Origin of the sequence: Mucilaginibacter sp. OK283 (genome assembly GCF_900110415.1) — a bacterium.
In the GTDB taxonomy this organism is placed as follows: domain Bacteria; phylum Bacteroidota; class Bacteroidia; order Sphingobacteriales; family Sphingobacteriaceae; genus Mucilaginibacter.
In genome coordinates, this window is record NZ_FODR01000001.1 from 459,362 (window position 1) to 690,047 (window position 230,686).

A 230,686-nucleotide genomic window follows, 5' to 3' on the forward strand; every position below is an offset into this window, starting at 1 on the left:
AATTGGCACTGCCTTTACCTTACGCTGCTGGAAGCAGCCCACTAACTTCGTTTTTAGATGAATAGCTTTAAAGATATTTTCGAAACCTACAACTGGGACGAAACCAAAGCCAGTATCTACGCTAAAACAAGTGCTGATGTAGAGTGGGCCTTATCTGTTGAAAACAGGACCCTGGAAGATTTTAAAGCCCTGGTATCTCCTGCGGCGGCGCCCTACCTGGAGCAAATGGCCGCTATCAGCCAGCAATTAACGCTGAAGCGTTTTGGTAAAGTAATACAAATGTACCTGCCGCTTTACCTTTCAAACGAGTGCAAAAATATTTGTACCTACTGTGGTTTCAGCTATGATAATAAGGTAAAGCGCAAAACACTTTCGCCGATGGAGATTATGCAGGAAGTTGGCATTATTAAGGCCATGGGTTATGACCATGTGCTGTTGGTTACAGGGGAAGATAATGAAAACGTACATGTAGACTATTTTAAAAAGGTACTCGACCTGATCCGCCCACATTTCTCTCATATATCAATGGAGGTTCAACCACTCGACCTGGGAGACTATCAACAGTTAACTCCTTATGGACTAAACACGGTGCTGGTTTACCAGGAGACCTATCACCGCGAAGACTATAGAAAACATCACCCAAAAGGCAAAAAATCGAATTTTGATTACCGGTTGGAAACGCCCGATCGCCTGGGCCAGGCCAATATCCATAAAATGGGATTGGGTGTATTGATAGGCCTGGAAGACTGGCGCACCGACTGCTTTTTTACGGCACTACACCTCAATTATCTGGAGAAAAAATACTGGCAAACCAAATATAGCCTCTCTTTCCCTCGTTTGAGGCCTTTTAGCGGCGGCTTAGAACCCAAAGTAGAAATGAGCGACCGCGAACTGGTGCAACTGATATGTGCCTACCGGATATTTAATAGCGAGGTGGAACTATCGATGTCTACACGGGAGTCAGAAAACTTTCGCAACCATGTCATCAAGTTAGGTATTACCAACATTAGTGCGGGGTCAAAAACCAATCCCGGAGGGTACGCGGTTGAACCTGAATCGCTGGAACAGTTTGAGATCAGCGACGAACGCAGTCCGGAGCAAATTGCCCGGGTCATCAGATCGCAAGGTTACGAACCGGTTTGGAAAGATTGGGATAACAGTTTAGCGCAATAAGTATGTTAAAAGGCGAAGAACTTAAACGGTACAGCAGGCAGATCATTTTACCTGAAATAGGAATAACCGGGCAGGAAAAACTAAAGACCGCTAAAGTGCTGATTATAGGTGCCGGCGGCTTGGGCTGCCCCGTGTTGCAATACCTGGCTGCTGCTGGCGTTGGCGAAATAGGCATTGTAGATGACGACACCGTAGATATCAGCAACCTGCACCGGCAAATCTTATATGGCGTGAACGATGTTGGCGGTCTAAAGGCGGTGCTTGCTAAAGAAAAGCTCGGATTACTCAATCCGCATACTTTTATTACGGCTTACCCGGTACGCTTTACACCGGGCAACGCAGAAGATATTTGCAGGGGGTACGACCTGGTGATCGACGGCTCGGATAATTTCGGGACACGTTATTTGGTGAATGATACCTGCGTGGCCTTAAACAAGCCGCTGGTATTTGGCTCTATATTTAAGTTTGAGGGCCATGTATCTGTGTTCAATTATCAGGATGGACCTGATTACAGGGATGTTTTTCCCGAAGCGCCACCAGCCGACGAAGTGCCCAATTGTGCCGACATAGGTGTATTGGGTGTTTTACCAGGCATCATAGGCACCTATATGGCTACCGAAGCTATCAAGATTATTTGCGGTATAGGCAAAACACTGTCGGGTAAATTAATGACCATTAATGCGCTTGATAACTCAACCAATATTTTTAAAATCAGGAAACAACAAAAACAAGTTCACACTAAAAACACCGCCACGGCGGCTATGTACCACGAACTAACGATGAACGAGTTGACAAGGTTGTTAACCGAATGCCCCGACGATATCCAGCTAATTGATGTGCGCGAAACCTGGGAGTTTGAAGACTATAATATCGGTGGTATCAACATTCCTTTACATGAATTGAAAGATCGTGCCGAACAATTGCCATTGGATAAAAAATTGATATTCTGTTGTCAGACCGGACAGCGGAGTAAAATGGCCATGCAATTATTAAAGCCTTTGTACAAAGGTGAAATGTATAGTTTAAAAAACGGGGTGATTTAATATGATCAAATATAAATACCCGGTAGTACTCAGCATAGCTGGATCAGACAGTGGGGGCGGAGCAGGCATACAAGCCGATTTAAAAACCATAAGTGCCCTGGGGTGTTTTGGAACCACGGCCATAACCGCGCTTACCGTACAAAATACCTTAGGAGTTAGCGGTATTCACCCTATACCGGTTGATTTTGTTAAGGCACAAATTAAAGCGGTGATGGATGATCTTAAACCATCTGCTATTAAGATAGGGATGCTGCACAGTGCCGAATTGGCTATTGGCATTGCCGAAGCCTTAAGTGATTATCCAAATGTCCCGGTTATTTTTGACCCGGTTATGGTAGCTACCAGTGGCGACCTTTTGATAGCCAACAATATTGTAGAAACTTTAAAACAATACTTGTTTCCGATAGCCAAATTAATTACCCCCAATTTAGATGAAGCGGCTATCCTTACCGGAATGGAGATCAAAACCACCGGCGATATGAAAGAGGCGGCAGTGCAAATCATGCGATATGGGTGTAATGCTGTACTGATCAAAGGAGGACATCTGAAGGGGCCTGATCTGTTTGATGTTTACTTGGATAAAGCTGATAATGAATGTGTTTTCAAGTCAACAGCCGTTGATACAGTTAATACACATGGAACAGGATGCAGCCTGTCATCTGCAATTGCATCTTTTATCGCATTAGGTAATGATCTGGGTATTTCAATATCGAACAGTAAAAAATATATTCAGCAAGCAATAGAGCAGGGCAAGGATGTTAAAACGGGAGAGGGTCAGGGGCCGTTGAACCACTTTTTTCATCCCCAAAAATTAGTTAAACATTTAATGGAGTGAAACCGCCTGGCGGTTAAGCCCCCGGGTGGAATTTGTTCCATAGGCTTCCCAATGGGACGGTTTCAGTTACCGGTAATACAAACGCTCTTTGCGCAAAAAGGTCACCTTTTGAGTTAAGCTCTCCATGCCCGAATTACCTTGTTCTATCCATTTCTCCACAATATTATGTGCTTAGTTAAGTCCGGGATAATAGCTATTACTCCTTAATCAATCTTGAACACAACGGATGTAGCGAACGGCATGTCTGGCGGGCAGGTGATGGACAGGCCATCACCTGCCTGTTTCCATTGTAGCTTGCCGTTGTTACCCAAGAGCGTTACTGATTTAACCTGCCGGTTAAGATATTTTGAATCTGTACCCAATGATTTTATCGTCAGCTGTGTCCCGGATACAGGCACAGTCATGCAAAAAGCATACAACGCTCCATTTTTGCCCAAGGTAAAACGAAAGTCCTGAGGACCGAATTTGAATTCGGCCTGTCTGCGTGTCAATGCGCCGGGGGGAAGCATTTTCAACTTGCCATTCACTTTTTCTCCTTCGCCAGGCATGGCCCAGGCATGGCTGCCGTAAACCGCCTCGCTGTTACGGCGCATCCAGATCCCCACTTCTCTTAACATTTTTTGGCTGCCTTCATCCAGCGATCCGTCCGGCAAAATCGAGATGCACACCGCGGCATTACCGTCGCGGGCTATGGCTTCTATAATATAACGTATCATCATACCCGAATCATAGGTGAAACCAGGCTCATAAAACCAGTCGCCCACCGGCACTTCGGCTATCCAGGGCTGATCTGTTTTTATATCCGCCGGAATTCCAGATTCCTCGGTATTTACAGTGCCATTAGTTTTTTTTCGGAATTTTACAATACTGAACGCATTTACCTCCCCACGAGTTTTAAGCGTACGGTTGTAATAATCGGCAATAACCGTTTGCATGGCATCGGCTTTTAATCCTGTGCCGGTTCCGTTACCGGTAAATGGCCCCTGAACGGTGCCGTCTGTATAAATGAAATCGGGGTCGTAATGCTCTACTACATCCATCATCCTTAATGCCCATCGTGTGGCATACCATTTTGCATAATCCAAATGATTGCTAAAAATGCCCGCGGGCGCAGGGTTCCATCGCGAGGCTGCTTCCTGAGCAACGCCTTTGTATTCGCGCAAGTCAATTCCATAAAGTAAACGTGGATCATACCCTTCCCACCATTTCCCCTTCCCATCTGCTAATGTAAGGTTGCCATCGTAAGGTATGCCTTTTTTGTCGCCAACGGTGTCGCTGCCAAATGCTGTTTGCCACCACCACCATGTATATTCGTGATGGAAGGTGACGCCATAATGCATTCCATTTGTCCGGCAAGCTTTAGCCCATTCGCCAATTAAATCACGCCTGGGGCCGATATTAACAGAATTCCACGGCTGATAACGCGAGTTCCACATATCATAATTGTCATGATGCACACCCTGAATCATCAGGAACCGGGCGCCTGCATCTTTATATATTTTAGTTAATTTGCTGGGGTCAAGTTTGGTAGGATTCCAATCACGAAGTACCTCTTTGTATCCGGTTTTGGATGGGTGGCCATATTTCCTGAGATGATTATTATAGGCTTTTGTGCCAGGTGTGTAAAGTTTGCGTGCATACCAATCGCCGCTCTCGCCTACAGCTTGTGGCCCAAAGTGTACCCATATGCCAAATTTTGCCTCACGAAGCCATGCGGGCTCACCTGGATAATTCTTTTCTATCGATTCCCACGTTGGCTTAAAGGGGCCATCAGTAATAGGAATATCCAATTTTATTTCAGGAAAAGATTCCCAATCGCCCATAGATACACTATCAATAGGTAAACGCGCCGGAACGGCTGGAAACGGTGGAAGCTGCGTTTTTGACGTAGCTTTTATCTTCTCATTAATGTTTTGGGCACTTAGATTGAATGATGCTGCTGTTATAAAAAAAATAACCCCTAAAATTCTGCTCATGATTAATTACTGATTATTGTTTTTTTAAATTGACTTTGGGTGGGTTGATTTTTAAAGTTACTTATAACTTGCATCAACGTGTTTCCGATTAAACCATCCCTGCCGTTTGAGAAATCAGTTTTTATTTTCGAAACGTTTGTCCTAAATCCAGTCACAACAGGTTAAGGTTCTTTAATCTCTATCTCTCCATTGCTTATACTTAAGGGCAGCCACAAATAGGCAGACTTTTCTAAATCGGTTTTATTCCACACATCTCCCATGAAAATGAATTTTCCCGGCTTACTTATTACCGGCAGCACAAATGCTCCCTGCGAAAAAAAGGTCATTTCTGCATTTGGTCCTTTACATGGATTGCCTTGTTCTATCCATGGCCCCATAATGTTATCAGCGACCGCATAAGACGCCGCATTTGGCGACCAGCCCGAACAGCCTGAAGTAATTAAGTAGTATTCCCCATTATTTTTAAAAATAGCAGGGCTTTCCCTCCTTTTATTCTCAAATATTCTTACATACGTTGTTGTTGGCTTTAAATAATCATCGCTCAACAGGCAAACATGCATCGTATTGTTATCTTCGGATGAGTAGATCAGGTAAGCTTTACCGTCATCATCTTTGTATAAGGTCATGTCTCTTAACATTTGGTCATTGGGCTTTGTACTGCCCAGGTATTGGTATGGCCCAACCGGGCTATCACTTATGGCAACACCTCCCCGCGAATAGTTGTAGTCGTTCTTATCTATATGCATCCACATCACAAATTTCTTTGTATGTTCATTATAGATCACTTTGGGCCTTTCTATCACCCTGCCGGTATCCAGGTCATTGCCTGGGTCATTCACTACCGGTTTCAAGGCTATGCCCCTGTATTTCCAGTGCTTCAGATCGGTAGATGAATAGCAGGATATCCCTCCAGCCGGAACGCGGTAATCCTCCCAATTCTGGCCGGGAACAAGCCAGGTTTTCCCATTTTTTATTTCACCAAAAAGATAATAGACACCTTGATGATACATTACACCAGGGCCATGGGCATTGATGGGTTGGCCATCGGCATCAAGTATTATGCTGCCATGTGCAGGTGTATCGGCAATGGGTTTGTTCGTATTGGCAAAGGCTAAACTTTTTATAGCTATTAATAATGTGATAAGTAAGAAGTGTTTCATTTTCATTTAGGCTGATGTTTGCAGTATATAAAATGACTGGGAATCGCCAATTTGGCAATTCCCAGTCAAAATTGTTTAACTTTTTATTATTATCATTCGGGTCACTGTATACAACCGGTGTCTTAGCCGATATTTCTTGTTAATTTCCTAAGTTCGGATTCAACTGAAGGTCGCCGGCCGGGATGGGCAAATAGTATTGTGGTGTTCCAATCGGCGAGTTTTCTGAGGGATCTCGGTTAGCAATAACCTGGGTTAACAGCTGCAAACGCGTTATATCAAACCACCGGGTATATTCACCGGCAAATTCCCAGGCCCTTTCGTTAATTACCGCTTTTACAAAATCTGTACTTGATAAACCACTCAAAGGAGCTAAACCAGCGCGGGCACGTACCGCGTTAATACTTGCGTAAGCCTGGTCATTAGCAGCACCGCTCCTGGCTTGCGCCTCGGCATATATCAGTAAAACATGTGCATACCGCATCATTTGGACAGTTGCACTTGAGCCGTCGGTACTGCCCTCAACAGGAGCCCTGAACTTCTCATAATAAGGGTGTTTTACTGCATCGCTCTGCCATGGTATAGTTGTACCATCAGACTTTTTAATAACTGTGTGAAAAGTGGCATCCTTTCTGGGACCGGCCGGAAAATCATTGAAAAATTTGATTTCTGCAAAATAATCATCCCAGCCGTTTTCTTCGCCAGGCATTGCAGACGAACCATAAAGCGCATTTGAGTTAAACCAGTTGCAGGTACCACAATTATGAATGGCAAAAACCTCTTCTGATGTTGTTGTCCCTAACCGGGTATTCTGCCATAATGTGCCCAGATCGGCTACCAGATCAAAACTGTAGGCCGCCTTGTTATCAATTACTTCTTTCGCTTTAGCAGCAGCCAATGCATATTTTGAATTATCATTAACAGGCCAGCCACCCTCTGTAAGGTAAACGTCTGCAAGCAACGCCGACGCGGCGCCTTTTGAGGCCCTGCCTGCATCCAGTTTTTTATTTTGCATCAGTTTTTCGGCATTCAGCAAATCGCTTTCAATCAGTTTATATATTTCTGCCGGGGCCGAGGTTCCAACTTTTAAAACCTCGGGGCTGTAAACTTCTGAAGTGATCAGCGGAATTTTTCCCCATAACCTAACAAGCCAGTAATAATCAAGCGCACGCAGATAATAAGCTTCGCCCAGGATTTGATTGATAGCGGCAGCATCGCCCGTGGTTGATTTATAATTGTTGATGATGTTATTGGAGCCTTGTATTGATTTGTAGCATCCGTTCCAGATATTGAGCATCCTGCCGTTAAGATTGGAAACATGATATTGATCAAATTCCCTCAGGTCGGCCTTGTTGCTGGCCGGGTGAGTAGTGAGGTCATCGGATCCCATTAGCACGGCAACTACTGCTGCCGTAGTAAATCCATTTATCCAGGTGGTTGATAATGGTTTATAAGCGCCTACCAATGCTGCATTTAAACCGGCTACCGTACTTAATGCCTGTGTACCTACTACCTGACCTCTGGGATCTTCTTTCAGCGCTTTTTTACAGCCCACCACCGATAGGATCATTACTATAATTAAAATCTTTTTCATAATTTATCTTTTCAATAAGTTTAAAACTTCAATACCGCGCCTACGTTAAATGTCTTGGAATTAGGATAAGAACCAAAATCAATGCTTTGGGTAACATCCGAGCCCGAACCCGCGTTGGTTGACTCCGGATCAAATCCTTTATATTTGGTTATGGTAAATAGGTTAGTTGCACCTATAAATAGCTTCAAGTCGACATTTTTGATGGTACCTTTTGGCAGGTGATAAGAAATGTTCAGGTTCTTCAGCCGCACAAAATTTCCATTTTCAAGAAAACGGCTCGATTCAAAATAGTCTTTATTGGTAGAACTGAATGCCGGTATATTTGAAGTTTCATTGATACCCGGCTGGTACCTGTTTAAAACGCCTACATTAGTAGCTTGCTTGGCATCTGCATTAGCGGTTATAGAACTGGCGTAAGAGTAATCAAGTTTACTAAAGCCCAATAACGACTGTACAAATACATTTACCGAGAAATCACCATAAGTAAAAGTATTGTTCCAGCCGAGCGATTGTTTAGGCGTGCCGTTCCCTATAATCTGAAAATCACTACCGTTTATGGCATTGTCGCCGTTTAAATCCTGGTAGTGTGAATCCCCTGGCTTGTTGCCATATTTTGCAGCTTCGGTAGCTTCATTTGGTTTCCAGGTTCCCAAATATTTCAGCCCCCAGTATGACCCAAGTGCATAACCAGGTTTAATAATAAATTCAGGTTGGGTAGATAGGCCTGCTCCCGCGTTTGGTACGCTTTTGTCTGAAAATACACTGGCTATTGTACCTAAGCTTTTAACAAGGTTTTTTTGAAACGTTATGTTAAACGAGCTGGACCAGGTAAACTTACCCGATTGTACGGGTGTGCCGCCAATGTTGAATTCGAGCCCGCTGTTTTTCATTTTTCCTACGTTACTAATGATGTTTCCACCTCCTGCATAAGCAGGCAACGGAAGGGATAAAAGTAAATCCCTGGTATTTTTAACATAGGCATCAGCTGTAAAATTTAACCTGTTGTTAAACAATGACAGATCTAAGCCCACATCTTCTGCCTGCGTGGTCTCCCATTTCAGGAAGGGATTGGCTGCGTTACCAAGTACTATTCCCGAAGAAACCGAAGTGTTGTTGAAACTGTTGGCCGCCGAAAAGGCATCGCTGAGGTAAGTTGAAAGCGTGGCATAAGGATTAATAGCCTGGCTTCCTGTTAAGCCCCAACTGCCCCTGATTTTGAATGTATCAAAAAGGTCCATTTTTTTGATAAAAGACTCTTCGGAGAGTTTCCAGCCCAAAGCTATTGATGGGAATGTGCTTTCCTGGTTGGCGGGTTGAAATTTTGAAGAACCGTCTCTCCTAACCGAAACCGTCAGCAGGTACTTGTCTTTAAATGCATAGTTTACCCGGCCCAAATAAGAGATTAAAGCCGACCCAGAATAGGCCGACCCGGCCGATTGTGTAGTGGATAAAGCAAGGTTATCGTAGCCCAGGTTAGCAAATGTAAGGTTGTTAGCATTTGCGCTAAACCCTGTTGATGTATATTTCTGCTGCTCAAATACCGCGGTTACATTTAGGCTATGCACGTTATTGAACAGGTGCGAATAGTTTAATGTATTGGTATTTTGTAAATTAATTAATTCTGTAGATGTGCGGCTGGCGTTTGGAATATTATTGGTGATACTTGGTCCTGAATAGTTTTTTCCTTGAATATTCTGATAATCTACACCAAAGCTAACGTCCAATGAAAGGTCTTTGAAAAAACGGTAATTTGCGCCCCCGTTTAAAGTTATATTGGAGTTGTCTACAATGTTTTCAGCGTCATTAGCTAAAGCTACAGGGTTACTGCGAATAGAACCGAGCGGATCTACGATGGTATATGTTCCGGCAGCAGTCCTTACAGGCGTGGTTGGCGCCCATGCCAAAGCCTGGTTAACCGAGCCGCCTGTACCCTGGTTACCCGTGTTCAGTGTTTCTCTTCTTATGGCCGAGATATTAAGCCGGGTACTTAATTTATCAGAAAATTGTGTGTTAATGTTGGATCTGAGGGCATACCGCTTAAAGTTTGAATTAATAACAATACCATCCTGGTTGAGGTAATCGCCCGAAATAAAGAATTGTGTTTTGGCGTTGCCGCCCGAATAACCTAACTTATATTCCTGGCCGGGAGCATTCCTGAAAACCAAATCCTGCCAATTAGTTCCGCCGGTGATTTTAAAATTATCTATTTGTGCCTGGGTAAAGAAAGGAGATATATTAAGGGCTGCATTTCGGGCGTTTACTGTGGTAGCAAAGTCAGCCGCATTCATCAAATCCATTTTTTTAATAACTTTTGATGAATAAAAAACAGGGGTAAGGGTTATTTCCTGTTTTTGTGCGTTTCCTTTTTTAGTGGTTATCAAAACAACTCCGTTTGCACCCCTGCTGCCATAAATTGCCGTGCTTGACGCATCTTTCAAAACTTCAATATTAGCAATGTCGTCGGGATTCAGGTTGTTAAAATCACCGCCTATAAAACCGTCGATAACGTAAAGCGGATTGTTGTCCCCAAGTATAGAATTGGAACCCCGCACCCTGATCTTAACATCGCCACCGGGCGCACCAGAGTTGTTAACCACCTGCACCCCGGCAACCCTGCCTTGTAAGGCCTGATCGATACGGGTAACCGGTTGATCTTTAAAATCTTTGGATGAGAGGCTGGATAAAGAACCTGTTACATCAGACTTCCTCTGGGTGCCATAGCCAACAACGACTACCTCGTTAAGCTTGCCCAGGATTTCATGCAGGGTAATGCTCACAAATGGTTCTTTAGCCTTTGCAACGAATGTATAAGATTGATATCCGATAAATGCAATCTCTATTTTATCCCCTTCATTCGCCGTTATTGCAAATTCGCCATTTGCATTAGCTCCTGTGTGGGTATTAGCGTTTTTATTGGTAACTGTAGCGCCACTCAACGGCCTGCCTAATGAATCTACAACCTTTCCCGAAACATCTATTTTTATTAAAATATCCGTTTTGGGTTGATTATCCTGTAAAATCTCTTTCCTGGTTAATACAATATTGTTTTTAACAAATTTATAGGTTAAAGGCAGGTTCTTTAAGCTCGCCTTCACGGCATCTTCTACCGTTGCCTCCTTTAACTGAACCGTTATTGGTGTATTAGGCAAATCCTTACTGTCATAAAAAAAAGTATAGCCACTTTGTTGTTCAATATCATGTAAAACTTTTTTGACTGAAGTGTTTTTTTCATTCAGGGTAATTTTCTGTCCGAATCCTTTTGCACTTACCTGTGCAAGGGCTATGATGAGGATGAACATTGTTAGTTTCATAATCAATAGCAATTTATGTGGCAGCCATAGGGACGGCACACCACGTTTTAAAGTATTTAATTTCATACTTTTGTAATGTTTGGGTTAATACGTGAAAAATAAGACTCTAACTGGTTTTTATCTTTCCGCTATCCGGCGGATAGAAAGGGTTAACTCAAACTTGCCGGACGGTGGACCAACACTTTCCGGCTTATTTTTTTAACCCCCTTGATTGATCATTCTTGTAAAATTTCTTTCATGTTTATGAGATAAATTGGTTTATTAATTGGTTTATCAGGTAGTAGCTTCTTACAGGCGGCCTTTATGGGGTAACAATAATTTTCTTACCCTCCAGCCTGAAGTTGATTCTGGTGAATTTTAAAATGTCAAGCGCCTCCGAAACGCTGATGTTCCGATGGATTTTCCCGGTAAAGGTTCGCGTTGGAATTTTTCCTTCATATTCAATTTTTACTTCGTATGCCCTCGCCAGCTGCCTCATAACTTCTCTCAGGTCGGTCTGATCATAACTAAATAATCCATTTTTCCAGGCAATGGCTTGTTCTACGTCTGCACCACTGTTTATTTTAATGGTATTTGATTCAAACCCGATTTGGGCTTGCTGTCCTGGTGTAAGCATAGCAGCCTGATCGGCCTTACTTATTTTGATACTTCCCTCCAATAGTGTGGTTTTCATTTGCGCTTCATCATCGTATGCATTGATATTAAAGTGCGTGCCTAACACCTGGACGGTTTGGCCATGGGTAATCACAGAAAACGGCTTAGCTTTATTATGGGCGACTTCAAAATACACTTCGCCTGTAATTTTTACTTCCCTATTCTTGCCGGTGAATGCAACCGGATAAGTTATGGAAGAAGCGGAATTTAGCCATACCCTGGTGCCATCAGATAACTGGAGCGAATATTGGCCCCCACCGGTGGTCATTGTGTTGTAAACGGGGGAATTATCGCCCGGGCTATTTTGTTGGTTTGCGGAGTAAGTAATAATTCCGTTAGTGGCCTGGCTAATTACCATGTTTTTTTGTTGGGCCAGCTGACCATTATGTTTCGAGTCAAGTACTATCTGCCGGCCCCCGGAAAGGGTAAGTGTTGCTTTATAACCTATTGGCGCAATGTCATTGTGCTGAATATGTGCTATTTGCTGAGGGGGCGGCTTATGCAACAGTATATAGCTCCCAAAAGATAGTGCTAAAATGATGGATGCAGCTACAGCAATTCGTGGCCAGATATTTATTTTTTTAACCGGTTTTGCTTCTGAATCTATATAATCATCAATGTTCAATTTCATCGATGATTTTAACCGGTCTTTTTGCTTTTCATCCAATAAAGCAATTACATCCACATCGGCCATAAAAAAGTTGTAATAGGCGTGCAGGAAGTCCTCTTCTTCTTTGGTGGCAATGCCGTCAAGATAGTTAGTAAGAATTACTAAAAACAGCTCTTTTGTCATTGGTTTATTGATATTGGTATACACATGAGACATTAAGTGAGAAAAATCCCACACGGAAAAAAAATATTTTTTATCGCAGGTGCGATTTATTCTTGCCGGGCTGGTTATAAGGCTTTTGTATACTGAAGCAGGGCGTCAATTATTCGCATATGACATTAAAAATTCGATAAAAGAACTTTTTTAGTGTCATATAGGGAAAACTCACGTCGCCGTATCAGGGTCGTCAAAAAAACGAAAATTTAGGTATTAACGATGCGAAATAATCAGAATGGCAATAGATGCCAGGGAACTTCTGAGCAGGGTTAAAGCTCTTGTCAGTTGATTTTGTACAGTCTTTCTGGAAATATTGAGTTGCTGGGCAATTTCAAGCGTAGATAAATCTTCGTGAAAGCGCATTTCATATATTAATTTCTGCGCCGGTGCCATAGATTTAATCAGCGATTCGTAGGATTTGACCAATTCTTTTTGTAATATCAGTGCATCAGCTTCGGAACAACATGCCCTTGCCTCCAGGATTAAATCGGAAATGCAAATAAACCGGCTCTCTTTTTTCAGCAACCTGAATATATTATTACGAACACAGCTAAACAAATAAGCTTCAAGATTTTCTATAAGATTCGTTTCCCGATGAGTCCATAGATAGATAAACACTTCCTGGGTAATGTCTTTTGCAACATCAGCATCGTTTAGCTTTCTAAATGCCTGAGAATATACACTATTCCAATGCCTGTCATACAGTTCAGTAAAGGCCGTTCTGTCGCTTTTTCTAACTAAAAAGAGCAATTCTTTATCAGTATATCCATCATATCCGGACATTTGGCTTCTTTAAATTAGGGTTTTAATTGGTTTTTTAAATTAATAGTAAAGCTATGCAATTGTAACGTGAATGTTATACTATTTTGCACATAGTAACTTTTAGTATAATAAATAAGAGGTTAACCTATCTGGTTTCTTCGACAGCAATTTATATTTTGGCCTTTTGTCGACATTTGTAACGCTTACACAAAATAATGTTTATCGCTGTTTTATGCTCTCATTGTAAAGATGTAAGCCCGTGCATAATTCAGGAGAAAGCAGGGGTTGGGCAAAATATATAGATTATTAACCTAAACGTTCAGAGCCGTCAGCTTGAGCAGATTTAAGATCGTCCATTTTACAACAACATGAAAAGTAAAAGATCAATAAAATCACGCTGATCTGCATTTAGTTGGTGGCGTTCCGCGATGGGATACTGAACGCCTGGGGTTGTACAACGGGCATGCAAGTTATGTGGGAGTAACCGCATTAATAGGCTTGGAGCACTATTTAAAGAATTTTATTAGATCCGTACTGCTAAGGTTTTCTTTTGGCGCAAAATTTTTACTACCAGCATATTTCATCAAACTATACCTAAGTTGTCGCGCTACCGGCCTCGCAGTTAAATTATGATGTATATCCATAGAGCATATGATAAGTTTACCACCGTTTACTTTGAATTCCAATAGATCGGCCATATTCCTGTTCTTAAAAAAATTATCTATTACGCGCACAATCGGATGGGTTTGAAAGGGAAGTATATCAGTAATCATCGTTTTTGAACTGGTTACCAAATCCCACCACTGCCAGTCACTATAATAAGCTGTAGGGAAATCGGCAAGGGCGGGGTGGGTTGGGCTGATCAACAGTCCCATACTTCCAGGCTGATCCGGAAAATGGACAGGACTCCAAAAAACCGGTGCAAAGCGGCCATTAACACCTTTTATTACTGCAGTATCTGGGTTCAGGACAACATTTGCCCCTGCTTTTAACCAACTTAAAGCACTGTCTGCTGATGTTGTGAAGATGACGTTTTTTGGCGGTTTCGGTAACACAGCAGGATAAACCCATATCTTCCAGTGATTGCTGATAGGGGAATGGGCGAGGCTTAAGGTGATATCCAGCTGCATCGCCTTGGATATCGAATTAAGATTGACGCTGAATGTACCGATCTGCTGTCCGTTACCAACCGGGATTGATTTTTTATTCAATTTTCCACTAAACAGGACTTTTCTGTCTTCACCGGTTATGCACCAGGTAAGTTGATCTGTCATAGTTTTATCAGAAAAATTCGCCAGTTCGACCGAAGCTGAAAATGCCTCGTCATTGGTGTAAGTGGCTTTGTCGAACCTAAGCAACGGAACCACAGGCCCGCAAAACCGGCGGAACTCTCGTGGTGTTATAATGCCTTTACTATCCCAGAAAGCATTTAGCAAACCTACAAGCGCAGTTCCCTGCCCTGGAAAATCATGAAGGTCGAGTAACTGAAAACCACCCACGCCCGAGGTTTTTAAGGCCCGCTCAATTTCTTCTTTATAAAGGTTTGCTGCTAAGTTGCCACTGGCCTTTAGATAAGGACCCGCCAGATCAAGCATTCCTTTATTGCGGAGATCATGCCGGATAGCTTTAAAATTCATAGGTTCCAGCACACCTTTATATTTATGAATCTCATTCAGATCAGGATAAACAGAATATTGGCCAACTTCATGAATTACGAGTGGTACCGGGATATTTTTCATTGCGGTGCTATAATCGGTTTTAAAGTCGGGGATGTTCGTATTGAAAATTCCCTGCCCCCGTACCCAGCCTTTATCCGTATATTGAGTAATAAAATAATCGTCTGCCGGCTCCGGGTATTTACCGTGTCCTTTTTGAAAGCTAAAAGTAGTAGTGGTATAAAGACGCCTGCTATCCTTAGCTTTCAGTTCCCTTACTAAACCCTGAAGCCAGTTAAAATCGCCTTCAAGTTCATTGCCCATGCTCCAGAAACAAAACGAGGGGTGATTTCCATAGTTCTGTATGATCCGGGAGGCTTCATCCTTAAGGTACAATAACGTTCCGGGATCTTTGCCAACCGTGAGGCTCCATAAGGGTAGTTCAACATGCAGGTAAAATCCAAGAGAATCGGCCACTTTAAAGGCTGCTTCCGGCGGACACCAGGAATGAAACCGGATGTGATTTAATCCATATTGCTTTGCGGTTTTAAATAGCTTCAACCATCCGGTTTCGTTCATCGGCGGGTGGCCTTCCAGCGGAAATATGTTACACTCCAATGTTCCCCGCAGAAACAGCTGCCTGCCGTTAATGCGGAACTGCCCTTTCGCAGAAGATAGATCACGGAAGCCAAATCGTTCGGTTCTGCTGTCGATAACCTTGCCGGATCTGTCGGTAACATCGATTTTTAGACCATAAAGCCGGGGATTAAATTCATCCCAGCCCCGGGCATTCTTAACTTTGATGATGAGCTTTGAATGCCATAAACTATCAACGGCAACGGTGATATTCTGTGTATCCTCAACAACGTGCGGCCCTTTTAATAATCTTGCTCTGACGTAATACTTTTTATCTCTCGCCCCGGGTACAAAATTGATATTTGCTTCAACAGAGCCGGATTTTAGGCTTGGGAATAACTGCACATTATCGATGGCTAAAGGATGCTGGTCGACGATTTCCATTTTTCCGATTACGCCGTTCCATATGATTTGTGTGCCATCGGTATATGCATGAGCAAAGTTATTAACGCTGATATCATGTTGTTTCCTGTTATCCACACGTAAAGTAATCTGATGGACACCGGCCTTGAGCGTACCTAAATCGAAAACCTGCGGTGTTACAAGGCTTTCCTGGGTGCCTGCCTGATGTCCATCAATCCAGCAATCGGTTTTCCAGATCACACGTTCCAGCGTCAGGCGTGCCGACTGCATGTTTTGGGGGATCGAAACTGTACGTTGGTACCACACTGCGCCGGTATACTCATGTTTCCTTGACAAATGCATCATCACCAGCTTGTTAAGTTTCAGCGTATCTGTCTGAACCGGTTTTCCGACTCCGGCATCATCCAATGTTCCTGGTAGAATTATTTTTCCCGGCAATTTCTCAATATACCATTTTTCAGGTATCCCTTTATCAAGGGAATCCAGTTTAAAGGCCCATGTGCCAGAAACTGAAATCTGCGTGTGTTGTGCAAATGCTACCATACCCCAACATAGTACAGCAAATAAGACTAATGTTTTTTTCATCGAAAATCGGCCTGGTTATTATTTATAGGCTCCTGTTAAAGTAGTCACCGAACGCCCCTCTAATGTAAGCTTATTTGTGGTGATGGTTGATTTTTGCAGGTTCTTGGTTGTGCTTGTTGTATAAACATAAATGTTTCTTCGGTTATTAAATTGGTTTGTAATTTTCGGAAATAAAACAGCTTATTAATATGGACGCAATTAGGATTTATATGGACTATATTATTATCAAACTGAAATTGATTCCAAATCAAATTTCTAATTTTTACGTTTACCGATAAGTATATCTGCCTGCGAATCGACACGTTGCATCTGCGTCAAAAAATAGTAGAAGGCAATTGTATTTTGAAATGGATTATTTGAAATGAATTATAAGAAAGACGGGTTCGACGGGCAAAAAGCCATTGGTATTCCCAGGTCGATTGTAAACAGGTTCTGCCTCTCCAATGATATTATTAAAGGCTCATATATCACCGATATCGGCTATTATCCCAAAGCGAAATTTCATTTTCGAAAAAGAACCCAGGGGGCAGAACAAAATATTCTTATTTATTGTGTGGAGGGAACGGGAATAGCAACAATCAAATCTGTCAGGCATACTATTGTTCCGGGTGACTTTATTGTCATTCCACACAGCATTGCTCATTCGTATGAAACGAATGAAAAAACACCCTGGACAATTTATTGGTGCCATTTTAAAGGCGAGCAGGCAGATGCTTTAGTGAAATGGCTTTATTCAAAAGGGCAAAGCTACAAATACAGTGTTGAATTTGTACAGGAGCGTATCGCGCTATTTGAACAGCTTTACACCTATCTTGAACAGGGTTACAGCATGGAGAATCTGACTTACATTAATTTGTTGTTGCTGCAATTTTTAAGTTCATTTATTTACAGTGATAAATACAATACGAAGCTATCCGAAAAAAACACCGATATCCTTGAAAAATCTATATTTTTCATGCGGAACAATCTTGAAAAGTCACTGACGCTTTCCGAACTGGCAGCATCGGTTAACTTGTCTAATAGCCATTATTCAGCTATTTTCAGAAAAAAAACGGGGTTCCCGCCTATTGAATATTTTAATCATCTGAAAATTCAGAAAGCTTGTCAGTATTTACAGTTTACCAAACTGAGGATAAATGAAATTGCGTTTAAAGTTGGGATAGATGATCCATTTTATTTTTCGAGACTTTTTACCAAAACAATGGGATATGCTCCTAAAGAATATCGTGAAACAAGATATTCAACTAAATAATTCGATATTCCGGGGAGGCTATATGTAATTACGCGCCCTAAGTTTAAAAAAATGCGCAAGACAATTTGTTAAATATATTTTTAGATATAATTGCAATTATACAACTACACTTGCTGGCTTTGGTATTTAATCAAACTAACCATGCGCTTAATGAGGTTAATGTATCCTTATACGTGCAAACTAACACATAACATTCTTTATATCTTTGCCTTGGGTTAGTTTAATAATCAAAATCAATGCACAGCAAGCTTTTAGACTACATCAGGCGATACGCTACATTGCCACTTACAAGTGATGAAGAAGCGTTAATTATAGCTGCTTTCCACCCCAAAAAGCTCAGAAAAAAGCAATACTTTTTGGAAGAAGGCAATGTGTGTAAATACGTTGGTTTTATTGTAAAAGGTGCTATGCGGCAATATAGCGTAGATGACAAAGGTGTGGAACATATTGTACAGTTATATATTGAAAATTATTGGGCAAGCGACCGTGAAAGTGCTATCATGCTTACACCATCAAGATATAATATCGATGCCTGGGAAGATACCGAACTACTCATTGCTACAGTGGCAGACATGTTGGATCTGATAGAAAAAGTACCTTCATTTGGACAAATGACAAGGTTAATGGACCAAAGAAGTTTCATTGTTTCTCAGCGAAGATTGAATTCTACCATTAGTAATACAGCAGAAAAACGCTATGAAGAATTTGCCGCTAATCACCCTCAATTTATTCAACGATTCCCCCAGCACCTCATTGCCTCTTTTTTGGGCATAACAAAAGAAACTTTAAGCAGAATCAGAAAACAAGCAAGTAAATAACTTCTGTTTTAATTTTTGATTTTACAAAAGCGTTGATATTTATCAACGCTTTTTTTTATCATTTCTCATCGTTTCGGGGTGTGCTGTTGCTGCAATTTTACATCATAAAACAAACAGATGAAAAAGCAAACAATAGTAGTAATTGGAGCAACAGGTGCACAAGGTAAGGGTATTGTAAATGCCCTTGTAAATGAAGGCACATTTAATGTAAAAGCAATAACCCGTAACCCGGAAACATATACAGGCAAGGCAAATGAAGCAGTTTATGCAGATTTAAAAGACTTGCAATCCTTAAAAGACGCTTTTACAAATGCGTACGGCGTATTTGTGGTAACCAACTTTTGGGAAGGTGCCGACGAAATTACCCAGGGTAAAAATGCCATTGAAGCAGCAAAAGCAACGGGGGTGCAACATTTTATTTGGTCAACGCTTCCGGATGTGGAGCTCATTAGTGAGGCAGGGTTTGAAGTGCCGCATTTTACTTTAAAGGCAAAGGTGGATGAATTGGTAAAAAGTGCAGGATTCAAATATGCAACATTTGTTCAGCCGCCGTTTTATTTTCAAAATCTTGTAGGGATGTTGGGGCCACAACCCAAACAAGATGGCACAACCGGCTGGACACTACCGATTGACCCAACAAAAAAAGCGATTCACATGTCGGATATTAATGACCTGGGAAAAGTAGTAGCCGGTGCATTTTTGCAGCCCGAAAAAGTTGGAAACGGTAATTATCTTGCCCTGGCAACCGGGTTGTACAGTTTTAACGATATCATAGAAGCCTATAAAGCCAATGGCCAAGCGTATACCTTTTCACAAGTACCAGCCGAAATATTTTCAACTTTTTTTGAAGGAGCAAAGGAGCTGGCAGAGATGTTTGGGTATTTTGAAAAACACACGTACATGGGACCAGATTCAGCGTCACGAATTGAACTGGCAAAAGAAACTGCCACCCACAAATTTGTGCCGCTCCAGGAATGGTTAAGCCAAAACAGTTAAGCAAATGAAACTATCATGAGCTCCACTCAAAAATAAAATGAGTATAGCTCATGATAGCTTCATCTCCATTTAAAACGGCGAAGCCTTCTTGAGTGCCAATAAAAAACAAATTATATTCTGATGAAAAAGAAAACGAGTTTCTCAACAAAAGGGAATAATGCTACAGTAGGTCCGCTATCAATCCAACGAATGTTGCCTAATCGATACGCTAACAAGGTGGGTCCCTTTGTATTTCTCGATTATGTTCGCCCGGTTGTTAAAGAAACCATAACCCAAAATGGTATGGGAGTCCACCCACACCGGGGCATTGCAACATTAACTTACATTCTTCAGGGCGAAGTAGAGCATTTTGACAGTGCCGGAAATGAGGCGATAATTCGTTCGGGAGGCGCACAGTGGATGAAAGCAGGTAATGGAATAATTCACGATGAAAATTTAAATTACGACTCCCAAACAGAGAGCAAATTTATCCAGGGTTTTCAATTTTGGATAAATTTACCTGCAAAAAATAAAGCCGAAAAGCCTGCTCATATCGCTTTACAAGCCAATGAATTCCCCCAAAAAGCATTACCTGATCATGATGGCTGGATAAAAGTAATTGTTGGCAACTATCAGGAATTGAGTTCGAAGATTCCCAATTATTCCAGGCAGTTTTTGTATCATATTCAATTAAAAGCAGGAGCACAGTTTTCACTAACAATGGAAAGTGAAACAGAAGTTGCAGCCTTTTTACCCATGCAAAACGCGATGCTAAACGACACTGAGTTTCAGGCAGGTGAATTTATTGAGTTCGACAAAGCGGCCGGCGAAATTGAAATAAAAAACAATTCTTTAACAACCATCGATGTCCTGTTATTTGGCGGTGAAGAATATACAGAACCTGTGGTAGCAGAAGGTCCGTTTGTAATGAATTCGCAATCAGAAATAACAACTGCTTACCGGGATTTTCATGCCGGAAAGTATGGGGAAATAAAAGTAACAGCACAAAAGTAAATTAGCCCGGGATGAATATCATCATCTTATACAAACCATTAGACGTAGGACGCTAAATAACTTTGTCAAAACTCCCGGAATATCCTATCGTACAGTTTGTTAAGGCTACTTGTTCAGCTTGTTATATTCCTCATCTGTAACTTTTTCCAACCAAACTACTGCCCCCTTGCCTTTATCTGGACTCAAGGCGATGTGTGACAAGGACCTATCCGGAGAGGCGCCGTGCCAATGAGCGACATTAGCGGGGCATTTAATAACATCCCCTTTATGTACTAAACGAATGGGCTGGCTCTTTTCCTGGTAATAACCAACACCATCTGTAATCAGCAGTATTTGCCCCGAAGGATGAAGATGCCAGTTTGACCTTGCTTTGGGAGCAAAGGTAACGTTACCCACCGAAGTGCTGGTAGAGGGGCCTACGCTGGTGAGCATGTTTACCCAGACATCCCCGGTGAAATTATTACCCAAGACTTTGTCCCCCTTTGAAAATGTGGGCTCAGAAACTATCGCCTGCTCTGAAGCGGGCGTAACGGCGCTTCCTGTGGAACCATACATGCCGTTTAAAATTTCCGATGCAGAACTACCTGCATTCCGGTCAATCTCTGCTGATAATTTAGCGGCAATTCCCCGTAACTGCCTTTCTGTTAAACCCGTGTTCTGTCCTACACTTAAATGGCTGCGAAGCTGTCCATCGGCACCACGAATGGCAGCTAAAATAGAAATTGTAGCAATCTCGCGACTTTGATAATCGAGATTATCTCTGCCAAAAATATCAGCGAACAGGTGTTCCTTTAAAAAGGTATCGATAACCGGAACAAAATCTTGGGTGGAATTGGCGGACCTGCCCGTCAGCTTCGCCTGGACACCTTTTCCGAATTTATACTTTGGATCGCCGTAATCTATTTTTGACGGTTTCCTGCCCTCTATATCAATTTTTCCTTTTAGTTTCCTTTCATTGACCACGGTTTGGAAGGTATTGATCGCATTTAAACTTCTTGGGAAACCTGCATAAGCATATAACTGCACCAAAATCTCTTTGATCTCATTGATTGTCAGGCCTGCCTCCAAACCTTTTCCTAAAGCGCTCCTCAAATTAACCTGGTCTCCTTTAGCGGCATATGCTGAGATAGGGACAATCGCCTCTTGTTTTAACGATAAAGGTTGCCCGCCTGGATCTTTTTGCTGGCCATAAGCAATTGAACTTGCGCTTACGGCCAATGCCAGGCATACATAAACGGTTAGTTTAAAAGTGCTGCTCATATTACTTAATGATGTTTAGCTTTTTTAACCATGTTTGAATTTCTGCCTGGGCTTGTTTCTCTTTTGCACCTTGCATCACGAATAATATACCATCCCGCTCTATTCCTCCCTTAATGGTAAAACCATCCAGCACAGTGCTGTTGGGACAAAGGCCTTTAACGGTTTCAAACGTACTGCCGATACCATAACCGGCATTGGTATTGAAAGGCACGACGGTTTTGCCGCTCAAATCATATTGTTTTAAAAAGCTTTTCATCGGCGGCGGCAGTTGCATGCCCCAGGTCGGGAAGCCAACAAACACCAGGTCATAGGTGGCTATGCTATCTATCCTGGTTTTAAGCGGAGGTAAAAACCCCGATTCGTTTTCCCGAACCACCTGGGCAACGATGGCCTGGTAGTTTTCGGGATAAGGATTAACCAATTCCAAAGCAACAAGTTTTCCGCCGGCTTGCCGCTGAATGATTTGAGCAATGGCCCTGGTATTATTGGTGCGCGACAAATACACGATGAGTATTTTTTTATAACCATCGGTAACGCTGACAGGTGCTTTACCCGTTGGGTTACCAGTAGCTTTTTGAGCCTTTGAACATCCCGCAATGCTACCGAAAGCAATGGTTGCCATTATACAAATGAGCTTCACTTTTTCCATAGGCATAAGTTTTTTTACTGTTTTACGGCTGCTTCAACATTTGAGAGGTTCAAAACAAATTGCGGCAAGCGTAAACCCTTAATAGCAATGGCTGATGCCTCCTGGTTGAACTGTTTTAACTCATCTGCCGTAAATTTCACATCATTTGCGCCAATGTTTTCCAGCATATGCGCCATCTGGGTGGTTCCAGGAATAGGCACTATCCAGGGCTGCTGTTCCAAAAGCCATGCCAGCGATACCTGGCCAGGAGTAGCCTGCTTGCGTGCTGCCCAATTTTGCAGCAGTTTAACAAGTGCCATATTGCTGGGCAAGTTCTCACGTGAAAACCTGGTTTCCATTCCCCGGATGTCGCCCGGTGCAAAACCAGTATTTTCATCGATAGCACAGGTCAAAAAGCCTACTCCAAGCGGGCTCCAGCAAACAAAGCCAATGCCCAATTCCTGGCAAAGCGGAATAATTACTTCTTCCGGTCCGCGCCATAGCAGCGAATATTCGTTTTGAATGGCCGTAACCGGATGTATGGCATGTGCCCGGCGTACGGTTTGTGGCCCAGGTTCGGAAAGGCCGTAATGCAGCACTTTGCCCTGGGTAATCAAATCTTTAATTGCACCAACAACATCTTCGATCGGGATAGCCGGATCTACACGGTGTTGGTATAATAAATCGATGCGATCAGTGCGCAACCGTTTTAGCATTCCTTCAACCACTTCCTTGACATGTTCGGGCCGGCTGTTCAAACCCGGCAGTCGCTGGCCGGTTTTTTGGTCGATGTTCCAGCCAAACTTTGTTTCGATAACAATTTTATTTCGAAATGATGCTGTGGCTTCGCCGAGTATCCGCTCACATTCAAAAGGTCCGTAGGCTTCTGCTGTATCAAATAATGTGACACCGCTGTCAAACGCTTTCCGGATAATTTTGATCATCTCGGGCCGGGAAGGGATGGTAGTTTGATAGGTCCGGCTCATATTTTGTACCCCCAAACCAATATTCGAAACTTCCAGCTTGCCGCCAAGCTTGCGGTGCCCCCCGATAGCGACGTTTGTCAAATCGTTTTGATTGATATCTGCTTGCGTCAATACCCGGGCACTTGCCTTTGAAGCCAGCAAGGAGCCTCCAGCTATTGTTAGGCCGGTTTTTAGGAGATCACGACGATTCATATATTACAGATTAAGTTAGTGTTGTGGCTGTGCCGGTTGCGCTATGTTAGTTTTCATTTTAACCGGCCTTATCAACGTTGAAAAAGTAAGCGAGCCCATTTTCCATTTTCCGTTTTCTTTAATGTACACCTCGGTTACCATAAACGCATGCACAACCTCGTTACCACCCACTACTGCCAGCAAATCGATATCGTTTAACAGGATGGCTGTATTACCAAAAATATTTACTGATGCCCCGTAAACTTCGGCTTGTTTATACCAGATGAAGCCGCCCTTAATGGTATTCAGTTCCTGGGTTTTACCCCAGCTTCCGCCCATGTGCACAAATACACAATTTTCGGCAAATAGTCCGGTTAATGCATCTACATTTTTATCGGCCATCCACGTCCATTTCGTTTTCGAAAGGTCAAGTAGTTCTTGTTCATCTTTGGTTGTGGTTGTTGATGCCGCACCGGGCAATTTGGCCTGAGCGTGAGAGAGCTGCACACCGGTAATACACAGGAATAGTGCGATAATGGTTACTTTCATGATTTTGGTTTTAATATTTGATGTGTTTATAAAAAAATTAATGTGCGCTGTTGTACTCGGCTTCGGTTACCCTTTGCAGCCAAACGGTTTTATTTTTGGCGCTGTTTGTACTTACCGCGATATAGGTAAACGAACTATTGGGTGCTGCGCCGTGCCAGTGCGCCACACCCGGAGCGCATTTAATAACATCGCCTTTATGAACAACCTGTATAGGCTTGTCTTTTTCCTGGTAATAACCTGTTCCTTCGGTGATCATCAGGATTTGCCCGGCGGGATGGATGTGCCAATCGAGTTTTGCACCCGGCGCAAAAGTTGCATTAGCTACATTAATATCAATAGTACTATCGGCCTTGTTAAGTTCGGTAAGCCAAACTGTTCCGGTATGATTATTAACTGTCGCAATTTCGCCCTTTGGAAATATGGGTGATGTTTGCGCTGCTACCCGCGTTATAAGCCCGGTAAATAATGCACAGGTAATAAGCAGTACTTTTTTCATATTAATTATTTTAACGGTTAACCATTTGCTGTCCTTGTGCGGAATAACGATGGCCGTGCACTTCGATTTGCGACAGGCTATTGCTAATCTCAAGGAGATCGTTGGCAGATAGCTGAATATCAGCAGCGCCCAAATTCTCTTCCAAACGGTGTATTTTTGTGGTACCCGGGATGGGAACTATCCAGGGCTTTTGCGAAAGTAACCAAGCCAACGCAATTTGGGCTGACGTTGCGTTTTTATCTTCGGCAATATGGCCAAGCACGTCAACCAACGCCTGGTTCGCCTTTCGGTTTTCTTCCGAAAAACGAGGAACCGTGTTCCTGTAATCGCTTTTATCAAATATGGTGCTCCCGTTAATTGCACCGGTTAAAAAACCTTTACCCAGCGGGCTAAAAGGCACAAAACCAATACCCAGTTCTTCAAGCACAGGTAATATATCCTGCTCAGGTTCGCGCCACCAAAGCGAATATTCACTTTGCAGTGCAGCAACAGGTTGTACTGCATGCGCTTTGCGGATAGAACCAGCGCCGGCTTCCGATAGACCAAAGTGTTTAACCTTACCTTCGGCAATCAAATCTTTAACTGTTCCGGCAACATCTTCTATCGGCACATTTGGGTCAACCCGATGTTGATAAAACAGGTCGATATGGTCTGTTTTCAGGCGTTTTAGCGCGGCTTCTGCAACCTCACGGATATGCTCCGGCCGGCTGTCTAAACCAAGGGGCGGTTTGCCGTCTTTAAAGCCGAATTTGGTGGCAATAACCACCTGGCCGCGAAAAGGCTCCAGGGCCTCACCCAACAGTTCTTCATTAGTAAAAGGTCCGTATGCCTCCGCTGTATCAAAAAAAGTAACACCGCGCTCAAACGCGGCGCGTATTAATTTAATTGCTTCTTGTTTTTCTGTTGCAGGGCCGTAGCCAAAACTCAGTCCCATGCAACCCAATCCAAGGGCTGAAACTTCCAACCCACTATTTCCTAATTGTCGCTTTTTCATGTTCAGTTGTTTAACCATTGTAGTCCTCGTCAATAACCTGCTCCAGCCAATCTACCGGTGAACCATTCTCTTTTTCCTGTACAGCAATATGACTCATCGCCGTGGTGGCAGTCGCGCTGTGCCAATGCTTCTCGTTCGGCTCAAAGTAAACCACATCGCCAGGAAAGATATTTTCTTTGACGCCGCCCTCGCGCTGCGCCCAGCCAGCTCCTGTGGTAACAATAAGTGTTTGGCCGAACGGATGCGTATGCCAGGCAGTACGCGCGCCCGGTTCAAATGTCACCAGCGCCATCGATACACGGGCAGGCGCGGGTGGTTCGTTCAGCGGATCAATTCTTACAGTGCCGGTAAAATATTCGGCAGGCCCTTTTCCTGAAGGCTTAGAGCCAATACGTTGAATTTTCATAGGTTTAATTTTAGTTATTCAATTTTCGCTCGCCCAGCCATTTTACCATTTTAGGATCGCGGTGATCGAAGAAGCTGCTGGCGTTGGTATCCAATGTTTTAATTTTATCCATTTCATCGGTTGTAAGCTCAAAGTCAAGGCTGTTTAGGTTTTCGGCCATGCGCTCCTTGCGTACCGATTTAGGAATAGCTACCACACCCCTTTGGGTAAGCCAGCGCAGTACTACCTGGGCAATTGATTTATTGTATTTGTTACCAATGGCCTGCAGTAGCTCATTTTTAAACATATCATTCTTGCCTTCGGCAAAAGGGCCCCATGATTCTATCTGCACGTTGTTATCGATCATGAATTGCTGCGCATCAATTTGCTGGTGAAACGGGTGCGTTTCTACCTGGTTAACAGCCGGCACAATTTCGTTGTTGATAATCAGGTCAATCAACCTGTCGGGCTGAAAGTTGCTTACGCCGATTGCCCGTATCTTGCCTTCTTTGTACAAATCTTCCATGGCGCGCCATTCGCCATATACATCGCCGTAAGGCTGGTGAATTAAGTAAAGGTCAAGGTAATCCAACTGCAGCTTTTTTAACGATGCTTCAAAAGCATTTTTAGCGCCTTCATAACCGTTTGATTGTATCCACAGTTTGGTAGTAATAAACAACTCTTCCCTGGCCACACCGCTGCGCTTAATGGCTTTGCCCACGGCTTCTTCATTCATATACGATTGCGCGGTATCAATTAACCTGTAGCCGGTTTCAATAGCGTCTAACACACTTCTTTCACATTCTGCCAGGTCGGTTACCTGGAAAACGCCAAATCCTAAAATTGGCATTTCTATACCGTTATTTAATTTTACTTTTTGCATTGTCATATACATTATAATACAAAGGTCATTCCTTTTATTCGCCGGAATGGGATACAGATTACGGTATCATCTACCATTTTTACAGGTTTGGCAAAAACGGATAGCAGGTTAGTGAAGATTTCCCGATGTAACGGCTTTTTCAATCACGTCCAATCTCACTTTCTTAGGATCGGATTTTCCTTCGGCAGATCCATCTGCCTGTATCTCTAACAGTTCATTCTTTTGAGGGTCATATGCCGGCCATTTGGCCAGGCTACCTCCATTTGGATCGCCCGTTTTGGCAAAGTTTGCCCAATAGGTGTTCATCATTTTGGCCACCTCCATATCTTTAGCCGCTATTACGGCCCCGTTCCTGCTTGTTAAATTATTGAATACATACCCAATTTCAGATGCATGCGCGGCACCGTATTTCATCCACTGCTGTGCCGAAGGCGATATGTATGAAAACAAATAGATGTAAGCAGGGGCGCCTTTGGCGGCAAAAGCCCTTGCGGTAAAACGGGCGGGCTCGGCCCATACTTTATCAGTATTTACCAAGGTAAGCATTTTTGCTAAATCGGTGTTGCCGTCGGGATCGTATGCCGCTTTTGCATCATCCTTCATACTGCCAAACAAACTCAAGAGTTCATCTTTTGAAGCAGCGTTTACAAAACCTGCGGGTACTTCTGCACTGTTGGATCCTATCATCAACGGCACTTTTGCTCCCCGGCCTGCGTTGTATGCGCTTTGCGCGGTTTCAACAACTAACCTGCCATCCAGTATAGGCCCCGGATAGATAGGCGCTCCGCCTTGTCCGTCAGTTTCCTGGCCGCCATCTACAACATCCTCTATACTAAGCCGACGCAGGCTGGCTAATGCTGTAGCATCTGTACCAGTAATGCCATGCTTTTTTGCAAAGTTTATACCTATTGTTTCGGCCGAAACAGGATAGTATTTGTCAGCATTTTCTTTATTAATTGGCCGCCCGGTAAGCACGCCATCGCGACCGCCGCCTGATTCTACTATCGCCTTTTGAAATAAGCCTTTTGCAGATGGAATGGTTAGCAATGACTGTACAGAAACGCCCCCGGCAGATTCGCCGAAAATAGTAACGTTCTTAGCGTCGCCGCCAAACGCCGCAATGTTTTGCTGCACCCATTTCAAGGCCGCTATTTGATCCATAAACGCATAGTTTCCTTTAGGTTCGTTAGGATGTTCGGCACTAAGTGCCGGGAAGGCGAAAAAGCCGAGGCGCCCAACGCGGTAGTTAAAGGTGATTAATATTACTCCTTGTTTTGCAAACTGTACGCCTGAATAATCTGGCTGAGCGCCGCTGCCAAATACAAATGCTCCGCCATAAATCCAAACCATTACAGGTAGTTTAGCGCCTTGCTTAGCGTTTGCAGGTTTCCATATATTTAAATACAGGCAGTCTTCAGCAGATGTTGTTGAAATTTTATTGCCGTTACGGGGCCAGCCCATTTGCGCCGGGTCTGCCCCAAACTTAGTGGCATCACGTTCACCCTTCCACGCAGATAATGGCTGTGGAGGGCGCCAGCGGAATTCGCCTACGGGCGCGGCCGCATAGGGAATCCCCTTGAAAATAGAAACTTCACCTTCGGTTGCACCGCGCAAAACGCCCGAAGCTGTGCGAACCGTTGGCACCGCTGCTGTACCTGCTGTTTGTTGAGCGCGCGCCGAAAGGGCAATAAGAAGCGTAAGTGCTACCAGGATTTTTTTCATAATTTATTTGGTTTAATTGATGTGTTCCAGTGTACAGTTGTTAAGCACCGAGGCGCTAAAACACAGTTACCGCGTATTGATCGCAATACAAAAGTGTAACCTTTTATTTATGGGGATAGGATACAGATTACGGATGTTTCTACCATTATTACTGATTTGCACGCTGGTATGATTAATGCACTGATTAATAATGTAAATTCGAATTAAAAGAATTGATTATGGACAGCATGCGGCGTTTTAATACGATTAGCGAATACAATGCATTTAATAACAATGAAACCAGGCACCCATTGGTTAGCGTGGTCGACCTGTCAAAGGCTGCCCCGCGGCAAGGCTCACAAATGTATTTTGGCTTTTACATCGTATTTTTAAAAGATGTTAAATGCGGCGACCTGGTTTATGGTCGTAATACCTATGATTACCAGGAGGGTACATTGGTTTTTATGGCGCCGGGACAAGTGGCTGGGGTAAACAGCAATGGCGAGTACTACCAGCCCAAAGGCCATGTACTGGCTTTTGATGCAGATTTAATTCATGGTACATCGTTGGGAAAACATATTCAGGACTATAACTTTTTCAGCTACCAATCAAACGAAGCGCTGCATTTATCTGAAAAGGAACGAAGTATCGTACTGGATTGCTTCTCAAAAATAAACTACGAACTGGAACGGGGTATTGATAAACACAGCAAGAGGTTAATTGTATCTAATATTGAATTGTTTTTGGATTACAGCGTTCGCTTTTACGACAGGCAGTTCATCACCCGCGACCACGTGTATAAGGGTACCATTGAAAAGTTCGAAAAGCTATTGAATAGTTATTTTTCTTCAGAAAAACCTCAAACAGTTGGCCTGCCATCGGTTGCTTATTGTGCAGAAGCACTAAATTTATCACCAAATTACTTTGGCGATCTTGTGAAGAAAGAAACGGGCAAAACCGCGCAGGAGTATATCCAATTTAAACTTATTGACCTTGCCAAAGAAAAGATCTTCGACGGCGAAAAAACCGTAAACCAGGTTGCTTATGAGTTAGGTTTTAAATACCCGCAGCACTTTACACGATTGTTTAAAAAACAGGTGGGTCAAACACCCCATGAATACCGTTCATTGAATTGAATACTTATTAAAGTTATATATATTAGTGTTAAGTCAACAGTATGAAGTCGTAAGTCTAAAGTTGAATTTTTCTTTTTTCGACTTAGAACTTAAGACTTTGGACTAAAGACAATCCGTCAATTTATCGTTGACACGACATTAGTGTGCTTCCGGAAAGCGCCAAAGGCATCACCAGCATGAAATTGGTGATTTAGTTGATTACCTAAAGGTAATGGCGTTCCGGGGGTGAGATACCGGGACGCTTTTTTGATATTTTTGCAATATCTAAAAATAGCAGTCGAAGCTTTAATATTTAATACCAATTATAAATGCTATGATCAACATTAATGTAAACGGAACATCGCATCAGATTGAGGCAGATCCTAATATGCCGCTGTTGTGGGTAATACGGGATATTATTGGCCTCACTGGTACAAAATTTGGTTGCGGCGTGGCACAGTGCGGTGCCTGCGTTGTCCACCTCAATGGCGAAGCGGTTCGGTCGTGCGTAACCAAAGTAAGCCGGGCCGAAGGTCAAAAAGTGGTAACCATTGAAGGTCTTTCTAAAAATAATGATCATCCCGCCCAACTTGCCTGGAACCAGGAGCAGGTGCCGCAATGCGGTTACTGCCATTCGGGGCAAATCATGTCGGCAGCGGTGTTGCTGCGCGAAAATAACAACCCGAGCGATGCCGATATTGATGCAGCCATGGCCGGTAATATTTGCCGATGCGGCACCTATCAGCGTATCCGCAAAGCTATTCATACAGCTGCAGAATTGCAGAGAAAGGAGAGCGCCAGCAAATGAAGAAACAATTAAAAAATAAGCCTCGTTATACAAGCGTCGCAAAAGCCTTTGCTGTAGTTGGCGTATTGTTATCTGCCATAGTTATCATGGCTTTCGGGCTAAACTCCGAACCCGAAAAAACAGGGGCCACACCAATCGTTATCAGGAAAGATAGTGTGGCATCGATTAAGGCGTTTAAGCAGGTTTACAGCGTTTTGATGAGCGCCCGGTGTATGAACTGTCACCCCTCGGGCAATATTCCTTTGCAGGGCGACGACAGTCACCTGCATACCATGTCGCCCCAAAGGGGAGTTGATGGCAAGGGTGTTTATGCTATGAAATGCGCTAACTGCCACCAGCCAACAAACACACCAGGATTGCATACACCTCCGGGCAACCCCAACTGGCATTTGCCCCCGGCCGATATGAAAATGATATTCCAGGGCAGGAGCCCGCGGCAATTGGCCAAACAACTTATTGATCCAAAGCAAAATGGCCATAAGGATATGAAAAAGCTGATTGCACATGCCGATGACGGTTTAGTTTTAAGTGGCTGGAACCCCGGCGAAGGCCGTACCCTGCCGCCCATGAGCCACGCAGCATTTAAAAAAGCATGGATAACCTGGCTTACCACCGGGGCATATGCACCAAAGAAGTAATTGACAGCCTAACCACTTAACCAGAATGCCATGAGTGTGAGTAACATATCAAGAAGAAACTTTTTAAGGGCGGCAGGCCTTACCGGAACAGCTTTGCTTGTTGGCCTGTATTTTCCGTCGGGCGCCGAAGAAGCTAAGGTTGCTGCCGCAGATTCGGCGGTGGCTTCGGATATAGAGATGAATGCCTGGATACATATCGACACGAATGGCAAGGTTACGATTTTCAGCCACCGGGCCGAGATGGGCCAGGGTGCTTACCAATCCGTTCCGCAGATTGTGGCAGAAGAACTGGAAGTTAATTTGAATGATGTAAACATACGCTTCGCGCAGGGCGATCGTCAAAAATACGGCAACCAGGTAACGGGTGGCAGCTCTACCATTCGTGGTTCGTACAAGAATTTATTGAAATTAGGTGCATCAGCACGCGAGATGCTGATAACGGCAGCAGCCGCTAAATGGAATGTACCGGCAACGGAATGTTATGCCGAAGCCGGGCATGTGATCCATCGTCCGACGGGAAAGAAATCTCATTATGGCGAACTGGTGGAGGCAGCATCTAAGTTGGAAGCCCCTAAAGAGGTTGTATTGAAAAAACGCTCCGATTACAAACAGATAGGCAAACCGCTGCACAGGCAGGACACTCCATTAAAAACCAACGGCACAGCCGTTTTCGGGTTAGATTTTAAACTTCCGGGCATGCTATATGCCGTGGTAGAGCGCAACCCACGCTTACGCGGAACACTCAAATCATTTGATCCCAGTGCGGCATTAAAAGTTCCGGGGGTTAAAAAAGTATTTAAAATACAAACAGGCGTTTTTCAAACTTTCAGGGATGGTGTTGCGGTGGTGGCCGATAGCACCTGGGCCGCCATACAGGGCCGCAAAGCTTTAACCATTGAATGGGACGACAGCGGGTTTGAGCATGTGAACACCCCCGATATTTATAAAAAACAAAAGGAGCTCATCAATAATGAGGAGGGTTTATCCGCAAGAAAACAGGGCGACCCGGATGCGATATTAAGTACAGCGACCCAAAAGCTGGACCTGGTTTATGAAACGCCATACCAATCGCACAGCGCCATGGAACCACTGAATTGTGTTGCTTTTTACCAGCCGGATAAGCTGGAAATATGGGGGCCGATACAGGCACCCGAATGGGTGCAGGATTACATGTGCGCACAGTTTAAGCTGCCGAAAGAAAAAGTGATTGTTAATATGACCTTTTTAGGCGGCGGTTTCGGGCGAAAGGCATTCATGGATTATCCTCATGAGGCTTGCCTGATCTCGAAAGAAACGGGGACACCTGTGCAGGTAGTTTGGACCAGGGAAGACGATATGACGCAAGGCCCTTATAGGGCCGGGATATCATATCGTTGCCAGGGCGCGGTCAAAAACGGGCAATTAAGCGCTTTAAAGTTCAGGATGGCCGGGCAAAACACAGCGCACTGGCAGGGAGGGCCGAAGGATAAGGCCAACCGCAGTACTACCGAAGGTTTCCTGGCCCCATACTATAAAAGCATAAAAGACATTAGCTTCGCAGATGTACCGTTTGAAACACCTATCCCAAATATCTGGTGGCGATCTGTATACGCATCAACCAACGGCTTTGCTTATGAAAGTTTTTTGAACGAAATGGCCCACCTTGCCGGTAAGGATCCGCTTGATTTTAGACGAGGCTATTTAAACGAAGAGCGGGAACAAAAACTAATAGACAAAATGGAACAGGTTTCGGGCTGGAAGGCGAAAAATAAAGGCGACGGATTTGGGGTTGCCATTACAGAATGCTTTGGAACCACCGTTGGCCAAATTGTTAAGGTATCAAAAAAGAAAGGTGAAAAAGTGAAAATTGACAAGGTGTGGGCTGTTGTAGACTGCGGTTGGTACGTAAACCCCGATATTGTTCATGCCCAGGTAGAAGGTGCTATTGTTATGGCGCTTGGCGCTGCTACTACTCATGAAATCACGTTCAAAGATGGATTGGTAGAACAACGGAATTTTTATAACTATTTAATGCCAAGAATTAACGATATGCCTTTGGTAGAGGTACACATTATGGAAAATGATGCCAATGCCGGCGGTGTTGGCGAGCCGGGACTACCGCCCTTTGCACCAGCATTAACAGAAGCTATTTTTGATTTGACAGGCAAACGCATCCGCAAATTACCGTTTAATATGGCTGAAGTTTAAGTTGAAAAAGAATTAAGCAACATAGTTAAAGCTTTTGACAGGGCCATGCAGGCCGGTAAACAACCTGCCCTGGCAACAATGGTGTACGTAACCAATTTTCTTTATCGCAGAGCCGGTGACCGTATGTTTGTAAGTCGATGATGGCCAGTTAACCGGCGGCATAAGCGACGGTTAACTGGCAGGGGATATCCTGCGTGACGGCCAACTGGTAATGATGCCTCAAAGCCCATGTTCGTTACTTTTGACATGACATTCAAGAATTATTTTTGATTCGTCTTTTCTTGTACCGTTCGCCTTCTCCAATACTGGAGCCGGTGCTCCCGGAAGAAAAGAACGGTATCGTCAAAAGAGTTGTTTTGGCTACCGGCATTGACCGGCGCTATGACCATTTACAGGAAATGATCCTGCGCAGCTCTGAAGCAGACACACGTCAGGTTGTTTTGCATTTATTAGAACTTCACAGCCGGGTTCAAGGCTTTCGGCCAAATAACCGGAAACCAGCAAGCCAATTCCAGTTGCTATATACAATATCTTTTTTCTCGGCGCGGAAGTAGATCAGATGAAACCTATGATCTTTAAAACAGCCTGCGGCTTTAGGCATTTTGTCGCCTGTCGCTATAAAATGTAACAAAACCGAAAGGATTTGCAACATGCACGAAAGTGATTTTCTGAACGGATACGTTTATTTGCTAACGTTTATACCGTCGTTACCATCCCTGGTGGTAATGGGGGATGCATGTTTAAATCACAAATAATCTTTAACCTATCTACTTATGAAAATTCCTAAACCCGCCTGGATGATATTGCTTGCTCCACTCATATCAGGCGTTTTAATACTTACCGCGTGTAACTTTAGTAAAGGCACTAAAAAAGATTTCCTTACCGGCCTGTCCTTCAGCTACAATGGCTTTAGGGTGCGGGATGTATTATTGATAGACCCGGCCAATAAGCGGATGACCGATAATAAGGTACAAATCAATACCCGCATCGCCATCGCAGCATTAGGGATAGACAATTATGGGCGTCAGGATGGAAAGGTCTTCCCGGGGATGATGCTTCTGGTGACCAATAAAAAGGGGACACCGATACTTAAAGCCGACGACCTTTTTGCCGGCGACCAAGGCCATCTGCCGGCGGAAGCTTCCGAACTTCGCGGAGATATCACCATTGCCAAACCAATGGTTGCCGGCGAAACCTACCACGTTAAAGTTCACATTTGGGACAAGGTTAAAGCCGGCAATGAGTTGAACGCCGAAACAGACCTGGTTGTACAATAAGTTAATATAGCCTTCAAATTTGGTAACCTTTTAAGTTATTTATCATGGCTGTTCTATTGCCGAGAAAACCAACCCTTATTTGCCTGGTCGTGCTGGGCCCCATTTGCGTGGTGGACGGAATTGTCAAAAAAGACGTTCTGGAGATACTGGCAATGTTGGCCGTATTTATATATGCCACAGTAAGCCTTGTGAACGACAGAAGGAAAAAACTGGCCGGTAAAAATTACCGGGAAGGTAGCAATTCAATAAGTCCACCCCGTAAACCTTAATAACTACCGCCATGCCCGATAAAAAATATTGGGGGATAAACGTACCCGGAATTATTACCGCCCTTGTTGCTGCTGTTTTACTGTCGCTAACACAGCCCGACTGGACCGAACATTTTGTCGCAGCCGGCAGCGTGGCAGCTGTGACTGCTATTCTTCTTATCCTCTGATTGCTGTCATTATTGCCCACTGGAATAAAAAATGTAACAAACTATAATGTATCTGCAACAACCGCGAAAGTTTTTGTTAACCGGCAAACGTTTTTTTGTAACGGAAATTTGCTTTATCAGTAACCTATCGGCAAATAACCTTAAATCACATCAAACCCAATACCTATGAAACCTGTAAACAATAAAAATTTCACCCTTATTCCAGCCCTGTCATTTGGCCATTAAGATAACTTATTACAAAGTCAGCATACCGATAAACTTATTGGCTGACCATGGACTAAACCCATCACCTCAATGGTGTTCATCAATCAACCTGCAATGAAAAAATGCCTATTACTCTTAGTTCTCGTTTATTGCGGGCATTACCGGCTTCATGCCCAGGACCTTGAAAATATCTCTCGTCAAAAGCCGGTAACGCTGTCGGGTAATATCCAGGCACAGGGTATTTTTTATAATGCAACAGGTATTCCGGATCGCCGCGCCCCTTTTACATACTATTTTTCGGGCAACCCAACAATTAGTTTGTATGGCCTGGATGTACCGCTGTCTTTCAGTTTCAGCCAGTCCGACAAATCATTCAGACAGCCGTTTAACCAGTTCGGAATTAGTCCAACTTATAAATGGGTTACTGTACACGTTGGATATAGGGATATTTCTTTTTCACCTTATACGTTAGGCGGCCATACCATGCTTGGGGCAGGTTTTGAACTAAACCCGGGCAAGTTGCGGGTTGGTTTTATGTATGGCCGGCTTAACCGGGCAACTACCATTGATACCACAACACAGGCTTTAGTGCCGTTTTCCTTTTCAAGAAAGGGATACGCCGCTAAACTTGGTTACGGAACCGACCGTAACTTTTTTGAATTGAGTTACCTGAGCGCTAAAGATGATACCATTAAACCCAAAGGTATTACCCCTCAGCAAAATTATATAAGCCCGGCCAGAAATGATGTGATGGGTTATACTTCGCGGTTCAGCTTCTTAAAGTACTTCATGTTTGAAAGCGATGGCGCTTTAAGCGTGTATACCAATGACGTTAATTCACCAATTTCGCTTGATAATGGCGGCACTACCTTATTGAATAAGCTCCGCACCACTTTCGGGTTAAATGGTACATCCGAATATTATACCGCCTTTTCGGCTGGGTTGGGTTATAAAAGCCGGAACTACGGCCTCAAACTGAAATACAAACGCGTTGACCCCGATTTTCAAACCATGGGGGCCTACTATTTCAGTTCGGATTATGAAAACTGGACGGTGAGCCCATCGGCAAATCTTGCCAAAGGTAAAATAAGGTTTAACGGTAGCCTGGGCTTTCAGCACGACAATATAAAAGATCAGAAACGGGCAACCAACCACCGTATTATCGGAGCGTTTAACGCAGGTATTGATATTACCAAATCATTGTCAATAGATGCGGTTTATACCAATTTCTCCGATAATCAAAAAGCCCAAACCGTTTTATTTGCCGATTCGCTTAAGATTGTTCAAACCACCCAAACCATTACCGTCATGCCCCGGTACATGATCATCAGTACCGATTTGATACACATGATCTCCGGCTCGTTTACCCGTAACAGTTTAAATGATTATAACACTTTTTACAGCACCGATGCTGTATCGCGCAGCATAAAAACAAATCAATACATGCTGAGCTATAACATCAACTTCACCAAAAGAATGCTGAGTGCCTATGTCAATATCTCCGACACCAAATTAAGCGGGCAGGGCATGAGCAACAGTTTTAGGTCGGTAACTGCAGGGGCTAACAAGGTTTTTTTTCAGAAACTGCAAACTGGTTTAAGCGGCACTTTTACCAGCAGCAAAGCCCTTGGCGGCGAGGATACATTTATCATCAATGGTACCGGCAGCCTGGGATACCGGGTTACCAATAAGCAGCTGGTATCCTTTAATTTTTTCCTTACCAATAACAAGGCAAAAACTTCAGCGCCGCAGCTGCAACCAAATTTTACAGAAACACGCGGGGAATTAAGTTATCTACTAAGCTTTTAAAAACATGAAAAAACTACTCTTATTTTTACTTATTTGTGTTGCCTGGCAACCTTTAAAAGCACAGGTCAGCGTATCGATACAGATTTTGCCGCCATATCCGCGTAAAATCACCGATTATTCGTCGCAGCCGCAGTTAATGGTAATTGCGGTTACAAACGTATCGTCTAAAAGGCAGCGCATCCAGCTCAGGGGCACCGTTACAGGGGATAATGGCGTGATACTTGCCGTAAAGCCCAACTATAAAAGCCCCGCTGCCATTGAGCTTGATCCGGGACAAACCCGCAGCTTTAACGGAAACGATATCAGTAAGTTTTTTGATTACACCCAGGTTAAATACTCCGGCATTACCCGAAGCGATTTCATCAACAAAAATGGATTACCCGAGGGGAGTTACCGTTTTTGCGTACAGGCTTTTGATTACGATACCAATGCCCCGATAAGCCCCGATGAGCCGGTAGGCTGCAGCAATACATTTATCATAAGCAGCCTAGAGCCGCCAACCATCATCACACCGATGGAAGATGCGCAGTTATCAGATGCCCCAGGGCAAATCGTATTGATGCAATGGAGCACGCCGCCGGGTACGTCGCCTCAAATCATGTCGTCGGTGCGGTATAAACTCAGGATGGTGGAAGTGATAGGTGATAGGAATCCGAGCAATGCGCTGATGTCGGCCACGCAGCCCTACTTTTTTGAAAAGGAAGTTACAGGCAATTCTTACATTTATAATGCTGCCGATCCGCAGCTTACGCCCGGCCGCCGTTACGCAATGCTGGTAGAAGCGTTTGACCCCTTTAATAATACCCCCTTTCGTAATAAAGGCCGCAGCGAGGTCAGGTCGTTCATTTACGGCGGGCCACCGATAGTAAAGATAGATACCTTAAAAGCAAAAGAGGAAGCCAAACAGAAAGCTCAATCGGTACAATACGCTACCAACACCATCAAAGGCAAGCTGTTATGGACGTTTAAAAAAACAGAGCCTCAATATTTCGGGTCGGCACCCGTCAGTGGTATGTCGGCTGCTATTCCGGTTCCAAGCAATACTAATGGAAAGGCCACGGCGCAGCCAATAGTATTAACCGGTGCACCTATACCAGGCCTCGCCTCTAGGCCAATATCGGGTTTGAGAACCCCTGTATTTAATGCGCCTAATGTTTTAAATGATTCCAGGATAGCCGCGGCCGCGCAGGTAGATCCGACCCTGATACCTTATGTGCCGGTACAAACCACAGCCGGATTGGGCGCGGGCGCTGTTATGACTACAACGGGAGGTACCAACCTCTCTTACAACGAAGACGCGATAGCTGTTGACAGCGCCACAGAACGTTACGCGCTGCCTAATACGGATATCGTCATTAAAGGCCTTGTTGATCCAAACTGGAAGACGACAAACGGTTTTTCGACCACGACAGCGGCCACACAAGCCACTAATTACACAAGTGACTTTTCGTATCTGGGCATGTATTCGTTCCCGGCAAGTAGTTTTGTAAACTCCATGTTCGATTTTAGTTTCGGTTTTCACTACAACTTAGATCCGCCACCGGTAGAGGAGTTGATAGCCACCAGTAAAACTGATGGCGGGGGTAATTTCGCTATCGATTTTACCCATCCTTCATATATGGGTTTAGCCAAATACACAAAACTGATCATTAGTATAACGTCTGAAAATTTTGAGCAGAAAACTGTCGAAATTCCCATAAGTAAGCTCGATTCTACGGGGATGCGTGATATAGGACAGGTCCTTTTACTTGCCCGCACCTTGCGCTACACGCCCAAACTCACTTTAGATGATGTTGCCGATGCCAGCCAGGAAGATAAGATAGCGGTTGTACATATTTATCGTAATAAGATTGATTTTGAAAACGAGCCTTACCTATACCAGGAAGGAAATATTCCTTTTGAATCTAAACATGCCGTAACTATAAACGGCCGTAGTGTGGTTGAGGTTTCGGTTGATAGTGTAAAAATGGGCACCGGTGGCGGAACACTAAAGTATGGCAAGCTATTTTATGGCGGGCGTTTTTTAGTGGTTATTGAAAGCCATAACCAGCGTTTTAATGGTAAAACCACCGATCTGGAAGCGCATAACCTCTACCTCGCATCTAACCTGGTACTTAATGTTAAGGCCGATTACCGGTTAACAGCTACCCCGGCTTATGTATTTGGCGAAGTAAGGATGTCGCTCCCCACAGGTTTTGTGCCTGTTACGGGTGCCATAGTTAAGGTTGAATATAATACGGACGATTTATTGAACCCTGGCCCACCACCACTTACGGGTTCTGTAGTTGACTATTTAAAAAGAGAAGGCTCTAAAATAGCACTCGTTACAGGTGGCAATAATAACCAGGTGCCTATTGCAAGCGGGCTTATTGCGCGGCCATTAATACTAAACTCGCTGTCAATTAGCGGCGGACGGCTTAACGGCCCTGCAACCATCCGTCCGGTGCCTGCTGTTTTAACAGCTCCGCTAGCACCTACACCCATTTCAAGTACCGTTGCAAGCGATGTAAATAAGTTAAATTTGGTAGCGCAGAGCGTTTTAAGCCAGGTAGATGAACTAAACCTTGTGAAGGTTTTATCGGCCGATTATGGCCCATACAGCGCAAAAACCGATTCACTTGGCCGGTTTACCATTTCAAATTTACCCCAGCTAAAAGATGGCAGGAACTTTAAGGTAAAACTCATTAAAGTAAGCAGCGAATTTCAGGACCTGGAAGTTACGCCCGATACAGTGCAAACTTTTCAGGCGTTGGCCAAAGGGTCAAACAGGGAAGTAATATTCAGCATCAAACCAGATATTGTGAGTGTAGTGGGCAGGGCTGTTTCATCTACCAAACAAGCCATTCCAAATGCCCGCCTGCATTTTGTTAACTCAACGGTTTATTTCAATTCGGGCGAGGATGGGCTTTTCCAGACAAGCTATTACCAGGGTAACCATAAGTTGATGATAGAGAAGGAGGGATACATTTCACAAACCATAGATGTCGTGATTCCAGCACCTCCAAAAGCTAATGCTAATCCCACGCCGGGCAATAGCACTGGAATTGTTTTACAGAATCCCGGAGTTGTTTTTAATCCCGGACGAATTATCAACCCGATATTTAATCCCGGCGATAACATAGCAAAGCTTAACCAGCTTAATGCCAATATTTTTACAACCCGTAGTATCCAGGCGTCAATTAACCGGGGATTTGTTTATAAAACAAGCATGTTTGGTTTTGCAGGGCCAACAATAGCAAGCGCCACATCACCGGCAATAGGCGATGTAAAACAGGTAACAAATGCGCTGGTACTTAATAATACACCCGGTGCTGCCGGAAGTATATTTGCCAATAACCCGATAATTAACAGTCCTGTTACCGACAGGAACATTATCAACAATGTTCAAATGAGGGCTTCGGCTATCCAATTTGCCGACCTCTATTCAAAAAATCTTCACAATAACCCGCTGGTTCAATCGGCCGTGCGCACTATTGATATGGGTGATTGCGGTAACCTGGTACGTCGTACGGGGAGGGTCAGGTTTAAAATTTCAGACCCGAATGGCGTGCCGGTAAATAATGCTACCATTGCCCTGTTTGATACATCGCACGTAGCACAAAATGGCGAATGGTTTTACGAGGGTTTTGGTGGCCACGCCAAAGTAAGCGTAATGCCGCCAGGTGGATCGGGTCTTGTGGCTGTTGAGCAGACGGTAAACGTGATTGAGGATGGTACCGAAGTTACCAAGGTTATTAAGCTTGTAAAAGGTACAATGGTTAGCGGGGTTGTTACCGCGGCTGGGCACAACATAAGCGGCGCTGTTATTGAAGTTGAAGGCCAGCCATACCTTAACACCCTTACCGGGGCCGACGGCCGTTACCAGATCAGCCTGCCTCCCACAGAGACCAATCTTCCCCCCGGAAGTATCAGTCTTAAAGCATCAAAATCTGGTTTTATATCATTAGCCAAAAATGTGATAGTTGGCGTTTCGCCATTGACCGTTGATTTTACGCTTGGCGACGGCGGCGGTAAAAACATCAGCAGTTTATTGGGCTTCCCGGTGGCACTTGATCAAATGATACCCGATGGAGCCAATGCCTACCGGGTGAGTGGTGCCTTCAATGATCTTACTCCGCTTTTTCCGGCATTGAGCAGCCATGATAAAATAGCGCTGAAGTTTACCAATGTACGGGTTACGTTTGATGCATCAAACAACCCGATACCAGAGGGAAATAAGGTACAAACCGATGAGACGCAACTATCGCTCAAGGTATTTAACTTTTTACCGCTAATACTTAAGCCTGATGGAGAAACCCTGGTTGTTACCGGTACAACAGGTGGTAAAGGAGAGATAAAGGGCAAGCTGCAGTTAGATATGACCGATGTAACAAACAGCCGGGGTTACCTGCTGGCCAAAAGTTACATACCGCAGTTAATACCAGATAACACCTCATCGCCCGAGGTACCTGTTTTTAGCTCGGGCGGGGTACCATCTGCATTAACCAAACTGAAGTTTACGGGACCAGATGCCGACGTGACGGATTGGGAAGCCGAGGTATACGGCTTTAAAGCGAAAATAGCTTTTGCCGCCAGTTATGTTGATCAGCAAGGCATTCACCTGCAGGGATCGGTAAGTACACCTGACCTGGGCGTTATAAAAACCATCAACTTAAAAATTGAAGATTTTGTGCTGAACCCGCAGTTACAGATCAGCAAATTAAAAATAGTAGCTACCGATCTGCCCAAACTATCTATCGGTAGCTGGGAAGCTTCGCTGGCCTCGCTGGTGTTTACTGAAGACGGCTTTAATTTTGGCGGCAGCATTACCGTGCAAATTCCAAAGTCCGCACCATCTACAGTGAGCTTTTCAGACCTGCGGGTTGGTAAGGATATTTTTTACGGCGGCAGCTTCAAAATCCCCGATGAGGGTTTAAACCTGCTGAATGTGGTAAAACTGATGCCGGGTAGTACACCACTTAGCTTTGGTAAGGCTCCGGGTTCATCGGCCTATAAACTGGCCGGATCTGGCAAGATTAAGTTTGATACGTTTATCACTAAAGAGATCAACTTGCCTGTTTTTGAAATACAAACTGATGGGCGGTTTATGATAGATGCGCCGACAGATTTCTCGGCCGATTTCGCCTTTGCCCAATTCAAAGTGCAAAGCATCCAGTTCAACACTACCGACCAAATTCCTTTTATCGGCGTACAGGGTGAATTTACAGTAGATGTGCCAATGGTTAAATTCACGGCAGGTGATATCCGCTTTAAAGCTAAAGCAGGCGGTGGGGTAGAGGCTTCGGTAAGTAAGCTTGGTGCCACAATCGATATCCCGGTAATGAAATCAGAGATCCAGGTGGGTATCAAGGATAATGGTTTTGACGGCGCGGGATCATTATCAATACCGGGCACGCCTATAAATGCCTCGATTGATTTTCATTACTATAAAGTAACCGGGGGTATTGATGTAGGGGCAGCCTTTAGTATGGGCACCGTAATACCTGTTGGGGTTATTACTATTGAGCGTGTAGGCGGCGGTTTCAATTACAATAGCGCGGAGAAGAAATTTAAGATAGATATAAACGGAGATGTATCGTTTTCAGGAACCGGCACGCTGGTTAAACTCGCCCCTATCGGCGTATCTGTTGAGAGCGGGCCGGTTATTAAAGGGTACGCTACCCTGCAGGTTGCAGATTACCTGAACCTGGCCCATGCCGATCTGGTGCTGGATATACCTAACCAATATTTTACGGTAGCCGTCACCTCAGATATTGAGCCGATAAAAGGATTGCTGAAAGCTCATATCCAGGGCGATTTGGTGTTAAGCGGTAAAAGTACCGACAAGTATGTGTTCCTTGGATGCGGCATGGATCTTTCGCTGTTAGGCCTCATCAATGCCCGGGCAGATTATGCCATGGCGATAGGCCTCAAAAATCCGCGTACCCGTACCGACAGGCTCTCGTATTATTTTGCCAATGCAGCGCCGGAGTATATCAATACCGAGTTTTCGGGCATCTACCTCAACAGTACAGCTTCGCTCGGAATTCCCGAAAATAAGGCTATTGGTTTTGATGTTTATGTAGCCAGCGCCAGCGTTTGGTTTTATACGGAATCGAAATCAACCCTGTTGCTCAATTTTGCCGAAAATAGCTATATGCTTGGCTTATCAGGCAAATATGGGGGCGGTGCCAAAGCATGCGCCATTGGTTTATGCGTAAGCGCCGGTTTTCAGGCTTGTTATGATATCCGCGGTGGCCGTAATGATACGGATGGCTGGTTTATTTCAGGATCTGCAGGTGGCAGGGCCGACTTTAGTATAGGTAATTGCAGCCCCAGCTGTAATTCGATAGATACCTGCTGGGACCTGCCACCCGCCGGTGCCAAAGTTTGCGCTACCGCCAATGTCGACCTCGGTTACTCGCAACGCAAAGGACTCAATTTTGGTATTCACGTAGGCGGCGACCGTTCGGTATGCCCTTAATTTTAAACTGATGAAAAGATTTAATTTAATTATAGCATTACTAATTGCGGCCATGGGCTTAAGTGCCCAGCAAATACAAACCGGGGTAGTGGGCGGCCACCTGCTACCATCAGATAAGCAAGTAACTGTAATGGTGAACGCGCCCGATGCCGGCTCTAAATCGCTTAATATTTTCAAAAAATATAAAAGGTATGAGGTCAGTAAAGATCAAAACGGAACAGGGAACTTTAAAAAACAGGCTACGGTAACTTTTCCCGTTTCCTATTCCGAATTTAAAAAACGCGCGGGATCATCGTTGGCTGATGAGTTTAAGATCCAGGTAAAAGCGAAGGACGATGCCGAAGCCTGGGCTATCCTGCAAAGCGGTGATGTGCAAAAAATAGGTTATTTTTTTCTTTCCAGGGAGTTTTTGGAAAGCATTGGGATGATGTGGACAGATACCGACGTGAAGGGTAATTCGCCGGTTACGGTGTACCGGGTTTCGGCTGTTGACGCCGGCGGGAAAGCAGAGGTGATTTATACCGAAGTTGTTTCAGCGGTAAAACGGGTGCCGTTCCCCAGGTTTAAATTGAACAGGGCGTTGGTTGCCGATAGCGTGGTTCAGCTTACATGGTCCATCCCCGCTCCGGCGTCAAACCCTGCCGTTTTTGCCTCGGTGTATAAAAAATCGTCAACCTCAAAACGCTTCACCGTGGTTGCCGAACGTTTGATAGTTTATAACCGCGACGATAGTTTGCATGTTTATTTTACTGAAAAGGTAAACCCTGGCGAATTGCTTACCTATTATATGCAACCTTATGATATGGCCGGCAACAGGGGGGCGGGCTCTGATCCAACCAGTCATCTCACCAAATCATTTAAAAGTATTGCTGCTATTAGCGGTTTCAAAGTAAAAGATACCACCAACGCGCTTTATTTGAGTTGGAACGCATTACCGAGGCAGGCTGTTTACTCTGGTATCCAGATTCTTAAATCCCGATCGGCTCAAAAGGATTTTGTGGTTGCAGATACGCTTTCACCTAACGCCGTTAACTACCTGGACCGGAAAGTGCTGCCCAACATGGTATATTATTACCAGGTACGGCCTTTACTGGTGCCGTATCCGGGTTTTAAGATGCTGCCTACCGCTACTGCAAATGGCTCGATGCAGGTAAAAAAGGAACGACCATCAAAACCGGGCGGACTGACCGCCAAGCAGGATAGCACCCGATTTATTGTGCTGAGCTGGGATAAAAACCCCGAACTCGATCTTTTTGCCTACTATGTACTTCGCGGCACCTCTGCAAAGGATATGCGGGTCATTTCGCCGCCTATCCGTGACACGGTTTATCGCGACTCGATGAAATATCTCAATGGTGCAACGCAATATATATACGCTGTGCAAGTAATGAACCTGGCACAAAATATGAGCGACCTATCCGCACCCGTAGGTATCCGTCCGCTTAAGGCCCAATATGTGGCATCGCCGGCCGGCGTACAAAGCCGCTGGGCCGATAAGGCTGTTAATCTTCAGTGGGAAAATACCGTCGCTGTTTATGATAACGTGATTGGATATATTGTTTTCAGGCGGGAGAAAGGAGAGCCTCTTTTTAAGGTGATATCAAAAGTAGAGCGCCTGCCATTCTTCAGGGATACGCTTGTTACACCGGGCAAAACTTACGAATATGGTATTAGCTCAGTTGATGCTTTTGCCAATCAAAGCCTCTTATCGCCGCTTACGGAATTGATGATACCGACCGATGATTTTATTGCCCCGCCATCAGATCTGTATCTGACCAATAAACCAGAAGGCGTAGGGCTCAGCTGGCCGGGGAACGACCGTGGTAACCATTATGTTATTTACCGCAGGCCGGCCTCATCCAAAACATTTAGCAAAGTAGCTATGGTTGAAAATGCCAGCACTTACCTGGATAAAACGGCAGTGCCCGGGGTTTTATATGTTTACAAACTCACGGCCCTCCTGGATCAAATAGAAAGTAAAGCCGGGCAGGAAAAAGCGGTCAGGCGGCAAAAGTGAGATATGCCTGGAACGTTTGATGCATTGTAGTACAAGTTTTAAGCCGATGTGCTGTTTGTGCCAATGGTGGGGAACGGTTGGTCGCAAATTGCGGGTGTGTGTTAAGTTTTTTATTAGATTTTTGTTTTTCTACATTTGAAAAACCAATTTTTAATTTTTTTCGCCCTTTGCTAAATCCATTAAGTAAAAATTCCGGAGATGATTTTGAAAGATAAAAACAAGATTTCAAGTACCTGAAATTTTCAAATGTAGATTATCGATTTTTTGTGTTTTGTGCATAGTCTAAGGAGCACAAAACATCAATATAAAAAAATGGTGTTATTTTTTGTAAATAAAGAATCTTCAAAAGTCTGAATAATCTGGTTCTTTTTCTAACACATTTTGGGCGCCTTTTTTTCATTGTTCTCTTTGACCGCGCTGATTATCTGGATAAAACCTGGTCGCCTTCAGTTTCTTTTCTAAGAATAAACGAACAAGTTTAAACGCTGCTTTTTGTAAATCTTCCAGAACCCGGATCAGATTCCCTCCTACACCCTCTTCCAAATGTTTGTTTTTGTCGGCTATTGCGTCTTTGCATGTAGTAAACAAAACTCCTTTGCCGGGTCTGAGTTGATGGATCATGCTACAGCGCAGCTTTTTGTAATTAGTGTTGATGAGTTGCTTTTGTAAATCGGAGGAGATTTTTTTAGCAATCTTTTAACGCTTTATTAAATCGGGCTCTGACAATATCTCTTTGCTCGATCATAGGCATGTCAAATGAGAATTTGCCCGCCGTTTGGATATAAATGTACACGATGTCAATAAAAATGTATGATTTTGCAACTGTTTTGGAAACTATTATGGGTTCATTTGTATTACACAGCAGATAAATAACATAACTAATATATGGCTGCCAGCGTATTGAGCAAAAATATTTTAAAGCGTATAGCAGTATTTAAAACCCGGCCAGTTATGATATGTTTTTATCATATATAGCTTACGTTACCCGTTTACAAAAAGAAATTGATTAGAACATTCTTAACCTGCCAGAAAATAACGCCTGTAATAAACTATGAGGAAACATATCCTTTTTATCATTTTAACTTTGTGTTCGGTATGTGTTACCCTTGCACAACAGTCGCCTGTTAAATATGTAAACCCGTTGTTGGGTACTGCTACTTTGTGGGATGCTAAGGATGCGGGCTTTACACCTACACATCGTGTTTGGGGGGCCGAAGTGTTTCCCGGATCATCGCTTCCCAATGCCATGGTGCAGCTAACGCCGGTTACGCAGTTTCACAGTGGCTCAGGCTATCAATATGAGGATACGGTGATATATGGGTTTGTCCATACCAGCAAAGGTCACTGGAATTTATGTAACATTCCTTTGCTGCCTGCTACAGGTGTTATAGCAGCCGACGATTATAAATCATCCTATGATCATAAAAATGAATCGGCCCATCCCGGTTATTACCAGGTTTATTTAAAGCGTTATGGCATTAATGCCGAATTAACCTCAACCCTGCGTTGTGCATTCCATAAATATACTTTTAAACATGGCGAAAGCAAAAAGTTAATTGCCGACCTGGCCATGGCCAATGAAAGGGTACGGAGCTGGAGTATAAGTCAGGATGGTAGCAATGTGTTTACAGGTTTCCAGCAATGCGGCGAAAAGATGTACTTCTACGCTGTTACTAATCATAAGATTAAAAAGATCGACTCGTTAAGAAAAGATGCTAAAATAGTGCCCGTTGTAAATTTTTTTAACGAAAATAAACCGCTTGAAATCCGGATCGGGTTTTCGTTTGTAAGCTTGAAAAATGCAAAGGAGAACCTGGAGAAGGAAATGCCGGGTAAAAGCTTTGACCAGGTAAGGGCGGATGCCGCTGAAACCTGGAATAAGCTACTCTCAAAAATTACGGTTACAGGCGGTACCGAACGTCAAAAGGGCCTGTTTTATTCGTGTTTATACCGCTCATTTTTATGGCCGGCCTTACGCAGCGATATTAATGGCGATTTTACCGATCAAGGCGGCAACGTAGTAAACAAGGGCTTCAATTACTACACAGAACCCTCGTTATGGGACGATTATCGCAACAAACTTATCTTGTTAGGCCTGCTCTCGCCCAAAGTAACGGCCGATGTTATTCAATCACTCATCGATAAGGGGGCAAAAAGCGGCTTTATGCCAACATTTTTTCATGGCGACCATGCATCTGTGTTTATAACGGGTTCGTACCTAAGGGGCATAAGAGGTTTTGATGTGAAAACAGCGTACACCATGATGTTAAAAAATGCCACTGTTGAAGGTACCAGGAAGTATGTGGATGAGTACAACACCAAGGGCTATATAGCCGAACTTGATGTACCCCGGCCGGTTACCGAAACTGTAACCAAAGCTGCGGTCACTAAAACACTTGAATACGCTTATGATGATTACGCCGTCGCTTTGCTGGCAAAAGAATTGAAAGATACCGGTAGTTTCCGCACGTTAATGAAACGCACAGGCAATTACAAAAACGTATTTGATGCCTCAACAGGTTTCATGAGGGGTAGGCTGGCCAATGGTGAATGGGTTAAAAACTTTGATCCTTATTACCCATATTATGAATACATGTACCGCGAAGCCAATGCATGGCAATCGTCTTTTTTTGTCCCGCATGATGTAAAAGGACTTATCGGATTATATAAGAACAATAATGCTTTCGAAAAAAAGCTGGATTCGTTGTTTTTCCTTCCATGGAAAGGGTATGAGGTTTACAACATTTCGGGTTTTATTGGGCAATATTGCCAGGGTAACCAGCCCGATCATAGTTACCCGTTCCTGTACTATTTTGTTGGTAAACAGGAAAAATCGCAGGTGTTGCTGGATAGCATCATGAACCATTTTTATGATATGGGGAAACAGAAATTAGCCTATGCCGGTATGGATGACGCGGGTGAAATGTCGTCCTGGTATGTGTTTAATGCTATGGGTTTTTATCCGTTTTCACCTGCCGATCCCCAATATATCGTCTCTGTTCCTCTTTTTGATAAAGTAGAACTTAAGATGGATAACAATAAAACGTTTACCATTTTGAAAAAGAATACAGGTAAAAAGATCGGCAGCCTTAATTACGCAGATCATAAAATTGAAGATTATTTTATAACCGACAATGAGCTGAAACAAGGCGGCCAACTGGTAATAACCACCCGCTGACGGCATTTGATAATCGAAATTATCATTAATAAAATAAAATGTTTCTTATTTAAAACGGTGGTTTATTGAATTTTGACAATGCATAGTATTTTTAGAGCAATTGTGTGACTTACATTTTTACATCTGAAAAGTATGTGAAAGCAATTGGGTTTTTTATTTATATTATTTAAAGTTATAATGTTTTAAAATAAGTTTCTGATAATAAACAAAAGGAGGACGGTATGTTTAAAACACATCCTTAAATGTTTCAATGCCAGTGCCAATTGATTTTCTACCGAACGCTTGGAAATGTTGAGCCGGCCGGCTATCTCCTGGTTTGATAGGTGTTCAAATCTGCTTAACTCGAAAATTTCCTGGCATCTTTTGGGAAGTTTATCAAGGTACAAACTTAGCTCGTTGTCAATTTCTTTTTGCCTGATCCTCATTTCGCCGTCGTTGGTATGGCTGAAATTATCAGTGGTCAGATTATCTTTAAAAACTATTTCAAGCTTTACCGCTTTGCGGCGTTTATAGATCTGAAAACGCACCGAAGTTTGCATGAAATTAAAGAATGAAATAATCTCAAGTTCTTTTCTGCGGTTCCAGATGCTTACAAAAACATCGTTAACAGCCTCGGCACAAACTTCTTGGTCTTCCAGATAATAATGAGCTGTTTTATACAAGCTTATCCAGTAACGATCAAATAATATATTGAATGCCAACTTATCGTCCTTTCGTACGGAATCCCATAGATTAATATCTGTTTCTGAAGTATTTAGCATTATATTGGTATCTTAAAAATAAGAATAAAATGTTAAAAAACCTACAATAAAAAATAAAAAAATAATGTGTGTGAGTTTTTTGCCGAATAACGTACTATAGTTATATAAACCAAAAAATGTCGAAGCAGGATTTCATTTCACTGTACAAAAAGTTCCTTTCGGGCCAATGCTCTGAAGAAGAAATCAGGCAATTGGAAAGCTACTATTCTGAAATAAAACTCATGGACAATGAATGGGAAAACGCCCTTGGCGATGAGCGGCGGATAAAGGAAATGATTATGTCAAAAATCAAAGCCAGCACAGATATTGACTATCACCAGACAACAAAGAAGCTGATATTTCAACCTTGGATATGGTATGCCGCATCCGTGTTTTTTGCCATAATTACCGGTGTTTTTTCATTTCATTATTTAACAAAAGATAAAGCACCAAATCAAATTGCTATCATCATTCGCCCGGGTAAAAACCAGGCTTATCTTACTCTTGCCAATGGAAAGTCTATTGTGCTGCATGATGCCAAAAATGGCCAGATAGCGGGAGTGTCGGGAGTTATTATTAAGAAAATAAACGACAGTGTTTTAACGTATTATGCAAATAATAGCGAAAAAATACATAAAAATACCGATAGCAATTCACTCACCATACCTCGCGGAGGGGTATTTCAAACGGTGCTGTCTGATGGTACAAAAGTGTGGCTAAATTCGGCCTCATCTTTAAAATATCCCGTGGCATTTGCCGGTAAAGAACGCCGGGTTAGGCTCGTTGGCGAAGCTTATTTTGAAGTTGAAAAAAACAAGGCGATGCCATTTAAGGTATCGGTTAACGGCATGGATGTACAGGTTTTAGGTACTCATTTTAACGTGACGGGTTATCCGGAGGATGTCGATGTAAAAACAACTTTGTTACAGGGCAGGGTTAAGTTGCATTCATCTGCCGGAAGCCAAAACCTAATCCCCGGCCAGCAAGGCGTATACAATTATCATAGCCGCGGTTTTGAGGTGATGCAGGTTAATACCGACGATATAGTAGCCTGGAAAGATGGTTTTTTTGTATTTGACAATGAAAACATTCAAAGCATTATGATGAAAATAGGCCGCTGGTACAACGTAGATGTAGTTTTTAAGAATAAAACAAGCCAAAATAACTTTGGCGGTACTATTTCGCGCTATAAAAATATTGATGCGGTGCTAAAGGCTCTTGAGGCAACCGGATCTGTTCATTTCAAAATGGAAGGAAGGAGGGTAGTCGTTATGGATTAACTATTACATAAAGCTTCATAGCGATCCTTAAAAAAAAAAGAGACCAGGAGTAGGTGGAAGTACTCCCGGTCAAAACACCTTTCGGCATTAAGGATCAATAACTGATTATTTCTTACAACCAATTAATTACTAACCTTAACCAAATGTATAAATTTTCGATTGCATTCCCGTGCAAAAGGGATTCCCGTATCCTATTAAAATTTTTGCTGATAATGAAACTCTCCTTTGTTTTATTGGTAACGGCATTGCTTCAGGTAAGCGCCGCTACTTATTCGCAAAACATAAGTCTGAAAGTGAAGGATGCTTCTCTGCTGGCTGTGTTTAAACAACTGCACCGCCAAAGCGGGGTGGAGTTTGTGTACGACAATCAGATGCTTAAAGAGGCCAGGCCTGTTAGCTTAATCGTCGTAAATCAGCCACTTATAAAAGTGCTTGATCAATGCTTTTCGCAGCAGGCTTTAAGCTATGAAATTGTTCAAAATATGATTGTAGTTAAAAGAAAAGCAAGTGGCGAAATGCCCGCTCAGGGCGCCGGCAGCCAAGTGTTACCCATAACTGTTACCGGCAAGGTTGTTGACGAAAAAGGTTTAGCGCTGCCAGGCGTAACTGTAAAGCTGAAAGACGGTACAACGGTTACCTCAACCCGTGGAGATGGTACCTATATTATTAGGGTGCCCGATGGAAGCGGCACACTTGTTTTTACATTTATAGGTTACGCCACGCAGGAGGTTCCTGTTAATAATGCCAAACAAATTAATGTAACCCTTAAAGAAACGTCAACCGGCCTTAACGATGTAGTAGTGGTAGGGTACGGACAGCAAAAAAAAGTAAGCCTGATTGGTGCAATAAGCACCATAAAGGCCGAAGAATTGAAGCAGCCTGTTGCTAATCTATCCGATTTGATTGCCGGCCGTGTTGCCGGGGTTATCGGTGTGCAGCGTAGCGGCCAGCCAGGATATGACAATGCCGAAATCTACATCAGGGGCATATCTACATTCACAAGCAGCAGCCCCCTGGTGTTGGTTGATGGTGTTGAGCGGGAACTGTCTAACGTAGATCCTGAAGACATTGGCAGTTTTAGCATCCTTAAGGATGCATCGGCAACGGCTGTATACGGCGTACGTGGCGCAAACGGTGTTATCCTTATCCAAACCAAAAAAGGTAAAGTAGGCAAACCAACCATAAATGCCCAATATGACCAGGGAATTACCGAATTTACAAAAATACCTTCGTTTGCCGATGGCGTTACCTATATGCAAATGGCCAACGAAGCTTACAAAAGCAGTAACCCCGGTGATGCCCTGCCTAAATATTCTGCCGATCGTATCCAGAAAACAGCCGACGGTACCGACCCCGACCTTTATCCCAATGTGGATTGGTTTAAAATTTTGTTTAACAAAACGGGCCAAAACCGTCGGGCCAGGGTTAATGCCAACGGAGGATCCGAAAACGCGCAGTATTATCTGTCTGTTGGTTATTACAACGAAAACGGCTTGTACAAAACAGATCAACTGGCCAACTATAACTCGGCCATTAAGTTTGACAGGTATAACTTTACATCAAACCTTACATTGAATGTAACTAAATCAACCAAAGTAGATTTTGGCGCTTCGGGATGGATAAGCAATGGTAATTACCCCGGAAGTTCTGTTGACGCCATCTGGAGTTCGGCCTATATTATGCCGCCAATAGTAATTCCACCGGTATATTCAAACGGTTTGCATTCGCAAATCCGAACCGGCGATGTGCTCAATCCTTATAACCTGCTTACTCAAAGTGGGTATGTAAACGAATTCAGGAGTCAGTTGTGGAGCAATATCAGGGTAACCCAGGATTTAGGCACTATCCTTAAGGGCCTCTCGGCTACGGCTATGTATTCTTTTGATAATTACAACACGCACATCATCAGCCGTACAAAAACCGTTGATGGCTACCTGGCTACCGGGCGTGATGCCAATGGAAAGCTATTGCTCGATAAAACATCTGTCGGCACAAGTTTTCTTGGTTATTCCAGGAGCAATGGTGGTACGCGCCAGTTTTATACAGAGGCTGCAATTAATTACACCAACACATTTGGCAAACATGCCGTTTCGGGGCTGATACTATACAATCAATCGGATAAAGAGGATGCCTTTGCAAACGATTTTATTAGTTCGATACCATATCGTTATATGGGGCTTGCAGGGCGTGTAACCTACGCTTACAATAATAAGTACCTGGCCGAAGCAAATTTTGGCTACAATGGTTCTGAAACTTTTGCACCCGACCACAGGTTTGGATTTTTTCCTTCATTTGGCCTTGGTTGGGTAATATCAGAGGAGTCTTTTTTTAAGCCGCTGGCTGGTACCTTTCAGTTTTTGAAACTCAGGTATTCATATGGTGTGGTGGGTAATAGTAACATTGGCGGCCGACGCTTTGCCTACATCTCGACAGTAGGAGGCGGTAACGGTGGTTACTCCTACGGTCAAAATGGTACAGACCAAAACATCGGCGGGCTTGACATTGGCGATTACGCAGTAAGTGTGACCTGGGAAAAGGCAAAAAAACAAAATTTTGGCATTGAACTTAAAACATTGGATAATGCCGTTTCTTTAACTGCCGATGTTTTCCAGGAAAATCGCACAGGTATTTTTCGCCAGCGCGGCGATGTGCCAACCTATACCGGTATCAGAACTTTGCCTTATGCCAATCTTGGCGAAGTACATAATCGGGGTATCGACGCCACGCTCGACATTAATAAGCGGATAAATACCGACTGGCAATTAGGTTTCCGGGGCAATTTTACATGGAACAGGGCAAAGGTAATAAATGATGCCAACGCACCCTGGCCATACCCCTGGCAGCAGCGGATAGGTCGTAAACTGGGTCAGCGTTTTGGATATACCGACCTTGGTCTTTTTCAAAGCGATGCCGACGTAGCCAATAGCCCTTATCAAACCGGAACAAACAAGGCGGGTGATATTAAATATAAAGACCTTAACGGCGATGGTAAGATAGATAATTTTGATCAGGGCCCGATAGGTTACGGCAGCATTCCTGAAATTGTTTATGGCTTTGGGCCAACCATTAGTTATAAAGGCTTTGCTATTGCCGGCTGGTTTAAAGGTATCAGTAATGTAGATGTTTCGCTAAATGGCGACGGCCTGCAGCCGTTTAGCCAGGGCGGCGAACGCGGGAACCTGCTTACCCAAATCACCGACCGATGGACGTCTGGCAGCACTAACCCGCGGCCTTTTTATCCACGCCTTACTTATGGTAACGATAATATGAATTATGCAAATAGTACCTGGTGGGTAAAAAATGGCGCCTTTATGCGCCTGCAAACCTTACAGTTAAGCTACGATTTTGCCCGCTCACAATGGCTGCGCCGTACGGGCATGTCAAACCTAAGCCTATATTTTATAGGCTACAATTTGCTCACTGTAAGTGGATTTAAGCTTTGGGATGTAGAGTTGGGTGACGGCAGAGGGGCACAGTATCCTTTACTGAAAACATATAACCTGGGCATTAAATGCACATTTAAATAATCGTGATCATTCAATTATAATTAATTATGAAAAATACTATCATAAAATACAGTGCTGTAATGTTAACGGTTGTATTGCTTTTTAGCAGTGGCTGTAAAAAATATCTTGATCAGGTGCCCAATGACCGTGTTACCATCGAGCAAGTGTTTCAAAAAAAGGGACCATCAGAGCAGTACCTGGCTAATATATACAGCTATGTAGACGATCAATCAGAACAGTGGACACAAAACCCCTGGATGGGCAATGCCGATGAAATTGACGTAACATGGTCAAAATATATTATTTACGATCTCAATATTGGTAACATTGGCGCCAGTAACGCCATATTTGACAGGTGGGGTTATTATTACAGCGGTATTAGGGCGGCTACATATTTCCTTAACCATATTGATGGTAATGTCGAGATCCTGGCCCTGAACGGACAGCAACTGATTGATCAGTATAAAGCCGAAGCAAGATTTTTACGGGCCTATTACTACTTTCTGTTGATGCGCCAGTATGGCCCGGTAGTACTGGTGGGCGAAAAGGAAATCCCTGCCGATGCCAGCGCCGCAGATATGCAGCTACCCCGTAGTACATATGATGATTGTGTAAATTATGTAAGCAGCGAATTGGATAAAGCAGCTTCGGTACTGCCACTTGTACCTTCAAATAACGGGCAGGCAAGCGATGTTCAATATGGGCGTGCTACGGTTGGTATGGCATTGGCCGTAAAAGCAAGGCTGCTATTATACGCTGCCAGCCCCTTATACAACGGCAATACAGATTATGCCTCATTTAAAACTGCGGATGGCAAGCCATTTATTAACCAAAGCTATGATGTGCAAAAATGGAAAAAGGCGGCTGATGCCGCTAAAGCGGTTATTGACCTGGGGTTATATCAGTTATATAAAGATCCTGGCGGTAACCCTGTAAAATCATACCAGGGTGTGTTTTTACAACAGTGGAACTCGGAGCAAATATTTAACCGGAAAGCCAATAGCCTGCCCAACTGGGATACGCATTGCATGCCAAGGCAAGCCGGGGGCTGGGATGGTATAGGTGTAACGCAGGAGCAGGTAGATGCCTATTTTATGAGCGATGGCAAAACTATCCAGGAATCGTCGTTGTATTCGGAAACAGGCTATACTACGGTTAACGGCGTACAAATTTATAATATGTATGTGAACCGCGAACCCCGTTTTTATGCTTCGGTAACCTATAATAACAGCGTTTTTCAGGGTGGCAATATGCAATCGGCGTCGCCAATCAGCTTTTTTGTGAGTGGGCCAAACAGCAAAAACGGTCACCCAACTGATTTTACAAAAACGGGGTACCTGGTACGCAAAAATGTAGGCACGCAAACCAATTCGGGTTCTGGTGGTAACGGCGCCCAACAGGCACGTCCGCTGGCACTCTTTAGGCTTGGCGAGGTTTACCTTAACTATGCCGAGGCATTAAATGAAGTTAGCCCCGGCAGCCCTGATATTGTTAAATACCTAAACCTGATTAGGGAAAGAGCGGGGGTGCCGCAATATGGCACAGCAGCCCTGCCTTTGCCTCCAAGTCAGGCAGATATGCGCGCCCGCATCTGGCAGGAGCGCCGTGTTGAACTGGCCTTTGAAGCATTGCGCTGGTTTGATATCCGCCGTTGGAAAATAGCATCGCAGGTTATGGGCGATATGCATGGTATGAACATGAACAAAGATGGCGACGACTTTTATAAACGTACAGTTGTCAGCAAACATCTTTTCAGGGCACCGGCTTCGTATTGGTTCCCGATAAGCCAATATGATATGGATCGATCAAAGCTTATTGTTCAAAACCCCGGATGGTAATAACGCATTAATTTTTTAATACAAAAGTTATGACAACTAAAAAAATATTAAAATTCATTGGCCTGGCATGTATAGTACAATGCATGTTTTTAATGAGCTGTAAGGATAATGTAGTATTGCCAAGTCAGCCGGTAGAAAGCTATAGCCGTGTATATATGCCCGAAGCGGTAAATGGCCCGGTAGTTAAAACCTTTAAAATAACAGATACGGCCCAGGCGCTTATTTATGGCGCCGGTTTTGGAGGGCAGGATTTCCCGGGCAGCGATATCCCCGTTGGTTTTGCGGTAATACAAACCAAAGCAGATACTTTTAACATGGTTAATAATACGCACTACCCGCTGTTACCCGCCGATAGCTACACGCTATCTGCAACATCTGCCATTATCCCTAAAGGTATGGTTACAACCACTCCTCTAACTATCAGCGTAAAAACCAGTGGGGCGGGAGCAATGGATGCGTTAAAAACTTATATTTTACCTGTTAGTATTACCAATACCACTGTAAAAGTAAATGAGGCCCTGCGTACTACCTATTACATCCTGAAAGCCCAGCCCGATTTTAACGATTACCCCAATTATGACCGCGCCAACTGGGCCATCATTGGCTTTTCTTCGCAGGAAGCTAATGGCGAAGGACCTAATAATGGCCGGGCAATTTTTGCGCTCGACGGCAATACAGGCACTTTTTGGCACACGCAGTGGTCGGGAGGATCGCCCGGGCCGCCCCATTTTTTAGTTATTGATATGAAGGAGGTTAAAACGCTGCACGGCCTGTCATTTGTAGGCAGGCAGGGCGATGGCGGCGGTAAGCCCAACGAGGTTAATATACAGGTAAGCCTGGATAATGTTGCCTGGGTTGACGCAGGTACATTTAATCTGTTGAATAATAAGGACCTGCAAAAGCAATTTTTGCCTAACGGATTCAAAAACGCCCGTTACTTTAAAGTGTCGGTTAATTCTTCCTATAATGCATCTTACACCCAGATAGCGGAGTTAAATGCCTTTTAAAAAAATGAAACCCTATAGGTGGAAAATAAATAGCCCACCTATAGGGTTTACCGTTTTAAGTTTAGTAACAAAGCCCATTTCTGCCCACAACAAAAAATGCCAGGGTTGGCGCTTGTTAACAGAAATTTAATTTACGCACAACGCCACATCAAAAACATGTTTTTTACCTGGGAAACCCAGGTAGCGCTGTGCTGTTGCCATTATTTTTCATCGCAATGATTTCTGCAATTAAGAAAAACAATAGTATTACCCCCCCCCTATAAAGCAGGCAATATAGGCGAGACAGCTGCCCAGGCCACCATATCCAAATACCTCAACCCATATGCCCTATTATAACCAATCCAATTTTAAACAATCTATAAAAACAATCTTATGAAGAAAGATCATTTAAACAACCGCAATGTCATGCGGGGCCTAATCCCGCTTACTGCGGGCGTAATGCTCATGTTCCCGGCCTGTAAAAAAACAGAAGCCCCGCAGGCAAAACAAGCAACGGCAGATTCAAAGCATGAAGTTCATTTTAGTTCAGCAAACTCAGGCAATGCCGATGCAGCTTTTAATGCGTTTAACAGCGCATTTTTAGTAAACTCAGGTGGACAAACGTATTACAAAAAATCAATTAATGATGTTGCCGCTGATGGCACCTGGGTAGCATCGTTAGATATTTTGGTTGCCGAGGACGCTTATGAACGTACCGGTAGCACCACACATAAAACATTAGTAAATAACCTGTGTAGCACCTGGCTGCAAAACACACCTCCACCCTGGACCTGGGACGGCTGGAACGATGATATAGGTTGGTTTTCGCTTGCGCTGATACGCGGCTACCAAATTACCGGTACCGCTAATTTTTTTACCCAGGCCAAGTATGGTTTTAATATGGCCTACAACCGTGGCTGGGACACACAATATAACGGAGGCGGCATTTGGGAGCAGCAACCCGATATGACACCTGCCGGCGAGTCGATAAGTAAAGAGGCGCTTTCAAATAACAGTTTGGGGAAAGTAGCTTGCTATATTTATCAGAGTACTCACGAGCAGGCATATCTGGATAAAGCTATACAGATTTATGATTGGGTATGGCATCACATATATAATTCAGCCACAGGCCAGGTATATACAGGTATAGATCGTGATAACGTTGTTAACCAGGGTTTGGCGGTTTATAACCAGGGTACATTTGTTGACTATGCCAATTTACTTTATCAGATTACCGGCAACATAAATTATTACAACGATGCCAAACGCACTATTGATTATGTTAAAAATAACATGACCACCAACGGTATTATTACCAACAGCGCCAGTTACCTCAATACCTGGGACGACGAATTTGCCCGGGGGGTGGGGCACTTTGTGAGAGATAACCGCATGTGGAGCACTTACCATGCCTGGATGCTACAAAATGCCACCTCCATCTGGAGCCACCGCCGTACCGATTATAATATCACCTGGAACGGTTGGGATCAGCAAACGCCGGTTGATAATAGTTTGGCAACAAGCAAGTTTGCAAGTGCAGTAGCATGGCTACAATATACGCCGGCCACAATACCCGACGATATTGCCGGTACACATTTTATTGTAAGTAATCAAAATGGCATAGCTGTTGATAACGCCAGCCAGAGTGGCAGCGGAACGGGTATTGTGCTGTGGGGCTTAAATAGCGGGCTTAGCCAAAAATGGAATTTTACCCAAAACGAAGATAGTTCATGGAACATCATCAGCCAATACAGCTGGATGGCCCTGGATGTACCGGGAGGAGCTACTACCAACGGCTTGCAGCTTATTCAATATCCATCAAGCCGAAATACCAATCAGCGTTGGTGGGTTGATAAGCAATCTGACGGCTCTTACAAAATATGGAACCAGGCAAGCAGTGGTGTGCTTGATAATTCAAGTTCATCGGTAAACGGCTACAAACTGGTACAGTGGGGCTGGAATGGTGGGGCTGCCCAGCGCTGGAAGCTGCAATAGTATCTATTGCGGGGACGCTACTTTTAAAAAGACGGGGGGTAGCTGCCGTTGGCGTTGTAGCAATGATAAAATAATAACTCCAGGCTTTGGTCTCAATGCTCAACCGGCATTTTGGCTAAAACCTTTGGTTTTGCTTCAATTATCTTGTTTATTTTAGCCAATAAATAAAATTTATAAGGTAAATGCAACAGGCCACAAACCAGCTTAGCTTTTTTTTAATGATTGCATAAATTGCATTGGCGATTTACCGTATTCTTTTTTAAATGCCCTCGAAAAATTCGAATTACTTTGCAAGCCTATCCTATCGGCTACCTCGTTCATGGTAATATCTTCGTGTGTCATAATCTGCACGGCTTTCTTTAACCGTATAGTGCGAATAAAATCACCTACTGATTGATCGGAAATGCTTTTGATTTTTTGATATAGTTTGGTTCGGCTTAAATATAAATGCTTGCATAAAAAGTCGACGTCAAGGTTAGGGTCCTGTATGTTATTTTCTATCAATGCGATAAGCTTCTGAAAAAATTCCTTGTCTTTTTCCAAATGTACAAGCTCTGTTGCTTCCGAAAGATAGTCCTTGACGTAACGTTGTTTCAGTTTTTCACTTTGATCAAAAATATTATTAACGGTTAGCAACAAAAGATCAACACTGAGTGGTTTGGCAAAATAAAAATCGGCACCCGATTCCATGCCTTCAATTTTAGCATCTAAAGCATCCTTAGCCGATAGAATTATAAAAGGAATGTGGCTTGTTTCAAACTTCTCTTTCACAAGTTTACAAAGTTCAATGCCATTCATGCCGGGCATCATTACATCGCTGATGATCATATCCGGCACCTTTTCGGTTGCTATTTCAACAGCCGAGTTACCATCCCCTGCTTCATAAACTTCGTAGTAGTTTTCAAAGGCCGTTTTTAAAAAGGTTCGCAGTTCCTGGTTATCTTCAACTAATAAAATGCGTTTTCTCATTTTTGAAACAGAACGTTCATCATTATTTTCCTGTTCGGGTAAAGGCAGCGCCATGGCGTTATCTATCGCTTCAAGTCGGGTTTCCACCTCGGTGCTGGAAACTGATTTTTCGGCCTCATTATAGTTTTCACCGCCCCAGGGTATGCCAATAATGATTTCGGTGCCCCTGTAACGTTCGCTATAAACGTAAATATCTCCCTTATGTAATTGAGTAAGGCTTTTAACCATCGCTAAACCCACGCCCGAGCCCAAATGATTTTTGCTTATACGATAATAACGGTCAAAAATGCGGGTGATAGATTCACCGGAGATACCTATTCCGGTATCGGCTACGCAAAAATAGATGTATTTTTTTGCCCGGTGATCTTTATTCAACAGCTCAAAGCCGGTATTAAAAGCCGGTTTGAATTTATCCATATCAAAAAAAATATCGAACGATACCTTGCCGCCGCTATTCGTATACTTAAACGAGTTATTTAAAAGGTTGAAGAGGATTTTTTCTAATATCTGCACGTCAAAATAGCCTGTTACGGGCGATACCTGGTTTTCGGTATGATCGGTCATTTCAAAGCGGATGCTTTTGCTAACCGACAAATTCTGAAATTCCCAGGCCATATCCTTACAAAACTGGTTCACAATCAGCGGCTGCACCTGTAGCTTTATAATGCTGTCAGACACTTTCTTAAAGTTCATGAGCTCGCTAATGAGGTTGATAAGCCGTTTAGCATTCCTGAACATGAGTTGATATGAATAATCCAATGCCGGGTTTTTGTTCTGGCCCATCAAACTTTCAAGCGGCCCAAGTATCAGGGTTAAAGGCGTACGAAACTCATGCGATACATTGGTGAAGAACATTAGTTGCTGCTGGTAAAGTTCTTCGCGTTGTTTGTGCATTTCTTCCCGTTTTTTTTCATTTATGGCGTTAACTTCAATTTCCCTTTTAAGGCGGTACCAGCGGGCCTGGTATATGTAAATACCGGCAAGGGCTGATAGTATCAACAAAATGTAAATCACATTTGCAAAACCCGATTTCCACCAGGGCGGGGTTATAGCGATATCGGTTTCAACCCGGTTTTTGCTCCATATGCCGTCATTATTGGTGGCCTCAACTATAAGGCGATAACTGCTATAATCAAGGTTGCTGTAGGCGGCTGAAGGCGTTTTTCCGTCAGTGTATTTCCAGTCTTTATCATAACCAATTAATTTATAGCGATATCTGCATTTTAAAGGATTGGCAAAATGCATGGACGAAAAAAAGATCTGGAAATTATTTTGCAGGTAATTGAGTGTCAGTTTATTGCAATAACCGATAGCCTTGGGAATGAAATCCTGTGATATGCCTGGTTTTCCATAGTCTGGTTTTTTATTATTAATTAAAATGTCGGTTAATACAGGTTTTGCGGCAATGCTGTTGGGTTTAATTTGGTCGGGATAGAAATAATTGAGGCCGTTTATACCCCCGAAATACAGCCGGCCGTCGGTACCTTTATATGATGATCCTACCTTAAAGCTGTTGCCCTGCAATCCGTCATTTTTATCATACCTAATCAGTTTGCCGGTTGTAGGGTTAAAGCACTCAAGCCCGTTGCCGCCCATCCATAAGTTTCCGGCATTGTCAATTTCCATGCTTTCTACATCATTAAAAATACCATAGTCACCGGCATAGGTTTTAATGGAAAATGTGTTGGTGCCTGTATTTATAGTGAGTTTATCGAGCCCACCGCCGATGGTGCCTATCCAATAGTTGCTGTCGTCTTGTTTAACTATGGGGTAAGTATAATCTGAGCTTAATGCGTTTGGTTTTGCTGATGCCCTGTACTCAAAGCTTTGGGTTATATTTCCTTGTTTATCAACCAGCAGGCGTTTTAAGCCCTGCGTGCTGGATATAAGTAATTGAGGTTTATTGGTATCAGCAAATATAAAAAAGCCAACCCCATAGTATTTTACATGATAATAGTTTTTCTCATCTTTCCAAACTACCCCACACCTATCCCGGTGGTTACCAAACCAAATGTTTCCATAATAATCTTTGGTAAAGGTATCTATCACATAATCCGGGAATTTATCGGAGGAGCGGGGTTGCCAAAGCGTTGTGCCATTGTGCTTTAAAACCAGGATGCCACGTGCGCTGCCTATCCATAAATTATGATCGTTATCAAGCGTCAGCGCTGTTATCGCATCGTTCTTTAATTTTACGGGCGAGTTGTAAGTATTGTAATAAGTAAATGTTTGCGTTTTTAAATTATAAAGGTTGAGGCCGTGGGATGTAGTGCCTATCCACAGCCTGTCGCCGTCGGCCAGTACAGACCGGATATGATTGTCCGCCAGTGAATTTTTAGCCTCGGCGTTATGTTGCAGTGTATAGAATAGTTTTTCGTGAAGATCGCAGTAGTTTAAGCCGCCGCCGAAAGTACAGATCCACAAACATTCGCTCCGGTCGATAAGTATTTTGTTAAGCGAGTTGGAGTTTAAGCCTCGCTGCGGGCCTTTATTATTCACTACCTGTAACAGGTTTAGGTTAACATCAAGCCTGATCAGGTCAGCGCCGGTATTCAGCCAGTAATCAGAAGTGCCTGCTTCTGCAATATTCCAAATCTGGTCTTTGTTTACCGTAGTGTATTGTTTAACAAAAGTTAAACTTTTAACCTGCGCGGAATTTTTTGCACCGATACCTACCATGAATAGTTTATTGCCTGATCCTAACAAAATATGGTTCCGGTTATCAAAATAAATACAATGGAGTTGCTGATCTGGCAGGGCTGTTATTGGCAGATTTTTAAAATGATTGTTTTTATCAAGTGTCCAAAGGCCTTTATTACTGGTTAGGTAAAAAAGGCCGTCTTTATCACATGTTATATCTGAAAATACTACCCCAGATGGCAAATTTAGCTTTTGCTCCGTAAGAATATTGTCTTCGATCTGATACAGTTTTAGCCGATCGCCCATAAAGCCGTATATCCGGTTGCCGACCGGTTTAAACATCTTATCAAAAGTGGGGATGTATCGCTTGTTTGCCTCGCTGAAATCAAGGTACTTTTCTGTTTTGGGGTCAAAGCATTGTATACCCCCTTCGGTGCCGAGCCATATATTGCCATTGTCTTCGGCATATAGGCACTTGATGCGGTTTTTGAAGGAGTTATTAAGGGGCTCGTTGACATTGTAAAACTTTTTAATCGTGTAGCCGTCAAACCTGTCGAGCCCGAAATGAGTGGCAATCCAAATATAGCCCCGCTTATCCTGCAAAATATCGTTGGCGTCGGTATGTGACAAGCCTTCATCAACAGTAAGATAATTGAATTTATAAGGGTATGCCTGGCCAAAGGCCCTATGCAGTAACAGGCAATAGCAAAAAATAAGTAACAGGGCCTTTACACACGTATGCTTATTTAACCAAAACAGGTTGTTTACATTCATTTATTACTCAGTTTACCAGCTAATGCAAAGTACATTTTGTTCGGCAGGCAAAAGGGTGCCTGTTATAATAATTGATTTTATGTTATCGCCCGAATTTACGGCCTTTGCAGCAGTTTTTTACGTACAGAAATATTCTATTCGCAAAAATGATTTTATATGCCGGATAATTGAAAGCATCCACTCTGAAATGTATCATGTGACAATAAATATGCATATAATGACAATTTTGAAGCATGAAATTTATATTTCTTTGCCCTTAATCAATATACAAAGCTTAACCTATTTAAACTATTATAAATGCCCATGTACCAATCTCCATTTAATAAACAATTTGCCCTGGTTTTATTGATCGTTGTGTTTGTTTTTAGTTATAAAATAAGCTCAGGCTTTCAGCAGCAGCCGGATAATGGCCTTTCGAAATCAGATACTGCCTCAGTTCCAAAAGAGATAGAAGACCCCGAGAATATTGGCATCAACAAAGAGGCAAGCCATGCCACGCTTATGCCCTATGCTTCATTAAAAGAGGCATTGGCTGCAAACAGGCATGCATCTTCTTTTAGCCGCAGCCTGAACGGTTTGTGGAAATTTAACTGGGTTGACTGGCCACAAAAACGTCCTGTCGATTTTTATAAACCAGGCTACGATGTATCCGGCTGGAAAGACATCAAAGTACCATCAAACTGGCAGGTAGAGGGGTACGGTACACCTTACTACAGCAACTATACCTATATCTTCCAAAAAGATTTTCCGAGAGTGATGAGCACTCCGCCTGTAAAATATACTGCCTACAAAGAAAGGAACCCGGTAGGCAGCTACCGCCGTGATTTTACCGTGCCCGCTGAATGGAACGGCCGCCGTATTTTTATAACCTTCGATGGCGTTGATGCCGGTTTCTTTATTTGGGTAAACGGCAAAAAAGTGGGCTATAGTGTAAACAGCCGTAACGCCGCCGAGTTTGATCTGACTAAATACGTTAAACCAGGGAAAAATACTTTAGCTGTTGAAGTTTACCGCTTTACTACAGGAAGTTACCTTGAAGATCAGGATATGTGGCGTTTAAGCGGTATATTCAGGAATGTAACGCTGTGGAGCAGTCCGCAGGAACATATCAGGGATTATTTTGTAAAAACCAATCTTGATAAACAATATAAAGATGCCGATATACTGGTATCGGCCAAAATAAAAAACTACGGAACCGCGCCGGTTAAAGCTCGTTTATTGGACGTTGCTTTATACAACGGCGCCGTAGCTGTACCGGGCGCAATCGCCAAAAAAGCTATCCCGGCTTTAAAGCCCGGTGAGGAAGTAACGGTTGAAACAAGTTTCCATGTAAACAACCCGCAAAAATGGACTGCCGAAACACCAAAGCTTTACACTACAGTTGTGAAAATAAATGAGGGCGTTAACACCGTAGAAACCATATCGTCACGTACCGGTTTCAGGAATATTGAAATCAGGGGCCGCTTGTTCCTGGTTAACGGAGTGCCAATTAAACTAAAGGGGGTAAATCGTCATGAAAACTGGCCGAATGATGGCCATGCGGTTACCGAGGAGCAAATGATAAGGGATATTGTGCTCATTAAACAAGCCAATTGTAACCACGTGCGCACCTGCCACTATTCTGACGACCCAAGGTGGTATGAATTGTGCGATCAGTACGGAATTTACCTTGTTGCCGAGGCCAATTTGGAAAGTCATGGTGCATGGGATGAATTTAATGAGGAGCCCAGGATAAAAGCCGCACTGATTGATAGGAACGTTGCCAATGTAGAGAATTTCAAAAACCATCCTTCGGTTATTATCTGGTCGTTAGGTAACGAATGCGGTAGCGGCGGCTCAAATTTCAGGGCGATACTGAAAGTGATCAAAGGCATTGACGACACGCGTCCAACGCACTACCAGGGTTTTGGTATTGGTAAAAATAACCCTGCCGATATGGACAGCGAAATGTATACCGATGTGGAGAACCTGGAAAAGCACGCAAATGATCAAACCTTAACCAAGCCATTTTACTTGTGCGAGTATGCGCATGCTATGTTCAATTCTATGGGTTCAGTTGATATTTATAACGATTTGTTTGACAAATATCCGCAATTGTTAGGGGGCGCTATTTGGGAATGGCAGGATCAGGGTATCTACAACAACCGGGACCCGAAGCACCCAATTACTGCTTTTGGAGGAGGTTTTGGCGAATACCCGAATGATCAGTATTTTATACATAAAGGCGTTGTGTTTTCGGATAGATCATTAAAACCGCACTATCCCGAGTTAAAACATGCATACCAGTGGATCAGCATTCATCCGAAAGATCTGAAGAACGGTTTGGTTACCATTAAAAACCGCTACCAGTTTATTAACCTGAACGGCTTAACCGCCAAATGGGAAGTAACTGAAAATGGTACAATTGTATCGTTGGGCCATTTAGCGCTTAAGGAGATTAAGCCGGGTGAAGAGCTTGATGTAAAGGTTCCCTATAATGTTACACCTAAACCCGGAGCAGAATATTTCCTGAGGGTTTCGTTTAGCTTGGCTACCGATAAAATGTGGGCAAAAAAGGGATTTGAGGTTGCGGCACAGCAATTGGAACTGCCTATAGGTATCCCGGCTGTTAAAACACAACCTGCAACAGGTAAACTAACTTTATCAGATGCCGGTAATAATATCAGGTTAAAAGGTGATGGTTTTAGCCTGGAGTTTGACAAGGAAAAAGGCACTTTTTCGAAGATGGAGAAAGACGGCCAAAACGTTTTGCAGGACAATGGCGGCCCTATGTTGCACCTGTGGCGTGCGCCTCACCGTAAGGACGATATGTGGGCTTATGACGATTGGGTTAAATATGGCCTGAAAGAGATCAGCTGGAAAACTGACCTGGTAAAAGTTACCCGGCTTTCTGCCGGCCAGGTTGAAATAAAGGTAAACCTTACGGGAACAGGTAAACATGATTTTATTGTTCGTCACCAGGTAACCTATACTATAAATGGTAACGGCATAATTAAAGCTGACAATAACGTGAGTTTTAATGCCGACCCTAAACTGGTGCTGGCCAGGTTGGGTGTACGTTTTTTCCTGAAACAGAACCTGGATCGATTTGAATATTTTGGCCGCGGCCCAATGGAAAACTATGCCGACAGGAAGAGTGGGTTTGATGTAGGCCATTACTTAAGTACCATAACGCAGCAGCAAACCCCATATGAAAAACCGATGGATTGTGGCAACCATGAAGATGTAAGGTGGGCTAATGTGAGCACTGCTAAAGGTACCGGAATAGCCGTTAAACAAACCGGTGAGCTGTTCCAGGTAACCGCACTGCCATACAGTGATGAAGAAATGACAGACGTGGAGTACAAGATAGATTTGCCAAAAAGTAAAGGCACAGTATTATGCGTAAGTAATAAAACGTTGGGCGTTGGCTCATATGGCTGTGGTCCGCGTCCGCTGGAACAGTACAGGGTATATGCAAAAGATACCAGCTTCAGCTACCAAATTCAGTTATTCAGTAAAAAATAAGATCCTGATTAAATAGTTTAAAATAACGCAAAAGCGGGGAGCAAATATCATCATTTGCTCCCCGCTTTGCTGAATAATTGGCAGTAGCTATCGAGGGCCTTTGCGATGCTATTAAGTTAACGTGAGTTCGATATAAGGGTTTAAGAATTGCTTAGGAGTTGATGGGGTTTATATCTTATTGACATTTAAACACTTATAAATTTAAACTCTACCCCAATTATCCTTTTTCTTATCCCGAACTCATATTATTTTAACAAAAACAAGGTCTAACTGCATCAATCTTAAAAATGATATGAGTTGTTAGCGTGTATGGGCTAAAACATCCGCACGTATTTTTAATTTGCCTAATCATCTTGTTGGCAATTTAATTGGCTGCTTTATTGTCAAGATTTTAGCCGTTAACTGTAGATTTCAGTATTATTAGTAGGATAGATTTTTATAGATTCTTAAAACCCTTTACCCCGCAGGGGGAAAGGAGAGAACTTTGGTGCGCTTTGCCTTGCATAAATCGATTTGATGAAACTTTTAATTTCAGCGTCAGAACTTAAAGTTTTTTCTTTGATGATGAAATTTTACCCTTTTTGATCCTGGGTAAATTGATTGAGCAACTCAATCCCGTCACTATCAAAATCAATCTTTTTAAGTGTTCGGTTGTTCGGTAAGGTGATTTTAATGTTGGGCTTTGAAGGTGGAATAATCGCGTTTCGGCTTCATTCCGCGTCATTCGGTATTATCAGAATTTTACCTATTGCGCGCCCCATTACGCAAAAAACGCTGATCTCTTGTATGAAATCAGCGTTTTTAGTAGCCCGTAGGGGAATCGAACCCGATTTTTAACCAATTGGCTTACAATATTTTATATGGTTTAAATTCTCTACACACCGAATTACCAACCAATCTTTTTTGATGCAGATTACATACAAATCTTACTATACGAAAATACAAATTATTGCAATAATTTGTTCATTAATGGCCCCTTTTTTTGTCGTATTGAACCAGTCATTTCGTTTGCATTTATTTAAGTAACCAACAACGTAAGCTGCGTAAAAAGGCAGGGTTGGGTGATTCAACGAAAAACCTTTCAAGAATAGCTTGACCTTGATGACAACTCAATAACTCATAAATAATTTCGGTGTCCAAGGCTTCTCACCTATCTTATTTTACATTATTTATTCATACTGCTACCATACTACAGAAAAGGAGATAATTATTTAACCCAGCTCGAAAGAATGCTTAAGAAAACCCTTAAGCTGACACTTTTCGCTTATATTTGTTAAGCTGAAAGTATTAGAAACCATTTGGTTAAGAGTATATAAGTGTTAATACCAATTAATAAAACAGGAAATAACTATCTCCGCCTACGGTAAAAACATTAATGATAATGGATGATAAAAATATTTGCAATATAAAGGCAGAGACGAAGTTGCGAAATGGTTACCCAAACTGGTGGTGTTTCACACACTTCGCCTCCGCACGCGGTGAAGGGGGGGCGAAAATGGATAGGTGTATAAAAGCCAATATGCCTAAAATCATCGAATCTGAAAAAATATATATTGATATTGATGAATACAGAGGTGGAGTTGGTGTTTGGGGGTCTTTAGAAGCCGTCTATGACAGCAAGCGGGTTATTCCTGAAAAAGGTGTACATGTACATCTCCGCAAAACACCGGATGCAGAAAAAGAGGTGGATAAAACATTTAAAGAGGTTTACATAAAGGTGCCAGGCACTTTGTTCGAAGACGAACAATGGATCATGATAGATGAGTATACGGCCTGTGCATATACAGCCTCCGTGTTATTTGACAGAAAAATCAAGGTTATCACCTGCAAGCATTGTAAAAAGCCGCATATTGATGCAGACTGGTTTGCCGTCCATTATCATAAAAAGCATTTCTGCACTTATTGTGGAAGAGATTTCATCGACACGGAACCGGGCATATCGAATCCGATCGTTTACCTACAGGGAATATTCCAGGAGCGGCTGGCAAACCGTAAACTGATCAACGTAGACAGAGTGCTTAGAATAAAGCAAGAGGATTATCCCGGTGGAATACAGATTTGGGCATCTAACCCCGCGATTATCTGGACGGCCGAACGCGCAGAAGAAGCCGGCATTCATGTACATCTTTTTAAAGAGAAAAGTGGCATGCCTTTCAGCGACGATACTTACGGGACGGTCGAAATCGATGGCATTTTGCTTGATGCGGAAATGGTCAGATTCTTTATGGTGCAAAAGTCATTCGGTTTCCTCGGCAAGTTTGTTGTCTCCCTGGCTTGCCCAAAATGTAGCAAAGAACATTTCGACAAGGGTGAGAATGCATTTAAGCCACATAAAACCCATGATTGTGAACATTGTGGCAATGTGTTCGATGACGGCACTCGTTATAAAGGCGTTGTTAGTAACCCTATCGTGGCCAAGTTACAGGCACTGGATAAAATTCACCAAAATTTAAATTATGACTGAAAAAGGAAAAGCGGTCAAATTTGATGGCCTTAAAGCAGAACACCATTTGTTACCGTCATTGGCATTGGAAGAAATATGTGGAGCCTTATCTTTTGGAGCAGAAAAGTACGAGGCTTATAACTGGGCCGCAGGTGAAGGCATTAATTGGAGTAGGTATTTTAATGCCTGTTTACGTCACTTGTGGGCCTTTTGGAGAGGCAAAAACAAGGATGAAGAAAGTAAAAAAGATCACCTTGCCCATGCAGGTGCCTGTATCCTGATTCTTTTGGAAATGTACCTGATCTCAAAAGGCAAGGATGACAGACCGGTTTATTATCCTAAGAAAAGTGAGAACTAACAACAAAAATAGTCCGTATTTAAACCGGCAGGTAAAAATCCTCCTTTTGCCCTCATCAACATATACTTATCTATAGCTTCTTTACACGTAATAATATGACTTCTTACCCCATCGCGAAGTAGTGATAATGATCCTATAACACATTCTTTACCAATTTCCTTTTTGGAACAATTTCTTGCTCGCAGGTCATCTGTGCAAATAGTAAAGCCTTTGGCGCTACAGATGGCCATGCATTCTGTTTCTCCTAATCCAAGGTTATATTTTGCCTGTAATTCTAATATGCGGGACGCGGTTACTTCTGAGTTTAATAGAGTAATCAGGCCTTTGTTGATAAGTGTTTCTATGATCGCCATTTGAAGAGGGTTCAATATTTCCTGATCAAAGATTAAATCGCCGACATAGAAATCATGATCTTCTATCGAAAGCAAGTTATCAATACAATCTCCATTGATTAGATTAAAAATTGAACTGCTATCTAAGACTATATCCACCGTCCTGAGAATTATAATTAATAATATCTGAAGTAGGAATAGAAAGTAATTCTGCCGCTTTCCCGAGAGATAACTCTCCTGTATTAATCTTATTAACTATAGGCTGCATAAGATTTGAAGAAACGGATGGAAAGTAGATTTCTTGGCGTTCTTGTATACCAAGTTGTTCGGCACGCTTCTCAGGACCTTTGAACTCCTTAACCAGGCTTTCATATAATGAGGCCGCGCTACCCCGCGGAATTATTCCTAAATTCTCGCAACGTAATGCAGCCACCTCAAAACTTACCCCATAAATTCTGCTTAGATAAAGCAACTCTATTTCACCAAAATGATCGCCAGAAATAGCTAATAATTCTCTAATACGTTTTAAGGTATAAGCCACACCCTCTTGAGGTAAAAGAATCTCAGACGCAAAATGATGTGCAAAAACCTCCTCACCACTTCTTCGCTTCTTCATCTTAAATGAGCTGTCAGCAGTTGCATAATTGTCAGAGTCAGTGTGATGTGCAATCAAATGGCCTAATTCATGCGCCAATGTAAATAACATACGTGGCTTAAAACGAGGTGCGATGATAATGAAGGGAACATCATTAAGAATTGCGGATACTCCATCTATAGAATTTCCTATTTCGGATATCATCAACACACAGTTAAGTTCGTTTGCTATTATCTCGGGAAGATTTAATAGTGGCGAAATGAAATCAGAGTTGCAATAGACCTGGCGAAAAACAGTCGAAATATTAATGATCCCCTCATAGGTATTATCTACTTTAGGGAAAACCTCATTTAAAATATTCTTTGGTTTATCGTTTCCTAAAATGCTCAGTGCATTTGATAACAAATATGATATTTTATCAAATATAGCATCGTTCTTATCAGTGATATTGCTCCGGAATAGCGCGTTCACAGTTTGATAAGTTTCGTTATCAGAAAGCAGGAATTCTGGACGAACCTTAAGTGCTTTTGCAATTGCTCTGACCTCTGAAATGAGCGGATCATCATTTCCTCTTAATATATCAGTAATGCGGTTTAGGGAAATGCCAGATCGTTTTGATAGGTCTTCGACAGAAACCTTGAATTTCAAAATATTGCTAATTACAGTTTGCATTAATGAATTGCCTTTATGCGGTTCATCCAACTCAGCAGGTCATTTACCTGGCTTGAATCAAGTTTACGACATCTGCCTATGATCTTATGAACCTTATCCTCGTTTTTTCCAAATATATCATTTAGTACAGATACGGTTTCATCCTTAGCTTTTTTAATTTGTTCCGCCTCTTCGAAATAAATGGAATCCTTGCCAATGATGTAATTTTCTATTCTTCGTTCCTGATTCTTATGATAATCAAATTCAAGAGGTTTTCCATTGGCATCGACAATAACGTTTCCGTGATATATTCCATTTTCGTCAAGCTGCATTCGGTTTTCAGGGAATCTTTGAAAAGCGGCCAGTGCGTTAATCTTATCGTCCACAGAAAAAGCACCTACGATATGTGGCTTGACGTCGATCACTCTTCCGCTTATAGAAAAAATATAGTCACCTCTTTCAACTCTATTTCTGATATCCGGTCGACAAGCTCCCATGGTTGGAGTCTTATTGTAAATGGGATCAGTCATCTCCCAACCCGCACTGGGATCAGCCCCTTTAAACATGGTATAGATATAGCCTTTCATTTGTTTTAAGTCTATGTAAAAGAATAACTTATAACAAATATGCTAAAATTTTTAGATATTTTAATATTTTGCTAAATTATTAAAAATCAGAGGAGTAGTTATTTTACTAATTATCAGCAAAAGACACAGGGCGAATAGCTGTTTGGTTTAAAGTTGCCAATTATCTGAACGCTGAACCAATCACCATTGCAATACCTAAAAATAAAAAAGCGCCGTAAATGATTTGGTAGGCCTGACCATGTGTTAAGTGTTTTTTCAAAAAGAATTTCCCGGAATTCTCCAACTTTAAGCTGGCCGTGGCCTCTGCAACTCCGGTAAACAGCGAATAAGACTCGCCGCCTGATAAGTTGCACTGATATTCCATTTCCTGGATTACTTTTTCAGCCTGTCGGGTCAGAAATTTATTCCTGATATCTATTTTCAAAAAAATATAGGAAATAAGTACTTCCAAGCCTCCAAGAACGATACCCAGCCGAGGGAGTAGAAAGGAACTTTGAAAAGTGCTAACGAAACAACTGGTCAGTATTGTGGAAAACACGATGAAGAAATTAAAATAGGAAATGCGCTGTTGAGAATGTTGTTGGAAATATTTCCAAGCGAGATCAAGCCATTCTTTTTCAGTAAGGATATTCATTCGATAATTGTTGTAATGTTATCATAAAGCTAACATAATCGTTCAGCAGTTTTCCATTCAGCCCAATATTTGCTAGCCAATGCTACCCCGTATTCATGTTCGACACATTAATTTCAACTGCTTTTGTCTTTTCAATTTTAAAACGGTTGAATTTGGATTAATCCAGGCTGATCAGTCTGCCGCTGTCAAAAGTATTGTGTTCATTGTGGTGAACATAGCCGAGCTGGTTTGTCACAAGTTTCGTTTTTCCAATTAGAAAGTCATCGGTTGCAGCATGATTGTGACCATATACTCAGTAGTCGGCACCACATGATTCAATAAATTCATCCAGATTGGTCGCAAAAGCTTCATTCAGCGGGCTGCCGAGATATTTAGCAGGATAATTCTGAAATGTAGGCAGGTGATGGGTGACGATGATATGCTTTTCATCCTCTTTGCGGTTACCTTGGAAAGCGGAATGCAGGAATGCTATGGATTCAGCATGCATCCGGTTATACTGTTCCACTGACAGCCGCTGTCCCTCAAATTTGATTAAATGAAAATCCATCAGACCTCGTTCAATATTCCATGCCTTCGATGCCGAAATATCAGACCACAGGGTCGTAAAATGCAGACGGATATTTTCCAGCCTGATGGTGCAGTTATTGAGCATGGTTACATTTGGCCGGATAGCTTCCCTAAATGCACCTGATTTGTTCGCCATATCGGAATTGTAATATTCGTGATTACCCAGAACCCAGTAAGTGTGCCTGTAGTTGTCTGCTGCGAAATCAAAAAAGTCCCGGTAGAGACCCAAATTCCTCAGCGTGGCAATATCTCCTGCAAGTAAAAGAATATCTCCTTCTACTTTAAGCGGATTAAGCTTAATGTACTCCCTGTTTTCATGAAACTCTAAATGCAGATCTGATGCAATTTGTAAACGCATACTATTTATAATTTAAATTTTTATTGATATGATGAAATTCAGCATGCTCAGATTATACAGGTGCCTTCTCTCTCATATTTTATTTAACAACGGTTTTCGCTATAGCTGAATTCCGCTGATTTTAATATTTGTCTATTCATCCATAATGTCCGTCAAGGAAAGCTCCTGCCCGACATATTTTTTCTTCAGTGGCTTCATATCCCGGCTGATCCTTGTATCAGTTACCCGTGCATAAAGCTGGGTGGTTTGAATGCTTTTATGACCCAGCATCTGGCCGACCGTTTCGATTGGAACGCCATTGGTCAGTGTCACCGTAGTGGCGAAAGTATGCCGTGCACAATGGAACGTCAGCCGTTTCGTCCAGCCCATTAAGTTGGTAATGTCTTTCAGATACGCATTTGCTTTCTGATTACTCACTTTAGGCAGCATGAAGTCTTCATCAAACGGACGAGGATAATCCTTATAATGCTCAACCAGCCGAAGTGCAGGGCTAAGCAGCGGTATGCGGACGCGGTTATTATTCTTCATTCTAAAGGTTTGAATCCACAGGCCTCCGTCCTCTCCTTTTAAAATATCTGCTCTTTTCAGCTTAACGGTATCAGCATAAGAAAGACCGGTATAGCAGCTGAACAGAAACAAATCCCTGACCACGATCAGGCGCTTCCGCTTAAACTTTCTCGTTGCAAGCTGGTGCAGCTCTTCGCTGCTGAGGTATTCCCGGTGAACTTCCTCATGTCTTACCCTGTAAGCGATAAAAGGATCGCGTTTCACCCAGCCGATCTCATAGGCTATTTTCACTACTGTCCTTAGCTTTTTAACCATTTGCACAGCGGTATTGATCTTGACACCATAATCTGTTTTCAGGTAATAATCAAAATCCCTGACAAAGCGATAGTCAATATCGTCAAGCCGAATATCATCACTTTGGTGTTTAAGTTTGATATATTTCTTTAATACTCGATGTACTGTTTTGTATTTGGCCAGTGTCCCCGGTGTATAATCCTTTCCGAGCAGACCTGCTATCTGGCTGGTATGATAGTTCCATGCTTCAGAAAGCATCCTTGGCGGATCTAATTCTTCACCCTGCATCAGCTTACGGATATGTACCGGTTCAAATGATTTTCCGGCGGCATACAGATCCTGCCGGCATGAATGTGCACGGGTACTTAATGTATCAAGCCAGGAATTTGTTGCCCTTGTTTCTTCCTTATTTCCTTTCATCCTGCCGGTATATTTGTCCCATTCCTGTCGTTCACAGCGGCGCTGCGTGGACCAATCCTCCCGCTTACCGTTTACAGTGATCCTGATATAAATATAGAAATCTGACCTCTCCTTATTTTTCGACGTTTTTAAAAAGAACAGTACCTTAAAGGTTTGGGATTGCGCCGGACTCAAGATTTCTTTTTCGGACTTTTTTTTTCAACCCCGTTCAGCATTTTTTCGATGTCATCTGCCTTATAAAAAAAGATCTTTCCTACTTTGTTATAGCTTAATGTTCTTGCAATACGAAGGTTCTGTAATGTCCCGGCCGATATTCTGAGCATTTTCCTGACATCACTGCTTCTCAGCCATTTTTGCTGCGGTAGCCCCTGAGCCTCCTGGAATGGCCTCAGTGCTTCAAAGAGCTCCTTTTTAAAAAGCTCCAGATCTTTTTTAGTCAGTAATTCGTCGGGACTCATTTTAAAGTTTTTAAGTTGATGTATTTGATTTTATGAACTGCTCATTTGATCAAACGAACAGTTTGTTATGGATGAACAGCTTTAAATTCTAAAGCTTTTTGCTAATGATTCCTTACAGGTTTTAATCATATTTAATTATATTGTTTTTGATTAACCAAACAAATGTACAGAATTTCTAAACATATTCAATGAAATTATTTAGCTTTCCCAAACAATTGTACTTTAAAGTCATAAATCAGTATCGAAAATCACTATTTATGACAGAGTTCGGATTATTTCTTGCAAAAAAATCTGTTAATAAATCGGAGATCTCCCGTAAGACAGGAATTAGTAAATCGAGGCTGAGCGAACTTTCGATGAACCCGTCTGCAAAACTCAGAGCAGATGAGCTGTACCTGGTTGCTTTAGCCATTGACACCGCCCCTTTAGAATTATTAAACCATTTGTTTAAGGATATTAAACTGAAAAACTGATAGCCGGACGAACGGTTAGCCGGAACAAAAACTTTCAATTTACATAACTTTAATTGGCAATATACATGAAAACAAAAGGCTTCTGTAGATAATCTACGTTATAAAAGAGCAATATACTGCACTTTTTGCTTGGCTTTTTTGCAAAGCCTGAAGTTTACATTAAAAAGTGTAATTTACTGCACTTTTTAATACAATTACAACTATAAATAATATATTTGCAATAAATGGAGCAACATAATGCACTTTGAAAAACTTATAAAGATGATAAAGGAGCGGCGGGAGTCACTCCAGGTTACACAAGAAACGCTGGCAGCATTGTCGGGCGTAGGATTGAGAACCGTTAAGCAATTCGAAAGCGGCAAAGGAAATCCAACCATAATAACATTGCAAAAACTTGGAGATGCATTAGGCCTCGAAATAACCCTGAAAATAAAGACGAAATCGAATAATTAATGAGAACGGCACAAGTGTTATTTAAAGATGAAGCAGCCGGTACATTAACCCAGCATGACGATGGATCGTTCTCATTTACGTATCATCCTTCCTGGGTCGACGATCCGGGCAAAGCGGCCATTAGCCTTACTTTGCCAAAAAGACACCAAGCATATCATTCCGAATTTCTTTTCCCCTTTTTTTATAATATGCTGCCGGAAGGCTCCAATAAACAGGTCGTGTGTAAACTCAACCGCCTGGACCTGGATGATTATTTCGGGTTATTGATCACTATTGCAAAAAACGATACCATCGGCGCGGTAACCATACATAAAATTGAAAACGAATGAGTATACCAGAAATTGAATATTGTCCCGGCACATTAGCGCCCGGTTACGATACTTATAGCCGTACTTGTCTCGTCCGAGTTTTCAATGGCAAAAAGGTCAGCCACATTCTACCTTACGATTCACCCGCTTCTAATCCGGAAACTGATGAATTATTTGAAGAAAACAGGAAACGAATGTCCATCTCAGGTGTACAAGAGAAATTCTCGGTCTTGCTGGAAAAGAACAAACTTAGGCTGATTAGCGAGGGGGAGCGCGGAAAATATATTCTTAAACCGATTCCAAATGCTGGCCGAAAATCGGATCAGATGCCAGCAAATGAGCATGTAACAATGCAAATCGCCCGCCAGGTCTACGGTATTGAAACCGCCGAGAATGCCCTGATTTTTTTTAAAAATGGCGCGCCTGCATATATTACCAAGCGGTTCGACATTAAGTCGGATGGCAGCAAACTGGCGCAAGATGATTTTGCTTCGCTTGCAGGCAGGACACCTCAAACGCACGGTGAACATTACAAATACGAAGGAAATTACCTTGAGCTATTCCAATTGATGGAAAAATTCGTGCCGGCATATAAACTCGAAGCACCAAAGCTACTGAAACTATTAATTTTCAATTATTTATTCTCGAATGGAGATGCTCACTTTAAGAATTTCTCGTTACTGGAAACGCCGCTTGGCGATTACCGTCTCAGCCCTGCTTATGATCTATTGAATAGTCGCGTCCATATAAACGACCGGGACTTCGCACTTGATGACGGTCTATTACCAAAAAACATGGCACAAGGTAAATTAAGCCATCAATTCAGTGTGTTGGCCAGGGAAGCAGGTATCGCGGAAAAAGTATTTAATGAAATGATGGAATTAATGGTTTCACAATCAGACGCTGTTGAGCGGTTCACATTTTCCTCGTTCTTAGACGAAACCGCAAAACGGCACTACTGGCAATCCTATCAAGGCCGGCTCAAACAATTGCAAAAGAATTAGGAAAGCTTGTGAACAACCGAGCCTTATTCAACGCTTAAGCAACAAAAGCGCTTAGCCGGATCAAATGTCAAGGGCGGGCCAACCGCTGGAAGCGGACACAACGGCCCGCTTGTGCACCCTTGACGTTTGATTCCGGCGTGGGCTATCTTCGCGACTGCGGTGAATAAGGATTTATTTTTTTCTCACCAGAGGAAAATCCACAATGTATAACTGTGGCTTGTCAATTAAACAACTGTTGTTTTTTATTCCAAATTTCCAGGTATAGTGTCTTTTTTTCGGGGCTCAGGATTGATGCTTCAATCATCTTACTAACCTCCTTATTACTGGAGGAAAATTTGTTATACGTATTCCTAACGGCGGTTTCAGGTATATTCATGCTTCTAGCCAACACATCAAAATCAGATAATCCAATTCTTTTCTTTTTGCCGTTTATTGTCAGGGCCAATTCTTCATCGTCCTGTGGATTAACAAGATTTACATTGAGCAGGTCATAGGCGGGACTTAGACTTACCCCCTCGTCCGTATATAGTACAGAAAAGTTCTTCAGGTGCATATCATTGTTGCCTGTCAAAAAAGAAAACAAAACCAGTTCAAAATAAGTCAGCGCATCAAAACCAGTTTGAGTGCAGTATTTCAGGATAAGCTTACCGATCTTTTCATAAGAGCCCTTGTATTTATTTTCCGTTAAAAATTCAGAAAGCTGGCAGAAATCTTCCATGTGAACTTTATGGCCTTTCACCCGGTCAAACCTCCGGGCAAGATAAACCAAACTACCGTCTGACGCCTCCATTAAAGTATGATCACAAGTTGGCATTTTAAATAGGCTTGCCAAATGCATGGTCAGATCTTCTGATTGCGGCATTTCCGAAAAATCAGGATGCTGCGGTTTAAGTATGTATTCTCCCCAAAGTCCTACAATTGTCAGCCGGTTGTGTCCCTTCGTCTTTTCCAGGGTAACAGAAAGCTTGGGCTGAACTCCGGTCACAGCGATCCTTTCGTTGATGGTTTGTTCTGCCAACGTTTTCAAAAGTTTATTATTCAATTCCAGCTCAGGTACTTTAGCCGTACCAAAAAATCGCCTTGAACATTTTTCATGATAAGACGATGTACCTGCATCCTGATAACAAAACCAACAATTTGCCATAGCTTAATCTATTTCGGGAATAACCGTTACAGCTCCGATTGCATCCCTGCATGTTAATAGTAATAATTCAAACCGGTCATTGCTTTTGACCTTCCAGTGTGTTGTTGCCAAATCCAGCAGCCAACCTTCCGGTATCAAGCCATCGAAAAAAGCAAACAATACTTTACTTTCATATTTCCGGGTTGACAATGGTAGCGTTAAGCTTACCGGCTTTGCGTTCTTATTCTCTAAATAATCAGCCTGGTAAGTAAATTCGTAACCATCATCAGTTTCCGCTAGTACACCAGCCAGCGTGTCCTGAAAATACACCAAACCTTTCCTACTCATTATTTTTTACTTTTAATACCACTCCGAGTTCTGCGCCAAATAACATCAACACCTGATTCACTTTATCCATCCGCAATGTTGGTTTTCCCTGTTCCATCTCACGAACGACCCTAAGTCCGACTCCCGCTTTAGATGCCAGGTCTTCCTGTGTGAGATTTAGTGATTTCCTTTTTTTCTTCAAATACTCTGACAACATATTTATACCCTTTCGGGTACAAATATAACTTAAATTTATTAACTATACCCTATCGGGATCATACCTTCTATTAATGTCATAATTATACCCTATCGGGACTATATAGTAAAATTATGCTTGTTTTATACCCTATCGGGATTAGCGGTCAGTTTAAAAAAAATCCAATACTGGTACTGAGAGTACCAGTATTGGACGCTCTTTTACCATTTAGATTTTCAAATAACGGGGCCTGATGAATCAGCATCGCTACACACTTCTCAGTGACAAATCCTATAAGTTAAAGTTTTAAATTATTCGATAAACGTTTAGCATATCCCGAACGGATCGTTGAAATTTATGGTGTAAACGGAAAGTGTTTTTGTATTAATGTGTATTGAATATTATAGGTATTAGGAGAGCGATTTTTCAGCAGGGCTTCTGTCAACACACAATATTCAGGTAGCCAATAATGGGATGATAAAAAGTGCAAAATATTCGGCGAATAAGAAAAGTAATAAGTCAACCCAATTGTTAATTGATCAATTAACAATCGGTAATGTCGATTTTATCCTTTGTTAAATACGTTCTGAACCTTTGTTTAGTGACAAAAGAACATCCATACTATAACTTTAACCAGATGGGATAAAACTCACGTTTTAGCTAAAAATTGTGAAAAAAGGGTAGGTAAAGCAACTTCATTTGTGATGTATATTAATCCATTTATTAAGGTAGAACGACCTTTTTTGTAATGTAGATCAACTCATTTTGTAATGTAATCGATTGATAAAAGATTTTCAGGAGCATAACTTTAATCTGATAAAATACGGTGTTAACGCTTTAGCTAAAAATTGCAAAGAAAAGGGTAGATAAGATAAGTGCACGATCATCTGAAATAAGGAAACAGATAAATAGGAGAAAATTAAAAGGATACTTCGCCGGAAGATTCTCCCGATACATATCAGAATAAATGGTTCGGTTATGATGAAACTGCTGTCATAGAGAGAAGAATTTTTTTTACAGGGGTAAAGGGTAGTAACTATTTTTACTTTTTTCATCGCGAAGAACCCCAAAAGAGCCGATTTATGCAATAATTGTTGGCGTTGAAGTGATAATCAGGCAAATTATTGGGTGTTTGCTCCCTTTTTCGCCCCCAAAAGTCACCACCCTTTTACCACTGTTTTCGCATTAAAAAAATGCATTTATTCAATCCGAAAAAAAATATTTACGCATGTCACACTTTTGAATATAAATAACGCCGAGATTAAGCAGCTTAATTAAATAAGCTATTGCAATATTAAAATTATCTATGATTAAACACATCTAAGGCAGACTCCTGATACAGATAGGAGGCAGCCAGATTTTTAGCAAGCCTATGAAAAACCCTATCATCTTATATTTTTCTTCTCCGGTTATTTCCCGGAGCCCCATTCGTCAAAAACCACCAGGGTACAGTCGTTACCCGGTAAACTATACCGATGCCGAGCTGATCCGACTGGAAGGGGGTACATTACTTCGCCAGTATCATAGCCATTACCTGTTTTATATTGAATTGTATGAATTTAAACTGGACAAGGAGTTGTCTCTGAGTTACCAGGTGGAGGAATCAGCCCTGTTTCTTTTTTTCATGCTGGAGGGGTACATTCGTTTTTCCACTCCCGATGGTACGCTCATTACCGAAGCAGACAAGGGTTCCTGCTATGCTACTTTCAACAAACCAGGCGAATACTTCGGTAACCTGCAGCCCGGTATTCACCGTATCTTTTACATTGCTCCAAGAATGGAGTGGCTGAAAAAAGATATCGGCCAATATCCCCAACTAAAGGCATTTGTTTTTGACCTCGATAATGGCAATTCTTTATATGGACATATGCCCCGATTCCCGATAGCAGGACCGATCTACCGGACATTGCTCCAGTTATACGAGCTGAATGATCATAAGGCAGCTGATATTGAAGCAGAGCTGCTCCGGTTCTTCAAACAATTGCTGGCCCAATATGACGAAATGGTTTCAATTAAATTGGAACAACCGGCCTACCGCGTTAAGGAATTCCTGGAAAAAAATTATACAGACTCCGAACTCAGCAACCAAACACTGATCCGGACTTTTCATATCACGGAGAAAACACTGATCGAAAACTTCAAAGAAGAATTTGGCACCACACCACATGCATTCCTGATCAATCTGCGTTTACAGAAGGCAAAACAATTGTTTGCAGCGGGCCAGCTATCCACCAATGAAGTATATATGTTAGTGGGATATAAGGATGTGCAAAGTTTTCGCATACAGTTCAAGAAATTTTTCGGATACCCGCCTTCTGATAGTCTTTAGGGCTTGTTTTATGCCCATTTTCTCTTTTTTCTCAAGAACAGGCATAAAAAAACTTACCTCTTTTAGTGTTTTTCCATGCTCATTATCTCTGTTTTTTTATGCTTTTTGGGAAAACAGATACCGAGATTTACTAAACGCGACAATCAATACTGTTGCAAAAATATGCAAGGGGAGTGCCGGGTGATGTACGCCCATTCCAAAGGCGGAAAAGCAGGAGTAACTAAGATGGCCGACCCCAATAGCAAAAGTCATCTATGTAAAAACCGGCCGGTACTGGTAAGAGTCCACCCGGAACTCATGCAAAGGACGAAGGTAACATCGATAAAGTGCCAAAGTTAAGGGCAGGTGGTGCCAGGGCTGCACCAGTGTTGTTTAAGCACAATTAGGAAAAAATGTAAAGAAGATGAAAACGTTAGATGCAGCAACAATCAGGGACATGGCCGAGGATTATACCTCAAAGATCATGCTGGCCACTATGGCAACGCTTTGCATCCGTTTCATCAGAACATACATCGCCGCTTTGGTATGGTTTCAAATCATATTCCCTGTGCCGTTCCTGAACTGTGCTTACGTCCGAAAGAGAATTGCTAACAGGATTACGCACCGTCGCAAGTTTGCATTGTTCCAGCGTTGCGGCGAACACGGAAGTTTACAGAATATTAATAACAAGGGATTGACTTGTCATTAATAAAATGGCCATCTGAAACAGACAGCCATTTTGGTCTTCGCCGACCATCTACAGGCCGGGTTTTGACACATTTTCAAATTAAAGGTACGCATTTACCATAAAAATGCATCTTCTCATCTATGGCAACTTCACAAAAAAAATGGCTACGTGCCATTTCATTTATTGCAATTATAGGTATCGGCTTCGCAGTGAAAGCCGAAGTAAACAAAACCGTTGAACCAAAAGTGACTAAAAAGGTAGCAAAAGCTGCTACAGTAAAAAAGCACAAGCGGTTTGCGGCATATACGTTTTATTACAATGGCCCGAGCTACAGTGTGAGCGATGTCACCAATGAAAGCAATTGGGCATATGATCCAAATGGTAATACCTGTTCGGGGGTAAATGCTCAGGCATGTACCATCCAGGTTGATGCCAGCTATGTTAACAATCCGTCGACAGCGCCGACGTTGAAAACATCGACTAATTTAACCGCTACATTAAATCCAACTTATAGCACTGCATATGTAACAGGTTCCGCCGATGCAGGGATGAGTATCTCAAATGCGGAGCATCCGTAACGATGCAAATTCCACAGTAGCGAAAAGGAGGTGGGGCAAATTATTTGCCGTACCTCCTTATTTATTAAACAAGCCCTTAATTAATTCTGCTGTATTCCACTTTGTTCAATGATATCTACAGGGATAGGAAGTGCATAATAACTTGCGTTAGGTTGTAATGTGATTATTTTGCCGTTGATGTTTCTTGTTAGCACAATATTCCCGCCTTCCTTATTTAATCTCTTAATATCCATCCAGCGAAGTCCGCGCATCAATAATTCCTTACGCCTTTCCAGACGGATTTTTGTTAAAGCGTCAGTCCGGTCCGTAGCCGTCATGGGTGTGTAAGCTATCGTGCTTTTCCACCGCTTTTTCAACAGATAATTTAGATCATTCATTGCTGATGCGACATCACTCTGATATGCATAACATTCTGCCCTGGTCAGGTAAAGTTCGTCTGTTGCGATACCCGAAAATAAAGTAGTGGCACTTGCCGCGTAGCTCCCTTTAAACTGTTGATACCCATTATTGGCCTTAAAAAAGGCTGTTTTACGTAAGTCATTTGTATTATACTTTCCATACAACACGCTATCGATCCGGGCCCGTGTCGTCAAATGTAAGGCGATAGTAGCCCCCATCTCCGTATAAAAAATAGTTTCGCCGTTCAGCTTCTTAAATGGCACATTTGTGGTAAGTGCACCAATATAGCTATCACCGTTATAGTCCATCAGGTAGCTATTCAGCGCCAGAGCCTTATTTGCAAAGGTCAAAGCCAGATCATACTTGTGCATGTATAAGTAAGTGCGGGCCAATAAAGCATTTGCTGCGCCTTTCGATGGCCGGAGCAGTTTCAGCGGATAATCGGGAAGATAATCAAGCGATGCGGTCAGATCGGCGATGACCTGTTGGTAAGAAGCCTTTACCGATGCCCTTGTTGATGGTATATTAAAATCGGATTGTAAACGAAGCACAATCCCAAGATCAGTATCAGCCGTATTTTCATCATAAGCTTTAGCATACTCCATGGTTAGCAAGAGGAAGTAATAAGCCCTGAAAAACAGGGCCGAACCTTTGACATTATTCCACTGTTGTTGATTTGCCATTGTTTGCGGAATCTTCGCTAATAACTCAAGGCTCAGGTTTGCGTTATACACTGGCAGGTAAGCCTGGTTCCAGTCATTTCCGTATCGTATCTGGATAGGTATCCATTGATATAAATTCTGTGCATTTACTGGCTGACTATTGAATGTAGCAGGTAGCCAGAAATAATCATCTGCAGATGATTCGTTATAATCAGGAGTGGTTTTAAGATTCATTAAATTAGCATCATCGAGCAGCCCCTGTAAATCCTGCAATGTTTGGGGAGTGACCAGTTTAGCATCAGATTTTGCATCTAAATATTTCTTACATGAGGTATTTAATAGGACAAGTATGGCAATCATCCAAACTTGTATAACATGATATCTTTTCATAAACGATTGCTTTTTATGTTAAAAATTGCTTCTCAATCCGAAGGTTAAACTTCTTACCGGAGATAGCGTATTGAGGTAGTCAGGATCGAGGCCCAAATGATTTGCGCGCCATATAATACCCACATTCTGCATATTCGCATACAGGTCTACGCTGCGGAAAGGAAGTTTCATTTTGCTGAGATCCAGCCGGTAGCCAAGATTGATGTAATCCAGCCTGATATTGTCGGCTTTAATTACGTTTGGCTGCGAAGCAGTATAAAAATAGTCCCGATCCTGATTCGCCGGATAGACAAACGCAGGTACAGTCGTGAGCGCTTCGTCACCTGCTTTTTGCCAACGTAAGGCATAATCGCTATTCCCGGTGCCGTTCGCAATAAGTCTGCTGTAATTAATGGTTGGTTTTATGGTATAATAGCCAAGCCTGTAGCTCATATTAAAGGAAAGACTGAACCCCTTCCAGAAAAAGCTATTGATCAGGTTGCCATAATAGGTCGGTGTCGCAGACCCTACATAAAGGAGGTTATCACCGCTACTGCTGGCTTCCAACGCCATTGCAGTATAATCTATGCTGGGCTTGCCATTCAGGTATCCTCGCGGATTGCCTGCGGCGTCCAGTCCGGCCCATTTATAGACAGCGATAGCATACAACGGCTTTCCCACTAAAGGGGTTATGCTGGTGCCAGACGCTAGTATGTTATACAATCCGGTAGTATAGCTGTTGTTATACGTGACTGTTTTAGACATATTAAAATTGAAATAAATATCTGCCTGCCACCTGAAGCTTGATCTTTGCAGATTTAAAGCATGCAGTTCCGTCTCAACTCCGTAGCCTTTCATCTCTGCTATGTTCCTGATCAATTCCTGTGAGCCTCCCCAGGTTGTATAATCATACAAAGCAGGCCCGTACAGATTGGTGCCATGCTTTACAAAGTAAGAAACGGAACCCTGTAATCGCCTGTCTTTTAATGTGAAATCCATGCCAATATTCCATTGAGATAACTGTTCCCATTTCAGATCAGGATTATTTATGCTGGAAATTCGGGTTATTGGTAAACCCGTAACGTTATTCGTAGCATAAGAAGCTACAGGTAGCGCTGTCCGTGTTAAATCCACATTGCCGCTTGTGCCATAAGTAGCTTTTATCCGAAGTTCCGGTAGCCAGTCCAACCTGTAAAAAGGTTCACCCGAAAGCAGCCAGCCTAACCCTGTAGACCAGAGCGGCTTCCACCGGTCATTGGTATTGGCACCAAAAATATTAGAGCCGTCCCTGCGGGCGCTGCCAGACAAAGTATATCGTTTTTTAAAACTATAAGCGGCATTGGCATATAAACTCACAAACCGGTATTGCGTAGCTGTAAGATTATTGCCTGAACCGACCTGACTATAGTTGCCCGTTAAAAATTCGGGATAGGCATTTACAAGATCGATGTTGCTGTAGGTTAAGGGATCGCCATTATAGCCGTACCACGCGGCGCTTTTACCATCGGTTTTTGCCGATCTCGTTTCCGCACCAGCAATTGCAGTCAAACTGTGTTGCCCCAATGTCTTGTTCAGGTTGAATTGCCCCCTTGCAGTGGACGATGATACATTACCCAAGCTAAGAGTTTGTATCCCACCTAACGGCACCGGATATGTTAGGATGCCAGTTGTCGGGTTAAGTTGAGTATAGGTGTTGATCAGGTTACGTGCCTGGTAGCTTTGCGCATCGGACAGACTTACGGTTTCATCATACTGACGCTGGTATTGATATGAAAGGTCGAAATTAAGAAAACTGGTCAAATGGTATTTTAAGCCTGTACTGGCAAAAATATCCCACCGGTTCGTATTGACCATATTGTGGAGGTAATCATCAGCCGGGTAATACTTCCAATCAAGCAGTTTGCCATTACCGGCAGTGTCAGTATAGGCACCACGGTAAGCAGATGCTAATGGTAAGGCATTTCCTTGCGCATCCCTGAATGATAAGTATGGCAGTATTCTTCCGCCTACGCTGAGTGAATTGTATGCAGGTCTGCCGGATGCTGTTTCAAGTGATGTAAAATAAACGCGACCAGACAAGGTGAGATTTTTTCCGGCTCTAAACTCCTGCGTCAAACCGATATTAAACTTATTGTTCTTTGCATAAGTCTCGCTCAATACCTTATCGTAAGCACCTGAAAGTAGGAATTTATAATTACTGCCACCACCACGCACATTAAGCCCGTATTGCTGGGTGATGGCATGTGTATAAAACTCTTTGAGGTAAGCGCTCCGGCTGTCTTGTTTGCTTAACGCATCCAACTGGGCATTTGCAACAGACCCACTTATTTTTCCCGAACGTTGAGCCAGCATCACTTCAACCGCTGGACTAAGCGCCTGATAGGGGCTATTATTAATCTGGTCATCAAAATATCCGGCATTGAACATTTTGCGTTCCACATCAATATAATCCGCAGAAGACATCTGATTGAGGGCATAGAGATTAGGTAATTGCTGAACGATTACATTAGCGTTAAATCCTATGGCAAGTGGCTGGTTGTAGCGACCTTTTTTTGTACTGATCACAATAACGCCGTTACCTGCTCTTGACCCCCATATGGAAGCCGCGGCGGCATCTTTCAACAGGGATACGCTTTCAACATCCAAAGGATTAATATTACTGATATCACCTTCGTAAATGAAGCCGTCAAGCACGATCAGCGGGTCTAAAGGACCGTTTATGGTACCTAATCCCCGTATAGACAAATTAGTTGTATTCTGAGGGTTACCATTGCTTTTGCCAATATTCAGGAGTAAACCGGTGCTCTGTCCTAACAAACGATTTAAAATATTTGTTCCGGGACGGGCATTGAACATAGTTTCATTGATCTGCGATACAGAACCATTAATTTCATTCGCCCGAACTTGCTGATAACCTGTATTGATCACCACCTCATTAAGCATTTGCGTTGCGGTTTCCATTGTTATGTTTAGAAAGCTTAGAGGGGTTTTGATTACTTCATATTGCGTTTTTAGACCAACAGCTGAAAACTTTAAAGTATCAGGTATGACACGAACTGGTATAGAAAAATTCCCTGCACTATCGCTATTCGTATAGCCATTTTTGGGCGATCCAACTGAAACCTGAAGTTGCAATCCATCGGGTAATTTTATATGTCCTTTTAAAATTAAAGATGACTTCTGCTGTCCGAAAACTGCCAAGGAAAATACCAATTGTAGGCATAGCAAAATGGTACCTGGTATCCATTTTGAGTATGGTGTGTGGGTTATGCGCATTTCCATCTTACCAAACCTTTACAGGCAGGTTCAAAGGCAAACCCGCAATTAAACTTTCAATATTTTGTTTGTTTAGCAGCGTCCATTCTGTAATAGCCTTTATTCGCCCATCAGCGCCTATCCAAACATAATGAGGCAGGACGTGGCAGGGGAAATAGCTATTGAACACTTTCTTCTGAAATATTATCGGAACAGAAATCTCCTGATGACTAGCTATCCAGCGGATTGTAAAGGCCCGAACCTTTTGTTCATTGCTGTCACGGCTGGAAGTGTTGACTAAAATAAATTGTACCTGGTCCTGGTAAACTTTATTCAGGCTGTCTACATGCGGGAACCTTGCGATGCAAGTTCCGCACCATGTCGCCCAAAAATCCAGGATGATTACTTTGCCCCGGTAATCATTTAGCGTAATCGTCTTTTTATTACCGGTTTGGTAAATATTCTGTAATGAAATGTGCCATACGGCTTCAGGAATTGTGTCGCCAATCGCCAGGGAGGTAATGGGCTTATCCGACGTTTGTGATTTCGCTTTAAAATTTAGGCAAAGCGCGGCCAGTACTATGATGAGTAGCGTTTTTTGCATGGTTGTTTGAGGGGTAAAAACCCGTACACCGGCTATGGGAAATTGCTTCTATGCCCGGTATACGGGTGGCTAGATAATCAGAAATTTAAGCGATGACGCTTGTTAAAAAAAGGGAATTATTATATAGGGGCTTTTGGCTTTAGTGGGAAAAGCATTTGCTGGGGACTGATACCGAATGGTAATGACTTTTTAAGGGAAACAAACCAATGATCCTTTCCTTTTTCGAAAAAAATGCAGATTCTATTAAAGAATGTAGTTTCTATTTGCTTTTTCATTACTCGTATGGTTGATACGAGTCTCAAGGATTATAGAGATTTACCTATAGTATTGTGGACTCTAAATACCGACTTGACGGGCTTCTCACGGCCTTGAGCACGGATTTACAATAGAGCCCACAACACTACAGTGTATTCAAAAATACACAAAATATTGCCGTGGGCATTAACCTATTGTCCCTGCTCTTGTAATTGTGAGAATTTGTCAAGCGAGACTCTTAATTAATACCTCCGTTGATATTGAGGAGTTATTTTATATAATCTTATATAGCTGATTTGATCATTATAACAAATATAAGCCTAAACGCTTATAAAAGCAATATTATTGAATAATTTTTATGACGAAATGTTTTATCCATTTACAAAATGGATAAGGATGAACAGTCAAATTATTTAGCGCTGCTTAGCGAAAGAGTTTTGTTGTTATTAAAAAACAGTGGATTAACAATAACTGGCTTATCTGAAATTACAAATATATCTGAAAGCCATATATACGCACTAATTAATGGTAACAGGACACTAACGGAGACTATAGCCAATCAATTAGGAAAGCCCTTCAAATTGCAAGGATGGCAACTTATAAGATTAGATTATGAAATCCCCAACAATTTTGACAAAGCGGCTAGTCTTATAAATTTCAGAAAAGAATTTCCAGGAAATGTTGAATATTTTTCTGAGACGAAAAACAACATTAAAACATCCTATTTTATTGAATACGAATTTCTAAAATACCCTATATTCAACCAACCTGTTTACTTATGGGAGATAATTGAAAACTTAAATTCAATTGGAAAACAATATCCCAGTAAAGATTTATCTCAGATTCTCCATTACCTCGTTGCAAAAAACAAACTCGTTAGTGAGAAGCGTCCACTCAAGTTAAGAGATGGCGGTTTCGGTAGCAGAATAGTGGATGTGTTTTTTAGAAAGTAATAGGGAGAGATCCATTTTACACAACTAAATGAACCTTCAGAATAGGACAAGTTAATCCCCACAGAGTATATATTAAGAATTTAAATTCTCACCGTGTATTAGTCCTCGCTTGTCTTTTCCTATGGCGATTTCTCCCATGTATAGCCTCATCATCCACATCATCTTTTATGTCGACATGGATAGGGCTGATGAAATCTTCAAAAGACTGGTCTATGGTGGCAGAATATGGATGAATGCCTGGTGCTAAGTCCATGTCGGACTGATCATCGGCAAGGCTGGTACCTGAGGGTGTGGCTTCTTTTTGATTTTGGGCTTCCATCTGCACCCGTTCGGCCAGGCTGCCGTTTTTCTGTGCATTGGCATAGGCCAATGTATCTTTAAGTTGCCTATCAAACTCAAATAATTCATCAAACAGTGTTTCACCGCATTGTTTAAAAGCCACCCGATCAAACTGTCCCATCTTTTTAGAATGGCCTTCATTCTTCCCTCTTGATGTATTCATCGGGCTAAGTTTGATTTTATTGGTTGCATCTTTCCGGCTGACAATGACCTGCACATGCATTTGCTCGCCCTCCTTACGATCTCCCCGTTTTTTGATACCTTGTTTAACCTCCGGATCATTATGGGTGTAATAACGATAGTTTTCCAGCTTCCCGAACCATATCAAATCTTCGTGACTGTTAATGCCTTCCCGTTTAAAATTCTGTGCGTAGGCATCCATCACCCTGACAGCAAGGCCTTTCATCTGATCTTTGGCTCCGTCCTCACCGTATTGTTCCTTTAAAAAGGTAATCTCTTTTTGACTGGGGCTGATATTAAGCAGGAAGAATTTCGCATCGTCTTTCCCCAATTTGGCGATATTGTTGTCTATTGTCCGCATAGCCACGTATGGATCTATTCTGACCTGTTGCCCATTGAACCAATACTCGGGTTCATCCTTAATATAAATCCGGTTCTCTTTTTCCAGGTAATGAACCAGTCCACTGCTGCTGCCCTTGTTAGCCGCTTCTTTACTATCGGTAATATTGATAAACATAAAGTCGATTCGTTATAATAACCTGATCTGCTCTTTCGTAATGGCGATCAGTTCCTCTTTTTCCCTGCCCGATGTCATCATGCCAAAAGCCTCCCTGGATCTGATATAACCATCCAGAATAAACAAGAACTGTTCTTTCAAGGTTTCCTTACTTTTCATAGCCTTCAAGATCGCATCCATGACGCGGGCTACTTCCCCGAACGCTTTAGCATGGCTTTGCAGGTTATTTAACACATCCACATTATGCTTCAGCACTTCGGAATTAAAGCGGTCGATGATCTTTCCCTGTGATTGGGAAACCCTATCCATCTCTGTTTTGATGGGAATGAGCAGCATAGTTTCCTGTGCCCTAATAAAACCGATGTACTGCTGATGGTTCTTCATCAGCGCATTTTTTAGCAGTTCATCATTCAGGTCTATAGGATCTTTCTTGCTTTTATAGAAATAATCGACCATCTGAATAAAAAGCAGACGCTTTGTGCGGCCCAGTTTAAGGGCGATCTTTTCAAACTTCTGATCAACGGAAACTGGGTACCTTACTGATCTTACATTAATATCTTCCATCGTTTAATTTTTAACGAGGCATTAGACTGTATAACAGGATATGCCTTTAAATATCTATACAGGATACCGCCGGGTATCCTGTTTTCTTCTTTTTTGCCGGTAAAAACGCGGTAAAGTATCCCCGGAGGATACGCAAAACCCCATTTGCAGCGCAAATGGCAAGCAAAGTAGGGCTCTGCCCAACTTCCGCTTGCTCCTTTTCTTCCAAGAAGAAAAGGACGTTTTGTCTGTCGCACACTCCAAATCGCTGCTACAGGAAAGTTGATAGAGTTATTGCTGCTAAACTTCAAAAACGGACTTGAACAATTACTCTGCATAAAATTATTTGATTTGCGAATACAGGTTATTGCATTAGAGATGTCTTCGTTTTTAAAGTCTCTTGGAAATAGCGTTTCGCTATTGGGGGCGAAGTATTCGTTGTGTGGGTTCATTTCGTATCTGGGTATCAACATATCTAACGATCTTTAGATAATGTGATCAACTGATCTTGCTATCCTTAGATCAAGTGATCAGCCGATCTATTATCATGCTTATCCTCTGGCCACTCAACCAGGCTGCCTTTTACCGGGTGATAAGATGGGTAATAACAGATGTACCCAAACGTTTCCAGTTCCTTTATACATTTATGATAGGTAGCGGTGGATGCGATTCGGCTATAGGACATTAGCAACTGTCGGCTAACCGGAAACGGGTTACTATACCCACTCCGTTGCCAGCAGACAAACAAAGCTGCATACATGCTTACGTGGGTAGCGAGCAGATGCGGATTCTTACCCATTTGCCTTACTCGCTCGGCATAGGCAGCCATTTCTTTTGTTTTAACTATTGGTTTCAATGTTTACCTCCTTCCAGTACTTTATGAATATCTTCCAGTTTGTAATACATCATACCGCCAATCTTGGTATAACTAAGCGTACCATTGATGCGCAGGTTTTGTAAAGTACCCGGTGAAATGTTTAATAGCTTTCTCACATCTTTGCTCTTTAACCATTGCTTGCTTTGTCCCTTTCCCGGCTGAAGAATAATTTCTATTTTTTCCAGGAGTCTTTTCTCGAATGCTTCCAGATCTTCTTTTGTAACTAATTCATTTGATGTCATTGTATTAAATTAATAGTGATCATGTGTCTCGCCACCCGCTACTTTATGAGAATGGCTTCCCCTAATTCGCAATTGATTGAATTGCAGTTGCTTTTGCATAAATCAAATATAAAATATTGTTTTGATAAAATAAAATATGTCAAAACAAATGATTAGTTTTGACCTGTTCAATCAGAAAGCAACTTAATTTTGTTTGCTTATTTTTGGTTAAGCTTGATAAATAATCATTGGTTAATTAAAAGCAGTGAACACCAAAAGCAGCCAAATAGCATCAAAAAATATTTTTTTAAAAAAGTGAATAAAATCAGTTACAAAACCTACCTGAATGACCGTCTGAAGCAGGTTGACTTTCACGGACAGCTTACATATCCTTTATATGTGCAGGTAACTTTTGAGCGGAAGACCATATTTTTTAAGAGTTATTATTTCGAGTTGTTCTCCAAACCTAGGTACAGTATGGCAATGCCAGATGGTAGCATAAAAGGGCCTCAGATGGAACAGGTCATCGAAAAGGAAAACGAAGTGATCAGTTTTGTCATTGATAAAATGAAGGACGGATTTTCATTGGAGGCATTTAAAAAAAATTATGCTTATTTGAGTAAGGATCTTTGTGATGTGACGGAATTCGATTTTATCACTTTCCTGTACCTGTTCTTTGATAACAGGGAAATGCCACACATGGCGGAATTAATAAAATGGGGCACCCTGAAATTGGTAACCTATGATCTAATCATGGATTTTAGAAAAGTGTTTAACAGTGTTTTATATGATGAGCTTCTTGAGCAAGCATTTGAAAAGGCACCACCTTATCTGCAATTATATAGCTTTATGATGGCTACCAAAAAATGGCCTATGCTTTGCCTTACGGCTATGGAATGGGATAATATGGAAACGATCAGGTCTTTTAAGAAATATGTGGAATTGCATTATCCGAAGTTGAAATCTAATACATTGATTGGACAGGTAAGTGCCTGGCCGAATTATCGAAGAAAGGCTTTTTAGATTTTCAAAGAAAAAATCACGAACCAAATGGTGTTGTTCGAACTTGATATATGACGGGTACCAATGCAGGATAATAAATAGTTATCTATTATTTGGTGTTTCTCGTTAAACATCTTAGTCCATAGTTGTTAGACGTTATCCGCCGAACGTAGTCATTTTGTTTAACTCAATATATACGGCAAGCTGTTTTGACTAGTCAAATTATGGCTACCTTAACATTTGGTCTCGGTGGTCAAATTAGTTCTGACGGATTAATAGCTGCAGCGGAATTTTTATGCTAATTCATTTTTAGCTATGAAACCCATAATAACCCATGTTTCTCGTTTGTAAACACTATTTGATTGCAGGATCATTATATAAATGAAGGCATGCTATTACAACAAAATCACTTGATTTACAATTTTTTAACATATAATCAATTTTACTACAATAATTTCTACCTTAACGCTTTATTGTAGTAAGGATTTAAACCAAATTTTCGTTTTAGTTACCTAAACACTATTATCATGTTATGATTGAAAATGTTAAAGACATTTCTGACTTAGTTGGATTATCTCGATTAAAAGGTCGGGCCTTTGAAATAAAAGCTATTCACCCCGCTGACTTGGAAACTTATGTGGTGCAGGGATGGGAGTTTTATAAAAAATTGACCAAGACCATACAAGTTAAAAGAAATAAACAGCACTCCTTGCTTTTAGAAGATAGGGTATGGAATATGTTTTTTAAAATGGGGTTTAGCCAACTTTCCGGTCAGGGTGGTGGCCAACTTATTATCAATCCAAAAGAAAAAAATTCGCCAAAGTCTCAGATTGATATTGTCGCTATAGATCGTGAAGTCGCAATTGCGATTGAGTGCAAGTCATCCGCCGATTACAGAAAGCGTATCCAGTTTCAAGAAGAATTGGGAAAATTTTCTCAAATAAAAGATCCTTTTATCAAAGCCATAAGGAATAATTTTTCACATGATGGGGTCAAAAAACAGCCGGTATTTATTATGTTTTTAAGTAAGGCCATTGTAAATGAAAATGATAAAGAACGAGCGAAGCAATCCAACGTAATATTGTTTGACGATGTTGACTTGACTTATTATGAAAATTTAGTCAACCATCTCGGTCCAGCGGCCAAATATCAAATCTTATCAGACATGCTCCCAGGTAAAGAAATTCCTGGCTTGTCTATCAAAATTCCTGCTATAAAAAGCAAAATGGGCGGTAACAATTGTTATACCTTTTCAATATCACCAGAATTTCTGTTGAAGATCGCTTATGTGTCTCACAGATCTAAAGGTAAAGCCTCCGATATAAATACTTATCAGCGAATGCTGACTAAATCTCGGCTAAATAAAATCAGAGAATATTTATCAGAGGACGGAATATTTCCCACCAACATTATTTTAAACATCGAAAAAAATAGGCTTAATTTTCAAAGAATCAAACAAGAAGGTGATCAGGATGATGAAATTAACGCGGGGATACTGGGATGGCTTGACATTAAAGCAGCTTATAAATCAGCGTGGATCATCGATGGCCAGCATCGCCTATATGCTTATTCAGGACATCCGAAGTCGCACAAAAGTAAGCTTTTGGTGATGGCTTTTGAAGGACTCAAACCAAGTAAACAAGCAGAACTTTTTATTGATATTAATGCCAAACAAAAGAGCGTAAAACAATCGCTATTGCAGGAGTTATTTGCGGAATTGCATTGGGATTCTGATAAGTTGTCTGACCGGGTAAGCGCGATTATTTCGAAAAGTATCCAGGATTTAAATAATGACCCTAGTTCAATATTGTTTAACAGAATTCAAACAACCGATGGTGTTAAAGACAATGTTAGATGTATTACTTTAAAAAGTCTCTTTGACCAAATTGAAAAGAAGGGCTTTTTTATTGCTAAGGAACGTGGCGGAAATGTACTGGAATACGGCCCACTTTGGGCGGGCAATAATAATAGCACGCTAAAACGAGCTACATTCATCCTAAACGTATGGCTTAGTGAAGTTGCCAACCACAATACTGTCTGGTGGAATTTAGGGTCGGCTCCCGGCGGAGGTCTATCAATGAATGATGGGGTTGCCGCTATTTTTTCTGTGCTCAGAAATCTATTTGAGCTTTTGGAAAAGAAGGGGCTCAAATTAGTTAGTTGTTCGGACCAGGAATTGGCTGACATCATCAAACCATATAGTGTTGCACTGGGCCAATTTTTAGCGGGGTTAACTGAGGGTCAACGAAAATCATTTAGGGATTTGCGGGGCATCCAGGGGTTAACTTATCGCACGATGCAATGTCAGGTTGGTATGAGGAGTATTATGCCGGAGTTCAACCCGGACGGCTTGGACGAATGGCAAAACCTTCAAAAACAACAGACCAATAAAAATGCTAAGGAAATCATCGATCAAATGGAGGTTAACTTGCAGAATAATATAATAGATGAATTAAAGCTCAATATTGGTACAGAGGATGAAATATGGTGGTATGAGGGTATTCCACAAACAATCAGAACCAAAGTATCAAGTCGCATGGAGGAAGATAAAAATAAAAGAGGTGGTAAAGAATATTATTTCGATCTCTTGGACTATAAAAAAATCATCCACGACAACTGGGAAATTTTTGAAAAAAAGTTTGGATACGGAAAGGGCGGTAAGGACAAAAGAACTGAATGGTTAGATTTTATTAATGAAGGAAGACGAATTGTTGCCCACGCTTCATCCGGCAAAACTGTGAGTTTAGACCATTACCAGCGTTTACAGACATTACACCAATGGCTCGGTATTCAAATTAACGAGGTGGAAGAAGAGGTAATTGCTACAGATGAGTAATTTAACTTCCAAAACCAATTTAAATTTAAAAAGAACTGTCGGACAACCTTATTTGATAGCTTTGCAAGTGTTATGTTTATAGTTTCCGATACCCAGAAAAGTGATAATTATGCCGATAAGCGTGGCAATATCACGGCGATTCCACATATTATTAAATATATGGGTTCGAAGAAACCAATAATAGATTTTATTACAAACGCTATTGTTGACATTCATACTAACCCCGATATACCTGTCTGTGACTTATTTTCAGGCTCATGTTCAGTTTCCGCAGCATTGCGTAAACAGCTCAATTTTATATCAAATGACGTCCAAGAGTATTCCGCAATATTGGCAAAAACCTATTTTTCAGATTTAAGTCAATTCGATTATTCCATAATCCACGAGCAAATTTTGTTGGTAGCAAAACAACATGAATCGAGGTTTAAGACAAAATTTCCAGATTTATTTTTTGATTATTCAAAGGTTCAAACCCTTGAGTTGTATCAACATATTGAATCATTGCAACGACAACTTTTGGATGGTCAACAAATAGATTTTGACTATCATCTGTTTGTTAAAATGTATTCAGGCACATATTGGTCATTTGAACAATGCGTTTGGATTGATTCGCTCAGGAAAAGTGCTGAAGAATTTAAAACGTCCCCTGTTTACTATCCAATTCTATCCAGCTTGATGTATGCTATGTCATATACTACGCAAAGCACCGGGCATTTTGCACAATATAGAGACGGCAATAGTATTGAGGCTATAAACAACATTATAACTTACAGGCAGAAAAATCTTTTAGAACTTTTTTCTAAGAAATTAAAAGAACTTTTTGATTGTTTAGATAATTCTTTAAAAACACTTCTGACAACAACTTTAAGTTTCGAAATTTGCCTTGAGAGTCTACCCGAAGGCTGTACCGTTTACGCCGATCCTCCCTATGCTCCGGTGCATTATTCAAGATTTTACCACGCATTAGAAACACTAACTAAATACGATTATCCAACAATAACTCATAAAGGAAGATATCGTGATGACCGTCATCAATCTCCATTTTCCCAAAAAACAAAAGCAACTAAGGCATTCGAAGATTTGTTTCGCGGTGTCTTGGCTAAAAAAGCACAATTGGTGCTAAGCTATAGCGATAATGGCGTAGTGAAAATTGAAGAAATAAAAGAGTTGGCTGAATCTATTTTTACGATAAAAAATTACGATTTACACGTTAAACCGTTGGAACATAAACATAGCACCATGGGGCGCTTTGAAGATCCGGAGCGGGATGTCGTCGAATATTTAATTGTTGCAAGTTTTAAAAGAAATGCCTAAAGAACCATCTATCACAAACCTGAATGCTTCCTTAACTAAGTACGACACTGTTAAGGTTATCCCCATCGTTCTAAATAATGAAATAAGTGCTTACTTAAATCGAGAAAAGCCAATTGATCCTCCAACTTTATACCATTTCCTGGGTATGAATTCATTGGATGACCAATTGCCTTCTTTTTGGAAAGAAATTTATAATTACCCCGATCAGTTAGGGCTTTTCGCATTGGTTGCATCTATAACTACCCATGCCAATACGATTGAGTTGTTCGCTGACAAAAGTTCATTAGGTAATATGTCTGGCCTTTTGGATATTGATAAAGACAAACAACTGACCAACCTCAGAGGCATGCTTGTAGAATCCGGTGCCGCAGATAAAGTATTTAGGAGAAAATCACAGGTCCCATACGATCTGTCACTATTGTTTACCTCAGGAGAAGTCGGAAAATTAACGAAACAATTATTCATCAATAGACTAGAAAGAATTGGTCATAGCAAAGAAGAGGCAGATGACAACTTTTTAGACCTTTCAGAACGTTATAAATTTAATAAATTACTGAGCTTATCCATGGCTCAATATGAACAGTGGGTAAATGGTACCGGTATATCAAATTCACTTTATGAGCTTGAAAAGAATGGTATTACGTTTGAAAAATATGGCCGAATAAAGGCCTTGAAAGTCAAACAATGGCTGGACTCTTGGGAACATGTCCCTAATTTTAATACAAAAAACAGGAAAAAGCCGGGAAAGTATTTTTTTCAGTTTAACATTCCGGCTTTATTGCTCAAACGTATATACTCTGTACATTCTCGAAATTCGTCAGTAGCAAGAAATGATGAACAATTCAGTCAAAGAAAACATAGTGAGGATAGGTCTAATGAGATCAGAGAATATGTAACCGGAGGTTTTCCTTGGTCAACGATTACATCTCAACAAAAGGATACTGAAACCTACAGGAATTTACAGATGCCTGGCTGGTTGCCCACCTCGATTATTGCTAACATTCTTGGGGCGGAGAGCGTTCGAAGGCAAAATGTAATTGAAGCGGATTCCACGATTCAGATTATTGACATTGATGAAAACTTTGCAGAATTAGTTTTACCAAAACGAATATGGTCGGAGAACTGGACCCCAATTGTATCACCAATCGAAATTATTGATGGCCAACATCGTATTAAAGCGTTTGATCATGTTTTGGACCTACAGGGTGATTTTGAATTTCCAGTCGTAGCCTTCTATGACTTGGATTTCACTTGGCAAGCCTACTTATTTTATACTATTAATATAAAGCCTAAACGAATAAACACCAGCCTAGCTTATGATCTTATGCCACTACTTCGCATTCAAGACTGGCTTGAGCAGGATTTGAATGGTCCTGATGTTTATAAAAAAGTTCGGGCACAAGAACTCACAGAGTTACTTTGGAAAAGTCCGGTTAGCCCGTGGTTTAATCGAATTAATATGCTCGGAAATACTGGCGATAATAGTGGTGGTCCAGTTTCTCAAAATGCGTTCATAAACTCGCTTACTACCAGCTTTGTGAAAAAATGGGATGGAAAGCTTGGTGGCCTATTTGGCGGAGAAATGAATGCCGGCGAACAGGATATTATTCAATGGGATAAAGAAACACAAGCCGCTTATTTAATTACCATATGGAAATCAATAAATTCGGCTGTTGGTAAAAGCAATGCTGAATGGGTAACTGATCTCAAGAAACGACCTACAGAAAGTCAATTGGCAAATCCAAGTGACCTCAGTTTCGCTTTTACACATCCTCTTAGTTTTTTCACAACAGATCAGGGAATTCGCCCGATATTGTTCCTCTTTAATGATTTATCTTTTGTTGCCTATGATTTTTTAAAGCTGAATAAATTTTATGTGTCTATTGACACTGAAAAATTCACGACTGATGAGGCTATCGAAAAAATTGTCAACTCTTTCAGGAGCGAAAAGGTGATTCACGATTTTTTAAATGCTCTTTCTGAAGAAATAGTAGAAAAATTCGATTGGCGTACACCATCTGCATTTGATTCGCAGATACCAGAGGAAGACAGAAAGCGACAAAATCAAAATCAATTCCGTGGTAGTGGCGGGTACCGTGAAATGAGGATGCAACTACTTCGTATTTTGTCACAATCAACTAAGCAAATCCATTCTAACGAAGATGTAAGGCAATTATCCGAGATTGCCATGAATGTTCAATCAAAGTTAGGATTGTAGATATGGCCTTTACCAATATTACAAATATTAATCTGGCGTCAAGCAATTCAATAATTGCTACTTTAGCAAGCTTAAGAAGCACCTATAACCCCAAAAATGCCTGGCAGAATAATGGTGAAAATAGGTATATAGTAGACACGATAACCAAGGTAAAAGCTGGTTTAACAGCCGGTACGTTGAATAATGCTGAAGTTATTAAATATGTTTCGACCTCAGTGTTTATACATTGTTTTAATGGTTGGGCTTATCTATCCTCTGCGGTCAATTCACTGTTGGAAGGAGATTACGGAAACGCAATTCATAATGCCTATTACGCCGAACTACGAGGTATCATGTCGTTTATGGCGGGCCAGGGAGTCGGTACGTTTAATGGAGCAAATATTATCATTGATTCAACCGGAAACGTACATTCCGCATTACCTGTAGATAAACCAACACACGTATTTGCAAAAAGCGCTTTTGACACTTGGTTAAATGCCCCGGGTAATGCTAATCTCATTTTTAATGGCTTTACTGCTCAAGACAAATCTTTAAGTGACTGGCTTACGGCAACTGGATTCAGTTCAGAGGTGGCCGGCTATCAAGCCTCCGCCTGGTTACAAAACTGGAGCATGGATTTAAATGTTATAGACACGGAACAAAAACTTAGAAATTTTGTCAGTTACAATCCCCAAACGTTCGATCTTACTCATGTTTTTTTAGCAGATGACATTAAAGCGCGAGCTAAATTCGTGATCGACTTATGGAATTTGTGTTCACCTTCCGGAACTTTTGCAGATACTATTCTTAGAAACTCGTTGGAGAAAATGTATAATGATTTATTTTCATATACGGGAATGAACCAGCTTGATGTAGAAAAGGACATTAAGCCTATTTTTACAGCTTTGGGCAAAAATCCCAATGATATTCAAAGCAAGAATTTGATTGATTTCTTGCGTAGAGTGACAGTCCCTTCTGATAATTTGGTTTTTGATCATGCTTCAAATATAAATTATTCAGTTCCCGTATTAGAAAGTCAAATTGATCCAATGGGGATCATTTCACGCGCTTGCTTGATTTTGTTAGTTAATACTAAGATGATCGAAAATCTCCTACGCCTTTCGGGAACCACAAAAGCAGATCTAAAGTTTTGGTTTGATAGTATCGGTGTAAAACTTGGCTACTGGAATCTGACTGCTGAACCATATTTATTGTCTGATTTATGGAGCGATGTTCAAATTGAATTGTCCGACATTCAAACATGGATCGATAATCCTGCAACGGTGTTTACTCCTTTTAATTTTAAAACAAACTTTAGGGACTCTATGCCACATCACAAAAGCCTTAGTAAAGCTTACTTGTGGAATTTAGGCCTTTAGGGTTCTTACTAAATTTATCTATAAGATAAATAGCATTAGACTTAAAAAATTATAACATATAATAATGCCGAACTTAGAGGGATTAGGATTACAAAACTTTAGAACTTTCACTAAGAAAGAAAATCTTGAATTTGCACCCATTACGTTAATCACAGGTACAAATAATGCGGGCAAAAGCTCCGTCTTTAAAGCGATACATTTTTTGGTTCATAATTTAAAAGAAGGAATTGTTTCAGAATCCCTGGATTTTAAGGCAATGAGACATGAACTTGGAAGTCTCGAACGTATCGTTAACCGCGTTTCAATGACGGCATTTAAAAATTCACAAACTCAAAAAAGTCAAAGTATGTACGCTTTACTTTCAGATTTTGATAAACGAAATGCCAGCCATCTAAGCGAACTGCCTGTTTTTGAAGAGGATGAAGATTTAATATTTGTTTTTCCAATAAAGTTTGGAGGCAGTCGGGAGATAAGTGCAAATTTAGAAATCCGATATGGTCTAAGACGGTTTAAAAGACGTACCGTTGACGGAGAACAAGTTATTGTTTCACACGATATTAAAAGTATTTCGATTATAAAGGATGGGGAACATTTACATTGGACGAATATCACAGCGTATCATGAGAATCCCGAAGACGGTCCCGAATGGGATATGAGGACAAGTCTCAATTTAAAAAAAATTCTTCGACTTATTCTAGACACACCTTTTTTAGAAAAAGAAACAGGGTTAGATCCTAATAAAAAAACTGAAGAATATTTTACTTTGGACCTTTTTAGTAGAATTAAAAATTTTAAAGGTGTCGGTTTTGACCTACCTTTCTTTAATAAGAAGAAAGACGGTTACGAAGGTTTTACAGAAAAACTCACCGAAGGTAAAAGTCTTTTTTCTGATTATTCGGCACTGTCGGAAGACGAAAAGGTAAAAATTTTAGCGATAGATCGAATGGTCACGACGGAGCTTCTTCGAGGAAAGAGTAATAATCATCAGAAAATTTTAGAATGTTTTAAGCATAGTTTTTCGAATATTTTAGACGGTGTAGAAAGAGACATAGTAACTACTGAATTAAAAAACGAGAAGCCTGATGAAATTCAGGAAACTGGCGAAGAAAAGAATTTGCGAGAGATTTTTAAATCCTCAATGTTGCAGACAACACCGAACAGCCAACTTTTTGCAAGCCTTTTGGGAGCGATTGAAAAAGATTTTTCAGATATCGTTCAAAAGAAAATCGATAGTCTAAACAAAGTTTATTTTTTACCAACTACGAGAGGCAGAAATAGAGAATGGTTCATTGACGAGCAAAATGGTGAAGAAATTCAGATCGTAAGTGACTTTTCGTCTATTAACTTGGATAGTCACCGGCAAATCCAAAATTTCGTCAATTTCTGGATTGGTAAGGGAGAGATCGATGAATTGGATGAAAATCAAAATAAGAAAGAGAAAGGCTTTAAGATAGGAAAGGAGCTTTCAGTCTTCAGAGATGAAACAATTGGGTTGACGAAAATATTCCTGGTTAATTTCGATGGAACAAAAACACCACTCATCGACATGGGATATGGTATATCTCAATTACTTCCGATCATCATGAAAATAGCTATCATCGCTCAAAAGCATCAAATCAGCCACGGATATAATTTCAATCATGAGGACGGTTATTATGAAAACGAAACAGTTTTTTTTAACCCTTCAACTTTATTAATAGAAGAACCAGAAGCTAACCTGCATCCATCATTACAGTCGAAAATGGCTGAGCTATTTATTGATGCTGCATCCAGATTTAATATTCAGTTCCTTTTAGAAACGCATAGCGAATATTTAATTTATAAATTTCAAGAATATATAGGTCAAAAAATAGTCTCTCCTGATGATGTTAAAATGTATTATTTCAATGACCCTAATAATGTGAGAGAAGGATTGAAAGAGAAGTACGTTAATCAGGTAGCGATTGGTAAGGACGGTAGTATTGATTACAACAAGTATTTTGGAGAAGGATTTTTCGACGAACAGGCTAATTTGAAACTAAGCTTGTTGAATATTCAAAGGGACAGGTTTGTCGAAGATTATGAAACAATAAAAGAAGAAGCTAAAAAGTATAGTGAAACACTTAAAGATTATGATGCTAAAATAGAGCAACTAAATCAAGAATTGTCAAATACAACTTCGGGAAAAAATGAATTAGAGGAAAAACTGAGTGCAATTAAACAAGAGAAGGAGGAGAAAGAGTTAGAACTTCAAACACTCATAACAGAGCAAGAACAAATAATTGACGAGTATACAGCCAAAACTGATTATTCAAATTATTTGACTGAGATTGAATTGATTATAGACAAAAATAAAATTGACAACGCAAAAACCCTTCAATATTTATCGACTGGTAAATATCTACTAAACAATTTAGCCGACCATGCTGATTTTGCGCCTGTTATTATACAATATGGCCGAGCAGTTGAATTTGAGATGATAAAATGGGTGAATGATTTCAAAAGTATTAACGGTACCCCTAATATCAACCTCTGGTGTAATGATGTAAACTATAAGGATAAAATCAGACAGGTATTTACTGATTTGGGACTAAGTCTTGATAGTACTAATTCTATTTATGAGTTAGACATAGATAAAAAGGTCAACATATTTAATCTTAAAAATTACATAAGTAGTGCATCCAACAGCTATGTATTTGGTGGCTTAACTCAAATCTTTGAATTATTTCATTATATATCGCCAACAATAAATTCTACTTACAATTACAATTCTGTTCCTTTAATGATAGAATTTTCAAATTATCTGAAAAGCGTTTGGTCAAATTACAATACTGCGGAAGGTTTATTTGACACTTGTCGCAATATATTAGATTTAAGAAATTGTGCCGGACACACCTATAGTAGTAGTATTTGTACCAATTCTATTATTGATAAGAGTACCGCACAGAATTACGTTAATCAGGTTGAGGCTATTTTTAGGTGTTTATAATATGATTTATCTAATTATACCAAGTTATAAAAGAGATGTTACATATTTACCAGAATCCAACGTAGGCGAGATTTATGTGCTTTTGGCAGTTAGGAAATCTCAGAGCTGATTAATCTCGAGAATGATGGTTTAGAGGCACTGACTCTTGAAGGTGCGGCGTTGGAAGATGCTAAAAAGTTGATCCTGATGGCGACAGGGCTACCTTGCGATGTTCCTATTTGAATAAGTGCAAACTAAAAAAGTATCAAAATAGTAGCAAAATGTTAATCGTTTTAAGAGCCGGAACAATACTGGAACCATCATATAAGATTAGAATAACGATCTCATTAACTTAAAAAGTAATGCTAGCATATAATCCAATAAAGGATAACTGAACATTATCAAATACACATATCGACGTATTCATTTGCTATAGCTCGCCAGGATATCTAAAACCAAACTATGTTATAGTTTTTAAATTAAATCTGCATATCACAGCTGTCACTAAAATGCATTCCTTATTTTCTTTATTTCATAATTAATAAGCCCGCGACTTTTTAAAGCTTCGTCCGTCAAATTGTTGCATTGATTGATAAGAACTTCTGAACTTAGCTCCTCGTTGAGAAATCGCCTTAGCTTATTAATGGCAGAGACAGGAATATCATACTCCATCAAAGCTGCGAGGCTGGGTGGTAAAAACGTATGCTCTAATGAGCTGGCAAAAAAACTATAATTTCCAAAAGGTATATTATGTTTTTTTAAAACATATTCCTGTAAATCGGAAATCACGGAAATCCATTTTGGTAACTTGTAATCAAACCAATGCCTCACAATGTTCAGTATAAAAAAGGCCATTGAGTTGATCCTTGTTTGCTGATCAGGGTAGCGTTCAATATAGAAGGGGTCATTGATGATGTCGTTTATCAATGCTGAAACAGATTTTAGCTGACTGTATTTTATGGTTAAAACCGCTAAGTGTGCTGCACTCCGAATATCAGCTTTGTTTTCGCCTGGCTTTAGAAGATTATTCCAAGCCAAATCAATTACAGCCAAAATTTGATCATAAGTTGGATAGGCAGTCCAGTTTAACAAATACCGGTACTGGTGGATATTGGCTTCGATCAGTGCAATAATGTTTAACTGACCATCAATATTAATACTGGAATTTTTCCTTAATACTTTTTTTAAATCTTCATCCAAATTATTAAAGGCATCCAATTTATGTTTTACATTTTTGACCACGTCTGCATCATCCAATGCAATCAATATCTCCAACGGCGCATTTTCCTGGTCAAACAACGGAATATCTACAAATAATTCCATTTGGTCCGGCTGTTTTTCAAAGCGGATTACATTTCCGATAAAATGTTTATTCATCCGCCCAGAACGCCCCGCTATATTTTTATAGTCGAAAAAATCGATCTGCTTTGTCCCTTTTTCTTTATCGAAAAGAACAACATTTTTTGCTGAAGTGTTGACCCCCTCAATTAGAGTCGATGTACAGAAAAGCCATCTGATTGAGCCGTTGTTAAAAGCATCTACAATGGAACTTCCCAGGTGCCGTGGCAGGGCGCCATGGTGAAATGCCACACCAGATTTAATAGCGTCAATAAGAGACCACCTCGGATTGATATTTTGCGCGATCCATTCCAGGATGTCCTGGGTTTCCGCCGGGTTATCAATCCCTAAATTAATCTGATTGTCTTTCTGAATAGCTATAAACTCAATTCCTAGAGTTGTCGCTTTATTAGGTGAGGAACAGTAGATCAGTGTTTGATCATTTAATCCGGACAAGAAATTGAATAAACCTGCTTTTTTTTGCTGCTTTTTTTCAGTCGCTTTAACTTTACCTGTAATTTCCAGACTTTTCTCATCTACAGCGACAGTTGAAAACTCCGTTGGGAACCAGGTCAGATCAAACTTCTCCTTAAAAGAAACAGGAATATTTTTGATCATTGGACCAAGCAAGTAAAACTTGTTTGTGAATTTAAGTAACCTGTTAAATGCCTGATTGAGCGCAATTGCCCTGTCATCGTCTCTGTTCAGACTTAATTTATAAAACTCATCGATCACAAAGAAATCCACGGTTTCAAAATGCTCGTATTCAACAACCCGCTCGCCCGTGAACAGAAAAATATTGTTTTTTTGCTCGTCCGGGCTTTGGTTGGTAGAAACGATAATCTTATAAAATTCCCGATATTTCAATAATTTTTTACGCGTTTCATCCAACAGAGCCAGCGTTGGTTGAATGATCACAATCTGCTTATAGAGCCGACTGGCCACAATTTCCTCAATCAACAGGCTCTTGCCAAAACTGGTAGGTGCACTTACCACAACCGATTTTTTACTCTGAAGTACTACCGACAAATATTGTTGCTCTTCGTGTAAAAAAATATCATCCATAAAAGGAGATTTATGATACTCATAACGGAGCAGCGCACTTGTAGACAAATTTTGTGTATCTAAATAAGGATAAAGACCTGCCGCTTCCGTCAGGTCATTCCAAATGGGTTTGGTATTCTCCTGCAGCCTGGACCAGGCATCCCGTACACGGATGACAATATCACGGCCGTCTCTTTCGTGTTCCTTGCTTCTTAATAATTGGGAGCAATATTTTGAAAGACTGAAGCTATCGTCGTAATCAATAAACTGCGATTCAGATATGAATTTAATGGCTTCAGGAGTGGTTTGAAAGGTCATATCTTTTGCATTAATTTTAGCCTTGCGTCCAATTCTGTGTTTAGCGCATCCTTGTCAGGTACCGGTAAAAGCATTAAAATAATCTCAACATTAACGGAGCCTTTCAACCTGACAAATTCATTATTGAGCTGATTCCACTCAGTAATAAAATCAGAAATACATTGCGGCGTATTGTCATTGTGACCATCAAATACGCTGCTGTTGTAAGTGCATACCATTGGTATAACGATACTGGAAAATATGACATCAAGCCGTTGGTGTTTATCCATCAAAGCCCGCCAATGCTCAATATCGGGAATGTTATTAGGCAGCTTTTTTGAGATTAAACTAAACTCACGACGTAAATAGTCCCCGTTTACGTGTTTGGTAATATCACCAGCCAAATCTCTGATACCACCGCTCCCGGATTTATATAATTTAGATTCGCCCAGCCATAACTTTTTTTCATCACCATTGATGCTGATTTGAACACCGTCAAAACCATGCGCAGGTACATTGTGAGAATCTTTAAAATAGATTTTAGATATTAAAGGTACGGTATTATGAAAATCTCGTAACAGCAAGTGTAAGATCAGTTCACCAAATTCGCCTCTGGTTTGGTATTTTTCTGTCAGATAAACGGTCTCCGCGGCCTCTTTAAGGCGTTCTATGATTTCGGTGAGGGGGACTTGTTCCCCGCAATGATAGCCCAAGGCAAATTCTGGAATGACATTTCTGATGACATCTACTAAGGGCACAAAACGGAATTTGTTTTGGTCAAAACCGACATAGTACGCTTTAAGCGTAGCGTCAGAAATCTTTTCTTCAAGAACTAAATCAGATTTAAACGGCCGAAGCATTGGTATTACGATATGTGACAGAAGGTTTATTAAGCATACTCTTTTTTAGAATATTTTATAAATATATATAATAAACATCAAAGTCCATATTTTCAGCACACTGCGGCTTTTTTACACTCAGTGTCAATATCAAATAAAAAATAAGTTCTCAATAAAGCCGATAGCCAAAAAAAGTGTTGATTAAAACGCTGTCGACAATTTTCTAATTTTTAGCTATCACTAACGGCTACACGATTTCCCGTAAGGGCTTTCAATCGTGTCTTTTTCCGCAAACCTATTACCAGGTCCAGCGCCAGGCCATGATCTACCGCTAACAGCTGGCGGACACGCCCCAGTTCCTGGTAGTGGCCGTCCGTTTCCATTTGCTTAATTTTTACTTCTGTATTCAGGGAGAACAGCGCTAATAGTGTCGCTGCATACGCCAGGTAGCTCCAGCTTTCATTTGCCAAAGCCAGCAATGCCCGGGCTTCATCGGATGCGTCCGCCGCGTTTGCTGCTTTTGCCAGATTTTTCAGCTTCTTACCCAGCAATCCTGCCGCCGTTTCCAGTTCAGTTGTTGTATAATTGCCGGGCTTCATGCCGTATAAGGCTGCCAGCACCGCTTCCGCGCCCGGCACCTGTCTTAATTGACGCAAAGCCTGTAGCATCGCACGGATCTTCGCATCCACTTCATCTGTCACCAGCCTCTGCACGATTACCGGCAACTGACGGTCGTTTACCGCCAGTTCCAGGATATTCCGGAAATAACGGATTACATCCCGCGGTAAACCGCCCGCGAGGCAGAAAGCCAGCGAAAAGAATGGCATCGGCTTGCCCACTATACGGCGCTGAAGTAATAATTGTGTAGCGGTCAGGTTCAGGTAATCCACGTAAACAATACTGTCAAAAGAACTGTCGAACACATCCCGGAACGGCATACCCCGTCGCTCAAAACTGTTCATCGCATTTTCGGATACCGAGATCAGGTAAAACACCCGCGGGATACCGAAGACCGATTTGATCTCATTCAGGAATAATTTGGCATCCTCTTCAGAAGCCATTTTATCCAGCTCATCAATCCCGATGATTACCTGATAGTCTGCCGTGCACTGTACAAGGAACTCCGTAAAAGCCGCTATAATCTCCGGGTTGCTCAGCTGCTTTTCTGCGAGGGTCATAGCCCTCGATAGACTGCCTTCTAAGGCCACCGGCAATTTCAGGCTTCCCGACCAGCCTGTTGTATAGCTTTGCTGAAATTTCAGCTTTTTGAGCCAGCGGAGTGCAGATTCAGGCAGTTCCGGGGAACGATTTCGTAGCGCCTCCCGCCTCCGCTTGACCTGGTCAGCCCGTAGCATCGCCCGGACGATGACTGAGAAAAAAACCATAATTCCGCTGCGGTCACGCTTACCAAAAACAAGAAAAATAAATCCCATGCCGATTAACAGCAATGCTATATTAAAAAGAGTGACGGGCGCAGCATCGCTTTTGCTGACCTGGTAGGTATAAAAACCAAGAAAGGATGTGGTCGAATCCGGCCGCGCGACAGATGCAGTGTCCACTGCGGCTTTCATTTTAACTTTATTTGTATCACTAACCGCAAGCCGCTTTTTAAGATTATTCGCTACCGTAGGTTTCACCTGTATACTGTCCGCTTTGCCTTTTACCTGTGCCTTCGATTTAAGCACGGAGTCGGCCATTGCCGCTTGCCGTTTGCCGACGGTGGTATGTAGCTCCTGGTGCCATCTGTACAAGGTTACTGACATGATCAGCAAGAGTAGTCCTGTCAGGATAGACAAAACCGGCAGGTAGCTCCAGATCCAAAGTCGTGAGGAACGGAAAGGCTGTTCCTGATTGCGCCGCATTTCATCCTCAAAGATGTCCGCCGGCATCCGGTCCGTATCCTTCAGCACACTCAGACAAACTGCAGAGAACAGGTACAGAATAAACTCCCGCGGATCATACTTTACCGGCGCCAACACCATAGTCGCCAGTACCTTTTTTTCCTTTAACTGGCTAACCGCCCGGTTAGGCCCGCAATAAGTCTGGATTAATGTGCTCTTGCCCGCTCCGCGTGGACCCGCGATACCTATACTGCCTCCGGGCATATTGTCAAACAGGAAATCCAGTTTTTGCTTCGCCTGGGAATCGATTGTTTGACTCACATCGATCACCTCGGCCAGACCTTTACCTTCGATATGGGCGAGCGATAAAGCATAAGACGGCGTAATCCGCTCATTTATCATTGCCCGAATCATTTCCAAGACTCCCTTATCCCGCAGGTTGGCATCCGCCAGCGTAGTCAGATCGGCATGCTTAGTTTGCCAGGACAAATAGTCATTATATCCATCGGGCCCGGTCATTCGCTGTAAAAAACGTCCGTTCCACTGTTTGATGACTAGGTAGACCATCCATTGGAAAGCACGGTAGAAGAAGACCAGGACACTAAATAAAATCAGACCTGCAAACCAGCTCCGAAGAGCAGTATAGTCCCAGCGGAAGGTATCCTCACCGCCCGGTAAATATCTGGTTAGCCAAACAATAATCGGGAACAGTACGAAGGTTACTACTAAAGACATAAAAAGCGGGATCAGCTTTAGCCGGTAGGCTTTCACATAGCGCACTTTCGGTTCACATAGATATTTGTCATTGGCCGTTTCGAACTGGGCGATCCTCTGCTCTAGTTTGTCCAGCTCCAGCAGATCGCTTGTAGCCGTTTCCCAGATCTTGTCCGCAGCATCTAGCAGCGCCCGGCGAATGTCGCCCAGCGAGAGCTGGCCTTCCGCCATCCCCCTGGAGATGGCCGGGTCCTGCAAGCAGTCTTCGGCCAGTTTCGCTAAACGCTTGTCATCTTTGTAAGGTTCCATTATAAAAGGATAAGGTCTTTAAAAGTAAGCATTTGCCCAACAAAAAAAAGAAGACCTAGCTAATGGGATCAGACAGGTTAATACGCAAACTCAGCCTGTTTTTAATGTGCTCACTTTCTTATCCACGATATTTGATGGTCATATCTTATCGGGCTTAAAACCAGTCTTTCTTCGTTGTAGTGGTTCACTCTTTTTGTCAATTAGTTCATCAAGATAGCGAAATACTATTTCCATATTTTTATCTTGACTGTTGACCTTGGATTTAATTTTTTTGATTTCGAGTAATACCCTTCGCCCTCCGCGCCCTTTCTTTGACATCACAATTTGTGATGTCAAAGATGAATTCATTTTCCGAAAGCTGAAACATAAGTCAGGCGGGAATCGTTTTAGATTTCTATTTACTGATTGATTTGAAACACGTGTTTCAATATTGTATAATTACGCCAAATCGCTTGCCAGCATTGTTTTATGTCCACGGATATAATAGATTTTATTCATGATGATTCCATCAGGTATCAATTGGTTTTCCATTTTTTTTAGATTGGAAGGATAAGACGGGGATAAACTCTATAAGGTGCCATTTTGCCACCTTATAGAGTTGTATTATTAAACGGTTAGATATTTCTGCTTGAGAGCTGCCATATCCTGACTCACTTTTAAATCCAGGATTTTAGCATAGTGCTGGGTTGTTTTGATATTGGTATGCCCTAACATTTTGCTGACTGTTTCTATCGGTACACTATTGGATAAAGTAACAGTTGTGGCAAACGTGTGTCTTGCCAGGTGGAACGTTAAATGTTTAAGAACATCCGATAGGTCGGCTATTTCTTTAAGGTAAGCATTCATTTTTTGATTGCTTAATACAGGTAATAGCAATCCTTTATTTTCACATTGCGGATGATCCTGATAACGGTTTAATATTGCTAAAGCTACAGGGAGCAGGGGTATGCGGGAAGATGTATCCGTTTTTTGGCGACTGGTAAATATCCACTGTTCGCCATCCATGCCAATGCCGATCTCATTTCGTTTCAGCTTCTTTACATCGGCATAAGACAACCCGGTGTAACAGCAAAAAACAAAAATATCCCTTACTTGCTTTAGGCGTTCAATCGTAATTTTAGGGGATGTCGTAATATTATCAAGTTCCTGCTGTGTAAGAAAAGTGCGTTCTTTTGCCTTGGCAGTGGATTTAAAATTGATGAATGGATTTTGCTTTAGCCAGCCATTAGCAATACAGTGATTAGCTATTTTTTTAAGATGTTTAATGTACTTGGCGGCAGATACACCGGTAATTTTACAATCCGCTCTCAGGTAAAACTCAAATCCTGTAATAAAGGCGTAGTTCAATTGGCTGATCTCTATATCTGTTTTGCCATATTCTTTTTGCAGGAAGCCTGTAAGGTGTTTTTCAGACGTATTATATCCTTTTAATGTATTCGCTTCAAACCCATTACCAATCAATGCCTTTACTTTGGCATTATGTTCAGCAAACAGTTGCATCAGATAGCGGCTCTTTTCTGTTTTTCCTGTGAATTGGTTCTGTAGGCTTTCAGTGGTGATGTGCTGGTTTGCATCAATCAGCACCTGGTGCGCATTTCTAACTTTGGTTAGCAGGCTGTCCAGATAATTATTAAGCGATTTGATCTCTTCTTTTGCGCCGATGGCCCGGCCTGCATGGCTGTTCCATTTGGCCGGATCACATTCACGTCCGGCAGACATTTCTACGCGTTTACCATCTACGGTAATGCGCATGTAGACGGCCATAGGGCCGCCTTTGTAGTTTTTTTGCTTTCTCAGGTAAAAAAGCAGGTGGAAATTACTTTTCATAATTACAAGCTTAAAAGTGAAACAAAAGTAAGTTTGTAGCCTGCTATTATCAAGATGTTTAATGGCTGAACATCTTGATAATCAATTAATTATAAGCAATTCGGTGCGTAGCATTTTTCCATTTAGGTACGCACCGAATTTGCATCTTTTTTGTTGCGATTCGGTGCATAAAATGGTGTTTGATAGAAACAAAAAAACCTGCAATCATTTGATTTGCAGGTTTTTAGCATCTTTCGATATTGTTTTTAGTAGCCCGTAGGGGAATCGAACCCCTGTTTCAAGAATGAAAATCTTACGTCCTAACCCCTAGACGAACGGGCCTTTTTTTATTTTTGTTTCCCTTATTTTGGGAATGCAAAGATAAAGTTTAAAAGGCAAATTAAAAATAAATTTTAAACTTTTTTTGTTTGATCCTGATTATGAATACAATATATTTATTTAGCAAACAAAATAAGTTAATTGCATTGTAAATCTGCACGGGTTAAGGCTATCTTTATGGTAAAATCTATTCATATTATGAAAGCCATCTGGAACGGGGAGGTCATTGCCGAAAGCGATGATACTATTGTTGTCGAAAATAATCATTACTTTCCTATTGAAAGTGTAAAAAGCGAATACCTGGAAACTACCGGTACGCATACTACCTGCCCCTGGAAAGGGCTGGCGTCTTATTATACGCTGAACGTTAATGGGCAAAAAAACCAGGATGCCGCATGGTATTATCCACAGCCAAAAGATGCTGCAGCAAACATTACCAACTATGTTGCGTTTTGGAAAGGTGTTAAAATAACCTCATAAGGATGAAAAAATTTGATGCCATTGTTATAGGTTCTGGCCAGGCAGGGACTCCGCTTGCCAAAAAGCTGGCACTGGCCGGATTGAAAACGGTAATTATTGAAAAACGTTTTTATGGCGGCACCTGTGTTAACGATGGCTGTACCCCAACCAAAACCTGGGTAGCATCGGCCAAGGCTGCTTATATGGCCGGTAAAAGTGCAGATCTGGGCGTGCCCGTAAAAAAGTTTGCGGTAAATATGCCACGGATAAAAAAGCGCAAAGACGATATCGTCATGCAATCGCGCTTAGGGGGGCAGCAAGCGGCCGAGAAGATAAAAGGCCTGGATGTTGTTTTTGGAGAGGCAACATTCACCGGCGATAAAACCATTTCGGTGAAACTTAAAAATGGCAAAAAGCAAAATATCCAGGCCGATCAGATATTTTTAAATGTTGGTGCTACGCCGTTTATTCCTGAAATAGAAGGATTAAATGAAATCAAATACCTTACTTCAACCACCATTCTCGATTTGGAATATGTGCCGGAGCACTTATTGGTGCTTGGTGGTAATTATATTGGCCTGGAGTTTGGGCAGATGTTTCGCCGCTTTGGCAGTAAGGTTACAATTTTAGAGAAATCGGAAAGAATAGTTTCGCGCGAGGATGAAGACATATCTGCCGAAATGCAAAAGATATTGGAGGCCGAAAAAATCAATATACTTACACATGCGCAGGCTACAAAATTTAAGCAAAAACCCGGCGGCAAAATAACGGCTACGATAACAGTAAACAGCGAGGAAAGAAAAATCAGGTGCAGCCATGTGCTGGTGGCGGTTGGGCGTACACCGCAAACCAAAACGCTGGGATTAGATAGGGCCGGGGTACAAACAGATGAAAAAGGCAATATTAAAGTAAATGCCAAACTGGAAACTAATGTAAAGGGCATTTACGCCCTTGGCGATGTAAAAGGCGGCCCGGCTTTTACGCACATTTCATATAACGACTATACCATAGTTTACCGCAACATCGTCGAAAAGCAAAACCTGAGCATTACCGACAGGCCGGTACCTTATTGCATGTTTACCGACCCACAACTGGGCAGGGTTGGATTAGACGAAAACGAGGCAAAAAAACAGGGTTTAAATTACAAGGTAGCTAAGCTGCCCATGACCCAGGTAGCCCGCGCCATTGAAACCGGCGATACCCGCGGTTTTATGAAGGCCATAGTTGATGTTAACAGCAAGAAGATATTAGGAGCAACAGTCTTAGGCCCCGAAGGCGGCGAGATTATGACCGTGCTGCAAATGGCTATGGAGGGTGGAATTACCTACAACACGATTCGGTATTTTATTTTTGCGCACCCATTATATTCCGAATCATTAAATAACCTGTTCCTGGGGCTTGAAGATTAGTTTTACCGCATGATTAAAGTTGACGGCATAAGCAAACAGTTTGGGAAGGTTAAAGCCGTTGATGGCATCTCGTTTGAGGTACAGCCCCGGGAAAATTTGATTTTGCTGGGTACCAGCGGCTGCGGGAAAACTACGACGCTTAAAATGATTAACCGGTTAATTGAACCTACCGGCGGCAATATCTACATTAACAATCAAAATATATTTGATCAGCAGCCAGAGGTTTTAAGGCGCGGTATTGGCTACGTACTGCAAAACAACGGGTTGTTTCCGCACTATACCGTTGCCGAAAATATTGCCATAGTGCCGCAGCTGCTAAAATGGGATAAAAAGAAAACGGAAAACAGGGTTGCCGAATTGATGGAGAAACTGCACCTGGATAAACGTTATCTGCATGTTTACCCAAATGAATTGAGTGGTGGCCAGCAACAGCGCGTAGGTTTGGCCCGGGCCCTGGTGTCTGACCCTCCGGTTTTGCTGATGGATGAGCCCTTTGGCGCGCTGGACAATGTTACCCGGTCAAACATTCATAAGGAGTTTAGAGCCCTTGATGAATTGAAGCGTAAAACCATCATTATGGTTACACACGATGTGCAGGAGGCTTTTGAACTTGGCGACAGGATTTGCCTTATGGATAAAGGGAAAATTGTTCAATCGGGTATACCTGCCGAGCTATTGTTTAACCCGGCCAATGAATTTGTGGAAAATTTTCTGAAAGATCAACGCTTGCAACTGGAGTTCAGGGCTGTGCGCTTAAGCAACATTTGGGATTTGCTGCCCAAGTCGCACAAAAAGGTCGGAGTTACGCCATTGGCCGCCGATATTGATGTGTGGTCGGCGCTCGAGGGGTTTAAGTTTAGTGATCACGAAACCATAAGCATAAGTAACGACAGCGGCGAGCACAAACATGTAGGCTTCGAGCAGTTGATGGCCGCCTTTTATCAGTATAAAAACAAGCAGGGGCATGAATGAGCATCAGCAAACCTTATTTGAGTTTATGAGCCAGCAGGCCGATAAGCTTGCTGCGCAAACGCTACAGCACATTGGCCTAACTTTTATCTCGCTTTTTATTGCTGTGATTATTGGTTTGCCATTGGGTATTTTTATTACCCGTAAAATAAAGTTATCCGGCCCTGTACTGGGCATAGCAGGGATATTGCAAACCATTCCAAGCATCGCATTATTGGGGTTCATGATTCCTTTGCTGGGCATCGGTGCCAAACCGGCCATTGTAGCCCTGTTGCTTTACGCGTTGCTACCAATCATTCGTAATACGTATACGGGCGTTACCGGGGTAGACGCTTCGGTGAAGGAGGCGGCCGTTGCCATGGGAATGAATAAGTGGCAGATTTTGTTTAAAGTAGAGCTGCCTCTGGCTACGCCCGTTATTTTGGCCGGAATCCGCACGGCTACTGTAATAAATGTGGGCGTGGCAACCCTGGCCTCATATATTGCTGCGGGCGGCTTAGGCGAGTTTATTTTTGGCGGCATTTCGCTCAACAACACCAATATGATATTGGCGGGCGCCATACCTGCAGCCTTACTGGCCATTATATTTGATTTTCTGCTGTCGCAGCTGCAGAAGCTGAATTTTAAAAAGATAAGGAAAAGTACTTATGCATTGCCGGTTTTGCTGGTACTCTTGTCATCGCTATATTTCATACCATCTGCATACGGCGGTAAACTCACTGCCGGTTTTACGCCCGAATTTATGGGCAGGCAGGATGGCAACCTGGGGCTTCAAAGTAAATACGGCTTAAAAATTCACACCGTGGTCATCAGCGATGCGGTGATGTACAAGGCAGCGTTTGAAAAACAATTGGATGTAATTAGCGGCTACTCTACTGATGGCCGGTTAAAGGCTTATGACCTGGTGGTTTTAGATGATGACAAAAATATTTTTCCTCCCTACTATGCTGCCCCCATTGTGCGCGATGAATCACTGAAAAAATATCCTGACCTGGAAAAGACATTAAACCTGCTATCAGGTAAAATAAATGATTCCATTATGACGGAATTAAACTACCGTACCGACTATCTTCACCAAAGCCCCGAAAGGGTGGCAAAGGATTTCCTTGAGGCTAATAAACTGTATAAATCATCCCGCGAGGGGACTGCCGGGATCATTCGTATTGGCTCAAAAATATTTGGCGAGCAATACATCCTGGCCAACATCTACAGTATGTTAATAAAGGGATATACCAATTATGATGTTGCCACTAAAACGGGCCTTGGGGGCACCAAAATTTGTTTTGATGCTTTAACTAATGACCAGATAGATTTTTATCCAGAATACACGGGTACCGGCTTGCTGGCCATTTTGCAGGCGTCGCCAAAAACGGTTGCCGAAGTATCAAAAAGTAAGGATAACACTTATGATTATGTGCAGCAGGAATTTGAAAAACGGTACCAGGTAAAATGGCTGAAGCCTATTGGGTTTAATAATGCCTACGCTTTGATGATGCGCAAGCAGCAAGCAAAAAAGTTAAGTATTAAAACAATTTCAAATCTTAAACGATATTTGAATAGTAATTAATTAGATGGATTTAGCTGATTGTTATAAAAAAGTTAGGCTGCGAACGGAGCAGATTTGCAGCCCGCTGCAAACCGAAGATTACGTGGTGCAGCCTGTGGTTGATGTTAGTCCGCCCAAGTGGCATATCGGGCATGTTACCTGGTTTTTTGAAACCTTTATCCTGAAGCCGTATTTCATGGGCTACCAGGAATTTAATCTCAACTATAATTACGTTTTCAATAGCTATTATGAAACGGTAGGCAACCGCGTTATCCGTACCGACAGAGGCAATTTAAGCCGCCCTACAGTTGCCGATATTTACCAGTACCGGGCCTATGTGGATGAGGCCATGACCAAATTTCTGTGCCAGGAACCATCCGCAGAAGTGAGGGAATTGCTCATTCTCGGTTTTAACCACGAGGAACAGCACCAGGAACTTTTATTAACAGATATTAAATACATTTTAGGGCATAACCCATTGTTCCCGGCTTATGACGATAGTTATGTATCGCCAAAAATCTCAACGGCTGAAAGCGCCGGTTTCGTTAAAATGAATGAAGGCGTTTATGAGATAGGCTATAGTGGTGAAGGTTTTTGTTTCGATAACGAACTTAACCGGCATAAAGTTTACTTAAATTTATATGAGATAAGCCCCAACCTGGTAACCAATGCCGAATACCTGGAGTTTATTGACAGCGGCGGATATCACGATTTTCGCCACTGGCATGCCGAGGGTTGGGATTGGGCGAATACTCATAAGGTCGAGGCCCCGCTTTACTGGCATTTAATTGATGGCGAATGGCACAATTATACTTATCATGGCTTACAACCGCTTGATTTAAAGGATCCGGTGTGTCATATCAGTTATTTTGAGGCCTATGCTTACGCTTCATGGAAGGGGTTAAGGTTGCCTACTGAATTTGAGTGGGAGGCAGCTGCAACAAAATTCAGCTGGGGTAAAAGCTGGGAGTGGACGGAAAGTTCGTACCTTCCTTATCCCGGGTTTGCAAAAGCACCGGGTGCAATAGGCGAGTATAACGGCAAGTTTATGGTAAACCAAAAAGTATTGCGCGGCGCATCAGAAGCAACATCGCCAGGCCACAGCAGGATAACTTACCGCAATTTTTTTCAAACACATTTACGTTGGCAGTTTACCGGCATCAGGCTTGCAAGGTAACTGCACAAAACAGGACGATATGGATTCAACCTTTGTACAAACAAATTTAACGGCAGTATCAAACGCAAAAACAAACTCGTTTTATAATGATGTTATAGCCGGCTTGCACGGAACCCCGAAGCGTTTAAACTCAAAGTATTTTTACGATGCCAATGGCGATAAGCTTTTTCAAGAACTGATGAACTGCGAGGAGTATTATCCAACCAATTGCGAACTGGAAATATTTTCGGAAAAAACAGACGAGATTACCAGCGCCCTTATTGCCGATGGTGATGCTTTTGACCTGATAGAACTGGGCGCCGGGGATGCCATGAAATCAACCTACCTGCTGAAAGACTTGTTGGATAAAAAGGCCGAGTTTGCTTACCTGCCTATTGATATATCGGATAATGTAATCTCGTACCTCAATATTACCTTACCTGTTACCTTGCCCGGCTTAAATATAAAAGGACTTAACGGCGAGTATTTTGATATGCTTAAAAAGGCAGCATCTATGTCATCAAGACGAAAAGTGGTGCTTTTTTTAGGATCGAATATTGGCAATATGCCCGTGCCCGAAGCCATTGAGTTTTGCAGGGAATTACGTAATCATCTTTCTGAAGGCGATATGGTGCTGATTGGGATGGACCTTAAAAAAGATCCCAAAGTGGTACTGGCGGCCTATAACGATAAAGAGGGCATTACCAAAAGATTTAACCTTAACCTGCTGGAGCGTATTAACCGCGAATTAGAGGGTAATTTTGACCTCGCCAAATTCGATCATTACCCAACCTATGATCCTGAAACCGGAGCCTGCAAAAGCTACCTCATTAGCCTGGAAGATCAACTCGTAACCATCGGTGGTAAAGAAACGATCTCTTTTCAAAAAGATGAATACATCTATATGGAGATTTCTCAAAAATTCACCATTATGCAAACTGATCAGATTGCCATAAATGCCGGATTTGCGCCGGTAACCCAGTTTTTTGATGGTAAAAAATGGTTTGTTGATGCTGTTTGGGTTGCGGCATAGGCTTTGGTAAATGCCTTGCTTTTAAAGGTATATATTTTATAAACCGTGTTGGTTGTTGGTTTTAAACCGGCAACCTTTTTTTGTATTTAAACCTGTAAAACCGGTTTCGGAGATTGTAATGCGGTACAAAAACAGCTAACTTTTTAGCAATGCATACAGCTATAGATTTGAGTTGGAGCTTGCCGAAGTCCAACGCTTTCACTTAAGCATCTATAGTTGTAATTAATACAATTATTAATCGCCTTGTCTTCCTTAATTTTTCTTGTGTATATCAGGTTTTATTGGTAAAATAGTATTATATTAATGTTGATTTATGTTTATTGCTGTCTATCAGCAATATATTTTGCTTTTCAAGTGTATTATTTACACTAATTCCGATAGGAAATATTTTTTCAATTTGTTTTATTTTGACGTTTATTTAATTATAATTGTTAAATAAACACTAATAATATCCTGCAGGGTTTTATTGATACTACCAATTAAAGACGAAGCCGAAAATCTAAAAGAGTAGGCAATTACCATTTATTCTAAATTTTTTATGAAAAGATATTTTTCACTGGCCGCGCTTTGCATAATTCTCGCAGCGGGAATAATAATAAGCTGCAAAAAAACCGAAAAGCTTAATAACACTACGCAAACAGAAGTGCCGCTGGTTAGTAAGGCCAAAACCATTAATGCATTAGCCGGTGCTACCGGCATTCACGATCCATCTACCATAATTAAGCGCAACGGGGTTTATCATATCTGGGGTACGGGAAATCAAATATATCACCTTACCTCAACCGATTTAATAAAATGGACAACGGCTTCAACCGTTTTCGCTTCAGGTACCTGGCCCAGCTGGATAAACACATACGTTTCTAACTTTGGTGGAAATTTTTGGGCGCCGGAATGTATTTACATGGGTGGCAAGTATTATATGTATTACTCTGTTTCGATGGGTGCAAGGCCTTGCGCAATAGGCGTAGCAACCAGTACCGATTTAACTACATGGACAGACCAGGGCATGGTTGTTTATTCAGATAATAATACTGTATACGGTTCTATCGATCCTTCGGTCTTCGCTGATGCCAGCGGTAACTACTGGATGACTTTTGGTTCGCACTTAACGGGGATCTGGATAGCCCAGATAAATCCCTCAACAGGTAAAAGACTTAACAGCACGGTTAAAAACATAGCCGGCAGCAGTAGCAGCGAAAATGAAGCATCATACGTGATCAGGAATGGCAGTTATTATTACCTGTTTTACAATAAGGGTATTTGCTGTAACGGTACCAGTAGCACCTATTATGTCCAAATGGGCCGGTCAACCAGTCCCAATGGTACCTATGTTGATAAAAACGGCGTTAATTTGCTCAGCGGAGGCGGTACTACAGTATTAAGTTCATCAGGTAAATATATCGGCCCCGGTCAGGTGGGCTATTATACCGAAAACGGGTTCAATTTTCTTACCTATCATTATTATGACGGCAATAACGGTGGCACACCTACATTAGCAGTAGGTAATATGGGTTGGTCGGGCGGCTGGCCCTTTATAACACAGGATTGGATTGCTGCCGGGCGCTATAAAATTATAAATAGCAACAGCGGTAAAGTTTGGGACGACTGGGGATGTACGGGGGCTTCGCAACAAGCTATTGCTCAGAATACAAGCAATGGGCTTTTATGCCAGCAATGGGATTTTACCGCTCTTGGAAACGGCGTTTTTAAAATAACATGCGCGCAAGGCGGTTTAGCTGCAGATGTTGTTAATTGCAATGCGGCAAACGGGGCCCCGCTGGACCTGTATGCTTATCTCAATAATAATTGCCAGAAGTTTGATTTGTCAAGGGCCGGTAATGGCAACTTAGTATTTACTCCTTTGAATGGCAACCGCGTTGTTGAGGTGCCAAATGCATCAACGGCCGATGGAGTTCAGCTTGCGCTATTTGATTATAACGGATCGACGTGCCAGCAGTGGACAGTGGCCACTCCATAACAATAGCAGATTTATTATGTAAGCAAGATCGATAAGCGCTGTTAAAAGTTGCTTCATAATAATACACTATAAACAAAAAGCTGTTTTTGCAAATAAAACAGCTTTTTGTTTGTTACAGTAGCTTGGGGTTCAATTCCGAATCTATCAGCCCACCAATAGGCTTGCCCATCAGCCATTTGTGGTGATCATTTTTTTGCCAGTCGTTTTTGTAGGGCGTAATGCGTGCGCCATCGGCTATATATATAACGGTCATTACCTCGCGCATTTTATCGGAGTTGTTGCCCGGCGCATTGTGAATAGTAAAACCCCGGTGCCAGGTGGCATCGCCTGCTTTCATGGTTTGCGCCCTGCTTATCGGGAAGCCTTTCTTTTTTACATAGTCGTCAAACGCCGACTCTGACTCGTCGGATATTTCATGATTAAATACCGCGCCATTGGTATAGGAGTTTGATGCAAAAGTAAGCATGCCCATATCTACGTCAATATCAACCAGAGGCATCCACATGGTTACTGTATTATTGGTATCTATCGGCCAGTAATATTGATCCTGGTGCCATGGGGTAGGGCCTCCTCCGGCTTCTTTAAACAAGGCCTGGTCATGATATAGCCGTACATTTTCAACCCCCATCAGGTCCGCAGCAATTTTGGCCATTCGTTTGGCAAAAACGAAGCGCTTTACATTGGCATCCACTTGCCATAAGTTCATGATCTGTAAAAATGCCTTGCCGTAAGTATCTCTGTCTTGCAGTTTGCGTTTTTCGGTATTGTACCTTTCAACAGCATCTACAATTACCGGGCGGTAAACTATAGATTCTTCTTTTGAAAGTATATTTTGAATTAAGGTATGCCCCTTTTTGCGGAACTCCAGAATGTTTTCTTCCGGTAATTTGATAAAATCATCCAGCGCTAACAGCTCAGAAACCTTTGCATTCATATTTTTTTTAGTTTATATTCAAAGTAAGTTTAACTTTAGCTGACAAAAAATGAAATGAATGGTGTAATTGTGGATTATTTTATCCATAACCTAACTTTTTAATAAATCATACGTTAAAATATGCAATGATAAAAGCCTCATACGAAGTTCTTCAGCCCTCTGTTAGTCAATCGTTCCTTGTCAAAAAATTTGATAAGCTGGCGTTTGACGCGCCTTACCATTTTCACCCCGAATATGAACTGACATGTATTTTAAAAGGGAGTGGTAAACGGTATGTGGGCAGCCATATGGAAGATTTTGTATCAGACGATCTGGTGTTGCTTGGCCCCAATTTGCCCCACTGCTGGAAACTGGATATTGCCAATGTTTCGCCCGAGGAGGCAAGCGCCATTGTAATTCAGTTTAATGATGCGTTTTTGGGCGACGACTTTTTTAACAAGTTTGAATTGCTGCACATTAAAAAGCTGTTTCAGAAAAGCGGTTGCGGTGTATCATTCCATTCAGAAACGCAGCAGGAGGTAAAGCAGATGCTGCAAAGCCTGGTGGAAGAAAGGAGCAATTTTAGGGTATTGATAGGTTTGTTGGAGATATTGCAGCGCCTGGCATCATCTGACGAATATATTTTGCTTGATCAGCACCGCGTTATAGCCGAGCGTTCGACAGCCGAGCAGGAGCGCATTAACCCCGTATTTGCTTACCTGGTAGAAAATTTCAGGAAACAGGTGTCGTTGGATGCCGCAGCAAGTATTGCCAACATGACCACCAATGCTTTTTGCAAGTACTTTAAAAAAGTAACCCGCAAAACATTTATGGAAACTATAATTGAATACCGGCTTAATTACGCTATACAGCAGTTGGTGCAAACCGATAAGCCTATTTCAGAAATATCCTATGAAAGCGGTTTTGGCGATGTATCCCATTTTTATAAAATGTTTAAGGCCAAAATGAATTTAAGCCCGCTTAATTACCGCAAAAGATTTATGCGGAACCTTGCAGGCAGCGCCAAAAAGTTATCTGCATAATAAACTCAGGTTACATTAATTATACCGCGTTTTATGGCATATATTACCAGGCCCACCAGGTTTTTTGACCCCGTTTTTTCAAATAAACGTGCCCGGTACCCTTCAACGGTGCGTACGCTCAGGAAAATTTTATCGGCTATTTCCTGATTTGAGTATTCCTGGCAAACCAGCTTCAGTACTTCAATTTCGCGCTCGTTTAAATCGGCTTTGTTAGGCGCGATGCTTTCGGAATGGTCATTGCCTACCAGTTGCTTAATAAGGGTGATTGACAGGTGCTCGTTAAAATAAAAACCCTTATTATGCACAGTAGATACTGCTTCAATAATTTCTTCCGGTTCGGCGTTTTTTAGCAGGTAGCCCGATGCGCCTGCTTTCATCATATCAACAATATACTTGTCTTCGTTAAACATCGATAGTGCCAGTATCTTGATGGTTTTATGCTGCTGATGCACCAGGGCTGCCGTTTGGATACCATCCATTTCGGGCATTTTAATGTCCATTAAAAGCACATCAGGCGTTTGGGTTGTTAATAAACCCATCAGTTCTTTACCGTTTGATGCTTCAAGTATCAAGTCGAAATTTTCGCAATCTTCAAGGGTGGCTTTTAAACCATTCCTGAAAATTTTATGATCATCTACTATACCTAATTTAATTGTACCCATTGAATAACAAATAGTTGGCTAAAGATAGATTAAAGATACAAAACTAAACTATTTTTAATTTAATAGTGGTAAGACTACCACTTAATGGCTTGCTATAAATATTTATATCACCGTTTATAAGCTGTACCCGGCTCTCAAGGTTTTTAATACCAAAGCCCCTCTTAACTTCGGCAAGGTTAAAACCAATGCCGTTGTCTTTAAATTCCATCACCATAAAATTGCTTTCTTTGTTGATAGAAAGATGGATAACCGAAGCATCCGAGTGCTTAATGGCGTTTCCAAAAAGCTCTTGCGCTATGCGGTAAAGCGTAAGCTCAATCTCCTGCGGAAACCGCTGATCGGGCATGTTTTTGCTGAACTTTACTTTAATATGGGTAGTTTGCTCAACCTTGTTTGCCAATGCCTCAACAGCAACCAGTAGCCCATAATCGGTGAGTACCGGCGGTAAAACGTTGTGGATAATATTGCGTATCTCCTGGATGCATTCGTCGGTAAGCCTGCGGGTATCGGCCAGGAGCGGCTGGGTGGCATCGGTGGTGCAGTTTTTATCCAGCCGGTGCAGGTTGAGTTTTATGGCAGATAATACCTGGCCCACGCTGTCGTGCAAATCTTCGGCCAGGCGTTTACGTTCGCTTTCCTGGGTTTCAAAAACGGCAGCCATCAGGTCGCTTTGGCGCGCGTCATGCAAGGCCCGCAGTTCGACCTGGTTTTTGATCATTTTACGCTGGTAAATGATCACGAAAAAAAATAAGCAGGTGATTAATACAACCACCACTAATGTGCCGATAATTAATACCGGGATCAGGTTGTTTTCTGGGGCTGGCAAAATAATCCTACTGAATACAATATGTTAGCAATAATGTTAGTTAGACTGTTTATGATATAGTAATTAGGTCGGTCATTTGCCGGTATTTGTGTAAGCAGCATAAACAGGAATATATTAACAGATGAATAAAACAGCACCCCCGCATTTATCCAAAACAGCCCTTGCTTTTCGATGGCGATATACTTTAATGGGTTTAATAATTTATAAAAATAAATTAGCGAAAAAACAATCAGCATTAAACTCAATGTAGTTATTGAAAGCGATGGATAAGCCAATAAATCCCGGACATCAAATAAAGCGACAGTCATTGCTAAAATACTTAAGATGATTGCAGTTTTTTTGAGTTTGGCCTCCGCATAAATATTGTAATACAAGAGACCAAACAATATGATGCTAATCAGCACAAATCCATATAGAGCGGGCATGGTATTTCTTATTTTCCATTCATGGAATGATAGCCACAACCCAGCATCAACAAAAAAAGCAATCAGAAAATATAAAGATGCAATTTTCAACGTTTTATCCAATTGTCCATAGTAATATATGGCAACTAATACCGGCGCGACGCCTGATATCACTGAAATATCGACCAACAACGCATCTAAAGGCATATTAAATAACTTTATTATGATTTAGAAGATCCGCTGAGAACGCTGCTTTGAGGGCAGCCAGTGGAACCGGGACATGGTGCAGACATTTCGCCAACCAAATAAGTTGACGATGTTGATGCAAGCTTTAATGTTTTCAGTTGGGCATGGCCATTTGGTGTTGGTATTTTACCACTCATTTCATCTGGTAGCTGATCTTCTCCGTCTGCAGACACCCCTACAATTACAAAATGTTTCTGTCCTTTAATATTAGCAAAGACGGATAAAATAAAATTGCTTACAGATATCCAGAATTTTTGCCATCCATTTGGGGTCTCATCATTGGCATAATAAATACGTATGCCCATGCAACCGTCCTGCTGCAGGATATGGTTGAGGATTTTGTTACCGAAAAATTGAGATTCGATGTCGTCCGGATGTCTGTGCCTGTGATTTTTTGTCCACTGAGCAGCAAGCTCAAGGTCGATTGCGGCGCCTTCGTCGCCGGTAATTGGGTTAGTGTCTCTTGTTGGTTTGGTTTCCATGATTGATTTAGTATAGAGGGTTAGGAATTAGTTTGGCTAAAACTAAGATTAATAAGTTGTTATTTCAACAGGGATACAAGTTTTGGCTGTTACTTCAGTGATTGAGGCTGTTTTGTAATTTGTTCATTTACAGCAAATAACAAACTTTTTTGTTTTTTACACCGGGAGTATATTACGTATTTCTACGCAGCAAAAACTGTAGTTGTACGCAGGGCGATATTTGGGCATATCATACAATTCAAATAACAGCCTGGGAGTTTGGTTTTAACAAATATTAGCAACTTTATTAAGGGGAAATATGGATGTTATAATAAATATATATTATATTGCTTTTGTGTTAATATACGTCAATAAGTAATTAATCAAATTAAAAACCATAAACCAATTAAAATGAAAACAGAAATGTTGAGTACAGTGCTTGACCCTACCACTGTAGGTGAATTCATTACGGAAGACTATTATCGCGAACTTGCTCAGAACTTCAGAACTAAATTTCCATCAGAAGCTCGTTTTGTGAACTTGTCTAAATTGGCCGTTGAGACTGTTCTTAGTGACAGCAATGTATCGGGCATTAAATTCATGAATGGCCTTACTGATGTAAATGACCCATCATCAAGAATACTGGTGCTAATACCTGCCAATTACACCATGAACAACAGCCTACCAAATGCCATTATTAATAAGGATGGCTTTATCACCAATACAGGCGAGGTGATTTCATTAGAAAAAACCTGGCAAGTGCTTTTTAACCACGTGCTTAACTTTAAGAAGCTGGATGCGGGCACGCATTACACAAAAATTAACCGGGGATCGTTTTTTGGCCGTGTCCGGTTAATGGAGCTTCTAAATGCAACCGAATGCAGAAGTTTTATATATCATTTTGGGTATATAATTGAGGAGAATTTACCATATAAACCAATGATTCAACCTGAAAATCAGATAACAATGTATCTGGAGGAGGCGTTGCCTTGTCCTGGTTCGCCGGGGTGTCCGAAGCCCGGTAGCCCAGACCCCTGCGCCCTTACCCGTATTGCAACCAACTTTGCCGGCAAACAAGCCGATAACCAGTTGAATGTACTCAGAGGTTTCAGGGATAAAATATTGCAGGAAAAATTCAACGGCGCCGAGATTGAAAAATATTATACAATTTCTGCATCCCTGCTTGAGGCCATTGATAAGGAGCAAAACAAAGCCGTTATATTTAAAGAAATTTATGACAAGTATATTCAAACGTCAATTACTTCAATAAACAATAATGATGAGGCAACTGCTTACAGCCTTTTTCAGGAGGCAATGCAGCATTTAACAGATACCTATTTATACCAATAAATATTTGTTACAGATAAAGAGAGCGTCTTTTCCGTAGGAGAAGGCGCTTTTTGCATTTGTTAAACTATCTGGTATTTAAATACTATGAATTCTGCCGCGTATTTCTACGCAGCAAAAACTGTAGTAGTACGTTTTCAATCGCGTACAATCATAGGGCCTAAAACAGTAGTAGCAACGTTGATAAGGGCTTTTTTTAGTGAAACCTTTGACATAACAAAACAGCGGTTCAAACAGCAGGGCTGTAAAAAGTTATGGAGCATGCCGAAAATCCAATCAAAGAGTAGGCGGGAAGAAAAAATCTAAAAACAAAAACCTATGAGCTTTACTATTAAAGGCAACCTACGCGGTTTGCTATGTTCTGATTGCGAGCTGCCGGTATCGGGCAACTCGGTAAAGGTTTACAAAACCTTTGATAGGGCCAACGAAACCCGCCTGGCCGTGGCCGATGCCAAACAAACGTTTCACCAGGTTACCGATGCCGAACTGAAAGAAAAAGAAAAACTATTTATAGCCGAAGGCAAACTCCAGGATAACGGCGATTTTGTGATTGAGATAGGTGACAAAAGCGGCTACGATGGAGGCACGGTAGATGTTGACTGGTATTGCGGTAATACCCCCATAAAGATAGGACCGGGGCCTAAAAAAGATCTTTTGCTGCAGTTTCATATTACTACCCTGCAACCGGCTTTCAAGCAAAACGAAAGCGGACAGGTTGCCTCTTTTGAATACAGGATAGACCCTAAATGGTTTTGCCGCATCCTTACCCTGTTAGATATCTGGGTGGTTTGCGGAATAGTTACCGACTGCGAAACTAAAAAACCATTATCAGGTGTTAAAGTATTTGCCTACGATGTCGACCTGATCCAGGACGATACATTGGGTAATGCCTATACAGATAGCAATGGCAAATTTACCATAGTATACCCAGGTGACAATTTCAGGCAAACGCTGCTTTCGCCATTTTTAAATGTAGAGTGGCCAGCCGGTCCGGATTATTATTTCAGGGTGGAATCGTCATCAGGTGCCGTTTTATTACAGGAAGATCGTACCCGCGGCCGCCAAACCGACAGGCATAACGCGCATAATTGTTTCTGTGTAAAACTTTGCATAAAAGATGGCGGCATTTATACCAGCGATATGCCCTGGTTTACATCGGTAGGCAAGTTCAATATCACCTCAGATATTGATGCCACCGGCAAAACGCTTACTACAAAATCGGGCGTTGGAGGCGTAGGTTATGGTTTCTTTAACTCGGTAAACCTGGTTGGCTACGCAACCAAAAAAGTACCCACAGCACCAGCAAGTGCGTTACATTACCGCTTTTTATACTCGCTGGATAATGTGAATTACAGCCCCGTTACCAGCGCCCAGATGGACCCAACGCAACTTAAGGTTGCCACCCGCCAAATTACCTGGAACGGAGGCCCTGCGTTTCAAAATGTGGTTATTGATTTGGGGCAACCAGCTTCGGTTGCGGATAGTATCCCGGCAGATAATTTCCCCAGCCCTATTGCCGATCATGTACTTCACCCCGATGCCAATGGCTGGATAAGGGTTGATCAGCCTGCACTTGACAATGGTTTTTACGGTCCGCTGGTTTTACTAAATACCAATACCATTATTGGCGGCGGCGATGCCAGCGCCGGTTTAATCCCCGGCAGCGCGGTTAGCGCGGCCAATCAAAAAAACGGCACCATGCTATATCTTAAGTTTCAAACAACCGACGATCCGGCCAACCCCGCATCTACCAATTTAAAAACACAATCTATCATCGGTAAAATATACGTAAACAACTGGAACGAGGTAAGCCTGCTTAAACTGGAAGAACTGTTTGCCGGTGGCGGCAGCGGTTGTACACCGGTACAATCACAAGCCCATGTTGATTATACAGTTGACCATGAACTGATAGGCAGCTGGAACATCGGCATATGGTCGAACGCTATAGGTAGCGTATCGGGCTTACCATCGGGCAATGTGCCAAGGGGAGATGCCGCGGTGTACAACCTTGCAACAGCGGCCTTGTCGCCGGCATTTAGTACATGGCCGTCATGTGCTTACAGCTTAAGCTTAAACACCGTGCGTAAGTTAACCACAGGCGACTGGAACGATTATGTAAAAACAAACCAGGTTATTTTTTGCAAGTAATTAAATCTATCTATACATAAGGGTATCGCTTAACCGGGATACCCTTTTTGTATTAAAACAATCGTAGTATATAGGAAAACTCATATACCAGGAACACAATTACCAGCACGGAGTGAAATACCTTATTATCCACCTTCATGGCAACCATACATAACACAAAATGACTAATGTTACGAATGGGGTATTCCAACGTATAGTGGCTGTAATAAGCCTGCCCTTTTATAAAAGTATCCACCATGTCTAACAGGTAACTTGCCCCTAATATGCCGAATATCCATTTGCGGCGCGAATAAAAGTAATCTTTGTAATCCTTATAATCGTTCAGGTCTTCGGGGTATAGCAGGGCGCATACGCTGTAATAAATTACGATGTAAAATATCACGAAAAAATACTCCAGGAACAGCCAGTGTTTAATATCGTGCAAGTTAAACTCCCACCACCAAAAATGCAGCAGCAACAGGAACATGTAAAAGGCCCAAAGGTTGTGCACCCAATAAGGTTTATTGCGCCCCGGATGCTGAATTTGTTTAGCAGCCCCTTTGAGTAAATGGGTAATGCTAAGGCCCAGTATAATACCAATAACAGATTTGATGTGGCTGAAAAAATCCATAGATAGTAACGTGGATGGTAATAGTTAAATGTAGATATTTGATAATTAGCTTTTGGAAATCTTTTTCAATATGTTGTAAATTACATTCCAGTTATCACTAAACAAAGACCTTATGGGAATCTTCAACAGATTTAAAAAGAAATCTAAAATATCTAATAATCCTGAACCAGAGCGTCTGGAAAACTATCCTGAAATGCTCACTACCAGACTTTTATTTATAGATAAGCCTACTATAAATGCCGAAAAGATCCTGAACGAACTAAAAAAATACGTTAACAATATTACGCATTCAGAAATGGAGAGTGCTTTAATGTTCGCGTTTCCGGATTTTAAGGTTGAGCTGGCAGATGTTACGGGCCCGGCGCAATGCATTGTCTTTGTACCTGAAGATAAGCAAGCTAATCTCGAAATTCCTGATGAGGCCTTCCAGCAAAATTGGCATTGGACCGAAGCGGAGATTGCGACGAAAAATTGCCGTTTTGAGTTGCTTGTTACTGATATTTTGACCCGAACACTGGAATGCAAACAACGACTAACCCTGTATATAAACTTTTTGATCGCCGTTATAAAAGCAACCAAGCCAAATGTTGTATATGCTGTTCATGGCCAAAAACTGATCGACCCTGAAAAGCTCATCAACGGCTGGGATAGTCCGGATCGACAAATACTTCACGCACTTTTTAATGTGAGGCTTTTCAATATTACAGGCAGTGACAAACCAGACCTATTGATGGATACTATTGGTCTAAACGCTATTGGTTTGCCAGATTTTCAGATTCGTTTTTCTGCATTTGAAGCTAATGAAATTGCAAACTTATTGTGGAATTATGCCTATTACATTTACGATAAAGGTGATATAATAGAAAATGGAAACACACTTGAGGGAACAGTTGGCGGCAGCAAATGGAAATGTGATCGGATTATACCGGGATTGCAACCAGAACGGGTAGTTATAAACGTTCAGCCGGATTAAACAATGAAAATAAAAAGCGATGACCATATTTAAGAACCATCGCTTCAGAAAGAATATTGTCCAATTCCCCTAAAAAATCGCCTCCGCTATCCTCTTAGTCGGGCCTGCGTTGCTCATGGTGTAAAAATGCAGCACAGGCACACCAAAAGCCATTAACTCACGGCATTGGTTTATCATCCATTCCACACCGATATCCCGCACATCTTTTTCTGATTTGCAGCCGTTAACCGCGTCGCATAAATCTTCGGGCATATCAATATGGAAGGTTTTTGCTAAACCGATTAACTGTTTTGAATTGGTAACAGGTTTTAAGCCCGGTATAATAGGAACATTGATTCCATTGGCCCGGCAATTATTTACAAAATCAAAATATTTCTGATTGTCAAAAAACATTTGTGTAACAATGAAATTCGCGCCCATATCTACCTTTTGTTTCAGGTATTTAAAGTCGGTTTTAAGGTTTGGTGCTTCAAAATGCTTTTCGGGATAGCCGGCAATGCCGATACAGAAATCAGTTTTCAGGCTATCGTCGTTATGCTCATGCAGGTAAATGCCGTTGTTCATATTTACCACTTGTTGCAGTAAATCGGTAGCATAGTTATGCCCGTTAGGCGTTGGCACAAATGAAGCATCACCTCTGCGTGCGTCGCCCCGCAAAACCAACACATTCTCGATGCCCAAAAATTGCAGATCAACCAAGCCATTCTCCGTTTCATCCTTAGTAAAGCCACCACACAACAAATGCGGAACGGTATCTACCTTATATTTATTCATAATGGCCGCACAGATAGCGATGGTACCCGGGCGTTTGCGATAGCTCAACTTCTCCAGCAGTCCATTATCATGCTGCTTGTAAATAAAATCCTCGCGCAGCGAAGTAACATCAATAAACGGCGGCTTAAACTCCATCAGCGGGTCAATAGCATCGTAAATACCTTGAATGCTCTGCCCTTTTAAAGGAGGAATAAGTTCAAAAGAAAAAAGTGTTTTGCCTTTTGCATTAGCAATATGTTCCGTTATTTTCATTGTTTGTTCTGGTACGAGTTTCTTATTATATCCGTCATTGCGAGGTACGAAGCAATCCCCGATTTGCAAATCCGCCCTGTATAGTTGGGGATTGCTTCGTACCTCGCAATGACGGTTTGTTTGTTACTATCAATAATTAATGTTTGGACCTAACCAGCGTTCAACCTCTTCTAAAGGAAGTTTTTTTCGCAAAGCATAATCCTCAATCTGGTCCTTACTTATCTTACCCAGCCCAAAATACCTGGCCTGCGGATGCGCGAAATAGAACCCGCTAACAGATGCCGCCGGTGTCATCGCTAAACTCTCCGTTAGGTGCATTTTGGCGTTATCTTCTGCTTTTAGCAACTCAAACAAAGTAGTTTTCTCGGTATGGTCCGGGCAGGCAGGATAGCCTGGGGCCGGGCGGATGCCTTGATATTCCTCTTTGATTAAATCGTCGGTGCTTAGTTGTTCGCCCTTGCTGTAGCCCCAGTATTCTTTACGTACCAGTTCGTGCATTTTTTCGGCAAAGGCCTCGGCAAGGCGGTCGGCAAGGGCTTTGGCCATGATGCTGTTATAATCGTCATTATCGGCTTCAAATTCGGCAACCAGTTCGTCGCAACCAATGCCGGTGGTTACGGCAAAGCCGCCAAAATAGTCGGGCACTCCGCTTTCTTTTGGTGCGATAAAATCTGATAGTGCATAATACGGGTCGCCTTTAACCTTTTCGGCCTGTTGGCGCAGGGTATGAATGCGGGTTAATAAAGTTGTGCGGCTCTCATCAGTGTACAATTCAATATCGTCCCCAACACTATTGGCCGTCCAAAAACCGATAACACCATTGGCATGCAGCAATTTTTCTTTTACTATTTTGTTTAACAGTACCTGTGCATCGTCAAAAAGCTTCTTGGCTTCATCGCCTACAAACTTATCGGCAAATATCTTAGGATAGCTGCCCCGCAACTCCCAGGTGTGGAAAAATGGTGTCCAGTCGATATATGGAACTAATTCTTCCAGTGGATATGACTCAAATACTTTGGTGCCTGTAAACGTTGGTTTTGGTGCTACATCACCATCCAAACTGATCTGGAAGCGGGCCTGCCTTGCCTGGTCGATGGTAACAAAACGCTTGTCCGATTTTTTATTCAAATGCGCTTCGCGCGATTTGGCATACTCTTCCTTGATCCCTTGAATATAGGCATCACGGCCGTCGCGGTTCATCAGGCTGCTGCATACAGTAACACTGCGCGATGCATCCAACACGTGGATTGCGGCGCCCGAGTAATGCGGATCGACCTTAACGGCCGCGTGAATACGCGAGGTAGTAGCCCCGCCAATAATCAGCGGAATGGTAAAACCTTCGCGCTCCATTTCTTTAGCAAAATGGACCATCTCATCCAGTGATGGGGTGATCAAGCCACTAAGGCCGATGATATCTACATTTTGTTTTTTAGCTTCTTCAATAATGCGTTGTGCTGGTACCATTACGCCCAGGTCAATAACCTCGAAGTTGTTACAAGCCAATACGACACCTACAATGTTTTTACCAATATCGTGCACATCGCCTTTTACGGTAGCCATCAATATTTTACCGGCATTGGCACGGCTGCCGCTACTGTCTTCGCCGGCATCAATAACACGTTGCTTTTCCAGTTCGATAAATGGCAGCAGGTAAGCCACCGCCTTTTTCATAACCCGGGCCGATTTTACTACCTGTGGCAAAAACATTTTGCCGGCGCCAAATAAATCGCCCACTATGTTCATGCCGTCCATCAGCGGGCCTTCTATTACTTCCAGCGGTTTGCTGTAAGTTTGGCGTGCTTCTTCCACATCGTCATCCAGGTATTCAATAATGCCTTTTACAAGCGCATGCGATAATCTTTCCTGTACGGTTCCTTTGCGCCATTCTTCATCGCGCACTACCTCTTTGCCTTTACTTTTTATAGTATCGGCGTATTCAACAAGGCGTTCGGTAGCGTCATCGCGGCGGTTAAGCAGCACATCTTCTACCAGCTCAAGCAGGGTTTTGTCTATTTCCTGGTAAACCTCCAGCATGCCGGCGTTTACGATACCCATATCCATACCGGCGCCAATGGCGTGGTACAAAAATGCGGAGTGCATGGCTTCACGCACTACATTATTCCCCCTGAACGAGAAGGAGATATTACTTACCCCGCCGCTCACTTTGGCATGCGGCAGGTTTTGTTTTATCCAGCGGGTGGCTTCAATAAAATCAACCGCGTAATTGTTATGCTCCTCCAAACCTGTTGCAACGGTTAGGATGTTGGGGTCGAAGATGATGTCCTGCGGAGGGAACCCCACCACATTAACCAGTATACCATACGATCTTTTACATATCTCAATACGGCGTTGTAACGAATCGGCCTGGCCGGTTTCGTCAAAGGCCATTACAACCGTGGCTGCACCATAGCTAAGGATTTTGCGGGCCTGCTCTATAAATTTTTCTTCGCCCTCTTTAAGCGAGATGGAGTTTACGATACCCTTACCCTGGATGCATTTTAAACCAGCCTCAATAACCGTCCACTTTGATGAATCGATCATGATGGGCAGTTTGGCAATATCGGGTTCGGATGCTACCAGGTTCAGGAATTTCACCATTACCGCTTCCGAATCAATCATGCCTTCATCCATGTTAATGTCTATGACCTGCGCACCGCCCTCTACCTGTTGCAAGGCAACAGCTAAAGCAGCTTCATAATCTTCGGCTAAAATAAGTTTCGAGAATTTTGGCGACCCGGTGATATTGGTACGCTCGCCCACGTTTACAAAAATGCTATCGGGTTTTATGGTAACCGCTTCCAGCCCGCTCAGGCGCAGGTCGGGTTCAATTTCGGGGATAAGTCTTGGAGGGTATTTGGCTGCCTTTTCGGCTATGCATTTGATGTGCTCGGGCGTGGTGCCACAACAACCGCCCACAATATTAACCAACCCGGCTTTAATAAAATCATCAACCTGGTGCGCGGTTTCATGCGCGGTTTCGTCGTACTGGCCAAACTCATTAGGTAAACCGGCGTTAGGATATGCCGATATAAACACATCTGCTTTTTCAGAAAGTTCGGCCAAATGCGGCCTCATTTCCTTAGCCCCCAAAGCGCAGTTTAAACCTACCGATAACAGGTTGGCATGACGGATAGAATTCCAGAAAGCCTCTACTGTTTGCCCGGAAAGGGTACGACCAGAGGCATCGGTAATAGTACCCGAGATCATGATAGGCAGATGCTTGCCCGACTCCTGGGCGTATTTATTGATAGCGAACAAGGCCGCTTTCGCATTCAGTGTATCAAAGATGGTTTCAACCAATAATAAATCCGATCCGCCATCTACCAAACCACGTACCTGGTCATAATAAGCATTGGCCAAATCATCAAAGGTAACGGCACGGTAGCCTGGGTCGTTAACATCTGGCGACAGGGAAGCGGTACGGTTGGTTGGCCCAATAGCACCTGCTACAAAACGCGGCTTTGATGGATTTTTTTGGTTGTATTCGTCGGCCACTTCGCGGGCTATGCGAGCGCCTTCGTAACTTAATTCGTAGGCCAGCTCTTCCAGCTTATAATCGGCCAGCGAAATTATCTGTGTGCTGAATGTATTGGTCTCAATAATATCGGCGCCGGCATTCAAATACTCAGCGTGGATGGCCTTGATGATATCCGGGCGCGTAATATTCAAAAGGTCATTATTCCCCTGCAGGTCACTATGGTGATTCTTAAACCTTTCCCCACGAAAATCCTTTTCGGTAAGCTGGTACCGCTGTATCATGGTACCCATTGCCCCGTCAATTACAAGGATGCGTTTTTCTAATTCTTTTCTAATGTCCATTGTTGTCAGTTGGCAGTAGCCAGTTTGCAGCAGGCAGATGAAAATTACAAATTGTGGTGATTGTTCAAATCAAGAACGAAACACTGCAAACTGCAAACTCAAAACTGCCAACTATAAAAAAAGCTTACATCGAAAAGTCGGGTGTTCAATTGACTTTCGCTTATCTTTCCAGGGGCTGTTTAGCCGGCCGGGTAGAATGTAGCACCTTGTGAAGCACAGGTTGCTAAGACATCGCAGGGTCTAATCCCTCCGTCTTTCTCCATAAGCACTGCAAAGGTGCATAATAAAGCCGTAAAATGCAATAGTTTATATGCCCGGCTATATGTACGCTAAGTAAATTTATGTGTACAAAAAAAGCTGCCTTTGCGGGGCAGCTTCTAAATAATAAATATTGGTTGCTTATTATCTTCTTCTGCCAAATAAACGCAGGATCATCAGGAAAAGGTTGATGAAATCAAGATATAAGGTTAAGCCGCCCAATAGTGCCATTTTTCCCGCAGAAGCATCGCCATATTCAAGGCCGGCACCAATACGTTTTAATTTTTGCACATCATAGGCGGTTAAGCCAACAAATACCGCAATGCCGATATAGCTAATAATGTATTCCAATTGGGTGCTGCCTATAAACATGTTAAATAACGAAGCAACGATGATACCTATCAGGCCCATCATCATTAGCGAGCCGAATTTTGTTAAATCGGTATTCGTAGTATAACCTGCTATCGCCATGATGCCGAAAACAACCGAGGTTGTCACAAATACGCCGATTACCGAGCCGGTGGTGTAAACTATGAGTATATAGCTTAAGCTGATACCCATTACCGCCGAGAATGCTACAAATAGCAAGGCCGCCACAGCATATGAAAGGCGCTGAAAGCCAAAAGAAATGATTAAAACAAATGCAAGCGGAGCAAACATTACTAATGTGCCTAAACCTGTATTACGGCCGGTTTCCGGGTCCCTAAGCATTTGATATAAGGCTTGGTTTTGAGAAAACACATAGGCGCAAATGGCAGATATGCCCAAAGCCACAAACATCCATAAAAATACATTGGCTATAAATTTACGCGATGCGTCTTGTTCTGTTATTTGGATTACATTTTTGTATTCGAATCCAGGATCTTTAATTTCCATTTTTTTATTAATAAATTAATACACGAATATACGAAGAATTGGTGAATATATTGTGAAGGGAGGTATCAGATGGCTGCGCATATCGAATCAATCCGGAAGTCAAAATCTTGCTACTTGATACTAACTACTTGCTACTGTCCTTAACTACTTACTACTTTCTTCCTTTTTCAAATGCCCCTGCAATTGCGGGTTTTGGGGTGGTAAGCTTTTTACATGGCGTTCTACCTCTGTTTGCTGTACCGATACCGCGTAATCTGCTGGTTCAATGTGGCTGCCGATGGCCTCGGCATATACCTGCGTAAATTCGGCACCAATGTATAGTATGGCAGATGTATAGTATATCCAAACCAGGATAACTATTATGGACCCGGCTGCGCCGTAAGCCGAGCCCTGGGCGGTGTATTGGATGTATAAGCTGATCAGGTATTGGCCCAGCATAAATAACAATGCGGTAAAAAAAGCACCGGTGCGCACATCTTTCCATTTAATCTTTACATCTGGTAAAAACTTGAAGATAATGCCAAACAAGGTAGTTATCACAATAAGGGTGAGCGCGAGGTTGACCCCTTTCAGCAGAAACCCTGTTACAATTGGAAAAAAATGTGCTATCCTTCCCTTTAAAGCATCAAGTACGAGGTTTATTGTAAGCGTTGCCAACAGTAAAAACCCCAGGCTTATAATTAACGAAAAAGATACAAAACGATTTTTAAGCAATTGGACCCAACCACTTTTAGGTTTGGCTTTTACCCGCCAGATGGTATTTAATGAATCCTGTATCTCGATAAAAATACTGCTGGCACCCAATAATAAGGTAACTGTGCCAATTACCACAGCCAGGCCCGATTTGCCCGAGAGCGCCAGGTGCTTTAGTGCATCCTGAATTTGCAATGCAGGCCCCGAACCAACATAATGGGCTATTTGGGGATAAAGCCTGTCAGTAGCTGCATCCTGGCCAAAAACAAGGCCGGCTACTGATATTATAATGATTAGCAGCGGCGCTATGGAAAAAACAGTGTAATAAGCCAGCGAGGCGCTTAGTTTTAGCCCGTTATCACTTGCAAAACCCTTGAAGGTAGCTATTAATACTTTCCAAAGCTGTTTTAAATATTCTTTGCTGATAACTTTCATGTTTACCATATTAATCATTTTATTGCCCTCCTGCGATTGGCGAGCAATTATAATGCCTTTGTCGCTTTAAATTAATTCCGGTTAAATTTATAATGCCCTAAACGGAATATCGGCCAGTTGATAATTGCGCCACCCGTCAAAATCATAATGCCACCACTCGGTGGGTAATATCGTAAAGCCATGTGCGTGCATAATTGTTTTAAGTAACTCGCGATTAGCCATTTGTTGTGGTGTTGAACCGGCGTAATTAGCCGACGCCTTTTTGCTGAAACTATCAAAGCCTGTAGGCATATCCAGTTCTTTTCCTGTTTTAAGGTCAATCAATGTAAGGTCGATAGCGCAGCCACGGTTGTGTTTGGAGCCGAATTTGGGGTTGGCGACAAAATTGGTATCGGGCGTGGTTTCGTAAAATGCCACCGTGACCGAATATGGCCGGTAAGCATCAAATATTTTTAGGCCAAGTCCCCGTGTTTTTAAATCAGCCTGAATATCCTTTAAAGCTTTTACAACCGGCAGCCTTGCGTATGCCTTAGCTTGCCTGTACATAACCCGATGCATAAAGTTGTTGGTTGTGGCATAGCGGATATCCAGTTTTATAGCCGGGACGTATTTTGTAATTTCAACCAGGCGCTTATTTGAATCGGACCTCACCTGTGCTTTATACCCTGCAATGCCGCAAACGCGGGCGCTGTCAATATACTTATAACGCTGGGCACCGGCATTGAGGCTAAGTAAAACAAAAACAAGCAGGCAATAACGCATCATACTATTACCTGTGCGATACGATGAGCAGGTCAAGATCTTTACATGGAATTGAAAACCGCTCGCCAATGTACTTATTGGTGAGCTGCCCCTGGTAAATGTATACCGCGTTACGTACGCCCGATTTTTGCCATATCACGTTTTTAATACCGCCCTGCTCGCCTATATCCAGCAAAATGGGGGCAAAAATATTGGTGAGGGCATAGGTTGCAGTACGGGCAACCCTCGAGGCGATGTTGGGCACGCAATAATGGATAACATCGTATTTGCGGAAAACGGGGTGCGTATGGTTGGTAACCTCCGAGGTTTCAAAACACCCTCCCTGGTCAATACTCACATCGATGATAACCGAATCTCGTTTCATGCGGCTTACTGTTGCTTCGGATATGATACACGGGCTGCGGCCATCCTCGGCGCGGATGGCGCCAATGGCCACATCACAGGTGGTAATGGCTTTTTCTAACACGATAGGCTGCACCACCGAAGTGAATACCCTTGCGCCAATGTTGTTTTGCAGGCGCCGCAGTTTGTATATTGATGAATCAAAAACCTTTACTTCGGCACCTAATGATATGGCTGTGCGCGCGGCATATTCGCCAACGGTGCCCGCGCCTAATATTACAATTTCGGTGGGCGGTACACCGGTAATGCCTCCCAGCATCAGGCCTTTACCCTCAAAAACATTGCTTAAATATTCTGCGGCTATCAGTATTGATGTGGCCCCAACTATTTCGCTCATGGCCCTTACCACGGTTAACGAGCCGCCTTCATCAAGCAAATGCTCAAAACACAGGGCGGTAACATTTTTTTTCATGAGAGCATGCAGACTATCGGCTTTAAGGGTAGCCAATTGCAAGGCCGAGATCAGGATCTGGCCATGTTTCATCATTTCAATTTCCTGCACCATAGGCGGTGCAATTTTAATGATGATATCGGCCTCGTAAACTGCTTTGGTATCATAAACAATCAGTGCACCCTGCTCGCTGTAATCCTTATCGCTAAAATTGGCTGCCTGCCCGGCATTGCTTTCCAGCATTACCTGGTGCCCGTTATTAACCAACAACGCAACTGAAAGGGGGGTAAGCGGAATCCTGTTTTCCTGGAAGGAAATTTCCTTGGGAATGCCAATAAATAATTGATTCTTTTTGGTTTTAACCTCCAGCATTGATTCCTGGGGTTGCATCATGGCCTGTTTGGCAACATCCGAAAACCCACTGTATTTCCCTGAACTCATGTATATGTTTTTTTTCTGGCTGATGAAGATAAGAAAAAAGGATGTATCCTGAAACTAAATATTTTCGACGCCGACCTGCCTTGCGCCATCGTCCAACACCTTAATGGTTATGTTTGAATAATGTGGGGGCAACAGGTCTGGGATTTTTTCCGGCCATTCAATAAAGCAGTAGGCGCCCCCGTAAAAATATTCTTCATAGCCCATATCCAGCGCTTCGGTTTGATTTTTAAGGCGATAAAAATCAAAGTGATAAATTTTATCTTTTGCGGTATGGTACTCGTTAACGATAGAAAATGTAGGGCTGCTGATATTATCAGTGGTATCCAGCGCCTTGCATAATTCTTTGATCAGTGTGGTTTTACCCGCGCCCATATCGCCGTAAAATAAAAAAATACGGTTATTGCCGGCATGCTCAATAATAGCCCGGGCTGCCTGGGGTAAGTTGGATATAGATGGAATGGTTAGTTGCATAGGCCCCCTCTAAATCTCCCCCGGTAGGGGAGACTTTTAGTTAGTCTTTTAGTTTTTATTAAGCCCTCCCTTCCGGGGAGGGTTTGGGTGGGGCTAATTTAATCAAATATTCCCAACCAAAAATTTCAAAAATCTATTGAACGCTTTAATCAACATGGCAACAAAAATATTTTCAAAAAAACGCATCAATCCATAACAAAACCTGTTGTTTTGTATATAATCAGGCTACTATGAGTAACATTCTTCATATCCTTAACGGCGATTCAACGCTGCATAGCTTTAACCAAACCGGCCTTGATGGCGATGTAATGGTTTGGCGCGAGGTTTTATCCGAAGGTCCATTGCAGGAAAACATCTCGTCGGGCACTTTCTGGAGCAATCGATCCAGGTGGATCAAGAAAACTTTTAACGAGCCGGAAGAAGAATATCAGCATAAGGTGATTGACGAACTGGGTAAACTAAACGGCCAGTATGATGAGGTTAACCTTTGGTTTGAGTTCGACCTGCATTGCCAGGTAAACCTGTTGGGAGTAATGTGCATACTTAACCAGCAAACCAATATGTCGGCGCCTGCTGTATTCCTGATTTGCCCCGGCGATTTTCCCGGCATCGACGATTTTAGAGGCATTGGCCAGTTAAGCGGCGATCAGCTGGAAGACCTGTATGACAGCCGCGAACAATTGAGCGACTGGGAATTCGAGCTGGCGGCCGAAGCCTGGCCTTTATACGTTAACGGCAATGCCGATGAATTGGAACAATGGCTTAATGGAAATTCCTTCTGGGGCGCGTTACACCTGTTGAAGCCTGCGCTACTTGCGCATTTAAAACGCTTACGGCTAAATGCAAACGGCCTAAATCACATTGAACAAAAACTGCTTGACATTTATAACAGCGGTGTAAAAACCAAGCTCGAAATGTACAATGTATTTTGGTCGGCAGAAAAAATATATGGCATGGGCGATAGCGAGATAGATATTTATCTTGAACGGCTTAGTCAAAAGCAGTTCATCAATTAATCCGCCGGTGTGCCCGCAATGTTATCAAATTAACAACGATTTTAATATCGAACACTGAATGTCCAATATCGAATAATGAAGGAAAACTTCGATGTTGGAAATTCGTTATTCTATATTATTTGTGCTTACTTTTTTTACCTAATGACATTAGGCTTACTCCTACGGCACCGTGACCGCTATGGTTGGCGACCGCTCACTTTCGTTCTTCATCCTGTCAAGCGCCGTTACTACATAAAAATAGGTTTTTCCTTTTTGTACGGCAGTATCATCATAAGCGGGATTGGCATTGTATTGAATTTTGAGAATATTTTTCGGATCGTCGATATTTATTTTCTCGTTATCAAAACGGTATATCACGTAGCCGTAAACAGGCTCTTCGTCTTTAGCCAGTGCCGGGGCTTGCCACCTTACAGCTACGCCACCTTTTAAGCCCGGGCGGGCCGTAACGTTTTGAGGCGGATTGGGCGCTATCGAATCGCGCCAGAGCATTACCGGTGGGAGGGCAGGGTACCGGTAATAATTATCCCGCAACGAATCGGTTATGCCCAGGGGGTTATTTGTAAGCGAACTGGAACTAAAATACACACTACCCTGCACCCGCGGGTTATTCCTGATGAGGGTTATCTGGTTGGGCAGCTGGTCTGGGTTTTTAAAGGCCAGGGTTTTACGTTCGTTAATACGGTAGGCGGCCTGGCCTATATAAAGATGCCTGCCATAGGTATTATCGCTCCACCAGCTTAATAATTTATCAAAAGCGGCAGCCCGGTTGCCAATTGGCCAGTATAGCTGCGGGTTTATATAATCAATCCAACCTTCTTCCATCCATTTGCGCGAGTCGGCGTAGTTTTCGTAATAGGATGAGCCGCCATTGGTTTCAGATCCCTCGTCATTTTGTGACTTATTGGCCCAGATGCCAAAGGGGCTGATGCCGAATTTAATGTTAGGATCATGCGCGTGTACACTGTCGGCAATCATCTTTATCAGGAGGTCAACATTGTGGCGGCGCCAGTCTTTTATATTATCAAACCCTTGCCCGTATTTGGCATAGGTACCCTCATCGTTTATTTTTTGGCCGGCAATGGGGTATGGATAAAAATAATCGTCCATGTGTACACCGTCTATGTCATAATTGTCTACCACATCTAATATTACCTGCACAATATAGTCGCGCACTTCGGGCAGGCCGGGGTTAAAAGTTTTGATGCCCCCATAAGTAAAAAACCAGTCTGGTTTTATACGGGTAATATGCTGCGGGCTTAGCAAAGCAAAATTGCCATCAAAAGTAGCCCTGTACGGGTTAAACCAGGCATGCAGTTCCATGCCGCGTTTGTGGGCTTCGGTAATGGCAAATTCCAGCGGATCGTAACCCGGATTTTGGCCTTGCCTGCCGGTTAAATATTTTGACCATGGTTCGCGGCCTTTGGCATAAAGGGCATCGGCGGCGGGCCTTACCTGTAGCATAATGGCATTAATCCCGGTTTCCTGGTGCGAATTCAGGATATCCAGCAATTGCTGCTTTTGCTTTTCCATGGTAAGTTTGGTACTTGTTGGCCAGTCGATATTGACAACAGTAGCTATCCAAACGCCCCTGAATTCGCGCTTGGGTTGGGTTTTAACAGCGGCCGGGGCATTAGCCGGTTCGGCCGGCTGCGCACTAACGCTTGTTATAATAAACAGGGTAAATATCAATAGTAAAATATAGCGGGATATATGCATTAAAGCCGATTTATTAAAGCTGCAAAGATATAAAACTCACATTGCAGGTGTTTTATTATAACTTATAAAATTTGCTTGCATGTTGTGTTTTTGGCATTTTGTGCTTAATTTTAGCCGTCACCAATACATTTTTCAACCTGCATTTTTTTGAAAATCATATTTTTAACCTTTTTACGTTTAATATCGCTAAAGAGTTAACCACAAAAAAAACAGTTAACATTGCAATAAAAGCATGTAATATCAATTAATATGAATATGCTTGTACATTAACACCCCGGTTAAACGGTAAATTTTTAAAACACCAGCCGTTTTAAACTGTATTTAAACTTTAAATAATTAATTGCTATGGAAAATCAATATGGGCAACCACCTAAGAAAAATTCAAACGTAATTTATTTTCTGATTGTGGTGGTTTTGGCTTTGTTAGGTACTGATGTGTATTTGTACCTGCAGAAAAATAAGTCGGACGTGCGGATAGTTACCCAACAGGACGAACAAACCAAATTAAAAGCAGACCTGGATAGCCTTGAACACCAGGTTGAGTTGGTAAATGCTGGAAAGGCCAAAATGTCGGCCGAAATGATAGCCAAAAATGACTCATTAAAAGAAAAAATTAAAGTTTTAAGAGTGCAATTGGCCAAGGGTAAGCTTACTAAGGCCGAGTTGGTAAAAGCCGAAGAAGATGTTAAACAACTGCGTTATTTTGTAACCAAATACACTGCCGATATTGAAGAGCTGCATAAACAGAATGCCACGCTCACAACAGAGCGGGATACGCTGAAGAACAACCTGGCCACGGTATCAAAAAAAGCAGATACCCTTACCAAGCAAAACCAGGATTTGGATGCCAAGGTAAAAGTGGCCCAGGCCTTAAAGCTGGCCACATCAAATATTGTGGCCTATAAAATAAAGGGGAGCGGTAAAGAGGTTGACGTAACCCGTGCCGGGCCTGCCAAAAAGATAAAGATTAATTTTACAGTTGCCAGCAATACATTGGCCAATAAAACTATGCACGATATTTACGTGCGCATTATTGACCCTACCGGCAACCTGATAACCGCGCCCGATGGCGGTACTTTTAGCGCCGATAACGCTGATCTGCAATACACATACAAAACATCCATCGATTTTAAAGATGATGGCACCGAGTATACCATTGATTGGGTTAACCCAACGCCTCCGTTTGTAAAAGGCACATACACCGTTTTGCTTTATGCTGATGGCAGTACAATGGGAAAAACAGGTTTTACACTGAAATAAAATTATTTTATTTAATTAATGAAAGCCCTGTTCCGGATGATGGAACAGGGCTTTTTTGATTTAACAGGGGTGGATGCCTGTTATAAAATATGGTTTTGACTATGCAGTTTAAATCATGAGCATTCAAAGCAAAATCGTTCTGTTTTGATTAAACAACGGTTATTGCCGGTGCGGTATCGGTATCAGGGATTTAACCACATTTGCTCTGATTTTCAATGAGATAGTGTAGTGTTTTGAGCGTATAATCCGTAAAAATACCTTTGTGATAACGTAGTTTTACGTGGCAATATTCACCCGGGAGCGACTAAATTTACTTAGTCAATTAAATCTAAAGCCCTGCAATTATGGATCGCGCCATCATCGAAAGAGACCAAAGACAACGTGAAAAAATATTACCGGTACTTTATTTTTGTTCAACATTTTTTGGGCTTGGGTTTATAAGTGCGCTTATTTGGGCGCATAATGTGCAGGCGGCCATGACGGCGGTTGAGTGGATTATCGCCTGTACTATTAGCGGCGGTTTCGTTGGGTTCCTTTTCGGCGTCCCCAAGGTAGTGCAAAATGCCGGCACGCCCGCTGGTACCGAAAATTACCGCCAGCAAGTTAATACCAATCTTTCTGATATATCAGATTGGCTTACCAAAATAATAGTTGGTTTGGGGCTGGTAAAGCTCACCAAAATTCCACCCTATTTAAAAGGCATAGCGCAGGCCTTTGCCACGGGCCTTAATGAAGCAGGTAAAACCGAAGCGCCCACTGCTATGGCTTTTGCATACGGGCTTGTTATAGGCTACTTTGTGGTTGGCTTTTTGTTTGGTTACCTGGTTACCCGCCTTTACCTGGCTGCCGAATTCAGGGAGGTAGATAAGGCTGCTACCCTAACCGAACTAAAAAATCAAATTGATACAGCACAGGCAAAAATTGAAAACGTAGAAGCCGGGCAGTCTATGCTCACCCAGTCGCTCATTCAGAACGCGCCGGCCACGGTTGCAGGCGATAAACAAGCCAACCTTGACAACCTTAAGGCGCAGGCAGATGCCTATATGAATATCCAGTCTGGTGATTATGGTACCCGTGTGCGCCTGAAAAATGCCAGCGCGGGCAACATGGCTGCTTATGCATTAACCAATAAGATTACCAAGGATGAGATCCTGGAGCTCAACGCTACATCCTTTAACCAGGGGCTTATTGTGGCGCTTGCAACGCTGATCATCGCCAAACCCGAACCCGGCGACCTTGATCGTTTGCTGCAGTACGCAGACCAGGTAACCTGGAAACACGTAGAATACCGTGTGCTAAATGCTATTAGCCAGTTAATGGCTCAAAAACTTATTAAAAACGCGGATAAGAGCCGGGTTAATAAACTCCTTGACCTATACCGCAAAAATGCCGATACTTCTATACTCGACCGAATAAAAATCCTAAGTGCCCAGGTGACGGATTACAGCGAGAAATAGTAACCGGGTATACGGTTGACCCTTTAACGATACTGCCGGAATTATTAGGTAGTATTTAGTCGGAAGTCTTAAGCCCAAAGTCGAAAGCAGGAAAATCATACCCGAGACTTACGACTAAAAACTTTCGACTTAATACTTCTGCCTCCCAATAAATCTTTAATTATTGCTATAGCCTAATTTTTATTATTTTTGGGCACATAAAATTTAACAACATGAATTTTCCCGCTGAATTAAAGTACACTAAAGACCACGAGTGGATAAAAGTTGAAGGCAATGAAGCTACAATTGGCATTACCGAATTTGCGCAAAGCGAGCTTGGCGATATTGTTTATGTTGACATTGCATCCTTAGGGAAAGAAGTTGCTAAAGATGCTGTTTTTGGCACCGTTGAAGCTGTAAAAACAGTATCAGACCTGTTTATGCCTGTTACGGGTACGGTTACCGAAATTAACCCTGCCCTTAACAACCAGCCCGACCTGGTAAACTCTGATCCTTACGGCGAAGGCTGGATGGTGAAAATAACAGTTGCCGATGCTTCGGAACTTGAAAGCCTTTTATCTGCCGGCGACTATAAATCTGTTGTTGGCGCTTAATGAAAGCAACACTAAAATATCACGGGCCCGCAATATTGTGGGCCTTATTTATTTTGATAATTTGCTCCGTCAACATGGGGGCGGCAGGCGACTCACCTATGTTTTTTAAGGGCTTTGATAAGCTTACGCACACCGGTTTGTTTTTTACATTGGTTGTATTGTATTGCAATGGAGCAATAAGGCAACAAAACCCAAGGAAATTATCGTATACACGAGCGTTAATAATAATTATAGTCGCGATTGCCTTTGGTGGCTTAATTGAAATATTGCAATGGAAGTTTTTTACATGGCGCAGCGCCGAATGGAGCGATTTCTTTTGCGACGGGCTGGGTATATGTATGGGTATTTTTGGTGTTATGCTGACAGTAAGTGCAATGGGTAATGAAAAAAAGTAAACTAATCATTATAGGAGCGGCAGTCCTGCTCGTTGGTTTTTCATCATGTGGTATCTTCAAAAAAGGATGCGGTTGCCCAACGTTTGGAAAAATCAAATTTGCAGAAGAAAAAGGATGTGCAGATATGCAGATTTCAAATGTGCAAATGATGGGACAGTTGATTGATGGGCAGGTATCTGTTTGTTGATTCAAAATTCTTAAACTCTGATTTAAGCAACATTCATCTTAATAAATCATTTTTCGTCATCTGCACATTTGAAATCTGAAATTTGCACATCAAAAGCTTCGCTTTATTTGGATTTAATATAAATAAGCTTACATTTGCTCAGGTTAATTTTATACGATGACACTTTCACAACTTGAAGTAGGCGAAACAGGAATTGTTAAAGAATTTACCGACCTTGAAATGTCGGTTAAATTGATGGAAATGGGATGTTTACCGGGTGAAGAAATTAAAATTTCGCGCATAGCGCCCCTTGGCGACCCTATAGCTATTCACGTTTCGGGCTACCAGTTAAGCCTTCGTAAATTTGAGGCCTCCACTATTATTTTGCAGTAGTTTTTGTAAGCATTGAAAGCCGATATAAGAGTTGCGCTTGTAGGAAACCCAAACACCGGTAAATCAACTCTGTTTAATATTTTAACCGGTCTTAATCAAAAAATAGGAAATTTTCCAGGGATTACGGTCGACAAAAAAACAGGTTTTTGCCTGCTGCCCGATGGCCGTACCGCCGAAATCATCGATTTGCCCGGCACCTACAGCATCTACCCCAAAAGTAAAGACGAATCTATTGTATTTTCTGTTTTGGCCGATAAAGCCAAAGACATGGTGCCCGACTTAATTGTGGTGATCCTGGATGCATCCAACCTTAAACGCAACCTGCTGCTGTATACCCAGATAGCCGATCTTAAAATTCCGGTTGTAGTTGCCCTCAACATGATTGATGTATCCGAAAAAGCGGGTATTAAAATTGACGTAAACCTGTTTGCACAGAAGTTGGGCGTACCTGTGGTGCCTATATCGGCCCGTAAAATAAAAGGGATTGATCAGCTTAAAACAACTATCGCTTACGCCAATAAAGTTGCCCTGCAGCAAGATACCATTGATGTACAAGCTATTGCTCCCGGACTTATAGCGCAAATACAAAACGAGTACAAAATAGATAATCCATATTTTGCCCTGCAGCTGGCCCACCAGCACGAAACGCTTGGTTTTTTAACTACCCGGGAAAGTGAGCGTGTTGAACAGCTGGAAAAAGAGCACTCTTTCCATTCGCAAAAAGCCCAGGCTACTGAAACCATTGCCAGGTATAATTTTATAAATGATTTGCTATACGATACAGTTAAAAAGCCGGAAACAGCCCATGACGAAACGGTAAGCAATAAAATAGATAAAGTATTAACGCACAAAATATTCGGCTTTATTATATTTTTTGCCATACTGTTGTTCATCTTCCAGGCTATATTTTCCTGGTCGGCTTATCCGCAGGAACTCATCGGCGATTTGTTTTTGTGGATGCAAAACTCCATAAGCAAGGTGTTGCCGGCTGGTCCGCTGGTTAGTTTATTGGTTGATGGCGTATTGGCCGGCCTAAGCGGCGTGTTGGTTTTTGTACCCCAGATAGCCATTTTGTTTGCGCTGATATCGATATTGGAAGATACGGGCTACATGTCGCGTGTTACGTTTATGATGGATAAAGTGATGCGTAAAGTTGGGCTTAACGGAAAATCGGTAGTGCCACTTATTGGTGGCTTTGCCTGCGCCGTGCCATCAATTATGAGCACCCGTAATATCGAAAACTGGAAAGACAGGATGATTACCATCATGGTTACGCCATTGGTAGCCTGCTCGGCCCGCTTACCGGTTTATACGTTATTGATTGCCCTTGTGGTACCCAACCGTAACGTTTGGTGGCTTTTTAACCTGCAAGGCCTGGCGTTAACAGCTATGTACCTGCTCAGTATCGTCTCGGCTATTACTGTTGCCTTTGTCATGAAATTTATACTGAAGGCCCGCGAACGCGGCTATTTTATTATGGAGCTGCCCGTTTACCGCATGCCCAGGTGGAAGAATGTGGCGTTTACGATGTATGACAGGTCTAAAACGTTTGTGCTGCAGGCTGGTAAAGTGATCATAGCGGTATCTATTATATTATGGGTATTAAAGTCATACGGCCCCGGCGATAAATTTGCGCAAATAGATAAAACCTACAGCCAGCCCCGGTATACCAAAACCATGACACCCGATAGCCTGAGTAAAGTTATCGCATCCGAGAAACTGGAAAGCTCCTATGCCGGCGTTTTTGGCCACGTAATTGAACCCGTTATTAAGCCCTTAGGGTTTGATTGGAAAATAGGGATAGCCCTCATCAGCTCCTTTGCCGCCCGCGAGGTTTTTGTGGGCACCATGGCCACTATTTACAGCGTAGAAGGCGACGCAGATAAGATGGAATCTGTTCAGCAAAAAATGCATAGCGCCACCAACCCCGATACAGGCAAACCTGTATTTACTTTGGCCGTGGCTTTTTCACTGATGATGTTTTATGCCTTCGCCATGCAATGCGCCAGTACAGTGGCCGTGGTATACCGCGAAACCAAAAACTGGCGCTGGCCCGCGGCGCAATTTGCTTATATGACGGTGCTGGCATACTCGGCCAGTTTTATTGTTTATCACTTGCTGAAATAGTTTTTTTGGCTTATAGTTGATAGATCATGATTCATGGCTGCTCTTCGTTCGCCCGTGGGCTTCTACAATGCTGTTGAGTTAAGAGATTTCCGCACAAAGATGGCAGTGGCGCAAAAGTGATTTGCTTATTTTTTCTGGCGTTGTGGCCTGGAATGGTCTTTTAAATTTATTACCCCAAAAGATGGCCCCTCACTGGCAAGAAAATGCTTGAATACAAAGCAGCCTAATTCAAGTTTACCCAAAGTTCAATAAGGCCGTTTCGCGTTTTGTAATTATTTACCTTTTGTATTTTAATGTTTAGTTTCAAAATGCTTTGCACATAGGCCTGAACTTGTTTTGCGGCGTTTTCATCCGAAGCATAAAAATACCGGATGGAGTTTTGAAACGGGAATTTTGTAATGGCCTCAATCCCGGGAGCATTAAAACCCTTGTCATTTAATTCTTTTTGTAAATTCCCAGCCAACGCAAGGGTGTTGTCATTGCGGTTGTTCACCTGGATAAAAACGGTAGCTTTTGCGGGTATAAGCGTTAGTTTGGCCCATGATTTATCGGTAATGTTTTGTACAATGCTCTGCGTGTCCTTAACCGACATTTCGTTTTTTATTGGCGTTACAACGGCTGCCCTGCTGTTATAGTCGTCAATCAAAACTTTAACGGCATTGTAGGTAGCGGTATCGCGTTCTTTAACAATGGCAACTATGGTGCGCATGGTACTCCGGTCGCTTTGTACTTTATCTTCCAAAAAATTTTCAATTATCCTTGCGCCTAAATCTGCAATTAATTTGGGATCGCGCTCCCCGATGGTACGGTTTAAGGTAATAAGGGCGACATCGCTTTTTAAATGAGATGAATCCTGTGTAAGCAAATCCTGCATTAACGATTTGGTAAACTCGCCATATTTTAATGAATTATCTATCTCCTGCTGTTTAAGTTTATTTGTGCTGTCTAAAACAGATAGCACACCAACAAGAATGGTCCCTCCCAGTATTTTAACAATGATATCTACATAATCCAGCCAGTCGCGTTTAGTTTCCATGGTAAGGTGGTTAAGGTGTAAATAAAAGATAAACAGTTATTTAAGGGGTATATAAATATACGTGTAAAATTCAATAAGCAAGGTGTTGATTAAATTTGCCGCTGGGGTTTTACAGAGACCCGGTTTTCCCTTCATCTTAAATTTAAATAAACAAAAAGCCGCCCCATAATTACTTATGAGACGGCTTCACTTTGAATAAAAACCAGGGGTTAGTTTTTATATAATTTGATACTAAATACCTGGAAATAGTTGCCGGGGTTGCCGTTGCCTACAATGTTTCCTAAAAATCCGATTGATACAACCTGGGGGCTGGTAAGTGTAAACGTAAAACTTCTTGTTTCCCTTGAACTTGGGCTTGTTGCGCCTACGTTGGCGCTGTTATACATACCCACATAACCTAATGCTGTAGATAGGTTTGCAAGTACCGGGAGGCCGTTGCCGCCTGCTGCCGCTACACAATAAACCGTTGAATTAGATTGAACTTCTGAATATGCATCAAATGAAACAATATAATTTCCGGCAGGTAAGGCCGAAGAGGTAGGCTGATAAAGGATACCATTTACAACAGGTGTATTGTTCCAGGTTTCCCAGTTAATAACGCCACCGGCATCTGAACTATAGCCACCGTTAACGCCATTATCTTTGTTTTTGGCGGCTGCATTTGTAATCCATGGCGCGGCAAGGGTACCCCACCTTCCGTCAAAGGTAGCCCTTTGAAAGGGGCTGCTTACGTTTGATAAATAAATGCTGGTTACCTCGGCCTTTACACTGTGGGTTTGATAATCTACATAAAAAGTATCAATAGCCGTTTTGTTTGGCTTAAAGGCTGTGCGGTAGCTAATAGAGCTCCCTGCTTTAAATTTAGGCAGGGATGTGCTTAAGCCTGTTGGCACTGATGTTATTAAGGTATCATGCTGTTTGCTGGCAGCATCGGTGTACTTAATCTCCATCGAAATCAAGCCGTCGTCGGCATTAACATCGGCCCAGTTAATCAGGGCCGATCCATCATTTTGTAACTCAGCCTTGGCTATGCCGCGGTTAATGAGCGAGCTTTGGTACAGGCTGCCATATACGTTTCCGGCTAAGGTAACCGGTATAGATATATGCCCGGCGTTATCATACGTGCGAATCTCGAAGGTCATTACACCCTCTGGTAAGCCGGGGATATATAGCCTTGCGGTGTCAACGCCCGATGTACGGGTTACGGGTGTAACTATCGAATCCTGCTTGCTGTTCCAATACACCGTGTACTTAACAATTTTAGGATCGGATGTAAAAAGCCCGGTTAATAGCACCCGGTTTTTGCCCGAAAAAACCTGTACCGAGTCGAGCTTGCCCGGGTATATGATCGGGCCGTTGGGCTCGTATTTCTTTTTGTAATCATCCATTTTAGTGCAGGCGCTCATAATAAATGCCGTTAACACTAAAAGGAGGTATGATGCTTTTTTATAATGTTTCATAATCAAAATTTAATTGAAAAAATGTTTGCAAACATTTACTACTTTCCAAATAGGGTAAATTCACTGATACTCATAAAGTATGATCCTGTCCAGTTGTGCAGGCTCCTGATCCTGATATACCGGTATGCGCTTATCCCCGCCGGAAAATCAAAGCCCCAGCCATCATGTGCATATTTGTAATCGGCAGCTGTTTCGGTACCTGATGGCGACCCGGATGGTTTTACAATATTGCAGGTTAACAGTTTGGTCCATGAACCATCTAAGGCACCGTTTACATTAGGTGTGTTTGATCCCCATATTTCAAAATCTTTTAAGTTACCTCTTACGTAGTATACATTACCAATCTCCAGGAACGGGTTCATTATAAAACGGCTCAATATTCGTTGCTTGCCTAAATCAAACGTTACCATTTGCGGGCTGCTGGCGCTTTCAACGGTAAACAAGCAATTTGGCCAGCCGCCGGTAAAATTACCATCCCAAATTTTAGTAAGATCGGTATATGAATACAGGTTGGTAGCGTCGCCAGGCAATACATAAGGCGACCAATCGGATTTTGAAAACTGCTCTTCGTAAAATGGTGTAAGGGTTAAAAACAAAGTGTCGGAGCGGTTTAAAAACCTGTCTCTTACAAAAAACGCGTATTTCCTTTCAACAGCCGGCTGCCCTCTTACAGCTGCTTTAATTAAAACGCTGTTGCTGTAAATGTTGTCCATTCCTTTTGGCTGCACAAATAAACCATTATTAGCTGTATCAACCATTGGTACAATAGCCAGATTGTCTTTGGTAGAGTTATCGCAGGTTACATTAAAGCCTCCAAAAGTAGCCGTTACTTTAAGCGACCGGAAGGCCAGGATGAAGGGTGGTGTTAGCGGGTTAACGGTAACAGTAACCGGGGCTGATGCCTTTTCGCTCGAGTTTACAGCATATAGTTTTACTACGTGGGCCAGCGTATCGCCAAAGCCGTCAACAGTTAATGTGTTGGTATAGTGCGATGCCACTACTTCGCGTGTTTTACCGGGAGCTATTTCATAAACAGCTCTTACATAAAAAAGGTCGGGATCGCCGGGCAGCGTGTATGTTAAGCTGGCTGCGCCGTTTTGGTTTTGTACCTGTACGTTGCTAACAACGCCGGGGGCATTATTATTGGTTATGGTAGCTTTATTGAGTGTTTCCTGCTTGCAGCCGGTTACCATTATTGCTAATAGCCCGATATAGAAAGCCACCCGTAATTTCATTGTTTCCATTTTAATGTTTTTATTGTTAAACATATTATTGCTATATATTTACCAGTTAGGGTTTTGCACCAGGTTTTGATTAACCAACAGGTCGCTTTCCTGTATTGGCCATAAATAATCGCGCGGGATTACAAAATGCCTCGAAAAGATTGATCGTTCACGATAATACAATTCGGGCGAATTTTCATTTATAGTCCATCCTGTTACGTTTCCATTAAGCTCGGCACCAGCAGTTTTCCAGCGCAGCAAATCCCAAAAACGATGGCCTTCAAAGCAAAGCTCCAATGAGCGTTCACGCTGAATGATTGATCGCATCCCTTCCTTAGTAGTGTACTTGGTTGGGTTGATGCTATAGTTTGTCCATGATTCCTGTACGGTAGGTAAGCCAGCCCTTGCCCGTATACGGTTTACATACGTGTATACATCGGCTACCGGCCCCTGGGCTTCGTTTAATGCTTCGGCATAAAGTAAATACAGATCAGAAAGGCGCATTTCGGGCCAAGGGTAATTCAGATAGGTAACTGTTGCCCACTCATAATGCCAGTTAAGCGCTTTTTTCATATAAAAGCCGGCAATGGGGATAGGCGAGGATTGGCCTACTTCGGCACCGCGGGCCTTCATCCACCAGGTATTTTCGTCGGTTTTGGTAGGGCTATTAGCCATATACCATACACCACGGTCAAACCCCAGGTCGGCATAGTAACGTGGCTCACGGTCAAAATTCAACCGGGCAGTAGTTTCGCCTTCTTTAATGTTAAAGCGCTCGTCGTGAGTACCAACACGCAATTGCGATATATTGCTGAAATCAAGTGTTTTATCTTCATTAATAGGCACCCCGTTTTTAGTATAAAACATTTTGGCCATTTTTATAGTGGGCCCCATCAAAGGACGGTTAGCCGATTTTGCAGCATCCGCATTATTAAAATCATACTGGCCTGCACACATCGACTGGAAGAATGAATTATAGTTGATATTATTATCGGCTGTTAAGCCCCATATCAGTTCGTCGTTCCATTTTTCGCTCATCGCGTTCCTGATGCTCATTTGCGTCATGGTAGTTTGGCTAAGCGGCAGGGTTGGTGCCGGGAAAGTGTACAACTGTATGTTTTGCGCCTCGCAAAAATCAATGGCTGCTTTACAGGCATCAGCCGCCAACTGCCATTTTTGAGCACTGTAGGTAGAATTAAATAGCTGCTCGCCATCTTTATTCTTGAACGAATTGTAATCGGGGTTACCATTAAACAGCGGGCTTGCGGCAGTTACCAATAATTTTGCTTTCATGCTTAAAGCTGCAGCTTTGGTAACGCGGCCCAGTTCGCTGCCTTCGTTCCTGATGGTTAGGGGCAGTTTTGCTGCGGCCAGGTCATATAAACCGGCAATATAATTTACTACTTCATCAACCGGGCGACGTTTTACCCTTACCTCATCTATCGATGCATCAATTGGCAGGTTTTTATCGATAATAGGAATTGGCCCGTAAGCCCTAAACAGCTGGAAATGATAAAAAGCCTTCAAAAACTGTGCTTCGGCTATCCAGCGTTCGCGGGTGTCAATGTCAAGGTCGCGCACCTTATTAAGGTCACTTACGTTCTCAATAAAAACGTTACAATCGCGTATGGCTTTGTAGTTTGCCGCCGCGTCGCGGGTGCCGTTCATATAATTTGCAATGGGGTCTGATGAGTTTTGATAACCCCTTGGCAACTGCAATACGTTTGTTGGCCGAATGTGCCCAGCAGGGTCTTCTACCCAAACTTCATCGCCGGCTGTAAGACCTACGTTATAGGTAGGGTCGGTTTCTGTAGGCAGGTACGAGTAACAGGTAAACAGATACTTTTCTGCCTCGGTTTTTGAAACAAAAGCGTTGGCTATTGTTGATACGTTATCAGGAACAACATCCAGGAATGATTTTTTGCAGGATGATACCGGCAAAATTATCATTAAAGCCACCGATAGCAGGGCGATATACCCTTTAGGTGCGGGACTTAATACTGTATGCTTAATTTTTTGTATAAAATTACTTTTCATATAATTGATTTGAAAGCTTTTAAAATTCTACCCTTAAGCCTAAGTTAAACACCTTTTGAATTGGGTATCCCAGACCTGAAGTTCCCATTTCGGGATCCCACAGTTTAAAGCCGGTTACTGTTAACAGGTTTAAACCATTGGCATAAAGGCGTGCGCTTTTCATACGGATGCCCTTAAGCTGATTTTTTGTGAAATTGTATCCAATTTCTGCCGATTTTAACCTCAGGAAAGAGCCATTTCGCAACCACCATGTTGACGTTTGGGTGTTGTTTTCCTGGATAGTGCTGCTTAGGCGAGGCCAAAAAGCATATGGGTTCCGGTTATCTTCTGACCAGTGATCATTGGCTATTGAGCTCAGCAAACCGCTTTGATTGCCAGAGTTGAGGCCGGTACTTGACTGGTACCCATTAACCAGGTAAAAGGGCGAAATATTGGCAGAGTTGATGATAAACGATGAGCGGGCCGACCCTTGGAAGAACGCGCTTACATCGAAGTTTTTATATCCAACGGAAAAACCAAAGCCATAAATAATCTCGGGCACAAGCGGATGACCAATCGGCACCACATCTGAACTGGATATTTTACCATCGCCATTCATATCGCGGTATTTAATATCGCCGGCTTTGTAGTTGCCAAAACTTTGAACCGGTGAGTTGGCTACATCTACGTCGTCAATAAATAAACGCTCGGCAACAAGGCCATAAATCTGGCTTAGTGAGTTACCCACCCTGCTCAGATATTTTAAGTTATCGCTATATACCGGCTCTTCGTTTTTTAACAGTTTGCTTTTAGCGTAGGTAAGCGTTCCGCGCGATTGGATCCAGAAAGAGTTGGTGAAATTTTTCTTGTAATCCATGGCAACATCAACGCCTTTGCTTGATGATTTACCCGCGTTTGATGATATGTTGGCCTGTAAGCCCATAGAAGTAGGGATGGTACTTCTCACCATTAAGATGTTATCCCGTTTGTTTTGGTATGCATCTAAGGTTAAACTAAAGTCTTTTGCAATAGTTAAATCCATACCTATATTTGTTTGTCTTGATTGCTCCCAGGTAATATTTTGGTTTTCATAACGGTAGGTAACCACACCAGGCCTGCTATAGGTATAATTGGTACCAAACTGGCCGTTGCTCCCGCTGTTTAAGTTAACATCCGACAGGTAGAAAAACCTGTCGTTTGCCGATCCGATCTGGTCGTTACCCACCAAACCATAAGTAAACCTGAATTTAAGATTATCGATGGTTGAAAGCATTGGTTCAAAAAACTTCTCGTTTGATACAACCCAGCCGGCTCCCACTGATGGGAAAAACCCAAAACGGTGATTACTGGCAAAACGCTCGGAACCATTGTAGCCAAAGTTAAACTCCAACAGGTAGCGGTTATCGTAGCCATAAGTAAACCTGCCCGATACACCCTGGTTACGCGATGGTAACGATAACTGTAACGTTGGCGCATTAGCAGTAAGATAATTACGCATGGTACCAATTAACAAACCGCTGATGGCGTGTTTCTCGGCAAATGTGCGGTTGTAGTTTATGGCTGTTTCGATATAAGTAGTAGCGTTGGATACGCTTCCCCCCGGGCTATAGGTTAAATACTCGGTTGGTGTGGCGCCTATACTTCCAGATGACCCGTCGTTAAGTAATGTCAAGCCGTTAAATTGTCCGTTCAGTACATTTGATTGATAATAATAAGGGCTATACTGACGTGCCACGGTGAAGTACGAATAGCGGGTTGTATAGGCCATAACCCTTGCAGATAAGCCTTGGGTAATAAAATCAAACTTTTGGTTTAAATTTAATTGTGCGGTTAAAGTACTGGTGTTTGAGCTTTGAAAGCCTGAAAGCGACTGTGCATAAGGATTGACATACAGGCCGCCACTTGGAATAATAGCATTACCAAACAGGGGGTGGTTTACATAGGGTAATAAACTGCCTGGATAAATAGCCGGAAAGGCTACCGGGTTGCTCCATAAAGCATTTAAAAATGTAAACCCGCCGCCACTTATAGGGCCATGATAGCTATCAAACTGTCCTTTTAAACTAACTACAACTTCGGTAGTTTTGGTTAGGTTTAAGGTGGTATTTGATAAAATGGAGTATGATTGCAGCTTAATATTATTGCTGAAATTATTGAGGCTATTTTCGGCCAGGTTACCATTGTCAATATTATAGGTCATGGCCAGGTAGTACTTAGCCTTTTCGGACCCGCCATTGGCATTCATGTTGAACCTTTGGTTGCTTGTTTTGGTTTTTATCAACTGTTTTATCCAGTTATTGCTGGGGTATAACAGCGGATCGTCGCCATTAGCTGTATGGTCGATTTTGTTTTGCGAGTAAGGCAGGGCGCCCAGCGGATTGCGGGTAAGCACCGCCTCGTTGGCCAAAGTCATATAAGCAATATTATCGGCCAGGTCGATATTCTTGATGTTTGACGAAGTTGAGTTTTCACCGCGCACATTGAATTTCACTGCGCCCACATCGCCTCGTTTAGTTGTTACCAATATTACACCGTTTGCACCCCTTGCACCATATAACGATGAAGCAGTAGCATCTTTTAATACTGAAAAACCGGCAATATCATCTGGCTGTAACCGGGCCAGATCTGTAGTTGATGATTCTATACCGTCAATTAAAATCAGCGGGTCAACTTTACCGGCACCAAAGGTACCAACACCGCGTATAAAAAATTGGGCATTATCAGCGCCCGGTTCGCCGCTGCGCTGGTAGGATATCATCCCCGGCACAACACCGGCAAGCATAGTGGTAAGGTTACTTGAAGGGCCTTTAAGCTGCTTGGGGCTTATAGTGGTAATAGAGCTCACTAAGCTCGCCTTTTTCTGAGTACCATACGCTACGATGGCAACCTCCTCCAATGCGGTTTTATCGGTACCAATGGTTACATCTAACACATAAGTACCATTTGATGGCTGGTAGTTGTTTAAATCAAATTCCTGAGTTTTAGATCCTACAAATGAAAACGTGATGACGGTTTTATCAGTTCCTTTTAAATTGAGAGAATACTTACCGTTAACATCTGACTGGGTACCTATGCCGGTACCTTTTACTTTAACACTTACGCCTGGTAAGGTAAGGCCTTTTTCGTCGGTAACAGTTCCTTGCACCGTTTTGGGCAATGGCGCCTGCGCCGGCTCTTTTTTGGGAGTTGCAGGGACTGGTTTTTCGGCCGCAACTTTTTCAATTACGACAAGCTGATCGCGTAATACATAACGCAGGTTTTTGCCTTTTAAAAGAAAAGTGAAAACATCCTGCACACTGGCATTTTGAAAATCAACGGTAACCAGTTCCCGGTCGTTTAATAAATTGTTGCTGTAAAAAACTGTTAGCCCTGTTTGTTTTTTAACGGATTGAAACACATCGGCCAAGGTGATATTTGCCTTTTTGAGTGTTATAGGCCCCGGATTTTGCGTTTGTGCGTGACAAAATTGGGTGCCCCATAAAAAAATAAAAACAGGCAGTAGCAGCCGCCGGTAAAATAAAATTTTCTCCATAGTTATTGGGTTTATAATTGGGTTTGTACTAAAGACCGCTTCTGAGAAAAATGGGTGAACAGAAATTAAAAAAAAAAGTTTTTTGCTAAATGCCTGTGGGTAAAAAGTAATTTACGGCGCCTTTTAACCTACAAAACCGCGCTTATCTGGAAGCCGGTTTTGTATAAATTGGTATGTGCCCGCGCCGATTTTGTCAACCGGGAATTTTATGTTGCTTTTGGGGCAAGTTTTATTTTACATGTAAAACATCATCTTTAATGGTAGCATCCACACCTGCAGATGATTTTAGGTTTTGAATAAAAACCTGCACCGGTTTATTTTTTTCAATAGCGCCGCTAAATGATTCTTCGGCTTTGGCGGCATCGTCAAAAACAACCTTTAAATTAAACCAGCGCAGTAGTACCTCACTTATATCGCGCAGTTTTTGGTTATGAAAATAATATTGGCCATGCATCCAGGCCAGTTCTGTGCCTGCATCAAATGGCTGCTTTAAAAAGCCTGTTACAGGGGTATAAACAGCCTGGTATCCGGGCTTGAGCAAAAGTTTTTCGTTATGCTGGCCACTTGTAGATACACTGCCCTCAACAAGAGATGTAGTGGTTACATTTGAGTTGTAACTATTTACATTAAACTGGGTGCCAAGCACCTGCACATTTGTTTGGCCGGTATGAACTATAAAAGGGTGTGCCGCGTTTTTAGCTACCTTAAAAAATGCTTCGCCAGTTAAATAAACCTCCCTGGTGGTGCCGGTAAATGAAAATGGAAAGCGCAAACTTGAAGCCGAATTAAGCCAAACCTGGGTACCATCTGACAGGGCTATCTGGTAGTCCAGTTCTGCAGGTACGGTAAGGGTACTCCAATTTTGAGCCTTATCATCGCCAAGCGTATAACTTAGGCCATTGGCCCCTTTTTTTAGATTGGCGAACGGGGTATTGATAACGCTTTTAGCGGTGTCGGATAAATCAATTTGTTGTCCGTTGGCCATGTGCAGCTCTATAGCCGGCTTTTTTCTTTGTTTTACGGCTATTGAATTGGCAACCGGTTTTAACTGCCAATAATAAACGGCCGAAAGCGTAATGCACAGCAATGCAGCAACCGACATCCATTTTATAAATTTATTTTGGTTGGATTGAATTGACTTTACCTGTTCAATTTGAGGCTCAATTTTATCCCAGGCTGCATTTTCGTCTATATTGTCAAAAAAGAGTTTAGCTTTATCAGAGGTTAAAGCATCCTGCATCTCAATCCAAAGTTTTGCAACTTTAGGGTCTGCGCGTATTGCCTGTTGAAGTATATGGTCGTCCTCTTCACTTATCGCTCCTGCAATTTTGTCAATTATTAGCTCCTGAATATATGTTTTATTATATGTCATTATGTATAAGACCAGATTTTGAATAAAAGGGTGAACTACCTTGCATTTTTTACCCCATCGCGCATGGTTTTAAAGGCCAGCTTTAAGTGCGTTTTTAACGAATTGACGCTGATGCCCATTTCATAGGCAGCTTCTTTATACTTTTTATTTTGACAATGAACCAAAGTTACCGCCTGGAACCGCTGAACAGACAGGTCGGCCAATATTTTGTCCACATTAATTTCACCGCATATAACTTCCTGCTCTTCTTCTAATTCCGAAATGGTATATTGATAATCGGCTAATCGTTTTTGCCTCAGCGCTTCTTTCTCAATTTCTTTTAAGCAACGGTTGCGGATAGCTGTTGTTAAATAAGCTTTTAGCGATGAGTTGATATTGTTAAACAGTTGTCGTTCCCAAAAGTCGACAAAAAAAGCCTGAACCATATCCTCTGCTTCCATTTCATTTTTTAAAATATAAAAGGCCGATATAGTAAGGAGTTTGTAATATTTTTTAAATAGCAGTTCCAAGGCTTCCTTGTTGCCCATTACTAATAGCTCCATAAGTTGAGCATCATTCAGGATTTTCATGAAATGGTTTTAACTGGTTAAAAATCAACAGACAGGCGTCTATTGAAAGCTAAGATATAATATTTATTGTCAAAAACACAATTAAAAGAAAAATTTTGAAAATAATTTATGATCGCCTGCCAATTAGGTGAACAGTCGCGTGGCAATGTTAAGAAATGCGTTAATCAGCGGCGCGGAATATTATTAATAAATTAACCAGGTGACATTCTTGAAAAATTTAAGGTAATTATGGGTTCGAAAGCGGTTTTTTAAAATCAGTTTCGCTAATCAAATTTATTTGACAGCCCCACAGAATGATTGTGCTATTGTAGTGAAAATAACACCAAATTATTTTAAAAATTACAAAAATTAAGTGTTATTTAAACAATAATGGAGTAAGAAAATACTATTTAAAGGCTTTTTTACCTGTTGCAACAGGTAAAAAAGAATCGGTTTAACCTGCTAAATCGATATTGATTATGGCTTAAATAGCAAGGGGGAGTGGTATGAATTGAACTTGGATAACCCGATTAAAACAAAAAGCCGGATGTTATCACAATCCGGCTTTTACTCAGGTAATTGAATGGGTTAATTGTGCAGCACCTTATTTATACTAAGGCTGCCATCGCTTGCATCGCTGAAGTACAGGGAATATATTTTACCCGCCTGCAGGTCGGCAATATTAAAATTGCCGATATTTTTCCTGGAGGCCGTGCCATATAGCTGAACCGTTAGCGTTCCTGGATCAACATATTTGTAACCGCTTGCAATATTCCTGCTTATATTGGTTACAAGGTCGTCGCCTGATGCGTCTTTGATATTGATATCCGACGGCGCGTTATCGCTTAAATGAACAAACTTGATTTTTACCTTTCCATTATTAGGCGTAGCCAGGTCATCTTCAAAAGATTTAACCCGGGCCGATGACCCCTTGCCTGCCATGTACACCGTAAAGCTTACACCATTTGTAGTATAAAGCTCGCCGGATGCATAAACATTGCTTGATCCTTCATCTTTAAATTCCATAACCAGTCTTTTGCCCGAAGCGGTAGTAATGTAAGGGGAGGCATCGGTATATTTAAGTCCGCCGCTTACCAGTACCGAATTAGCAATTGTAAAACTCTGAGGCCCCGAAGTTGATGCCGCGTTAACTACTTTTATATTGAATTGCCCCGAAGGATCGATAGTGTTTTTTTCGCAGGATGAAAAAGATACGGCTGCGGTGAGCATTGCTATACCCGTTAATAGTTTTCTATAAATTGCTGATGTTTTCATGTTGTTTTTATTGAGGTTAATTTTAAATGCGTTTTTCATATAGGATGATAGTTTCGTTTTATTGAGGCTTCCCTGGGCGGGTTTACATATATTTTACCCTGATGTCGATTTTAGCAGGGGATTTCAAATCGACCTTAAAATCATCGAATGCCGGCTTTTTGAGTTTTTCCATAAAAAAGTTGGAAAAACCGAAACCTTCTTTGGGCATTCGTATGAAATTTTTGTCAATTTTTCCGTTTTCATTTTCGTCGTCGATAAGGGTTATGCCATACGTGCCCGGCTCCAGTTTAACCATCACTGTCAGTGTACCGTTGTTAATTGCTTTCTTATCAAATGTGACCTTTTTGTAAGGCTGCTCCTTGTTGTAGCTTTCATCATCTTTAAAAACATTAAGAATGATTTTGCCCCCGGCAGATCTGATCCCGGTAATTTTAACCTGTGTTTCCGGGGCCTGTATATAAGAAGCAAGGGAGATAAACAGCAGGCCAATAAGCATGTTGATACCGAATACGGTTGTTTTTTTCATAGTTGTAAAATTTAATTTTAACATTAATTGGAAGCGAAGGTACCGGCCGCATTAATCGGGTGTTATCAAAAACATAGTGAAACGGGCATAATTGCGCCCGAAGGTTGTGTGTGTTAGTTTGAATAAAATGCCATTTTATTAAGTCGGCAGTATCATAGGTGGTAAACAGGAATGCAAATTGAATATGAGGGCCGCATTTAAGCAGGCCTTGTAATGTTGCCGGTTTTTGAAGCAGAAGGATAAGGCGGTTTAAATTAATACCGGCCGGCTGCTGCTAATAACGTGTCCTTTGCCTTTTCGGCGCGGTTTTCAGGCGGTTAAGCCCCACTTTTGCCCGCTTGGGTTTAACATGCTTACTTACATCCAATCTATTAGGTACATTTGCTTATATGCATGAAAAATTACCCGTAAAACGTTTAAATCGCTTAAGCTGGTTACTATCGGTAATTATCGGCGTTATCTTTTACCTCATCATTTCCCGCAGTGGTTCTGCAGAGCCTGTATTGCCTTATACGCTATTGACCATGTCGGGTATTTTGTTGGTTGGTTATGCCGATGTTGGCCTTATGGTCATTCTGTTGGTACGTTATCCGTTACGGTCAAAAAAATTTACTTTGTACCGCCGCTTGCTAACCTACCCGGTAAGCGTATTTATTTACCTGGCATTATGGCCCGTTTTTGCTTATGTGGCCCATAAAAAATGGTCGTTTTGGGATGTTGGTTTGTTTTTTGCCTTTGTTGGGTCGGGTATTGTGATTAATACAATGATTATGCTTTTACACGATTCGGTGTTGCTATATGAGCATAAACTATATAGCGAACTGGAACTTTCAAGGCTAAAGGCGGCCAATGCCGAGGCTACCAACCTGCTGTTAAAACAGCAGATACAGCCTCATTTTCTGTTCAACGCGTTAAATACCCTTAAGGCCTTGTATCATAAAGATGTGCAAACTGCCGATACCTATATTGTGCATATGGCTAATTTTTTAAGGGCGTCCATATTTCATCATACATCAAACGTATCCAAACTGGAAGATGAAGTGAGCCTGTTATTTGATTACCTGGAAATGCAGCGGATAAGGTTTGGAACCGCGCTAAATTGTACCATTACGCTGCCCGAAGAAACTTTAAAAGGGTACTACCTGCCATCGTTTTCGTTACAACCACTGTTGGAGAATGCTATTAAACACAATAATTTTACCCGGGAAGATCCGCTTTGCGTAACTATTAGTCAGCAGGATGACTGGTTGGTTATCAGCAATAACCGGCAAGTGAAAAACATTAAAGTTGCATCAACCAATTATGGCCTGGCCAACCTGGCCGAAAGATACCACATATGGTCGGGAGATGATATTATTATTAAAGAAGAACCGAACTCGTTTTCGGTAACTATAAAATTGTTAAAGAATGAACATCGTAATCATTGAAGATGAAGGCCTGGTTGCCGACGACCTGGAGCTGAACATCAGGAAACTGATGGATGAACCCGTGAATATTGTACAAATAAAGTCGGTTAAAGAGGGCCTGGCATATTTCAAGACCGCCGATGCACCGGACTTGATTTTTAGCGACATTCAATTGGGCGACGGGCTTAGTTTTGAAATTTTTGTTGCCGGGCTTCTGTCAGTACCGGTTATTTTTTGTACCGCCTATGACGCGTATGCCTTAGATGCTTTCAAAGCCAATGGAATAGATTATATTCTAAAACCTTTTACCAGCAAAACGCTGAACGACGCCCTTCAAAAGTACGGGCGGTTAAAACAATTGTTTTCTACAGATCAAACGCCACAATACGAGGCCCTGATTCAGATGCTGGCCGGCAAGGATACACAAAAGGCAGCCTCGGTATTGGTTTATCATCAAGACAAGATAATTCCGGTTAATTTGGATGATATAGCCATGTTTTACCTGGCCAATGAAATTACCCACTTACTTACATTCTCAGGGAAAACGTTTTATCCAAATAAAAACCTCGACGAACTGGAACGAATTTCGGGGAATTACTTTTTTAGGGCAAACAGGCAATACCTGGTTTGCCGAAAAGCAATTACAGATGTATCTAATTTTTTTTCGCGAAAGCTTTCTATAAACCTTAATGTGCCTTTTGGCGAAAAGGTAATTGTAAGCAAAGGTAAAGCCCCTCAGTTTCTTAGCTGGCTTGCAAAAGGCTGATGGTTATAAACGCCTTGCTATGGTTCCCCAATCGTTAATATTGATCAGTGCCGGATTATCCCGGTAAACTTAACCCGCATTTTTTATCTTTCTTATTCCGCTTCCGGCGTCACTTTGTCCGCTTCGGGTATCTTTTGTTATTAAAACAGCCAGATATCATGCAATTTTGATACAGTGAACTTGCGGTTGGCAGCAGCTTACCCACATACAAGGAATTTAATATGCAAGCCAGCCCGTTTTATGTTTTTAATAATGGGCGAAGCTGTTATTTGAGCCGCGTGTTTACCCCGGCCGTTTTTTGGGCGGTTTTTTTTGCAAAAACCACAATCAGCTATGTTTGAAATTTTTAAAACCAATGTAAAAAAAACGGCGCATGCGACCGCCTTGATTGTAGTGCTGCGGCACTATTTACCTTTTGCCGAAATAAGCTTCGACCTGGATGATTGTGATAGCGTGCTGAGAATTAAGGGCGGCAAATTTTGCCCGTTAACGATTATTCAAATACTTGCCGACCTGGGTTTTGAGTGCCATATATTAGCGTAACAAAAATGTTTTCGGGGCAGTTCAATATATCAATTCTTAAAAGCCTTATGGAGCAAAAAAAGCCCCGCTTTACGCAGGGGCTTCACACATATTAACTATTTATAACTGAAAAAACTCAAGTTTAAATAAGCGCCTGCACGTATCAGCCCCTAACGGGTAAATGGAATAAAGAGATATAATTTGGGTATGTTACATCAAATTTATTGTTCTTAAATTATCATTCAATTCAGGAGTTTTCCACAATGTGTTTACAAGTACCCTTTTTTATGCTTTTTGTGTAATAATTTTAAAACAACATGCTTAAGCAACTGGTTTTTCTGTAAATTGTGTTGCTTATATAAAACTATACACCTTGTTATCTAAGCATTTATGCCCGCTATGAAAAAAATGTTTTTAATTGCCCTTGTGTTTACATTTGGTTTAGGTGCCAAGGCACAGGAGAAACCCCATATATACAACCCAAACGCCGATGCAGGGGCCGAAATTACTGCCGCAGTTAAACAGGCGGCTAAGCAGCACAAAAATGTACTGCTGCAAATTGGGGGCAATTGGTGTAGTTGGTGCATAAAATTTAATAACCAGGTAACAGCCGATAGTGCCCTTAATACCTATATGAACCAAAGCTACGTTGTTTTGCACGTGAACTACAGCCAGGAAAACACCAACGATGCCGTAATGACAAACCTGGGATACCCCCAGCGCTTTGGTTTCCCGGTATTTATAGTATTGGATGATAAAGGCAACCGCCTGCATACCCAAAACTCCGAGTACCTGGAGGAGGGTAAAGGTTATAGTAAAGACAAAATATTGGGATTTTTTAAAGCCTGGTCGCCCGGGGCGCTTGATCCTAAAAATTACAATAAAATCAAATAAAATATTTTAATGATAAGTAACTGATCATTAATTGCTTATCATAATGTAATATTTAGCAATAGCAGAACCGACGTTATGTTGTTGTAATAAATCCGATACAAAAGAAATTTTTTTTTCTAAAGGTTAAGAATTTTCTCGATTGTTAATTAACTTAGTTTATTGTTTCACCCTTAAAAATCAAACTTATGGCAAAGCACACCACTCTAAAACGAGGTCAATTACTTAAGTACATTGGTAAAAGGTGGAAAAACCTGAACATTAGCAGCCCCATCATGAAATTTTTAGGTTATGATGGTAATGGCTTTGCCGATGTATGGGTTGAATACCAGGGTCGCCTTATGCTGCTGGCCATTGGGGAGGTTGAGCTGGCAATTTAGCCAGCTACATCTGTTTCACAAACAAGCTCAAAAAGCCCTGGTCGGTACGCCGGTCAGGGCTTTTTGCTGCAATATTTTTGGATAAAGCTATCCGCCTTATCGCTGCCTATGTTACGGATAAAATTCCAATCGGTACAGGCGCTTTCCAGATCGTTTTGCTTTAACTTCTCATTGGCCTTGCTAAGTATATCGTCTATCAACTCGTCATCAAAGCCCAGTTGCTTTTTAAGGGCTATGATGGTAGCCTCTTTTGATAGATCGGCCTTGCCCTGGTATTTGTTGATGTAGTAATTGGTAACAGCATTTTCAAGTTCCTGCCGGTTTTTATAATCGGTAATTGCGGCCTGCATGTCTTTTATGGTTGATTGCCCGCAAAGTGTTTGATCAGGATCAAACCTGATGGGCTGCACCAGGTTGGTTGTGGGGTTATAGCCCGCAGGCAGCGTCCATAGGCCGGAAGTAAGTTTAATAACCCGCAGGGCTTCGTCATCCAGGTCAATACCAGGGCCTTGCTGTACTTTGGCATCGGTTACCCGGCCTTGTTTATCCAGCCTGAAAGACACGTTTACCGTACCCGAAATACAATTACGGCTCGAATATTCCGGATAAACTATTTTCGATTTCAAAAAATCGTTCAATCCCCGTTGCCCGCCTTTAAAAGCAGGCTGGGCGCCGGCGGTAAATACTGCTGCCATTGCTGTTACACTGATGAGCAAGTGCTTTATCATAATATAAATATCGACAATAAAACGGGAATAATGTTTGGGGCGATAAAGAATGTTAGGTGATATGCAAGTAAACTTACTTGAAGAAACCTAAACCATACTGAGTTGTAAAACCTGCAGGTTTCTTAGTATGACATTCAAATAAAATTCTGTCATCCTGAGGAACGAAGGATCTATCAGCTTGGTATGGTCGACGGAAAAGTTCGCGAATAGATACTTAGTTCCTACCCATGAGATGTTGTACTTTCGAGGTGCGTAGGCCTGTCGAAGGGGCGCGTGGAGAGGCCTTTGCCCGCTATGTTTCGACGGGGCTCAGCATGACAGCCCATTTTATGATGTCATTTCCCCTTCAGAACCTGCTGGTTTTACAACTCGGGTTGACTTTTTATTAAAAATAGCGTTAAAACCCCAACACCAATCCGGGATGAGGCACATTGGCCCTGTACTTTTCCATCTCGGAATATTTACATACCCCGGGATAGTCGCCAAACTTACCTTCGATATCAAACATGAGCTGAAAATGCAGGTGTGGCGGCCATTGGCCGTTTTCAGTATTGTCGCCAAGTGTGCCTGTTTGCTGATCTTTTTTAACAGCCATACCAATAGTTAACCCCTCCAAACTTTTACGGCTCAGGTGACCATAAAGGCTATACAGTATTAAACCATCAAGGTTATGTTGCAGGATGATGCATGGCCCATAATCGCCCAGGTTGTTGTTATCCTGGAAACTATGTACTTTGCCATTGAGCGGTGTATAAATGGGCGTACCTGCCGGCCCCCAGATATCAACACCCAAATGCAGGCGCCGCGGTTCATCTTCCGTATCAAAATGAGCGCTTACCGCATAAATAGTGCGGTGCTCCATGTAGCCGCCAATGCCGTAGCGGCAGTTATTGGCTTTTAGTTTATCGCTTACCCAATTGGTAAACCGTTGGGTATCGGCAATAATTTCCGTATTCAATTCGGCATTGGCGGAGGTAAAATCCAACGGAAAAAGCCGGTCGATGCCGGCATCGTAATCAACCACTTTGCCAACGGCACCGGGGTTGTTTTGTAAATAGGTTTTCAGCTGTTGGTGCCGGTCCATCTATATCAGCTATTCGGTATCGGGCTGGCGCTCTTCCTTGCTTATTTTGTCGAAAATTTTGTCCATACGTTCCACATATTCGCTGGTATCATCCACAAAAAACTCCAGCTGGGGGATAATCCTTACCTGGTCTTTAATACGGGCGCCCAGTTTGTAACGAATTTCGGAGGCGTGCAGCTTAATGGTTTGCAGGGCCAGCTGCAAATTGGTATTGCCAAAAAAGCTTAAAAATATACGCGCTATGGCTAAATCGGGGGTAACACGTACTTTGGTTATGGTTACCAGGGTATTAGGCAAATAGTTCATGCCTTCGCGCTGAAAAATGGCGGCCAGGTCTTCCTGTATCACCCCTGCAAATTTTTGCTGACGTTTTGATTCCATAATGATAAGTTAACGCCAATTGAGGCAGATGTTTGTTTATTTGGTTCCCTTTAGGAAGTAGGAAGCCTTCAGTTGGAAGTTTTAAGTTAAAAGTAGAGGAAAATTCAACTTTTCGACTTTTAACTTAAGACTTTGGACTTAAAGCTAATTACACATATCCTGCGGGATCTCTTTTGTTATTTTTACTACTTTTTTTACTACAAGGGTGCTGTCATATTCTGAGCCCATGCCTTCTTTACCCGATTTTAATTTTACACCCTCTACCTCAACATATACAGGCTCATAAGGTTTTTCGAAATTCATTTGAGAATATTGCAATTCAAGATGTGCCGAACTATCGGTAACCCAAAACTCCTGCCCGCTATCGCAATCCTTAAATGATTTTATCTCGGGGCCAAAACTGTATAAACCTTTATAAACAACAGGTTTATCTGCCTTATCCGGTTTCCTGTTACACGAGGACGCCACTATAAAAAAAATAAATAAAAGGGCCAAATACCTAAAATAGCTTATCCTCATATAACAAATTTACAAATCCTGTTTGATTTCGTCCAATCCTTTGATGCTTAATCGTGCACTTATTCCTGATGCGATTACAGAAATGGCAGCAACTGTTAAAAAAACCAACCCAAAATCGGCTATTTCCAGGTCGATCGGGTAGGCATCCAGTACGGTTAACGTAGCCCCCATTTTTATTAAACCATAGTGCTGTTGCACCAGGCAAACGCCCAGGCCCAGGGCAATACCAACAATACAGCCAAATATCGATATCATCATCCCTTCAAAAAAGAAGATGCCCTGTATCAGCATTTTATTGGCCCCCAGGCTACTTAAAATGGCAATATCTGCGCGCTTATCAATAACCAGCATGGTTAACGAGCCTATGATATTGAATATTGCAATAATAAGCACAAAAGTCAATATCATAAAAATGCTCCATCGCTCATAGTTCAGGGTTTTATAAAGCTCGGTATTTTGCTGCTTTCGGTTTTTTACCGTGAAGTTTTTCCCTATGGCATCAATTATTTTGTTTTGTACCGATGTTACATCGGTCCCTTTTTTGTAAGTAAGTTCTAATGAGCTCACTTCTTTAGGCTGATCCAGCAAATCGCGGGCAAACTCAATAGGGGTTACCACAATGTCGTCAAAATCCTGTTGGATACCGAATACCCCCGAGACATTTATGGAGCGCACCCTGAACTCATCAAGCGGGTTTGCCGAATTTACAGCTGTACGACTTGGCGAAAATATTTGTATCGGCAATAATTCGTCATGTACATTAATGCCAAGGCTGCCCTGAATGGACGACCCGATAACCGCGAAATTTCGCCCCCCGCTTTTAAGGGTAAAGGAGCCATTTTGCACTGTGCTATCCAATTGTTTATTTTTTAAAAAATCGTCGCTTACACCTTTAACCGTACCTAAAAATGGTTTATCTCCATATTTTATTAATGCTTTTTCCTGTAACACCTGGGTGAACGAAAACAATTGAGGATCATTATGCAGCGAAGTAAAATACGGCGTATTAGGATCAAAGGTTTTGCCCAGGCGGGTCTCAATCTTAATCTCGGGCGTAAAATTGCTATAAAGCGACAGGATCACTTTCTCGAACCCGTTAAACACCGATAAAATAATAATCAAAGCAGCGCTGCCAACCAACACACCCAGCATAGAGATGCCCGAAATGATATTGATGGCGTGCATTTTCTTGCCCGAAAATAAGTATCTTTTAGCTATGTAAACCGAGGTGTTCAATAAAGTTTTAAGTTATACGTGGTAAGTTATACGTTTTTTTGATTAGTCAAGCGTTGATAAAGTTGTAAGTTTTACGTGGTAAGTTATGCGTTTTTTGATTGGTCCGCTATATTTCTTTTCGGTTACGTATAACGTAAAACCTCCAACGTATCACGTCCCTTGTTGCTAAGTCAAAAACGGGTTGTTTTGTTTTTCGTAACCAATAGTTGTTTCGGGGCCGTGGCCCGGGTAAACGGTACAATCATCAGGTAGGGCAAATAGTTTGTTTTCGATGTTGTCTATCAGTTGGTTAAAATTACCGCCGGGTAAATCGGCACGGCCAATACTTCGCCTGAACAATACATCGCCGCCAATTAACATATTGGCTGCTTTATCATAAAAGCACAGCGATGCCGGCGAATGGCCGGGGGCGAAGATGAGCCCTAAAACAGTATTGCCAAACTTTACGTTGCCTGTTTCGGGTAAGTATTCATCCGGCAGTGGCGATACCTCGTACCTGATACCCATTTGCGGGGCATATGATACTATTGCTGTTAACACCGGCAACTCGCCCCGGTGAAATTGAGGTTTAAGGCCGTATTTATCAAATACAAATTTATTACCCAATACATGGTCAATGTGGCAATGGGTATTCAGCAGTAAAACCGGTTTTAAATTATTATCCTTTATAAAATTCGCTACCGTATTTTGCTCGGTAGCCGTATACATTCCCGGATCAATAATTGCACATTCGCCGGTTTCGTCATATAAAACATAAGTGTTTTCCTGGTAAGGGTTGTTCTCAAATGATATAACTTTTGCCATGGGGTAAAAGTACTGATTTAATTTGTTGAGAGGCCGCCATTTTTGATTCCGGTGCCAACAGGGGAGGGTTTTTATTATCAATTTATTCAACCGGCTCTTGTTTATCAGTTGACAGGGGATTAAAAAAGCCTCAAATCTTCCGACTTGAGGCTTTCGATTTAAATGTAGCGGGAGCAGGACTCGAACCTACGACCTTCGGGTTATGAGCCCGACGAGCTACCAACTGCTCCATCCCGCACTGTTTTGATGGACTGCAAAGGTATGATAACTTTTGGTATTGGGCGCGGATTACAAGGGTAATAAATCCGGGTACTTGTAGTTGCCTCGTTTTAAGGTTATTAAATATTCTGAAAATACGAGTGATGGCAATTGCGTGTGGCAATAGCAACAAGCCAATTAACGCGAGGCTGTTTCAGGGTACGTATTAACCTGGTTGTTATCCGTAAATACCCGTATGGTACGCATATAGCGCCCCATATAATAATCATTCATACTGGTAAGGGTTACTCCATTTGCTTCACCGGAAGTAGAGTGGATAAACTGAATTGGTTCGCCTGGCATAGATACAATGATGCCTATGTGGCCGGCCCTGCGGGTATGTTTTTTAGTACCGGTAAATAATATCAGGTCGCCAAATTTAGCATCCTTTAAATCAACCCCGCCCTGAACGTCGGTAAAGTCAACCGAACTTCTGGGGATAGCGATGCCAAAATGATTAAATACGTAGTTAACAAACCCCGAGCAGTCAAAACCTTTTTCGGGATTGGTTGAGCCAAACCTGTACCGGATGCCTTGCAGCGATTTTGCAAAAGTTATCAATTCTTCGGGGCTGGCACATCCGGTTGAAATGGCTGTATCTATTACGGGCCTGGTATATGTATGAAAATGTTTATGTCTTTTTGCAGATTTAACCTCCTTATGATTTTTGCGAACCGCCCGGCGTTTTGCATGCGCGGGGCTATTGGCCGAAATAAGAAAAAATAAGAGGGTAAGGGTTCCCAGATAAAATCGCATCCGTAATGATAGGAAAAAAAACTGTTTTTATCTTTTTTTTGTAAAAACTTTTTGGGTAAAGGCAATTAATTGTTTTTCTATATAATAAGATTATAATAAGTAACTTTTGAACTATCATTACGTAAAAAACAGGATGAAGAAGCTCGTAGTGAGTATTTGGTTGATTTTTTTACTTGGCGCGATCGGGGCTTTATTTTGGTATAACGAATTGGTTTTTCAATTACCAACCCCCGTTCCCAAAAACTATAAACCAGTTTACCAGGGGCAGCTTATCAGTTTAAACGGGGTGTTAAAAAATGAAAACAAGCCCATTTTCTTTCACTTTTTTAACCCGGATTGCCCATGTTCCCGGTTCAACGTAGCTAATTTTAAATCGTTGGTAAACCAATATGGCCGGCAGGTACATTTTGTAGTGGTAGTATTAAATAACCATTATTATACAGCCAAACAAATCCAGGATAAATTTGATTTAACTATTCCGGTGATATTCGATCCATCCATTGCAAAGAGCTGCGGCGTATATTCAACACCCCAGGTAGCGCTGCTGAACCCGCAACACCAATTATATTACCGTGGCAACTACAACCGAAGCAGGTATTGTACCGATGAAAAAACAAATTATGCAAAAAATGCTATAAATGGTTTATTAGCTGCACAACCTAAGCTGGCATTTAACCAACTTGCGCTTAGGGCATATGGCTGCCAGCTACCCAATTGCAATAAATGATTATTTAAGTATGTACAACCCAAATTCATTGTCACATCAGCCCAATGCTCTCCTTTTTGGTGTAAAAGAGCGGTCAGATAAAATAATGAATTATTTTTTGGTTGCTTATTTCCTGGTGGGCCTTTTTTTGGCAACGTTTTATAGTACCTGGTTTATTGCGCTTGGGGCAGGGGGAATTTGCTTAACCGCTTATTATTCTGCAAAATTACTTTTGCCAGGTTCGATATTATACCAATATGTTTTAAGCGTTGTGTTTGGACTATTTATGGCGCAATTCATTTACCAGATGCATGGCATGTTTGAAATGCATTTTTTTGCTTTCATTGGCTGCACAGCAATGATTACCTACCAAAATTGGAAACTGCAAATCCCAATCCTGCTATTTGTTGTTATACATCATGCACTATTTAGTTATCTTCAGGACGCCACCGTGTTGGGCATCTACTTTACCCAGCTAAGCTATTTTGACCTCCGCACATTTGGAATACACATATTTCTGACAGCCGTTATCTCATTTATTTGCGCATTATGGGCATTTCAGCTAAAAAAATATAGTGAATTGCAGGTGGCCCAGAGTATAAAAATGACCGAAATGCAAAAGGAGGTGCAGTTTGCACTTGAGCGAAGGCAGTTGTCTGAAGAAAAGAACAGGATTTTGGAAAGCATAGGGGATGCGTTTTTTGCCGTGAACGGTGATTGGACTGTCACCTACTGGAACAATACGGCCGAAAAAGTACTGAAAACGCCGAGGGATATTATTTTAGGGAAAAATTTATGGGACGTATTTGCGGGGTCAGTAAATTCCGAATCATATAAAATGTATCATGAGGCAATGGCCCTGAAACAGTACGTACACTTTGAAGATTATTTTACACCATTAGAAAAATGGTACGACATTAGCGCCTATCCGACAGATAACGGCCTTTCGGTTTTTTTTAAAGACATTACCGAACGCAAAATAGCAAACCTGTTATTACTTGAATCTGAAAAAAGGTATAGCGATTTATTTGATTTAAGCCCCTTACCCAAATGGGTTGTTGATACGGAAACACTATGCTTTTTAGATGTAAATGCCGCTGCAATAAAAAAATATGGCTACAGCCGCGATGAATTTTTGTCGATGACGATAAAGGATATCAGGCCGCCGGAGGATATTGGAAAAGTTGAGGAACTCATAAAAGAGATTAATAACGCCGATGGGTTAACAAAAAGGGGAACCTTTACCCATAAAAAAAAGGATGGCGAGCTTATTCAGGTTGATATTCAAAGCAATAGTATGGATTATAGGGGTAAAAAAGCCAAGCTGATTATTGCGCATGATATTACCGACCAATTGAAACATATCATTGAAATTGAAAAGCAAAACAAAAAGCTAAAAGAAATATCATGGATTCAATCGCACATTATAAGGGCGCCGCTTGTGCGGATAATGGGCTTAATTCCAATTATTAAAAACCTTGCCTCAGATGATCCGGAAAGAGAAAAGGTATTGGAGTACCTGGCTTCATCGGCAAATGAGTTGGACGACGTGATTAAAAATATAACCCAAAAAATAAGTAGTTAACCAGGATGAGGCCAAAACCTTGTGATTGGTCAAAGCTTTGGTAAAACAACGAAGCAGCAAAGTTAACAAGAGGCCGTCCCGAAAAGACAGGCCTCTTGCTATTTATAAGGTATTCAGGAAGCTGTATTTTATTACCGGGAGCATAATAAGAACCGCAGGTAACTATTGAGTTATCTATTTAACTCCTGGAAAAATAATTGCCAATTTTTGCTTTTTAGAAAAATATAAATTAATTTACGCTTAACTAAAAATTAAGATTGTAATTGTATACAATTAAACGAATAATATAATTACCCGATAAATTATATTATTTGAAATGCTGGCCAGCCAATTGTAGTTTTTAGAAAAACCTTACAAACAAACTTAACACGAAAAACACACATGAAAAACAAAGTATTACTAACAATTGGCTTTGGCGCCGCCGTTGCCGCGTCTGTTCTATTTTCTTGTACTAAAAATAACAGCCAGCCGGCAAAGCAAACAACAGCTGTTTCGGCGGATGTATTAAAAAAGATAAGTGACCTGGGCTTCAGCACCGACGAAGTGAGAAAACAGGGAGATAATTACCTGGTAGAAGGCGACATCCTTTTAACTGCAGCTAATTTATCAGAGGCAAGCACAAGCCCCAATTTAAGAATTGCCGAAAACGAGCAGTACCGGACTACCAACCTGGTTAAAAACCTGCCCCGCACAATTACCGTTTCGGTATCAAACCTGCCAACTGTCTATGCTACAGCAACAAGCAACGCGGTTGCACGTTATAATGCGTTAGGCCTTACTATCCAATTCCAAATAGTAAGCAGCGGCGGTAATATCCAGGTAATTGGCTTTAACGAAGGGCCAAGCGGTGGATACATTACCCTGGGCTCATCGGGCTTCCCAACATCGGCTGGCGATCCGTATAACCAAATTCAAATGAATACCAACGAGCAAGCTTACGGCACCAATCCTGATGTAAATTATTTAACATCGGTTTTGCAGCATGAGATAGGCCATTGCATCGGTTTCCGCCATACCGATTATATGAACCGTGCATTTAGCTGCGGCGGCAGGCACGTTAATGAAGGCAGCGCAGGTATTGGAGCAATTAATATTCCCGGTACACCAACAAAAGCCGATGCCGGATCATGGATGCTGGCTTGCTCATCTGGTACCGACCGTACTTTTAATCCGAATGATGTAATAGCCTTAAATTATTTATACTAAACATTTGTAACACTATCGGGTATTATATTATTTACTATTATAAGGGAGGGCGGTGCTCTCCCTTATTTTTATTAAACTTAAAGCATGGTTAAAAAATTACTGCCTTTTGTTTTTTTGCTTTGTTTTAAGTACTCATGGTCGCAGCAAACAGCGGGCGACAAAATGATCAGAAACCTTTATTCGGCAGCAAATAAACCTGCATTAGCCGATTCTGTTAATTATTATGTTGTTAAGGCCAATAAACGGCCATTTGCGCCCTCCGCAAATGCGCACATTATAAAAAGACTTTCATACAATTATTACATTATAACTTCAAACAAATCCATTCCGCAAGGTGCGGATTTTGAAATAATAGCCCCTGCAAATTCCTTGTGGAAAGCATCAGATAACCTTGCCCTGGCCACTCAAAAGCATGCTAATAGCAGTAAAATAATTGCCGTTGATATTACCCTGAATAATGCCGCCGCAGAAAACGAAGTAAAAAAGTATAGCGAAATAACCGCCGCAAACGGCAACAGGGTAACAGCCAATATCCGTGTTAACAGGCTAAATGAATTATTACAGCAGCCTTATGTTGTTTTTGCGGATAATACCCGCAAGGCGCACGCCGAACTGGCAATCAGCGATATCGACCTGGGCGCAAATACCATCAGCACAATACAAAGCATTTACCCCGGCATTAACGGACAGGGCATCAATGTAAGTATCAAGGAGAGCAGGTACGATAACGATTTGGATCTGCTTGGCCGTACCTTTGAATCATTCCCGGCATCTGCTACAACGTCCGGGCATGCTACTACCATGGCTACGCTTATTGGCGGCAATGCAAATTCGTTCATAAAAGGGCTTGGCGCCGCACCTAAGGTGCGCTTTACATCTGCCGATTTTATCAATCTGTTTCCGGATAGCACCGTTGTTTTTAAAACGTTTGATATCGGCTTGCAAAACCATTCCTACGGTACCGGTATCGAAAACTACTACGGTGCCGAAACCGTGGCCTATGATGAGCAGGTAGCCGCAAATGACAGCATTGTACACGTGTTTTCGTCGGGCAATGTCGGGCTCAATGCACCTGCTACAGGAGTTTATAATGGTTTGACAGGTGTAGCCAATTTATCGGGCGATTTTAAGCAGGCAAAAAACGTGCTGGTGATAGGCGGTACAGGCCGTACAAACCTCCCCGAAGATTTAAGCTCTGGCGGCCCGGCCTATGATGGACGCATAAAGCCGGAGCTGGTTGCAGATGGCGAGGACGGAACATCGGGCGCCGCTGCCCTGGCTTCGGGCGCTATTGCTTTATTGCAACAGGCGTATAAGCAAGCGCATAGAAATTTACCCCCTGCTGCATTAATTAAAGTATTGCTTATCAACTCGGCCGATGATATAGGCAACTCCTACGTCGATTTTAAAACCGGCTATGGCAGGTTAAATGGCCTGGAAGCGATGCGCACCTTACAGGAAAACAGGGTTAATAACGGAGCGGTAGGCAATGGCGGGCAAAGCGATTTTACGGTAGAGGTACCTGCCGGCTCAAAAGAGTTGAAGGTATCAATAGCCTGGACAGATCCTGCGGCGGCGCTAAATGCACCCACTGCGTTGGTTAATGACCTTGACCTGTCAGTTTCCGGCCCCGATGGAAAAACCATTTTACCCTGGACGCTAAGCAGCTACCCATCGCTCGACTCGTTACACAAACCTGCGCAAAGGCTGATAGATACCATAAATAATACAGAACAGGTTGCCATTGCAAACCCGGCCGCCGGGATTTACACCATACACGTAAAAGGCAGGAAAGTGCCACTGGGGTCGCAAAAGTTTTATGTGGCTTATCAAGCAATCCAGGCAAATAAGTTCGAGTGGGTTTACCCTGTTGCTGCAAGTCAGCTTTTTGCTGCCGACGATAATTACCTGCGCTGGCAAAGTTCCTTTGATACGGCAATGGGTAGGCTGAGTATCAGTTATGATCACGGAGTCACCTGGAAAGCCATTAATAATGTAACGCTGAAAAATAATTATTATAACTGGCAGGCCCCGGATGCATTCAGTACGGCCATGTTGAAAATGGATATTGGCAATAACTCGTTTTTAAGTGCCGAATTTAACATCTCTGCCCCGGTAGGGTTGCGCGTTGGTTATAACTGTACACAGGGTACGTTGTTGCATTGGTCGCCACAACAAGGCAGTACAGGCTATGTTGTTTACACTATAAAAGATGATGTTTTGCAAAAACTAAGTGCGGTAACAGATACATCGGTTATCATCCCAGCAGGGCAGCAAACCTCCAAATATTTTGCGGTAAGCGCTACTGGTAATGGTTTTGAAGGCTTAAAAAGCTATACCATTGATGTTACCACGCAGGGCGTGGGCTGTTATGTGAAAACATTACTGGCGAATGTAACAGGCAATAAAGTTTTATTAAATCTTTACCTGGGCAGTACCGTGAACCTAAAATCCATTACCTGGGAAAAAATGACGGGCCCGGCTTCCTTTACATCAATCGGCACATCGGCGGTAATAGCAAACCAGCTTGGTTACCAGTTTACAGATACCGCCCCCAAACAGGTACAATATTACCGGGCCAAACTAACCACCGCCGATAACCAGGTTATTTATACCGATACCGTAAAAGCCGTTGTGTTGCAAAACAAGCAGTTTGCCGTGTACCCAAATCCGGTTGACAAACAATTTACCGTTTTAAGCGGCGATATCAATAATTACGATTTTAAATTGTATGACGCCAGCGGTAAGCTCAGCATAACCCAAACGCTTAATAACCTGCAAAATACTGTGCCGGTGAACCTTAATCCCGGCATTTATGTTTATGTAATTTCTTTAGGGGGGCATGTGGTGTATAATGGTAAGCTGATAAAACTGTAGGTGCTGTAAACCTAATATACAAGCGCTATTGGTTTGTTCATCCGCATTGCTGATCGGTCTCTTTATTTAAATCCAAATATCAGCGGGAATATAAAGGTTACTATGATTGTCCATATAAAGTAAATAGGGAGGTAGAAGGCAATAGTTTTGCCTACGCCGGTTATGTCGGCTTTTTTGGAAAGCACCTTGAAAAGTTGCGTAGTTACCAGGAGCAGATTAATCAAAATTAAAACGTTGCCACCCAAAATCGCAGCCCTGTTTGGCGTTAAGCCCCATTCCGAAATCCGGAACAAGATGGCAGAAAGCGCAACGCCATTAACTACTATGGTTAAAACCGACAGCAGAAAAAGAATCCAGGTTTCTGTATAACTTTTAGTTGCCTTAGATGCTTCGGCAACCGAAAAGAAAATAATGGCCATAACACCGACTAACAGGGCGTTAAAAACCAGTAAGAACTCCCTATTGTTATAGGGGTTTTTACCGGAATAAACTATTGCTATAAGATAGATCACCAGCATCATTATTACCAGCGGGCTAAATATTTTGGCAATTACAGGGGAAACCTTACCCACTAATTGCGGATTAGCTTCGGTAAGACAGGTACCCACAATCGGCACCGCCGCAAGCCCCACAATTACAACATTTTTAAAATAAAACTCTTTAATATCAAAACCGATAAGCGAAAAAAGTCCGAGGGTTATGCCTGTCATTATTGCGCCTGCTATCAATATAAGGGTCGTCATTACTACCAGGTCGCCGTTATATTTTAAAAAGCGCAGCCGTTTCTCCCCGTCATTTCTCATCTCACCAACAAAAGCAAAACCTAATACCGACCATAGAAATAAGAGTAAGTGGATGCACGATAAAATTAGGGTGTCGCTTTTTTGGGCAATGGGAAACAAATTGATAAAAAGTGCACCCGCAAGTGTGGCACCAACAATAAAAGCAATTTTAGCGGCCGATAATTTGTTCTTCCAGGCAAAGTAAACCGTTAACAGGGGGAAAACGATAAACCCGATGTTCCTGGGATAAAAAAACTCTTCGTCGATATGAAAAACTGCAGGTAACTTTGCTATAAAGCCTGCTGCCAACGAAGCAACTATCACAAATAACAACTCCCTGCCTGTGCCCCAGTTAATCTCGTCACTTTCGTAATTCAGCCTTTCATTCCAGCAATCAGCAAGTGTATTGCCTTTAAGCCCGGGGTATAGGGTACTGAACGCTCGTTTAAAAGTCGTCTTGTTGGCCCGGTAAAGTTTTTCGAGTTGACCGGGATCGTTTAGATGGCCGAGTATTTCGTCTTTCATGAGTTTGTATTTTAAAACGTTTTGGTTAAAATCTTCAATTTTGAATTTTTAAAGCCGTTTAATTCCACTAAGCGCCATTCATCCCTAAAACAACATCAAGCCACTGCGCACTAAGGCATTTAATTACGAGTTTTTGCTGTTTGAAAGCACTTTGCTTTTCAAAGTTAATATTCATTTTCATTAAAACAAATACAATCAATAGATTTTTTAGCTGTCAGCGGATATAGAGTGGAAACGGCCGAACAGGTAACGAAAAATTTCGGCTATCACATTCACTTTATACGGGTTGTTGTGCGCTCTGATGGCAGGAATGCCGGTTTTAAGCCAGTCCATAAAAGATAAGTTGCTGAAAAAACATTTGCCTGGTTTGACATAATATTATGCGGAAATTATGAACTCCAGCCTGATCCATCTAAAAATATGGTCAAACTATTGGCAATAAAATTGTTATTGAACAAATTTAAACAGGCCCTTAATAAAAATGGTAAACAATTAAATAACAAACAATTAACCTGAAATTGGTATTAAAGCAATGTTTGAAGCGGTTATTTGAGAGCAGGTTAAAAAGGCTAAAATAAGCCTGCCGGGGTACAAACATAATTTGATATGCATATTTCAATACTCGCAGCCACACTTCCTTTTATCGGTCAGGTTAATTTAAGCGGTTATTTACTGGTTGTCTTTATCGTCTGCATCCTGGCCGTTATCGGGTTCGAGTTTGTGAATGGCTTTCATGATACAGCCAATGCGGTAGCTACCGTAATATACACCCGGGCTTTAAAACCAGTATATGCTATTCCCTGGTCGGGCTTATGGAATTTTTTAGGCGTGTTTATGGGTGGTGTAACGGTAGCCATGGGTATTTTAAAGCTGGTGCCGCTTGATGCCTTGATGACTTTGCCCGTGAGCGTAGGTGCCTGCCTGGTATTATCGGTGTTGCTCGCGTCCATTATCTGGAACCTGGGCACCTGGTACCTGGGTATTCCATGTTCCAGCTCGCATACCATGATTGGCGCCATGATTGGCGCCGGCCTGGCCTTTACCTGGTACTACCATGGCCCCGGGGTAAATTGGGGTAAAGCCGAAGAGATAGGCCTGTCGCTTGTTCTATCGCCCATTATTGGTTTTGGTGCCGCAGCCCTGCTCATGTTGTTTTTAAAGCATGTAACCAAATCACATGCCTTGTTTCATATCCCAACCGGCGAAGATGACCGTCCGCCAATTTTAATCAGGCTTTTGCTCATCACCACCTGTACCCTGGTTAGTTTTTTTCACGGCAGTAATGATGGGCAAAAAGGCGTTGGCTTATTTATGCTGATCCTGATAGCGTTTTTACCTGCCCGGTTTGCCGTTAATCATCATATAAGTAATGATAAAGTTTTGGCGGCGTTTAACCAGGCCAGCCTCGTGATAACTAAAAATACCTCTGCAAACAATGCCCCCAACGGTGAATTTATAAAACTGGCAGATATAATTGCCCGGGCAAAAGCTTCGCTGGCCGAAAAAAATGAAACAGATGTTGCCAAAACTTACCGCTACCGTAAACAGGTAGAGGCGGCTGTAATAGCAATCAGGACGGTACTTAAAGACAATAAGATTCAGTTATCTGAAAATGACCGGGCCATGCTTACAGCTGCCTCGGACGAGTTGGAGCATGTAACAGATTTTGCGCCGGTGTGGGTTATCGCTATCATTTCCGTATCGCTTGGGTTGGGTACCATGATTGGCTGGAAAAGGATTGTAGTTACCATTGGCGAAAAAATTGGTAACGAACATTTAAGCTATGCGCAGGGGGCCACATCCGAAATTGTTGCAGCATCAACCATTGGGCTTAGTACGGCATTTGGTTTGCCGGTGAGTACTACACATGTGCTTTCAAGCGGTATTGCCGGCGCTATGGTTGCTTCGGGCGGTAAGGGCAATCTTAATAATAAAACAATAAAAAATATTGCGATGGCCTGGGTGCTTACTTTACCGGTAGCAATAATTTTAGCATCTTTATTATTCATGTTTTTCCATTTGTTTATTTAAAAGGCCAAAAATGAAACAGATTCTTGTTGCTTCCGATTTTTCAAAAAGCGCAGCCAATGCAATGGCTTACGCTATGGAGCTGGCCGTTGTACTAAACAGGGATGTTTGCGTTATACATGCCATACACCCTACCGAAGGCATTAACAACAGTACTTATAACGCTATTTTTATTGAAGACTACTATACCAACAAAAGGGAGGCTTTAAAGGAATGGGCGGCCGAATTTACCCGGCAGGAAGCTTATGCTTCTGTAAAGGTTAGCACGCTTTGCGATGTTGGTTTTTTGAAAAACGTAATAACCCGTTATGTTGATAAAAACCCTGTGGAGCTTTTGGTAATGGGCATAACCGGTGCAACAGGTATTGCCGGTATTGTGGGCAGTAACGCAAGTATGATGGTAAGCAGGGTGAAAACGCCTACCTTAATCATCCCGCTGGAAAGCAAGTTCTCCAGGGTGCCGGTGATTACGCTGGCTACAGATTTTGAAACCCGCCTGTCTGCCGAAGATGTAAACGCTTTGAACGAGATGGTGCAGGCATTTGGATCCGCTAAAATGCAGGTGCTGTATGTAGCAGATAAGCCCGACGATAAACATATCAAAACAGGAGAGGCCAAATTAAGCGGCTTAATCAAAAATGCCGAACTTGATTTTAACTATATTAACAACAGCAGCGCTATAAACGGTATTGTTGATTTTGTACAAACGCACGAAACCGACATCCTTTGCCTGGTTAAACATCATCATAACATTGTTTACCGGCTATTTACCCGAAGCACGGTGAACCAGGTAATGAACAAATCAGTGAAAGCTATCCTGGTACTGCACGAATAACATAGTTCTATAAACCGTTAATACCCGCTGCTTAAATCAGGGAAATCGCTTTTGAAATTGATAAGATTTATTTCGCGCAAAGACGCTAAGATACAAAGCGATTTGCTTATTTTCTCTTAGCGCTTTTGCGTCTTGGCGCGAAAAACCTGTAAACGCGATTATATAAACAATTGCTCTGACAGAAATAGCTCAACGTAATTAATTATAAAATCTTAAACGCGATTTCCCTGCTACTTAAACTTTTGTTCACCCTCAATTTATATTTGTTTGGTATGTTTGGTCTTTCGATGATTAACACTAAATGATAATATCCCCTAAATATACCACCCCCGTTTTTAAAAAAGATCAGCCTGACGATACCTATAAGTTTTTGCCGCCTCCGCCGCCGTCTGGAAAGTACCCCTACCATTTAAATGTTAACGACATATTGCCCGGTATAAACGATAACCGCATGTTATTTCATGTAGTGGGCGATACCGGTGGCTTTCGCGATCCGGATTTTCAGAAAAGGGTGCCCGATGCCATGGCCGCCCAGTATCAAACTTCGGCGGCGGCAAACAAACCTTCGTTCCTGTATCACCTGGGCGATGTAGTGTATAGCCATGGCGAAGAAAAATATTACAAAAGCCAGTTTTTTGATCCCTATAACAATTACCCCGGCCCTGTATTTGCCATAGCCGGCAATCACGACAGCGACATAAACCCCAATGCCGATAAGCCATACCAAAGTTTGAATGCCTTTGCTGCTGTTTTTTGCGATACCCAACAACGGGCAATACCATTTGCCGGCGACAGCCCGCGCAAAAGCATGGTGCAGCCCAATATTTACTGGACGTTGGATACACCGCTTGCAACTATCATTGGCTTGCACAGCAATGTGCCCAAATATGGCGTAATTACGCCAGAGCAGCGGGAGTGGTTCCGGCAGGAATTAAAGTCATCTGTACAAAACCACCCGGAAAAGGCATTGCTTGTTTGTATCCATCATGCACCATACTCTGCAGATGTTAATCATGGCTCCAGCTTACCCATGATCGAATTCCTGGAGGGCGCATTTACAGAAACCAATGTTTGGCCCGATATGGTTTTTAGCGGGCACGTACATAATTACCAGCGTATCAGCAAGCGTTATCCAAATGGCATTACAGTGCCATACATCGTAGCCGGCGCAGGTGGCTTTGATGAGCTGCACCCCGTAGCCCATACCGATGACGAGCGTTTTAGTGCCGAAAGCGAAGTTCTGTATGGAGCCAAACTGGAGTATTCGTGTGACACCCGGCATGGTTTTGCCAAGGTAATATTGGAGCGTACAGATAATGGGTTAAGCCTGGGTGCGGAGTATTATGCGATACAGGATAAAGAGGCCATTCTTGTGGATGCCTATAATAAATTTGTGCCGGAGAGGTAATAAAGAGATTCCCCGTTTGCCATACTTAAAAAAAACATATTTTAGCACTTGCGTTCAACAGCAGGCCATTCCCCTGGTCCCGGGGATTTTAGACAAGTGTATTCAATGACAAAAGCGAGCCGGATTTTATTACTTCATCCCTGGGTATATAGGATTTTGGTTTTTGCTGCCGTCCTTGGCTCGTGCTTAAAATTACAGGCGCAGGGCTTACAGTTCAACTCGAACGATAGTTTAATGGAAAAACGGACGTCCTATTCCGTTTTTAAACAGGAAAGCCCCACATTTAATGATGAATTAACCGTCGCCTTTCAGCTGGCTTTATGGGATAATTCGCACCTGGGCTATGTTTTAAACCTTGCCGATAGTAAAAACAATTCCTATAGCCTCAGTTATATTTATTTGAACGGCACCCCTTACTTAAATTTCAATATCGACAGTAAGAGCAATAAGATCACCATTCCGCTGAGCGCTGCCCAGCTATCAAAAAGGACATGGACAGCCATCAAAATCAAGCTGGACCTGCGTGGGGATAAAGCAACAGTGTGGGTTAACGGTAAACCGTATGGCGCTTCGGGCTTTAGTTTCACCGGCAGCATCAGCCCGGTAATTACCTTTGGCAAAAATTCGCGTTACTCCGATGTGCCCAATATGGCCATCTGCAACCTGGAAGTTGGCGATGCCTCCCAGGCTTATTCGTTCCCGTTAGATGAATGGGAAGGCCAAAACGTGCACAGCAGCAATGGCGACGAGGTTGGCTTTGTTGAAAACCCGGTTTGGCTTATTAATGAATCGTACTTCTGGAAGCCGCGGTTGTCAAAAAGCTTTAACGAGGTTGTGGGCCTAAACTTTAATCAGCAAAAACAAAGCATGGTGCTGTTTGGCAGCAACTCGGTAGTGCAATATAATGTCAGGAATGATGAGGAATCATCCGGTTCCTATCAAAACCCCTTGCCTATGCCCCTGTTACTGGGCAAAAGCATTGTTAACCCCAGGCAAAATAAGCTGTATGTGTATGAGGTTAACAACGCCCCGGGCAACCCATCCGGCCTGGTATCGCTTGATCTTTCGAGGTTAAACTGGGAGGTTAAAGGAAACGCAGCCTTGCCATCGCAACGGCATCACCATAATGTGTTTTACGATAAAGATTACCGCGATCTTTATTTATTTGGCGGCTACGGGTCGTTTAGGTACTATAATGATTTTTTTAAGTTTGATACCCTGAAACAGGTTTGGCAGCCTGTGGTTTTTACCGGCGACCATATCGATCCGCGATTTTTTTCGGCCTGCAGCGTTGCCGACGCGAATAACGACGTGTATATATTTGGCGGTATTGGCAATCAATCGGGTAGCCAGGTTGTAGGTGGCATGCATTTTTATGATTTGTACCGGGTTAACCTAACCAGCCGCACCATCAAAAAACTATGGGAAATTAAGCCTGATGAAGAGGCTTTTGTGCCTGCCAATAACCTCGTCCTATCAAAGGATGGAAAATATTTTTATGTGTTATGTTACCCGCACGAGCGGCCTAAAACCAGCTTAAAGCTTTATAAATATGCTATTCAAGATGGATCATACGAGGTTGTAAGCGGCGAGATTCCGGTAACATCTGAACGGATTGAAACCGATGTTAACCTGTTTTTTAATAGTGATGCGAACGAATTTTATTGCACCACGCAGGAGTTTACTTCGCCTGTAAAATCGGGTGTCAAAATTTATTCGCTGGCATTTCCCCCGGTAAGTTATGCCGCTTATTTAAAATCGAAACAGGCTAAAAGCACAACAACCGGTTTGTATAGCTACGTTGCAAGGCTGGCGGCGGTACTACTTGTAGCCGGTGGAGCATTCATCTACCTGAAAAGGAAAAAAGCCAAACCGGTGCCCGATGCTGCTGATTTAACCCAGGATGAAAGCCAATTGGAAATTATCGGCAACAAAGCTAATGCGGTTTATTTGCTGGGCGCATTTGCGGTGTATGATAAAAACGGCAAGGATATTACCTACCTGTTTAGCCCTAAAATTAAACAGCTATTTATTTTGATTTTGCTGAGCAGCCGCGATAAAAACGGTGTAACCTCCAGGCGTATTTCAACAACCCTTTGGGCCGATAAAGATGTGGCCAAAACAAAAAATATCAGGGGTGTTACTTTAAATCACCTGAGAAGTATTCTTGCTGACCTGGATGGGATTGAGCTGGCCTATATCAATGACACCTATAGCTTCACTGTTTCGGACGACTTTTTTTGCGATTATTTTGTGGTGCAAGCCAGCCTTAATAACAGGCAGGGGGCGGCAGAATTGGAGGTTCCGCATTTTGATTTGATGGCACGTGGCGGCCTGCTGCCGGCTATGCCCGATGTTTGGCTGGATGATTTTAAGGAGGAGTACGAAGAAGCTTTAATGCCGGCTTTGCAGCCTGTAATAAAAAACACCTATGATGAGGGGCAGTTTAAAAAGGCTCTGGAGATAAGCCGGCTGATTTTAAATATCGATCCGTTTAGCGATGCGGGCATTGAATATAAACTGAAAGCCATCAGGCGCACCAGGGGTATTGAACACGCCCGCCGCACCTATGATGATTTTGTAGCCGAATATAAAAGATCATTAGGGATTGATTACCCCATACCATTTGATAAAATTTGTGGTAAATAGGGGGCGTTATAGAACGATTAGTGTTAAGTTAGAAGTGCTCGTAAATCTGACTTATCCTTTTTGACTTAGAACTTAAGACTTTCGACTAAAGACCTTCCATCATTCCCGGTTAATAATGCGATTAATTTTAATGGGTTAATGAAATTTAAACCGGGTTAACCCATTTATTAACCCTTGTTTTAATACCACCTATCCTATTATTGTGTGGTATTAAGCGGCACCTACCGCCCTGCACCTATCTATGAAAAACATTTTTGTTTCCTGTTGTTTAACTATGCTGGCGTCTGCCGTTTTTGCGCAGCAGGCACCGGCACCGTTAAAAGAGAAGACTGCTTTCCAAACCGCCAGCCCCTGGATGCCTGAGATTGACGTCCGTAGCGATATTGCCATTGTTTACGGTACCAACGACCACCCCGGCATGACCTTTGAACAGCGCGTACAAACCTGGCGCGACCATGATTATCAAACCAACTTCATGACCGGCATAGCCTGGGGAGATTACAAAGATTATTTCCTGGGTAAATGGGACGGTAAAAACCACCTGGGTGTTGGGCAGGTTACCCAAAAGGGCGATACCATTTTTCATGGCAGGGATATGCCATATGTAGTGCCCGATGCCTCGTTCATCGAGTACATGAAAACGGCGGTTATTAAAAGAGTAATTGATGTTGGCATCACCAATATATTTTTAGAAGAACCTGAATTTTGGGCACGTGCAGGCTATAGCGCAGGCTTCAAAGCCCAATGGCAAAGCTATTACGGTTTCCCTTGGAAGCCGCAGGATGCATCGGCCGAGAATACCTACCTATCCAGCAAATTAAAGTATCACCTGTATTATGATGCCATTGAAAAAGTATCATCTTACGCTAAAGCCTATGGCAAAAGCAAAGGCCTAAATATAAAGGTGTTTATCGCCACGCATTCGCTGGTTAACTATTCGTCGTGGCAAATTGTTAGTCCCGAGGCCAGCCTGGCTTCGCTGCCCGGTATTGATGGTTATATAGCCCAGGTGTGGACCGGTACCTCGCGCGAGCCGACTTATTTTAACGGCCTTCAAAAAGAACGCGTATTTGAAAACGCCTACCTGGAATATGGGTCGATGGTATCCATGACGGCGCCAACCGGCCGCAAAATGTTTTTTTTAACCGACCCAATTGAGGACAGGCAAAAGGACTGGAGCGATTATAAACTAAATTACCAGGCTACCTTTACGGCCAAGTTGTTGTACCCAACGGTATCTGATTATGAGGTGATGCCCTGGCCCGAGCGCATTTATACGCATCCCTACAAGGTTGCCAATAGTAACGAAAAGATCCTGATCCCCCAGTATTACTCTACCCAAATGCAGGTGATGGTTAACGCCCTCAATAGCATGCCTCCATCAACCAATAAAGTAACGGGTGTGAACGGGATTGGCGTGTTGATGAGTAATACACTGATGTTTCAGCGTTTCCCTACCCATAACGGGTTCGAAGATCCGCAGTTCTCAAACTTTTACGGCCAAACATTGCCGCTGCTAAAACATGGCGTTCCGGTACAAACGGTGCACATGGAAAACCTGGGCTATGCGGCATCGCTTAAAAATATCAAGGTGCTGGTGATGAGTTATGCTAATATGAAGCCCATATCGGCCCAAATTCACCAGCAATTGGCCGCCTGGGTAAAACAGGGTGGCATATTAATTTATTGCGGCCGGGATGATGACCCTTACCAGTCGGTTATGGAATGGTGGGATACCAAGGGGAATAACTTTAAAGCGCCATCGCAACATTTATTTAAACTGTTAGGCGTAAACCCTGATGCCGGCGGCCAAAATTTTAAAGTCGGTAAAGGCGCGGTATATGTGTTAAGGCAAAATCCAAAAGAATACGTACTACGGGCCGATAACGACGGTAATTACATCAGCACCGTTAAACAAGCCTATGAAAAAGATGCCCATGCAGGTACCTTAACGTTTAAAAATAGCTTGTACCTGCCCCGTGGCCCTTACGATATTGTAGCCGTAATGGATGAAAATGCCGATGGCAAGCCTTATACCGTCAAAGGCCCGGTAATTGATCTGTTCGATCCGCAGTTACCGATTTTGGCCGAAAAGGTGATCAATCCCGGCGAGCAGGCATTGTTATACAATGTTGTACGGGTAGCAAATAAAAACACACCCCAGGTATTAGCTTCGGCTTCAAGGATCTATGACGAAAAAGTTGCAGCCGGCAACTATTCTTTTATAGCCAAAAGCCCGGTAAAAACGCTTAACAGCGCGCGGATTTTATTACCGGGCCAACCAAAGCAAATTATTATAACCGATAGTAAAGGGCAAAATATTACTGATGTTAAAACATCATGGGATACCTCATCAAAAACCTTATACCTGGGCTTCGCCAATAGTCCCGATGGTATAACGGTTGAGTTGAAATGGTGAACGATACTTTTTGAGAGAAAGTTGATTAATACTTCCGTGCGTGAATTTTCATGCGCGGGAGTTTTTTTACTTATGGCAGATTGCCATATTCGCACCGAAAAGAAATTATTAGAACAAATAACAAAGCAAATACATCCGACGATATCAACAGCAGCTTTTATAATAGCCGCTGTTGCTTTCATCACCCTTAAAAAACAAACTCCGATTAATGAAAAAACTATTCTTACTGGCCCTGGCCTGTTTACCGGCAGCTGCAATTGCCCAGCAAAGCGCCAGGGTAACAGACCCTGTTGAATTGATTAACCCGCTGATGGGTACAGCATCCAAACCATCCTTGTCAAACGGAAACACATACCCGGCCATCGCCCTGCCATGGGGCATGAACTTCTGGACACCGCAAACCGGTAAAATGGGCGATGGTTGGCAGTATACTTATGATGCTGATAAGATCCTCGGTTTTAAGCAAACCCATCAGCCATCACCATGGATGAATGATTATGGTATGTTTTCCATCTTCCCCGAAACTGGCAAGTTAAAGCTGAATGAGAAAGAACGCGCCAGCTGGTTTTCGCACAAAGCCGAAATTGTTAAACCCTACTACTACAGCGTTTACCTGGCCGATTATGATGTAACTACCGAAATTACCCCAACCGAGCGTGCTGCAAGCTTCCGTTTTACCTTCCCTAAAAGCGATAGCTCACATATTGTAATTGACGCTTTTGACAAAGGATCGTACGTAAAGATTATCCCCGGCGAGCAAAAGATTGTAGGCTACAGCACCAAAAACAGCGGCGCTGTACCGGCTAACTTTAAAAACTACTTTGTTATTTACGTAGATAAGCCTTTTGCGCTGGCATCGGCATGGCACGATTGGAAAAAAGACGACGGCCAGCTGGAATACACAGGCGACCACGCGGGCGCGGTTATCACCCTGAAAACCACCAACGGCGAACAGGTGCATTTAAAAGTAGCTTCGTCATTTGTAAGTATTGAACAGGCCGAGCTTAATTTAAAGCGCGAACTGGCTGATGATAAATTTGAAGTTACCTGCCAGAAAGCCAAAGACACCTGGAACAAAACCCTGAGCAGGCTGAATGTAGAAGGCGGCACCGTGGAGCAAACCAAAACATTTTACAGCAGCTTGTACCGGATGCTTTTCTTCCCTAATAAAATGTACGAGATAGATGCCAAAGGCGAAAAAATTCACTACAGCCCTTTCAATGGTAAGGTGATGCCCGGTTATTTATTTGCCGGTACAGGCTTTTGGGATACATTCAGGGCCTTGTACCCGTTCCTGAACCTGGTTTATCCCTCTATCAATAAAGAGATGCAGGAAGGTTTGATAAATGACTATAAAGAAGGCGGATGGCTGCCCGAATGGTCGAGCCCGGGCTATGCCGATTGTATGATTGGTAATAATTCAGCCTCGGTAGTTGCCGAAGCTTACCTGAAGGGTATGCGTGGTTATGATATTGAAACATTGTACCAGGCGCTTAAACACGGTGCTAACAACGAAGGACCAAACGCAACCGGCCGCAGGGGAGTGCAATATTATAACACCCTTGGCTATGTGCCTTACAACGTTAAAATAAATGAGAATGCCGCACGTACCTTAGAGTATGCTTACGATGATTTTGCGATATACCAATTAGGGAAAGCTTTGGGCAAACCAAAATCAGAGATTGATATTTATAAAAAACGCAGCCAGAATTACCGTAACATCTTCGATCCGCAAACTAAGCTGATGCGCGGTAAAAACCAGGATGGTACTTTTGAAACGCCATTTAATCCGTTTAAATGGGGCGATGCCTTTACCGAAGGCAATAGCTGGCACTATAGCTGGGGCGTTTTTCATGACATACAGGGCCTTATAAACCTGATGGGCGGCAAGCAACAATTTGCGGCCAAACTGGATTCGGTATTCAGCATGCCGCCCACGTTTGACGATAGCTACTATGGCGGCGTAATACACGAGATCCGCGAGATGCAGATAGCCAACATGGGGCAGTATGCGCATGGTAATCAACCTATCCAGCACATGATTTACCTGTACAACCATGCCGGCCAGCCATGGAAAACCCAATATTGGGCACGCGAAACGATGAATAAATTGTATAAAGCTACCCCCGATGGTTATTGCGGCGATGAAGACAACGGACAAACATCGGCCTGGTACATCTTCTCGGCCATGGGCTTTTACCCGGTAACACCTGCCAGCGATCAATACGTTTTAGGTGCGCCCTTATTTAAAAAGGTAACCATTAATTTAGAGAATGGTAAAACGGTGACTATTACCGCGCCCAACAACAGTGCCGCCAACAAATATGTAAACAACCTTACTATTGATGGCAAGCCCTACACCAATAACTGGGTGAGCCACAAAGGCCTGTTAAACGGCGCTGAATTGAATTTTGATATGATTGCTACCCCCAATAAAGAACGTGGCACAAAAGACGCCGACGTGCCTTTTTCGATGAGCAACGAAAAATAATTCCCAATATTGTATAGGTTTAAAAAGGGCTTGTGTTTTCACAAGCCCTTTTTAATTAATCATTTATTTTTCAGCGAGTTAATAAATTGTAACATTTTGTTTACTTTAAAGAAAATGATATTTAATATGAATTATTTGTAATAATAGATATTGGTTAATAACTCCATCTGATAGGCTTTTTCTGGCTTTTTTGTGGCTCCGCTGACATTGTTGCAAAACTATCTTTTGGTATTTTAAAATGTTTGTCTGTTAGTAGCGCTTTGGTTGACTATGGTGTGTCTTGTCTTTTTTGCAAGCTGAGTCCTGTTTTTTAATGTATTTTGTGGAATAGGCAATAAAAGCAAACAGGGAAAATGCCTCGCGCATTTTCCCTGTTCTAATTAACTTTATTAACTGTCTTATTATTAACTAAATGATTTAGTAATAGCGTAAGAACATGCAAAGGAAATAAATCTTTATGAATTTTTTATGAAAAATATGTATTTTGCGCAATAATATTTATGTAAACGAAATGTTACAATTATTTATTTGATTTTTTATAAATCCCATATACATTTAACCTCTTAAAGTTTTTAACTATTAACTAACACATTATTCATGAAAAAAAGTCTACTTACGACTTTGTGCATCTTTTTACTTGCTGCAACACAGCTATATGCGCAAAACCATACCGTAACCGGAAAGGTTACGGCCAGGGAAGATGGCTTACCGGTGCCGGGGGTATCAGTAAGCATTAAGGGTACTACAACCGGTACCCAGACCGATGCAAACGGAAGATTCTCCTTATCCGTGCCCAACAATGCTTTATTGTCATTTAGTTTTCTTGGTTACATTACCCAAACGTTGCCTGCCGATGGACCAACAGTTAATGTTGTTTTAGTTGCCTCGAGCCAGCAACTTGGCGAGGTAGTGGTAACTGGAGCGCTGGGCTTAAACAGAACGCGTAACCAGCAAGCCTATGCTGCACAGAAAGTAACCGGCGACGAGGTTAGCAAACAACGTAGCGGTAACTTTGTAAGCGGTTTATCAGGTAAGGTAGCCGGGTTAGAAATCAGGCAGAACAACGCCCTCGGCGGTTCAACAAATGTTGTTTTACGTGGTACTAAATCAATCCTCGGCAACAACCAGGCCTTATTTGTTGTTGATGGCGTGCCTTACAACAACGGTGGTTCTGGCGGTGGCAACCAGGGTAACAGCAATTCGAGCTCAGTAGCTGCCGGTACAGGTGGTTATGATTATGGTTCGCCCGCTTCAGATATCAACCCGGATGATATTGAGTCAGTTACCGTTCTTAAAGGCGCTGCTGCTACTGCATTATACGGTTCTATCGGTGCCAACGGTGTAATTTTAATTACAACCAAAAAAGTTAATAAAGGACTTGGTATTACTTTTAACACAAGTTACGGTTACGGTGCTGTTGATAAATCAACCTTGCCAACATACCAAAAACAATATGGCGGTGGTTACGGAACCTATTATGAAGATCCAAGCGGTTATTTCCTTTATAGGGACATCAATGGCGACGGTGTTAAAGATTTGGTTGATCCTTTGACCGAAGACGCTTCATATGGCCATGCCTTCGATCCAAACCTGAAGGTTTATCAATGGGATGCGTTTAGCAAATACTCTCCTAATTTTGGTAAGGCTACGCCTTGGGTTGCTGCTGCTAATGATCCCAATACATTTTTCACTCACCCAATCAGTAATAACCAAAGTTTGTTCATTACTAATGGTGGCGATAATGGTACTTTTAAATTAGGTTATACCCGCAATAACCAAACCGGTTTTATGCCTAATAGTAACGAGTTGAAAAACAACCTTGACTTTGGCGGAACATATAACATCAACAGTAAACTAACTGCAGCTGCCAATATCAGCTACACTCGTACAGATGGTAAAGGACGTTACGGAAGCGGTTATCAATCAGATAACATCCTGAACTCTTTCAGGCAATGGTATCAGGTAAATAACGACATCAAAGAACTTAAAGATCAATACTTTGCTTCCGGTGGTCAAAATATTACCTGGAACTGGGCAAGCCCAACCAATCTGGTTCCAATTTATTGGGATAATCCTTACTTCATCCGGTATCAAAACTTTGAAACAGATACCCGCAACCGTTACTTCGGTAACGTTAGCTTAAATTATAAAGCTACAAATTGGCTAAATTTATTAGGCCGTGTAACTGTTGATAACTGGAGCCAGATTCAGGAAGAACGCAGGCAAGTTGGTTCTGTTGGTTTATCATCATACACCAGGAGAAACCTGAGCTTTAATGAAACCAACTTTGATTTCCTTGCTACAACTGACAATAATATAACTCAGGATCTTAATTTTAAAGGTCTGTTAGGGGTTAACGTACGTAAAAATCTTTACCAGTCAATTGCGGCAACCACAAACGGGGGCTTAATTGTACCAAGTATTTATAGCTTATCAAATTCTAAGAATACGCCAAACGCTCCAACTGAAACGTATGTCCCATTTGAAACAGATGGTATTTTTGCCGGTGCTACGTTCACCTGGAAAAAAATGGTGGTTTTAGATGGTACTTTAAGGCGTGATGCTTCTTCGGCTTTGCCTTCATATAGCAATAAATATTACTATCCGTCAGTTAATTTAGGTTTTACTTTCTCTGAATTGCTTAAACAATATTCATGGCTATCGTATGGAAAAGTAAGAATCAATTATGCTGAAGTTGGTAATAGCGGCACGCCACAAAGCACAAGTAATTATTATTCGCTTACTACGGCATTTGGCTCAAGCCCTCAGGCATTTATAGGTACAACCCAAAATAATGCAAAATTAAAGCCCGAGCGTACAAAAGCATCTGAGGGTGGGTTGGAAATGGCATTTTTCAACAACCGTTTAGGTTTTGATTTCACTTATTACAACAACAAAACCGTTGATCAGCTGATTCCGGTGACATTATCTACAGCTACCGGCTATAATGCTGCTTATATTAACTCCGGTACTATTCAAAATAAAGGTATCGAAGTTGCATTAAATGGTACACCAGTACAAACAAAAGACTTTACGTGGAAAGTGAATGTTAACTTTACCCGTAACAGAAACAAAGTATTAAAACTTTATACTGATGGCTCTGGTCAACAGGCTACCAATCTTCAGCTTGGTTCTTTCCAGGGCGGGGTTTCGCTTAATGCAAGCCTGGATCGTCCTTATGGCGATATTCGCGGTAATGGTTATGTTGATAAAGATGGAAATGCACTTGCTACTAAAAACGGGCAGCAAGTTGTTGGAGACGACGGGTATTATGTGCTTTCTTCAAGCAATAACGTAGTGTTGGGTAACGTTAACCCAAACTGGACGGGCGGCATCAATAGTTCGTTTAGGTATAAATCATTTACTTTAAGCTTCCTGGTTGACGTTAAAAAAGGTGGTAGCGTATTCTCGTTAGATACTTATTATGGTATGGATACAGGTTTGTATCCTGAAACTGTAGGTAACAATGATTTAGGTAAGCCATCAAGAAACGCATTGTCAGATGGTGGCGGTGTGATTTTACCTGGTGTTACCTCTACAGGAGCTCAAAATACCGTTAGAGCAGATAACACAGGTTCTGGTTTATATGGCTATGAGCATAATCCTGCAGCTGGTTTCGTTTATGACGCGGGTTATGTGAAATTACGTGAGGCAGCGATTGCATACTCTTTGCCTCAATCTGTTCTTTCACGGCTTGGCAGCGTTAAAGGCATCGACGTTGGTTTAAGTGGTCGTAACTTATGGATCATCCATAAAAACACCCCTTATACCGATCCTGAAGAAGGTTTAAGCTCAGGTAACCTGCAAGGTTATCAAAGTGGTGCTTTCCCAACCGCCAGAATGTTTAACCTTAACTTAAAAGTAAGATTCTAACGATTATGAAAAAATATTTTATCGCGGCATTGCTTCCGATCCTTTCGCTTGGAGCATGCCATAAAGACCTGGCTTCGTTAAATTCGAATCCAAAGCTTTTCCCAACGGTTCCGGCCGCCTCATTATTTACACAGGCTGAGCGGGTTTTAACCAATACTGTTACCACGTCAAGCGTAAACACTAATATTTATAGGTTAATTGAACAGCAATGGCAAGAAACCACGTACACCGATGAAAGTAATTACCTCATCAATGCCCGTAATATAAATGGTGCGGAATGGAACGCCCTTTATCGTGATGTATTAAATAACTTGCGCTTGGCTAAAACCATTGTACCTACTGACGCTTCTATCGCCAGCGCTGATATTCAGAAAAACGATATAGCAATACTGGATATCCTGCAGGTTTATTCTTTTTATTACCTGGTAACAACTTTTGGTAATGTTCCTTATACACAGGCATTTGATGCTAATAATAACTTTCCTAAGTATGATGACGCAGCAACTATTTACAAAGATCTGTTAACCCGTTTAAGTGCAGACATAGCCGCGTTAAATACAAACGCAGGAAGTTTTGGAAGTGCTGATGTAATTTACGGAGGCAATACAACAAAGTGGAAAAAGTTTGCCAATTCATTTAAATTAAAAATGGCTTTGACCATAGCCGACTCTGATCCAACTACTGCGGCTGTAGCGGCGGCATCAGCGGTTTCTGGCGGTGTGTTTACCTCTAATGCGGATAACGCAACCTTTGCTTATTTAGGAGCTACTCCAAATACAAACCCGGTTTATGTTGATATCGTTCAAAGTGGCAGATTTGACTATGTAGCCTGTAATACACTTGTTAGTTACTTAAACGGTCATGCAGACGCCCGCGTGGGCAAGTATTTTACTGCCTTAGCTGATGGTACATATAAAGGCAGCGCCCCTGGTGCTAAATCAAACTATGACAGTTTCTCGCACGTTAGTCCTACGTTAACTGCGCCAACTTTTCCTGGTTTATTACTTGATTTTGCTGAAGTATCGTTTTATCAGGCAGAAGCTGTTGCGAAAGGGTATATTACCGGCACTGCTGCACTCTACTATGCTGCCGGTGTTCAGGCATCGTATTCATATTGGGGTGCAGGTGATGCAACCGCCTATTTGTTGGTTAATCCCTATACCCCAACTAATCTTGCTTACCAAAAATGGATTGCAGATTATAACAGGGGCTGGGATGCATGGATAGAAACCCGCAGGCTGGATGTACCTGCATTGGTTGCGCCATCAACGGCTTCAAGTGCATTCCCGGTACGTTTCCCTTACCCAATTGCAGAGAGCAATGTAAACGGGGCTAACTATAAAGCCGCTTCAGCTGCCATTGGCGGCGACTTGGTAACCACCAAATTGTTTTTCGATAAGCACTAATTTATAGTGACGCTAATAAAGAAAGCGGGGCTGCCAATTGGCGGTCCCGCTTTTTTATTAAGGTTTTCCCCTTTAAAGCTGCGCTACAAAATCCCTCATTGCCAGCCCTGGATCGGGCTGTTTCATAAAGGTTTCGCCAATTAAAAAGCCGTTAAAGCCGGCCAGCTTCAGGTGCCTGATGGTTTCCGGATCGCTTATGGCGCTTTCAGATATCTTCATGAATTCGGCAGGAATATGTTTGGCCAGTTGGTAGGATGTTTCTACAGATACCGTAAAATCGGCCAGGTTGCGGTTATTTACGCCAATTGCATCCAGTTTTGGGTGAATGCTGCGCTCCAACTCTTCCAGGTTATGTACTTCGAGCAGCACGTTAAGGTTTAAACTTTTGGCAAGCGTGGCAAGCTTATCAATTTCTGCCGGGGTTAAAATAGCCGCTATCAGCAGGATAATATCGGCGCCCAATGCTTTGGCCTCAATTACCTGGTATTCATCTATCATAAAATCCTTGCGCAAAACAGGGATGTTGTTTACAGAACGTGCCCGTTTTAAATCGGCTTTGCGGCCCATAAAAAAATCGCGGTCGGTTAATACAGATAGAGCGGATGCCCCTGCAACCGCGTAATCGGTTGTCACCTTGCTAACCCTTACCTTATCGTTAATAATGCCTTTTGAGGGTGATTTACGCTTAAATTCGGCAATTATACCGGTACGGGCAGGATCAAGCAGAAAATCCTTAAATGAATACGTTTCCCTGTGGAAATATTCAGACTCCTCCAGCTCAACGTATGAGATACGCCTTTTTGCGTATGCTACTTCCCTTTTTTTGTTGGCAACTATTTTATCAAGTATCGTCATAAAGCCTTAGCCCCCTAACCCCCTGAAAGGGGAATTTTTTGATTGAAAACTCTAACACTTACTGTCATCCTGAGGAACGAAGGATCTATCAGCTATGCATGACGATAGAAAAGTTCGTGAATAGATCCTTCGTGTCTCAGGATGACAGCCTTTTATTTTTGGATGTCATTTCCCCTTCAGAATCCGCGGATTTTACTACTCTGGATTTGGATTGACAAATTTAATTATAATTATTTCAGCCAGTTACCCATCATTTCTTTACCATACTCGGTCAATATCGATTCGGGGTGAAATTGTACGCCGCGCACATCATATTCGCGGTGCGATAATGCCATGATAGAATTATCCTCCTCGTCGATAGCCGTTACTTTCAATACCTCGGGTAAATCATTTGCGCTTACAACCCACGAATGGTAACGCCCAACTTTAAAGCTATCGGGCAAATCGCGGAACAATTGCTCGTCGGTATCGGTCACTTTTATGGGGGTAGCAATCCCGTGCATAGGCTGGCTCAGGTTATAAAGGCTGCCGCCAAATACTTCGGCAATGGCCTGCTGCCCCAGGCAAACGCCAAATATGCTTTTGGTTGGCGCATATTTTTTGATCACATCCAGCAACAAACCTGCTTCAGACGGTATGCCGGGCCCCGGAGATAGGATGATCTTATCATATGCATCCACATCTTCCAAAGCAAATTTATCATTCCTCCAAACATCGCATTGCAGGCCAAGCTCATTAACCAAATGCACCAGGTTATAGGTGAAGGAATCGTAATTGTCTATTATCAGGATATTGCCGCCGGGGCCCCCCGGCCCCCTAAAGGGGGAGTTTGTATGTTCGTTCATTTGTTATGTCGTAAAAAAATCTATCAATTATTTAATTTACCCACTATTGTTCCCCCTTCAGGGGGTTAGGGGGCCTACAATTCTTCCGCCAATTCCACTGCACGTCTTAACGCCGCAATTTTATTATCCACTTCTTTCAGTTCGCTTTCGGCAACAGAGCCCGCTACAATACCTGCCCCCGCCTGGTAGTGCAGGGTGTTGTTTTTGCTCAGGAACGAGCGGATCATGATGGCGTGGTTAAATTCGCCGTTAAAACCCATGAAACCTATGGCGCCACTATAAAAGCTGCGTTTGGCTTTTTCATTTTCGTCGATAATTTCCATCGCCCTGTATTTTGGCGCACCGCTCAGGGTACCCGCTGGGTAAGTATCTGCAACTATTTTGAATGATGACACGCCGGGTAATAACTTACCGCTTACGTGCGATACCAGGTGGATAAGGTGCGAATAGTATTGTACTTCTTTAAACGCTTTAACCTGTACCTGCTCGCAATGGCGGCTCAGGTCGTTACGGGCCAGGTCAACAAGCATTACGTGTTCGGCCGATTCCTTGGGATCATTTTCCAGGTTGCGGGCTATCTCGGCATCTTTCACGTCATCTCCGCTGCGTTTAAAGGTGCCGGCGATAGGGAAGATGCTGGCCACATTATTTTTTATAGTGATTTGCGCTTCGGGCGATGAGCCGAAGATGCGGAAATCGCCATAATCAAAATAGAATAAATAGGGTGATGGGTTGATGGAGCGCAATGCCCGGTACACGTTAAACTCATCGCCCTGGAAGGTACGGGAGAATGCCCTTGATGGCACTATCTGGAAAACATCGCCCCGGTAAATATGCTGCTTCATTTTTTCAACAATGGCGATAAACTCCTCGTTGGTAAGGTTTGATTTTTCGGCTTCGCTGCTTTTAAAGCTGTACTCGGGGAAGTTTTTGTTTTTGATGAGGTATTCCAGTTTTTCGATACCGCCGTTGGTTGGGCCGCCTTCGGCCTGGTTGTGGAAAATGTAAAGCTCGTTTTTAAAGTGATCCACAGCGATGATATAACGGTAAATGTGGTATTGCATTACCGGAATCTGGCGAGGATTATCGTCGGTTTGTTTTAGTTTGATGGTTTCAAAATGTTCAACCGCCTCATGAGTAAAATAGCCAAACAAACCGTTTGATATAATTTTCAACGGGTTGGCGTCGGTTTCAAAACTGCCCACAAATTGGTTAAGCTGGTCAATCAGTTCAAAGCTGCCGGCTTCAAGGCTTTCATGACTGCCATCGGGATAGTGCTTTTTTAGTATGCCGTTGTTGAGTACAAAGCCGGCAATAGGTTCGCAGCAAATGTAGCTTAAGCTATTTTCGCGACTGTGATAGTCCGAACTTTCCAGCAGCAGCGAGTTGGGGAATACATCGCGCAGGCGCAGGTAAATGCTCACCGGCGTGGTGGTATCGGCCAGTAGTTTTTTATAGGTGGTTGTTATTTTAAAAGTGCTCATGTTATGTTTTCAAAAATATATAAATAAAAAAACCCGGCGAATTGGGGTCGCCGGGTTTTCCACTTAGGTTTACAATTGATTAGATCATCGCTGACTAAAAACGTATCCGGCTGCCAAATTTAATTGGTGCCACCAGCTATTTTTATTTGTGTTTTTAATCATCGTGGCCACAAATTTATAAAGAAAAATGAATTATCAAATTTTTTTGAAAGTTTATTTGTTGCTAAATCCTATTAGCTACGTGGGATAAGTATAATACCGGCTAAAATTATCACTAAACCTATCAAATAGAAGGTAACAATGGCTTTATGCCTGGCCTCGCCGGTGGCTGCTTTTTTTGATTTGCTATGACCAATGGTTATTAAAGCCAGGGCAATCAGCATGATAACCCAATGCTCTACAGTAAAATACCGGGTCACTTTATTTTTCATGGTTTCGCTGTTAAACTGTACCAGCGGGCTTACAAAATAAAGTATTATGCCAATAAGCAACTGCGTATGTGCCGATATCATGGCAAACAAATTGAGTTTGCGGTTGCCGTTGGTATAAGGCTTTTTTCCTATCAGGCCAATAAGCGCACCTATGATGGCTGCCAAAATTAAGGCCAGTACAATATACCTGAAACCCGAATGGAGATGTTGTAAAAAGCTATAAGCTGTCATGAGTTTAAAATTTGGCGTGAATATACAACAAAACCATTTTAGCTAAAACCCATGCGGATGATTTGACTAATTATTGACTGGCCGCCGTTTGCGCTGGTTTATAAGTGCCGGCTATTAAAAATGCTATGCCGCTAAATGCCAAAGCCTCAAAGACGCTTGTCCATTCATTAGCCCTATCCACTATGGAGGTATCGAGCCCGCGTGGGATGTGCACCATGATAAGCCATAAAAACAGCATTAAGCCTAACAAAGAGGCCGCCAGTTTTACCTTAAATTTAAACACAATAGCGGCGCCGGCAGCAATAAGGGCTATGCCCGCAAAATACACCCAGAATAAATGAAAAGGGAGCCACGATGGTACCAGCAGCGCTACAAATTTTGGATAAATAAAATGCTCGATGCCAAAAACAATCATGGTTGTAGCAAAAAAGTATGGGCCGGCGGGCCGTAACTTTTCTGTAACCGCATCAATGCCGCTTACTGTATCGGCAGGGAAGGAGGTAGCCACTATAAAGGCCCCGCCACACAAGGCCAGCAGTTTAAAGGCATCGTTCCATCCTGCCAAAAAAAACGGGTTCATTTTAATATTGTATGGTATGTGTGAGAGGATAATCATCAACAGCATGAATGCCCCCAGGTAATCGGCAACTATATGTGAGTTGATGCCCGAAATAATAGCGGCCGATATCAGTATCATCAAAATGCCTGCTACACACATGCAAAAAGTGCTTTGCCCTATAAATGCCGGCTCGGGAGGCATAATAACCGGCCTGAAACCAGAGCAGATAAATTGTTGAACCGCGATTGAAACTAACGCAATAGCAAAAAACAACCGCCACAGTCTATTATAGGTTTCCATAAAGAAATATAGGTTATATATTGGATTTCACATGCAATTTACAAAATCAATAACTCATTTTGTTCAATGAACTAAAATATTCTTTGTTATAGTTAAATGTGCATCGTCGAAACAAAAACCTGCCTTTTTTGACCGGATATTTTGCTGCTGTTTTTGGCATGCAGGCAACAGTGCCTTTGTTATTAAGCAATATTAATATTAAAAATGAAGCTCACTTCAGGGCAATAGTGAGTTTAGTACATTTTGCGGTAAAACTCCTTAACCATTCCGGCCGGATCAATAGAACGATTGATGGCCGACGAAACCGCTATGCCGTAAATGCCTGTTTTAAGTAATAATTCAACATCCTGTAATTGGATTCCACCGGTTGCAATAACCGGAATTTCGATGGGGGCTTTTTCCAATTGACGGTAGCCATCGTAACCCAGCAAGGGGAAATTATTCGGCCTGGTTTCAGTATGGGCAAACGGCCCCAGTGCACAGTAATCAACCACGCCTGAATGCTGGGTTTTTAGCAGGCCGGCCAGGTTAGTAGCCGATGCTCCAAAGGTTTTATCTTCGCCAATTGCTTCGCGGATAGTGCTAAAATCGGCACGCTGGTCTTCAATGTGCACACCCTGGGCATCAACTTTATCAAGCAGGTGATAATGATTGGTAATGATAAGGGTAGCTCCCCAGTCATCACAAATAGCTGCTATCTGGTCAATTTCGGCAACCAGTTCGTTGTCTGATTTAGTCATACATCGATATTGTATCCAGTTGGCGCCTGCACTACAGGCAATTTCAACCTGTTGTGTATGGCTGCGCTGCGGCATGTCCTGTGTGATGTAATGAAACCTGGATATGTATTTTTTCATTTCGGTGGTGTGTTGCCTGGTTCGAGGTTCGGGGTTTGGGGTTCGTGGTTCGTGTTGCGAGGGGCGGGTTGCCGGTAAAATGTCGAACCCCGACCCTCGAGCCCCGCAACCCGACCCCCGAGCCCCGCAACCCGAACCCCGGATTACCTGATTACCTCGCTAATGGTTTTGCCAATGCAGCCATCGGGGGCTTGTATGTGTAATAGTGATGCCACGGTAGGGGCAATATCCGTCATGTGGGTTTGGCGTGTGGTATTGCCATGGTTAATGCCCCAGCCCATAAATACCAGCGGTATATGGGTGTCATATGGCGCCCAGGTGCCATGGGTTGTTCCGGTTGCTCCGTGCCCCGAGTAATAGCCTGGTTTTAATACGATTTGTATCACGCCACTATGCTCGGTGTTATAACCATTTATAATGCGGCTGCGCAAATCAACCGGGATAGTCGCGGCGTTTGCGTTTTGCATATCAACGGCAAATTGTACAGCCGGTTGTTTTTGCAGATAGTTTATACAGTCAAGTTTTATCGCCTCTTCGCTGATGCCTGCTTTTTTGATGGCGGCATTGTTAAGGTTAACCTGGTAATTATCCATGCTGATAACCAGGTTTTGAACCTTGTACTTGTCGTTCAGCATGGTGTTCATTTCTTTCTGCGCAGCGGCATCGTCCCAGGTTCCGGCAGGTACGTTGTGATCTTTCAGGAAGTTGGCGTTATGCGCAGCGCCATGGTCGGCGGTTAAAAATACCGAGTAACTGCCTTTGCCCAGGGTGCCATCCAAATAAGCAAAAAAGGCGGCCAGGTCATGATCAAGCCTTAGGTAAGTGTCCTCTATCTCTACAGAGTTAGGGCCAAACTGGTGCCCTATATAATCTGTAGATGACAGGCTTACGGCCAAAAAGTCGGTAACTGTATTGCTGCCTAATTGTTCATTTGCTATAGCCGCTTTAGCCATATCAAGCGTCATCGAATTGCCGTAAGGTGTAGACCGGATCATGCCTAAGTGACCATTGTACAATGCCGATGTATTAACCGGCATGGTTGGTGCACTGGTGCCGGCAAACTTGCCTTCGTATTTGCCGCTGTTATCGGGGGCGCTTTGCAGGTAAGTGGCTATAGGGTAAAGGGTATTCCAATCCTGTTTAAGGTATTTTTCGGCAATTTTTTGGCTGTTAAAGTTTTTAACCCAGGCAGGCAAATCGGTCATGTAGTAAGTGCTGCTTATCCAGTTGCCGCTGGTGTCATCAAACCAATAAGCGGCATTGGCGGTATGCCCGGCAGGCAGAATGCCACCGCGGTCTTTTAACGCGATGCCAATAACTTTTGAGCGGAAATTGGTTGCCAATCTAAGCTCGTCAGTAACGGTAGTTACCAGCAAATTGCGTGGCGACATTTGGCCGGCCTTTGAGGTGCTGCCAACGGCGGTTACCGTGCTATCATCTGTGCAATACATTGATTTTCCGGTAGCTTGCACAATAAAATCATTGCCCGCAATACCATGAATGGCCGGCACCGATCCGGTGTATATGCAGGTGTGGCCGGCGGCGGTTACCGTGGGGATATAATCAATATTGGTATTCTCGCAGGTAAAGCCCTCGCCAAGCATTCGTTTAAAACCGCCATCTTCGTAACGGTCAAAATAGCGGTACAGGTAATCCCACCGCATTTGATCAACCACCAAGCCAATAACCAGTTTGGGGCGGGGCAGGCCGGTAGGCATGGGTATAGCGCGTTCGCGGTGGTAGGTAATTTCGCTATCGTTGTTCCTCCTGCTGGTATGTTTATGTTTTTTTTTGTGAGATTGTGCCGATGCCGAAAGAGAGGCAGTGGCTAAAATTAAAAGCAACAGATATTTAAGCTTCATTTTTTTGTTTTTGGATCGCCAAATATCAACAATGAAATTAAAAAGCCATATGAAGTTTATGTTAAGTATGGGTTTTGTTACAAATAAGAATCAGAATTAAGAGTCAAGAATCAAGATAGAGAATTTGCGTTGAATAGTTAAGGGCCGTAAGTTGTTATTTAATAAGAGCTAACGGATAGCTTATAGCGTTGGGAAGTTATAGGCATCAAACATAACTTATTTTATTTGCAGATACGGGAGCCAGGGGAGACTTGTGTTGGTCGGCAAGAGGTACAAATATTTGGATTCGCGCAAATTGTGCGGTCAGTTTTAGTGTTAACCATGTTAAAACATCAAGGTATTGATAATGAGGTTTTTATATATAAATATAGCTGAAATGTGTTAAGTTGTGTTAACCCAACTATGTGCGACCTGTTATTTAATTTCACATATGTTTTTGTCGGATAGAAAATATATGAGTTAGCTTTAAGCTTTGGGCATTCTGCTTTCAGCTTCTGTTTACCCGCCGATGCTATTTAACAAACTGTGCTGGCTTGCGGTATGCAAGTCGCGCCATGTTTGGCTTATTTCGGTATTGGGATTGGCAGCCTGCAGGCCGCAGTACGGGTATAGCTTATCAACACTCTCGCGTGCTGTTTTGGCCAGTTTGCGGCTGGTAGTGCTTACCTCGGTCAGATACCCGGCGGGGCCTGTTAAACCACTTTGCCAGGAAGCGTCAACGGCCTGGTAAAATTCGGCCCGGGTTTTATTAAGGTTGGTAGTTAATTCATCCAGCAGTTGTTTTGTTGTATCGCGGTGAGTATCGCGTTGCCGTTTGCCTAACTGTTTTTCATCAAACAATGGCCCGCACAGATCAAGGAAGTGTACGGCCATGCCCGATATGTTTGCAGCCAGCGTAGCCTCGGCCAATTGTAAAAAGGGATATTTGTACAAAGGCTCGTTGATTACTGCATACTCCGGGTCGATCTTAAAACACCTGTCGGCTTTAACAAACAGGTTGCTTACCTGGTAGGCATCGCTGCCGGTGGCCATCATGCCGATGTATTTCCAGGCGGGGAAAACCTCCACATCTTTCTTGTCGAAAATAAAAGGTAGTACCAGTTCGTTTCCGTCGGCGTCTAAAACAGATTCGTTGCCATTTTTGATGATACAGTTGGCTGTTATATGGGTGGCATGGTGCGCGCCGCTGGCATATTTCCAGGTGCCGTTAATGATGTAGCCGCCATTGGTAATGGTGGCCGTACCTGTTGATGCGCCGCTGCCTGCCAGGCATAATGCAGGGTTGTTCAATAATTCCGGGGCTATGCTTGCCGATAAAAAACCGCCAAACCAGCCCGCACCACTGCAAAGGGTAACCACCCAGCCCAAACTGCCGTTGGCCCAGGCCAGGCTTTCTTCCAACCGCACCATATCCGGCAAAGGCAGTTGCAGGCCCGAATAGGCTTTCGGAACCAGGAATCTAAACCAGCCCTGCTCGTAAACCAGTTTCAATTGATCAGGGTGCAGCATGGCCAGTTTTTCGGCCTCCGCGGCAGTATCCCGGATTGTTTTTATCCATTCGGGTTTTAGTAAGTATGATGGATGACGCATAGATGTGCAGATTTCAAATTTCAGATGTGCAGATGATAGATTTTCGGCCTTGATACAATAGGTTGATATGAACCCGTTTAAAGAACAGATGGAATCCAACTAACAACCTCATCCCACGTTTCAATTTCCTGTCTTAATTCTTAATTCTTGACTCTTGATTCTTTTCCCCCATTCAAAGTACCCCAAAATAGCTACAACAAATAAAAAGACGGTGAGCAGCGCAAACATGGGGAGGTGCTTGTAAAACAGGATGGGTACGGCAAACAGGTTTGATATGTTTAAAAAAATCCAGTTCTCTATTTTACGGCGGGCCAGCAGCCACATGCCTGCCCAGGCTGTTGACGATATCAGCGCGTCCCAAACAGGTACGTTTGATGGCGTAAAATATTTAGCCGGCAGGTTTTTGAGCAGCACATAAAAAAATACCCAGCCAATAACGGATATGGTAATGCTTATACCCCATTCGTTTTTGGTACTCCATGAAATTTCTACAGGTGGCTGGTTGCGCCGTTTTACCCAGTACCACCAGCCATAAACGCTCATGATCACATAATAGCCATTCAGTATCGACTCGGCGTACAAGCCTACATCCAGCAACAAATAAATAGCAATTGCGGTTCCCAAAATACCCGCAGGATAAAGCAAGATGTTGTTTTTTCGCGCCAGCAAAACTTCGGCAACACCCAGGGCAACGGCAAGCCATTGCACCCAGGTGGTTTCCTTTATCTGATCAATAAAAAGCTTTATTAAATCATGCATAAACGCGTTTCTTAATTCGTAAAATTCGATCCAATTCGGAAACTACTATCTGCCCGGATTCGTGAAATTCGCCCCAATTCGAGACGATTCGTGTGCATCCATTCGTGTGTATTAAAAATTTAGGCTAAGCATCGCCATAAAATTGCGCGGCGCCTGCGGAAAATAGTAATTGTAGTTTACCATGTTGCCACCTTCAATATCCGGGTATGTAGCACCGTTGGCCTCGTACTTTTTGCTGAAAACATTATTAACCTGCAAGCCCAAACCAATGTTTTTAACCGAGCTGATACTGAAGTTATAACGCAGCCTTACATCGCTGGTGAAATAGCTTTTTAAATACCTGTTGGCGGCATACGGATTAGCGGCGTTATCGGGCGCTATGTTAAAACCGGCAGGGTTTTGGTTCATGGTATTATCTAAATACTGTTTGCTCACGTACTTGCTGATAAAAGCGATTTCGCCGCCTTTAACCGGGCTGTAGCTAATAATGCTGGCCCCGGTAAGCGATGGCGAATAAGCAATGGTTGTTTTTTTAAACGATTCTTCAACCAAAGTGCCGTCATCGTAATTAGAGAAAAACTGGTGGTAGTTTTTAATCTTGTTGGCGCTCCAGGTAGCGGTTATCCCCCAGTTAAGCTGGCTGGTTATGCGTACTTTGCCATCCAGCTCAACACCGGCGCGATAGCTATCCGGAACGTTGGTGCGTATAGCGCTGCCCACATCATTAAGCGCCCCGGTTAATATCAATTGGTTTTTATACAGCATATAAAAGCCATTAATACCGCCGCTAAAAATTTTGCCAACCGTACGGTAACCTGCTTCAAAATCCTTCAGGTTTTCGGCCTTTGGCCTGGCTTGCGGGGTGGAGTTAACATAATCATCGCGGTTTGGTTCATGGTTACCTACCGCAAATGATGCATATACATTGTTTTGCTCATTAAGCTGGTAAGTAATACCTACTTTGGGGTTAAAAAAGTTAAGCTCGATGCTTTGCTGCGCGTTCTGCTGGTTTTTGTCGATACCGTAAAAATTGTAATACAGGTGGCGGTATTGCGCATCGGCATAAAGCAACACCTTGTTTAAATGCCATTCGGCGCGGTAAAAAATATTAAAGTCGTTCTTTTTGGCATTATCACGATAGTACTCATAGTTGGGGCCTATGCCTGCGCTTTCTTTGGTATAAATAATATTGCCGTAATGCGCGCCTTTGTATTCATTATAAGCGCCGCCCAGGGTCATGTTCAGGTTGCTTTGGGGCTGATATTTTAAAGCGTACGTAACACCATAAAATTCATTATCAAGCCAAAGCCTGCGTACCAGGTCGGTAGTTTTAATGGTATCGGTACCCATAATAACCGGGGTGAGTCCATAATTGACTACAGCATCCTGTTGATGGTACTCTTCATAGTAACCCTTGCCCTTGGTGTAGTGCAATGCGCCGCTAAAAGATAGCTTACTGCTTATCTTCTGATCGTACAGCAACTGGTAGTGGTTTTGCAGGTAATCATCTACCTGGTCTTTATAAAAATTACCGGCGTAGTCCATCAGGCCAAGCTCGTTATAAGTGCGGTTATCCTTTCGGGTATTATCACCAATAACATAATCGGCAATGCCATTCCAGGCCTGGTAAGTGCGCTCGTGGCCCGATATTACGTTGGCCCTGATGGTGCTGTTTTTGCCATACCAGGCAGCGCTTAAGTAAAGAGATTTTAAATCGGACGTTGCCCTGTCAATATAACCATTGGAGTGGATGCGTGATAAACGGCCATCTAAACTGAAATGCCCGCCCAGTAAGCCGGTACCGACATTAACCGTGTTTTTGATAGAACCGTAAGAACCGGCCGAAGTATTGATCTCGGCATAAGCAGTATCGCGGCGCGCGGTAGTCTGGATATTGATGCTGCCGCCAAAAGCGCCAGCGCCATTGGTTGATGTACCCACGCCGCGCTGCACCTGGATATTATCAACCGACGAGGCCAGGTCGGGCAGGTCGATAAAGTATGATCCCTGGCTTTCGGCATCATTCAGCGGAATGCCGTTGATGGTAACGTTAACCCGGGTATTATCAGAGCCACGGATGCGGATGCCGGTGTAGCCAATGCCCGCGCCCGCATCTGATGTGGTCACAACCGATGGGGTGAGGCTTAACAGGTAAGGCAGATCCTGCCCGAAGTTGTTTTTTGCTAAATCGTTTTTGCTGAGATTGGTAAATGCCGTTGGCGAGTTTTTAACCGCACGGGTGGCGCTGATGGTCACTTCCTCGGCCGCAAACGTGCCATTATTGAGCGTTAGGTTGATAACCTGGCTGGCCGCTAAAACGATATTTTTGCTGATGGTTTGGTAACCAATAAAACTGGCATTTAGTGTGTAGTTGCCGGGTTTAAGATTAGTAAAGCCATACTTGCCGGTAGCATCGGCAACGACGCTGGTAGTTGGGTTTGTAAGGGTAATAGTTGCACCGGGCAGTGCTTCGCCCGATTGATTGGTTACTTTTCCGGATATGGAAAGCTGGGCCGATGCCAAAACAGGCAGCAGCAGGGCTATGATAGCCGCGAATACATTTTTCAAAATTTTTAAACTAAAAATTAGTTAAACCATCTGCTCACCAGGGTACAATGGCAGTACACTTAACTTGTCACCTCTCCCTACGCCGGCATTACCCGGATCAGGTGTAGCCCCCCCGCCCCCCTGAAGGGGGAGTAAGTAGGCTAAAGGCTGGCTTTAAACTAAAAACTCCCCCTTTAGGGGGCTGGGGGGCATGGGTTTGATCTCAGCCTGTCTTTCAGTTTGGTTAAAAACGCATTATAGTTCGTTTTTAGATACACCAAAGCAAGGCACCCCTTGAGAATTATGGGGCAAAGATAGTTTTTTAGTCGGAAAGTCAAAAAAGTCGGGAAGACGGAAAGTCCGAAAGAAAAGATTAGCAATTAGCGATTTGGTCAGAAGGTGGAAAAAAAAGCAGAGTAAAATTTCAGCAATATTCAATCTTTCGGACTTTCCGTCTTCCCGACTTTCGGACTTCGAACTAAAAACTTACTTTTGCAAACTTTTATAAATATTGTTATGCTAAGAACTCATACCTGCGGCGAATTAAATATCAGCAACTTAGGCCAAACAGTTACATTGTGTGGCTGGGTACAAAAATCGCGCGATTTGGGCGGCACCACATTTATTGATGTGCGCGACCGTTATGGTTTAACCCAACTTGTTTTTAATACGGATACTGATGCCTTGCTGCGCGAAAAAAGCCGCGAGCTTGGCCGTGAGTTTGTGATACAGGTTACCGGCAAGGTGCTGGAGCGATCAAACAAAAACACAAAAATACCAACCGGCGAAATTGAAATTGCTGTAGTCGGTTTAGAGATATTGAACTCGGCTAAAATTCCGCCGTTCCTGATAGAAGACGAAACTGATGGCGGCGAAGAGCTGCGTGCCAAATACCGCTACCTTGATTTACGCCGTGCGCCTGTTCGTAATAACCTTATCCTGCGCCACAAAATGGCACAGGAAATACGCCGCTATTTAAGCGACATTGATTTTTTGGAGGTAGAAACCCCGGTACTGATCAAATCGACCCCGGAAGGAGCACGCGATTTTGTGGTGCCAAGCCGCATGAACCCGGGCGAATTTTACGCGTTGCCGCAATCGCCGCAAACATTTAAACAATTGCTGATGGTAAGCGGGTTCGACCGTTATTTCCAGATTGTAAAATGTTTCAGAGATGAAGACCTGCGTGCCGACCGCCAGCCAGAATTTACCCAGATTGACTGCGAGCTATCGTTCATTACCCAGGAGGATATCCTGAATATTTTTGAAGGCCTTACCCACCACCTGTTCACCACGGTAAAAGGTATCGACCTTGGCGATTTCCCACGGATGCAATATGCCGACGCGATGCGCCTTTACGGTTCTGATAAACCGGATGTAAGGTTCGGGATGGAGTTTGTAGAACTGAATGATGTTGTAAAAGGTAAAGGCTTTGGCGTATTTGACAACGCCGAACTGGTTGTGGGTATCAACGCCAAAGGCTGTGCAAGCTACACCCGTAAGCAATTGGATGAAATTACCGAATGGTTAAAACGCCCACAAATTGGCGTAACCGGCATGATATATTGCCGTTATAACGAAGATGGTACTTTAAAATCATCGGTTGATAAATTTTATAGCGAAGATGAGCTAACCAACTGGGCAGCTGCATTTGAAGCCGAGCGCGGCGATTTAATGCTGGTACTGGCCGGCAATGCCGATAAAGTACGCAAGCAACTGAACGAATTGCGCCTGGAAATGGGTAGCCGTTTAGGCCTGCGCGATAAAAATAAATTCGCACCGCTTTGGGTGCTTGATTTTCCGCTGCTGGAGTGGGACGAAGAAACCGAACGTTATCATGCCATGCACCACCCCTTCACTTCGCCAAAACCAGAAGATATTGCCTTGCTGGATACCGATCCGGGGGCTGTACGCGCCAACGCGTATGATCTGGTTATTAACGGCACTGAAGTTGGCGGCGGATCCATAAGGATCCATGACCGCGCTATGCAGTCATTGATGTTTAAGCACCTGGGCTTTTCGCCCGAAGAGGCGCAAAAGCAATTTGGCTTTTTGATGGATGCCTTTGAGTATGGCGCACCTCCGCATGGTGGTTTAGCCCTTGGGTTTGATAGGCTGGTATCTATTTTTGCCGGGTTAGATTCTATCCGCGATGTTATCGCTTTCCCTAAGAACAATTCGGGTCGCGATGTGATGATCGATTCGCCATCAAGCATCGCCGATACACAGCTTAACGAGCTTAAGATTAAAACAACAGTATAAGATTTTTAAATTGTAGCGTTTATATTAGTTAAACCGTATAGGTGCTAAACTGATCTGAATAAAAATGAAAAAACTTCTGCTATTGTTGCTGCTACCCGTTGCACTGTTTTCATCGTGCCTGAAATCGAATAATAACGTGGTGCCTTTTGATGCCGCCAAACAGGCCGCCGCAGATGAAACAATCATCCAGGCCTACCTTGCAGCACATACCGAAATTCATGCGGTAAAAGATACAACCGGTGTTTACTACCAGATAATTACCCAGGGTACCGGTGCTAACCCTGCTTTAACAACTACAATTACAGCGGCTTATACCGGCAAGTTAACCAACGGGACTATATTTGACTCGAGCACCAACCTGGTGTACCGCTTAAATGGCCTGATACCAGCATGGCAAATTGCATTACCCTACCTTAAAACAGGCGGGCAAATGCTGATAATAACCCCATCGCGCTACGCCTATGGTAATGCGCAGGCCGGCATTATCCCTGCAAATTCAGTACTGATATTTTCTGTCAATTTAACAGCGGTAGCCAATTAGCCACGGTTTTTGGTACAACGCGAATAAAAAACAGTGCTCTGTTTGCTATTATAATACGGTTTCGATTGTATATTTACGACGGTGTTTTTGCCAGAATTAAAATACCTGCCTAAATAAGTTTTCGCAATTTGCAACGTTTAGTGTTTTTAACCCTATTAATGTTAACTGATCTGTATGAAAATGAAAAAACTTTTATTTTTAGTTCTATTTCCCTTAGCCATCTATTCGCTGTCGTCGTGTTCAAAAGCAACCGATCCAACAATAACAGCAGCAATACAGCAGGCTGCCGACGATGATGCTGCCATTAAAGCTTATCTTTTGGTGCATCCCGAAATTACCGGTGTAAAAGATACGTTAGGTTGTTACTACCAGGTAGTTTCTACTGGCGCAGGAGCTTATCCTACGGCTACAACCACGATTAAAGGAACTTACACCGGTTCGTTGCTTAACGGAACTGCATTTGCCACAAATGCCTCTGTTAGCGCCCCGTTGAGTAGTTTGATTTATGGATGGCAGATAGTTTTACCTCACGTACCTATAGGATCGAAAATTATTATGCTGATACCATCCATTTACGGGTATGGTACCTCGGGCTCAGGAGCAATTCCTGCAAACGCTGTATTGAGGTTTGATGTAGACCTTTCGCCTCCGGGAGCTTAAGCCAGTAATTATAAAATACCGGGCCCGGGATAATCATCGCCGGGCTTTTTTTATGGCGATAATTGAGTAGTTTTAAACGCCCGGATTTTAAAAATGATATGAAGAACCTATTGTTAGTACTATTTATTTCTGTTATCGCCTTTGCATCCTGTAAAACAGCTCCCAATGTTGATGCAGTGAAGCAGGCCAGGATCGACGATTCGCTTATCAGGGTTTACCTTTCCAACAATCCGGTTGTGAAGGCTGTGAAAGATTCGTCGGGCCTGTATTACCAGGTTGTTAAGCCAGGTACAGGGGCTACAGCTACTATTAATTCAACCATTACAGTAAACTACCAGGGCAAACTGCTTAACGGCCCGCCGTTTGATTCGGCAAATGGCTATTCGTCGCCCTTAAACAAGTTGGTAAAGGGATGGCAAACAGGCATTCCGCACATCAAAGAAGGCGGCAATATCATATTGTTCGTGCCATCGGCTTTGGGCTATGGCGGCGCATCGTTAGGCCCCATTCCGGCAAATTCGGTGCTCGTTTTTGATATTGATTTAACCGCAGTAAAGTAACCTGTTGACAGCCCCGGGGTTACCATCATTTTGAGTTGAATAGGCATCAGCTTCAAATTAAACTCGGCACATTAAAATATCCGGTGTTTTGTTACTATATTAACGGTTCAAAAACTTGCCGCCTATGAAATTATGCATCGTTCCTGTTTTTTTACTATTTACAACACCAATATTTGCCCAGCAAACGCAAGTAAATATTAAAGCCGATGCCCTTAAAGACCAGGTAATTGTCTGGCGCCGCGATTTTCATGAACATCCCGAATTGGGCAACCACGAGGTGCGCACTTCGGCAATTATTGCCAAACACCTGCAGTCGTTGGGTATTCAGGTGCAAACTGGCGTAGCTACAACAGGGGTTGTTGGTATTTTAAAAGGCGGTAAGCCGGGCCCTGTAGTTGCTTTGCGGGCAGATATGGATGGCTTGCCGGTTATTGAACGTACAGATGTGCCTTTTGCCTCAAAGGTAAAAACCACTTATAACGGCCAGGAGGTTGGCGTAATGCACGCCTGCGGGCACGATTCGCACATGGCTATTTTAATGGGTGTGGCCCAGGTGCTCTCGGGCATGAAAAGCGAGTTGCACGGAACTGTTAAATTTATTTTTCAGCCTGCCGAAGAAGGGGTAGAGCCCGGCCAGAAAGGCGGCGCCGAAGAAATGGTGAAGCAAGGCGTGCTGGAAAACCCCAAAGTTGATGTAGTATTTGGCCTGCACATCAATTCGCAAACCGAGGTTGGCAAAATAGCGTATCGCCCGGGCGGTACAATGGCTGGTGTTAATGATTTGCAGATCATCGTAAAAGGGCGGTCGGCACATGGGGCCTACCCATGGTCGAGCGTTGACCCGATTGTGGTCTCGGCCGAGATCATCAATAACCTGCAAACTATTGTGAGCCGCAATATAAACATAACCGAAAACCCGGCGGTGGTAACCATTGGCGCCATAAAAGGCGGTAACCGGTCGAACATTATCCCCGAGAGTGTTGAAATGCTGGGTACATTGCGTTCATTAACTCCGGCAGACGAAAAGATGCTGGTTGAGCGCGTTAAACAAATAGCCACAAAAACGGCCGAAGCACAGGGCGCTACTGCCGAGGTGAAGATTCCGTACAGCAGCCATTATCCGGTTACTTATAACGATCCGGCGCTTACCCAGCAAATGCTGCCCAGCCTGAAAAAGACGGCAGGTGCCGAAAATGTACTGCTTCGCCCACCCGTTACCGGGGCCGAAGATTTTAGCTTTTACCAGGAAAAAGTGCCCGGCATGTTCATTTTTTTAGGAGGAATGCCTAAAGGCGCCGACCCACTTAAAGCGCCATCGCACCATACCCCCGATTTTTATATCGACGAAAGTGGCTTTACCCTGGGTGTAAAAGCGCTATGTAATTTAACGCTGGATTATATGAATGCTAAAGGAAAATAAATATGATATGCTTTTTAATCAGATATTTATCTTTTAAATAGACGATTGATGCTTAACTTTATAAGCCCAAAAGCGTATGGCCAGGAATTTTAACAGCATAAGATGAGGAAAAGCATATTAACAATGGTGTACATAAGCTTGTTATTAATATTAATAACAGGCCAAAAAACCATTGCTGCGGATATGGCAGCCGAAGATACCGTAAAGAAAGTTAACCCGGAGGTGTTGCAAACCATCAATACTGTACTAAAAGCATCTTACACATTTGATATTGATAAGGTTACGGATATGTACGCCCCCAATGCCGTTGTTACCGACGAGCAAAACCCTTATTCGTGGAACGGGCAACTGGCCGGTGTACAGTGGGTAAACTCGGTGCAAAAGGCGGTTAAGGATTTTAAAATTCACGACTTTACCGTAAACATAAAAAAGATCAAGATTTTTCAGCAGACCGAAGAAGTCGCCTACCTGATAGTACCTGTTGAATACACCGGCACTGTTAACGGCGATCCGTTTAACGAAGAAGGGGCATTTTCCTTTGTGTTTCGTTACGTGAGCGGAAAATGGCTCATTAAAAGCCAGGCCTGGGTGCCCAAAAACGGATTGTAATTTAAACCTGAACACTCATACTTTATGGAATCTGAACTAATACAGTATAAGCATTTTAACGATGCCGCCCTGGCCAGCGCTCTTGTAGATGTGCTTGAAGAAGGCGGTATTGAATACGACGTGAAGGAAAGCAGCGCGGTATTTGACCCGGCTTTCAGGAGCAGCGATTTAACTGTTGAATACTCTGTAAAAATAAAACCCGAAGATTTTGAGCGTGCAAACCAGCTGTTGAACGATAAAGAGAAGGAAAACATAGGCCATGCAGATAAAGATCATTATTTATTTGGCTTTACCGATGCTGAACTGACAGACGTGCTGGCAAAAGCCGATGAGTGGAGCCCTTTTGATTACCAGCTGGCCCGTAAAATATTGCTTGACCGCGGTGTTACCATTAATGAAAAAATACTCACCGACCTTAGAACCGAACGCATGGAAGAACTAAGGGCAACTGACCCGCCACAAAACGTGTGGATAATTGTGGGCTATATATTTGCATTGGCAGGTGGTGTGTTAGGGATTTTTATAGGCTGGCACCTGTCTACATACAAAAAGACACTCCCGGATGGCGAACAGGTTTATGGATACAATGAAAACGACCGCAAGCAGGGGAGCCGGATTTTTTACCTATCGATAGCCGTTTTCGTGCTGGCCATCATTTATCGCATTTCGCCCGCATTTAAAGGAGAATAATTACCATTGGCCAACCTCCTTTTCATCTGCAGTAAAAACCAATGGCGCAGTCCAACAGCCGAGTTGTTGTTTAAAAATCACCCCGAACATACTGCTTGCTCGGCCGGTACCAGCGACAAGGCCCGTATTCGCATAACCCAAAAAATGATTGACCGGGCCGATGTTGTATTTGTGATGGAGCGTAGGCATAAACAGTTGCTTAACCAGCGTTTCAATTTAAACAATAAACAGGTAACCGTCCTTGATATTGAAGATAACTATCAATTTAACGACCCCGAACTGATAGAAATATTAAGGAATGTTTTAAGCGGATACCTATAAAATCAAATAGGTATTTTTTTCGTCTTGATTCTTGACTCCTGATTCTATTTCGTAGCGAATTTAACCTTAACGGTAACCTGCTCTGGTTTGCCGTTGCTGTTGCCTACCCAGGTTGGGCCGGCTTTTATCAGGTCGATAGCTTTTTGGTCGGCAACGGCCGAAAGACTTTTTTTAATCTTGAAATCGCTTAAAGAACCATCGGTGTTCACCGTAAATAGTACCGATACTGTGCCGGTGGCATCACCGTCGGCCGCAATAGCGTTTGCCTGCAGGTACTTTTTAAAGCCGGCCATTTCACCTTGCGGATGTGCGGCAACTGTTTTTGATGCCTTATCGTAACCAACTGTTGTTACCTCGGCAAGGGCGTCATTATCCGGGTTGAGTATTACTTTAAGGCTATCGCCGCGTTTTACGCTCACCTGCCTTGGCTGGTAGCCTATGGAAGCGATATCAAGCGTCTCTTTGTTTTTGGTAACCGGCATTGTAAAATAGCCGTTTACATCGGTCACTGTGCTTTTGTTGGTGCCCGAAATACGTATGGCAGCTCCAACAACCGGCATATTATCGCCTTTGCCTACAATAATGCCATTAATAGTACTATACCCAAACTGGGTTTTGGCATCTTTAGATGTAACTACCTCTAAGCCGGCAACTTTCCCAGTTAATTTAGATTCAATCGGGTTGGATGCTTTCTCACGGGCCTTTTTGGCAAGCAGCGCAAGGCTATCCGCTTTCGCCTTGTTGTCGTTATAATTCATCACCACCATTTCGCTTATGGAGCTGTTTTCCTGCTTAGGCTCGGCTGCTGGTTCGGCAACCTGGGGGACTTTTTTAAATACATCCCCGGCAGGGGCGGCACTTTTATTATCGTCGGCGGATATCTCCTGTTGATAAACCGATTTACCGGCAGCGTATTTCCGGGTAGCAGTCGGCCTGTCGGCACTGGTTAAAACAGGTTGTTTTGCTGCATTATTTGCCATTAGGGTTTCCTGCGTGGAATGAGGCGGCGGCGTTGCCACGGTATCTTTATTGACAACTTGTGTTTTATCTTTTTGTAACTCGGCCAGTTGCTTTGCTTGTTCCGGCGAGTTCCTCTTTATCCACAAGCCGCCAATGGTAAGCACAATAAGAACCGATGCCGCTATCGACCATACCTGCCATGATATTACCCGGCCCTTCTTTTGTTCGGTACGTTGTTGTAGTCTTGCGGTAAGGTCGGCAAGATTGGCCTGCTGGTCTTTCGGGGCCGATTCAAAACCTTCCAGCGCGTCCATTAAAAAAGGGTCGTCAAGGGCATCGTGCTCCAGCCGGTGCATAGCTTTGGCATCAAGTTCCCCGTTCAGGTACTTTCTTACTTGCAATATGTCGGCCTTTTTAATGTTCACTGCTCTTCTCCAGGCAAATTTTAAGATTACGTTTGCCGTTTTGTATATAACTTTTTACCTCGTTCAGGCTAAAACCTGTTACTTCGGCAATTTCTTTATAGCACTTTTCTTGTAAATAAAATAAATCGATGCTTTGTTTTTGGGCACCGGCCAGTTTATCAATGCATTGTTCCAAAGCTTTATAGGCTTCTTCGCGGTTATTATCATCATGATGCAGTAATGGGGTAAATTCCATAACATCATCTAAATTAATTACATCCAGCTTTTTGCCTGCTCTTAACTGCATTAAGCAATAATTGCGCCCCAATACATAAAGCCAGTTCCTGAATATGCTGATGTCGTGTTTTTTAACTTTTTCTACCAGTTCCTCAAAAATACCCATTACAGCATCTTTAGCGCCATCTTCATCTTTCAGGTATTTTAAACATACGCCGTAAACCAGGCCCATATATCGTTCATATAGTTGTCCTAAAACCGCAACATCGCCGTTTTTACGGTAAATGTTAAGCAGTTCGTCATCCGTTGATGTGCCTGTTTTGCCTGGTTTAATAAAATTGGTCATTAAAAAGGTGCAAAATAAATTTTTTTAACGGTTTATGGAAATTATCCTCCGCCTGCATCTTCATAAAAAAGCAACGAAGCATGAGAAAGTTAGTTTTAATTATTTTATTGTTTACCGGTTTAACTGGGTTTAAGCCGAACAGCAGCCACCGCATTAGCGGAACCGTATATGATAGTGCAGATAGTTTGGCTATACCCGGGGTATCGGTTGTGCTTAAAGGCACCGGTTATGGAACACAAACCGATGCCAAAGGCAATTATTCCATTATTGTGCCGGATGACAATGCCTTACTTACCTTCAGCTTTATTGGGTATACCACGCAGGATGTAAAAGCAGGTAAAGGCAACACGTTGAAAGTTTACCTTCATGCAACTTCAAACCGGTTAAGCGAGGTTGTGGTAACGGGTTATGGAGTACAAAAACGGAAGGTACTTACAGGAAGTGTGAGCACTATATCTGCAAAATCATACAATTCAAAGGGCTTAAGGGGCAAAGCCTCAGGCCATGTAACAATAGGAAATGCATCAGCTATGTATGATTACTCGACAAATGCTGGTGCTTTGAAAAGCTACCAGCCTTCTGTGATTACCGATGAAAGCTATAAAGGCATCGAAGAAAATGGTTTTAAAGCGGTATCGGCCGAGCCCCTCTCTACATTTTCTGTTGATGTGGATGCGGCTTCGTACAGTAACGTAAGGCGCTTTATCAATAACGGCCAGTTGCCACCGGCAGATGCCGTTAGGATTGAAGAAATGATAAACTATTTTAGCTATAACCTGCCCGGGCCAACAGATGGTGGCCCGGTGGCCATCCATTCCGAATTATCTGCAGCCCCATGGAACAGCAAACACCGCCTGCTGCGCATAGGCCTTAAAGCAAGAACAATAGCCACCGAAAAACTACCTGCATCAAACCTGGTGTTTTTAATAGATGTATCGGGATCAATGAACGAGCCTAATAAATTACCCTTGGTACAATCGTCATTAAAAATGCTGGTTAACCAATTGCGGCCACAGGATAAAGTTTCCCTGGTTGTTTACGCAGGCGCGGCGGGTGTAGTACTGCCTGCAACCGGCGGCGATAAAAAGGAAACCATTAACAATGCCATTGATAATTTAAGCGCGGGCGGATCAACGGCCGGCGGACAAGGCATTAAGCTGGCTTACCAGATTGCCAAACAAAACATTATGAAAAATGGCAATAACCGGGTGGTTTTGGCTACCGATGGGGATTTTAACGTAGGTGCATCAAGTGATGATGACATGCAAAAGCTGATTGAACGCGAACGGGAAAGCGGTATCTCGTTATCGGTTTTAGGCTTCGGCATGGGTAATTACAAGGATAGCAAGATGGAAACCCTGGCCGACAAAGGCAATGGCAACTACGCCTATATTGATAACATTACCGAAGCCCGCAAAACCCTGGTAAGCGAATTTGGCGGTACCTTATTTACTATTGCCAAAGATGTAAAATTACAGGTGGAGTTTAACCCCGCCAAGGTACAGGCCTACCGCCTGGTTGGTTACGAAAACCGGGTACTGGCCAAAGAGGATTTTAATGACGATAAAAAAGATGCCGGTGATATGGGCTCGGGCCACACGGTTACCGCTTTTTATGAAATAGTGCCCGCGGGGATAAAAGATGATTATTCGGCCAGCGTCGATCCGTTAAAATATCAGAAACCTAAACCGGTTGCCTATTCAAATGCTTCCGATGAAATGATGACCATCAAATTCAGGTACAAAGAACCAGCATCATTAAAAAGCAAATTGAGCCAGGTTACGGTTAAAGATGAGCCGATCAGCCTGAAATCAACATCAACAGATTTTAGGTTCGCCGCCGCTGTTGCCGAAATTGGCATGCTGCTGCGCGATTCGAAGTTTAAACAGAACTCCGGGTATGAACAGGCTATTAAAATGGCCCGCTCCGCCAAAGGCGAGGACGCCGAGGGGTACCGCGCCGAATTTATTAAACTGGCCGAAAGCGCCAGGCTGCTAAGCAAAACGGAGCTTGCTGCAAAAGGCGACGAGTAGGGGGCTCGAAACATAATTGCAATTAAATATCGAATAACGAATTTTGAATGTCCAACACCGAGGTTTTCTTTCCTTCATTATTCGATATTGGGCATTCGGTGTTCGATATTTAAGATGGGCGTAATTCTCTAACTTAACAACATCCGAGGAATGCCAAATAAACAATTGAAAAATCAACACCTATACCATATCAATCAAAAGCCCGGCAGTGTTTTGCCGGGCTTTGCTATGTATATAGTCGCTTTAAAGTTTAATTAAAATCAGGCTTTTGTTGTAGCACCAGCCACCTGGGTAATAAACAAATGTGGAGAGTGTATGCCTATTTTATGCTCATCAAAAGCCTTTTTGATAAGCTCCTGGGCGCCAAAAAGCACTGTCCAATAATCCTGTGCCTTTGTAAAGGGGCAAACACCAAGCCCAATTTTGCCTTCGTTTATTTTAGACAGGTTTACAACCGGAGAGGGATTGGCTAAAACAAGCGGGTGGCTAAGGCACGCGTCTATGGCAATTTTACGTACGGCGTCCATATCATTTTGTGGATCAATTTCCAATGATATATCTACCCGGATGCTGCCATGCCTGCTATAATTAACAATGGTATTGTTTGATACGGCCCCGTTTGCCAGTATAACGGTTTTGTTATCGGGCGTAAGCAATATGGTATTAAAAATCTGGATTTCGATAACTGCGCCGTTTTGGCCCTGCGAATCAATAATGTCGCCTACCTTAAATGGTTTAAAAATCAGGATAAGCACACCGCCGGCAAAGTTGGCCAGCGAGCCTTGTAACGCCAGACCTACTGCCAGGCCCAGGGCGCCAATAATGGCTACAAATGATGTAGTTTGAATGCCCAGCATACCGGCAACGGTTATCAGGAGCAAAACCCTTAGACCGGCCGTCATTACACTACCCAAAAATGTTTGAAGCGATACATCAATTTTTCCTTTGGCCATTGATGCGGTAAGTAACCGGCCTATCCATTTGATAATATAAAGGCCAATAGCCAATACAAGCGCGGCGCTTAATAAATTAACGCCAAAGGTGGTTAGCCATGCAATAATGGCTGTAGAGTAAAAAGAAACATTTTGCATAATAAGGATTGTTTGGGTTGATTAATTTGTTTTAGTGATTTTATAATGCTGCGCGTAAGGTTAATTTACCTCGTTAAGGTACATAATAAAAATAAAAAACACCGGGCAAACTAAAGATTAACAGCCCCTTAATATTAATATAAAACGCAATTGAATTTGTCCCGGCGGTTTTTTTAATTAGTTATAAAATAGTTTTTTTATGATTTAAATTGGGCATATAATTGCCGCATTAACGCACTTGTAGCATTGGCATAAAACTACCGCGCTATGGCGTACATTTTTAATTTTTATTGCCGATAAGTTAAACGTTCAGGGCTATACAGTCTACCATTTTTTTGATGTTAGCGGTATAATGGTGTGAAACACAATTTTTACCTGGAATACTTTTTAATATTATTTAAAAAGTATAATTTGCGTAACGTTTTCAATTATAAACGCTTTCAAAACCAAACTTTCTTTATGAAAAAATTATTCCTGTTACTCGGTTGCTGTGGGCTGCATTTTTTATCGTTTGGCCAGGCGCCTAATAATGCCTTGTCTATCATCCCCGAACCTGTTAAGGTTACTCAAAAAACGGGCAAATTTGTATTGCCTAAGATTGTTGTGTTGGAAACCGGCAACCAGGCCCAGCTGGCCCCTGTTATAGCGTACCTGAAAAAGAAGCTTGGCACTGCTGCTGGCACTGCTATTGCGGTAAAAAATATTGCACCAACGGCATCCATAAAGTTTGTTATAAATAAAAAAAATGACCCGCTAATTGGTGCCGAAGGTTATAACCTATCGGTAACTGCAAAAAAAGTGGTGATAAAAGCGAATGCGCCCGCCGGTTTATTTTATGGCGTGCAAACTTTTATGCAGTTACTGCCAAAGGAAATAGAAAGCAAAGAATTTGTGAAAGGTATTAAATGGACAGCCCCTGCGGTTGATATAACCGATTACCCAAGGTTTGAATGGCGGGGCCTGATGTTTGATGTTGCCCGCCACTTTTTTACCAAAGCCGAGGTGGAGCAGTATATCGATAACATGGTAAAATACAAGCTTAACCTGCTGCACCTGCACTTAACCGACGATGAAGGCTGGCGTGTAGAAATTAAAAGCCTGCCAAAACTAACTACCGTGGGCGCTTATAATGTAAAAAAAGTTGGGCAGTTTGGCACGTTTACCCCGCCGGCTGCTGATGAGCCTCGCACCTATGGCGGCTTTTATACCCAGGAAGATATAAAAGAACTTGTACAGTACGCCAAGGACCGTTTTGTTAATATTTTGCCCGAGGTTGATGTGCCCGGCCATAGCCTTGCCGCGGTTGTAGCTTATCCCGAACTTTCATGCACACCGGGCGCCGATAAATACGTGGTAAACTCCGGCGAGCCGTTTATGAACTGGAACGGGCCGCATAATACCGCCATTGTAGATAATACCCTTTGCCCGGCCAATGAAAACGTATACGTTTTTTTGGATAAGGTGATGACCGAAATTGCCCAGCTTTTTCCCTTTGGTTATATCCATGTAGGTGGCGACGAATGCGCTAAAAACTTTTGGGAGCAAAGCGAGGCTATTAAGGCGCTGATGGTAAAAGAAAACCTGAAAACCCAGCAGGAGGTACAAAGCTATTTTGAAAAACGGCTTGAAAAAATAGTAGAATCAAAAGGGAAAAAATTCATGGGCTGGGACGAGATACTGGAGGGGGGCCTTGGGCCTAATGCGGCTGTAATGAGCTGGCGTGGCGTTAAAGGCGGTATTGAGGCAGCTAAAATGGGCCACGATGTAGTAATGAGCCCAACCACGTTTGCCTACCTGGATTATATGCAAAGCGATGTAAACGAAACCAAAATTTACGCTAAACTACGCCTGAACAAAACTTATGAATATGAGCCGGTGCCCGATAGCGTAGATGCTAAACTGATAAAAGGCGCACAAGCCAACCTGTGGACAGAGCAGGTATACAACATACGCCAGGCCGAATATATGACCTGGCCGCGTGGTATGGCCATTGCCGAACTGGTATGGTCGCCTAAAGAGAAAAAAAGCTGGCCTTACTTTTTTGGCAAAGTTGAAAAACATTTTGAACGCTTTGACGAAGCCGAAACCAAATATGCTCCAAGTGTGTATGATCCTTCATTCAGCGCTACTAAAAATCCGGATAATACACTTAAAATAACCCTTACCAGCGAGGCACCCGGGTTGGATATCTATTATAGTTTTGATAACTCGTTCCCCGATAATTTTTATCCTAAGTACACGGCCCCTATTGATGCGCCTAAAGATGCCACGCAATTGAGGGTGATAACTTATCGTGGTAAAAAAGTAATTGGCCGCATGACAACCATGCCGTTGGCAGACCTGGCTAAAAAGGCAAAGTAGTTTCCTGAGCGCCCGGAATAAAATGGCCTGTGTTATCAGGTGGATGGCAGCGTTATGATATGGTCTAATATCATCTGGGTTGCTCCGGTATGCTCCCTTACATAATCACCTGCTTTTTTGCTTGTAATATTGTAAAAAGCGTCATCATTAACAAGCGTATCAACAATGCCTTTAAGTTGGTTAACATCACTGATGCTAAACCCGGCCTTTAAGGCGATAAGCTCCTTTGCCTCGTTAAATTTTTGATAATTAGGGCCGAAGATAACAGGTAAGCCAAACGCGGCCGCCTCTAGCGTATTGTGTATCCCTACGCCAAAACCACCGCCTATATAAGCGATGCTTCCATAAGCATACAGGGACGAAAGCATGCCGATATTATCAATAACCAGGGTGGTGGTTAAGTTGTGAGTCGTGAGCGGCGAATGCTGAGTGGTAAGCTCCTGATTTTGAGTTTTGAATTTTTCACCAGTTGTTGTTTCTTCGTGGTGTTCAAGAGTGCTTCGCAGTTTTGAATTTTGAATTAATTCGGAGTATCTGATTGCCGATTGTGCAGGTAACAAATTAACCAGGTCCTTTACCTTTTCCTCATCAATTTCATGGGGGGCAAAAATAAATTTCCAGTCGGGGTATAGTTCGGGTAGGGCGGCAAGCAAGGCTTCGTCCTGCGGCCAGGTGCTGCCGGCAATAAAAACTTTTTGGCCGTTTATAATTTCGGCAACATCGGGAATTTTTTTAGGATCCTGGGCATTGGCCCATACCCTGTCAAAGCGGGTATCGCCGCTAACGGTGGCGTTAGTTATACCAATGGATTGCAATAGCTGTTTCGATGCCTCATCCTGCAAAAAAAAGTGGCTTACAAAGCTTAATATTTTGCGGTGCAGGCCGCCGTACCATTTGAAGAACACCTGTTTAGGCCTGAATATTCCCGATACAATGTACAAGGGGACTTGTCTTTTATGCGTTTCCTTAAAAAAATGGTACCAATACTCGTACTTGGTAAAAACGGCCATTTCGGGCTGTATGGCATCAATAAATTGTTTGGCATTTTTTGCAGTATCCAATGGTAAATAGTACACAAAATCGGCAAGCGGCGTGTTTTTCCTGATCTCGTAGCCCGATGGCGAAAAAAAAGAAATCACTATCTTTTTGCCCGGATAGGTGGCCTTTATCGCTTCTAATATAGGCCTGCCCTGCTCAAATTCGCCTAACGATGCAAAATGAAACCAAATACTGCTGTCAATCCGTATAAGTTTTTGTTTTTTCCGGCCATTTATCCATTGGCTTGCTTTTTGATTAAATAGTGAAGCTATGTAAATGGATATAAAATAGAACCGTAACCCAATAGTATATAATAATATCATTTTAGCGTATGAATCGTATATTAGCAAGGCTTAAAATTAGTAACAAAAACCAATACTGTAATAATTAATCGCCCGGCGCGGATGAAACCTGTGTTTTGCATTATCGCGGGAACAAAATACTAAACACTTAAAAAAACAAATAAACTATGAAAATTGCTGTAATCGGTACTGGCTATGTTGGATTGGTAACCGGAACCTGCCTGGCCGAAACCGGAAACGAAGTTATATGTGTTGACATTGTAGAAGAAAAAGTAAACAAGATGCGTGCCGGCGAAATGCCGATTTATGAGCCAGGTCTCGATTTGCTGTTTACCAGGAACATTAAACAGGAAAGGTTAACGTTTACTACCAATCTTGCCGAAGCTATTGAGCCGGCAAAGGTTATATTTTTGGCCTTGCCTACGCCTCCGGGTGCCGATGGCTCTGCCGACCTGAGTTACGTGCTTGGTGCTGCAAAGGATATTGCAAAGCTTATTACCGAGTACAAGGTTATTGTAACTAAATCAACCGTACCCGTAGGTACCGCTGATAAAGTAACCGCGGTGCTAAAAGCCAATACCAATGTGCCTTTCGCGGTGGTATCAAACCCCGAGTTTTTACGCGAGGGTGTAGCCGTTGAAGATTTTATGAAACCGGACAGGGTAGTTATTGGTACCATGGACGAAAAGGCCCGCCAGATTATGGGCGATTTATATGCCCCGTATGTACGCCAGGGTAACCCTATCCTTTATATGGATGAACGCTCGTCTGAACTTACAAAGTACGCTGCCAATTCGTTCCTGGCCACCAAAATAACGTTCATGAACGAGATTGCCAACATGTGCGAGCTGGTAGGCGCCGATGTGGATATGGTACGTAAAGGCGTAGGCGCCGATGCCCGTATAGGCAAGCGCTTCCTGTTCCCTGGTGTTGGCTATGGTGGCAGCTGTTTCCCTAAGGATGTGCAGGCCCTTTCAAAAGCAGCCGAGGAAAATAAATATGAGTTCAAGATCCTTAACTCGGTAATGGAAGTTAACGAAACACAAAAAAGACGTCTGGTAGTTAAGCTGCGCGAGTATTATGGCGCCGATGGCCTTAAAGGCAAACACTTTGCCCTTTGGGGGTTGGCTTTTAAACCCGAGACCGATGATATCCGCGAAGCGCCGGCTTTATATATCATTGAGGACCTTATTGCTGCAGGAGCAACTGTAACCGCCTATGACCCGGAAGGCATGCCAAACGTTAAAAAATTGCTTGGCGATAAAATTGAATATTCAAAAGATAGGTATTCGGCCCTTGAAAATGCAGATGCGCTGCTGATTGTTACCGAATGGCCGGTTTTCCGTACCCCGGATTTTGATTTTATGAAAGAAAAGTTAAAAGCACCTGTTATATTTGACGGACGTAATCTTTACGATCTGGACAGGATGAAAGATTATGGTTTTTATTACAGCAGCATCGGACGTAAAGTAGTTAGTTAATGACAGAACGTAAAAGAATATTAATTACCGGGGCAGCGGGCTTTTTAGGCTCGCACCTTTGCGACAGGTTTATTAAAGAAGGCTATCATGTAATAGGCATGGATAACCTGATCACGGGCGACTTGCGCAATATCCAGCACCTGTTCAAACTTGAAAATTTTGAGTTTTACAATCATGATGTTTCCAAGTTTGTATTTGTTCCGGGCCAGCTGCATTATATCCTGCACTTTGCCTCGCCGGCAAGCCCGATAGACTACCTCAAGATCCCTATCCAAACTTTAAAGGTTGGATCATTAGGGACACATAACCTGCTGGGTTTGGCAAGGTCAAAAGGCGCCAGGATGCTCATAGCATCTACCTCTGAGGTTTATGGCGACCCGAACGTGAACCCGCAGCCCGAAGAATACTGGGGCAATGTAAATCCGGTTGGCCCAAGGGGTGTTTATGACGAAGCCAAACGTTTCCAGGAAGCTATTACCATGGCTTACCATACCTTCCACGGTTTGGAAACCCGTATCGTGCGTATTTTTAATACCTATGGGCCAAGGATGAGGCTGAACGACGGCCGGGTATTGCCTGCCTTTATAGGCCAGGCATTACGGGGCGAATCGTTAACCATGTTTGGCGACGGATCGCAAACCCGCTCATTTTGCTATGTTGATGACCTGGTTGAGGGTATCTACCGCCTGTTGCACAGCGATTACGCGCAGCCGATGAACATTGGCAACCCCGACGAGATCACTATAAAACAATTTGGCGAGGAGATTATTAAGTTAACTGGTACCGATCAGCAGTTGATCAGTCTGCCATTGCCTACGGATGATCCTAAACAACGCCGCCCTGATATTACCAAGGCCAGGGCCATTTTAGGCTGGGAGCCAAAAGTATCCCGGAGCGAAGGTTTAAAGATCACGTTGGATTACTTTAAATCGCTGCCCGAAACCGAAATAAATCATAAAGATTTTACTTACTATAATAAATAGTAAAAAATGGTCTTTCTGTAAACAATACCTAAACAACCACCTTTTAATAAAGTAAAAGGTGGTTGTTTAGTAAAAGAAGGTATGTAAATTCATCCATTTGCTTACCTTTATGGCTTACTATATACCCTACTTAAAAATGAAGATATTAGTGACCGGTGGCCTCGGTTTTATTGGCTCCCATACCGTTGTCGAACTGGTAAATGCAGGTTATGAACCCATTATTGTTGACGACCTATCGAACTCAGATCCTAAAATTTTAGATCAGCTGGCCAAAATTATCGGCTACAAACCGGTTTTTCATAAGCTCGACCTGTGCGACGAATCGGGCGTAAAAGCGCTGGCTGTTGCCGAGCCTAACGTTGCCGGTATCATTCACTTTGCTGCATTCAAGGCAGTAGGAGAGTCGGTTGAGAAGCCATTGAAATACTATCGCAATAATTTTTACTCGCTTATCAATTTACTTGACGCCTATTATGGCAAGCCGTTAAATTTCGTGTTCTCGTCAAGCTGTACCGTTTATGGCCAGCCGGCGCAATTGCCAGTAACAGAAGAAGCCCCTGTGCAGCCGGCTCAGTCGCCTTATGGCAATACCAAACAAATTGCCGAGGAGATTTTGAAGGATATGATAGCTTCTGGCACCAGTAGTTACAAAGTAGTATCATTAAGATATTTTAACCCGGTTGGCGCGCATGAAACCGCACTTATTGGCGAGTTGCCAATTGGCATACCGCAAAACCTGGTGCCTTTTATTACCCAGACCGCCATTGGCAAACGCGAAAAAATAACGGTATTCGGCAATGATTATGACACCCCGGATGGCAGCTGCGTGCGCGATTATATCCATGTGGTTGATTTGGCTAAAGCACACGTTGCTGCTTTAAAATTGGCCGAAAGTGAAAACTACCAGGGCTACGATGTGTTTAACCTTGGTACGGGACAGGGCAGTACGGTATTAGAAGTAATTCACGCTTTTGAAAAGGCCACCGGTGTAAAAGTAAATTACCAGATTGGCCCGCGCCGTGCCGGTGACGTGGAAAAGGTTTGGGGCGATGTAACCAAATCAACCAATAAACTGGGCTGGAAAACGGAGTTAGGCTTGGAAACAATGATGTCATCGGCCTGGGAATGGGAGAAATATATAGCTCAAAATCCGTTATAAACTAAAATTCAGCAAATGCGAAAAATCATTATTACGGGTGGTGCAGGTTTTATAGGGTCGCACGTGGTGCGCCGCTTTGTGAAAACGTACCCCAATTATAATATTATCAATTTAGATAAGCTAACCTACGCCGGTAACCTCGAAAACTTAAGAGATATCGAAAATGAACCTAATTACAGATTTGTTAAAGGGGATATTGTTGATCTTGCGTTTATAAATAATCTTTTTGATACCGAAAAACCGGATGCTGTAATTCACCTTGCGGCCGAATCGCACGTTGACCGCTCCATTACCAACCCGCTGGAATTTGTGATGACCAACGTGGTAGGTACGGTTAATTTATTGAATGCCGCGCGCGAAAGCTGGAAAAACCGTTATGATCAAACCCGTTTTTACCACGTATCAACCGACGAGGTGTATGGTACTTTGGGCGAAGACGGGATGTTTACCGAAGAAACCGCTTATGATCCGCATTCGCCATATTCGGCATCCAAAGCCAGCTCAGATCATTTTGTGCGGGCTTACCAGGATACTTATGGTCTAAATGCCGTAATATCCAATTGCTCAAACAACTATGGGTCATATCATTTTCCCGAGAAGCTGATACCACTTGCTATCAACAATATTAAACAAAGCAAGCCTGTGCCTGTATACGGAAAAGGCGAAAATATTCGCGACTGGCTTTGGGTAGAAGACCATGCGCGGGCCATTGATGTAATATTCCACAATGCCAAAGCCGGCCAAACCTACAACATTGGCGGCCATAATGAATGGAAAAACATCGACCTGATTAATTTGTTGTGTGCCATTTTGGATAAAAAACTGGGCCGTGCCGAAGGTGAATCGGCAAAGCTGATCACTTATGTTACTGATAGGGCAGGCCATGACCTGCGTTATGCTATAGATGCCACCAAACTAAAAACCGAGCTTGGCTGGGTACCAAGTATTACTTTTGAAGAAGGGTTGGAAAAAACCGTAGATTGGTACCTTGCAAATGAAGAGTGGCTTAGCCATGTAACTTCGGGTAGCTACCAGCAATATTACAAGGGGCAGTACAATAACCGTTAACTATGTTTGGTTTTTTTAAAAGCAAAAAGGAAAAAAAGGAGATAACTTTCAACTATGAGTCGATCATGGTTGATATGCACTCGCATGTTTTGCCGGGGATTGATGATGGGGCGCAAACACCGGAGGATTCCATAATCCTGATTAGGAAAATGATGGACCTGGGAATAAAAAAGATCATTGCTACCCCACACGTAATGATCGATTTTTATCGCAACACGCCCGAAACCATCGCCGCATCGCTTGAATTACTGAAAGCCGAACTGGTAAAAGAAAATATAGATATCCCGATTGAAACTGCTGCCGAACATTATTTTGATGAAACCTTTGAGGCTCGTGTAAATGAAGGCAAGCTTATGACCATGGGCGATAATTATGTGCTGTTTGAATTTTCATTTATCAACAAACCGCCCAATGTTATACCGGTTTTACAAAAAATGAACGATTTAGGATATAAACCCATTTTGGCCCATCCCGAAAGATACCCATATATGGACCTGGAGCAATACAAAAATATCAAGGGCTGGGGCTGTAGCATGCAACTAAACACAATATCGCTAACCGGTTATTACGGCCGCGATGTAAAAAAACAGGCAGAATTGTTGGTTGACAATGAGATGATAGATTTTATATCAAGCGACATGCACCATGAAAGACATGCACAGGCCCTCAAAGACGCCCTGCGCACTACTTACCTGGAGAAACTTATGTTTGATACCCCGTTGAAAAATAAGCTTCTTTTTTGACGGTAAAAATCTAAAAAATAAAGAATAAAGCCTGGGTTTTCGATGATCCAAATTTCAAAAAACAAATAGCAACTAATGAAAAGACGCTCTAACGGGCGTCTTTTTTGCTTATGGGCCCGTTTTTTTATTAGAAGCCGTGAGCTCAACTAAATTATGCTGACGGCCTGCCGCGCAAAAATCTTTACGTATCCCTTGCTATTTCAAAACATAATATATACTATTGTGTATTATTGACACAATGCTATTGTTTGCTGTTAATAAACCAGTTGTAACCAATTATTAAGCACTCTTTTTTTAATCCTTAATCATGAAAATAAGCTCCAGATCTGGTATTGCTATTGTAATTATGTGGGCAGCCGGCAGTTTTAATTCAACTGTACAGGCCCAGACCAAAAAACAACCGCTGCAGTTGCGGGCAAACAATGTAAAGCAGATAGTAGCTGCGATGACGTTGGAAGAAAAATCAAAGCTGGTTGTAGGCATGGGTTTTAAAATGCCCGGTATGCCCCCTCCCGTAAAGGGCAAAAAGCCCGAAGCAATAGATATTGGCGGATTTAAACTGCCTCCATCAGATCCTGATGCTTATAACATTCCCGAAAAGGTTCCGGGAGCTGCCGGCCG

Annotated in this window: 181 protein-coding genes, 2 tRNA genes and 1 riboswitch (2 of these 184 cut by a window edge); of the genes, 94 read left to right on the forward strand and 89 right to left on the reverse strand. The window is 42.5% G+C overall.

All coding sequences use genetic code 11. The annotated features are described in order from the left end of the window. The 4 genes in view from BMX56_RS02030 to thiD are tightly spaced (at most 2 nt apart) and all read left to right on the forward strand, a layout consistent with a single transcriptional unit that may run on beyond the window. On the forward strand, positions 1-65 hold the 3' portion of the coding sequence (locus tag BMX56_RS02030; protein WP_090639811.1) for a thiazole synthase. The gene continues 703 nt to the left of window position 1, outside the view; only the last 65 of its 768 coding nucleotides appear in the window; its start codon lies beyond the left edge, outside the window; the stop codon is at positions 63-65. Continuing rightward, complete coding sequence (gene thiH / locus BMX56_RS02035; RefSeq protein ID WP_090639813.1) at positions 58-1,173, forward strand: 2-iminoacetate synthase ThiH; 1,116 nt, start codon at positions 58-60, stop codon at positions 1,171-1,173. The genes BMX56_RS02030 and thiH overlap by 8 nt, the downstream gene beginning before the upstream one ends. Before the next feature lie 2 nt (positions 1,174-1,175). Beyond that, positions 1,176-2,216, forward strand: coding sequence for a HesA/MoeB/ThiF family protein (moeB, locus tag BMX56_RS02040; RefSeq protein ID WP_090639816.1), 1,041 nt, complete (start codon positions 1,176-1,178; stop codon positions 2,214-2,216). A gap of 1 nt (position 2,217) precedes the next feature. Further along, positions 2,218-3,051: a bifunctional hydroxymethylpyrimidine kinase/phosphomethylpyrimidine kinase gene (gene thiD / locus BMX56_RS02045; RefSeq protein WP_090639819.1), complete on the forward strand. Its 834-nt coding sequence runs from the start codon at positions 2,218-2,220 to the stop codon at positions 3,049-3,051. Between the two features lie 203 nt (positions 3,052-3,254). On the opposite strand, the gene BMX56_RS02050 is transcribed toward thiD, so the two are convergent. The 7 genes from BMX56_RS02050 to BMX56_RS02080 form a co-directional block, all read right to left on the reverse strand. Then, positions 3,255-5,027, reverse strand: a complete 1,773-nt coding sequence (locus tag BMX56_RS02050; RefSeq protein ID WP_090639822.1) for an alpha-L-fucosidase — start codon at positions 5,025-5,027, stop codon at positions 3,255-3,257. 161 nt (positions 5,028-5,188) lie between these two features. Next, positions 5,189-6,187 (reverse strand): glycoside hydrolase family 43 protein, encoded by a 999-nt coding sequence (locus BMX56_RS02055; protein WP_218152364.1) that lies wholly within the window; start codon positions 6,185-6,187, stop codon positions 5,189-5,191. A 139-nt stretch (positions 6,188-6,326) separates the two neighbouring features. Continuing rightward, a complete protein-coding gene (locus BMX56_RS02060) occupies positions 6,327-7,778 on the reverse strand; it encodes a RagB/SusD family nutrient uptake outer membrane protein (protein ID WP_090639827.1) in 1,452 nt (483 codons plus the stop codon). Between the two features lie 20 nt (positions 7,779-7,798). After that, on the reverse strand, positions 7,799-11,089 hold the full coding sequence (locus tag BMX56_RS02065; RefSeq protein ID WP_177183684.1) for a TonB-dependent receptor: 3,291 nt from the start codon (positions 11,087-11,089) through the stop codon (positions 7,799-7,801). 301 nt (positions 11,090-11,390) lie between these two features. Further along, complete coding sequence (locus BMX56_RS02070; protein WP_177183685.1) at positions 11,391-12,536, reverse strand: FecR family protein; 1,146 nt, start codon at positions 12,534-12,536, stop codon at positions 11,391-11,393. Positions 12,537-12,782: 246 nt separating this feature from the next. Continuing rightward, on the reverse strand, positions 12,783-13,352 hold the full coding sequence (locus BMX56_RS02075) for an RNA polymerase sigma factor (RefSeq protein WP_090639833.1): 570 nt from the start codon (positions 13,350-13,352) through the stop codon (positions 12,783-12,785). 485 nt (positions 13,353-13,837) lie between these two features. Beyond that, on the reverse strand, positions 13,838-16,570 hold the full coding sequence (locus BMX56_RS02080) for a sugar-binding domain-containing protein (RefSeq protein ID WP_090639836.1): 2,733 nt from the start codon (positions 16,568-16,570) through the stop codon (positions 13,838-13,840). A 361-nt stretch (positions 16,571-16,931) separates the two neighbouring features. Between BMX56_RS02080 and BMX56_RS02085 the strand changes: the two genes are divergently transcribed. The 4 genes from BMX56_RS02085 to BMX56_RS02100 all read left to right on the forward strand — a co-directional run bounded on the left by BMX56_RS02085 (position 16,932) and on the right by BMX56_RS02100 (position 20,629). Then, entirely contained in the window at positions 16,932-17,822 is an 891-nt protein-coding gene (locus BMX56_RS02085; protein ID WP_090639838.1) for an AraC family transcriptional regulator, read from the forward strand. A 236-nt stretch (positions 17,823-18,058) separates the two neighbouring features. Then, complete coding sequence (locus BMX56_RS02090) at positions 18,059-18,640, forward strand: Crp/Fnr family transcriptional regulator (RefSeq protein WP_090639848.1); 582 nt, start codon at positions 18,059-18,061, stop codon at positions 18,638-18,640. Between the two features lie 117 nt (positions 18,641-18,757). Next, positions 18,758-19,636: an NmrA/HSCARG family protein gene (locus BMX56_RS02095; protein ID WP_090639852.1), complete on the forward strand. Its 879-nt coding sequence runs from the start codon at positions 18,758-18,760 to the stop codon at positions 19,634-19,636. A gap of 120 nt (positions 19,637-19,756) precedes the next feature. Then, complete coding sequence (locus BMX56_RS02100; RefSeq protein WP_090639856.1) at positions 19,757-20,629, forward strand: pirin family protein; 873 nt, start codon at positions 19,757-19,759, stop codon at positions 20,627-20,629. A 105-nt stretch (positions 20,630-20,734) separates the two neighbouring features. On the opposite strand, the gene BMX56_RS02105 is transcribed toward BMX56_RS02100, so the two are convergent. The 9 genes from BMX56_RS02105 to BMX56_RS02145 all read right to left on the reverse strand — a co-directional run bounded on the left by BMX56_RS02105 (position 20,735) and on the right by BMX56_RS02145 (position 28,703). Next, the gene (locus BMX56_RS02105) at positions 20,735-21,889 is read right to left on the reverse strand and encodes a carboxymuconolactone decarboxylase family protein (RefSeq protein ID WP_090639860.1); all 1,155 of its coding nucleotides are present in this window, start codon (positions 21,887-21,889) and stop codon (positions 20,735-20,737) included. A gap of 1 nt (position 21,890) precedes the next feature. Then, the gene (locus BMX56_RS02110; protein WP_255369749.1) at positions 21,891-22,538 is read right to left on the reverse strand and encodes a flavodoxin; all 648 of its coding nucleotides are present in this window, start codon (positions 22,536-22,538) and stop codon (positions 21,891-21,893) included. 14 nt (positions 22,539-22,552) lie between these two features. Then, positions 22,553-23,695 (reverse strand): aldo/keto reductase, encoded by a 1,143-nt coding sequence (locus BMX56_RS02115; protein ID WP_090639868.1) that lies wholly within the window; start codon positions 23,693-23,695, stop codon positions 22,553-22,555. A 15-nt stretch (positions 23,696-23,710) separates the two neighbouring features. Continuing rightward, positions 23,711-24,223 (reverse strand): nuclear transport factor 2 family protein, encoded by a 513-nt coding sequence (locus BMX56_RS02120; protein ID WP_090639871.1) that lies wholly within the window; start codon positions 24,221-24,223, stop codon positions 23,711-23,713. A gap of 37 nt (positions 24,224-24,260) precedes the next feature. Then, a complete protein-coding gene (locus BMX56_RS02125; protein ID WP_090639875.1) occupies positions 24,261-24,719 on the reverse strand; it encodes a cupin domain-containing protein in 459 nt (152 codons plus the stop codon). A 10-nt stretch (positions 24,720-24,729) separates the two neighbouring features. Continuing rightward, a complete protein-coding gene (locus BMX56_RS02130; protein ID WP_090641615.1) occupies positions 24,730-25,713 on the reverse strand; it encodes an aldo/keto reductase in 984 nt (327 codons plus the stop codon). A 10-nt stretch (positions 25,714-25,723) separates the two neighbouring features. Continuing rightward, positions 25,724-26,119 carry a (R)-mandelonitrile lyase gene (locus BMX56_RS02135; RefSeq protein ID WP_090639878.1) on the reverse strand — a complete coding sequence of 132 codons (396 nt, stop codon included), beginning with the start codon at positions 26,117-26,119 and terminating at the stop codon, positions 25,724-25,726. Between the two features lie 10 nt (positions 26,120-26,129). Continuing rightward, positions 26,130-26,981 (reverse strand): aldo/keto reductase, encoded by an 852-nt coding sequence (locus BMX56_RS02140; RefSeq protein ID WP_090639882.1) that lies wholly within the window; start codon positions 26,979-26,981, stop codon positions 26,130-26,132. A 108-nt stretch (positions 26,982-27,089) separates the two neighbouring features. After that, complete coding sequence (locus tag BMX56_RS02145) at positions 27,090-28,703, reverse strand: carboxylesterase/lipase family protein (protein ID WP_090639887.1); 1,614 nt, start codon at positions 28,701-28,703, stop codon at positions 27,090-27,092. Between the two features lie 218 nt (positions 28,704-28,921). Here BMX56_RS02145 and BMX56_RS02150 point away from each other — a divergent pair, with 218 nt between their 5' ends. The 4 genes from BMX56_RS02150 to BMX56_RS02165 all read left to right on the forward strand — a co-directional run bounded on the left by BMX56_RS02150 (position 28,922) and on the right by BMX56_RS02165 (position 33,430). Further along, positions 28,922-29,818, forward strand: coding sequence for a helix-turn-helix domain-containing protein (locus tag BMX56_RS02150; protein WP_090639891.1), 897 nt, complete (start codon positions 28,922-28,924; stop codon positions 29,816-29,818). Between the two features lie 313 nt (positions 29,819-30,131). Next, the gene (locus BMX56_RS02155; protein WP_090639897.1) at positions 30,132-30,605 is read left to right on the forward strand and encodes a (2Fe-2S)-binding protein; all 474 of its coding nucleotides are present in this window, start codon (positions 30,132-30,134) and stop codon (positions 30,603-30,605) included. Then, positions 30,602-31,243, forward strand: a complete 642-nt coding sequence (locus BMX56_RS02160) for a hypothetical protein (protein ID WP_090639907.1) — start codon at positions 30,602-30,604, stop codon at positions 31,241-31,243. The genes BMX56_RS02155 and BMX56_RS02160 overlap by 4 nt, the downstream gene beginning before the upstream one ends. Positions 31,244-31,273: 30 nt before the next feature. Next, positions 31,274-33,430, forward strand: a complete 2,157-nt coding sequence (locus BMX56_RS02165) for a xanthine dehydrogenase family protein molybdopterin-binding subunit (RefSeq protein WP_090639912.1) — start codon at positions 31,274-31,276, stop codon at positions 33,428-33,430. Positions 33,431-33,899: 469 nt separating this feature from the next. Here BMX56_RS02165 and BMX56_RS30000 read toward each other — a convergent pair whose 3' ends face one another. Then, positions 33,900-34,082 carry a hypothetical protein gene (locus tag BMX56_RS30000; protein ID WP_090639917.1) on the reverse strand — a complete coding sequence of 61 codons (183 nt, stop codon included), beginning with the start codon at positions 34,080-34,082 and terminating at the stop codon, positions 33,900-33,902. Positions 34,083-34,203: 121 nt separating this feature from the next. Between BMX56_RS30000 and BMX56_RS02175 the strand changes: the two genes are divergently transcribed. From BMX56_RS02175 to BMX56_RS02195, 6 genes are all read left to right on the forward strand, one after another. After that, positions 34,204-34,707, forward strand: coding sequence for a hypothetical protein (locus BMX56_RS02175; RefSeq protein ID WP_090639922.1), 504 nt, complete (start codon positions 34,204-34,206; stop codon positions 34,705-34,707). Between the two features lie 44 nt (positions 34,708-34,751). Beyond that, on the forward strand, positions 34,752-34,976 hold the full coding sequence (locus BMX56_RS02180) for a hypothetical protein (protein ID WP_090639927.1): 225 nt from the start codon (positions 34,752-34,754) through the stop codon (positions 34,974-34,976). A gap of 11 nt (positions 34,977-34,987) precedes the next feature. After that, a complete protein-coding gene (locus BMX56_RS30005; RefSeq protein WP_177183686.1) occupies positions 34,988-35,143 on the forward strand; it encodes a hypothetical protein in 156 nt (51 codons plus the stop codon). Between the two features lie 318 nt (positions 35,144-35,461). After that, on the forward strand, positions 35,462-37,156 hold the full coding sequence (locus BMX56_RS02185; protein WP_143065345.1) for a hypothetical protein: 1,695 nt from the start codon (positions 35,462-35,464) through the stop codon (positions 37,154-37,156). A gap of 4 nt (positions 37,157-37,160) precedes the next feature. Beyond that, entirely contained in the window at positions 37,161-43,619 is a 6,459-nt protein-coding gene (locus tag BMX56_RS02190) for a carboxypeptidase-like regulatory domain-containing protein (protein WP_090639936.1), read from the forward strand. Between the two features lie 10 nt (positions 43,620-43,629). Further along, entirely contained in the window at positions 43,630-45,636 is a 2,007-nt protein-coding gene (locus BMX56_RS02195) for a fibronectin type III domain-containing protein (RefSeq protein ID WP_090639941.1), read from the forward strand. A gap of 396 nt (positions 45,637-46,032) precedes the next feature. Here BMX56_RS02195 and BMX56_RS02200 read toward each other — a convergent pair whose 3' ends face one another. Beyond that, complete coding sequence (locus BMX56_RS02200; protein WP_090639946.1) at positions 46,033-46,257, reverse strand: hypothetical protein; 225 nt, start codon at positions 46,255-46,257, stop codon at positions 46,033-46,035. Between the two features lie 430 nt (positions 46,258-46,687). On the opposite strand from BMX56_RS02200, the gene BMX56_RS02205 reads away from it, so the two are divergent. Then, the gene (locus tag BMX56_RS02205; RefSeq protein WP_090639950.1) at positions 46,688-48,814 is read left to right on the forward strand and encodes a GH92 family glycosyl hydrolase; all 2,127 of its coding nucleotides are present in this window, start codon (positions 46,688-46,690) and stop codon (positions 48,812-48,814) included. Between the two features lie 182 nt (positions 48,815-48,996). Here the strand turns inward: BMX56_RS02205 and BMX56_RS02210 are convergent, their stop codons facing one another. Continuing rightward, a complete protein-coding gene (locus BMX56_RS02210) occupies positions 48,997-49,575 on the reverse strand; it encodes a sigma-70 family RNA polymerase sigma factor (protein ID WP_090639954.1) in 579 nt (192 codons plus the stop codon). 116 nt (positions 49,576-49,691) lie between these two features. Here BMX56_RS02210 and BMX56_RS02215 point away from each other — a divergent pair, with 116 nt between their 5' ends. From BMX56_RS02215 to BMX56_RS02235, 5 genes are all read left to right on the forward strand, one after another. Beyond that, complete coding sequence (locus BMX56_RS02215) at positions 49,692-50,834, forward strand: FecR family protein (RefSeq protein ID WP_090639957.1); 1,143 nt, start codon at positions 49,692-49,694, stop codon at positions 50,832-50,834. Positions 50,835-51,046: 212 nt separating this feature from the next. Beyond that, positions 51,047-54,361 carry a TonB-dependent receptor gene (locus BMX56_RS02220; RefSeq protein WP_177183687.1) on the forward strand — a complete coding sequence of 1,105 codons (3,315 nt, stop codon included), beginning with the start codon at positions 51,047-51,049 and terminating at the stop codon, positions 54,359-54,361. 26 nt (positions 54,362-54,387) lie between these two features. Beyond that, positions 54,388-56,178, forward strand: a complete 1,791-nt coding sequence (locus BMX56_RS02225) for a RagB/SusD family nutrient uptake outer membrane protein (protein ID WP_090639965.1) — start codon at positions 54,388-54,390, stop codon at positions 56,176-56,178. 29 nt (positions 56,179-56,207) lie between these two features. After that, entirely contained in the window at positions 56,208-57,185 is a 978-nt protein-coding gene (locus tag BMX56_RS02230; protein ID WP_090639969.1) for a discoidin domain-containing protein, read from the forward strand. A gap of 372 nt (positions 57,186-57,557) precedes the next feature. Then, positions 57,558-59,159: a glycoside hydrolase family 76 protein gene (locus BMX56_RS02235; RefSeq protein ID WP_090639973.1), complete on the forward strand. Its 1,602-nt coding sequence runs from the start codon at positions 57,558-57,560 to the stop codon at positions 59,157-59,159. 204 nt (positions 59,160-59,363) lie between these two features. On the opposite strand, the gene BMX56_RS02240 is transcribed toward BMX56_RS02235, so the two are convergent. Further along, positions 59,364-63,542: a hybrid sensor histidine kinase/response regulator transcription factor gene (locus BMX56_RS02240; protein WP_090639982.1), complete on the reverse strand. Its 4,179-nt coding sequence runs from the start codon at positions 63,540-63,542 to the stop codon at positions 59,364-59,366. A 297-nt stretch (positions 63,543-63,839) separates the two neighbouring features. Here BMX56_RS02240 and BMX56_RS02250 point away from each other — a divergent pair, with 297 nt between their 5' ends. From BMX56_RS02250 to BMX56_RS02260, 3 genes are all read left to right on the forward strand, one after another. After that, positions 63,840-67,049, forward strand: a complete 3,210-nt coding sequence (locus BMX56_RS02250; RefSeq protein WP_218152365.1) for a glycoside hydrolase family 2 TIM barrel-domain containing protein — start codon at positions 63,840-63,842, stop codon at positions 67,047-67,049. A 1,381-nt stretch (positions 67,050-68,430) separates the two neighbouring features. Further along, entirely contained in the window at positions 68,431-69,513 is a 1,083-nt protein-coding gene (locus BMX56_RS02255; RefSeq protein WP_090639994.1) for a hypothetical protein, read from the forward strand. Beyond that, the gene (locus BMX56_RS02260; RefSeq protein WP_090639998.1) at positions 69,506-69,850 is read left to right on the forward strand and encodes a dATP/dGTP diphosphohydrolase domain-containing protein; all 345 of its coding nucleotides are present in this window, start codon (positions 69,506-69,508) and stop codon (positions 69,848-69,850) included. Before BMX56_RS02255 ends, BMX56_RS02260 begins: the two co-directional genes overlap by 8 nt. On the opposite strand, the gene BMX56_RS02265 is transcribed toward BMX56_RS02260, so the two are convergent. The 7 genes from BMX56_RS02265 to BMX56_RS02295 form a co-directional block, all read right to left on the reverse strand. Continuing rightward, a complete protein-coding gene (locus BMX56_RS02265) occupies positions 69,847-70,341 on the reverse strand; it encodes a PIN domain-containing protein (RefSeq protein WP_090640001.1) in 495 nt (164 codons plus the stop codon). The two genes, BMX56_RS02260 and BMX56_RS02265, sit on opposite strands and share 4 nt — an antisense overlap. Further along, complete coding sequence (locus BMX56_RS02270) at positions 70,322-71,449, reverse strand: helix-turn-helix domain-containing protein (protein WP_090640005.1); 1,128 nt, start codon at positions 71,447-71,449, stop codon at positions 70,322-70,324. The genes BMX56_RS02265 and BMX56_RS02270 overlap by 20 nt, the downstream gene beginning before the upstream one ends. Further along, a complete protein-coding gene (locus BMX56_RS02275) occupies positions 71,449-72,015 on the reverse strand; it encodes a hypothetical protein (RefSeq protein ID WP_090640009.1) in 567 nt (188 codons plus the stop codon). The genes BMX56_RS02270 and BMX56_RS02275 overlap by 1 nt, the downstream gene beginning before the upstream one ends. A 160-nt stretch (positions 72,016-72,175) precedes the next feature. After that, entirely contained in the window at positions 72,176-72,649 is a 474-nt protein-coding gene (locus BMX56_RS02280; RefSeq protein WP_090640013.1) for a RipA family octameric membrane protein, read from the reverse strand. A gap of 292 nt (positions 72,650-72,941) precedes the next feature. Next, the gene (locus BMX56_RS02285) at positions 72,942-73,574 is read right to left on the reverse strand and encodes a metallophosphoesterase (RefSeq protein WP_218152366.1); all 633 of its coding nucleotides are present in this window, start codon (positions 73,572-73,574) and stop codon (positions 72,942-72,944) included. A 132-nt stretch (positions 73,575-73,706) separates the two neighbouring features. After that, a complete protein-coding gene (locus tag BMX56_RS02290) occupies positions 73,707-74,969 on the reverse strand; it encodes a site-specific integrase (protein WP_090640018.1) in 1,263 nt (420 codons plus the stop codon). Further along, positions 74,966-75,253 carry a helix-turn-helix domain-containing protein gene (locus BMX56_RS02295; protein ID WP_090640022.1) on the reverse strand — a complete coding sequence of 96 codons (288 nt, stop codon included), beginning with the start codon at positions 75,251-75,253 and terminating at the stop codon, positions 74,966-74,968. Before BMX56_RS02295 ends, BMX56_RS02290 begins: the two co-directional genes overlap by 4 nt. Before the next feature lie 257 nt (positions 75,254-75,510). Between BMX56_RS02295 and BMX56_RS02300 the strand changes: the two genes are divergently transcribed. The 4 genes from BMX56_RS02300 (at position 75,511) to BMX56_RS02315 (ending at position 77,491) form a co-directional block, all read left to right on the forward strand. Next, a complete protein-coding gene (locus BMX56_RS02300) occupies positions 75,511-75,726 on the forward strand; it encodes a helix-turn-helix domain-containing protein (RefSeq protein WP_090640026.1) in 216 nt (71 codons plus the stop codon). Between the two features lie 237 nt (positions 75,727-75,963). After that, on the forward strand, positions 75,964-76,179 hold the full coding sequence (locus BMX56_RS02305; protein ID WP_090640031.1) for a helix-turn-helix domain-containing protein: 216 nt from the start codon (positions 75,964-75,966) through the stop codon (positions 76,177-76,179). Then, positions 76,179-76,508 (forward strand): HipA N-terminal domain-containing protein, encoded by a 330-nt coding sequence (locus BMX56_RS02310; RefSeq protein ID WP_090640037.1) that lies wholly within the window; start codon positions 76,179-76,181, stop codon positions 76,506-76,508. The genes BMX56_RS02305 and BMX56_RS02310 overlap by 1 nt, the downstream gene beginning before the upstream one ends. After that, positions 76,505-77,491: a type II toxin-antitoxin system HipA family toxin gene (locus BMX56_RS02315; protein ID WP_090640041.1), complete on the forward strand. Its 987-nt coding sequence runs from the start codon at positions 76,505-76,507 to the stop codon at positions 77,489-77,491. The genes BMX56_RS02310 and BMX56_RS02315 overlap by 4 nt, the downstream gene beginning before the upstream one ends. 220 nt (positions 77,492-77,711) lie before the next feature. Here the strand turns inward: BMX56_RS02315 and BMX56_RS02320 are convergent, their stop codons facing one another. The 3 genes from BMX56_RS02320 to BMX56_RS02330 are packed head-to-tail and all read right to left on the reverse strand — an operon-like array spanning position 77,712 to position 79,158. After that, on the reverse strand, positions 77,712-78,635 hold the full coding sequence (locus BMX56_RS02320) for a HipA domain-containing protein (protein ID WP_090640046.1): 924 nt from the start codon (positions 78,633-78,635) through the stop codon (positions 77,712-77,714). 3 nt (positions 78,636-78,638) lie between these two features. Continuing rightward, positions 78,639-78,962, reverse strand: a complete 324-nt coding sequence (locus BMX56_RS02325; protein ID WP_090640051.1) for a HipA N-terminal domain-containing protein — start codon at positions 78,960-78,962, stop codon at positions 78,639-78,641. Continuing rightward, complete coding sequence (locus BMX56_RS02330; RefSeq protein ID WP_090640057.1) at positions 78,955-79,158, reverse strand: helix-turn-helix transcriptional regulator; 204 nt, start codon at positions 79,156-79,158, stop codon at positions 78,955-78,957. Before BMX56_RS02330 ends, BMX56_RS02325 begins: the two co-directional genes overlap by 8 nt. Positions 79,159-80,509: 1,351 nt before the next feature. Here BMX56_RS02330 and BMX56_RS02335 point away from each other — a divergent pair. The 3 genes from BMX56_RS02335 (at position 80,510) to BMX56_RS02345 (ending at position 82,711) form a co-directional block, all read left to right on the forward strand. Beyond that, on the forward strand, positions 80,510-81,466 hold the full coding sequence (locus tag BMX56_RS02335; RefSeq protein WP_090640063.1) for a helix-turn-helix domain-containing protein: 957 nt from the start codon (positions 80,510-80,512) through the stop codon (positions 81,464-81,466). 403 nt (positions 81,467-81,869) lie between these two features. Next, positions 81,870-82,154, forward strand: a complete 285-nt coding sequence (locus BMX56_RS02340) for a hypothetical protein (protein WP_090640072.1) — start codon at positions 81,870-81,872, stop codon at positions 82,152-82,154. 119 nt (positions 82,155-82,273) lie between these two features. Continuing rightward, complete coding sequence (locus BMX56_RS02345; RefSeq protein WP_090640076.1) at positions 82,274-82,711, forward strand: hypothetical protein; 438 nt, start codon at positions 82,274-82,276, stop codon at positions 82,709-82,711. 80 nt (positions 82,712-82,791) lie between these two features. Here BMX56_RS02345 and BMX56_RS02350 read toward each other — a convergent pair whose 3' ends face one another. From BMX56_RS02350 to BMX56_RS02360, 3 genes are read right to left on the reverse strand one after another with little or no spacing between them, the layout of a single operon-like run. Then, positions 82,792-84,162 (reverse strand): RagB/SusD family nutrient uptake outer membrane protein, encoded by a 1,371-nt coding sequence (locus BMX56_RS02350; protein ID WP_090640083.1) that lies wholly within the window; start codon positions 84,160-84,162, stop codon positions 82,792-82,794. A gap of 18 nt (positions 84,163-84,180) precedes the next feature. Beyond that, complete coding sequence (locus tag BMX56_RS02355; protein ID WP_090640086.1) at positions 84,181-87,423, reverse strand: SusC/RagA family TonB-linked outer membrane protein; 3,243 nt, start codon at positions 87,421-87,423, stop codon at positions 84,181-84,183. A 1-nt stretch (position 87,424) separates the two neighbouring features. Next, positions 87,425-88,000 (reverse strand): TlpA family protein disulfide reductase, encoded by a 576-nt coding sequence (locus tag BMX56_RS02360; protein ID WP_090640092.1) that lies wholly within the window; start codon positions 87,998-88,000, stop codon positions 87,425-87,427. Between the two features lie 641 nt (positions 88,001-88,641). Between BMX56_RS02360 and BMX56_RS02365 the strand changes: the two genes are divergently transcribed. Further along, positions 88,642-89,208, forward strand: coding sequence for a hypothetical protein (locus BMX56_RS02365; protein WP_090640097.1), 567 nt, complete (start codon positions 88,642-88,644; stop codon positions 89,206-89,208). Positions 89,209-89,296: 88 nt separating this feature from the next. On the opposite strand, the gene BMX56_RS02370 is transcribed toward BMX56_RS02365, so the two are convergent. Genes BMX56_RS02370 through BMX56_RS02380 form a run of 3 tightly spaced genes read right to left on the reverse strand, consistent with a single transcriptional unit; the run spans position 89,297 to position 91,260 of the window. Next, positions 89,297-90,244, reverse strand: a complete 948-nt coding sequence (locus tag BMX56_RS02370) for a DUF5712 family protein (RefSeq protein ID WP_090640101.1) — start codon at positions 90,242-90,244, stop codon at positions 89,297-89,299. Positions 90,245-90,256: 12 nt separating this feature from the next. Next, entirely contained in the window at positions 90,257-90,808 is a 552-nt protein-coding gene (locus tag BMX56_RS02375; protein WP_090640106.1) for a BfmA/BtgA family mobilization protein, read from the reverse strand. Beyond that, positions 90,790-91,260, reverse strand: coding sequence for a hypothetical protein (locus BMX56_RS02380; protein WP_090640110.1), 471 nt, complete (start codon positions 91,258-91,260; stop codon positions 90,790-90,792). The genes BMX56_RS02375 and BMX56_RS02380 overlap by 19 nt, the downstream gene beginning before the upstream one ends. Positions 91,261-91,334: 74 nt before the next feature. On the opposite strand from BMX56_RS02380, the gene BMX56_RS30010 reads away from it, so the two are divergent. Continuing rightward, entirely contained in the window at positions 91,335-91,475 is a 141-nt protein-coding gene (locus tag BMX56_RS30010) for a hypothetical protein (protein ID WP_177183689.1), read from the forward strand. A 164-nt stretch (positions 91,476-91,639) separates the two neighbouring features. On the opposite strand, the gene BMX56_RS02390 is transcribed toward BMX56_RS30010, so the two are convergent. Beyond that, entirely contained in the window at positions 91,640-91,906 is a 267-nt protein-coding gene (locus BMX56_RS02390) for a helix-turn-helix domain-containing protein (RefSeq protein ID WP_090640116.1), read from the reverse strand. A gap of 213 nt (positions 91,907-92,119) precedes the next feature. Here BMX56_RS02390 and BMX56_RS02395 point away from each other — a divergent pair, with 213 nt between their 5' ends. The 6 genes from BMX56_RS02395 (at position 92,120) to BMX56_RS02420 (ending at position 103,581) form a co-directional block, all read left to right on the forward strand. Then, the gene (locus tag BMX56_RS02395; RefSeq protein ID WP_255369750.1) at positions 92,120-92,908 is read left to right on the forward strand and encodes a hypothetical protein; all 789 of its coding nucleotides are present in this window, start codon (positions 92,120-92,122) and stop codon (positions 92,906-92,908) included. Between the two features lie 511 nt (positions 92,909-93,419). Then, a complete protein-coding gene (locus BMX56_RS02400) occupies positions 93,420-95,723 on the forward strand; it encodes a DGQHR domain-containing protein (protein WP_090640120.1) in 2,304 nt (767 codons plus the stop codon). Between the two features lie 72 nt (positions 95,724-95,795). Continuing rightward, positions 95,796-97,037, forward strand: a complete 1,242-nt coding sequence (locus BMX56_RS02405; protein WP_090640125.1) for a DNA adenine methylase — start codon at positions 95,796-95,798, stop codon at positions 97,035-97,037. Continuing rightward, positions 97,030-99,255 (forward strand): DGQHR domain-containing protein, encoded by a 2,226-nt coding sequence (locus BMX56_RS02410; RefSeq protein WP_090640130.1) that lies wholly within the window; start codon positions 97,030-97,032, stop codon positions 99,253-99,255. Before BMX56_RS02405 ends, BMX56_RS02410 begins: the two co-directional genes overlap by 8 nt. Before the next feature lie 2 nt (positions 99,256-99,257). Next, on the forward strand, positions 99,258-100,613 hold the full coding sequence (locus tag BMX56_RS02415; RefSeq protein ID WP_090640134.1) for a hypothetical protein: 1,356 nt from the start codon (positions 99,258-99,260) through the stop codon (positions 100,611-100,613). Positions 100,614-100,677: 64 nt separating this feature from the next. Next, positions 100,678-103,581, forward strand: a complete 2,904-nt coding sequence (locus tag BMX56_RS02420) for a DUF3696 domain-containing protein (protein WP_090640139.1) — start codon at positions 100,678-100,680, stop codon at positions 103,579-103,581. Between the two features lie 483 nt (positions 103,582-104,064). Here BMX56_RS02420 and BMX56_RS02425 read toward each other — a convergent pair whose 3' ends face one another. The 6 genes from BMX56_RS02425 to BMX56_RS02450 all read right to left on the reverse strand — a co-directional run bounded on the left by BMX56_RS02425 (position 104,065) and on the right by BMX56_RS02450 (position 112,090). Further along, positions 104,065-106,260, reverse strand: a complete 2,196-nt coding sequence (locus BMX56_RS02425; RefSeq protein ID WP_090640142.1) for a DEAD/DEAH box helicase — start codon at positions 106,258-106,260, stop codon at positions 104,065-104,067. Continuing rightward, positions 106,257-107,099 (reverse strand): HamA C-terminal domain-containing protein, encoded by an 843-nt coding sequence (locus BMX56_RS02430; RefSeq protein ID WP_090640146.1) that lies wholly within the window; start codon positions 107,097-107,099, stop codon positions 106,257-106,259. The genes BMX56_RS02425 and BMX56_RS02430 overlap by 4 nt, the downstream gene beginning before the upstream one ends. Positions 107,100-107,308: 209 nt before the next feature. Further along, entirely contained in the window at positions 107,309-109,942 is a 2,634-nt protein-coding gene (locus BMX56_RS02435) for a hypothetical protein (RefSeq protein WP_090640149.1), read from the reverse strand. A gap of 138 nt (positions 109,943-110,080) precedes the next feature. After that, complete coding sequence (locus BMX56_RS30655) at positions 110,081-110,371, reverse strand: ORF6N domain-containing protein (protein ID WP_369829627.1); 291 nt, start codon at positions 110,369-110,371, stop codon at positions 110,081-110,083. Positions 110,372-110,548: 177 nt separating this feature from the next. After that, positions 110,549-111,769 carry a site-specific integrase gene (locus BMX56_RS02445; protein WP_090640154.1) on the reverse strand — a complete coding sequence of 407 codons (1,221 nt, stop codon included), beginning with the start codon at positions 111,767-111,769 and terminating at the stop codon, positions 110,549-110,551. Positions 111,770-112,018: 249 nt separating this feature from the next. Beyond that, positions 112,019-112,090 (reverse strand) — tRNA-Glu (locus tag BMX56_RS02450). Positions 112,091-112,285: 195 nt separating this feature from the next. On the opposite strand from BMX56_RS02450, the gene BMX56_RS02455 reads away from it, so the two are divergent. The 7 genes from BMX56_RS02455 (at position 112,286) to BMX56_RS02485 (ending at position 120,637) form a co-directional block, all read left to right on the forward strand. Beyond that, positions 112,286-112,567 carry a DUF427 domain-containing protein gene (locus BMX56_RS02455; RefSeq protein WP_177183690.1) on the forward strand — a complete coding sequence of 94 codons (282 nt, stop codon included), beginning with the start codon at positions 112,286-112,288 and terminating at the stop codon, positions 112,565-112,567. A 2-nt stretch (positions 112,568-112,569) separates the two neighbouring features. After that, the gene (locus BMX56_RS02460; protein WP_090640159.1) at positions 112,570-113,955 is read left to right on the forward strand and encodes a mercuric reductase; all 1,386 of its coding nucleotides are present in this window, start codon (positions 112,570-112,572) and stop codon (positions 113,953-113,955) included. A gap of 9 nt (positions 113,956-113,964) precedes the next feature. Next, a complete protein-coding gene (locus BMX56_RS02465; RefSeq protein ID WP_090640163.1) occupies positions 113,965-114,927 on the forward strand; it encodes an ABC transporter ATP-binding protein in 963 nt (320 codons plus the stop codon). Continuing rightward, complete coding sequence (locus BMX56_RS02470) at positions 114,920-116,491, forward strand: ABC transporter permease/substrate-binding protein (RefSeq protein WP_090640167.1); 1,572 nt, start codon at positions 114,920-114,922, stop codon at positions 116,489-116,491. The genes BMX56_RS02465 and BMX56_RS02470 overlap by 8 nt, the downstream gene beginning before the upstream one ends. Before the next feature lie 4 nt (positions 116,492-116,495). Next, positions 116,496-117,647: an ergothioneine biosynthesis protein EgtB gene (gene egtB / locus BMX56_RS02475; protein ID WP_090640171.1), complete on the forward strand. Its 1,152-nt coding sequence runs from the start codon at positions 116,496-116,498 to the stop codon at positions 117,645-117,647. Positions 117,648-117,666: 19 nt separating this feature from the next. Continuing rightward, entirely contained in the window at positions 117,667-118,659 is a 993-nt protein-coding gene (locus tag BMX56_RS02480; protein WP_090641624.1) for an L-histidine N(alpha)-methyltransferase, read from the forward strand. 538 nt (positions 118,660-119,197) lie between these two features. Then, positions 119,198-120,637 carry a family 43 glycosylhydrolase gene (locus BMX56_RS02485; protein ID WP_090640175.1) on the forward strand — a complete coding sequence of 480 codons (1,440 nt, stop codon included), beginning with the start codon at positions 119,198-119,200 and terminating at the stop codon, positions 120,635-120,637. 112 nt (positions 120,638-120,749) lie between these two features. Here the strand turns inward: BMX56_RS02485 and BMX56_RS02490 are convergent, their stop codons facing one another. Then, positions 120,750-121,571, reverse strand: a complete 822-nt coding sequence (locus BMX56_RS02490; protein ID WP_090640180.1) for a phytanoyl-CoA dioxygenase family protein — start codon at positions 121,569-121,571, stop codon at positions 120,750-120,752. Between the two features lie 125 nt (positions 121,572-121,696). Here BMX56_RS02490 and BMX56_RS02495 point away from each other — a divergent pair, with 125 nt between their 5' ends. Then, complete coding sequence (locus tag BMX56_RS02495) at positions 121,697-122,593, forward strand: AraC family transcriptional regulator (RefSeq protein WP_090640183.1); 897 nt, start codon at positions 121,697-121,699, stop codon at positions 122,591-122,593. Between the two features lie 5 nt (positions 122,594-122,598). Here BMX56_RS02495 and BMX56_RS02500 read toward each other — a convergent pair whose 3' ends face one another. The 3 genes from BMX56_RS02500 to BMX56_RS02515 all read right to left on the reverse strand — a co-directional run bounded on the left by BMX56_RS02500 (position 122,599) and on the right by BMX56_RS02515 (position 125,213). Next, complete coding sequence (locus tag BMX56_RS02500; protein WP_090640188.1) at positions 122,599-123,255, reverse strand: response regulator transcription factor; 657 nt, start codon at positions 123,253-123,255, stop codon at positions 122,599-122,601. Between the two features lie 43 nt (positions 123,256-123,298). After that, positions 123,299-124,081, reverse strand: coding sequence for a sensor histidine kinase (locus tag BMX56_RS02505; RefSeq protein ID WP_090640192.1), 783 nt, complete (start codon positions 124,079-124,081; stop codon positions 123,299-123,301). A gap of 625 nt (positions 124,082-124,706) precedes the next feature. After that, positions 124,707-125,213 carry a hypothetical protein gene (locus BMX56_RS02515; protein WP_090640200.1) on the reverse strand — a complete coding sequence of 169 codons (507 nt, stop codon included), beginning with the start codon at positions 125,211-125,213 and terminating at the stop codon, positions 124,707-124,709. A gap of 390 nt (positions 125,214-125,603) precedes the next feature. On the opposite strand from BMX56_RS02515, the gene BMX56_RS02520 reads away from it, so the two are divergent. Beyond that, positions 125,604-126,542 (forward strand): hypothetical protein, encoded by a 939-nt coding sequence (locus BMX56_RS02520; RefSeq protein ID WP_090640205.1) that lies wholly within the window; start codon positions 125,604-125,606, stop codon positions 126,540-126,542. 315 nt (positions 126,543-126,857) lie between these two features. Further along, positions 126,858-128,687, forward strand: a complete 1,830-nt coding sequence (locus BMX56_RS02530; RefSeq protein ID WP_090640212.1) for a transthyretin-like family protein — start codon at positions 126,858-126,860, stop codon at positions 128,685-128,687. Positions 128,688-128,739: 52 nt separating this feature from the next. Here the strand turns inward: BMX56_RS02530 and BMX56_RS02535 are convergent, their stop codons facing one another. Further along, on the reverse strand, positions 128,740-129,297 hold the full coding sequence (locus BMX56_RS02535; protein WP_090640216.1) for a hypothetical protein: 558 nt from the start codon (positions 129,295-129,297) through the stop codon (positions 128,740-128,742). A 112-nt stretch (positions 129,298-129,409) separates the two neighbouring features. On the opposite strand from BMX56_RS02535, the gene BMX56_RS02540 reads away from it, so the two are divergent. Further along, positions 129,410-130,270: a DUF4261 domain-containing protein gene (locus BMX56_RS02540; RefSeq protein WP_090640220.1), complete on the forward strand. Its 861-nt coding sequence runs from the start codon at positions 129,410-129,412 to the stop codon at positions 130,268-130,270. 69 nt (positions 130,271-130,339) lie between these two features. On the opposite strand, the gene metF is transcribed toward BMX56_RS02540, so the two are convergent. From metF to tsaE, 7 genes are all read right to left on the reverse strand, one after another. Further along, entirely contained in the window at positions 130,340-131,296 is a 957-nt protein-coding gene (gene metF, locus BMX56_RS02545) for a methylenetetrahydrofolate reductase [NAD(P)H] (RefSeq protein WP_090640224.1), read from the reverse strand. 129 nt (positions 131,297-131,425) lie between these two features. Continuing rightward, complete coding sequence (metH, locus tag BMX56_RS02550; RefSeq protein WP_090640229.1) at positions 131,426-135,115, reverse strand: methionine synthase; 3,690 nt, start codon at positions 135,113-135,115, stop codon at positions 131,426-131,428. Positions 135,116-135,272: 157 nt separating this feature from the next. After that, positions 135,273-135,383, reverse strand: a riboswitch (SAM riboswitch). Between the two features lie 134 nt (positions 135,384-135,517). Further along, positions 135,518-136,249, reverse strand: coding sequence for a Bax inhibitor-1/YccA family protein (locus BMX56_RS02555; RefSeq protein ID WP_090640232.1), 732 nt, complete (start codon positions 136,247-136,249; stop codon positions 135,518-135,520). A gap of 144 nt (positions 136,250-136,393) precedes the next feature. Then, positions 136,394-137,377: a YihY/virulence factor BrkB family protein gene (locus BMX56_RS02560; RefSeq protein ID WP_090641627.1), complete on the reverse strand. Its 984-nt coding sequence runs from the start codon at positions 137,375-137,377 to the stop codon at positions 136,394-136,396. A gap of 87 nt (positions 137,378-137,464) precedes the next feature. Then, a complete protein-coding gene (locus BMX56_RS02565; protein WP_255369751.1) occupies positions 137,465-138,142 on the reverse strand; it encodes a M15 family metallopeptidase in 678 nt (225 codons plus the stop codon). A 4-nt stretch (positions 138,143-138,146) separates the two neighbouring features. Beyond that, on the reverse strand, positions 138,147-139,373 hold the full coding sequence (locus tag BMX56_RS02570; protein ID WP_090640234.1) for an alanine dehydrogenase: 1,227 nt from the start codon (positions 139,371-139,373) through the stop codon (positions 138,147-138,149). Positions 139,374-139,427: 54 nt separating this feature from the next. Further along, on the reverse strand, positions 139,428-139,844 hold the full coding sequence (tsaE, locus tag BMX56_RS02575; RefSeq protein WP_090640237.1) for a tRNA (adenosine(37)-N6)-threonylcarbamoyltransferase complex ATPase subunit type 1 TsaE: 417 nt from the start codon (positions 139,842-139,844) through the stop codon (positions 139,428-139,430). Positions 139,845-140,074: 230 nt separating this feature from the next. Between tsaE and BMX56_RS02580 the strand changes: the two genes are divergently transcribed. Beyond that, positions 140,075-140,860 carry a DUF1835 domain-containing protein gene (locus tag BMX56_RS02580; protein WP_090640240.1) on the forward strand — a complete coding sequence of 262 codons (786 nt, stop codon included), beginning with the start codon at positions 140,075-140,077 and terminating at the stop codon, positions 140,858-140,860. A 159-nt stretch (positions 140,861-141,019) separates the two neighbouring features. On the opposite strand, the gene BMX56_RS02585 is transcribed toward BMX56_RS02580, so the two are convergent. Next, positions 141,020-142,576: a glycoside hydrolase family 10-like protein gene (locus BMX56_RS02585; protein WP_090640244.1), complete on the reverse strand. Its 1,557-nt coding sequence runs from the start codon at positions 142,574-142,576 to the stop codon at positions 141,020-141,022. Positions 142,577-142,921: 345 nt separating this feature from the next. Here BMX56_RS02585 and BMX56_RS02590 point away from each other — a divergent pair, with 345 nt between their 5' ends. The 7 genes from BMX56_RS02590 (at position 142,922) to feoB (ending at position 148,967) form a co-directional block, all read left to right on the forward strand. Then, the gene (locus tag BMX56_RS02590; RefSeq protein ID WP_090640247.1) at positions 142,922-143,836 is read left to right on the forward strand and encodes a hypothetical protein; all 915 of its coding nucleotides are present in this window, start codon (positions 142,922-142,924) and stop codon (positions 143,834-143,836) included. 344 nt (positions 143,837-144,180) lie between these two features. Further along, positions 144,181-145,293, forward strand: coding sequence for a hypothetical protein (locus BMX56_RS02595; RefSeq protein ID WP_090640251.1), 1,113 nt, complete (start codon positions 144,181-144,183; stop codon positions 145,291-145,293). A gap of 212 nt (positions 145,294-145,505) precedes the next feature. Continuing rightward, positions 145,506-145,886 carry a glycine cleavage system protein GcvH gene (gene gcvH / locus BMX56_RS02600; protein WP_090640254.1) on the forward strand — a complete coding sequence of 127 codons (381 nt, stop codon included), beginning with the start codon at positions 145,506-145,508 and terminating at the stop codon, positions 145,884-145,886. Beyond that, on the forward strand, positions 145,886-146,281 hold the full coding sequence (locus tag BMX56_RS02605; RefSeq protein ID WP_090640258.1) for a VanZ family protein: 396 nt from the start codon (positions 145,886-145,888) through the stop codon (positions 146,279-146,281). Before gcvH ends, BMX56_RS02605 begins: the two co-directional genes overlap by 1 nt. After that, complete coding sequence (locus BMX56_RS02610; protein WP_090640261.1) at positions 146,268-146,468, forward strand: hypothetical protein; 201 nt, start codon at positions 146,268-146,270, stop codon at positions 146,466-146,468. Before BMX56_RS02605 ends, BMX56_RS02610 begins: the two co-directional genes overlap by 14 nt. A gap of 156 nt (positions 146,469-146,624) precedes the next feature. After that, a complete protein-coding gene (locus BMX56_RS02615) occupies positions 146,625-146,840 on the forward strand; it encodes a FeoA family protein (RefSeq protein WP_090640265.1) in 216 nt (71 codons plus the stop codon). 12 nt (positions 146,841-146,852) lie between these two features. Next, a complete protein-coding gene (gene feoB, locus BMX56_RS02620; RefSeq protein ID WP_090640269.1) occupies positions 146,853-148,967 on the forward strand; it encodes a ferrous iron transport protein B in 2,115 nt (704 codons plus the stop codon). A 223-nt stretch (positions 148,968-149,190) separates the two neighbouring features. On the opposite strand, the gene BMX56_RS02625 is transcribed toward feoB, so the two are convergent. From BMX56_RS02625 to BMX56_RS02665, 9 genes are all read right to left on the reverse strand, one after another. After that, complete coding sequence (locus BMX56_RS02625) at positions 149,191-150,003, reverse strand: hypothetical protein (protein WP_090640272.1); 813 nt, start codon at positions 150,001-150,003, stop codon at positions 149,191-149,193. 209 nt (positions 150,004-150,212) lie between these two features. Continuing rightward, positions 150,213-151,463, reverse strand: coding sequence for a DUF4998 domain-containing protein (locus BMX56_RS02630; RefSeq protein ID WP_090640275.1), 1,251 nt, complete (start codon positions 151,461-151,463; stop codon positions 150,213-150,215). 38 nt (positions 151,464-151,501) lie between these two features. Further along, positions 151,502-152,707: a DUF5000 domain-containing lipoprotein gene (locus tag BMX56_RS02635; RefSeq protein ID WP_090640280.1), complete on the reverse strand. Its 1,206-nt coding sequence runs from the start codon at positions 152,705-152,707 to the stop codon at positions 151,502-151,504. A 39-nt stretch (positions 152,708-152,746) separates the two neighbouring features. Continuing rightward, the gene (locus BMX56_RS02640) at positions 152,747-154,723 is read right to left on the reverse strand and encodes a RagB/SusD family nutrient uptake outer membrane protein (RefSeq protein ID WP_090640283.1); all 1,977 of its coding nucleotides are present in this window, start codon (positions 154,721-154,723) and stop codon (positions 152,747-152,749) included. Between the two features lie 19 nt (positions 154,724-154,742). Beyond that, positions 154,743-158,234: a TonB-dependent receptor gene (locus BMX56_RS02645; protein WP_090640288.1), complete on the reverse strand. Its 3,492-nt coding sequence runs from the start codon at positions 158,232-158,234 to the stop codon at positions 154,743-154,745. 229 nt (positions 158,235-158,463) lie between these two features. Further along, positions 158,464-159,606 carry a FecR family protein gene (locus BMX56_RS02650; protein WP_090640291.1) on the reverse strand — a complete coding sequence of 381 codons (1,143 nt, stop codon included), beginning with the start codon at positions 159,604-159,606 and terminating at the stop codon, positions 158,464-158,466. A gap of 35 nt (positions 159,607-159,641) precedes the next feature. Further along, on the reverse strand, positions 159,642-160,175 hold the full coding sequence (locus tag BMX56_RS02655; protein ID WP_090640295.1) for a sigma-70 family RNA polymerase sigma factor: 534 nt from the start codon (positions 160,173-160,175) through the stop codon (positions 159,642-159,644). 567 nt (positions 160,176-160,742) lie between these two features. After that, on the reverse strand, positions 160,743-161,468 hold the full coding sequence (locus tag BMX56_RS02660; protein WP_255369752.1) for a DUF4397 domain-containing protein: 726 nt from the start codon (positions 161,466-161,468) through the stop codon (positions 160,743-160,745). A gap of 43 nt (positions 161,469-161,511) precedes the next feature. Beyond that, positions 161,512-161,955: a DUF2141 domain-containing protein gene (locus BMX56_RS02665; protein WP_177183691.1), complete on the reverse strand. Its 444-nt coding sequence runs from the start codon at positions 161,953-161,955 to the stop codon at positions 161,512-161,514. Positions 161,956-162,344: 389 nt separating this feature from the next. Between BMX56_RS02665 and BMX56_RS02670 the strand changes: the two genes are divergently transcribed. The 5 genes from BMX56_RS02670 (at position 162,345) to BMX56_RS02690 (ending at position 165,920) form a co-directional block, all read left to right on the forward strand. Continuing rightward, complete coding sequence (locus BMX56_RS02670; protein ID WP_090640302.1) at positions 162,345-163,382, forward strand: sensor histidine kinase; 1,038 nt, start codon at positions 162,345-162,347, stop codon at positions 163,380-163,382. Then, a complete protein-coding gene (locus BMX56_RS02675; RefSeq protein ID WP_090640306.1) occupies positions 163,363-164,127 on the forward strand; it encodes a LytR/AlgR family response regulator transcription factor in 765 nt (254 codons plus the stop codon). Before BMX56_RS02670 ends, BMX56_RS02675 begins: the two co-directional genes overlap by 20 nt. Positions 164,128-164,460: 333 nt before the next feature. Further along, complete coding sequence (locus BMX56_RS02680) at positions 164,461-164,670, forward strand: hypothetical protein (RefSeq protein ID WP_090640310.1); 210 nt, start codon at positions 164,461-164,463, stop codon at positions 164,668-164,670. A gap of 378 nt (positions 164,671-165,048) precedes the next feature. After that, positions 165,049-165,543 (forward strand): thioredoxin family protein, encoded by a 495-nt coding sequence (locus BMX56_RS02685; RefSeq protein WP_090640314.1) that lies wholly within the window; start codon positions 165,049-165,051, stop codon positions 165,541-165,543. 185 nt (positions 165,544-165,728) lie between these two features. Then, positions 165,729-165,920: a hypothetical protein gene (locus BMX56_RS02690; protein ID WP_090640317.1), complete on the forward strand. Its 192-nt coding sequence runs from the start codon at positions 165,729-165,731 to the stop codon at positions 165,918-165,920. Between the two features lie 53 nt (positions 165,921-165,973). On the opposite strand, the gene BMX56_RS02695 is transcribed toward BMX56_RS02690, so the two are convergent. The 8 genes from BMX56_RS02695 to BMX56_RS02730 form a co-directional block, all read right to left on the reverse strand. After that, complete coding sequence (locus BMX56_RS02695) at positions 165,974-166,648, reverse strand: energy transducer TonB family protein (RefSeq protein ID WP_090640320.1); 675 nt, start codon at positions 166,646-166,648, stop codon at positions 165,974-165,976. Positions 166,649-167,045: 397 nt separating this feature from the next. Then, the gene (locus BMX56_RS02700) at positions 167,046-167,732 is read right to left on the reverse strand and encodes a peptidoglycan DD-metalloendopeptidase family protein (protein ID WP_090640324.1); all 687 of its coding nucleotides are present in this window, start codon (positions 167,730-167,732) and stop codon (positions 167,046-167,048) included. A gap of 9 nt (positions 167,733-167,741) precedes the next feature. Beyond that, positions 167,742-168,113 (reverse strand): 30S ribosome-binding factor RbfA, encoded by a 372-nt coding sequence (gene rbfA / locus BMX56_RS02705; RefSeq protein WP_177183692.1) that lies wholly within the window; start codon positions 168,111-168,113, stop codon positions 167,742-167,744. 144 nt (positions 168,114-168,257) lie between these two features. Further along, positions 168,258-168,632, reverse strand: coding sequence for a hypothetical protein (locus tag BMX56_RS02710; protein WP_255369753.1), 375 nt, complete (start codon positions 168,630-168,632; stop codon positions 168,258-168,260). Between the two features lie 9 nt (positions 168,633-168,641). Further along, positions 168,642-169,868: an ABC transporter permease gene (locus tag BMX56_RS02715; RefSeq protein WP_090640332.1), complete on the reverse strand. Its 1,227-nt coding sequence runs from the start codon at positions 169,866-169,868 to the stop codon at positions 168,642-168,644. Positions 169,869-170,033: 165 nt separating this feature from the next. After that, positions 170,034-170,672, reverse strand: coding sequence for an MBL fold metallo-hydrolase (locus BMX56_RS02720; RefSeq protein ID WP_090640336.1), 639 nt, complete (start codon positions 170,670-170,672; stop codon positions 170,034-170,036). Positions 170,673-170,837: 165 nt separating this feature from the next. Beyond that, positions 170,838-170,910, reverse strand: a tRNA-Met gene (locus BMX56_RS02725). A gap of 158 nt (positions 170,911-171,068) precedes the next feature. After that, positions 171,069-171,686: a C40 family peptidase gene (locus BMX56_RS02730; protein WP_090640340.1), complete on the reverse strand. Its 618-nt coding sequence runs from the start codon at positions 171,684-171,686 to the stop codon at positions 171,069-171,071. 133 nt (positions 171,687-171,819) lie between these two features. Here BMX56_RS02730 and BMX56_RS02735 point away from each other — a divergent pair, with 133 nt between their 5' ends. From BMX56_RS02735 to BMX56_RS02750, 4 genes are all read left to right on the forward strand, one after another. Beyond that, a complete protein-coding gene (locus BMX56_RS02735) occupies positions 171,820-172,413 on the forward strand; it encodes a DUF6436 domain-containing protein (protein WP_090640345.1) in 594 nt (197 codons plus the stop codon). 85 nt (positions 172,414-172,498) lie between these two features. Beyond that, the gene (locus BMX56_RS02740; protein WP_143065348.1) at positions 172,499-173,977 is read left to right on the forward strand and encodes a PAS domain S-box protein; all 1,479 of its coding nucleotides are present in this window, start codon (positions 172,499-172,501) and stop codon (positions 173,975-173,977) included. A 381-nt stretch (positions 173,978-174,358) separates the two neighbouring features. Next, the gene (locus BMX56_RS02745) at positions 174,359-175,183 is read left to right on the forward strand and encodes a M57 family metalloprotease (protein ID WP_090640354.1); all 825 of its coding nucleotides are present in this window, start codon (positions 174,359-174,361) and stop codon (positions 175,181-175,183) included. 84 nt (positions 175,184-175,267) lie between these two features. Beyond that, complete coding sequence (locus BMX56_RS02750) at positions 175,268-178,060, forward strand: S8 family serine peptidase (RefSeq protein ID WP_090640359.1); 2,793 nt, start codon at positions 175,268-175,270, stop codon at positions 178,058-178,060. Between the two features lie 62 nt (positions 178,061-178,122). On the opposite strand, the gene BMX56_RS02755 is transcribed toward BMX56_RS02750, so the two are convergent. Together BMX56_RS02755 and BMX56_RS30455 are read right to left on the reverse strand one after the other, a co-directional pair. Next, a complete protein-coding gene (locus tag BMX56_RS02755) occupies positions 178,123-179,367 on the reverse strand; it encodes a DUF4153 domain-containing protein (protein ID WP_090640363.1) in 1,245 nt (414 codons plus the stop codon). 207 nt (positions 179,368-179,574) lie between these two features. Then, entirely contained in the window at positions 179,575-179,700 is a 126-nt protein-coding gene (locus BMX56_RS30455) for a hypothetical protein (protein ID WP_255369754.1), read from the reverse strand. A 273-nt stretch (positions 179,701-179,973) separates the two neighbouring features. On the opposite strand from BMX56_RS30455, the gene BMX56_RS02760 reads away from it, so the two are divergent. The 8 genes from BMX56_RS02760 to BMX56_RS02795 all read left to right on the forward strand — a co-directional run bounded on the left by BMX56_RS02760 (position 179,974) and on the right by BMX56_RS02795 (position 196,476). After that, the gene (locus BMX56_RS02760; RefSeq protein ID WP_090640367.1) at positions 179,974-181,398 is read left to right on the forward strand and encodes an inorganic phosphate transporter; all 1,425 of its coding nucleotides are present in this window, start codon (positions 179,974-179,976) and stop codon (positions 181,396-181,398) included. A gap of 10 nt (positions 181,399-181,408) precedes the next feature. Further along, positions 181,409-182,230, forward strand: a complete 822-nt coding sequence (locus BMX56_RS02765) for a universal stress protein (RefSeq protein WP_090640374.1) — start codon at positions 181,409-181,411, stop codon at positions 182,228-182,230. 301 nt (positions 182,231-182,531) lie between these two features. Next, positions 182,532-183,638 (forward strand): metallophosphoesterase family protein, encoded by a 1,107-nt coding sequence (locus BMX56_RS02770; RefSeq protein WP_090640377.1) that lies wholly within the window; start codon positions 182,532-182,534, stop codon positions 183,636-183,638. Between the two features lie 234 nt (positions 183,639-183,872). After that, entirely contained in the window at positions 183,873-186,287 is a 2,415-nt protein-coding gene (locus BMX56_RS02775) for a Kelch repeat-containing protein (protein WP_177183693.1), read from the forward strand. A 241-nt stretch (positions 186,288-186,528) separates the two neighbouring features. Further along, the gene (locus BMX56_RS02780; RefSeq protein WP_090640387.1) at positions 186,529-188,706 is read left to right on the forward strand and encodes a hypothetical protein; all 2,178 of its coding nucleotides are present in this window, start codon (positions 186,529-186,531) and stop codon (positions 188,704-188,706) included. Positions 188,707-188,914: 208 nt separating this feature from the next. Next, positions 188,915-191,197, forward strand: a complete 2,283-nt coding sequence (locus BMX56_RS02785) for a GH92 family glycosyl hydrolase (RefSeq protein ID WP_090640391.1) — start codon at positions 188,915-188,917, stop codon at positions 191,195-191,197. Between the two features lie 597 nt (positions 191,198-191,794). Further along, positions 191,795-195,070 carry a SusC/RagA family TonB-linked outer membrane protein gene (locus tag BMX56_RS02790; protein ID WP_090640394.1) on the forward strand — a complete coding sequence of 1,092 codons (3,276 nt, stop codon included), beginning with the start codon at positions 191,795-191,797 and terminating at the stop codon, positions 195,068-195,070. A 5-nt stretch (positions 195,071-195,075) separates the two neighbouring features. Continuing rightward, positions 195,076-196,476, forward strand: a complete 1,401-nt coding sequence (locus BMX56_RS02795) for a SusD/RagB family nutrient-binding outer membrane lipoprotein (protein WP_090640397.1) — start codon at positions 195,076-195,078, stop codon at positions 196,474-196,476. 72 nt (positions 196,477-196,548) lie between these two features. Here the strand turns inward: BMX56_RS02795 and trpC are convergent, their stop codons facing one another. The 10 genes from trpC to BMX56_RS02845 form a co-directional block, all read right to left on the reverse strand. Then, complete coding sequence (gene trpC / locus BMX56_RS02800; RefSeq protein WP_090640402.1) at positions 196,549-197,331, reverse strand: indole-3-glycerol phosphate synthase TrpC; 783 nt, start codon at positions 197,329-197,331, stop codon at positions 196,549-196,551. A 230-nt stretch (positions 197,332-197,561) separates the two neighbouring features. Beyond that, positions 197,562-198,176, reverse strand: coding sequence for an anthranilate synthase component II (locus BMX56_RS02805; RefSeq protein ID WP_090640406.1), 615 nt, complete (start codon positions 198,174-198,176; stop codon positions 197,562-197,564). A 74-nt stretch (positions 198,177-198,250) separates the two neighbouring features. After that, positions 198,251-199,660 carry an anthranilate synthase component I family protein gene (locus BMX56_RS02810; protein ID WP_090640409.1) on the reverse strand — a complete coding sequence of 470 codons (1,410 nt, stop codon included), beginning with the start codon at positions 199,658-199,660 and terminating at the stop codon, positions 198,251-198,253. 233 nt (positions 199,661-199,893) lie between these two features. Continuing rightward, the gene (locus BMX56_RS02815) at positions 199,894-200,322 is read right to left on the reverse strand and encodes a cytochrome B (protein ID WP_090640414.1); all 429 of its coding nucleotides are present in this window, start codon (positions 200,320-200,322) and stop codon (positions 199,894-199,896) included. 70 nt (positions 200,323-200,392) lie between these two features. Beyond that, a complete protein-coding gene (locus BMX56_RS02820; protein ID WP_090640418.1) occupies positions 200,393-201,181 on the reverse strand; it encodes a DoxX family protein in 789 nt (262 codons plus the stop codon). Between the two features lie 233 nt (positions 201,182-201,414). Continuing rightward, entirely contained in the window at positions 201,415-202,038 is a 624-nt protein-coding gene (locus BMX56_RS02825; RefSeq protein ID WP_090640422.1) for a thiamine phosphate synthase, read from the reverse strand. 143 nt (positions 202,039-202,181) lie between these two features. Then, positions 202,182-203,900 (reverse strand): alkaline phosphatase PafA, encoded by a 1,719-nt coding sequence (gene pafA / locus BMX56_RS02830; protein ID WP_090640427.1) that lies wholly within the window; start codon positions 203,898-203,900, stop codon positions 202,182-202,184. A 498-nt stretch (positions 203,901-204,398) separates the two neighbouring features. Continuing rightward, positions 204,399-205,490 carry an acyl-CoA dehydrogenase family protein gene (locus BMX56_RS02835; protein WP_090640432.1) on the reverse strand — a complete coding sequence of 364 codons (1,092 nt, stop codon included), beginning with the start codon at positions 205,488-205,490 and terminating at the stop codon, positions 204,399-204,401. Positions 205,491-205,610: 120 nt separating this feature from the next. After that, positions 205,611-206,249, reverse strand: a complete 639-nt coding sequence (pnuC, locus tag BMX56_RS02840; protein WP_090640437.1) for a nicotinamide riboside transporter PnuC — start codon at positions 206,247-206,249, stop codon at positions 205,611-205,613. A gap of 111 nt (positions 206,250-206,360) precedes the next feature. Then, positions 206,361-208,817 carry a TonB-dependent receptor gene (locus BMX56_RS02845; RefSeq protein ID WP_090640441.1) on the reverse strand — a complete coding sequence of 819 codons (2,457 nt, stop codon included), beginning with the start codon at positions 208,815-208,817 and terminating at the stop codon, positions 206,361-206,363. Positions 208,818-209,312: 495 nt separating this feature from the next. Between BMX56_RS02845 and aspS the strand changes: the two genes are divergently transcribed. The 8 genes from aspS (at position 209,313) to BMX56_RS02885 (ending at position 215,859) form a co-directional block, all read left to right on the forward strand. After that, positions 209,313-211,058 (forward strand): aspartate--tRNA ligase, encoded by a 1,746-nt coding sequence (gene aspS, locus BMX56_RS02850; protein WP_090640446.1) that lies wholly within the window; start codon positions 209,313-209,315, stop codon positions 211,056-211,058. A 64-nt stretch (positions 211,059-211,122) separates the two neighbouring features. Then, positions 211,123-211,599, forward strand: coding sequence for an FKBP-type peptidyl-prolyl cis-trans isomerase (locus BMX56_RS02855; protein WP_090640450.1), 477 nt, complete (start codon positions 211,123-211,125; stop codon positions 211,597-211,599). Positions 211,600-211,779: 180 nt separating this feature from the next. Continuing rightward, positions 211,780-212,259 (forward strand): FKBP-type peptidyl-prolyl cis-trans isomerase, encoded by a 480-nt coding sequence (locus BMX56_RS02860; RefSeq protein ID WP_177183694.1) that lies wholly within the window; start codon positions 211,780-211,782, stop codon positions 212,257-212,259. 98 nt (positions 212,260-212,357) lie between these two features. Next, positions 212,358-212,819 (forward strand): FKBP-type peptidyl-prolyl cis-trans isomerase, encoded by a 462-nt coding sequence (locus BMX56_RS02865; protein WP_090640457.1) that lies wholly within the window; start codon positions 212,358-212,360, stop codon positions 212,817-212,819. A 124-nt stretch (positions 212,820-212,943) separates the two neighbouring features. Continuing rightward, positions 212,944-214,239 (forward strand): amidohydrolase, encoded by a 1,296-nt coding sequence (locus BMX56_RS02870; RefSeq protein WP_090640461.1) that lies wholly within the window; start codon positions 212,944-212,946, stop codon positions 214,237-214,239. A gap of 102 nt (positions 214,240-214,341) precedes the next feature. Next, positions 214,342-214,848, forward strand: coding sequence for a nuclear transport factor 2 family protein (locus BMX56_RS02875; RefSeq protein WP_090640464.1), 507 nt, complete (start codon positions 214,342-214,344; stop codon positions 214,846-214,848). Positions 214,849-214,872: 24 nt separating this feature from the next. Next, positions 214,873-215,538, forward strand: coding sequence for a hypothetical protein (locus tag BMX56_RS02880; RefSeq protein WP_090640467.1), 666 nt, complete (start codon positions 214,873-214,875; stop codon positions 215,536-215,538). Positions 215,539-215,544: 6 nt separating this feature from the next. Further along, positions 215,545-215,859, forward strand: coding sequence for a low molecular weight protein tyrosine phosphatase family protein (locus BMX56_RS02885; RefSeq protein ID WP_090640472.1), 315 nt, complete (start codon positions 215,545-215,547; stop codon positions 215,857-215,859). Between the two features lie 44 nt (positions 215,860-215,903). Here BMX56_RS02885 and BMX56_RS02890 read toward each other — a convergent pair whose 3' ends face one another. Together BMX56_RS02890 and BMX56_RS02895 are read right to left on the reverse strand one after the other, a co-directional pair. Further along, a complete protein-coding gene (locus BMX56_RS02890; protein WP_090640478.1) occupies positions 215,904-217,244 on the reverse strand; it encodes a carboxypeptidase-like regulatory domain-containing protein in 1,341 nt (446 codons plus the stop codon). Continuing rightward, positions 217,234-217,806: an RNA polymerase sigma factor gene (locus BMX56_RS02895; protein WP_090640481.1), complete on the reverse strand. Its 573-nt coding sequence runs from the start codon at positions 217,804-217,806 to the stop codon at positions 217,234-217,236. The genes BMX56_RS02890 and BMX56_RS02895 overlap by 11 nt, the downstream gene beginning before the upstream one ends. Positions 217,807-217,886: 80 nt before the next feature. On the opposite strand from BMX56_RS02895, the gene BMX56_RS02900 reads away from it, so the two are divergent. Continuing rightward, positions 217,887-219,839, forward strand: coding sequence for a vWA domain-containing protein (locus tag BMX56_RS02900; RefSeq protein ID WP_090640487.1), 1,953 nt, complete (start codon positions 217,887-217,889; stop codon positions 219,837-219,839). A gap of 260 nt (positions 219,840-220,099) precedes the next feature. Here the strand turns inward: BMX56_RS02900 and BMX56_RS02905 are convergent, their stop codons facing one another. Continuing rightward, positions 220,100-220,930 carry a mechanosensitive ion channel family protein gene (locus BMX56_RS02905; RefSeq protein ID WP_090640489.1) on the reverse strand — a complete coding sequence of 277 codons (831 nt, stop codon included), beginning with the start codon at positions 220,928-220,930 and terminating at the stop codon, positions 220,100-220,102. Between the two features lie 459 nt (positions 220,931-221,389). On the opposite strand from BMX56_RS02905, the gene BMX56_RS02910 reads away from it, so the two are divergent. Next, positions 221,390-223,291, forward strand: a complete 1,902-nt coding sequence (locus BMX56_RS02910) for a beta-N-acetylhexosaminidase (protein WP_090641641.1) — start codon at positions 221,390-221,392, stop codon at positions 223,289-223,291. Between the two features lie 35 nt (positions 223,292-223,326). Here the strand turns inward: BMX56_RS02910 and BMX56_RS02915 are convergent, their stop codons facing one another. Then, positions 223,327-224,679: a 3-deoxy-D-manno-octulosonic acid transferase gene (locus BMX56_RS02915; protein WP_369829624.1), complete on the reverse strand. Its 1,353-nt coding sequence runs from the start codon at positions 224,677-224,679 to the stop codon at positions 223,327-223,329. A gap of 119 nt (positions 224,680-224,798) precedes the next feature. On the opposite strand from BMX56_RS02915, the gene BMX56_RS02920 reads away from it, so the two are divergent. The 6 genes from BMX56_RS02920 to BMX56_RS02945 form a co-directional block, all read left to right on the forward strand. Continuing rightward, complete coding sequence (locus BMX56_RS02920; protein WP_090640497.1) at positions 224,799-226,112, forward strand: UDP-glucose dehydrogenase family protein; 1,314 nt, start codon at positions 224,799-224,801, stop codon at positions 226,110-226,112. Next, positions 226,112-227,095, forward strand: coding sequence for a UDP-glucuronic acid decarboxylase family protein (locus tag BMX56_RS02925; protein ID WP_090640500.1), 984 nt, complete (start codon positions 226,112-226,114; stop codon positions 227,093-227,095). The genes BMX56_RS02920 and BMX56_RS02925 overlap by 1 nt, the downstream gene beginning before the upstream one ends. Positions 227,096-227,231: 136 nt before the next feature. Continuing rightward, the gene (galE, locus tag BMX56_RS02930; protein WP_090641643.1) at positions 227,232-228,254 is read left to right on the forward strand and encodes a UDP-glucose 4-epimerase GalE; all 1,023 of its coding nucleotides are present in this window, start codon (positions 227,232-227,234) and stop codon (positions 228,252-228,254) included. Between the two features lie 15 nt (positions 228,255-228,269). Beyond that, entirely contained in the window at positions 228,270-229,322 is a 1,053-nt protein-coding gene (rfbB, locus tag BMX56_RS02935; protein ID WP_090640504.1) for a dTDP-glucose 4,6-dehydratase, read from the forward strand. A 2-nt stretch (positions 229,323-229,324) separates the two neighbouring features. Continuing rightward, positions 229,325-230,065, forward strand: coding sequence for a tyrosine-protein phosphatase (locus BMX56_RS02940; RefSeq protein ID WP_090640507.1), 741 nt, complete (start codon positions 229,325-229,327; stop codon positions 230,063-230,065). 307 nt (positions 230,066-230,372) lie between these two features. Then, positions 230,373-230,686, forward strand: partial view of a beta-glucosidase gene (locus BMX56_RS02945; RefSeq protein ID WP_090640510.1) — the 5' portion only. The gene runs 2,071 nt beyond the window's last position; the window shows 314 of its 2,385 coding nt (coding positions 1-314); the start codon lies at positions 230,373-230,375; its stop codon lies off the right edge, out of view.

What these genes read in the sequence shown, in the direction of transcription:
- BMX56_RS02640 (WP_090640283.1), bottom strand. Translation starts at nt 154,723, where the DNA reads ATGAAAAGTAATTTTATACAAAAAATTAAGCATACAGTATTAAGTCCC.
- BMX56_RS02720 (WP_090640336.1), bottom strand. Translation starts at nt 170,672, where the DNA reads ATGGCAAAAGTTATATCATTTGAGAACAACCCTTACCAGGAAAACACT.
- BMX56_RS02075 (WP_090639833.1), bottom strand. Translation starts at nt 13,352, where the DNA reads ATGTCCGGATATGATGGATATACTGATAAAGAATTGCTCTTTTTAGTT.
- BMX56_RS02605 (WP_090640258.1), top strand. Translation starts at nt 145,886, where the DNA reads ATGAAAGCAACACTAAAATATCACGGGCCCGCAATATTGTGGGCCTTA.
- BMX56_RS02465 (WP_090640163.1), top strand. Translation starts at nt 113,965, where the DNA reads ATGATTAAAGTTGACGGCATAAGCAAACAGTTTGGGAAGGTTAAAGCC.
- BMX56_RS02560 (WP_090641627.1), bottom strand. Translation starts at nt 137,377, where the DNA reads ATGAAAGTTATCAGCAAAGAATATTTAAAACAGCTTTGGAAAGTATTA.
- BMX56_RS02430 (WP_090640146.1), bottom strand. Translation starts at nt 107,099, where the DNA reads ATGCTTCGGCCGTTTAAATCTGATTTAGTTCTTGAAGAAAAGATTTCT.
- BMX56_RS02695 (WP_090640320.1), bottom strand. Translation starts at nt 166,648, where the DNA reads ATGATAAAGCACTTGCTCATCAGTGTAACAGCAATGGCAGCAGTATTT.
- BMX56_RS02310 (WP_090640037.1), top strand. Translation starts at nt 76,179, where the DNA reads ATGAGAACGGCACAAGTGTTATTTAAAGATGAAGCAGCCGGTACATTA.
- BMX56_RS30010 (WP_177183689.1), top strand. Translation starts at nt 91,335, where the DNA reads ATGCTTATCCTCTGGCCACTCAACCAGGCTGCCTTTTACCGGGTGATA.
- BMX56_RS02750 (WP_090640359.1), top strand. Translation starts at nt 175,268, where the DNA reads ATGGTTAAAAAATTACTGCCTTTTGTTTTTTTGCTTTGTTTTAAGTAC.
- BMX56_RS02490 (WP_090640180.1), bottom strand. Translation starts at nt 121,571, where the DNA reads ATGAATGCAAAGGTTTCTGAGCTGTTAGCGCTGGATGATTTTATCAAA.
- BMX56_RS02340 (WP_090640072.1), top strand. Translation starts at nt 81,870, where the DNA reads ATGAAAACGTTAGATGCAGCAACAATCAGGGACATGGCCGAGGATTAT.
- BMX56_RS02360 (WP_090640092.1), bottom strand. Translation starts at nt 88,000, where the DNA reads ATGCAAAAAACGCTACTCATCATAGTACTGGCCGCGCTTTGCCTAAAT.
- BMX56_RS02065 (WP_177183684.1), bottom strand. Translation starts at nt 11,089, where the DNA reads ATGAAACTAACAATGTTCATCCTCATCATAGCCCTTGCACAGGTAAGT.
- BMX56_RS02165 (WP_090639912.1), top strand. Translation starts at nt 31,274, where the DNA reads ATGAGTGTGAGTAACATATCAAGAAGAAACTTTTTAAGGGCGGCAGGC.
- BMX56_RS02635 (WP_090640280.1), bottom strand. Translation starts at nt 152,707, where the DNA reads ATGGAAACAATGAAATTACGGGTGGCTTTCTATATCGGGCTATTAGCA.
- pnuC (WP_090640437.1), bottom strand. Translation starts at nt 206,249, where the DNA reads ATGCATGATTTAATAAAGCTTTTTATTGATCAGATAAAGGAAACCACC.
- BMX56_RS02745 (WP_090640354.1), top strand. Translation starts at nt 174,359, where the DNA reads ATGAAAAACAAAGTATTACTAACAATTGGCTTTGGCGCCGCCGTTGCC.
- BMX56_RS02650 (WP_090640291.1), bottom strand. Translation starts at nt 159,606, where the DNA reads ATGACATATAATAAAACATATATTCAGGAGCTAATAATTGACAAAATT.
- BMX56_RS02220 (WP_177183687.1), top strand. Translation starts at nt 51,047, where the DNA reads ATGAAACTCTCCTTTGTTTTATTGGTAACGGCATTGCTTCAGGTAAGC.
- BMX56_RS02740 (WP_143065348.1), top strand. Translation starts at nt 172,499, where the DNA reads ATGAATTATTTTTTGGTTGCTTATTTCCTGGTGGGCCTTTTTTTGGCA.
- BMX56_RS02820 (WP_090640418.1), bottom strand. Translation starts at nt 201,181, where the DNA reads ATGGAAACCTATAATAGACTGTGGCGGTTGTTTTTTGCTATTGCGTTA.
- metF (WP_090640224.1), bottom strand. Translation starts at nt 131,296, where the DNA reads ATGAAAATAACGGAACATATTGCTAATGCAAAAGGCAAAACACTTTTT.
- BMX56_RS02345 (WP_090640076.1), top strand. Translation starts at nt 82,274, where the DNA reads ATGGCAACTTCACAAAAAAAATGGCTACGTGCCATTTCATTTATTGCA.
- BMX56_RS02055 (WP_218152364.1), bottom strand. Translation starts at nt 6,187, where the DNA reads ATGAAACACTTCTTACTTATCACATTATTAATAGCTATAAAAAGTTTA.
- BMX56_RS02680 (WP_090640310.1), top strand. Translation starts at nt 164,461, where the DNA reads ATGTTTGAAATTTTTAAAACCAATGTAAAAAAAACGGCGCATGCGACC.
- BMX56_RS02260 (WP_090639998.1), top strand. Translation starts at nt 69,506, where the DNA reads ATGACTGAAAAAGGAAAAGCGGTCAAATTTGATGGCCTTAAAGCAGAA.
- BMX56_RS02875 (WP_090640464.1), top strand. Translation starts at nt 214,342, where the DNA reads ATGAGGAAAAGCATATTAACAATGGTGTACATAAGCTTGTTATTAATA.
- BMX56_RS02180 (WP_090639927.1), top strand. Translation starts at nt 34,752, where the DNA reads ATGGCTGTTCTATTGCCGAGAAAACCAACCCTTATTTGCCTGGTCGTG.
- BMX56_RS02140 (WP_090639882.1), bottom strand. Translation starts at nt 26,981, where the DNA reads ATGCAAAAAGTAAAATTAAATAACGGTATAGAAATGCCAATTTTAGGA.
- BMX56_RS02110 (WP_255369749.1), bottom strand. Translation starts at nt 22,538, where the DNA reads ATGGAAAAAGTGAAGCTCATTTGTATAATGGCAACCATTGCTTTCGGT.
- BMX56_RS02780 (WP_090640387.1), top strand. Translation starts at nt 186,529, where the DNA reads ATGAAAAACATTTTTGTTTCCTGTTGTTTAACTATGCTGGCGTCTGCC.
- BMX56_RS02295 (WP_090640022.1), bottom strand. Translation starts at nt 75,253, where the DNA reads ATGAGTCCCGACGAATTACTGACTAAAAAAGATCTGGAGCTTTTTAAA.
- trpC (WP_090640402.1), bottom strand. Translation starts at nt 197,331, where the DNA reads ATGACGATACTTGATAAAATAGTTGCCAACAAAAAAAGGGAAGTAGCA.
- BMX56_RS02555 (WP_090640232.1), bottom strand. Translation starts at nt 136,249, where the DNA reads ATGGAAATTAAAGATCCTGGATTCGAATACAAAAATGTAATCCAAATA.
- BMX56_RS02415 (WP_090640134.1), top strand. Translation starts at nt 99,258, where the DNA reads ATGGCCTTTACCAATATTACAAATATTAATCTGGCGTCAAGCAATTCA.
- BMX56_RS02305 (WP_090640031.1), top strand. Translation starts at nt 75,964, where the DNA reads ATGCACTTTGAAAAACTTATAAAGATGATAAAGGAGCGGCGGGAGTCA.
- BMX56_RS02790 (WP_090640394.1), top strand. Translation starts at nt 191,795, where the DNA reads ATGAAAAAAAGTCTACTTACGACTTTGTGCATCTTTTTACTTGCTGCA.
- BMX56_RS02535 (WP_090640216.1), bottom strand. Translation starts at nt 129,297, where the DNA reads ATGGATTTTTTCAGCCACATCAAATCTGTTATTGGTATTATACTGGGC.
- BMX56_RS02520 (WP_090640205.1), top strand. Translation starts at nt 125,604, where the DNA reads ATGAAAACAGAAATGTTGAGTACAGTGCTTGACCCTACCACTGTAGGT.
- BMX56_RS02380 (WP_090640110.1), bottom strand. Translation starts at nt 91,260, where the DNA reads ATGTTGATACCCAGATACGAAATGAACCCACACAACGAATACTTCGCC.
- BMX56_RS02130 (WP_090641615.1), bottom strand. Translation starts at nt 25,713, where the DNA reads ATGAAAAAGCGACAATTAGGAAATAGTGGGTTGGAAGTTTCAGCCCTT.
- BMX56_RS02595 (WP_090640251.1), top strand. Translation starts at nt 144,181, where the DNA reads ATGGATCGCGCCATCATCGAAAGAGACCAAAGACAACGTGAAAAAATA.
- BMX56_RS02580 (WP_090640240.1), top strand. Translation starts at nt 140,075, where the DNA reads ATGAGTAACATTCTTCATATCCTTAACGGCGATTCAACGCTGCATAGC.
- BMX56_RS02085 (WP_090639838.1), top strand. Translation starts at nt 16,932, where the DNA reads ATGAATTATAAGAAAGACGGGTTCGACGGGCAAAAAGCCATTGGTATT.
- pafA (WP_090640427.1), bottom strand. Translation starts at nt 203,900, where the DNA reads ATGAAGCTTAAATATCTGTTGCTTTTAATTTTAGCCACTGCCTCTCTT.
- BMX56_RS02685 (WP_090640314.1), top strand. Translation starts at nt 165,049, where the DNA reads ATGAAAAAAATGTTTTTAATTGCCCTTGTGTTTACATTTGGTTTAGGT.
- tsaE (WP_090640237.1), bottom strand. Translation starts at nt 139,844, where the DNA reads ATGCAACTAACCATTCCATCTATATCCAACTTACCCCAGGCAGCCCGG.
- BMX56_RS02655 (WP_090640295.1), bottom strand. Translation starts at nt 160,175, where the DNA reads ATGAAAATCCTGAATGATGCTCAACTTATGGAGCTATTAGTAATGGGC.
- BMX56_RS02195 (WP_090639941.1), top strand. Translation starts at nt 43,630, where the DNA reads ATGAAAAGATTTAATTTAATTATAGCATTACTAATTGCGGCCATGGGC.
- BMX56_RS02235 (WP_090639973.1), top strand. Translation starts at nt 57,558, where the DNA reads ATGAAGAAAGATCATTTAAACAACCGCAATGTCATGCGGGGCCTAATC.
- BMX56_RS02645 (WP_090640288.1), bottom strand. Translation starts at nt 158,234, where the DNA reads ATGGAGAAAATTTTATTTTACCGGCGGCTGCTACTGCCTGTTTTTATT.
- BMX56_RS02105 (WP_090639860.1), bottom strand. Translation starts at nt 21,889, where the DNA reads ATGAGCAGCACTTTTAAACTAACCGTTTATGTATGCCTGGCATTGGCC.
- BMX56_RS02920 (WP_090640497.1), top strand. Translation starts at nt 224,799, where the DNA reads ATGAAAATTGCTGTAATCGGTACTGGCTATGTTGGATTGGTAACCGGA.
- BMX56_RS02445 (WP_090640154.1), bottom strand. Translation starts at nt 111,769, where the DNA reads ATGAAAAGTAATTTCCACCTGCTTTTTTACCTGAGAAAGCAAAAAAAC.
- BMX56_RS02735 (WP_090640345.1), top strand. Translation starts at nt 171,820, where the DNA reads ATGAAGAAGCTCGTAGTGAGTATTTGGTTGATTTTTTTACTTGGCGCG.
- BMX56_RS02900 (WP_090640487.1), top strand. Translation starts at nt 217,887, where the DNA reads ATGAGAAAGTTAGTTTTAATTATTTTATTGTTTACCGGTTTAACTGGG.
- BMX56_RS02390 (WP_090640116.1), bottom strand. Translation starts at nt 91,906, where the DNA reads ATGACATCAAATGAATTAGTTACAAAAGAAGATCTGGAAGCATTCGAG.
- BMX56_RS02060 (WP_090639827.1), bottom strand. Translation starts at nt 7,778, where the DNA reads ATGAAAAAGATTTTAATTATAGTAATGATCCTATCGGTGGTGGGCTGT.
- BMX56_RS02730 (WP_090640340.1), bottom strand. Translation starts at nt 171,686, where the DNA reads ATGCGATTTTATCTGGGAACCCTTACCCTCTTATTTTTTCTTATTTCG.
- metH (WP_090640229.1), bottom strand. Translation starts at nt 135,115, where the DNA reads ATGGACATTAGAAAAGAATTAGAAAAACGCATCCTTGTAATTGACGGG.
- BMX56_RS02200 (WP_090639946.1), bottom strand. Translation starts at nt 46,257, where the DNA reads ATGATCCATCAACTCAGACCCGGCAAAGGAGTTTTGTTTACTACATGC.
- egtB (WP_090640171.1), top strand. Translation starts at nt 116,496, where the DNA reads ATGGATTTAGCTGATTGTTATAAAAAAGTTAGGCTGCGAACGGAGCAG.
- BMX56_RS02660 (WP_255369752.1), bottom strand. Translation starts at nt 161,468, where the DNA reads ATGAAAAACGCATTTAAAATTAACCTCAATAAAAACAACATGAAAACA.
- BMX56_RS02500 (WP_090640188.1), bottom strand. Translation starts at nt 123,255, where the DNA reads ATGGGTACAATTAAATTAGGTATAGTAGATGATCATAAAATTTTCAGG.
- BMX56_RS02280 (WP_090640013.1), bottom strand. Translation starts at nt 72,649, where the DNA reads ATGAATATCCTTACTGAAAAAGAATGGCTTGATCTCGCTTGGAAATAT.
- BMX56_RS02770 (WP_090640377.1), top strand. Translation starts at nt 182,532, where the DNA reads ATGATAATATCCCCTAAATATACCACCCCCGTTTTTAAAAAAGATCAG.
- BMX56_RS02625 (WP_090640272.1), bottom strand. Translation starts at nt 150,003, where the DNA reads ATGGAAACTAAACGCGACTGGCTGGATTATGTAGATATCATTGTTAAA.
- BMX56_RS02540 (WP_090640220.1), top strand. Translation starts at nt 129,410, where the DNA reads ATGGGAATCTTCAACAGATTTAAAAAGAAATCTAAAATATCTAATAAT.
- BMX56_RS02090 (WP_090639848.1), top strand. Translation starts at nt 18,059, where the DNA reads ATGCACAGCAAGCTTTTAGACTACATCAGGCGATACGCTACATTGCCA.
- BMX56_RS02895 (WP_090640481.1), bottom strand. Translation starts at nt 217,806, where the DNA reads ATGACCAATTTTATTAAACCAGGCAAAACAGGCACATCAACGGATGAC.
- BMX56_RS02610 (WP_090640261.1), top strand. Translation starts at nt 146,268, where the DNA reads ATGAAAAAAAGTAAACTAATCATTATAGGAGCGGCAGTCCTGCTCGTT.
- BMX56_RS02095 (WP_090639852.1), top strand. Translation starts at nt 18,758, where the DNA reads ATGAAAAAGCAAACAATAGTAGTAATTGGAGCAACAGGTGCACAAGGT.
- BMX56_RS02755 (WP_090640363.1), bottom strand. Translation starts at nt 179,367, where the DNA reads ATGAAAGACGAAATACTCGGCCATCTAAACGATCCCGGTCAACTCGAA.
- BMX56_RS02050 (WP_090639822.1), bottom strand. Translation starts at nt 5,027, where the DNA reads ATGAGCAGAATTTTAGGGGTTATTTTTTTTATAACAGCAGCATCATTC.
- BMX56_RS02405 (WP_090640125.1), top strand. Translation starts at nt 95,796, where the DNA reads ATGTTTATAGTTTCCGATACCCAGAAAAGTGATAATTATGCCGATAAG.
- BMX56_RS02185 (WP_143065345.1), top strand. Translation starts at nt 35,462, where the DNA reads ATGAAAAAATGCCTATTACTCTTAGTTCTCGTTTATTGCGGGCATTAC.
- BMX56_RS02590 (WP_090640247.1), top strand. Translation starts at nt 142,922, where the DNA reads ATGGAAAATCAATATGGGCAACCACCTAAGAAAAATTCAAACGTAATT.
- BMX56_RS02470 (WP_090640167.1), top strand. Translation starts at nt 114,920, where the DNA reads ATGAATGAGCATCAGCAAACCTTATTTGAGTTTATGAGCCAGCAGGCC.
- BMX56_RS02100 (WP_090639856.1), top strand. Translation starts at nt 19,757, where the DNA reads ATGAAAAAGAAAACGAGTTTCTCAACAAAAGGGAATAATGCTACAGTA.
- BMX56_RS02335 (WP_090640063.1), top strand. Translation starts at nt 80,510, where the DNA reads ATGAAAAACCCTATCATCTTATATTTTTCTTCTCCGGTTATTTCCCGG.
- BMX56_RS02905 (WP_090640489.1), bottom strand. Translation starts at nt 220,930, where the DNA reads ATGCAAAATGTTTCTTTTTACTCTACAGCCATTATTGCATGGCTAACC.
- BMX56_RS02480 (WP_090641624.1), top strand. Translation starts at nt 117,667, where the DNA reads ATGGATTCAACCTTTGTACAAACAAATTTAACGGCAGTATCAAACGCA.
- BMX56_RS02940 (WP_090640507.1), top strand. Translation starts at nt 229,325, where the DNA reads ATGTTTGGTTTTTTTAAAAGCAAAAAGGAAAAAAAGGAGATAACTTTC.
- BMX56_RS30455 (WP_255369754.1), bottom strand. Translation starts at nt 179,700, where the DNA reads ATGGACTGGCTTAAAACCGGCATTCCTGCCATCAGAGCGCACAACAAC.
- BMX56_RS02665 (WP_177183691.1), bottom strand. Translation starts at nt 161,955, where the DNA reads ATGAAAAAAACAACCGTATTCGGTATCAACATGCTTATTGGCCTGCTG.
- BMX56_RS02120 (WP_090639871.1), bottom strand. Translation starts at nt 24,223, where the DNA reads ATGAAAGTAACCATTATCGCACTATTCCTGTGTATTACCGGTGTGCAG.
- BMX56_RS02865 (WP_090640457.1), top strand. Translation starts at nt 212,358, where the DNA reads ATGAAGAACCTATTGTTAGTACTATTTATTTCTGTTATCGCCTTTGCA.
- BMX56_RS02210 (WP_090639954.1), bottom strand. Translation starts at nt 49,575, where the DNA reads ATGCTAAATACTTCAGAAACAGATATTAATCTATGGGATTCCGTACGA.
- thiD (WP_090639819.1), top strand. Translation starts at nt 2,218, where the DNA reads ATGATCAAATATAAATACCCGGTAGTACTCAGCATAGCTGGATCAGAC.
- BMX56_RS02670 (WP_090640302.1), top strand. Translation starts at nt 162,345, where the DNA reads ATGCATGAAAAATTACCCGTAAAACGTTTAAATCGCTTAAGCTGGTTA.
- BMX56_RS30005 (WP_177183686.1), top strand. Translation starts at nt 34,988, where the DNA reads ATGCCCGATAAAAAATATTGGGGGATAAACGTACCCGGAATTATTACC.
- BMX56_RS02455 (WP_177183690.1), top strand. Translation starts at nt 112,286, where the DNA reads ATGAAAGCCATCTGGAACGGGGAGGTCATTGCCGAAAGCGATGATACT.
- BMX56_RS02785 (WP_090640391.1), top strand. Translation starts at nt 188,915, where the DNA reads ATGAAAAAACTATTCTTACTGGCCCTGGCCTGTTTACCGGCAGCTGCA.
- BMX56_RS02675 (WP_090640306.1), top strand. Translation starts at nt 163,363, where the DNA reads ATGAACATCGTAATCATTGAAGATGAAGGCCTGGTTGCCGACGACCTG.
- BMX56_RS02225 (WP_090639965.1), top strand. Translation starts at nt 54,388, where the DNA reads ATGAAAAATACTATCATAAAATACAGTGCTGTAATGTTAACGGTTGTA.
- rfbB (WP_090640504.1), top strand. Translation starts at nt 228,270, where the DNA reads ATGCGAAAAATCATTATTACGGGTGGTGCAGGTTTTATAGGGTCGCAC.
- moeB (WP_090639816.1), top strand. Translation starts at nt 1,176, where the DNA reads ATGTTAAAAGGCGAAGAACTTAAACGGTACAGCAGGCAGATCATTTTA.
- BMX56_RS02190 (WP_090639936.1), top strand. Translation starts at nt 37,161, where the DNA reads ATGAAAAAACTACTCTTATTTTTACTTATTTGTGTTGCCTGGCAACCT.
- BMX56_RS02080 (WP_090639836.1), bottom strand. Translation starts at nt 16,570, where the DNA reads ATGAAAAAAACATTAGTCTTATTTGCTGTACTATGTTGGGGTATGGTA.
- BMX56_RS02270 (WP_090640005.1), bottom strand. Translation starts at nt 71,449, where the DNA reads ATGCAAACTGTAATTAGCAATATTTTGAAATTCAAGGTTTCTGTCGAA.
- BMX56_RS02150 (WP_090639891.1), top strand. Translation starts at nt 28,922, where the DNA reads ATGGACAGCATGCGGCGTTTTAATACGATTAGCGAATACAATGCATTT.
- BMX56_RS02400 (WP_090640120.1), top strand. Translation starts at nt 93,420, where the DNA reads ATGATTGAAAATGTTAAAGACATTTCTGACTTAGTTGGATTATCTCGA.
- BMX56_RS02435 (WP_090640149.1), bottom strand. Translation starts at nt 109,942, where the DNA reads ATGGAACCTTACAAAGATGACAAGCGTTTAGCGAAACTGGCCGAAGAC.
- BMX56_RS02325 (WP_090640051.1), bottom strand. Translation starts at nt 78,962, where the DNA reads ATGAGTAGGAAAGGTTTGGTGTATTTTCAGGACACGCTGGCTGGTGTA.
- BMX56_RS02570 (WP_090640234.1), bottom strand. Translation starts at nt 139,373, where the DNA reads ATGAGTTCAGGGAAATACAGTGGGTTTTCGGATGTTGCCAAACAGGCC.
- BMX56_RS02690 (WP_090640317.1), top strand. Translation starts at nt 165,729, where the DNA reads ATGGCAAAGCACACCACTCTAAAACGAGGTCAATTACTTAAGTACATT.
- BMX56_RS30000 (WP_090639917.1), bottom strand. Translation starts at nt 34,082, where the DNA reads ATGTTGCAAATCCTTTCGGTTTTGTTACATTTTATAGCGACAGGCGAC.
- BMX56_RS02320 (WP_090640046.1), bottom strand. Translation starts at nt 78,635, where the DNA reads ATGGCAAATTGTTGGTTTTGTTATCAGGATGCAGGTACATCGTCTTAT.
- BMX56_RS02155 (WP_090639897.1), top strand. Translation starts at nt 30,132, where the DNA reads ATGATCAACATTAATGTAAACGGAACATCGCATCAGATTGAGGCAGAT.
- BMX56_RS02460 (WP_090640159.1), top strand. Translation starts at nt 112,570, where the DNA reads ATGAAAAAATTTGATGCCATTGTTATAGGTTCTGGCCAGGCAGGGACT.
- BMX56_RS02115 (WP_090639868.1), bottom strand. Translation starts at nt 23,695, where the DNA reads ATGAATCGTCGTGATCTCCTAAAAACCGGCCTAACAATAGCTGGAGGC.
- BMX56_RS02125 (WP_090639875.1), bottom strand. Translation starts at nt 24,719, where the DNA reads ATGAAAAAAGTACTGCTTATTACCTGTGCATTATTTACCGGGCTTATA.
- BMX56_RS02375 (WP_090640106.1), bottom strand. Translation starts at nt 90,808, where the DNA reads ATGGAAGATATTAATGTAAGATCAGTAAGGTACCCAGTTTCCGTTGAT.
- BMX56_RS02565 (WP_255369751.1), bottom strand. Translation starts at nt 138,142, where the DNA reads ATGATGCGTTATTGCCTGCTTGTTTTTGTTTTACTTAGCCTCAATGCC.
- BMX56_RS02215 (WP_090639957.1), top strand. Translation starts at nt 49,692, where the DNA reads ATGTCGAAGCAGGATTTCATTTCACTGTACAAAAAGTTCCTTTCGGGC.
- BMX56_RS02315 (WP_090640041.1), top strand. Translation starts at nt 76,505, where the DNA reads ATGAGTATACCAGAAATTGAATATTGTCCCGGCACATTAGCGCCCGGT.
- BMX56_RS02250 (WP_218152365.1), top strand. Translation starts at nt 63,840, where the DNA reads ATGCCCATGTACCAATCTCCATTTAATAAACAATTTGCCCTGGTTTTA.
- BMX56_RS02255 (WP_090639994.1), top strand. Translation starts at nt 68,431, where the DNA reads ATGGATGATAAAAATATTTGCAATATAAAGGCAGAGACGAAGTTGCGA.
- BMX56_RS02630 (WP_090640275.1), bottom strand. Translation starts at nt 151,463, where the DNA reads ATGAAACATTATAAAAAAGCATCATACCTCCTTTTAGTGTTAACGGCA.
- BMX56_RS02240 (WP_090639982.1), bottom strand. Translation starts at nt 63,542, where the DNA reads ATGAATGTAAACAACCTGTTTTGGTTAAATAAGCATACGTGTGTAAAG.
- BMX56_RS02880 (WP_090640467.1), top strand. Translation starts at nt 214,873, where the DNA reads ATGGAATCTGAACTAATACAGTATAAGCATTTTAACGATGCCGCCCTG.
- BMX56_RS02835 (WP_090640432.1), bottom strand. Translation starts at nt 205,490, where the DNA reads ATGCGTCATCCATCATACTTACTAAAACCCGAATGGATAAAAACAATC.
- BMX56_RS02275 (WP_090640009.1), bottom strand. Translation starts at nt 72,015, where the DNA reads ATGAAAGGCTATATCTATACCATGTTTAAAGGGGCTGATCCCAGTGCG.
- BMX56_RS02925 (WP_090640500.1), top strand. Translation starts at nt 226,112, where the DNA reads ATGACAGAACGTAAAAGAATATTAATTACCGGGGCAGCGGGCTTTTTA.
- BMX56_RS02910 (WP_090641641.1), top strand. Translation starts at nt 221,390, where the DNA reads ATGAAAAAATTATTCCTGTTACTCGGTTGCTGTGGGCTGCATTTTTTA.
- thiH (WP_090639813.1), top strand. Translation starts at nt 58, where the DNA reads ATGAATAGCTTTAAAGATATTTTCGAAACCTACAACTGGGACGAAACC.
- galE (WP_090641643.1), top strand. Translation starts at nt 227,232, where the DNA reads ATGAAGATATTAGTGACCGGTGGCCTCGGTTTTATTGGCTCCCATACC.
- BMX56_RS02495 (WP_090640183.1), top strand. Translation starts at nt 121,697, where the DNA reads ATGATAAAAGCCTCATACGAAGTTCTTCAGCCCTCTGTTAGTCAATCG.
- gcvH (WP_090640254.1), top strand. Translation starts at nt 145,506, where the DNA reads ATGAATTTTCCCGCTGAATTAAAGTACACTAAAGACCACGAGTGGATA.
- aspS (WP_090640446.1), top strand. Translation starts at nt 209,313, where the DNA reads ATGCTAAGAACTCATACCTGCGGCGAATTAAATATCAGCAACTTAGGC.
- BMX56_RS02855 (WP_090640450.1), top strand. Translation starts at nt 211,123, where the DNA reads ATGAAAAAACTTCTGCTATTGTTGCTGCTACCCGTTGCACTGTTTTCA.
- BMX56_RS02330 (WP_090640057.1), bottom strand. Translation starts at nt 79,158, where the DNA reads ATGTTGTCAGAGTATTTGAAGAAAAAAAGGAAATCACTAAATCTCACA.
- BMX56_RS02230 (WP_090639969.1), top strand. Translation starts at nt 56,208, where the DNA reads ATGACAACTAAAAAAATATTAAAATTCATTGGCCTGGCATGTATAGTA.
- BMX56_RS02825 (WP_090640422.1), bottom strand. Translation starts at nt 202,038, where the DNA reads ATGAAAAAATACATATCCAGGTTTCATTACATCACACAGGACATGCCG.
- BMX56_RS02795 (WP_090640397.1), top strand. Translation starts at nt 195,076, where the DNA reads ATGAAAAAATATTTTATCGCGGCATTGCTTCCGATCCTTTCGCTTGGA.
- BMX56_RS02515 (WP_090640200.1), bottom strand. Translation starts at nt 125,213, where the DNA reads ATGGAAACCAAACCAACAAGAGACACTAACCCAATTACCGGCGACGAA.
- BMX56_RS02805 (WP_090640406.1), bottom strand. Translation starts at nt 198,176, where the DNA reads ATGAACGAACATACAAACTCCCCCTTTAGGGGGCCGGGGGGCCCCGGC.
- BMX56_RS02365 (WP_090640097.1), top strand. Translation starts at nt 88,642, where the DNA reads ATGGATAAGGATGAACAGTCAAATTATTTAGCGCTGCTTAGCGAAAGA.
- BMX56_RS02300 (WP_090640026.1), top strand. Translation starts at nt 75,511, where the DNA reads ATGACAGAGTTCGGATTATTTCTTGCAAAAAAATCTGTTAATAAATCG.
- BMX56_RS02530 (WP_090640212.1), top strand. Translation starts at nt 126,858, where the DNA reads ATGAGCTTTACTATTAAAGGCAACCTACGCGGTTTGCTATGTTCTGAT.
- BMX56_RS02700 (WP_090640324.1), bottom strand. Translation starts at nt 167,732, where the DNA reads ATGGACCGGCACCAACAGCTGAAAACCTATTTACAAAACAACCCCGGT.
- BMX56_RS02205 (WP_090639950.1), top strand. Translation starts at nt 46,688, where the DNA reads ATGAGGAAACATATCCTTTTTATCATTTTAACTTTGTGTTCGGTATGT.
- BMX56_RS02350 (WP_090640083.1), bottom strand. Translation starts at nt 84,162, where the DNA reads ATGAAAAGATATCATGTTATACAAGTTTGGATGATTGCCATACTTGTC.
- BMX56_RS02355 (WP_090640086.1), bottom strand. Translation starts at nt 87,423, where the DNA reads ATGGAAATGCGCATAACCCACACACCATACTCAAAATGGATACCAGGT.
- BMX56_RS02710 (WP_255369753.1), bottom strand. Translation starts at nt 168,632, where the DNA reads ATGAGGATAAGCTATTTTAGGTATTTGGCCCTTTTATTTATTTTTTTT.
- BMX56_RS02860 (WP_177183694.1), top strand. Translation starts at nt 211,780, where the DNA reads ATGAAAAAACTTTTATTTTTAGTTCTATTTCCCTTAGCCATCTATTCG.
- BMX56_RS02410 (WP_090640130.1), top strand. Translation starts at nt 97,030, where the DNA reads ATGCCTAAAGAACCATCTATCACAAACCTGAATGCTTCCTTAACTAAG.
- BMX56_RS02160 (WP_090639907.1), top strand. Translation starts at nt 30,602, where the DNA reads ATGAAGAAACAATTAAAAAATAAGCCTCGTTATACAAGCGTCGCAAAA.
- BMX56_RS02760 (WP_090640367.1), top strand. Translation starts at nt 179,974, where the DNA reads ATGCATATTTCAATACTCGCAGCCACACTTCCTTTTATCGGTCAGGTT.
- BMX56_RS02145 (WP_090639887.1), bottom strand. Translation starts at nt 28,703, where the DNA reads ATGAAAAAAATCCTGGTAGCACTTACGCTTCTTATTGCCCTTTCGGCG.
- BMX56_RS02870 (WP_090640461.1), top strand. Translation starts at nt 212,944, where the DNA reads ATGAAATTATGCATCGTTCCTGTTTTTTTACTATTTACAACACCAATA.
- rbfA (WP_177183692.1), bottom strand. Translation starts at nt 168,113, where the DNA reads ATGGAATCAAAACGTCAGCAAAAATTTGCAGGGGTGATACAGGAAGAC.
- BMX56_RS02810 (WP_090640409.1), bottom strand. Translation starts at nt 199,660, where the DNA reads ATGAGCACTTTTAAAATAACAACCACCTATAAAAAACTACTGGCCGAT.
- BMX56_RS02370 (WP_090640101.1), bottom strand. Translation starts at nt 90,244, where the DNA reads ATGTTTATCAATATTACCGATAGTAAAGAAGCGGCTAACAAGGGCAGC.
- BMX56_RS02420 (WP_090640139.1), top strand. Translation starts at nt 100,678, where the DNA reads ATGCCGAACTTAGAGGGATTAGGATTACAAAACTTTAGAACTTTCACT.
- BMX56_RS02285 (WP_218152366.1), bottom strand. Translation starts at nt 73,574, where the DNA reads ATGCGTTTACAAATTGCATCAGATCTGCATTTAGAGTTTCATGAAAAC.
- BMX56_RS02765 (WP_090640374.1), top strand. Translation starts at nt 181,409, where the DNA reads ATGAAACAGATTCTTGTTGCTTCCGATTTTTCAAAAAGCGCAGCCAAT.
- BMX56_RS02070 (WP_177183685.1), bottom strand. Translation starts at nt 12,536, where the DNA reads ATGACAAAAGAGCTGTTTTTAGTAATTCTTACTAACTATCTTGACGGC.
- BMX56_RS02815 (WP_090640414.1), bottom strand. Translation starts at nt 200,322, where the DNA reads ATGACAGCTTATAGCTTTTTACAACATCTCCATTCGGGTTTCAGGTAT.
- BMX56_RS02585 (WP_090640244.1), bottom strand. Translation starts at nt 142,576, where the DNA reads ATGCATATATCCCGCTATATTTTACTATTGATATTTACCCTGTTTATT.
- BMX56_RS02425 (WP_090640142.1), bottom strand. Translation starts at nt 106,260, where the DNA reads ATGACCTTTCAAACCACTCCTGAAGCCATTAAATTCATATCTGAATCG.
- BMX56_RS02135 (WP_090639878.1), bottom strand. Translation starts at nt 26,119, where the DNA reads ATGAAAATTCAACGTATTGGCTCTAAGCCTTCAGGAAAAGGGCCTGCC.
- BMX56_RS02485 (WP_090640175.1), top strand. Translation starts at nt 119,198, where the DNA reads ATGAAAAGATATTTTTCACTGGCCGCGCTTTGCATAATTCTCGCAGCG.
- BMX56_RS02775 (WP_177183693.1), top strand. Translation starts at nt 183,873, where the DNA reads ATGGAAAAACGGACGTCCTATTCCGTTTTTAAACAGGAAAGCCCCACA.
- BMX56_RS02175 (WP_090639922.1), top strand. Translation starts at nt 34,204, where the DNA reads ATGAAAATTCCTAAACCCGCCTGGATGATATTGCTTGCTCCACTCATA.
- BMX56_RS02615 (WP_090640265.1), top strand. Translation starts at nt 146,625, where the DNA reads ATGACACTTTCACAACTTGAAGTAGGCGAAACAGGAATTGTTAAAGAA.